The organism is Mesorhizobium sp. M0960, from assembly GCF_040319055.1.
Classification (GTDB): domain Bacteria; phylum Pseudomonadota; class Alphaproteobacteria; order Rhizobiales; family Rhizobiaceae; genus Mesorhizobium.
In genome coordinates this window covers 219,444-444,736 of sequence record NZ_JAMYNN010000003.1, presented here as the reverse complement: position 1 = coordinate 444,736, position 225,293 = coordinate 219,444, and the positions used below count along the sequence as shown (strand labels likewise).

Annotated in this window: 213 protein-coding genes, 3 tRNA genes, 3 pseudogenes and 1 riboswitch (1 of these 220 only partly in view); of the genes and pseudogenes, 127 read left to right on the top strand and 92 right to left on the bottom strand. The window is 62.7% G+C overall.

Annotation, left to right across the window (positions count from 1 at the left end; translation table 11 throughout):
• The 7 genes from NKH63_RS10475 to NKH63_RS10445 all read left to right on the top strand — a co-directional run.
• Window positions 1-407, top strand: partial view of an ABC-F family ATP-binding cassette domain-containing protein gene (locus NKH63_RS10475; RefSeq protein WP_023719773.1) — the final stretch only. Its footprint begins 1,471 nt before the window's first position; the window shows 407 of its 1,878 coding nt (coding positions 1,472-1,878); its start codon lies beyond the left edge, outside the window; the stop codon is at window positions 405-407.
• A gap of 4 nt (window positions 408-411) precedes the next feature.
• Window positions 412-609: a hypothetical protein gene (locus NKH63_RS10470; protein WP_023719772.1), complete on the top strand. Its 198-nt coding sequence runs from the start codon at window positions 412-414 to the stop codon at window positions 607-609.
• 42 nt (window positions 610-651) lie between these two features.
• Complete coding sequence (locus NKH63_RS10465) at window positions 652-2,760, top strand: molybdopterin-containing oxidoreductase family protein (protein ID WP_352481781.1); 2,109 nt, start codon at window positions 652-654, stop codon at window positions 2,758-2,760.
• A 58-nt stretch (window positions 2,761-2,818) separates the two neighbouring features.
• Complete coding sequence (locus NKH63_RS10460; protein ID WP_023719770.1) at window positions 2,819-3,517, top strand: DUF2270 domain-containing protein; 699 nt, start codon at window positions 2,819-2,821, stop codon at window positions 3,515-3,517.
• Window positions 3,518-3,687: 170 nt separating this feature from the next.
• Entirely contained in the window at window positions 3,688-5,910 is a 2,223-nt protein-coding gene (locus tag NKH63_RS10455; protein ID WP_502896321.1) for a cation:proton antiporter domain-containing protein, read from the top strand.
• A gap of 378 nt (window positions 5,911-6,288) precedes the next feature.
• Window positions 6,289-6,522, top strand: coding sequence for a DUF680 domain-containing protein (locus NKH63_RS10450; RefSeq protein ID WP_254820269.1), 234 nt, complete (start codon window positions 6,289-6,291; stop codon window positions 6,520-6,522).
• A gap of 276 nt (window positions 6,523-6,798) precedes the next feature.
• Entirely contained in the window at window positions 6,799-7,071 is a 273-nt protein-coding gene (locus NKH63_RS10445; protein ID WP_352481779.1) for a DUF680 domain-containing protein, read from the top strand.
• A gap of 114 nt (window positions 7,072-7,185) precedes the next feature.
• Here NKH63_RS10445 and NKH63_RS10440 read toward each other — a convergent pair whose 3' ends face one another.
• From NKH63_RS10440 to NKH63_RS10415, 6 genes are all read right to left on the bottom strand, one after another.
• Complete coding sequence (locus NKH63_RS10440; protein WP_023719766.1) at window positions 7,186-7,701, bottom strand: SixA phosphatase family protein; 516 nt, start codon at window positions 7,699-7,701, stop codon at window positions 7,186-7,188.
• Window positions 7,702-7,710: 9 nt separating this feature from the next.
• The gene (locus tag NKH63_RS10435; RefSeq protein ID WP_352481778.1) at window positions 7,711-8,043 is read right to left on the bottom strand and encodes a hypothetical protein; all 333 of its coding nucleotides are present in this window, start codon (window positions 8,041-8,043) and stop codon (window positions 7,711-7,713) included.
• A 50-nt stretch (window positions 8,044-8,093) separates the two neighbouring features.
• A complete protein-coding gene (gene purN / locus NKH63_RS10430; RefSeq protein WP_352481777.1) occupies window positions 8,094-8,801 on the bottom strand; it encodes a phosphoribosylglycinamide formyltransferase in 708 nt (235 codons plus the stop codon).
• Window positions 8,798-9,862 carry a phosphoribosylformylglycinamidine cyclo-ligase gene (purM, locus tag NKH63_RS10425; RefSeq protein WP_352481776.1) on the bottom strand — a complete coding sequence of 355 codons (1,065 nt, stop codon included), beginning with the start codon at window positions 9,860-9,862 and terminating at the stop codon, window positions 8,798-8,800. The genes purN and purM overlap by 4 nt, the downstream gene beginning before the upstream one ends.
• Before the next feature lie 13 nt (window positions 9,863-9,875).
• On the bottom strand, window positions 9,876-10,184 hold the full coding sequence (locus NKH63_RS10420) for a hypothetical protein (RefSeq protein WP_352481775.1): 309 nt from the start codon (window positions 10,182-10,184) through the stop codon (window positions 9,876-9,878).
• A gap of 331 nt (window positions 10,185-10,515) precedes the next feature.
• On the bottom strand, window positions 10,516-11,208 hold the full coding sequence (locus NKH63_RS10415; RefSeq protein WP_352481774.1) for a hypothetical protein: 693 nt from the start codon (window positions 11,206-11,208) through the stop codon (window positions 10,516-10,518).
• Between the two features lie 141 nt (window positions 11,209-11,349).
• On the opposite strand from NKH63_RS10415, the gene NKH63_RS10410 reads away from it, so the two are divergent.
• The 4 genes from NKH63_RS10410 (at window position 11,350) to NKH63_RS10395 (ending at window position 14,159) form a co-directional block, all read left to right on the top strand.
• Entirely contained in the window at window positions 11,350-11,907 is a 558-nt protein-coding gene (locus tag NKH63_RS10410) for a CDP-alcohol phosphatidyltransferase family protein (RefSeq protein ID WP_023719760.1), read from the top strand.
• A complete protein-coding gene (locus tag NKH63_RS10405) occupies window positions 11,879-13,105 on the top strand; it encodes an AI-2E family transporter (protein WP_352481773.1) in 1,227 nt (408 codons plus the stop codon). The genes NKH63_RS10410 and NKH63_RS10405 overlap by 29 nt, the downstream gene beginning before the upstream one ends.
• A 5-nt stretch (window positions 13,106-13,110) precedes the next feature.
• Window positions 13,111-13,815 (top strand): DnaA regulatory inactivator HdaA, encoded by a 705-nt coding sequence (hdaA, locus tag NKH63_RS10400; RefSeq protein ID WP_023719758.1) that lies wholly within the window; start codon window positions 13,111-13,113, stop codon window positions 13,813-13,815.
• Between the two features lie 62 nt (window positions 13,816-13,877).
• Complete coding sequence (locus NKH63_RS10395; protein WP_352495574.1) at window positions 13,878-14,159, top strand: hypothetical protein; 282 nt, start codon at window positions 13,878-13,880, stop codon at window positions 14,157-14,159.
• A gap of 240 nt (window positions 14,160-14,399) precedes the next feature.
• On the opposite strand, the gene NKH63_RS10390 is transcribed toward NKH63_RS10395, so the two are convergent.
• Window positions 14,400-15,371, bottom strand: coding sequence for a GlxA family transcriptional regulator (locus NKH63_RS10390; RefSeq protein ID WP_352495573.1), 972 nt, complete (start codon window positions 15,369-15,371; stop codon window positions 14,400-14,402).
• A gap of 129 nt (window positions 15,372-15,500) precedes the next feature.
• Here NKH63_RS10390 and NKH63_RS10385 point away from each other — a divergent pair, with 129 nt between their 5' ends.
• A complete protein-coding gene (locus NKH63_RS10385; RefSeq protein ID WP_352495572.1) occupies window positions 15,501-16,328 on the top strand; it encodes an alpha/beta fold hydrolase in 828 nt (275 codons plus the stop codon).
• Between the two features lie 123 nt (window positions 16,329-16,451).
• Here the strand turns inward: NKH63_RS10385 and NKH63_RS10380 are convergent.
• Window positions 16,452-16,528, bottom strand: a tRNA-Pro gene (locus NKH63_RS10380).
• Between the two features lie 160 nt (window positions 16,529-16,688).
• Here NKH63_RS10380 and NKH63_RS10375 point away from each other — a divergent pair.
• The 3 genes and pseudogenes from NKH63_RS10375 (at window position 16,689) to NKH63_RS10365 (ending at window position 18,406) form a co-directional block, all read left to right on the top strand.
• Entirely contained in the window at window positions 16,689-16,994 is a 306-nt protein-coding gene (locus NKH63_RS10375; RefSeq protein WP_352515784.1) for an ETC complex I subunit, read from the top strand.
• A gap of 54 nt (window positions 16,995-17,048) precedes the next feature.
• Window positions 17,049-17,125 (top strand) — tRNA-Arg (locus NKH63_RS10370).
• A gap of 60 nt (window positions 17,126-17,185) precedes the next feature.
• Window positions 17,186-18,406: pseudogene (locus NKH63_RS10365) on the top strand (anion transporter).
• A gap of 108 nt (window positions 18,407-18,514) precedes the next feature.
• Here the strand turns inward: NKH63_RS10365 and NKH63_RS10360 are convergent.
• The 4 genes from NKH63_RS10360 to NKH63_RS10345 form a co-directional block, all read right to left on the bottom strand.
• Window positions 18,515-18,829, bottom strand: coding sequence for a cupredoxin domain-containing protein (locus NKH63_RS10360; protein ID WP_352481771.1), 315 nt, complete (start codon window positions 18,827-18,829; stop codon window positions 18,515-18,517).
• A gap of 11 nt (window positions 18,830-18,840) precedes the next feature.
• The gene (locus NKH63_RS10355; protein WP_023719753.1) at window positions 18,841-19,365 is read right to left on the bottom strand and encodes a DUF4142 domain-containing protein; all 525 of its coding nucleotides are present in this window, start codon (window positions 19,363-19,365) and stop codon (window positions 18,841-18,843) included.
• A gap of 104 nt (window positions 19,366-19,469) precedes the next feature.
• Window positions 19,470-20,141, bottom strand: a complete 672-nt coding sequence (locus tag NKH63_RS10350) for an RNA polymerase sigma factor (protein ID WP_023719752.1) — start codon at window positions 20,139-20,141, stop codon at window positions 19,470-19,472.
• Between the two features lie 252 nt (window positions 20,142-20,393).
• Window positions 20,394-21,563 (bottom strand): cystathionine beta-lyase, encoded by a 1,170-nt coding sequence (locus NKH63_RS10345; protein WP_352917837.1) that lies wholly within the window; start codon window positions 21,561-21,563, stop codon window positions 20,394-20,396.
• Between the two features lie 436 nt (window positions 21,564-21,999).
• Between NKH63_RS10345 and NKH63_RS10340 the strand changes: the two genes are divergently transcribed.
• The 5 genes from NKH63_RS10340 (at window position 22,000) to NKH63_RS10320 (ending at window position 28,454) form a co-directional block, all read left to right on the top strand.
• Window positions 22,000-23,028, top strand: coding sequence for an amino acid ABC transporter substrate-binding protein (locus NKH63_RS10340; RefSeq protein WP_023719749.1), 1,029 nt, complete (start codon window positions 22,000-22,002; stop codon window positions 23,026-23,028).
• A gap of 80 nt (window positions 23,029-23,108) precedes the next feature.
• Entirely contained in the window at window positions 23,109-24,296 is a 1,188-nt protein-coding gene (locus NKH63_RS10335; RefSeq protein WP_023719748.1) for an amino acid ABC transporter permease, read from the top strand.
• 4 nt (window positions 24,297-24,300) lie between these two features.
• Window positions 24,301-25,458: an amino acid ABC transporter permease gene (locus NKH63_RS10330; protein WP_023719747.1), complete on the top strand. Its 1,158-nt coding sequence runs from the start codon at window positions 24,301-24,303 to the stop codon at window positions 25,456-25,458.
• A gap of 69 nt (window positions 25,459-25,527) precedes the next feature.
• Window positions 25,528-26,277, top strand: coding sequence for an amino acid ABC transporter ATP-binding protein (locus NKH63_RS10325; protein WP_031194215.1), 750 nt, complete (start codon window positions 25,528-25,530; stop codon window positions 26,275-26,277).
• Between the two features lie 257 nt (window positions 26,278-26,534).
• Entirely contained in the window at window positions 26,535-28,454 is a 1,920-nt protein-coding gene (locus tag NKH63_RS10320; protein WP_023719745.1) for a multicopper oxidase domain-containing protein, read from the top strand.
• A gap of 74 nt (window positions 28,455-28,528) precedes the next feature.
• On the opposite strand, the gene NKH63_RS10315 is transcribed toward NKH63_RS10320, so the two are convergent.
• The 3 genes from NKH63_RS10315 to NKH63_RS10305 are packed head-to-tail and all read right to left on the bottom strand — an operon-like array spanning window position 28,529 to window position 30,561.
• Complete coding sequence (locus tag NKH63_RS10315) at window positions 28,529-29,242, bottom strand: HoxN/HupN/NixA family nickel/cobalt transporter (RefSeq protein ID WP_023719744.1); 714 nt, start codon at window positions 29,240-29,242, stop codon at window positions 28,529-28,531.
• A gap of 30 nt (window positions 29,243-29,272) precedes the next feature.
• Window positions 29,273-30,301, bottom strand: a complete 1,029-nt coding sequence (locus tag NKH63_RS10310; RefSeq protein ID WP_502896318.1) for a cation diffusion facilitator family transporter — start codon at window positions 30,299-30,301, stop codon at window positions 29,273-29,275.
• Entirely contained in the window at window positions 30,298-30,561 is a 264-nt protein-coding gene (locus tag NKH63_RS10305; protein WP_352481765.1) for a metal-sensing transcriptional repressor, read from the bottom strand. Before NKH63_RS10305 ends, NKH63_RS10310 begins: the two co-directional genes overlap by 4 nt.
• Window positions 30,562-30,664: 103 nt before the next feature.
• Between NKH63_RS10305 and NKH63_RS10300 the strand changes: the two genes are divergently transcribed.
• Window positions 30,665-31,336, top strand: a complete 672-nt coding sequence (locus NKH63_RS10300) for a TIGR02117 family protein (protein WP_352481908.1) — start codon at window positions 30,665-30,667, stop codon at window positions 31,334-31,336.
• 182 nt (window positions 31,337-31,518) lie between these two features.
• On the opposite strand, the gene NKH63_RS10295 is transcribed toward NKH63_RS10300, so the two are convergent.
• Both NKH63_RS10295 and NKH63_RS10290 read right to left on the bottom strand, forming a co-directional pair.
• Entirely contained in the window at window positions 31,519-32,727 is a 1,209-nt protein-coding gene (locus tag NKH63_RS10295; RefSeq protein WP_352481764.1) for an FAD-dependent monooxygenase, read from the bottom strand.
• A gap of 19 nt (window positions 32,728-32,746) precedes the next feature.
• Window positions 32,747-32,992, bottom strand: a complete 246-nt coding sequence (locus NKH63_RS10290; RefSeq protein ID WP_023722726.1) for a zinc-finger domain-containing protein — start codon at window positions 32,990-32,992, stop codon at window positions 32,747-32,749.
• Window positions 32,993-33,141: 149 nt separating this feature from the next.
• Here NKH63_RS10290 and NKH63_RS10285 point away from each other — a divergent pair, with 149 nt between their 5' ends.
• The 3 genes from NKH63_RS10285 to NKH63_RS10275 are packed head-to-tail and all read left to right on the top strand — an operon-like array spanning window position 33,142 to window position 37,995.
• The gene (locus NKH63_RS10285) at window positions 33,142-35,343 is read left to right on the top strand and encodes an RNA degradosome polyphosphate kinase (RefSeq protein WP_352481763.1); all 2,202 of its coding nucleotides are present in this window, start codon (window positions 33,142-33,144) and stop codon (window positions 35,341-35,343) included.
• Window positions 35,343-36,875 carry an exopolyphosphatase gene (ppx, locus tag NKH63_RS10280; protein ID WP_023722728.1) on the top strand — a complete coding sequence of 511 codons (1,533 nt, stop codon included), beginning with the start codon at window positions 35,343-35,345 and terminating at the stop codon, window positions 36,873-36,875. Before NKH63_RS10285 ends, ppx begins: the two co-directional genes overlap by 1 nt.
• A gap of 58 nt (window positions 36,876-36,933) precedes the next feature.
• The gene (locus tag NKH63_RS10275; RefSeq protein WP_352481762.1) at window positions 36,934-37,995 is read left to right on the top strand and encodes a serine hydrolase domain-containing protein; all 1,062 of its coding nucleotides are present in this window, start codon (window positions 36,934-36,936) and stop codon (window positions 37,993-37,995) included.
• A gap of 23 nt (window positions 37,996-38,018) precedes the next feature.
• Here NKH63_RS10275 and NKH63_RS10270 read toward each other — a convergent pair whose 3' ends face one another.
• The 5 genes from NKH63_RS10270 to betI form a co-directional block, all read right to left on the bottom strand.
• Window positions 38,019-38,441 carry a DoxX family protein gene (locus tag NKH63_RS10270; RefSeq protein WP_352481761.1) on the bottom strand — a complete coding sequence of 141 codons (423 nt, stop codon included), beginning with the start codon at window positions 38,439-38,441 and terminating at the stop codon, window positions 38,019-38,021.
• 146 nt (window positions 38,442-38,587) lie between these two features.
• A complete protein-coding gene (locus NKH63_RS10265) occupies window positions 38,588-39,022 on the bottom strand; it encodes a DoxX family protein (RefSeq protein ID WP_023722731.1) in 435 nt (144 codons plus the stop codon).
• Between the two features lie 128 nt (window positions 39,023-39,150).
• The gene (gene fumC, locus NKH63_RS10260; RefSeq protein WP_023722732.1) at window positions 39,151-40,548 is read right to left on the bottom strand and encodes a class II fumarate hydratase; all 1,398 of its coding nucleotides are present in this window, start codon (window positions 40,546-40,548) and stop codon (window positions 39,151-39,153) included.
• Between the two features lie 145 nt (window positions 40,549-40,693).
• Window positions 40,694-41,452, bottom strand: coding sequence for an SDR family NAD(P)-dependent oxidoreductase (locus NKH63_RS10255; protein WP_352481760.1), 759 nt, complete (start codon window positions 41,450-41,452; stop codon window positions 40,694-40,696).
• Between the two features lie 115 nt (window positions 41,453-41,567).
• A complete protein-coding gene (gene betI / locus NKH63_RS10250) occupies window positions 41,568-42,170 on the bottom strand; it encodes a choline-binding transcriptional repressor BetI (protein WP_031195249.1) in 603 nt (200 codons plus the stop codon).
• Window positions 42,171-42,292: 122 nt separating this feature from the next.
• Between betI and choX the strand changes: the two genes are divergently transcribed.
• The 3 genes from choX (at window position 42,293) to NKH63_RS10235 (ending at window position 45,542) form a co-directional block, all read left to right on the top strand.
• Complete coding sequence (gene choX / locus NKH63_RS10245; RefSeq protein ID WP_031195251.1) at window positions 42,293-43,228, top strand: choline ABC transporter substrate-binding protein; 936 nt, start codon at window positions 42,293-42,295, stop codon at window positions 43,226-43,228.
• A gap of 101 nt (window positions 43,229-43,329) precedes the next feature.
• Entirely contained in the window at window positions 43,330-44,085 is a 756-nt protein-coding gene (locus NKH63_RS10240; protein ID WP_352917836.1) for an alpha/beta fold hydrolase, read from the top strand.
• An 8-nt stretch (window positions 44,086-44,093) separates the two neighbouring features.
• Complete coding sequence (locus NKH63_RS10235; protein ID WP_352481758.1) at window positions 44,094-45,542, top strand: amidase; 1,449 nt, start codon at window positions 44,094-44,096, stop codon at window positions 45,540-45,542.
• Between the two features lie 43 nt (window positions 45,543-45,585).
• Here NKH63_RS10235 and NKH63_RS10230 read toward each other — a convergent pair whose 3' ends face one another.
• Window positions 45,586-46,383: an NIPSNAP family protein gene (locus NKH63_RS10230; RefSeq protein WP_352481757.1), complete on the bottom strand. Its 798-nt coding sequence runs from the start codon at window positions 46,381-46,383 to the stop codon at window positions 45,586-45,588.
• A 150-nt stretch (window positions 46,384-46,533) separates the two neighbouring features.
• Here NKH63_RS10230 and NKH63_RS10225 point away from each other — a divergent pair, with 150 nt between their 5' ends.
• Entirely contained in the window at window positions 46,534-47,127 is a 594-nt protein-coding gene (locus NKH63_RS10225) for an LmrA/YxaF family transcription factor (protein ID WP_023722739.1), read from the top strand.
• A gap of 60 nt (window positions 47,128-47,187) precedes the next feature.
• On the opposite strand, the gene NKH63_RS10220 is transcribed toward NKH63_RS10225, so the two are convergent.
• The gene (locus tag NKH63_RS10220) at window positions 47,188-47,781 is read right to left on the bottom strand and encodes a hypothetical protein (protein ID WP_352481756.1); all 594 of its coding nucleotides are present in this window, start codon (window positions 47,779-47,781) and stop codon (window positions 47,188-47,190) included.
• Between the two features lie 119 nt (window positions 47,782-47,900).
• On the opposite strand from NKH63_RS10220, the gene NKH63_RS10215 reads away from it, so the two are divergent.
• Window positions 47,901-49,037 (top strand): metallophosphoesterase, encoded by a 1,137-nt coding sequence (locus tag NKH63_RS10215; protein ID WP_352917835.1) that lies wholly within the window; start codon window positions 47,901-47,903, stop codon window positions 49,035-49,037.
• 60 nt (window positions 49,038-49,097) lie between these two features.
• On the opposite strand, the gene NKH63_RS10210 is transcribed toward NKH63_RS10215, so the two are convergent.
• Window positions 49,098-49,277, bottom strand: coding sequence for a CsbD family protein (locus NKH63_RS10210; RefSeq protein ID WP_352481754.1), 180 nt, complete (start codon window positions 49,275-49,277; stop codon window positions 49,098-49,100).
• Window positions 49,278-49,410: 133 nt separating this feature from the next.
• On the opposite strand from NKH63_RS10210, the gene NKH63_RS10205 reads away from it, so the two are divergent.
• The 3 genes from NKH63_RS10205 to NKH63_RS10195 all read left to right on the top strand — a co-directional run bounded on the left by NKH63_RS10205 (window position 49,411) and on the right by NKH63_RS10195 (window position 52,389).
• Window positions 49,411-50,853 carry a patatin-like phospholipase family protein gene (locus tag NKH63_RS10205; protein WP_023722743.1) on the top strand — a complete coding sequence of 481 codons (1,443 nt, stop codon included), beginning with the start codon at window positions 49,411-49,413 and terminating at the stop codon, window positions 50,851-50,853.
• A gap of 29 nt (window positions 50,854-50,882) precedes the next feature.
• Entirely contained in the window at window positions 50,883-51,551 is a 669-nt protein-coding gene (locus tag NKH63_RS10200) for a glutathione S-transferase family protein (RefSeq protein WP_352481752.1), read from the top strand.
• 82 nt (window positions 51,552-51,633) lie between these two features.
• On the top strand, window positions 51,634-52,389 hold the full coding sequence (locus tag NKH63_RS10195) for an SDR family NAD(P)-dependent oxidoreductase (RefSeq protein ID WP_023722745.1): 756 nt from the start codon (window positions 51,634-51,636) through the stop codon (window positions 52,387-52,389).
• A gap of 19 nt (window positions 52,390-52,408) precedes the next feature.
• Here the strand turns inward: NKH63_RS10195 and NKH63_RS10190 are convergent, their stop codons facing one another.
• Entirely contained in the window at window positions 52,409-53,260 is an 852-nt protein-coding gene (locus NKH63_RS10190; protein WP_352481751.1) for a LysR family transcriptional regulator, read from the bottom strand.
• A 97-nt stretch (window positions 53,261-53,357) separates the two neighbouring features.
• Here NKH63_RS10190 and NKH63_RS10185 point away from each other — a divergent pair, with 97 nt between their 5' ends.
• The 7 genes from NKH63_RS10185 to NKH63_RS10155 all read left to right on the top strand — a co-directional run bounded on the left by NKH63_RS10185 (window position 53,358) and on the right by NKH63_RS10155 (window position 56,898).
• Complete coding sequence (locus NKH63_RS10185) at window positions 53,358-53,819, top strand: RidA family protein (protein ID WP_352481750.1); 462 nt, start codon at window positions 53,358-53,360, stop codon at window positions 53,817-53,819.
• 47 nt (window positions 53,820-53,866) lie between these two features.
• Window positions 53,867-54,655: an SDR family oxidoreductase gene (locus NKH63_RS10180; RefSeq protein ID WP_352481749.1), complete on the top strand. Its 789-nt coding sequence runs from the start codon at window positions 53,867-53,869 to the stop codon at window positions 54,653-54,655.
• Window positions 54,656-55,084: 429 nt separating this feature from the next.
• Window positions 55,085-55,294, top strand: coding sequence for a cold-shock protein (locus NKH63_RS10175; protein ID WP_010915421.1), 210 nt, complete (start codon window positions 55,085-55,087; stop codon window positions 55,292-55,294).
• A 414-nt stretch (window positions 55,295-55,708) separates the two neighbouring features.
• Window positions 55,709-55,936 carry a hypothetical protein gene (locus NKH63_RS10170; protein WP_352481748.1) on the top strand — a complete coding sequence of 76 codons (228 nt, stop codon included), beginning with the start codon at window positions 55,709-55,711 and terminating at the stop codon, window positions 55,934-55,936.
• The gene (locus tag NKH63_RS10165) at window positions 55,936-56,343 is read left to right on the top strand and encodes a hypothetical protein (protein ID WP_352481747.1); all 408 of its coding nucleotides are present in this window, start codon (window positions 55,936-55,938) and stop codon (window positions 56,341-56,343) included. Before NKH63_RS10170 ends, NKH63_RS10165 begins: the two co-directional genes overlap by 1 nt.
• Before the next feature lies 1 nt (window position 56,344).
• The gene (locus NKH63_RS10160; RefSeq protein WP_352481746.1) at window positions 56,345-56,509 is read left to right on the top strand and encodes a hypothetical protein; all 165 of its coding nucleotides are present in this window, start codon (window positions 56,345-56,347) and stop codon (window positions 56,507-56,509) included.
• Between the two features lie 71 nt (window positions 56,510-56,580).
• Window positions 56,581-56,898: a YkgJ family cysteine cluster protein gene (locus NKH63_RS10155; protein WP_036245865.1), complete on the top strand. Its 318-nt coding sequence runs from the start codon at window positions 56,581-56,583 to the stop codon at window positions 56,896-56,898.
• Between the two features lie 38 nt (window positions 56,899-56,936).
• On the opposite strand, the gene NKH63_RS10150 is transcribed toward NKH63_RS10155, so the two are convergent.
• On the bottom strand, window positions 56,937-57,857 hold the full coding sequence (locus NKH63_RS10150) for an AraC family transcriptional regulator (protein WP_352481745.1): 921 nt from the start codon (window positions 57,855-57,857) through the stop codon (window positions 56,937-56,939).
• Between the two features lie 170 nt (window positions 57,858-58,027).
• On the opposite strand from NKH63_RS10150, the gene NKH63_RS10145 reads away from it, so the two are divergent.
• The gene (locus tag NKH63_RS10145; protein ID WP_352481744.1) at window positions 58,028-58,447 is read left to right on the top strand and encodes a nuclear transport factor 2 family protein; all 420 of its coding nucleotides are present in this window, start codon (window positions 58,028-58,030) and stop codon (window positions 58,445-58,447) included.
• An 86-nt stretch (window positions 58,448-58,533) separates the two neighbouring features.
• Complete coding sequence (locus NKH63_RS10140; protein WP_352481743.1) at window positions 58,534-59,145, top strand: LysE family translocator; 612 nt, start codon at window positions 58,534-58,536, stop codon at window positions 59,143-59,145.
• 61 nt (window positions 59,146-59,206) lie between these two features.
• Here the strand turns inward: NKH63_RS10140 and NKH63_RS10135 are convergent, their stop codons facing one another.
• Complete coding sequence (locus tag NKH63_RS10135) at window positions 59,207-60,241, bottom strand: AraC family transcriptional regulator (protein WP_352481742.1); 1,035 nt, start codon at window positions 60,239-60,241, stop codon at window positions 59,207-59,209.
• A gap of 192 nt (window positions 60,242-60,433) precedes the next feature.
• On the opposite strand from NKH63_RS10135, the gene NKH63_RS10130 reads away from it, so the two are divergent.
• Window positions 60,434-60,859: a GFA family protein gene (locus NKH63_RS10130; protein WP_031195266.1), complete on the top strand. Its 426-nt coding sequence runs from the start codon at window positions 60,434-60,436 to the stop codon at window positions 60,857-60,859.
• A 160-nt stretch (window positions 60,860-61,019) separates the two neighbouring features.
• Here the strand turns inward: NKH63_RS10130 and NKH63_RS10125 are convergent, their stop codons facing one another.
• The 3 genes and pseudogenes from NKH63_RS10125 to NKH63_RS10115 all read right to left on the bottom strand — a co-directional run bounded on the left by NKH63_RS10125 (window position 61,020) and on the right by NKH63_RS10115 (window position 62,931).
• Window positions 61,020-61,406 (bottom strand): nuclear transport factor 2 family protein, encoded by a 387-nt coding sequence (locus NKH63_RS10125; protein WP_352481906.1) that lies wholly within the window; start codon window positions 61,404-61,406, stop codon window positions 61,020-61,022.
• A 105-nt stretch (window positions 61,407-61,511) separates the two neighbouring features.
• Window positions 61,512-61,868 (bottom strand): annotated as a pseudogene (locus NKH63_RS10120) (OsmC family peroxiredoxin); the annotation flags it as partial.
• 52 nt (window positions 61,869-61,920) lie between these two features.
• Window positions 61,921-62,931 (bottom strand): zinc-dependent alcohol dehydrogenase family protein, encoded by a 1,011-nt coding sequence (locus NKH63_RS10115; RefSeq protein WP_352481741.1) that lies wholly within the window; start codon window positions 62,929-62,931, stop codon window positions 61,921-61,923.
• A gap of 98 nt (window positions 62,932-63,029) precedes the next feature.
• Here NKH63_RS10115 and NKH63_RS10110 point away from each other — a divergent pair, with 98 nt between their 5' ends.
• Complete coding sequence (locus NKH63_RS10110) at window positions 63,030-63,629, top strand: TetR/AcrR family transcriptional regulator (protein ID WP_352481740.1); 600 nt, start codon at window positions 63,030-63,032, stop codon at window positions 63,627-63,629.
• 217 nt (window positions 63,630-63,846) lie between these two features.
• On the opposite strand, the gene groL is transcribed toward NKH63_RS10110, so the two are convergent.
• Together groL and groES are read right to left on the bottom strand one after the other, a co-directional pair.
• A complete protein-coding gene (gene groL / locus NKH63_RS10105) occupies window positions 63,847-65,502 on the bottom strand; it encodes a chaperonin GroEL (protein WP_352481739.1) in 1,656 nt (551 codons plus the stop codon).
• A gap of 62 nt (window positions 65,503-65,564) precedes the next feature.
• Entirely contained in the window at window positions 65,565-65,861 is a 297-nt protein-coding gene (groES, locus tag NKH63_RS10100; protein ID WP_006333965.1) for a co-chaperone GroES, read from the bottom strand.
• A 228-nt stretch (window positions 65,862-66,089) separates the two neighbouring features.
• On the opposite strand from groES, the gene NKH63_RS10095 reads away from it, so the two are divergent.
• Entirely contained in the window at window positions 66,090-67,025 is a 936-nt protein-coding gene (locus NKH63_RS10095) for a bifunctional helix-turn-helix transcriptional regulator/GNAT family N-acetyltransferase (RefSeq protein ID WP_352481738.1), read from the top strand.
• A 37-nt stretch (window positions 67,026-67,062) separates the two neighbouring features.
• Here the strand turns inward: NKH63_RS10095 and NKH63_RS10090 are convergent, their stop codons facing one another.
• Window positions 67,063-67,896 carry a GyrI-like domain-containing protein gene (locus tag NKH63_RS10090; protein ID WP_352481737.1) on the bottom strand — a complete coding sequence of 278 codons (834 nt, stop codon included), beginning with the start codon at window positions 67,894-67,896 and terminating at the stop codon, window positions 67,063-67,065.
• A 294-nt stretch (window positions 67,897-68,190) separates the two neighbouring features.
• A riboswitch (cobalamin riboswitch) is annotated at window positions 68,191-68,394 on the top strand.
• A gap of 92 nt (window positions 68,395-68,486) precedes the next feature.
• On the opposite strand from NKH63_RS10090, the gene NKH63_RS10085 reads away from it, so the two are divergent.
• From NKH63_RS10085 to NKH63_RS10055, 7 genes are all read left to right on the top strand, one after another.
• Complete coding sequence (locus NKH63_RS10085) at window positions 68,487-69,305, top strand: ABC transporter ATP-binding protein (RefSeq protein ID WP_352481736.1); 819 nt, start codon at window positions 68,487-68,489, stop codon at window positions 69,303-69,305.
• A complete protein-coding gene (locus NKH63_RS10080; protein ID WP_023717105.1) occupies window positions 69,302-70,246 on the top strand; it encodes an ABC transporter substrate-binding protein in 945 nt (314 codons plus the stop codon). Before NKH63_RS10085 ends, NKH63_RS10080 begins: the two co-directional genes overlap by 4 nt.
• Window positions 70,247-70,275: 29 nt before the next feature.
• Window positions 70,276-71,277: a FecCD family ABC transporter permease gene (locus NKH63_RS10075; protein ID WP_352481735.1), complete on the top strand. Its 1,002-nt coding sequence runs from the start codon at window positions 70,276-70,278 to the stop codon at window positions 71,275-71,277.
• 78 nt (window positions 71,278-71,355) lie between these two features.
• Window positions 71,356-71,835: a MarR family winged helix-turn-helix transcriptional regulator gene (locus NKH63_RS10070; RefSeq protein WP_023717107.1), complete on the top strand. Its 480-nt coding sequence runs from the start codon at window positions 71,356-71,358 to the stop codon at window positions 71,833-71,835.
• Window positions 71,832-73,010, top strand: coding sequence for an HlyD family secretion protein (locus NKH63_RS10065; protein WP_023717108.1), 1,179 nt, complete (start codon window positions 71,832-71,834; stop codon window positions 73,008-73,010). Before NKH63_RS10070 ends, NKH63_RS10065 begins: the two co-directional genes overlap by 4 nt.
• Before the next feature lie 313 nt (window positions 73,011-73,323).
• A complete protein-coding gene (locus NKH63_RS10060; RefSeq protein WP_352495547.1) occupies window positions 73,324-74,859 on the top strand; it encodes a DHA2 family efflux MFS transporter permease subunit in 1,536 nt (511 codons plus the stop codon).
• A gap of 173 nt (window positions 74,860-75,032) precedes the next feature.
• Window positions 75,033-77,717: an EAL domain-containing protein gene (locus tag NKH63_RS10055; RefSeq protein WP_352481733.1), complete on the top strand. Its 2,685-nt coding sequence runs from the start codon at window positions 75,033-75,035 to the stop codon at window positions 77,715-77,717.
• 48 nt (window positions 77,718-77,765) lie between these two features.
• On the opposite strand, the gene NKH63_RS10050 is transcribed toward NKH63_RS10055, so the two are convergent.
• Window positions 77,766-78,284, bottom strand: a complete 519-nt coding sequence (locus NKH63_RS10050) for a CAP domain-containing protein (RefSeq protein WP_023717111.1) — start codon at window positions 78,282-78,284, stop codon at window positions 77,766-77,768.
• Between the two features lie 213 nt (window positions 78,285-78,497).
• Between NKH63_RS10050 and NKH63_RS10045 the strand changes: the two genes are divergently transcribed.
• The 5 genes from NKH63_RS10045 (at window position 78,498) to NKH63_RS10025 (ending at window position 84,818) form a co-directional block, all read left to right on the top strand.
• Window positions 78,498-79,259 carry a Tll0287-like domain-containing protein gene (locus tag NKH63_RS10045; RefSeq protein WP_023717112.1) on the top strand — a complete coding sequence of 254 codons (762 nt, stop codon included), beginning with the start codon at window positions 78,498-78,500 and terminating at the stop codon, window positions 79,257-79,259.
• Window positions 79,256-82,042, top strand: a complete 2,787-nt coding sequence (locus NKH63_RS10040) for an ATP-binding response regulator (protein WP_352481732.1) — start codon at window positions 79,256-79,258, stop codon at window positions 82,040-82,042. Before NKH63_RS10045 ends, NKH63_RS10040 begins: the two co-directional genes overlap by 4 nt.
• A gap of 2 nt (window positions 82,043-82,044) precedes the next feature.
• Window positions 82,045-82,416 (top strand): response regulator, encoded by a 372-nt coding sequence (locus NKH63_RS10035; RefSeq protein WP_023717114.1) that lies wholly within the window; start codon window positions 82,045-82,047, stop codon window positions 82,414-82,416.
• 24 nt (window positions 82,417-82,440) lie between these two features.
• Complete coding sequence (locus NKH63_RS10030) at window positions 82,441-84,006, top strand: adenylate/guanylate cyclase domain-containing protein (RefSeq protein ID WP_352481731.1); 1,566 nt, start codon at window positions 82,441-82,443, stop codon at window positions 84,004-84,006.
• Between the two features lie 113 nt (window positions 84,007-84,119).
• Window positions 84,120-84,818: a superoxide dismutase gene (locus NKH63_RS10025; RefSeq protein ID WP_084642425.1), complete on the top strand. Its 699-nt coding sequence runs from the start codon at window positions 84,120-84,122 to the stop codon at window positions 84,816-84,818.
• A 482-nt stretch (window positions 84,819-85,300) separates the two neighbouring features.
• Here the strand turns inward: NKH63_RS10025 and NKH63_RS10020 are convergent, their stop codons facing one another.
• Window positions 85,301-85,666, bottom strand: a complete 366-nt coding sequence (locus tag NKH63_RS10020) for a winged helix-turn-helix transcriptional regulator (RefSeq protein WP_352481730.1) — start codon at window positions 85,664-85,666, stop codon at window positions 85,301-85,303.
• Between the two features lie 107 nt (window positions 85,667-85,773).
• Here NKH63_RS10020 and NKH63_RS10015 point away from each other — a divergent pair, with 107 nt between their 5' ends.
• Window positions 85,774-86,478 carry a glutathione S-transferase family protein gene (locus tag NKH63_RS10015; RefSeq protein WP_352481729.1) on the top strand — a complete coding sequence of 235 codons (705 nt, stop codon included), beginning with the start codon at window positions 85,774-85,776 and terminating at the stop codon, window positions 86,476-86,478.
• Between the two features lie 143 nt (window positions 86,479-86,621).
• Complete coding sequence (locus NKH63_RS10010; protein ID WP_023717118.1) at window positions 86,622-87,446, top strand: DUF2189 domain-containing protein; 825 nt, start codon at window positions 86,622-86,624, stop codon at window positions 87,444-87,446.
• A 6-nt stretch (window positions 87,447-87,452) separates the two neighbouring features.
• On the opposite strand, the gene NKH63_RS10005 is transcribed toward NKH63_RS10010, so the two are convergent.
• A complete protein-coding gene (locus NKH63_RS10005) occupies window positions 87,453-88,085 on the bottom strand; it encodes a LysE family translocator (protein ID WP_023674336.1) in 633 nt (210 codons plus the stop codon).
• Window positions 88,086-88,207: 122 nt separating this feature from the next.
• Entirely contained in the window at window positions 88,208-90,175 is a 1,968-nt protein-coding gene (locus NKH63_RS10000) for a pilus assembly protein TadG-related protein (RefSeq protein ID WP_352481728.1), read from the bottom strand.
• 338 nt (window positions 90,176-90,513) lie between these two features.
• Between NKH63_RS10000 and NKH63_RS09995 the strand changes: the two genes are divergently transcribed.
• Both NKH63_RS09995 and NKH63_RS09990 read left to right on the top strand, forming a co-directional pair.
• Window positions 90,514-91,374: a TIGR01459 family HAD-type hydrolase gene (locus NKH63_RS09995; RefSeq protein WP_352481727.1), complete on the top strand. Its 861-nt coding sequence runs from the start codon at window positions 90,514-90,516 to the stop codon at window positions 91,372-91,374.
• A 53-nt stretch (window positions 91,375-91,427) separates the two neighbouring features.
• Complete coding sequence (locus NKH63_RS09990) at window positions 91,428-92,411, top strand: bifunctional riboflavin kinase/FAD synthetase (protein WP_352481726.1); 984 nt, start codon at window positions 91,428-91,430, stop codon at window positions 92,409-92,411.
• A 2-nt stretch (window positions 92,412-92,413) separates the two neighbouring features.
• On the opposite strand, the gene NKH63_RS09985 is transcribed toward NKH63_RS09990, so the two are convergent.
• On the bottom strand, window positions 92,414-92,968 hold the full coding sequence (locus tag NKH63_RS09985; RefSeq protein ID WP_023717123.1) for an HdeD family acid-resistance protein: 555 nt from the start codon (window positions 92,966-92,968) through the stop codon (window positions 92,414-92,416).
• A 334-nt stretch (window positions 92,969-93,302) separates the two neighbouring features.
• Here NKH63_RS09985 and NKH63_RS09980 point away from each other — a divergent pair, with 334 nt between their 5' ends.
• Window positions 93,303-94,208 carry an alpha/beta hydrolase gene (locus NKH63_RS09980; protein ID WP_352481725.1) on the top strand — a complete coding sequence of 302 codons (906 nt, stop codon included), beginning with the start codon at window positions 93,303-93,305 and terminating at the stop codon, window positions 94,206-94,208.
• Window positions 94,209-94,407: 199 nt separating this feature from the next.
• Window positions 94,408-95,220 (top strand): MipA/OmpV family protein, encoded by an 813-nt coding sequence (locus NKH63_RS09975; protein ID WP_023717125.1) that lies wholly within the window; start codon window positions 94,408-94,410, stop codon window positions 95,218-95,220.
• 35 nt (window positions 95,221-95,255) lie between these two features.
• On the opposite strand, the gene NKH63_RS09970 is transcribed toward NKH63_RS09975, so the two are convergent.
• Together NKH63_RS09970 and NKH63_RS09965 are read right to left on the bottom strand one after the other, a co-directional pair.
• Entirely contained in the window at window positions 95,256-95,468 is a 213-nt protein-coding gene (locus NKH63_RS09970) for an MbcA/ParS/Xre antitoxin family protein (RefSeq protein WP_023717126.1), read from the bottom strand.
• Between the two features lie 112 nt (window positions 95,469-95,580).
• Window positions 95,581-95,766 carry a hypothetical protein gene (locus NKH63_RS09965; protein WP_023717127.1) on the bottom strand — a complete coding sequence of 62 codons (186 nt, stop codon included), beginning with the start codon at window positions 95,764-95,766 and terminating at the stop codon, window positions 95,581-95,583.
• Window positions 95,767-95,809: 43 nt separating this feature from the next.
• Between NKH63_RS09965 and ileS the strand changes: the two genes are divergently transcribed.
• The gene (gene ileS / locus NKH63_RS09960) at window positions 95,810-98,800 is read left to right on the top strand and encodes an isoleucine--tRNA ligase (RefSeq protein ID WP_352481724.1); all 2,991 of its coding nucleotides are present in this window, start codon (window positions 95,810-95,812) and stop codon (window positions 98,798-98,800) included.
• Window positions 98,801-98,995: 195 nt separating this feature from the next.
• Complete coding sequence (locus tag NKH63_RS09955; protein ID WP_023717129.1) at window positions 98,996-99,676, top strand: hypothetical protein; 681 nt, start codon at window positions 98,996-98,998, stop codon at window positions 99,674-99,676.
• An 86-nt stretch (window positions 99,677-99,762) separates the two neighbouring features.
• Here NKH63_RS09955 and NKH63_RS09950 read toward each other — a convergent pair whose 3' ends face one another.
• A complete protein-coding gene (locus NKH63_RS09950; RefSeq protein ID WP_023717130.1) occupies window positions 99,763-100,215 on the bottom strand; it encodes a nucleoside deaminase in 453 nt (150 codons plus the stop codon).
• Between the two features lie 76 nt (window positions 100,216-100,291).
• On the opposite strand from NKH63_RS09950, the gene NKH63_RS09945 reads away from it, so the two are divergent.
• The 5 genes from NKH63_RS09945 to NKH63_RS09925 all read left to right on the top strand — a co-directional run bounded on the left by NKH63_RS09945 (window position 100,292) and on the right by NKH63_RS09925 (window position 106,750).
• Window positions 100,292-102,343: a pseudouridine synthase gene (locus NKH63_RS09945; RefSeq protein ID WP_352481723.1), complete on the top strand. Its 2,052-nt coding sequence runs from the start codon at window positions 100,292-100,294 to the stop codon at window positions 102,341-102,343.
• The gene (gene rsmD / locus NKH63_RS09940; protein WP_023717132.1) at window positions 102,324-102,878 is read left to right on the top strand and encodes a 16S rRNA (guanine(966)-N(2))-methyltransferase RsmD; all 555 of its coding nucleotides are present in this window, start codon (window positions 102,324-102,326) and stop codon (window positions 102,876-102,878) included. The genes NKH63_RS09945 and rsmD overlap by 20 nt, the downstream gene beginning before the upstream one ends.
• A gap of 104 nt (window positions 102,879-102,982) precedes the next feature.
• Entirely contained in the window at window positions 102,983-104,347 is a 1,365-nt protein-coding gene (locus tag NKH63_RS09935; RefSeq protein ID WP_352481722.1) for a M16 family metallopeptidase, read from the top strand.
• Window positions 104,348-104,633: 286 nt separating this feature from the next.
• Window positions 104,634-105,884 (top strand): M16 family metallopeptidase, encoded by a 1,251-nt coding sequence (locus NKH63_RS09930; protein ID WP_352481721.1) that lies wholly within the window; start codon window positions 104,634-104,636, stop codon window positions 105,882-105,884.
• A complete protein-coding gene (locus NKH63_RS09925) occupies window positions 105,881-106,750 on the top strand; it encodes a patatin-like phospholipase family protein (RefSeq protein WP_352481720.1) in 870 nt (289 codons plus the stop codon). The genes NKH63_RS09930 and NKH63_RS09925 overlap by 4 nt, the downstream gene beginning before the upstream one ends.
• Window positions 106,751-106,839: 89 nt before the next feature.
• Here NKH63_RS09925 and NKH63_RS09920 read toward each other — a convergent pair whose 3' ends face one another.
• Window positions 106,840-107,736 carry an MBL fold metallo-hydrolase gene (locus NKH63_RS09920; RefSeq protein ID WP_031193462.1) on the bottom strand — a complete coding sequence of 299 codons (897 nt, stop codon included), beginning with the start codon at window positions 107,734-107,736 and terminating at the stop codon, window positions 106,840-106,842.
• Window positions 107,737-107,876: 140 nt separating this feature from the next.
• Between NKH63_RS09920 and NKH63_RS09915 the strand changes: the two genes are divergently transcribed.
• Complete coding sequence (locus NKH63_RS09915) at window positions 107,877-108,782, top strand: LysR family transcriptional regulator (protein WP_352481719.1); 906 nt, start codon at window positions 107,877-107,879, stop codon at window positions 108,780-108,782.
• A gap of 554 nt (window positions 108,783-109,336) precedes the next feature.
• Here the strand turns inward: NKH63_RS09915 and NKH63_RS09910 are convergent.
• From NKH63_RS09910 to NKH63_RS09880, 7 genes are all read right to left on the bottom strand, one after another.
• A complete protein-coding gene (locus tag NKH63_RS09910; RefSeq protein ID WP_352481306.1) occupies window positions 109,337-109,873 on the bottom strand; it encodes a dihydrofolate reductase family protein in 537 nt (178 codons plus the stop codon).
• 210 nt (window positions 109,874-110,083) lie between these two features.
• Window positions 110,084-111,814: an adenylate/guanylate cyclase domain-containing protein gene (locus NKH63_RS09905; protein ID WP_352481319.1), complete on the bottom strand. Its 1,731-nt coding sequence runs from the start codon at window positions 111,812-111,814 to the stop codon at window positions 110,084-110,086.
• A 149-nt stretch (window positions 111,815-111,963) separates the two neighbouring features.
• Window positions 111,964-112,746, bottom strand: a complete 783-nt coding sequence (locus NKH63_RS09900) for a hypothetical protein (protein WP_352917834.1) — start codon at window positions 112,744-112,746, stop codon at window positions 111,964-111,966.
• Window positions 112,747-112,799: 53 nt separating this feature from the next.
• On the bottom strand, window positions 112,800-113,216 hold the full coding sequence (locus tag NKH63_RS09895) for a hypothetical protein (protein ID WP_352481304.1): 417 nt from the start codon (window positions 113,214-113,216) through the stop codon (window positions 112,800-112,802).
• Window positions 113,209-113,937 carry a hypothetical protein gene (locus tag NKH63_RS09890; protein ID WP_352481303.1) on the bottom strand — a complete coding sequence of 243 codons (729 nt, stop codon included), beginning with the start codon at window positions 113,935-113,937 and terminating at the stop codon, window positions 113,209-113,211. Before NKH63_RS09890 ends, NKH63_RS09895 begins: the two co-directional genes overlap by 8 nt.
• A gap of 568 nt (window positions 113,938-114,505) precedes the next feature.
• Window positions 114,506-115,246 carry a hypothetical protein gene (locus tag NKH63_RS09885; RefSeq protein WP_352481302.1) on the bottom strand — a complete coding sequence of 247 codons (741 nt, stop codon included), beginning with the start codon at window positions 115,244-115,246 and terminating at the stop codon, window positions 114,506-114,508.
• Between the two features lie 158 nt (window positions 115,247-115,404).
• Complete coding sequence (locus tag NKH63_RS09880; RefSeq protein WP_352481301.1) at window positions 115,405-115,608, bottom strand: hypothetical protein; 204 nt, start codon at window positions 115,606-115,608, stop codon at window positions 115,405-115,407.
• Window positions 115,609-116,201: 593 nt separating this feature from the next.
• On the opposite strand from NKH63_RS09880, the pseudogene NKH63_RS09875 reads away from it, so the two are divergent.
• The 7 genes and pseudogenes from NKH63_RS09875 to NKH63_RS09845 all read left to right on the top strand — a co-directional run.
• Window positions 116,202-116,408: pseudogene (locus NKH63_RS09875) on the top strand (LacI family DNA-binding transcriptional regulator); the annotation flags it as partial.
• A gap of 203 nt (window positions 116,409-116,611) precedes the next feature.
• A complete protein-coding gene (locus NKH63_RS09870) occupies window positions 116,612-118,003 on the top strand; it encodes a DUF6600 domain-containing protein (protein ID WP_352481300.1) in 1,392 nt (463 codons plus the stop codon).
• Window positions 118,004-118,213: 210 nt separating this feature from the next.
• A complete protein-coding gene (locus NKH63_RS09865) occupies window positions 118,214-119,269 on the top strand; it encodes a LacI family DNA-binding transcriptional regulator (RefSeq protein ID WP_352481299.1) in 1,056 nt (351 codons plus the stop codon).
• 83 nt (window positions 119,270-119,352) lie between these two features.
• The gene (locus NKH63_RS09860; RefSeq protein ID WP_352481298.1) at window positions 119,353-120,606 is read left to right on the top strand and encodes an ABC transporter substrate-binding protein; all 1,254 of its coding nucleotides are present in this window, start codon (window positions 119,353-119,355) and stop codon (window positions 120,604-120,606) included.
• Window positions 120,607-120,981: 375 nt separating this feature from the next.
• Complete coding sequence (locus NKH63_RS09855) at window positions 120,982-121,911, top strand: carbohydrate ABC transporter permease (RefSeq protein WP_352481297.1); 930 nt, start codon at window positions 120,982-120,984, stop codon at window positions 121,909-121,911.
• The gene (locus tag NKH63_RS09850; RefSeq protein WP_352481296.1) at window positions 121,911-122,768 is read left to right on the top strand and encodes a carbohydrate ABC transporter permease; all 858 of its coding nucleotides are present in this window, start codon (window positions 121,911-121,913) and stop codon (window positions 122,766-122,768) included. Before NKH63_RS09855 ends, NKH63_RS09850 begins: the two co-directional genes overlap by 1 nt.
• 27 nt (window positions 122,769-122,795) lie before the next feature.
• Window positions 122,796-124,778, top strand: coding sequence for a glycoside hydrolase family 127 protein (locus NKH63_RS09845; protein WP_352481295.1), 1,983 nt, complete (start codon window positions 122,796-122,798; stop codon window positions 124,776-124,778).
• Here NKH63_RS09845 and NKH63_RS09840 read toward each other — a convergent pair.
• Entirely contained in the window at window positions 124,765-125,511 is a 747-nt protein-coding gene (locus tag NKH63_RS09840; RefSeq protein WP_352481294.1) for a gamma-glutamylcyclotransferase, read from the bottom strand. The genes NKH63_RS09845 and NKH63_RS09840 overlap by 14 nt on opposite strands.
• Before the next feature lie 314 nt (window positions 125,512-125,825).
• On the opposite strand from NKH63_RS09840, the gene NKH63_RS09835 reads away from it, so the two are divergent.
• The 3 genes from NKH63_RS09835 (at window position 125,826) to NKH63_RS09825 (ending at window position 127,793) form a co-directional block, all read left to right on the top strand.
• On the top strand, window positions 125,826-125,909 hold the full coding sequence (locus NKH63_RS09835; protein WP_352481318.1) for a hypothetical protein: 84 nt from the start codon (window positions 125,826-125,828) through the stop codon (window positions 125,907-125,909).
• 101 nt (window positions 125,910-126,010) lie between these two features.
• On the top strand, window positions 126,011-127,174 hold the full coding sequence (locus tag NKH63_RS09830; RefSeq protein WP_023717154.1) for a putative hexosyltransferase: 1,164 nt from the start codon (window positions 126,011-126,013) through the stop codon (window positions 127,172-127,174).
• A complete protein-coding gene (locus NKH63_RS09825; protein ID WP_023717155.1) occupies window positions 127,161-127,793 on the top strand; it encodes a hypothetical protein in 633 nt (210 codons plus the stop codon). The genes NKH63_RS09830 and NKH63_RS09825 overlap by 14 nt, the downstream gene beginning before the upstream one ends.
• Here the strand turns inward: NKH63_RS09825 and NKH63_RS09820 are convergent.
• The 4 genes from NKH63_RS09820 to NKH63_RS09805 all read right to left on the bottom strand — a co-directional run bounded on the left by NKH63_RS09820 (window position 127,790) and on the right by NKH63_RS09805 (window position 131,792).
• Window positions 127,790-128,245, bottom strand: coding sequence for a GtrA family protein (locus tag NKH63_RS09820; protein ID WP_352481293.1), 456 nt, complete (start codon window positions 128,243-128,245; stop codon window positions 127,790-127,792). The two genes, NKH63_RS09825 and NKH63_RS09820, sit on opposite strands and share 4 nt — an antisense overlap.
• Window positions 128,223-128,915: a class I SAM-dependent methyltransferase gene (locus tag NKH63_RS09815; RefSeq protein ID WP_352481292.1), complete on the bottom strand. Its 693-nt coding sequence runs from the start codon at window positions 128,913-128,915 to the stop codon at window positions 128,223-128,225. The genes NKH63_RS09820 and NKH63_RS09815 overlap by 23 nt, the downstream gene beginning before the upstream one ends.
• Window positions 128,890-129,960: a glycosyltransferase family 2 protein gene (locus NKH63_RS09810; protein WP_156948034.1), complete on the bottom strand. Its 1,071-nt coding sequence runs from the start codon at window positions 129,958-129,960 to the stop codon at window positions 128,890-128,892. Before NKH63_RS09810 ends, NKH63_RS09815 begins: the two co-directional genes overlap by 26 nt.
• A gap of 449 nt (window positions 129,961-130,409) precedes the next feature.
• Window positions 130,410-131,792 (bottom strand): FAD-binding oxidoreductase, encoded by a 1,383-nt coding sequence (locus tag NKH63_RS09805; protein ID WP_352481291.1) that lies wholly within the window; start codon window positions 131,790-131,792, stop codon window positions 130,410-130,412.
• Window positions 131,793-132,018: 226 nt separating this feature from the next.
• Here NKH63_RS09805 and NKH63_RS09800 point away from each other — a divergent pair, with 226 nt between their 5' ends.
• Window positions 132,019-133,026 (top strand): AraC family transcriptional regulator, encoded by a 1,008-nt coding sequence (locus NKH63_RS09800; RefSeq protein WP_352481290.1) that lies wholly within the window; start codon window positions 132,019-132,021, stop codon window positions 133,024-133,026.
• Between the two features lie 133 nt (window positions 133,027-133,159).
• Here the strand turns inward: NKH63_RS09800 and efp are convergent, their stop codons facing one another.
• A complete protein-coding gene (gene efp / locus NKH63_RS09795; protein ID WP_023717161.1) occupies window positions 133,160-133,726 on the bottom strand; it encodes an elongation factor P in 567 nt (188 codons plus the stop codon).
• Window positions 133,727-133,840: 114 nt separating this feature from the next.
• Between efp and epmA the strand changes: the two genes are divergently transcribed.
• The 7 genes from epmA to lpxK all read left to right on the top strand — a co-directional run bounded on the left by epmA (window position 133,841) and on the right by lpxK (window position 140,641).
• Window positions 133,841-134,887 carry an EF-P lysine aminoacylase EpmA gene (epmA, locus tag NKH63_RS09790; RefSeq protein ID WP_023717162.1) on the top strand — a complete coding sequence of 349 codons (1,047 nt, stop codon included), beginning with the start codon at window positions 133,841-133,843 and terminating at the stop codon, window positions 134,885-134,887.
• Window positions 134,888-135,056: 169 nt separating this feature from the next.
• Complete coding sequence (locus tag NKH63_RS09785; RefSeq protein WP_023717163.1) at window positions 135,057-136,400, top strand: TldD/PmbA family protein; 1,344 nt, start codon at window positions 135,057-135,059, stop codon at window positions 136,398-136,400.
• A complete protein-coding gene (locus NKH63_RS09780; RefSeq protein WP_352481289.1) occupies window positions 136,387-137,193 on the top strand; it encodes a 3'(2'),5'-bisphosphate nucleotidase CysQ in 807 nt (268 codons plus the stop codon). Before NKH63_RS09785 ends, NKH63_RS09780 begins: the two co-directional genes overlap by 14 nt.
• A 74-nt stretch (window positions 137,194-137,267) precedes the next feature.
• Window positions 137,268-137,513: a DUF4170 domain-containing protein gene (locus tag NKH63_RS09775; RefSeq protein ID WP_352481288.1), complete on the top strand. Its 246-nt coding sequence runs from the start codon at window positions 137,268-137,270 to the stop codon at window positions 137,511-137,513.
• A 5-nt stretch (window positions 137,514-137,518) separates the two neighbouring features.
• The gene (locus NKH63_RS09770) at window positions 137,519-138,298 is read left to right on the top strand and encodes a lysophospholipid acyltransferase family protein (protein ID WP_023717166.1); all 780 of its coding nucleotides are present in this window, start codon (window positions 137,519-137,521) and stop codon (window positions 138,296-138,298) included.
• The gene (gene waaA / locus NKH63_RS09765) at window positions 138,295-139,611 is read left to right on the top strand and encodes a lipid IV(A) 3-deoxy-D-manno-octulosonic acid transferase (protein ID WP_023717167.1); all 1,317 of its coding nucleotides are present in this window, start codon (window positions 138,295-138,297) and stop codon (window positions 139,609-139,611) included. The genes NKH63_RS09770 and waaA overlap by 4 nt, the downstream gene beginning before the upstream one ends.
• A 1-nt stretch (window position 139,612) precedes the next feature.
• Complete coding sequence (gene lpxK, locus NKH63_RS09760) at window positions 139,613-140,641, top strand: tetraacyldisaccharide 4'-kinase (protein WP_352481287.1); 1,029 nt, start codon at window positions 139,613-139,615, stop codon at window positions 140,639-140,641.
• Window positions 140,642-140,902: 261 nt separating this feature from the next.
• Here lpxK and NKH63_RS09755 read toward each other — a convergent pair whose 3' ends face one another.
• Window positions 140,903-141,136, bottom strand: coding sequence for a DUF2093 domain-containing protein (locus NKH63_RS09755; RefSeq protein ID WP_031193470.1), 234 nt, complete (start codon window positions 141,134-141,136; stop codon window positions 140,903-140,905).
• Between the two features lie 234 nt (window positions 141,137-141,370).
• Window positions 141,371-142,276, bottom strand: a complete 906-nt coding sequence (locus NKH63_RS09750) for a LysR family transcriptional regulator (protein WP_352481286.1) — start codon at window positions 142,274-142,276, stop codon at window positions 141,371-141,373.
• Window positions 142,277-142,387: 111 nt separating this feature from the next.
• On the opposite strand from NKH63_RS09750, the gene NKH63_RS09745 reads away from it, so the two are divergent.
• A complete protein-coding gene (locus tag NKH63_RS09745) occupies window positions 142,388-143,281 on the top strand; it encodes a DMT family transporter (RefSeq protein ID WP_352481285.1) in 894 nt (297 codons plus the stop codon).
• 68 nt (window positions 143,282-143,349) lie between these two features.
• Window positions 143,350-144,168, top strand: coding sequence for a hypothetical protein (locus tag NKH63_RS09740; RefSeq protein ID WP_352481284.1), 819 nt, complete (start codon window positions 143,350-143,352; stop codon window positions 144,166-144,168).
• A gap of 34 nt (window positions 144,169-144,202) precedes the next feature.
• Here the strand turns inward: NKH63_RS09740 and mutL are convergent, their stop codons facing one another.
• Window positions 144,203-146,062 (bottom strand): DNA mismatch repair endonuclease MutL, encoded by a 1,860-nt coding sequence (gene mutL / locus NKH63_RS09735; RefSeq protein WP_023717172.1) that lies wholly within the window; start codon window positions 146,060-146,062, stop codon window positions 144,203-144,205.
• Between the two features lie 603 nt (window positions 146,063-146,665).
• Window positions 146,666-147,568 (bottom strand): LysR family transcriptional regulator, encoded by a 903-nt coding sequence (locus tag NKH63_RS09730; RefSeq protein ID WP_352481317.1) that lies wholly within the window; start codon window positions 147,566-147,568, stop codon window positions 146,666-146,668.
• A 103-nt stretch (window positions 147,569-147,671) separates the two neighbouring features.
• Here NKH63_RS09730 and NKH63_RS09725 point away from each other — a divergent pair, with 103 nt between their 5' ends.
• Window positions 147,672-148,661: a zinc-dependent alcohol dehydrogenase family protein gene (locus tag NKH63_RS09725; protein ID WP_352481283.1), complete on the top strand. Its 990-nt coding sequence runs from the start codon at window positions 147,672-147,674 to the stop codon at window positions 148,659-148,661.
• A 20-nt stretch (window positions 148,662-148,681) separates the two neighbouring features.
• On the opposite strand, the gene NKH63_RS09720 is transcribed toward NKH63_RS09725, so the two are convergent.
• The gene (locus NKH63_RS09720; RefSeq protein WP_023717175.1) at window positions 148,682-149,584 is read right to left on the bottom strand and encodes a LysR substrate-binding domain-containing protein; all 903 of its coding nucleotides are present in this window, start codon (window positions 149,582-149,584) and stop codon (window positions 148,682-148,684) included.
• A 91-nt stretch (window positions 149,585-149,675) separates the two neighbouring features.
• Between NKH63_RS09720 and NKH63_RS09715 the strand changes: the two genes are divergently transcribed.
• From NKH63_RS09715 to NKH63_RS09695, 5 genes are all read left to right on the top strand, one after another.
• On the top strand, window positions 149,676-151,226 hold the full coding sequence (locus NKH63_RS09715; RefSeq protein WP_023717176.1) for a trimethylamine methyltransferase family protein: 1,551 nt from the start codon (window positions 149,676-149,678) through the stop codon (window positions 151,224-151,226).
• Between the two features lie 41 nt (window positions 151,227-151,267).
• A complete protein-coding gene (locus NKH63_RS09710) occupies window positions 151,268-152,917 on the top strand; it encodes an ABC transporter substrate-binding protein (RefSeq protein ID WP_352481282.1) in 1,650 nt (549 codons plus the stop codon).
• A gap of 105 nt (window positions 152,918-153,022) precedes the next feature.
• Window positions 153,023-153,502, top strand: coding sequence for a DUF3828 domain-containing protein (locus NKH63_RS09705; RefSeq protein WP_023717178.1), 480 nt, complete (start codon window positions 153,023-153,025; stop codon window positions 153,500-153,502).
• Between the two features lie 4 nt (window positions 153,503-153,506).
• Window positions 153,507-154,061 carry a hypothetical protein gene (locus NKH63_RS09700; RefSeq protein WP_051409602.1) on the top strand — a complete coding sequence of 185 codons (555 nt, stop codon included), beginning with the start codon at window positions 153,507-153,509 and terminating at the stop codon, window positions 154,059-154,061.
• A gap of 11 nt (window positions 154,062-154,072) precedes the next feature.
• The gene (locus tag NKH63_RS09695) at window positions 154,073-155,257 is read left to right on the top strand and encodes a mandelate racemase/muconate lactonizing enzyme family protein (RefSeq protein ID WP_023717180.1); all 1,185 of its coding nucleotides are present in this window, start codon (window positions 154,073-154,075) and stop codon (window positions 155,255-155,257) included.
• Between the two features lie 29 nt (window positions 155,258-155,286).
• On the opposite strand, the gene queF is transcribed toward NKH63_RS09695, so the two are convergent.
• On the bottom strand, window positions 155,287-155,748 hold the full coding sequence (queF, locus tag NKH63_RS09690; protein ID WP_023717181.1) for a preQ(1) synthase: 462 nt from the start codon (window positions 155,746-155,748) through the stop codon (window positions 155,287-155,289).
• 114 nt (window positions 155,749-155,862) lie between these two features.
• Between queF and NKH63_RS09685 the strand changes: the two genes are divergently transcribed.
• Window positions 155,863-157,908: an oxidoreductase gene (locus NKH63_RS09685; RefSeq protein WP_352481281.1), complete on the top strand. Its 2,046-nt coding sequence runs from the start codon at window positions 155,863-155,865 to the stop codon at window positions 157,906-157,908.
• 141 nt (window positions 157,909-158,049) lie between these two features.
• Here the strand turns inward: NKH63_RS09685 and NKH63_RS09680 are convergent, their stop codons facing one another.
• A complete protein-coding gene (locus tag NKH63_RS09680; protein ID WP_023717183.1) occupies window positions 158,050-158,457 on the bottom strand; it encodes a hypothetical protein in 408 nt (135 codons plus the stop codon).
• Window positions 158,458-158,574: 117 nt separating this feature from the next.
• Here NKH63_RS09680 and NKH63_RS09675 point away from each other — a divergent pair, with 117 nt between their 5' ends.
• Both NKH63_RS09675 and NKH63_RS09670 read left to right on the top strand, forming a co-directional pair.
• Window positions 158,575-159,003 (top strand): MarR family winged helix-turn-helix transcriptional regulator, encoded by a 429-nt coding sequence (locus NKH63_RS09675; protein ID WP_023717184.1) that lies wholly within the window; start codon window positions 158,575-158,577, stop codon window positions 159,001-159,003.
• Window positions 159,004-159,023: 20 nt separating this feature from the next.
• The gene (locus NKH63_RS09670) at window positions 159,024-159,266 is read left to right on the top strand and encodes a type II toxin-antitoxin system Phd/YefM family antitoxin (protein WP_023717185.1); all 243 of its coding nucleotides are present in this window, start codon (window positions 159,024-159,026) and stop codon (window positions 159,264-159,266) included.
• A 5-nt stretch (window positions 159,267-159,271) separates the two neighbouring features.
• Here the strand turns inward: NKH63_RS09670 and NKH63_RS09665 are convergent, their stop codons facing one another.
• Complete coding sequence (locus NKH63_RS09665; protein WP_352481280.1) at window positions 159,272-161,344, bottom strand: putative bifunctional diguanylate cyclase/phosphodiesterase; 2,073 nt, start codon at window positions 161,342-161,344, stop codon at window positions 159,272-159,274.
• Between the two features lie 265 nt (window positions 161,345-161,609).
• Between NKH63_RS09665 and NKH63_RS09660 the strand changes: the two genes are divergently transcribed.
• Window positions 161,610-162,797, top strand: coding sequence for a glycine C-acetyltransferase (locus NKH63_RS09660; protein WP_352481279.1), 1,188 nt, complete (start codon window positions 161,610-161,612; stop codon window positions 162,795-162,797).
• Between the two features lie 66 nt (window positions 162,798-162,863).
• Window positions 162,864-163,898, top strand: a complete 1,035-nt coding sequence (gene tdh, locus NKH63_RS09655; protein ID WP_352481278.1) for an L-threonine 3-dehydrogenase — start codon at window positions 162,864-162,866, stop codon at window positions 163,896-163,898.
• Between the two features lie 199 nt (window positions 163,899-164,097).
• Here the strand turns inward: tdh and NKH63_RS09650 are convergent, their stop codons facing one another.
• Window positions 164,098-164,547, bottom strand: coding sequence for a MarR family winged helix-turn-helix transcriptional regulator (locus tag NKH63_RS09650; protein ID WP_023717189.1), 450 nt, complete (start codon window positions 164,545-164,547; stop codon window positions 164,098-164,100).
• 137 nt (window positions 164,548-164,684) lie between these two features.
• Between NKH63_RS09650 and hmgA the strand changes: the two genes are divergently transcribed.
• From hmgA to NKH63_RS09625, 5 genes are read left to right on the top strand one after another with little or no spacing between them, the layout of a single operon-like run.
• Window positions 164,685-165,998, top strand: a complete 1,314-nt coding sequence (gene hmgA, locus NKH63_RS09645; protein WP_352481277.1) for a homogentisate 1,2-dioxygenase — start codon at window positions 164,685-164,687, stop codon at window positions 165,996-165,998.
• A 10-nt stretch (window positions 165,999-166,008) separates the two neighbouring features.
• A complete protein-coding gene (locus NKH63_RS09640) occupies window positions 166,009-166,908 on the top strand; it encodes an MBL fold metallo-hydrolase (protein WP_352481276.1) in 900 nt (299 codons plus the stop codon).
• Between the two features lie 48 nt (window positions 166,909-166,956).
• Window positions 166,957-167,979, top strand: a complete 1,023-nt coding sequence (locus tag NKH63_RS09635) for a fumarylacetoacetate hydrolase family protein (protein ID WP_023717191.1) — start codon at window positions 166,957-166,959, stop codon at window positions 167,977-167,979.
• Window positions 167,976-168,269, top strand: a complete 294-nt coding sequence (locus tag NKH63_RS09630) for a hypothetical protein (RefSeq protein ID WP_352481275.1) — start codon at window positions 167,976-167,978, stop codon at window positions 168,267-168,269. Before NKH63_RS09635 ends, NKH63_RS09630 begins: the two co-directional genes overlap by 4 nt.
• 4 nt (window positions 168,270-168,273) lie before the next feature.
• Complete coding sequence (locus NKH63_RS09625) at window positions 168,274-168,828, top strand: DinB family protein (protein ID WP_023717193.1); 555 nt, start codon at window positions 168,274-168,276, stop codon at window positions 168,826-168,828.
• Here NKH63_RS09625 and NKH63_RS09620 read toward each other — a convergent pair whose 3' ends face one another.
• From NKH63_RS09620 to hppD, 3 genes are all read right to left on the bottom strand, one after another.
• Entirely contained in the window at window positions 168,829-169,206 is a 378-nt protein-coding gene (locus tag NKH63_RS09620; RefSeq protein WP_023717194.1) for a type II toxin-antitoxin system VapC family toxin, read from the bottom strand.
• Window positions 169,203-169,427 carry a type II toxin-antitoxin system Phd/YefM family antitoxin gene (locus NKH63_RS09615; RefSeq protein WP_023717195.1) on the bottom strand — a complete coding sequence of 75 codons (225 nt, stop codon included), beginning with the start codon at window positions 169,425-169,427 and terminating at the stop codon, window positions 169,203-169,205. Before NKH63_RS09615 ends, NKH63_RS09620 begins: the two co-directional genes overlap by 4 nt.
• Before the next feature lie 69 nt (window positions 169,428-169,496).
• Window positions 169,497-170,612, bottom strand: coding sequence for a 4-hydroxyphenylpyruvate dioxygenase (hppD, locus tag NKH63_RS09610; RefSeq protein ID WP_352481274.1), 1,116 nt, complete (start codon window positions 170,610-170,612; stop codon window positions 169,497-169,499).
• Between the two features lie 153 nt (window positions 170,613-170,765).
• On the opposite strand from hppD, the gene NKH63_RS09605 reads away from it, so the two are divergent.
• Window positions 170,766-171,233, top strand: a complete 468-nt coding sequence (locus NKH63_RS09605) for an Lrp/AsnC family transcriptional regulator (protein WP_023717197.1) — start codon at window positions 170,766-170,768, stop codon at window positions 171,231-171,233.
• Window positions 171,234-171,245: 12 nt separating this feature from the next.
• Here the strand turns inward: NKH63_RS09605 and NKH63_RS09600 are convergent, their stop codons facing one another.
• The 4 genes from NKH63_RS09600 to aztA all read right to left on the bottom strand — a co-directional run bounded on the left by NKH63_RS09600 (window position 171,246) and on the right by aztA (window position 174,410).
• Window positions 171,246-171,584 carry a protein tyrosine phosphatase family protein gene (locus tag NKH63_RS09600; RefSeq protein ID WP_023674411.1) on the bottom strand — a complete coding sequence of 113 codons (339 nt, stop codon included), beginning with the start codon at window positions 171,582-171,584 and terminating at the stop codon, window positions 171,246-171,248.
• Between the two features lie 186 nt (window positions 171,585-171,770).
• On the bottom strand, window positions 171,771-172,697 hold the full coding sequence (gene aztC, locus NKH63_RS09595; RefSeq protein WP_023717198.1) for a zinc ABC transporter substrate-binding protein AztC: 927 nt from the start codon (window positions 172,695-172,697) through the stop codon (window positions 171,771-171,773).
• Window positions 172,698-172,719: 22 nt separating this feature from the next.
• The gene (aztB, locus tag NKH63_RS09590) at window positions 172,720-173,595 is read right to left on the bottom strand and encodes a zinc ABC transporter permease AztB (protein ID WP_352481316.1); all 876 of its coding nucleotides are present in this window, start codon (window positions 173,593-173,595) and stop codon (window positions 172,720-172,722) included.
• Window positions 173,595-174,410, bottom strand: coding sequence for a zinc ABC transporter ATP-binding protein AztA (aztA, locus tag NKH63_RS09585; RefSeq protein WP_352481273.1), 816 nt, complete (start codon window positions 174,408-174,410; stop codon window positions 173,595-173,597). Before aztA ends, aztB begins: the two co-directional genes overlap by 1 nt.
• A gap of 224 nt (window positions 174,411-174,634) precedes the next feature.
• On the opposite strand from aztA, the gene NKH63_RS09580 reads away from it, so the two are divergent.
• A complete protein-coding gene (locus NKH63_RS09580) occupies window positions 174,635-174,979 on the top strand; it encodes a RidA family protein (protein WP_352481272.1) in 345 nt (114 codons plus the stop codon).
• 181 nt (window positions 174,980-175,160) lie between these two features.
• Here the strand turns inward: NKH63_RS09580 and hutC are convergent, their stop codons facing one another.
• Complete coding sequence (gene hutC, locus NKH63_RS09575; RefSeq protein WP_352481271.1) at window positions 175,161-175,922, bottom strand: histidine utilization transcriptional repressor HutC; 762 nt, start codon at window positions 175,920-175,922, stop codon at window positions 175,161-175,163.
• A complete protein-coding gene (locus NKH63_RS09570; RefSeq protein ID WP_352481270.1) occupies window positions 175,919-177,271 on the bottom strand; it encodes a formimidoylglutamate deiminase in 1,353 nt (450 codons plus the stop codon). Before NKH63_RS09570 ends, hutC begins: the two co-directional genes overlap by 4 nt.
• A gap of 98 nt (window positions 177,272-177,369) precedes the next feature.
• On the opposite strand from NKH63_RS09570, the gene hutI reads away from it, so the two are divergent.
• The 9 genes from hutI (at window position 177,370) to NKH63_RS09525 (ending at window position 197,012) form a co-directional block, all read left to right on the top strand.
• Window positions 177,370-178,620 carry an imidazolonepropionase gene (hutI, locus tag NKH63_RS09565; protein ID WP_352917833.1) on the top strand — a complete coding sequence of 417 codons (1,251 nt, stop codon included), beginning with the start codon at window positions 177,370-177,372 and terminating at the stop codon, window positions 178,618-178,620.
• Window positions 178,617-180,152, top strand: a complete 1,536-nt coding sequence (hutH, locus tag NKH63_RS09560; RefSeq protein ID WP_352481268.1) for a histidine ammonia-lyase — start codon at window positions 178,617-178,619, stop codon at window positions 180,150-180,152. The genes hutI and hutH overlap by 4 nt, the downstream gene beginning before the upstream one ends.
• Window positions 180,153-180,642: 490 nt before the next feature.
• The gene (gene hutG, locus NKH63_RS09555; RefSeq protein WP_352481267.1) at window positions 180,643-181,452 is read left to right on the top strand and encodes an N-formylglutamate deformylase; all 810 of its coding nucleotides are present in this window, start codon (window positions 180,643-180,645) and stop codon (window positions 181,450-181,452) included.
• A gap of 32 nt (window positions 181,453-181,484) precedes the next feature.
• Window positions 181,485-183,155 (top strand): urocanate hydratase, encoded by a 1,671-nt coding sequence (hutU, locus tag NKH63_RS09550; RefSeq protein WP_352481266.1) that lies wholly within the window; start codon window positions 181,485-181,487, stop codon window positions 183,153-183,155.
• Window positions 183,156-183,163: 8 nt separating this feature from the next.
• On the top strand, window positions 183,164-183,751 hold the full coding sequence (locus tag NKH63_RS09545; RefSeq protein WP_023717208.1) for a HutD/Ves family protein: 588 nt from the start codon (window positions 183,164-183,166) through the stop codon (window positions 183,749-183,751).
• 268 nt (window positions 183,752-184,019) lie between these two features.
• Window positions 184,020-192,590: a glycoside hydrolase family 94 protein gene (locus tag NKH63_RS09540; RefSeq protein WP_352481265.1), complete on the top strand. Its 8,571-nt coding sequence runs from the start codon at window positions 184,020-184,022 to the stop codon at window positions 192,588-192,590.
• Between the two features lie 364 nt (window positions 192,591-192,954).
• Entirely contained in the window at window positions 192,955-194,724 is a 1,770-nt protein-coding gene (locus tag NKH63_RS09535) for a glucan ABC transporter ATP-binding protein/ permease (RefSeq protein WP_023717211.1), read from the top strand.
• Window positions 194,725-195,321: 597 nt separating this feature from the next.
• Window positions 195,322-195,984, top strand: a complete 663-nt coding sequence (locus tag NKH63_RS09530) for a glutathione S-transferase family protein (RefSeq protein ID WP_352481264.1) — start codon at window positions 195,322-195,324, stop codon at window positions 195,982-195,984.
• Between the two features lie 263 nt (window positions 195,985-196,247).
• Window positions 196,248-197,012: a heme ABC transporter permease gene (locus tag NKH63_RS09525; RefSeq protein ID WP_352481263.1), complete on the top strand. Its 765-nt coding sequence runs from the start codon at window positions 196,248-196,250 to the stop codon at window positions 197,010-197,012.
• Window positions 197,013-197,201: 189 nt separating this feature from the next.
• On the opposite strand, the gene NKH63_RS09520 is transcribed toward NKH63_RS09525, so the two are convergent.
• Window positions 197,202-198,260 (bottom strand): D-TA family PLP-dependent enzyme, encoded by a 1,059-nt coding sequence (locus NKH63_RS09520; RefSeq protein ID WP_023717214.1) that lies wholly within the window; start codon window positions 198,258-198,260, stop codon window positions 197,202-197,204.
• A gap of 145 nt (window positions 198,261-198,405) precedes the next feature.
• On the opposite strand from NKH63_RS09520, the gene NKH63_RS09515 reads away from it, so the two are divergent.
• Window positions 198,406-199,092: a D-lyxose/D-mannose family sugar isomerase gene (locus tag NKH63_RS09515; protein WP_352481262.1), complete on the top strand. Its 687-nt coding sequence runs from the start codon at window positions 198,406-198,408 to the stop codon at window positions 199,090-199,092.
• Between the two features lie 668 nt (window positions 199,093-199,760).
• Here NKH63_RS09515 and NKH63_RS09510 read toward each other — a convergent pair.
• The 6 genes from NKH63_RS09510 to NKH63_RS09485 are packed head-to-tail and all read right to left on the bottom strand — an operon-like array spanning window position 199,761 to window position 205,714.
• Window positions 199,761-200,627 (bottom strand): RDD family protein, encoded by an 867-nt coding sequence (locus tag NKH63_RS09510; RefSeq protein ID WP_352481261.1) that lies wholly within the window; start codon window positions 200,625-200,627, stop codon window positions 199,761-199,763.
• Window positions 200,614-201,645 (bottom strand): stage II sporulation protein M, encoded by a 1,032-nt coding sequence (locus NKH63_RS09505; RefSeq protein ID WP_352481260.1) that lies wholly within the window; start codon window positions 201,643-201,645, stop codon window positions 200,614-200,616. The genes NKH63_RS09510 and NKH63_RS09505 overlap by 14 nt, the downstream gene beginning before the upstream one ends.
• Window positions 201,642-202,952 (bottom strand): DUF58 domain-containing protein, encoded by a 1,311-nt coding sequence (locus tag NKH63_RS09500; protein ID WP_352789674.1) that lies wholly within the window; start codon window positions 202,950-202,952, stop codon window positions 201,642-201,644. The genes NKH63_RS09505 and NKH63_RS09500 overlap by 4 nt, the downstream gene beginning before the upstream one ends.
• Window positions 202,949-203,905 carry an AAA family ATPase gene (locus NKH63_RS09495; protein WP_352481258.1) on the bottom strand — a complete coding sequence of 319 codons (957 nt, stop codon included), beginning with the start codon at window positions 203,903-203,905 and terminating at the stop codon, window positions 202,949-202,951. Before NKH63_RS09495 ends, NKH63_RS09500 begins: the two co-directional genes overlap by 4 nt.
• Entirely contained in the window at window positions 203,892-205,091 is a 1,200-nt protein-coding gene (locus tag NKH63_RS09490) for a DUF4350 domain-containing protein (RefSeq protein WP_352481257.1), read from the bottom strand. Before NKH63_RS09490 ends, NKH63_RS09495 begins: the two co-directional genes overlap by 14 nt.
• Entirely contained in the window at window positions 205,088-205,714 is a 627-nt protein-coding gene (locus NKH63_RS09485) for a DUF4129 domain-containing protein (RefSeq protein ID WP_352481256.1), read from the bottom strand. The genes NKH63_RS09490 and NKH63_RS09485 overlap by 4 nt, the downstream gene beginning before the upstream one ends.
• Before the next feature lie 149 nt (window positions 205,715-205,863).
• On the opposite strand from NKH63_RS09485, the gene NKH63_RS09480 reads away from it, so the two are divergent.
• Window positions 205,864-206,646 (top strand): hypothetical protein, encoded by a 783-nt coding sequence (locus NKH63_RS09480; RefSeq protein ID WP_023717223.1) that lies wholly within the window; start codon window positions 205,864-205,866, stop codon window positions 206,644-206,646.
• 60 nt (window positions 206,647-206,706) lie between these two features.
• On the opposite strand, the gene NKH63_RS09475 is transcribed toward NKH63_RS09480, so the two are convergent.
• From NKH63_RS09475 to NKH63_RS09465, 3 genes are read right to left on the bottom strand one after another with little or no spacing between them, the layout of a single operon-like run.
• Complete coding sequence (locus tag NKH63_RS09475) at window positions 206,707-207,483, bottom strand: N-formylglutamate amidohydrolase (protein WP_352481255.1); 777 nt, start codon at window positions 207,481-207,483, stop codon at window positions 206,707-206,709.
• The gene (locus NKH63_RS09470) at window positions 207,483-208,802 is read right to left on the bottom strand and encodes a type I glutamate--ammonia ligase (RefSeq protein ID WP_352481254.1); all 1,320 of its coding nucleotides are present in this window, start codon (window positions 208,800-208,802) and stop codon (window positions 207,483-207,485) included. Before NKH63_RS09470 ends, NKH63_RS09475 begins: the two co-directional genes overlap by 1 nt.
• A complete protein-coding gene (locus tag NKH63_RS09465) occupies window positions 208,799-209,446 on the bottom strand; it encodes a cysteine hydrolase family protein (protein ID WP_023717228.1) in 648 nt (215 codons plus the stop codon). The genes NKH63_RS09470 and NKH63_RS09465 overlap by 4 nt, the downstream gene beginning before the upstream one ends.
• Before the next feature lie 201 nt (window positions 209,447-209,647).
• On the opposite strand from NKH63_RS09465, the gene NKH63_RS09460 reads away from it, so the two are divergent.
• Both NKH63_RS09460 and NKH63_RS09455 read left to right on the top strand, forming a co-directional pair.
• Window positions 209,648-210,112 (top strand): translation initiation factor 2, encoded by a 465-nt coding sequence (locus tag NKH63_RS09460; protein ID WP_352481253.1) that lies wholly within the window; start codon window positions 209,648-209,650, stop codon window positions 210,110-210,112.
• A 464-nt stretch (window positions 210,113-210,576) separates the two neighbouring features.
• Window positions 210,577-211,629 carry a DUF2806 domain-containing protein gene (locus tag NKH63_RS09455; RefSeq protein ID WP_352481252.1) on the top strand — a complete coding sequence of 351 codons (1,053 nt, stop codon included), beginning with the start codon at window positions 210,577-210,579 and terminating at the stop codon, window positions 211,627-211,629.
• Between the two features lie 209 nt (window positions 211,630-211,838).
• On the opposite strand, the gene NKH63_RS09450 is transcribed toward NKH63_RS09455, so the two are convergent.
• The 5 genes from NKH63_RS09450 to NKH63_RS09430 form a co-directional block, all read right to left on the bottom strand.
• Complete coding sequence (locus NKH63_RS09450; RefSeq protein WP_352481251.1) at window positions 211,839-212,207, bottom strand: hypothetical protein; 369 nt, start codon at window positions 212,205-212,207, stop codon at window positions 211,839-211,841.
• 6 nt (window positions 212,208-212,213) lie between these two features.
• Window positions 212,214-212,543, bottom strand: coding sequence for a hypothetical protein (locus NKH63_RS09445; protein ID WP_352481250.1), 330 nt, complete (start codon window positions 212,541-212,543; stop codon window positions 212,214-212,216).
• Window positions 212,544-212,558: 15 nt separating this feature from the next.
• Entirely contained in the window at window positions 212,559-212,996 is a 438-nt protein-coding gene (locus NKH63_RS09440; protein WP_352481249.1) for a hypothetical protein, read from the bottom strand.
• Window positions 212,997-213,189: 193 nt separating this feature from the next.
• Window positions 213,190-213,263 (bottom strand) — tRNA-Gln (locus NKH63_RS09435).
• A 118-nt stretch (window positions 213,264-213,381) separates the two neighbouring features.
• Entirely contained in the window at window positions 213,382-214,314 is a 933-nt protein-coding gene (locus tag NKH63_RS09430; protein WP_352917832.1) for a putative bifunctional lysylphosphatidylglycerol flippase/synthetase, read from the bottom strand.
• Between the two features lie 291 nt (window positions 214,315-214,605).
• Between NKH63_RS09430 and NKH63_RS09425 the strand changes: the two genes are divergently transcribed.
• Window positions 214,606-216,006: a Ppx/GppA phosphatase family protein gene (locus tag NKH63_RS09425; RefSeq protein ID WP_352917831.1), complete on the top strand. Its 1,401-nt coding sequence runs from the start codon at window positions 214,606-214,608 to the stop codon at window positions 216,004-216,006.
• 58 nt (window positions 216,007-216,064) lie between these two features.
• On the top strand, window positions 216,065-216,775 hold the full coding sequence (locus NKH63_RS09420) for an RlmE family RNA methyltransferase (protein ID WP_352640045.1): 711 nt from the start codon (window positions 216,065-216,067) through the stop codon (window positions 216,773-216,775).
• 216 nt (window positions 216,776-216,991) lie between these two features.
• Here the strand turns inward: NKH63_RS09420 and NKH63_RS09415 are convergent, their stop codons facing one another.
• Window positions 216,992-218,413, bottom strand: coding sequence for an MFS transporter (locus NKH63_RS09415; RefSeq protein WP_352640046.1), 1,422 nt, complete (start codon window positions 218,411-218,413; stop codon window positions 216,992-216,994).
• Window positions 218,414-218,709: 296 nt separating this feature from the next.
• On the opposite strand from NKH63_RS09415, the gene guaB reads away from it, so the two are divergent.
• From guaB to NKH63_RS09400, 3 genes are read left to right on the top strand one after another with little or no spacing between them, the layout of a single operon-like run.
• Window positions 218,710-220,212 (top strand): IMP dehydrogenase, encoded by a 1,503-nt coding sequence (guaB, locus tag NKH63_RS09410; RefSeq protein WP_352458563.1) that lies wholly within the window; start codon window positions 218,710-218,712, stop codon window positions 220,210-220,212.
• A gap of 31 nt (window positions 220,213-220,243) precedes the next feature.
• Entirely contained in the window at window positions 220,244-220,783 is a 540-nt protein-coding gene (locus NKH63_RS09405) for a hypothetical protein (RefSeq protein ID WP_031193481.1), read from the top strand.
• A 28-nt stretch (window positions 220,784-220,811) separates the two neighbouring features.
• A complete protein-coding gene (locus tag NKH63_RS09400) occupies window positions 220,812-221,231 on the top strand; it encodes an MAPEG family protein (RefSeq protein WP_023717240.1) in 420 nt (139 codons plus the stop codon).
• A gap of 11 nt (window positions 221,232-221,242) precedes the next feature.
• Here NKH63_RS09400 and rnd read toward each other — a convergent pair whose 3' ends face one another.
• Both rnd and NKH63_RS09390 read right to left on the bottom strand, forming a co-directional pair.
• Window positions 221,243-222,394 carry a ribonuclease D gene (gene rnd, locus NKH63_RS09395; RefSeq protein WP_352917830.1) on the bottom strand — a complete coding sequence of 384 codons (1,152 nt, stop codon included), beginning with the start codon at window positions 222,392-222,394 and terminating at the stop codon, window positions 221,243-221,245.
• A gap of 57 nt (window positions 222,395-222,451) precedes the next feature.
• Entirely contained in the window at window positions 222,452-223,714 is a 1,263-nt protein-coding gene (locus tag NKH63_RS09390) for an MFS transporter (protein WP_023717242.1), read from the bottom strand.
• Window positions 223,715-223,966: 252 nt separating this feature from the next.
• Between NKH63_RS09390 and NKH63_RS09385 the strand changes: the two genes are divergently transcribed.
• Complete coding sequence (locus NKH63_RS09385; RefSeq protein ID WP_352917829.1) at window positions 223,967-225,235, top strand: ABC transporter substrate-binding protein; 1,269 nt, start codon at window positions 223,967-223,969, stop codon at window positions 225,233-225,235.
• The last annotated feature ends 58 nt before the right edge of the window (window positions 225,236-225,293 follow it).

Sequence of the window (225,293 nt, the reverse complement as noted above, 5' to 3'; positions counted from 1 at the left end):
CGACCGCCGACCGGCTGTGGCTGGTCAAGGAGGGCGCGGTTAACCCGTATGACGGCGACCTCGAGGACTACAAGACGCTGGTCACCGGCGTCTCCGGCGACCGCCGCGGCAAGCGCGAGGCGGACAAAGCCTCGAAGGCCGACCGCCGCCGCGATGCAGCCGCGCGCCGCGCCGCTTTCGAGCCGCTGGCCAAGGAAATCCGCGCCACCGAAGCGCTGATGGACCGCCTCCGCAAGCGCATCGACCTGATCGAGGACGAACTCGCCAATCCGGCCGTCTACGAAAAGGACCCCTCGACCGCGACAAGGCTGGCCAAGGAACGCTCACAACTCGCGCAACAGCTGGCCGGCCACGAGGAGAAATGGCTGTCGATGTCGGCGGAGTACGAGGAAGGCACGGCGGAGTAGGACGATGTCGGCAAAACTGTGGATCGAAGCTGCCAAGGTTTTGGCCGTCAATTCCGGAGCTGTCGTAAAATGTCCTGAGTGTGGAGACGGCAATCTGCTGGTCATCGACGCCGGAGCCGGATCATCGCATGTCGAGCGCCACATACATTGCCCGAAATGCGGTGCCTACAACGCCTTGTTCAAGCGCATTGATGGCGTGTAACTGGCCCTACACGCCGCTATCACAACCGGCTAGTTTGCTCCCATGAATCAGCACGCCAAGCTCAAAATCGGCCATTCGGCCTGTCCGCATGATTGTCCCTCAACCTGCGCGCTCGAGGTCGAGTTGCTTGACGCCAGGCGTATCGGCCGCGTCCATGGCGCCAAGGCCAACAGCTACACGGCCGGCGTCATCTGCGCCAAGGTCGCCCGCTACGCCGACCGCGTCCATCATCCCGACCGCCTGCTGAAACCGCTGATCCGGGCGGGCGCCAAGGGCGAGGGCGCCTGGAAGGAAGCGAGCTGGGAGGCCGCACTCGACCTTGTCGCCGAAAAGTTCATCGCGGCGGAGGCAAAATTCGGCTCGGAGACGGTCTGGCCCTATTACTATGCCGGCACAATGGGTCTGGTGCAGCGCGACGGCATCGAGCGGCTCAGGCATGCCAAGAAATACTCCGGCTTCTTCGGTTCGATCTGCACCAATCTGGCCTGGACCGGCTGGATGATGGGGGCAGGCGCACTGCGCGGCCCCGATCCGCGCGAGATGGGCAAATCCGACTGCGTGGTGATCTGGGGCACCAACGCCGTGGTCACGCAGGTCAACGTCATGACCCACGCCATCAAGGCGCGCAAGGAACGCGCAGCCAAGATCGTCGTCATCGATGTTTACGAGAACGCGACGATGAAGCAGGCCGATCTCGGCCTAGTGCTGAAGCCCGGCACCGACGGCGCGCTGGCCTGCGCGGTGATGCACGTGCTGTTCCGTGACGGCATGGCCGACCGCGCTTATTTGGAAAAATACACCGACGACCCGCATGGTCTGGAAGCGCATCTTCAAACGAGGACGCCGCAATGGGCCGCTGATATCACCGGGCTTTCTGTCGACGAAATCGAGACCTTCGCCCGTCTCGTCGGCACGACGAACAAGACCTACTTCCGCCTCGGCTACGGGTTTTCGCGCCAGCGCAACGGTTCGGTCAACATGCACGCCGCAGCCTCGATCGCCGCGGTCGCCGGCTGCTGGCAATATGAAGGCGGCGGCGCCTTCCATACCAATTCGGGCATCTTCAAGCTCAATCAGGAACTGCTCGAAGGCACGCGGATGCGCGACCCCGCGATCCGTCATCTCGACCATTCGCGCATCGGCCCGGTGCTGACCGGGGCTGAGGATGCGCTCTATGGCGGCCCGCCGGTGACGGCGCTGCTGATCCAGAACACCAATCCGGTCAATGTCGCGCCGGAGCAGCGGCTGGTGAAGCAGGGTTTTTTGCGCGACGATCTGTTCTCCTGCGTGCACGAGCAGTTCATGACCGACACCGCCAAGCTCGCCGATGTGGTGCTGCCGGCGACGATGTTTCTCGAGCATGACGACGTCTACAAGGGCGGCGGCAACCAGCACATCACGCTCGGGCCGAAGCTGATCGACCCGCCGGAAGGTCCGCGCACCAACCATTTCGTCATCGAGGAACTCGGCAAAAGACTCGGTGTCGCCGATCGCCCGGGCTTCGGCATGACCGAGCAGCAGCATATCGACGTCATTCTGGGCAAGCGCGGGCTGGGCAGCTTTTCGAGCCTGAAAGAGCAAAAATGGGTCGATTTGCAGCCGGATTTCGAGGCCGCGCATTACCTCGACGGCTTCGGCCATGCCGACAAGAAGTTCCATTTTCGCGCCGACTGGACGGGCCAGGCGTCGCCCAATCGACCACCGAAAAGCATGGGCCTGTTCGGGCCGGTGGCGAGCCTGCCGGAATTCCCCGACCATGTCGATCTGATCGAGGTGGCGGACGAGGCGCACCCGTTCCGGCTGACCACCTCGCCGGCGCGCAATTTCCTCAATTCGACCTTTGCCGAAACGCCGGTGTCGCAGGCAAAAGAGCGCCGGCCGGAGCTGCTCTTGCATCCCGATGATGCGGCGGCACTCGGCGTCGCCGACGGCGGCCGTGTCGAAGTCGGCAACCAGCGTGGCGAGGTGGTGCTGCACGCAAAACTGTTCGACGGCATCAAGCGCGGCGTGGTCGTCGCCGAAGGCATCTGGCCGAACAGCGCCCATGAGCGCGGCGAGGGCATCAACGTGCTGACGGGCGCCGATGCGCCGGCGCCCTATGGCGGCGCCGCCTTCCACGACAACAAGGTCTGGCTGCGCCCGGCAACTTGAAGCGTTCGGAACGATATGTTCCTCCGGCCGTTTTCGCATGGCGGGTGGAGGCATGGTCATGGCAGAAGCGTTGGCGGCGCCGGACCCCATCGGGCGAACGCTTTCGTCCGGCGAACTCGTAACCACGATGTCCCACTTTCATCGCGCCGAGATTGCGCGCATGGCCGGGTGGCGCGACCGCCTGGACCGGACGAGCAACTGGGCGATAACGGTTGTCGCGGCGATGCTGTCCGTCTCGCTTTCGACAGCCAGCGCTCACCATGGCGTGCTGCTGTTTGCCATGCTGCTTGTTCTGCTGCTGCTGTGGATAGAGGCGCGGCGATACCGCTTCTTCGACTTCTATCGGGCTCGCGTGCGCCAGTTCGAACGGCACTATTTCGCACAGGTATTCTCGCCGCAGCCGGATTTCGCGTCCGATTGGCTGTTGATCGTCGGCGAGAGCCTGCGCGCGCCGAAATTCCTGATTTCGCAACGCGTGGCTTTGGCGCGCCGTCTGCGTCGGAATTACATCTACATGCTGCTTATCCTGCTGCTGGCCTGGATCCTCAAACTGTCGACCCCCAGCCTCTTAAACGAAGGCGTCCGCATCGGCTTCGTCGGGTCGATGCGTGAGGCCGTCGCCAGTGCTGCGCTGGGTCCAGTTCCTGGTGGCGCCATCGTCGTGCTGGTCGCCGTCCTCTATGCCGGCTTGCTGATGGCAGCCTACCTGACGGAGAGCGACGACGGCGAACTCTCCTTCGGTGACGTCCACGTCTAGCAACGCAACTCATCGTCGCGCGTTGTTGGGCAGGTGCATTGGGCGATGGGGGTTTCATGGCTTGGCAGGCTCCGACACGTTCCAGCCTGGCGCTGTTGGTTTGCGCTTTCGCCCCCGTGGGCGCGGCCCGGGCGGCGGAGACGCTTGTTGCCGGAACCAAGGCTTCGGGAATGGGCGGTTCGGGCGAAGGCGCTTTCGTTGCCGAGATCGTCCTGCTGCTGCTTGTCGGGCGCGGCCTGGGCGAAGTGCTGCAGCGCTATGGCCAGCCGGCAATCATGGGCCAACTGATCGGCGGCATCCTGCTCGGTCCTTCGCTGTTCGGCTGGCTATGGCCATCGGCTCAGCACCTGATCTTTCCCAGCGATCCTGCGCAAAAGGGCATGATCGACGCCGTCTCACAGCTCGGCATCCTGATGCTGCTTTTGCTGACCGGCATGGAGACGGACCTGCGGCTGGTGCGCCGGGTTGGCGCGGCCTGTTTTTCCATTTCGGCGACCGGCGTCGTGGTGCCCTTCATCTGCGGTTTCGCGCTGGCGCAGTTCCTGCCGGACGCATTGCTGTCTGACGCCACGCAACGCACCGTCGCCGGGCTGTTCCTGGGCACCGCGCTGTCGATCTCGTCGGTCAAGATCGTCGCTATGGTGGTGCGCGAGATGAACTTCATGCGCCGCAACCTCGGACAGGTGATTATTTCCTCGGCGATTATCGAGGACACGATCGGCTGGCTTATCATCGCCGTAACCTTCGGCATCGCCACCAATGGCAGGCTGCAGTTCGCGCCGCTGGTGACCACCATCGCCGCGGTGGCACTATTCATGGTGTTCTCCTTCACCATTGGCCGCCGTCTTGTCTTCACCTTGATCCGCTGGACCAACGATCAATTCCACAGCGAGTTCGCGGTGATCACCATGATCCTCATCATCATGGGCGTGATGGCGCTGATCACCAATATGATAGGCGTGCATACCGTCCTGGGTGCGTTCGTCGCCGGCATTCTTGTCGGTGAATCGCCCATCCTCTCCAGCCATATCGAAGGCCAGCTGCGCGGCGTCATCACCGCGCTGTTCATGCCGATCTTCTTCGGCATGGCGGGGCTTTCCGCCGACCTCACAGTGCTTGCCGATCCGACGCTTGCCATGCTGACGGGCGCTCTGGTGGTTATCGCCAGCATCGGCAAGTTTGGCGGCGCCTTCATCGGCGCCAGGCTCGCCGCCATGTCGTTCAAGGAAGCAATCGCCGTCGGCAGCGCCATGAACGCGCGCGGCTCGACCGAGGTGATCGTCGCCAGCATCGGCCTGTCGATGAACATCCTGTCGCACAATCTCTTCACCATGATCGTCACCATGGCCGTGGTCACCACGCTGGCCATGCCGCCGATGCTGCGCTGGGCGCTCGGCCGGCTGCCGGTCGGTCACGACGAGCAGCAGCGTGTCGAGCGCGAGGCCTTGGACGAATACGGCTTCATTTCCAGGCTGGAGCGGCTGCTGGTGCTGGTCGACGACAGCAGGATCGGCAAGTTCACTGCCCATCTCGCCGGACTGGTGGGCGGAGGCAGCGGCATGCCCACCACCTTGCTTCGCCTGCCCACCACCTTGCTTCAGCCGAAAGACGGCCGAATTGACAGGCCAGCCGACAGCAAGGGGCAGGAGCGCGCCCTGCAGGAAATCAAGAAGGGTGCAAAAAAAAGCGCCCAGGCGGTAAAACGGATCGAAGATACGCTTGTCGGCAAAGTCCACCTGACGGCCCGCACCGAGTTGGAAGCCACTGGTGAGACGATCGCCGAAGAGGCCCGCAAGGGATACGGCCTGTTGCTGGTCGGCCTTGACAATGTGCTGACCGCCGATGGCGCCTTCGCGCCGGCCCTCAACGACATTGCCGCAGGATTTGACGGCCCGCTTTGCCTGGTCCTGAACGGCGGCAATGCTGCCGAAAAGATGCCAACGCTGAAGGCCGGCACCAGCATTCTCGTCCCCGTCAACGGTACCCAGGTGGCGCGCCGCGCCGCCGACTTGGCGCTGGCGCTGGCCCGTCCAAACCGGGCGCGGATCAAGGTTCTCTACGTCTCGCAAAAAGCAGCCAAGGGGCGCAGGTCGACATCCGTGTCGCATAGCCGCGAAGAGGCCGTGCTGAAAGACATCGCCGACTTGGCGGGCCGCTACGGCCTGCATATCGACACCGCGTTCCATACCCGCGTCACACCCGACAAGGCGATCACTAGGGAGGCGGCCAAAGGCGCGGCGATCGTCGTGATGGGTGTCACCCAACGTCCGGGTGAGGACCTGTTCTTCGGCGAAACCGCCGGCGCTGTTTTAGCCGCCTGCAACTGCCCCGTGGTGCTTCTGGCCAGCGCGCGGCCCAAGCATGACACCGCTGGCGCTGAGCTGGCAGCGTGATTTTTACTGGGCATTGATCGGTCGGCAGGCATGTCGATCGAGGCTCTGAAGTGCAGATCAGTCAAGCGAAAGAAAGAAGTCAAACCGAACGGTTCGGTTCTGTTGACAGAGCATACAGGAGGGGGTGAACGCCGGCTCAAGAATGCTCGCGCCGCAAATCCCGCTTTTCGGCATAACCAATTGAAAATAAACAAGCACATTGTGGCGAAAGGAGCCGCATGCCGGATTTCAAGCGGCCAATTTGGCGCACCGGCACAAAATTTTTGTGATTGGAAACGACAGGTGTGCCGACCCATCTCGGGGTGGTCCGAGCGACGCGAATTCCTCCCAAGGCACGCCACTTGACGGACAGAACAGAGAAATACCGGAGTACCTGAAATGACCAAGATCGCTCTTACCGCCGCCGCCATCCTCGTTGCCACCGGCACCGCTTTTGCGGGCAGCGACCATTATGGCTCGGACAACGTCAACCAGCCGGCCGCTCCTGCTGCCAACGTTGACAACACGTTCACCGGCTCGATCCGCAAGCCGGTTACTTCCGAGCATACCGGTGCCAAGACGACTTCCGAGTCGGTGGCGCCTGAATCCGGCCAAGGCATCTGGGGCCGCTGATTATCACAGCCCCGGAACACAAAGAGCGGCGGGCTCGGCCCGCTACTCTTGCTTTCGCGTATCAGCCGGGACGAGCTCTGGATTGAATCCTGCGCCAATCGAATACTTTGAATTGCAGGTTTCATCTGTAGCCACAATCTCGGTTGCTGAAATCGTCCAGCAACGTGCACGTCGGAAAAAGCCGATGCGTATTCGTCGGCGCGGGCAGCGCTCTCATCTCGAATGCGTCGAAAGCAACGACAACTCACGAATGACCAGCACACTGGAGTACCCGAAATGACCAAGATTGCTCTTACCATCGCCGCTATCGTCCTCACCGCCACGGGCAGCGCCTTTGCCGGCAGCGACCACTATGGTTCGGACGGTGCCAACCAGCCGGCCGCGCCTGTTGGCAATGCGCCTGTCGGCGCTATCGACAGCGGGTTTACCGGTTCCATCCGCAAGCCGCTGACGGCTGAGCACAACGCCGTCGACACCGGGGCGACGACCCGGTTCGGCACGGATCAGCCCGTAGTGCCCCAATCTGGCCGGGGCAACTGGGGCCGCTAGTTCCTCAAACCCCGGGAGCACAAAGAACGGCGGGCTTGGCCCGCCGCTCTTGTTTGTGCGAAGCTCGGTCGGTCGAGGGATCGGCGGTTTTTCCCCCGGCCTGTTGGTAAATCCCTAACGCAGATCCTTCGGCCAAATGCAGTGCGTCAGTCGGGCGCTGCCGAAGGTGAGACCGGCCCAATCGCCATCGACGTCGAACCGAGCCAGGGCCGCGGTCGGGAATTTTTCCGCCAGCTTTTTCAGCGCCGCTTCATCCGATCCAGCCCCGGCAAGCCCGCGCGCGAACTCCTCCAACCCGGGATTGTGGCCAAGCACCAGCAGCGTTCCGGTCTCCGCCTTTACTTGCCGCACCTTGGCGAGGATGTCCGCCGCCGCTGCCTCGTAGAGCGCCTGGGCAAATTTGGCCTGCACCTTCGCCGGCAATTCCGCCGAAACCAGCCGCCATGTGTCGCGGGTGCGCAGCGCCGGCGACACCAGCGCCAGCTCCGGCAGCCAGCCGCGCCGGGTCAGTTCGCGCCCGACCAGCGGCGCTGCTTTCCGCCCGCGCCCGGACAGCGGCCGGTCGAAATCGATGAGGCCAGGATCGTCCCAGCTCGACTTAGCGTGACGCAGGAGCAGCAATTGCATCATGGTTTCAATTCAAGTCCAAGGGATGTCCGGCTGAAAGTCTTTCCCATATCCGCCGCCATGCTTTGTGCCCATGGCGGTATCAAAACTCGCCCAAAGCACACCAAAGATGAACAGGCCTACGCGCCGTTCATCTTTATCCCATCTGACCGAAATGTCTGCTTCAGTGATAGCCCAATCGCCCGATCGAATGTGAATTGCTTCGATGACAGAATCGGCCCGCCCGTCCTCGGTTCGACAAAGATAGAAATATGCCGTGGCACTGTTCGGATCGTCCGCCTCGTCATACTCGAAGACGCCGGCGAGATCACCTTTTGTGCGGATCGCGCTGTCGAAAACGTCCATTGGTCTGTTTCTGCCGACCCCGACGATTTATTGGCTTTTTCTACGGACCCTCACGGCGTTATCCGCGCCAGGTGCTCGAGATCGGTCTCTTCGCGCAGCGGGTCGGGCGCGATCACCACCGACGTGGCATTGTCGGCATCGTCGGCGAAGCGCGAAAACACCGTGCGGCCGCCTTCCATCCGCGCCTTGCCTTCGGCGACCAGGCCCAGCGCCAGCGGATAGAGCTGGTGCTCGGCCTTGAGCACGCGCGCGGCCAGCGTGTCCTCATTGTCGCCGACCATCACCGGCACTGCGGCCTGGGCGATGATCGGCCCGTCATCCATGTCGAGCGTGACGAAATGCACTGTGCAGCCATGGATGCGCATGCCTGCGCGGATGGCTCGCGCGTGCGTATCCAGCCCCTTGAAGGCAGGCAGCAGGGCAGGGTGGATATTAACCATCCGGCCCTGCCACTTCTCGACGAAACGCGCGCCGAGGATGCGCATATAGCCGGCCAGCGCGACGATTTCGGCGCCGAACGAGACAAGGGCCGCATCGATCGCCCCGTCATGCGCTTCCTTGCTGGCATAGTCGGAGCGCGAAATCACCTTGATGGCGATGCCGCGAGCCGCGGCGATGCCGAGGCCGGCGGCATTGGCGCGATCGGAGATGACGCCGACAATCTCGGCCGGATAGGCCGGGCTGCCGGCGGCCGCGATCAGCGCCGTCATGTTGGAGCCGCGCCCCGAAATAAGCACTACGGTGCGTTTCCTGGTCATAGGCCGATCGAGCCCCGATAGATGACGCCGGCATCGCGGCGCGGCACGATCTGGCCGATCGGCGTCACCGTCTCGCCGGCCTCCTGCAGAACGGCGGCGACCTGCGCCGCCTGACCGGAGGCGACGACCAGGATCATGCCGATGCCGCAATTGAAGGTGCGCATCATCTCTTCCGGCGCGACGCCGCCGGTCTTGGCCAGCCACGAAAACACCGGTGGCACCTCGATGGCGCCGAGATCGAGCTCGGCCGAAAAATCCTTGGGCAGAACGCGCGGGATGTTTTCGGGAAAGCCGCCGCCGGTGATATGGGCCAGCGCCTTGATGCCATGCGTGTTGCGGATCGCCTTGAGAATCGACTTGACGTAGATGCGCGTCGGCTCGAGCAGCGCCTCGGCAAGTGTCGCCTCGTCATTGAACGGCGCCGGATCGCCCCAGCCAAGGCCGCTTACGGCAACGATGCGGCGGACCAGCGAAAAGCCGTTCGAATGCAGGCCCGACGAGGCAAGGCCGAGCAGCACGTCGCCCTCGACGATGTCGTCGGTCGGCAGCAGCTGGCCGCGTTCGGCGGCACCGACGGCAAAGCCGGCAAGGTCGTAGTCCTTGTCGTGATACATGCCCGGCATTTCCGCCGTCTCGCCGCCGATCAGCGCGCAGCCGGCCTGCCGGCAGCCGGCGGCGATACCACCGACGATCGAAGCACCCTGGTCGGGATCGAGCTTGCCGGTGGCGAAATAGTCGAGGAAGAACAGCGGCTCGGCGCCTTGCACGACGATGTCGTTGACGCACATGGCGACGAGGTCGATGCCGATCGTATCGTGCTTGCCGGCGTCGATGGCGATCTTCAGCTTGGTGCCGACGCCGTCATTGGCGGCGACCAGCACCGGATCGGTGAAGCCGGCGGCCTTTAGGTCGAACATGCCGCCGAAGCCGCCGATCTCGCCATCGGCGCCCGGCCGGCGGGTCGCACGCACCAGCGGCTTGATCTTCTCGACCATGAGATTGCCGGCATCGATGTCGACGCCCGCTTCGGCATAGGTGAGCCCGTTCTTGCGCTTGCTCATTTCCGGCGCCTGCTCATCTGTTGCGCTTGCCTGTCGCTGGTTTCATTCGCTTGCGGGCTCTTCGCATGAACGGTTTTGCCCCGCAAGGCAAGCGCGCGATGATGGTGTTTTCAGTTGGATACCGGCGGAACCGGGCGCGATATACTCCAACAGTAAAAAGAAATCCCCGCCAGAATTGCGGCGAGGCCACGACGGTGGCAAGAGACCTGATTTCACCGTCGAAGGGCAGGATTCCATACGAGAAGCCGGCGGCGACCAAAGCCGCCGCGGCAGCCCACAGACCTGGATTTGCAACGACCGACCTCGCGAACAGAAACGCCACGACCGCAGCCGTCAGCCAGAGGGCCAAGAGACGACCACGCCCACGGCCAGCTCAAGAGCGAATGCCCACAGAAGATCTTGCGTCGCTATGTTGCGGTGCGGGGCTCCGAAAGATGCGAAAGCCAGCAGACTTTCTGTCAGTCCGGCCAGATAGCAAAGCGTTACTCGCCAAGCGATTGTGATTCTCTGCGCCATCGTCATTCAGCAGTAGGGAAAATAAGCTATTGCTTTCCCGGGCTCTTCGCATGAACGGCCGCACCTCGCAAGGGTGACGGCGGGATCAGACTGTCTTGGCTCGACAAAAGAGTGGACAGTCGCCCAAGCTGCCGCCCTTATGGACGCCCCTCTCGTTCCGCCAGAACCATGTCGACGCGGTCGAGTTGTGCCTTGGCGTAGCCGCTCAGCGCTATTCCGCTATTGTTCGTTCGAATCCAGTGCACAGCCTGCCTCACCCGCTCGTAGTGCCCAAGTTCGATTTCGCAGGCAATCAGCGCGAGGATCCGAACTGCGAAGGGCTGTGTGAATTCGTAAGGTTTGTCGAGCAGCTCGCTATGTCCGGCGACGTAACTGGCGAGGTCCGGATTCTGAGCCCTGATCCGTCGCGCCAGCTCGACATATTTCCCCAGCAACCTATCTATGCTCGTCTGGTCAAGGTTCTCAAAGTAACGAGCATAAGCTTTCAGCTCATTGTTAAATATCGTTTCGGGATGAAACTGCGACAGTCCGGGCCAGATCCATTTTTTGCCGTACAGCCTTTCAAGCAACGGCCTGACGGTAAGAAAGTCCAGGTAAACGAGCATGTTCACATGAACATCGCCAGAGCTTGCAGTAAAGGCCTCTTCGAGAATCAGGCTGATATCGTCGCTCCGGTCGACTTCGAAGACGCCTTTCCGGATGCGGCGAAAGCCATGTCCCATCATGAACGTATCGAGATACTTACGCGCTTCGCCAACGGCCAAAGACAAGGTTCCACTCCCTCTTTGTTGCGCCATGGTGCCTTGATGGTTGCCGAAGAGTCCAGCCACTGCGCCGCTTGTTCCAAAACAGCTTCGCTGCCAGTGCGCTCTCGACAAACCCATGCACGGCCCAACTTTTGTCGCTTCTCACTTGCCGTAACCATTCATCTCCATCATGTATCGACAAACAAGAGCGACGGGATAATGCGTTTGACCATCCCCAACATGATCACGATCATGCGCTTCGTGCTGGTGCCGGCCGTGGTGCTGGCCATGCTGCAGGAACGCTGGGACTGGGCCTTTGCCGGCTTCCTCATTGCCGGCATTTCCGACGGCGTCGACGGCTTCATCGCCCGCCATTTCAATCAGTTTTCCAGGCTCGGCGCCTATCTCGACCCGATGGCCGACAAGCTGCTGCTGGTCTCCGTCTTCGTGGTCATGGGCATCAGCGGCGAGTTGCCGCTGTGGCTGGTCATCACCATGGTGTCGCGCGACGCGCTGATCGTCTGCGCCGTGCTTTTGTCCACCGTCATGGCGCATCCGGTTGAGATGAAGCCGCTCCTGGTGTCGAAGGCCAACACCGCGATCCAGATCGTGCTGGCGGCAGTGGTGTTGGGCGAACTCGCCTTTGACATCCGTCTCGATCCGCTGAGGCCGGCCCTCATATTGCTGTCCGGGGTCTTGACCGTGGCTTCGGCCGCGGCCTATCTCGTGGCTTGGCTGAGGCATATGAGCGGCTATGGCGAAGGCTCCACACCCGGCACCTGAACGCGGGGCACCTGAACACCAGGCACCCGACGAACGGTCGATCGACGCCGAGGCCGAAGCCGCGGCAGCGGAGGCTGCGGCATCGGCGTCGTTTCGCCGCCAGATCCGCTTCTGGCTGGTCAGCGCCATCATCCTCGCCGTCTTCCTCTATGTCTTCAGCGGCATCCTTCTGCCCTTCGTCGCCGGCATGGTGCTCGCCTATTTCCTCGACCCTGTCGCTGACCGGCTGGAGCGGCTCGGCCTGTCCAGGCTGATGGCGACGGTGGTCATCCTCATCGCCTTTATCGTCGTCCTGGTGCTGGCCGTCGTCATCCTGGTTCCGGTGCTCGCCTCGCAGATGGCTGATTTCGCCAGCAAGCTGCCGGACTATCTGACCCGGCTGCAGAGCCTGATCACCAGTTTCGACCCGAAATGGCTGGAAGAGAAATTCGGCGTCGACGCCAATGGCCTGCGCGAAGGGCTGAACTCGCTGCTGACCTCCGGCTTCGGTCTCCTGACTACGGTCTTCACCTCGATCTGGAGCTCCGGCGTGGCGCTGGTCTCGGTTGTCAGCCTGTTCGTGGTGACGCCGGTCGTCGCCTTCTACATGCTGCTCGACTGGGACCGCATGGTGGCAATCGTCGACGGCTGGGTGCCGCGCGACTATGTCAAGACGGTCCGGGCGATCGCCAGGGACATCAACACCGCGACCGCCGGCTTCGTGCGCGGCCAGGGTACGCTCTGCCTGGTGCTCGGCGCCATGTATGCCACCGGCCTGACGCTGACGGGCCTGAATTTCGGCATCCTCATCGGCCTGTTCGCCGGGCTGATCTCGTTCATCCCCTATGTCGGCTCGCTGACCGGGCTGGTGCTGGCTGTCGGCGTTGCCTTCGTCCAGTTCTGGCCGGACTGGACCATGATCGCGGCAGTGGCAGGCGTGTTCTTCGTCGGCCAGTTCATCGAGGGCAACATCCTGCAGCCGCGGTTAGTCGGCAAAAGCGTCGGCCTGCATCCGGTATGGCTGATGTTTGCGCTGTTTGCCTTCGGCGCGCTGTTCGGCTTCGTCGGCCTGCTGATCGCCGTTCCGGCTTCCGCCGCCGTTGCCGTTCTGGTGCGTTTCGCCATCGCGCGCTATCTCGAATCGCCGCTCTACAAGGGCCATGCCGACGAGCCGGTGCCGCCGCTGCCGGTTCGGCGCCGCGGGGGCGCGCGCGGTTGAGCCAGATGCCGGACAACAAGATCGATCCGCCGCGCCAATTGCCGCTCGATCTAGGCCACGGCACCGGCTATTCGCGTGACGAGCTCGTCGTCTCCGCCACCAACAGCCAGGCCGCGGCGCTTGTCGACCGCTGGCCGGACTGGCCGTCGCCGGTTGTCGTGCTGGCTGGGCCGGCCGGCTCGGGAAAAACCCATCTGGCCTCGATCTGGCGGACCCGCGCCGACGCGGTGAAAGTGGAGGCCGCCCGCATCGGCGACTGTATCGAAAATCTCGGCGCGCATCCGGCCCTGATCGACGATGTCGACGCCGGCCCGGTCGACGAGCACGGCCTGTTCCACCTGATCAATGCGGTGCGCGGCGCCGGCTCGACCTTACTGTTGACGGCGCGCCGCTTTCCCTCCGCCTGGGGCGTCAGGCTGCCCGACCTGGCGTCGCGGCTCAAGGCGGCGGCTACCGTCGAGATCCACGAGCCCGACGATCTCTTGCTGGCCGGCGTCATCACAAAACTGTTCGCCGACCGCCAGGTCGAGGTCGAGCCGCATGTCGTGCAATACCTGGTGCGCCGCATCGAACGCTCGCTGGCCACCGCCATGCGGGTGGTCGAACGGCTCGACCGCACCGCGCTCGAGCGCAAGACGCCGATAACGCGAGCGCTCGCAGCCGAGACGGTCAGCGCCATGGATGAAGGGCAGGGCGAGTTCGAGATATAGCGGGATGATCTCGTTTGGCGGGTGTGCTAATCAAGTCGATCTTTTTGACAGTAGGTATTGGAATGAGCCCGATCGTCAGACGAATCGCACTGATATGGCTTGTCTCATCGCTGTTCTGGTCGGCGATCGTGGTCCAAGAGATCTTCGATTACGCGGACTTGATGCTCAGGACTTACGGCGAGGAGCCTGCTCATAGCACCTGGCTCAGGCAAGCCTTTTCGGAGTTTTGGCCAGCTATTCCCTGGGGCTCGGCCGTGATCCTGGTCGTGGAAGTCGGAGGCGCATTGCTGCTGATTTCAGGAATTCGACTGATCCGGCACATCAGGCAAAAAGCCTCGGCGTGAACATCAGGGAGCTCATTCCCGTCTGTGTCCCATTTCGAGAAGAAAGACTGGCATCTGTCTTGCAACAAAGAGCTTGCCGGCTGATCCCGGTCCTGATTGCGTATCAATCAGGTAAGTAGGCTCGCCGGGAGATGGGGTGGTTGGGGTTCTCTTCCCGGCGAGCTTGCCTTTGGCAGCATCGAATCGATAGCGCCATTGCGCGGCGGCCGGGCCTCAGCTCTCTCCACCCGCAATCACAGCTCATTCCACGCCAAAGCGCCGGCGATAATCGCCGGGCACCAGGCCGGTTATCCTGGCGAATACCTTGCGGAAGGAGCCGGGATCGTCATAGCCGACCTCCCAGGCGATCTGGTCGATCGATCGTATCGTGGTTTCCAGCATCTCGCGCGCCTTGCCGACCCGCAGGTGCTGACAATATTCGGTCGGCCTGAGGCCAGTGGCGTTTCGGAAGCGTCGCAGAAAGGTCCGCTCCTCCAGCCCCGCATGCTCGGCCATGGCGCCGAGCGTCACGTCGCGCGCGCCGTTCGCCTGCAGCCAATGCTGCACCTTGAGGATCGCTTCGTCGTCATGGGTCAATCGCGGCGCAAACGGGCTGTAAAAACGTTGCTCGCGGCCCGGCGGATCGACCAGCATGAAACGCGCCGTGTCCATCATGACGGTTGACCCGAGCACCCTGTCCACGAGCTTGAGGCCGAGGTCGGTCCAGGCCATGTAGCCGCCCGCGGTGATGATGTCGCCATCGTCGATGACCAGCCTGTCGGCGTCGAGCAAGATGTCTGGAAAGCGTAGCGCCAGCGCGTCGCGATAGGCCCAGTGCGTTGTCGCGGCGCGACCGGACAACAGGCCGGTCTCGGCAAGCACGAAGGCGCCGGCACAGACCGAACCGAGCGTCGCGCCTGCCGCATGACGGTCCCTGAGCCAGCCGGCATAGGGCGCGGCCGCCTCGCGAGGGATCGGCTGCAGCAGGGTCGGCGGCAGGATGACCATGGCCGGTTCATTGTCGGCGCCGGGGTCGCTGTCGAAGGTGCGGATTACGGTATTGCCCGCGTCCAATTGCCAATGGCTGACGCGAAGCCTCGCCGCCTCCGGCGACCGCTCGACAGCCAGCCGGTTTGCCAGCATGAAAAGATCGGTCAGGCCGAGCACGGCTGCTTCCTGCACGCCGGGATACAAGACAAGGCCGATTTCGATCAGATCACGCGCAGCCGTCATTTGTCAGTTTTGCCACGTTGAATGTCCGTTTTGCCAATGCTCACCCTGACCGCACTGTTATAATTTGTCCAGCTGAAGGGGCTAAAAGCTTCCCTGTTACCTCCCAGCTTTCCATCAAGGAGTAGGACGATGAGCACATTCACCACCCATGACGGCACCGAGATTTTCTATAAGGATTGGGGCAAGGGCCAGCCGATCGTGTTCCATCACGGCTGGCCGCTGAGCTCAGACGACTGGGACAACCAGATGCTGTTCTTCGTCGAAAAGGGCTACCGCGTCATCGCCCATGACCGCCGCGGCCACGGCCGCTCGTCGCAGACCGCGACCGGCAATGAGATGGACACCTACGCCGCCGATGTTGCGGCGCTCGCGGCGCATCTCGATCTCAGGGATGCGATCCACATCGGCCACTCGACCGGTGGCGGCGAGGTGGCGCGTTACGTCGCGCTTTATGGCGGCGGAGGCCGTGTTGCCAAGGCGGTGCTGATCGGCGCCGTGCCGCCGATTATGGTCAAGACCGACAGCAACCCCGGCGGCTTGCCGATCGAAGTCTTCGACGGCTTTCGCGCGGCTCTGGCCGCTAATCGCGCCCAGTTCTACAGGGATGTGCCGGCCGGCCCGTTCTATGGCTTCAACCGCGACGGCGCCAAGATCTCGCAAGGCGCCGTCGACAATTGGTGGCGCCAGGGCATGATGGGCGGAGCCAAGGCCCATTACGACTGCATCAAGGCATTCTCGGAGACCGATTTCACCGACGATCTCAAAAAGATCGAGGTTCCCGTCCTGATCATGCATGGCGACGACGACCAGATCGTGCCGATCGCCGATTCCGCGCTGCTTGCGGCCAAGCTGGTGAAGCACGGCACGCTCAAGATCTACAAGGGCCTGCCGCACGGCATGTGCACCACCCATCCGGAGATCATCAATCCGGATCTGCTGGCCTTCATCCAGGGCTGACATCTTCCATATCGGACGGGCAGCGCAGGCTCGTGCTGTCCGTCCGTTGCCTGAGCATGATACGGCGACGGATCACGCTCGAGCGTGATCAGCTTGCGCTGCCGACGAGATTTGCTTGATGAATGGTCGGAGTGGAGAGATTCGAACTCCCGACCCTCTGGTCCCAAACCAGATGCGCTACCAGGCTGCGCTACACTCCGAACGGTCTGTTGCCTATTGATTTCGGCCCGCCAAAGCAAGCGTAAAAAGCCATCGGCCTTGCTGCCGGCGCCATTGCGCAGTAATGACGGGCTAGTGCATGGCCAGAGAATAGTAATCTGGTTTCGAGGTCGTGTGCTTGCAACCAGCAATGAGGTGGTCATGTCAGCCCGCATTTTCAGCCCAGCCAAAACCGCGATGCAGTCCGGCAAGGCCAAGACCGGCTATTGGGTGCTGGAATTCGATCCGGAGCAGCGCAAGAAGATCGATCCGCTGATGGGCTACACCACGTCCGGCGACATGCGAAGCCAGATCAGGCTGACCTTTGACACCAGGGAAGAGGCGGTCGCCTATGCCGAGAAGGAAGGGCTGTCTTTCCGCGTCGAGGAGCCGAAGGAAATCAAACGCCGCCAGATTTCCTATGCGGAGAATTTCCGCTATGACCGCAGGACGCCCTGGACGCATTGATCTCATACCGGCCCTGCCGGCGCCAACAATCAGCCGGTCATGCGGCCGGCCAGCGGTCCCGTAGCTCAGCTGGATAGAGCACCGGCCTTCTAAGCCGATGGTCACAGGTTCGAATCCTGTCGGGATCGCCAATATTTCAGCGTCCATTCCGGACAGGTTCACTCGCCAGTCGCGAACAGGATTTCCAACACATGACAGCGATGGGCGCGGCGGCATTGCTGATCCTGGTCCTGACCTATGCCGGCGTCGCCATCGGCACGATACCAGGGCTACGCCTCGACCGGGCAGGCATCGCGCTGCTCGGCGGTGCGGCGATGATCGCCATCGGCGCGCTCAGCATGGAGGACGCCTACCGCGCCATCAGCTTCGACACCATCACGCTTTTGCTCGGCATGATGATCGTCGTGGCGCATCTGAAAGTGTCCGGCGCTTTTCGCGCGCTCGGCGGGTTCGCCATTGAGCATGCGCATGCGCCATTCATGCTGCTGGTGATGGTGACGCTGTTGACCGGCGTCCTGTCGGCATTCCTGGTCAACGACGCCATCTGCCTGGTCATGGCGCCGATCGTCGTCCATGTCACCCGCGTCATCAACCGCAACCCGGTTCCCTATCTGATCGCCACCGCCACGGCCTCGAATTGCGGCAGTGTCGCCACCATCACCGGCAATCCGCAGAACATGGTCATCGGCGCCCTGTCGGGGATTTCCTATCCGGCCTTCTCGGCGGCACTTGCACCGGTCGCGGCGTTCGGCCTCTTCGCCGTCATCGTCATCATCCGCATCGTCTAACGCGCCGAATTTTCGCGCAAGGCCGAGCTCAGCCCCGAAGTCTATCGCGGCCGCATGCTGCCGGGGCAGGTGCTCAAGGCGGTGGTCGTCTGTATCGGTTTGGCGGTCGCTTTCTTTGCCGGCGTTCCCGTAGCCAAGGCGGCGCTGATTGGCGGTGCGATTCTGTTGCTGACCCGCGCCATCAAGCCTGAGCGCATCTATCGCGAGATCGACGGGCCGCTGCTGTTCATGTTCGCCGGGCTGTTCATCGTCGTCGCCGGTGCCGAAAAGACATTGCTGACGCCCGACATCGTCGCTTCGGCAAAGGACCTTGGGCTGAATGATGTCTGGCGGCTGTCCGGCTTCACCGCAGTGCTGTCCAACATCATGAGCAACGTTCCGGCCGTGCTGGCGCTGCGGCCGTTCATACCCGGCCTGGAGAATCCAGAGCGTGCCTGGCTGGTCGTCGCCATGAGCTCGACCCTGGCCGGCAATTTCACGCTGCTCGGCTCGGTCGCCAATCTGATCGTTGCCGAGCACGCGCGGGTCTCCGGCAAGCCGCTGGGCTTCATCGCCTTCGTCAAGGTTGGCCTGCCATTGACGCTGGTCACGCTTCTTGTCGGGACGGCATGGCTGGCGGCCTAAAAGCACGTCGCGTTCGACCGGCCTCATGCGACGCGCTTTAGGCTCTTGTTTTATGCATGTCGTTATCGCAAAACCGCTGCACACTTTTGCGCGACAGGCATTAGCCAGTCAGGGCGATGTCACCGTCACATGGCCCTTCATATTGGGATGGAAGCGGCAGAAATAATCGACCGATTCGGCCTTCTTCACCATCAGGCTTGCTGCCTGCTTCGGCGGGATCATCACTTCCCAGCCGCCGTTGACGGTTGCCGTGTGGGCGAACACGTCCTTGTTCACCCACTTGATCGTGTCGCCGACCTTCGCCTCGATGTTTCCGGGCGAAAACACAACCTTGTCGATCGTCACCTCAATGGTTTCGGCCTTGGCAGGTGCGGCGCCGATGGTCAGCGCCAGCGCAACCCACAGATGCCGCCTCGACACCATTGGCCCGATCCTCACTTCAGCATACCGGCGACGTGTTCGGCGTGCTGTTCGTGGCCCTGGAATATTTTCAGGCCGGTTTCCAGCAGGCTCTTCAGCTCGGCATTGCCGGCCGACGGGATCAGCAGAGTTTCGAGCGCGCCATTGACCTGCTTGTGGTAGGCCACCTCGCTGGCGACATAGGCCTTGTCGAACGCCGCGCCCTTGAGCTTGGCAAGCTTGGCACGTTCCTCGGCCGCCGCCTTGGTCAGCGCTTTGCTGGTCGGATTGTCCTCAGGCGTGACCTTGAGCTTCTTGACCAGGTCGAGAGCCTGTTTGTTGACGGCCTCGTGATCCCGCACCATGTCCTTGGCGAAATCTACGACCTCTTTGTTTTTCGATTTCTGCAGCGCCTGCTTGGCCGCCTCGACGTCAAGCACGCCCGCTGTGTAGGCGATATGTGCGATCTGCGGATCGGTCGGCTTGTCGGCAGCTTGCGACAAGGGCGCTGCGCTAAGCAGGAAAAATGCGGCCAGTGCCGTGGTCGATCGAATAAACATGATGCTCTCCTTCGCCCCGACGCCGAGCTGCATCGGGCTTCGTTTTCAGTGATGCTCATTGGATGCAGGTCGCCGGAAAACGTTCCCGCGAAAATCGACGCGACCTATCCGGAAAGACCAAGCCGCTGCATCACGGCATTGGTCAGCCGTTCACAGCGCCGGCCCGCGAACGGAAACGCGTCGAGCAGCACCGGGCCGATCTGGTCGTCCAGCGCCTTGCGCACCAGCGCACGAGCGCGGTGCAGCCGGGTCTTGATGGTTTCTGGTCGCACGCCAAGCAGTTCGCCGGTCTCCTCGATGCTCAGCCCCTCGATGACTCGCGCCACGAACACCAGCCGGTAGACATCGGGAAGACTGTCGGTTGCCCGTTCGACAAGCTCAAGGATCTGCCGTTGCGCCATCGTCCGCTCCGGATCGTCGCTCGGGTTGAGGGGAAACCGGATGATTTCGGCTTGCGGATTTTCAGGTATCGCCACCATTCGCCGCCTTTTGCGCAAGCGGCCGAGCGCTTCGTTGATGACGATACGCGACAGCCACGTGGCGAGCGAGGCATCGCCACGAAAGGCCTCGAGGTGGGCAAACGCCCTGACATAGGCCTCCTGGACGATGTCCTCGGCCTCGCTGTCGTTGCGCACAACGCCGCGGGCGATGCGGTAGAGCCTCTGGTTGTGCGTCTTGATGATGGTGCGGAATGCATCGCCATCGCGTGCCAGCGCGCGGCCGACAAGCTGCATGTCGCCGGAAGCGGCGGACGTTGCCGTCAACACAGCCGGCATTGGCGATCTCCTGATAGGCTTCTCATCGGGATATTGGATGCATCGGCCGACAAAAGGTTCCCGACCGATCCGCCGGCCAGCCTCGATCCGCATCAAGCGCCGGCAGAAGCTATTCTATCGCTTCCGCCACGCCGGCGTCTCTATTTTGTAGACGCCGCTTCATCGGCTGATCGGTCACCATGACACCGCTCAGGATCGCAGTGTTTCCAGGCTGTTACGCCGATTCCTGACTCAGTCTGGCAAGGTGCTGGCTCAGGCCTCTGCGGCCGCCGCCAGCCCGCGCGCCAGGTCGGCCTTCAAATCCTCGACATCCTCGAGCCCGATCTGCAGGCGCACCAGCGGTCCGTCATACGGGCCCTTGGCGACGGTACGGTCGCCCAGGAATACCGGCACGGCAAGGCTCTCATAGCCGCCCCAGGAATAGCCGAGGCCAAAAAACTTCAACGCGTCGAGGAAGGCGTGCTGCTGGTTCTGTCCGCCGCCTGCAAGGACGATAGAGAAGATGCCGCTCGATCCGCAAAAATCGCGCTTCCACAAAACGTGGTCGGGATGGCTGGGCAGCCCCGGATGCAGCACCTGCGCCACGCCCGGCTGGCCCTCCAGCCAGCCGGCGAGGGCAAGCGCGCTCTTTTGATGGTGCTCCAGCCGCACGCCCATTGTGCGCAGGCCGCGCAGCACCTGGTAGACGTCATCCGGCCCGGCGCAGCATCCCATCGTGTTGAACGTCTCGCAAAGCTGCTTCCAGCAGGCTGCGTTGGCCGAGACCGTGCCGAGCAGCACGTCGGAATGGCCGGCCGGGTATTTCGTCGCCGCATGGATCGAGATGTCGACGCCATGGTCGAGCGGGCGGAAGTAGAGCGGCGTCGCCCATGTGTTGTCCATCATGACGATGGCGCCGGCGGCATGCGCTGCCTTGGCGATGGCCGGTATGTCCTGCACCTCGAAAGTGTTGGAGGCCGGCGATTCGGTGAACACCACCCTGGTGTTGGGCTTGATCAGCGCCGCGATGCCGGCGCCGATGCGCGGTTCGTAATACTCGACCTCGATGCCCAGCCGCTTCAGCATCGTGTCGGCGAAATTGCGGGTCGGGTGATAGACGGAATCGACGATCAGCAGATGATCGCCGGCCGACAGGAAGGCGAGCAGCGGCAGCGTCACCGCCGCCAGGCCCGATGGAACCGCGACCGTGCCCGCAGAGCCTTCCAGCGCATCGATCGCGCTGTTCAGCGCATCGGTGGTCGGCGTGCCCCGCGTTCCGTAGGTGTATTTCTGGCTGCGTGAAGCCATCGCCGCCGCGTTGGGATAAAGCACGGTCGAGGCATGCACCACCGGCGGGTTGACGAAGCCGAAATAGTCATGCGGGTTGTTGCCGGAATGGGCGAGCCGCGTGTTGATGCCCATCTCGCTGCCGTCTTTTGCCATTGCATTTCGTCCCGTGAGTAGGTCGTTAGCCATAGTGCGGCGGCATTGGCCGCGCAACCGCACCGCACTCGCCAGGCAAAGGTCTTGAATATGCCAATTCAGCAATGCGCCGTAGATCCGCAGGGCGCCCGGCGCGGTCGGGAAGTCGCGGTCGGGAAGGCGCGATCGGATTTTGCCGGCTTTATCGGCGCGTTGACCGATTTGCGGGCGCGTTTGTCTGCGATTCAGGCATTTCAGCCAGTTGGTTTTCAAAGTCTTTCGGATTTGGTCATTTCCCTTGACCTCACAGGAATAATCGCCTTCGATGTTGTTCGTGAATGGGAGACAGCGCGTCGGTTACGATGCGGGATTCCGGTAATGGGCCGGGATACGAAGCTGCGTTCACACGGGAAAAAGTCAGGTTCGCCTGGAAAAAACAGAAAAGGGTCTGTGGGTCATGAAACACATTGCAATCGGCGTTTTGGGCGCCGCCGCGTTTGGATTCGCGGCTTCGGCCGCATCCGCGAGCACGCTCGACGACGTCAAGGCGAAAGGCTTCATCCAGTGCGGCACCAACACAGGTCTTGCTGGCTTCGCGGCGCCGGACGACAAGGGTGAATGGAAAGGCATCGATGTGGATTTCTGCCGCGCCGTGGCGGCCGCCGTCTTCGGCGATGGCACCAAAGTCAAATTCACGCCGCTCAGCGCCAAGGAGCGGTTCACCGCGCTGCAGTCGGGCGAGGTCGACATCCTGTCGCGCAACACCACCTGGACCATCAACCGCGATACGGCACTTGGCCTGAACTTCGTCGGCGTCACCTATTATGACGGTCAGGGCTTCATGATCAACGCCAAGAAACTGCCGGGCGTCAATTCGGCGCTGCAGCTTTCGGGCGCGGCGGTCTGCGTGCAGAGCGGCACCACGACCGAGCTCAATCTCGCCGACTACTTCAAGGCGAACAAGATGGAATACAACCCCGTCGTCTTCGAAAAGCTGGATGAGGTCAACGCCGCCTATGACGCCGGCCGCTGCGACGTCTACACCACCGACCAGTCGGGTCTCTACGGCATCCGCCTGACGCTCAGCGCGCCGGCCGACCATGTCGTGCTGCCCGAGATCATCTCCAAGGAACCGCTCGGCCCGGCCGTGCGCCAGGGTGACGACCAGTGGTACCACATCGTCAAGTGGACCTACTTTGCGCTGTTGCAGGCCGAGGAACTGGGCATCACCCAGGCTAATGTCGACGAGATGAAGAACTCGGACAATCCTGAGATCAAGCGCGTGCTCGGCCAGGAAGCCGACACCAAGATCGGCACCGATCTCGGCGTCTCCAACGACTGGGTCGTCAACATCGTCAAAGCAGTTGGCAACTACGGCGAAATGTTCGAACGCAATGTCGGTTCGGGCAGCCCGCTGAAGATCGCGCGCGGCATCAACGCGTTGTGGACCAAGGGTGGCCTGCAATACGCTCCGCCGATCCGCTGATCGAAATGTGATCCGGAAGACAGCTTCCTGCCTTCCGGTTTCTCTTTCCAGGGGATGGTCGCCAGAAGGGTGGTGGTTTAATGGCATCGCAGGAAATTCTTCGCGAGGAGCCAAGCCGCGGTTCCTTCATCAATGATCCTCGCGTCCGCGGCATATTCTTTCAAGCACTGGTCCTCGTCCTGCTGGTAGCGGGTGTCTGGTGGGTCACCCACAACGTCATCGCCAATTTGACGCGGCTGCACATCGCTTCCGGCTTCGGCTTTCTCAAGGGCCGCGCCGGCTTCGACATCAGCGAAAGCGCCATCGCTTATTCATCGGATTCGACCTATTTCCGTGCCATCCTGGTTGGCTTTATCAACACCGTGATCGTTGCTGTCGTCGGCATCATCACCGCCACCATCATCGGTTTCATCGTCGGCATAGGCCGGCTGTCGCATAACTGGCTGATCAGGAAGATCTGCACCGTTTATGTCGAGGTGTTCCGCAACATCCCACCGCTGCTGGTCATCTTCTTCTGGTATTCCGGCGTGCTCGCCGTGCTGCCGCCGCCGCGCGACAGCATCAATTTGCCGTTCGGCTCCTTTCTCAACCAGCGCGGCTTCTATTTTCCCCGCGCTATGTGGGGCGAGGGATCCTGGCTGATCCTGGTCGCACTGCTCCTCGGCATCGCCATGGCCTGGTTCGTCGCCCGCAAGGCGCGACAGCGGCAGATGGCGACGGGGCAGCCATTCCCGGTGTTCTGGACATCCATAGCGTTGATCGTCGGCCTGCCGCTGCTGGCCTACGCGCTGAGCGGCTTTCCGCTGAGCTTTGAATTTCCAAAGCAGTCGACCTTCAATCTCGTCGGTGGCTTTCAGGTCAGGCCCGAGTTCCTGTCACTCTATCTGGCGTTGTCCTGCTATACGGCCGCCTTTATCGCCGAGATCGTGCGCGCCGGCATCAGGGGCGTCAGCGCAGGCCAGACCGAGGCGGCCGCTGCACTCGGGCTGCGTTCGGGATCGATCCTCAGGCTTGTCGTCGTGCCGCAGGCGATGCGCATCGTTATTCCGCCGCTGACCAGCCAGTACCTCAACCTGACCAAGAATTCCTCGCTCGCCATCGCCATCGGCTATCCGGACCTGACGGCGACGGCTGGCACGGTCTTGAACCAGACCGGGCAGGCAGTCGAAGGCGTGGTGATCATGATGGCGGTGTACCTGGCGCTCAGCCTGATCACGTCGGCGGTCATGAACGTGGTGAACGCCAGGATGGCGCTGGTGGAGAGATAAGGCCATGCAAGAGCACGATATGTCCTGGGTGCGGACGGAGATGGCGCTGGCGCAGGCGGCGCCGTCGAGCGAGCGCGGCCTCGGCGCCTGGGTCCGCAAGAATCTGATCGCGTCGACCGGCGACACCATCCTGACCATCATCGGCATCGTGCTGGTTGCCATGATCCTGCCGCAGATCGTCAATTGGGCTTTCATCAACGCCCAGTGGACGGGACCGGACCGCACGGTCTGCGCCACCGTGGCGCAGGGCGGCATCCAGCCGGACGGCTGGACCGGCGCCTGCTGGGCCTTCGTCAACGCCAAGTTCGGCCAGTTCATGTTCGGCCGCTATCCCCTGGAAGAGCGTTGGCGCCCGATCCTGGTCGCCATCCTGTTCGTGGCGCTGCTGGTGCCGCTGCTCATTCCGCGCGTACCGCGCAAGGGGCTGAATGCCATTCTTCTCTTTTTTGCGCTGCCGGTCGTCGCCTTCGTTCTGCTGCTCGGCGGCATGTTCGGCCTGCCCTATGTCGAAACCCCGCTTTGGGGTGGACTGCTGGTGACACTCAGCCTGTCCTTCGTGGGCATCGCTGTGTCGCTGCCGGTCGGCATCGTGCTGGCGCTCGGCCGGCGCTCGAACATGCCGATCGTCAAGCTGCTGTGCGTGATCTTCATCGAGACGGTACGCGGCATCCCGCTGATTACGGTGCTGTTCTTTGCCAGCGTGATGCTACCGCTGTTCCTGCCGGCCGGCGTCAGCTTCGACAAGTTCCTGCGCGCGCTGATCGGCGTGTCGCTGTTTGCCGCCGCCTACATGGCCGAAGTGGTGCGCGGCGGCCTGCAGGCGATCCCCAAAGGCCAGTATGAGGGCGCCGATTCGCTCGGCCTCAGCTACTGGCAGAAGATGGGTCTGGTCGTCATGCCGCAGGCGCTGAAGCTGGTCATTCCCGGCATCGTCAACACCTTCATCGGCATGTTCAAGGACACCAGCCTGGTCATCGTCATCTCGATGTTCGACCTCCTCGGCATCGTCAAGCAGAACTTCTCCGACGCCAGCTGGGCAACGCCGCAGACGGCCAGGTCCGGCCTGGTGTTCGCGGCCTTCATCTTCTGGCTGTTCTGCTTCGGCATGTCGCGCTATTCAATGTACACGGAACGCCGTCTCGACACCGGCCACAAACGCTAAAAAGGGGACCTTGTCATGGTCATAGAAAACGCCGTCAGCGCGGAAGAGATCAAGGTCAATGCCGCCAAGATGCATATTTCCACCACCGATGTCGCCATCGACATCATCGCCATGCACAAATGGTACGGCGAATTCCATGTCCTGAAGGACATCAATCTAAAGGTGATGCGCGGCGAGCGGATCGTCATCTGCGGCCCGTCGGGCTCCGGCAAATCGACGATGATCCGCTGCATCAACCGGCTGGAGGAACACCAGAAGGGCAAGATCATAGTCGACGGCAAGGAACTGACCAACGATCTGAAGAAGATCGACGAGGTGCGCCGCGAAGTCGGCATGGTGTTCCAGCACTTCAACCTGTTTCCGCATCTGACCATCCTCGAGAATTGCACGCTGGCGCCGATCTGGGTGCGCAAGATGCCGCGGAAGCAGGCCGAGGAAATCGCCATGCATTTCCTCACGCGCGTCAAGATCCCGGAACAGGCCAACAAATATCCCGGCCAGCTTTCCGGCGGCCAGCAACAGCGCGTGGCGATCGCCCGCTCGCTGTGCATGAACCCGCGTATCATGCTGTTCGACGAGCCGACCTCGGCGCTCGACCCGGAAATGATCAAGGAAGTGCTGGAGACGATGGTCGGGCTGGCCGAGGAAGGCATGACCATGCTCTGCGTCACCCATGAAATGGGCTTTGCGCGCAAAGTCGCCAACCGGGTGATCTTCATGGACCAAGGCCAGATCGTCGAGCAGAACACGCCGGCCGAGTTCTTCGACCACCCGCGCCACGAACGCACGAAACTGTTCCTGTCGCAGATCCTGCACTGATCCTGTACGCCGGTTCGGAACAAGACCGGCGGACCGGGCTCGCTGCGTTGCTCAGGGCCTTACGCGTATTCGACGAGCGCTGACCGTGCGCGGCGCGAGAAGATAGCAAGCGTGCTTCAGGCCGCTCGAGTGGTCACCTTGCAACCTGGTAGCTAAGGCCGGCACGGATCATAAGCGCGCCGGCTGCGTTCATTGCCATTGGGAGTTGTATAACGAGCCGCGTTGGCGCGTGCGGCGGCAGGTCAAGGTTCATCCCGATGCTCATCCAACCGATCGATTATTTTCTCGTCGTCTGGTTCGCACTGGCGCTGGCTTCGACGCTTTATGTCGGCTTCGATCAATATCGCAACAATCCCGAGCCGGTGGTGATGAAATGGGGATTCATCCTGGTTACCCTCTATATGGGTCCGCTCGGCTTGCTGCTCTACGTGCTAGCCGACAAGGAGCCCCGGCCGGGCGAGCATGAACTCTTTACCCGGCCGCTCTGGAAGCAGGGCGTCGGCTCCACCATCCACTGCGTCGCCGGCGATGCCACCGGCATCATTCTTGCCGCCGCCGTCACGGCGGCGCTCGGCCTGCCGATGTGGATCGACCTGATCGTCGAATATCTCGCCGGCTTTGCCTTCGGCCTGTTCATCTTCCAGTCGCTGTTCATGAAATCGATGATGGGCGGCACCTATTGGGAGAATGTGCGCAAGAGCTTTCTGCCCGAGTTCATCTCCATGAACTTCATGATGGCTGGCATGGCGCCGGTCATGAGTTTTCTGATGATGGGCCGCGACATGCGCGCGATGGAACCGACGGAGCTTTTGTTCTGGGGCGTGATGTCGATCGGCGTCATCGCCGGCTTTGCGCTTGCCTACCCGGCCAATGTCTGGCTGGTCGCCCGCGGCTTGAAACATGGGCTGATGACACAGCGCCAACAGGCGGCCGGCACCGACGGTCGAGAGCAGCCCCACCAAGGGCAACACGCGCAGATGCAAATGCAGCAGGCCGACGCCAGCGGCCATCACGGGCAGCACCACGATATGGCTTCCCACAAAGGCAAAGGCGGCGCCGGTCATCACATGGAGACGGATGCCACGACCCCGCAAGTCGCCGCCCTCAGCATGGTCTCCCTGCTGGCCCTCGCCATCGGCATGATCGCGCCGGCGAACTGGCTGAACCTAACCTTGTCGGCGCGCGATGTCGGCGGGGTGATCATGCCGCAAGGCATGATCATGGATCGCGACACGCCCGCCGACGCAATGCGCGACATGGCCGCCACCGATCCGCGCCTCGTGACCGCCTCTTATGGTCTGCCGGCAAAGGGCGACCAGGACCTGCCGTTTCGAATGGAGAACGGCGTCAAAGTGTTCGAGCTCAGGCCTTCGGTGGTCCGCTGGCAGATCCTGCCGGACGTTGCGGTCGACGCTTATGCCTATAATGGCCAGATTCCCGGCCCGCGAATTCACATTCGCCAGGGCGACCGGATCAGGATCAACGTCACCAACGGCCTGCCTGAGGAAACGACGGTGCATTGGCATGGCCTGATCCTGCCGAACCAGATGGATGGGCCAGCCGAAATCACCCAGGCGCCGATCGAGCCCGGGCAATCCTATTCATACGAGTTCACCGCAACCCAGCACGGAACCTATTTCTACCACCCCCATGCCAAGCCGGACCGGACCCAGGCGCTCGGCCTCTACGGTGCGCTGATCATCGATCCCGCCAATCCCGCCGATGAGGTCGCGGCCGACCATGATTACGTCATCGAGCTTCAGGAATGGCTGGTGCGGGAAGGGCTGACCTACCCGTCGATGCCGATGGACGGCGGCATGCCGAATTTCTTCACCATCAACGGCAAGGCCTATCCCTCGACCGAGACGATTCCGATGAAGGTCGGCGAGACGCTCAAGGTGCGGTTCATCGGCACCAACAACGGCTTCATCCATCCGATGCACATCCATGGCGGACCGTTCGAGGTCGTTGCCCGCGACGGCGAGACGATCCCTGCCTCGGGTCGTTTCCTTGCCGATACAGTCAACGTCGGGCCAGGTCAGCGCTATGACGTGATCTGGAAGGCACAGCGTCCGGGCAAATGGCTGATCCATTGCCACATCCCGCATCACACCACGAACAACAATGTCGAGGAGAAGGGCGGCGGCGGGCTGATGGTCGTGATCGATGTGACATGACCGGCGTCGGCTTGGCTCGTTCCAACCGCTGCACCGGCCCGGACGCCATGCAGTGGCTGAAACCATGTTTTCTCTTAAGCTGATGTGATCTGCCAGACAGCGACGCCGGCAAGGGCGAGACCGGCAGCGCCCTCGATGGCCCGGGAGATGGTTTCGAACAGCCGTGGCTGGCGCGCGAAAAACTGTACAAGCCGTTCCCGAAACACGATCGACAATACCGCGACGCAGGACAGCGTCAGCGCCACGCCGACCATCATGGTGATGGCAAACAGGACGCCCGCTGCCGGAACACCCCTGGAGATCGCGAAAGTCATCGCGAAAAGCGTCAGCGGGCAGGGGATCAGGCCTGCCATCACGCCGACAGCCTCGCCTTCGTGCCTGTGGTGATGGCTGTGGCTCAAAGCGCGCCAGAGCATCCAGACGCCAATGAGGCCGAGCAGCCCACGACTGATATGCTCCAGAAGCGGAGCGCGGCCAACGCTGCCCAATGCTATGGAGACCAGTGGCAGCGAGAGAGCCGCAATCAGAACGGCAATCGTCACATGCGTGAACGATAGCGTGATAGACACGAGCAGGCCGCGCGAGACCTTCGCATCCGAACCGGCAAGATAGGTCGCCAGGACCGCCTTGCTATGACCCGGCGTCAGCGCATGGGCAGCCCCGAACACGACGCCCATCGGCAGGAAGGCCATGAATGCCAGCCAATTGCCTCCGGCCGCAAGCAGCTTGATCTGCTCGCCGAGCGTCAGATAGATCGTGCGCTGAAATTCGACGAGCGTCTGGAACATCGGACGAGACTAGCAGAAAATCGGCGAGCGTCAGTGCATGTGGCCGTGGTCATGCGTGTGCTCGTGAGGGTGCGGATGGTCGTTCTCTCCACGTTCCGTTGAAAACCGGACATTCGCCTCAGCCAGGGCTGGCATATGCTGGGACAGTTCGTCTTTCAGCGCTGCCGCGATCTTGTTCGCCGCCGACAGCGGTAAGGTTTCGTCCGCGGCAATTGCGATGTCGGCGTGCAATCTATGACCGACCCAGCGCGCCTTAGCATCGACAATATGGGCGCCCGCAACATGCTCGGCGGCATGTCGGATTTCATCCATCACACCGGGTTCGATTCCGTCCAGCATGCGGGTCAGCACCGAACGGGCCGATTGCCACACGATACCGAAGATCGCAATCGTGATCAGCAGGCCGACGATCGGGTCGGCCAAGGAAAAGCCGAGCCAGACGCCGATGGCTCCGATGACCACGGCAAGGCTGGTAAGTCCGTCGGTGCGGGCGTGGTAGCCGTCGGCAATGAGTGCCGCGCTGTTGATTTCGCGGCCGACGCGGATACGGAACACGGCAACCGCCTCGTTGCCGAGGAAGCCGACAATGCCCGCCGCCGTCAGCCAGCCGAGGTGTGTCACAATTTGTGGATTGATCAGCCTGTCGATGGCTTGATAGGCGGCGACAACAGCGCTGAACAGGATGATGAGCACGATGATGATGCCGGCCAGATCCTCGACCCGGCCCAAGCCATAGGTAAAGGTTCGCGACGGCTTGCGCCGCGCCAGCACGAACGCAATCCATAGCGGGATCGCCGTTGTCGCATCGCCGATGTTATGGATCGTGTCGGCCAGCAATGCCACGCTTCCCGACAGCACAACCACGACCATCTGCAACGCCGCGGTGATGGCCAGGATTACGAACGACCATTTGATTGCCCAGATGCCCCGGTCGGTGGTAGCAATTGTCGCATCGATGACGCCGTGGGTGTGACCGTGCGAACCGTGATCGCCGTGATGATGTGCGGCGTGCGAGCCGAACCCGAGCCAGTCCAGAATGCGGGCTACGATGGCATTCATAGATACTTCGCCAGCTGCTTGAGTTCCGCCAGCGAGTCGCCGCCGGTTTCCACGCTGTCCGTGAGGCAATGCTCGATGTGATCGTTGATCAGCTCGCGCTTGGCGCTGCTGATGGCCCTTTCGACGGCATGAAGCTGCTGCGCCAGATCAACGCAAGGGCGATGCGCCTCGATCATGGCCAGCACCGCCGCAAGGTGACCTTGCGCGCGCTTCAGGCGCTTTATGATGGAAGGATGCGAGGCGTGGAGGTGATCTGACATGCTTGAGCATATCCTCCCGGGGAGGATACGCGTCAAGCGCTTTGTCAGCCGTGCAACTCCAGAGACGCTTCACCTTGAGCATGGCTTGTTCTATGCCTTCCGCATGAAGAAGCTTGCCCGTTTTCTTGGCCTGCTGGTCGTTGCAACAGTGCTTGCCGCAGCGCTGGGCACGCTGCTGCCGCGCCCGCTCTGGCCGGCGGCAGTTGCCGATCCGATCGGCGCAAGCCACCGCATCTTGGTGCTGCAAAATCCGATCCACACCGACATCGCCATCCCGGTCGACGACGATATGCGCCGGCGCTTCCATTTCCTGGTCGATGCCGGCATTCCTGCCGACATGGCGGAGGTCCGCTACATCGTCTTCGGGTGGGGCGGCCGCGCCTTCTATCTGGAGACGCCGACCTGGTCGGAGCTGAAGCCGATGCCGGTGATGAAGGCGCTGACCGTCGATGCCTCGGTGATGCATGTCGACATTTCCGGCGACATCGCCGAGCCGCATCCCGACGTCGCCGGCTTCGACATCGGCGACGAACGCTTTGCAGCGCTGCTCGATTACATTGCGGCAAGCTTCCAGCGGGGGCCGAACGGGGCCATTCCGATCGAGAATGCGGCCTATTCCCGCTTCGATCGTTTCTTCGAAGCCAATGGCCATTTCAACGCGCTGATCGGCTGCAACACCTGGACGGCGGCGGCACTGCGCACGGCCGGGCTGCGCACCGGCTGGTGGAACCCGCTGCCAGCCTCGCTCGGCCTGTCGATGCGGCTTCACAATTGAAGAGGGTTCCGGCTGATCAACGCCGCGATCCTTCGAGCCCTCCTTTCGCCAATCTCTAACGTTGCAGGACCTAGCAAGGCGCCGAAACTGCCAATCTCCCTCCTTGTGGGGGAGATGTCCGGCAGGACAGTCCCGCCGGCCTATCGAGCTTTTTATCGCCGATCCCCAGACTCGCGCGCCCGCTAGCCATAAAGCCAATCAAGATCGGCGGCGAGCTTTTCGGGTGAGCGCATCGCCAGGAACAGGTTGCGGGCCATCGCCACCGGCCCGGCCGCGTGCCAGGCGAGGCGGTTGACCGCGCCGCGGCGGGCGACCTGGGCGACGCGCGGCCGCCGCGCCTGTTCCCAAGCGGCAAGCGCGCCGCTGAGATCGGCAGGCGAGGTGGCAACGAAGCCGGCAAGCGTCGCCGCGTCCTCGATCGCCATCGCCGCGCCCTGTGCGGCAAAGGGCGTCATCGCATGCGCCGCATCGCCGATCAGCGCGACGCCTTCCGGTGTCGTCCACCGCCGCTGCTCGACGGTGTGGATCGGCCATGCCGTCCACGGCGCCGCCTCGCTCGCCAGACGGACCAGCGCCGGCGCGGTACCGCGCATGGCACTGACGAGGCTGGCGGGGTCGGCATGCCCCGACCAGCCCTCGGCGATTCGCTCACCCCTGGTGAAGGCGGCGAGATTAAAGACAGTGCCACGGCTGACCGGATAGGCGACCATATGGAAGCCGGGATAGAGGAATGCAGTAACGCAATCGGGCGCACCGATCATGCCGAAGGCCTGTCCGGCGAGGCTGTCCGCGGCCACCGTGGCTCGCCAGGCAAGCTCGCCCGAGAATCGGCTTCTGACAAAGTCGGCCTCCGTGCGGGCCAGCTTTTCTCGCACCGACGACCAGACGCCGTCGGCTCCCACCAGCAACGATGCCTCGGTTTCGATGGTCGTGCCGGCAATCTCGACTGTTGCGGTGATGCCATTCGGTCCGGATGCTACGCTGCCGACGCGGGCGCCGGTGACAAGCTCGAACTCGGGTCGCTCGGCTGTCCGCGCCATCAGCGCTGACTGCAGATCGCCGCGGTGGGCAACGAGATAGGGCGCTCCCCAGCGCGTTTCGGCGGCCTGGCCAAGCGGTACGCGCGCCAACTCGCGCAGCGTGGCGGCATCCTTGAGCACGACCGCCTCCGGCCGCACCGCCGTCGGCAGCAGCCGATCGAGTACGCCGAGTTGTCGAAGAATACGTGTCGCGTTGGGCGACAGCTGGATGCCGGCTCCGGCAGCCTCGAGGTGCTGCGCCTGTTCGAACAGTTTTATCCGATGGCCGCGCTCGGCGAAGGCCAGTGCCGCGGTCAGCCCGGCGACGCCCGCCCCGGCGATGACCACATGCCGGGACTGCGTTTCTCGCATCAGGCTTGTCGCGGAAGAATCAGGCGGCCTGGTCGATATAAAGGCAGCCCGGCGGCACCGTTTCCAATGCCTTCAGCTTCGGCGAATAGCGATAGAGCGTCGAGCAGTAGGGGCAGACCTTTTCATTGTCGTCGCCCATGTCGAGAAATACATGCGGATGGTCGAAAGGCGGATTGGCGCCGGTGCACATGAATTCCTTGACGCCGATGTCGATTGCCGGATAGCCCGCATCGTTCTGGAAATGGGGAATGGAACCGCCTGCCATCGTCGTCTCCTGATCTTGTCGATTGGATCTGGATCATAACCCGTCTCTTTGCAAGATCGATGAAATGAAACTGTCGCAAAAGCCTGTCAGAGGATAAGTTAAGCCGGTTAAGGCTGGCGCCGACGGCTGGTGTAGGAAGAGCAGGAACCATGAACGAACTGAAGCCGGTGCAAAGCGAATTCATCACCATCGAGGCTGCGAGCCGCGAAGGCGGCAATCCTGACCGCTTCGTCAACCGCGAGTTTTCCTGGCTGCAATTCAACCGGCGCGTGCTCGAGGAATCGCTGAACGCCAATCATCCGCTGCTCGAGCGCGTTCGCTTCCTGTCGATATCGGCGGCCAATCTCGACGAGTTCTTCATGGTCCGCGTCGCCGGTCTTGCCGGCCAGGTGCGCGAGGGCATCGTGCTGAAGAGCCCGGACGGGCGCACCCCCGAGCAGCAGCTCGAACAGCTGTTGCGCGAGGTCGAGCGCCTGCAGGAGGACCAGCAGAACAGCCTTTCGGCGCTGATGCTGCAGCTCAACAAGGAAGGCATCGAGAGCATCACCCGCGATGCGCTGACCAAGGACGAGAAGACCTGGCTCGAGGACCATTTCCAGGAGCAGGTGTTTCCGGTCCTGACGCCGCTGTCGATCGACCCAGCGCATCCGTTTCCGTTCATTCCCAATCTCGGTTTCTCGATGGCGCTGCAATTGCGCCACCGCAAGAACGGCGAGGAAATGAGCGCGCTTTTGCGCCTGCCGGTAGCGCTGAGGCGCTTCATCCGCTTGCCGGATCGCAAGCATCACGTCCGCTTCGTTCCGCTCGAAGAGGCGGTCAGTCTCTACATCGGCAAGCTGTTCCCCGGCTACGAGGTCAAGGGCTCCGGCACGTTCCGCATCATCCGCGACAGCGATATCGAGGTCGAGGAAGAATCCGAAGATCTGGTGCGGCTGTTCGAGACGGCGCTGAAGCGTCGCCGCCGCGGCTCGGTCATCCGGATCGAGTTCGACAGGCTGATGCCGTCCGAATTGCGCGACTTCGTCGCCGGCGAGCTTGGCGTCTCGGCCAGCCGCATCAGCGTGCTTACCGGGCCGCTGGCGCTTAGCCAGATCTCGGAGATCGTCGCCGTCGCTCGCGACGATCTGAAGTTCACGCCCTACAATCCGCGCTTCCCGGAGCGCATCCGCGAGCATGGTGGCGATTGCTTTGCCGCCATCCGCGAGAAGGACATCATCGTCCACCACCCCTACGAATCCTTCGACGTGGTGGTGCAGTTCCTGCGCCAGGCGATGGCCGATCAGGAAGTGGTGGCGATCAAGCAGACGCTCTACCGCACCTCCAACGACAGCCCGATCGTGCGGGCTTTGGTCGACGCCGCCGAGGCCGGCAAGTCGGTGACGGCGCTGGTCGAGCTCAAGGCGCGCTTCGACGAGGAGGCCAACATCCGCTGGGCGCGCGACCTCGAGCGCGCCGGAGTCCAGGTCGTCTTCGGCTTTCTCGAGCTGAAGACCCACGCGAAAATGTCGCTGGTGGTGCGGCGCGAGGATGGCAGGCTACGCAATTACGTGCATCTCGGCACCGGCAATTACCACCCGGTCACCGCGCGCATCTACACCGACCTGTCCTTCTTCACCACCGATCCGACGATCGCGCGCGATGTCGCGCAATTGTTCAATTTCATCACCGGCTATGCCGAGCCGGCCGAGCAGATGCGGCTGGCCATATCGCCGTTCACGCTGCGCAACCGCATCCTCAAGCATATTTCGGACGAGATCGGCCACGCGCTGGATGGCAGGCCGGCTCGCATCTGGATGAAGATGAATGCGCTGGTCGATCCGATCATCATCGATGCGCTCTACGATGCCAGCCGCGCCGGCGTCGAGATCGATCTCGTCGTGCGCGGCATCTGCTGCCTGAGACCGCAGGTGCCGGGCCTGTCGGAGAACATAAGGGTGAAGTCGATCGTCGGCCGCTTCCTCGAGCACAGCCGCATCTACTGCTTCGGCAACGGCCACGGCCTGCCATCGGACGGGGCGATCGTCTACATCTCCTCGGCCGATCTAATGCCGCGCAATCTCGACCGCCGCGTCGAGACCATGGTGCCGATCACCAATCCAACTGTGCATGAACAGGTGCTCGGCCAGATCATGCTCGGCAACATCATGGACAACCAGCAAAGTTTCGACGTATTGGCTGACGGAACCTCCCGGCGCGTTGTGCTGGAGGAGGGCGAGGAACCGTTCAACGCGCAGGAATATTTCATGACCAATCCGAGCCTGTCCGGACGGGGCGATGCGTTGAAGTCGCATGCGCCCAAGCGCATCGCGCAGTTCAAGCGCCGCAAGAAACAGAACGCAGCGACGGGCTGATGATTTCAGCGTCCCAGGGCCGGCTTCAGGACCGCCGACCGCTGTCCATCATCGATATCGGGTCGAACTCGATCCGTCTTGTCATCTATGAAGGGCTGGCGCGCTCGCCGACCTTGCTGTTCAACGAAAAGATGCTCGCCGGCCTCGGCCGCGGCATCGTTTCGACCGGAAAGCTCGATCCCGAGGCGGTGACGCGCTCGATGGAAGAGTTCCGCCGTTTCCGCGCGCTCTCCGACCAGGCCGGCGCCGAGCGCATGTATGTGTTGGCGACCGCCGCCGCCCGTGAGGCGGTCAACGGCCCCGACTTCATCCACCGCGCCGAGGATGTACTCAAGACCGAGATCCAGGTGCTGAGCGGCCGCGAGGAAGCCCATTATTCGGCGCTCGGCGTCATCTCCGGTTTCCACCCGGCCAACGGCATCGCCGGCGATCTTGGCGGCGGCAGCCTCGAACTGATCGATATCGACGGCGAGGCGATCGGTGACGGCATCACCCTGCCGTTGGGCGGCTTGCGCCTGCAGGACATGGCGAAGAACTCGCTGACCCAGGCGGCAAAGATCACGCGCGAGCAACTGGCGCGGGCGAAATTGCTGAAGGGCGGACAGGGCAGGGCCTTCTACACGGTCGGCGGCACCTGGCGAAACCTCGCCCGTCTGCACATGGAAATGACCAACTACCCGCTCGGCGTCATGCACCATTACGAGATCGGCATCGAAAGCGCCGCGAGCTTCCTCCGGCAGGTCGCCAAAGCCGAGATCGATAAGGTCAAGGGCATCGAGGGCGTCTCCAAGAACCGCCGCTCGCTGCTGCCCTACGGCGCCATCGTGCTGCAGGAGATCATGGCGGCGATGCAGCCGTCGAAGATCATCGTGTCGGCGCTGGGCGTGCGCGAGGGCTTTCTCTATTCGCTGCTCGACAAGGCCGAACAGAAAGCCGATCCGCTGATCTCGGCGGCGGAAGAGCTTGCCCGCCTGCGCTCGCGATCGGTCGACCACGCGCATGAGCTTGTCGAATGGACCGGTAAGGCCTTCGCTGCCTTCGGCATCGACGAAACCAGGGATGAGGCGCGCTACCGCCACGCCGCCTGCCTGCTCGCCGATATCGGCTGGCGCGCCCATCCCGAATATCGCGGCAAGCAATCGCTCAACATCATCGCCCACGCCTCGTTCATCGGCGTCGACCATCCCGGCCGCGCCTTCCTGGCGCTTGTCAGCCTGTTTCGCCACGAGGGCGTGTTCAATGAAGCCGCTCCGGAAATCCGCGGGCTGGCGACACCGCGCTATCTCGAACGCGCCCGGGTATTGGCGGCGCTGTTGCGCGTCGTCTATCTGTTGACCGCGGCAATGCCGGGCGTCATGCCGCGGCTGAAATGGGAAAACCGCGGCAATGGCGTGCTGGCGCTAGTGCTGCCGGCAGCGCTGGCCGATCTTTACGGCGAGCGGCCGGCTGGCCGGCTGGCACAGCTGGCAAGAGTCACCAACCGCCGACTGGTGCTGGCGGTCGAGGGCGGGCCGAGTATGTCTGTGAAGTGAACGGGCGGTCCAAGGCAGCATTTCGGGACGGTGGGGTAAACGCGGAGCGAAAAATTCCATGACCATCCCATCGTCATCTCCGTCCGTAGCTGCAGCAGAAGCGCTCGGCTTCGATCCAGCGATCCACCGCAAGCTGCTTGCCGGGCTCGAGTCCGGCCTGTTGCGCGACCTGCACATCGTTCTCGCTGCCCGCTCCGAGAAGGTCTTCCTGGAGCACTATGCCGAGGGCAGGGACGAAGAATGGGGGCGCCCGATCGGGCAGATCGCCTTTGACGCCGGCACGCTGCACGATCTGCGCTCGGTAACGAAGAGCATCGTCAGCCTGCTTTACGGCATTGCCCTCGACACGGGACTGGTGCCGCCACCCGATGCGCCGCTCTTCGCGCTGTTTCCCGAATACGCCGATCTCGCCGCCGATCCCGCGCGTGAGAAGATCACGATCGGCCATGCGCTGACGATGACGCTCGGCATGGAGTGGGACGAAAACCGTCCCTATAGCGATCCGCAGAACAGCGAGATCGCGATGGAGAACGCGCCCGATCGTTATCGCTTCATCCTTGAGCGGCCGATCATCGCCGACCCTGGGAGCCGCTGGATCTATTCCGGCGGCAGCGTCGCGCTGGTTGGCGCGATCATTGAAAGAGGCTGCGGCAAATCCCTGCCGGATTTCGCGCGCGAGGCGCTTTTCGCGCCGCTTGGCATCGAGCGCTTTCACTGGTCGGCTGGTGGTGACGGCGTCGCCTCCGTAGCGTCCGGCCTCAGGCTGGCGGCCCCTGATCTTTTGAAGATCGGCCAACTCCTTCTTCGCAAGGGTCTGTGGAATGGAGAGAGGATCGCGTCGGAAGGCTGGATAAACGCGTCGTTAACAGCCACAATCTCGACGCCGGACGGCCTTGGTTATGGCCGGTTGTGGTTCACCGGCGACGCGCCGGCGCCAGCATTCGCCGCCCCGAAATCATGGTATGGGGGTTTCGGCAATGGCGGACAGCGGCTCTGGCTGATGCCCGAGGCCGACATCGCCGCCGTGATCTATGCAGGCAAGTACAACGCCCAGGATGCCTGGGTGACGCCGACCCGCGTCTGGCGCGAGATCATTCTGGCCAATTTCCTGAACGCCTGATGATCTGTGCTGACGCCAGTCTTTCAGGTCGCTTCGGCACCGACGCCGATGCCACGCCCGTCGGCCGACCAGGCGCCCGCACCAGCCATTGCCAGCGCCAGAAAACCCCCTGCCATGGCAATGTCCTTCATCAGCATCTGTGAATGCAGGAAGGTCAGCGTCGGATCGTCGCCGCCTTGGCCGTAATGACCGATGAAGGCGGTCGCGATGCAGAAGGCGGCGAGCAGCAGCGCCACGATCGGCGTCTTGAAGCCGACGAGGATGAGCAGCCCGGCGATCAGCTCGAACAGCCCCGTGCCCCAGGCAGCGAGTGTTGGCAGCGGCAGTCCGAGGCCGGCGAAATAGCTAGATGTGCCGGCGATGTCGGCAAGCGCATGGAAGCCGGACGGCACGAACAGTGCGGCGAGCAGCAGCCGGGACAGCAAGAGCAGCGCATTGCGGGGCATGATTCACCTCCGTTATCAGCGGCCGTTTTGGCCCAGCGCCCGATCTTAGCAGAGTTCCGGCCAGCAGATCGACCGACGCATTCCGACAACGAAAAAGGGGCACGGAAAATTCCGCGCCCCTTTTGTCTAGGCAATGCTGGGCCGCTTCAGCCGCGCTTGGCGTCGATCGAATACGCGCCGGCACCCGAGGAGGCGAGCACGAGGAAGCCGCCGGCAATGCCGAGGTTCTTCATGAAATTGATCATCTGCATCTGATCGGCCCAGCCGGTGTGGGCGACCAGCGCGGTGGCGACGGTGAAGATCGCCATCACCCAGCCGACGATCCGGGTCTGGAAGCCGACGAGGATGGCGAGGCCGCCAAGCAGTTCGATGAGGCCAACGACAATGGCGGTCACCATCGGCAGCGGCAGGCCAAGGCTGCCGAAATAGCCGGCCGTACCGGCAATCGCCGTCAGCTTGCCGAAGCCGGAAAGCAGGAAGATGACCGAAAGCAGGATGCGGCCGAGCAGGATCGTGCCCGAGGCGCCGGAGGCGGTGCCGGACCCGGCAAACGAAGTGTTGGTGGACGTGTTGGTGGACATGCGTAACTCTCCAGAAGGGTTTGGCCAAACGACTTGGGATAGCCGTCCAGTTAGCGCATGCCGACTGTTCACCAAAGACGTCAGATTGGTTACGGATTGTTCACCGAGGTAACGTTTTCGCGATCAACTTACCCCGGGTGCGTCATGTCCTCCGGCCGCACCAGCCGCTCATAATCGGCTTCGCTGACCAGCCCGGTCGCCAGCGCTTCCTCGCGCAGCGTCGTGCCGTTCTTGTGCGCCGCCTTGGCGATCTTGGCGGCGTTGTCGTAGCCGATCGTCGGCGCCAGCGCCGTCACCAGCATCAGCGAACGGTCGAGCGCTGCCTTGATGTTGTCTTCGCGGGCCTCGATGCCGACGACGCAATTGTCGGTAAACGACACCGAAGCGTCGGCCAGCAGCTGTACCGATTGCAGGAAACAATAGGCCATCAGCGGATTGTAGACGTTGAGCTCGAAATGGCCTTGGCTGCCGGCGAAGCTGATCGCCGCATTGTTGCCGAACACCTGCACGCAAACCTGTGTCATCGCCTCGCATTGTGTCGGATTGACCTTGCCCGGCATGATCGAAGAGCCCGGTTCGTTTTCCGGCAGCGACAATTCGCCGAGGCCCGAACGCGGGCCGGAGCCAAGCAGGCGGATATCGTTGGCGATCTTGAACAGCGCTGCCGCGCAGGCATTGATGGCGCCGTGCGAGAAGACCATGGAATCATGGGCGGCCAGCGCCTCGAACTTGTTCGGCGCCGTGACGAAATCGATGCCGGTGATCGCGGCGATACGTGCCGCCACCTTTTCGGCAAAACCGACCGGCGCGTTGAGGCCGGTGCCGACCGCGGTGCCGCCCTGTGCCAATTCCTGCAGACCTGGCAGGGTCATCTCGATGCGCTTGATCGACGAGGCGACCTGCGCCGCATAGCCGGAGAACTCCTGGCCGAGCGTCAGCGGCGTCGCGTCCTGGGTGTGGGTGCGGCCGATCTTGACGATGTGGGCGAAAGCCCTGGTCTTGGCCTCGAGTGCCGCATGCAAATGTCTCAGCGCCGGCAGCAGGTCGTGGATGATGCGCTCGGCGCAGGCGATGTGCATGGCCGTCGGATAGGTGTCGTTCGACGACTGGCTCATATTGACGTGGTCGTTTGGGTGCACCGGCTTCTTCGAGCCCATGATGCCGCCCAAAAGCTCGATCGCCCGGTTGGAGATCACCTCATTGGCGTTCATGTTGGACTGGGTGCCCGAGCCGGTCTGCCAGACGACCAGCGGGAAATGCTCGTTGAGCTTGCCGTCGATGACCTCCTGGGAGGCTTCGATGATGGCCTTGCCGATCGCCGGATCGAGTCGCTTCAGCTCCATATTGGCTTCGGCGGCGGCCCGCTTGACGATGCCCAGCGCCCGCACGATCGACGCCGGCTGTTTCTCCCAGCCGATCTTGAAATTGGCAAGTGAACGCTGCGCCTGCGCGCCCCAGTAACGGTCGGCGGCGACCTCGATGGGACCGAACGTGTCGGTTTCGGTTCTGGTCTCTGGCGCGCTCACGAAGTCTCTCCGGGTTGCAAATTTGCAAACGGCGTATCGCGTTGCACAAATGCCTTCAAGCGGAGATTGCGGACGATGGGGATGCAAATCGGTTGAAGCAGCGCCTTTTCCTTCTCGCAAGGGGAGAAGGAAGAGCGCGCGCTCCTCACCCCGCCGTGTACCCTCCATCCACTGCAAAGATGCCGCCGCTGGTCCACGCCGCTTCGTCGCTGGCGAGATAGACCGCGATGCCGGCAAGATCGCTGGTTCGGCCGATGCGGCCGAGCGGGTAGCTGCGCTCGACATAGGCCTTGAGCTCGGCCTGCGCGGCTTCCGGCAGGTTTTCGATCGACCTGCGCCGCATTGCGGTGTCGACCGTGCCGGGCGCGATGGCATTGACCCTTATGCCGCGCGGCCCGAGCTCGAAGGCGAGCGACTTGGTCAGCGAATTGAGCGCGCCCTTCGATAGCGAATAGAGGCTGGACGGCCGCTTCGGGATCATCTTGTGCGCAAAATAGGATGAGATGTTGATGACCGATGCCCCGCCCGGCGCGAGATGCGGCAACAGTCGCTGGGTGAGGAAGAATACAGCCGTGACGTTGAGCGCGAACGACTGCTGGAACTGGTCCTCGCTGACGGTCTCGAACGGCGCCAGGAACGCCACGCCGGCATTGTTGACGAGGATGTCGAGAGGTGGGCCGCACCTGGCATGCTCGACCACGGCGTCGATGCCGGCGCTGGCCGACAGGTCTGCCGACAGCGTTTCGACGCCGTCCCCGAGCTGCTTGCGGGCGGCGTCGAGTTTTTTGCCGTCGCGGCCGACGATCAGCACGTCCGCGCCTTCGCGCAAAAACGCCTCGGCGATTGCCAGCCCGATCCCGTCCGAGCCGCCGGTGACCAGTGCCCGTTTGCCGCCCAGTCTCATCCAACACTCCCGCGCAATGCCGTCTTGTCTGACAAGGAGAGCAGCGCCGTTGGCAACTGTGGTCAAGCCGCCAGCCTATCCTACAGTATGAACTTCGGCTGTCGGGCACGATGGTCTATTCGGCAGCGGCTGCATCGCGCCGAACAGCCAGGCGGGTAGCGACAAACTCCTTGACGTGATGAATGGCCTGTTCACGCGTGACGCTGCCGGGCTGCAGGCCAAGCCGCAACCATAGCCCGTCGATCAGGGCGGTGACGCCGAAGGCGATCTCGTCAGCATCGGGCGCCGGCATCAGACCGCGCAGGCCGGACAGCAGGTTGGAGCGCATGCGCGCATGGATCACCTTCTGGATGCGGGCCAGCTTTTCGTCGCGCGGCACCTCCGCGCAAAGCGAAAGCCAGGCATGGCAGAGGGACGGCTGGAAAAGATGCGGCTCGAAATTGCCTTCGATGATGGCATCTATCCGTTGCATTGGGGTGCGCGCCTGCTTCAGCCGCTCGACCACTGCATGACGCAGCACCAGGTTCGACTCGCGCATGGCGTGCTCGAACAGTTCCCGCTTGCTGTTGAAATAATGCAGCACGATGCCCTTCGACGCGCCGGCCTGTGCCGCCACTTTTTCTATGGTGGCGCCAGCTATGCCTTCGCGCTGAAGCACGGCAAAGGCGGCTTGCCGCAGCTCTTTGCGGCGTATGTCGCTGAGGCGCTTGAGTTTCACGGGCCGGATCCATGCATCGAAAACCGACGTTGACATTTTCGTCCGCCGAGATCAAGAATTGACCGGTGGGACAATATAAGGACCGAATGGTCAACACCGTTGGTGAAATGAGGAGAACCGAAATGCTTCGTAGCCTTGGAATAGGCGCCTCGCTCTGGGTCCTGCTGGCGACCCAGCCGGTCTTTGCGGCTGAACCTGAACAATGCAAGGTCGTGCGCATGGCCGAGCCTGGATGGAACGACCTTGCCTTCACCACCGGCGTCACCAGCGTCTTGCTCGATGCGCTCGGCTACAAACCGGCAAGCTCGCTTCTGGGCATCAACGTCATCTATGAATCCTTGAAGAACAATGATTTGGACGTGTTCCTTGGCTATTGGGATCCGGCGATGATCACCTATTACGAGCCCTATAAGAAGGACGGCTCGGTAGACGATGTGCGCGTCAATCTCGTCGGCGCCAAATACACCTTTGCCGTGCCGACTTACGTCTGGGAGGCCGGCGTCAAGGATTTTGCCGACCTGCAAAAGTTCGCCGACAAGTTCGGCAGGAAGATGTATGGCATCGAGCCGGGCTCGAACCAGCTGATGATGGACGCCATCGCCGATAAGTCGCTGGGCCTCGATGGCTGGCAGGTCGTCGAATCGAGTGAAGCCGGCATGCTTTCCGAGGTCGGCTACGAGATCAAGGAAAAGCGCTTCATCGTCTTCCAGGGTTGGGCGCCGCATCCAATGAACACGATGTACGACTTCAAATATCTGAGCGGCGGCGACAAGTTCTATGGCCCGAACTTCGGCGCCGCGACGGTGACGACGCAGGTGCGCAAGGGCTATCTGCAGCAATGCCCGAATGTCGGGCAGTTGCTGAAGAACCTCGCCTTCGACATCGATTTCGAAAATCTCGGCATGGGCTATCTCATCAATGACGGCCTGAAGCCTGAGGAAGCCGGCCTGAAGGCCATCAAAGGGAATCCGGATAGGCTCGGCGCCTGGCTTGCCGGTGTCACCACATTCGATGGCAAGCCCGCGCTCGACGCGGTCAAGCAGCAGCTCGGCCTTTGATATCGGTCGATCAGGCTGGCTGGAACGGCCGCAAGCGCAAGGTCGGTGCCGGCTGCACTGAAACGGCCTGCGTCGAAATCGCCGGGCAGGAGCCCGCGCTGGTGCTGGTGCACGGCTTCTCCGACACGAGCCGCAGCTTCTCCTTGCTGGCGCCGCATCTCGCCGGGCGCCGGCTTATCATCCCAGACCTGCGCGGGCATGGCGCCTCGCCGGCCGGGACACGCGGCTTCGCGTCAGCGGATTTCGCGGAAGATGTGGTGAGTTTGATCGAGCGGTTGCGCCTCGAGCGGCCGGTTCTGGTCGGGCATTCCTTGGGCAGTATGGTGGCGATCGAGGCAGCAGCGCGCTATCCCGAGATGATTGGCGGCCTAGTGCTGATGGCCGGAACGGTGCGGCCGCAGATCGGTGAGGATCACCCGATGACCATTGGTGTGCGGGCACTTCGAGACCCGATATCGCCGGCCGATCCGTTCTATGACTATTGGCATGCCTGCGAGGCCGAGGTTCCAGCGGACTTCCTGACCATGGTTGCAAAGGAGGCGTCAGCCATGCCGGCAGCACTTTGGCGAGCAATCCTGGAGCAGGTTCGGCGCGTCGATCTTACCGACAAGGCGCGTACGCTGCGCCTGCCGGCGCTTGTCATTGCTGGCGGGCGCGACCTGCTCTTCGACGAAACGCACCAACAGCGGCTCCTCGAAGAAATCCCTGCCGCGGAGTTCGTGGGCGCGGCGCGGTGCGGGCATAACCCGCACTGGGAGGATCCGGCATTGGTCGCGGCAGCCATCGCCCGATATTTCAAGGTCCGGAGTAAAGCTGGATCCCAGTCGACGGCCGACGCGACCGGCAGTCCGGGCTGAGAGCAGTCATGAACCTTTCCGAATATGTGGCGTTGGATGCCGTCGCCCTGGCCGGGCACGTTCGTTCGGGCGAACTGTCCGTTGTCGAGGTCGTCGAGGCGGCTATCGAAGCAATCCAAAGCATCAATCCCGCCATCAATGCCGTGACACTGATCGATGCGGACCGGGCGCTTTCCGCGGCGGCAAGCTGCAACCGGCACGCCGCACTCGCCGGCATTCCTTTCCTGGTCAAGGACACCGGCGTGAATGTGCGGGAGTGGCCGACGACGCACTCGTCGCTCTACTTCAAGGATGCCGCGCCGAAACCCGACAGCGAGATCGTCCGGCGATGGCGGGCCGCCGGTCTGATCTTGCTGGGCAAGACAAACACGCCTGAATTCGCCAATGACTTCGTCACCGAACCCAGCTTTCGCGGCCCCACCTTGAACCCTTGGGATCTTTCGCTGACGGCGGGCGGCTCAAGCGGTGGAGCTGCTGCCGCGGTGGCAAGCGGCATGGTGGCGGTCGCCCACGGTTCCGATATCGGCGGCTCGATCCGGGTGCCGGCTGCCTGTTGCGGCGTGTTCGGCATGAAGCCGTCGCGCGGACTCACGCCTGTCGGCCCCTGTCGAGGTCAGGTCGGCGCCGGGCTCTACGCCGACAACGTCCTGTCCCGCACCGTTCGCGACAGCGCCGCCATGCTGGACATAACTGCCGGTCCAGAACAAGGAGCGCCTTACTCCGTGTCAAAATCGGTGCCGTCCTACCTGGACTGGCTGTCTTCGCCCGGCGAGCATCTGCGCGTCGCGTGCCTGGCGCACCGGCCGGATGGCGCGCCGGTCGCGCCCGAGATCGAGGAAAAATTACGTCAAGCCATGGTCCTCCTCGAGGATATGGGGCACGAGGTCACACAGGCGCGTTTCCCGCGGGAAGGCAGCGCCGAAGCGGACTGGAGCATCTTCTGGATGTCGGAGGTCGCGCGGCTGGTTGACGAGCGCGCCGACGAGATCGGGCGGATGCCGGGGGCCGGCGAAATCGAAAGCCTCAGTCGTCACGCGCTCGACTGTTTTCGACGGTCCTCGGCCGCCGACTATCTCAGGGCGCAGGACCATGTGCACAGCGCTTCGCTGGCGATGGCGAGGGCGTTCGATGCGTTCGACCTGATCATGACGCCGACCACGGCCGGCCTGCCGCCCCGGCTTGGCGCCATCCATGGCGATGGTGCTCTCTTTGATTACGAGGCTTGGGCGAGCCGGGCTTACGGCTTTGCGCCTTTCACGGAAATCTTCAACGTCACCGGCCAACCGGCCGCCAGCCTGCCGCTGTTCCAGTCGAAAGGCGGCCTGCCGATTGGCATCCAGCTCATTGGCCGCAAGAACGAGGATCACCGTCTGCTGCGCGTTTCCCTTGACCTGGAGCAGGCAACCGCATGGACGGCGCGTTACCAGGCGATCCATGCCAGACACTTTCAGGCATGAACCAGGAGGCTCCGGCGACGTAGGAGGCGTCGACGATGTTGGTTCATACCGAAATTGGGTGCTGCCCGAGCAGCGATCGCGCCGTCGGTAACAGACGCAAAACCTCCGCGGGCCTGGCGAATTCCCGTTGTACGGTCTGCTGAAGCGCCTGCCAGTCTGGGGAGGCGGCCAAGGCCGCCTCGTGGCGGGTATGCGCCTCGGCGCTGTCGAAACCCGTGACGCTGATGAAGACGTTTTCGCTGGCCCGCACCGGCAGCCGCGGAAAGCTGTTTTCGGCATGCTCGGTGACGAAGGCGGCGAGCGGTTGTCCGCCAAGTGCGGCAAGAACCGGAAGAGCCCCGGTCTGGAAATCCCTGGCGAAGCCGGCTTCGAGGCCCGGTCGCAAATGATGAATCCTGATGACAACAATTGCCTGCAAAGCACTGCTTGTGCTTGGTTCTTCGAGATCCGTCTGGGGTACTCGTTGCGATCCCGAGAGGTCGAAGCCGGCGCCCGGCCAAGCCGGTTTCAGCAGCAGCACGTCGTCGGAATCGATCATCGTGGCGTTGGCGGCGTTGCGCCAGGCCGCCCAGACCGGCCCGTCATAGAAGGCGGCCAGCGCATGCTTCCGCGCGATCATGCCGTCGAAGCCGCGCAACCAGACGAACATATCTGGCCGGTCGAGGTCGCGGAACTGGCCGATGATGGTCATCCCCGCGGTTTCCTGGCCCTCGATCAAATGATTGTCGAAGATGCCGATCAGCGTCTCGCGTCGGCCAGGTTTCAGCGTGTATTGCCGAAGTTCGACGACGGGCGAGGCGAGCAGATCGGATTTAGGCGCGGCATTCAAAGGCAGGTTCATCGCTCGATCTCAAAAACAGGACAGTCATCCTGTTTTATAAAACAGACCGGTTGTCCTGTTTTGTCAATCTGCTATCGTGTGGAAATGTCAGCAGAGACCACAGCCCGCCCAAAGGCGCGGGCTAAAAAACGCACCAATGACCCCGAAGGCATGCGCAAAAAGGTGCTCGATGTCGCCGAAGAGGCGTTTCAGGCACGCGGCTATCACGCCTCCAGCATGGGCGACTTGATGGCGACGGCGGGCGTCACCGGCGGCGCGCTGCACCACCATTTCGCGACCAAGAAGGCGCTGGCGCTAGCAGTCATCGAAGAGCGGGTCGCCGCCGCCGTCGAGGAGACCTGGATCGCGCCAGTGCGGAGGGCCGGCTCGGCGCGGGAGGGCGTGCGCGCCGTGTTCGCGGCCGTCGCGGCGGAGCTGGAGCAGCAGGGATTCGTGCGCGGCTGCCCGCTCAACAATCTGGCGCACGAACTGTCGCTTGCCGATCCGGATTTCCGCATTGCCCTTGCCGACATTTTTTCGGCCTGGCGTCAGGCGATTGCCGACAAGATCAGGGCCGACCAGCAGGCGGGCCGGGAGCAGGGCACCGATCCGCAGCGCTTCGCAGCGCTCGCCGTCGCCACCTATTCCGGCGCCATGTCGATGGCCAAGACCGCACAGGACACAAGAGTGCTGCGCGACTGCCTGATGGCCTTGGAACAGGGAGTCACGAGGCGACGTCGCAGGATACTCCACAAAGCCCCTTGACGCCGGCAGGACAGAGGCGCCGCCGTCGCTCACTATGACCGAGGTGGGGAGGCCGAGCTCTTAATTCGGCAGCGGCTTGATCAGCTCGTAGCCGACCACGCTTTCGGCGCTGGTGCCCTCGTCATAGCGCCTGGCCACAACTGCCTGCAAGTCGGGTGCGTAAAGCGCGGTAAACTCGTCCCGCGTCTCGCCGGCCTCGCTCCTGATCGTCTGCTTGACCGCGAGCACGGAGTATTTGCATTCACCCAGGCTGAACGTCTCCTTGCCCTTGACGTTGATCTCCAGCGTCTCGGTGCCCTTCGGCGGCTTGTTCGGTGCGAGGCGGGCAAACACGATCTTGTTCTTAGCCCCCGCCTTCAGCGGGAACACCTTCCTGAGATCGGAAAACGGGATCATCGCCAGCTGCCCCGTGCTGCTGTCGCGAAACACCTCGATCAGTCCGCCGAACAGGTACTGCGACTGCGGCGATTGCGACTGGTATTTGTTGGCAACGGCCACCATTCCGCCCGCTGCCCGTCGAAATTCGCTGTGGATGCCAGGCCTTTCGAGAATGAAGCCGGCCTTGGCCGATTTGACGTCGATGCACTCGGCGCCATGCGCTGCGCTCGTCACCGCCAGAATGGCCATTGTCATGCCGATGGATGCAGTTTTCATGCCGTCCTCCTCTGCCCGCGCAAGTTGAATGCCGAAAGCAATGCCAGACCTGGGAGAACGTGTCGACATACTTTGCGAGCAACTGGACTGCCGATCCGCGTCGTGCTGAATTTTAGCGCATGATGCATCGCATTCCCGCCCTACCGGTTTCTCGGCGCAGCTTCCTGATGCAGGCAGCGGCCGTTGCCGCGGCCGGCGCCGTTTCGCGCCCGGCCTTCGGCCAGACCGGGCAGCGCATCCCGCCGATCGACGCCACCTTCCTGTTTATCGCTGATGTCCATGCCTGCCGAATGGCGAACGGATTGAGCCCGCATTGCGAGCAGGAGGGCAAGACCGACGCTGCCTTGCTGCGCAACGTCGCCGCACTCAACGGCGTCGGTGACAGACAATGGCCGGCTGAAATCGAAGGCGTTGCCACCGGCCTGCGCTCGACGGGCAACATCGGCACGCCGCTCGGCCTCGTCGTCGGCGGCGACATCACCGATGACGGCGGCGGCCAGATCACCCAGCCCAGCGAGGGCACGCAGCTGCTTCAGTTCAGCCAGCGCTACCAGCAGGGCGTCGGCCCCGACCGTGTGCACATGCCCGTCTATGTCGGCCTCGGCAACCACGACCTCGACCAGAACGGCCCGCGCTCGCATGTCGACTGGTACCGCCGCGAAATGCGCGACTATGTCGAGGTCAACCACCGCCCCGGCGTGTTCTTCAAGCCGCCTGCGCCGGCGACCGACTACGACGTCGAGACCGACTGCTATTCATGGGATTGGGGCGGTCTGCATCTTGTCCAGACGCACCGTTTTGCCGGCGATACCGGCCACGGCGCCGCCAACAGCCTGCCATGGCTGAAGCAGGATCTGGCGACCTATGCCGGCGACGGCCGCCCGGTCATCCTGTTCCAGCATTATGGCTGGGATACTTTTTCGATCGAAAGATGGGACGCCACCGAGAGAACCTTCGACGACAGCGGCACGGGTCCGCCGCATTGGTGGAGCGAAGTCGACAGGCAGGCGCTGCTGGCCGTGCTGAAAGGCTACAATGTCGTCGGCATCTTCCATGGCCACCAGCACGCAACGCCGATGATCTACCGCCGTGACGGGCTCGACTTGTTCAAACCGAAGGCCGCCTTCATGGGCGGCTTTGCCTTGGCGCGGGTGACCGGAAACAGCATGGATGTGGTGCTGGGCGAAGCCGCCGGAAATCATGGCGAGGTCACCTTCACCAATGCATACAGCAAAAGCCTGACTTTCTTACGGTAAGAGAGGGCGCAAAAAAGGCGGCCGAGCCGCCTTTTTCCTGGTTCGCGAAGGGGGCCAGTGTCAAAGCGCCTTCTTCACCTTGTCCTTCACGTCGCCGTAAGCCTTCTGCATCTTGCCGGTCGCCTTGTCGACGTCGCCTTCGGCCTCGGTGCGCCTGTTGCCGGTGGCCTTGCCGGCGGCCTGCTTGACCGAGCCCTTGGCTTGCTTGGCGACGCCTGCCACCTGATCCTTGTTCACCATCGCGCATCTCCTGGAGTTCGGGAGTTTTATTTGCGAGGCAAACGGTCAGGCACCGCTTCGGTTCCATGCATCGCCGGACAACCGGTTGCACCCGGCGCGGTAATGCGGCTAGGCTCTGCCCGGGGGGATTTCGATGCGTTTTCGCCTTGCCTGTGCCGTTGCGACGTCCATGCTTTTGGCAGGCTGCGTCGCCGATGATGTCGGGCCGATCAACGTCTTTACGCCCGAAGCCGGCAGGCCGTCGCCGGCTTTCATTCCAGATCCGGGCGACGACGGCTCGACTGTGCTCGGCCTCGCCTTCTCCGGTGGCGGCACCCGGGCCGCGGCCTTCTCCTACGGCGTTCTGCGGGCGCTGGACGACATCGTCATCGACGAGCAGCCGCGGCGGCGCACGCTGGTCGATGACATCAGGATGATTTCCGGTGCATCAGGCGGCGCGGTGACTGCCGCCTATTTCGGCTACAAGGGCGAGGACGGCTACCGCGACTTTCGCGAACGGTTCCTGATCCAGAATGCTGAGGCCGACCTTCGAACAAGGCTGTCGCCGTTCAACCTTGTCCGCGCCTACTATGGCGGCGTCAATGACCGCAGCGGTTTTGCCAAATGGCTGAACGACAATCTCTTCGACGATGCGACATTCGAGGCGTTCGCCAAGCCGGACCGGCCCATCATCTGGATCAACGCGTCCGATATCTATAACCGCACGCCATTTCTGTTCAGCTACGACACTTTCGCGGCGCTTTGTAGCGATCTCGACAAGATGCGGTTGGCTGATGCGGTCGCGGCTTCCGCTGCCGTGCCGGTGGTCTTCGCGCCGATCGTGGTTTCCGCCACCAGCCCGGATTGCGGCTACCGCAGGCCGCAATGGTTGAGCCGGGCACTGGCCGATCACAATGCCTCGATCAGGCTCAAGGCCTATGCCAGCGCGCTCGATTCCTATCAAAACGCCGATCCCCTCGACTATGTGAAATTGCTGGACGGTGGTCTGACCGATAATCTCGGCGTCACCGGCTTTACCCTGGAGCGCTCCGCCGCCGGCACCCCCTATGGTCCGCTGTCGCCGGCCGCCGCTGTCCGGTTGAGGACGCTGCTTTTCATCGTTGCCGACGCCGGCGCCGACAACGACGTGAGCTGGGCCAAGTCTATCCACGGACCGCGGCTTAGCGAGTTGCTCGACGCCGTGACGAGCACCACCATGGCGGCCGCGGTGCGCGACGAAGCCGACGCACTGAAGCTGGCCGTCTCGCAATGGCGCGGTGAATTGGTCCGCTACCGCTGTGCTTTGCCGACCTCGACCGTGGCTGCCTATCGCGGCTCGACTGCCGGCTGGGATTGCCGCGATGTTGAACTCGTGGTCCAATATCTGTCCTTTGCCGACCTCGACCAGGCGACACAGGCCAAGCTGAACGCTGTCCCGACGCGGCTGAAATTGCCGGTCGATCAGGTCGACCTCACCATCGCGGCCGGTCGCGAGGCGCTGCTGGTCAATACGGATATCACCAAGGCGGTCGCCGCCATCCGCGCTCGCGCCGGCGTCACGCCGGGGGCACAATTGGCCGCGGCACAAGCAAACTGAGCCGCTGGGCTCGACACGGAGAGACCATCTTGGCTGAATTCACGCTCTTCATCGGCAACAAATGCTTCTCGTCCTGGTCACTGAGGCCATGGCTGGCGATGAAGCATCTGGAGATACCGTTCGAGGAAGGTTTTGTGCGCCTGCGCACGCCCGAGACCGCCGCCAATCTGGCCAGGATATCGCCGACCGGCCAGGTGCCGGTGCTGAACCATCGGCTGCCGAATGGCGAGATCCGGATCGTCTGGGAAACCCTTGCCATCCTTGAATATCTTGCCGAGCTGTTTCCCGACAAGAAGCTCTGGCCGGCCGATATCGGCGCCCGTGCGCTCGCGCGCTCGGCGGCGACAGAGATGCATTCGGGCTTTCGCGAGGTCCGCTATGGCTGGCCGATGAATTTGCGCCGGCCAAAGGGCCACAAGCCGCTCGACGCCGAAGGTGAGACGCAACGGGCGCGCATCGAAGGGCTATGGCGCGAATGCCGCGAAAAATACGGCAAAGGCGGGCCGTTCCTGTTTGGCCATTTCACCGCGGCCGACGCCATGTACGCGCCGGTCGTCACCCGCTTCGACACCTATGGCGGCACGCTGGCGCCCGACACCCGCGCCTATGTCGATGCCGTGCTTTCGATGCCGGCGATGCGCCACTGGTATGCGGAGGCGGCGAAGGAGCCATGGCCGGAGCCCGGCCCCGACGAATGAGCCGAGCAACCGGCGAGCTGGTCTTCCACTTCGCGGCCCGCGGCCTATCTGAAGATCGGGCAGGGGCTTTGGAGACTTCACAATGACAGCTGTTTCTTCCGCACTGGCCGGCAAGGTCGCGCTTGTCACCGGCGCCTCGTCGGGCATCGGCGAGGCAACCGCTGTGGCGCTGGCGGCCGCCGGGGCAAAGGTGGCGATTGCCGCCCGCCGCGCCGATCGCCTCGAAGCGCTGGCCGCGCGTATCGAAAAGGCCGGCGGCACGGCACTCCGTATCGCGGCCGACGTCACCAGCAACGACGATGTCACCGCCATGGTCGACAAGGTTGTCGCCGAATGGGGCCGCCTCGACATCCTCGTCAACAATGCCGGGGTGATGCTTCTGTCGCCGGCCGCCGAGGCGGTGCTCGATGACTGGCGCCGCATGGTCGAGCTCAACCTGCTGGCGCTGATGGGTGTCACCAAAGCGGCGCTGCCGCATCTCAGGGCCGCCAAGGGTCACATCGTCAATGTCTCGTCGGTCGCCGGCCGCGTCGCCAATCCCGGCGCCAGCGGCTATGCCGCAACCAAGTTCGGCGTCGTCGGCTTTTCCGAATCGCTGCGCCGCGAAGTCTACTCCGACAAGGTTCGCGTCACCGTCATCGAACCCGGCCTGGTGCGCACCGAGCTCGGCGACCATATCACCAATCCGGCGGCGAAGACTGGGCTCGACCAGCGGCTCGCCGCCATGGAGGCGCTGGCCGCCGAGGACATCGCCGCGGCCATTCTCTACGCCGTGAGCCAGCCGGCGCACGTCAACGTCAACGAGATCGTCATCCGCCCGACCGACCAGGAACGGTGAATGACGTCGGATCGTTTCGTTAGACTTCGAATCCCGCCCGCAGGAAATCACCACACTCCTCGACCAGCCGGGACGGGTCCCTCGCAAGGTAGACGCCGAAATCCGCCATCGGCGCCGGCGGCAGGTTGAAGCGTCCGTTGAGGCTTTGGCAGTCGGGCGGCAGTCCTTCCTGCAGCAGAAGGCCGATGCCAAGCCCGGCCCTCAGCGCCGAGATCAGCGTCGCGAAAGTCGACACGCGGCAGCCGATCTTCCAGCCGAGCCCGGCCTCGGCGAGCGAGGCCAGCATTCTGTCCTGCCAGGAGCAGGCGCCTTCGAAGATGACCAGCGGAAGCTCGACCTCGTCATCGATCTCGATCATGCGGCTTGCCGCCCAGACCAGCTGTCGTGACAGATGACCTCGCGGCGCCTTTGTGAAGCGCGCCGGATCGGCCATGACGATGTCGCATTTTCCTTCGCCCAGCGACTTGCTGAGATCGGCGCTGCTGGCCGATGTCAGCTCGATCTCCACGGAAGGATGCCGGCGGCGGAAGTCGGCAATGATCAGCGGCAGCCGTGTCACCGCCAAATCCTCGATGATGCCCAGCCGGACACGGCCGACCAGCCTGCGGCCTTCTATCTCGCGCCTGGCATCGTCGCCGATCGCGATGGCCTTGCGGGCGAAGGCGAGCAGGATCTCGCCGGCCTCGGTCAGCGTCACGCCGCGCGGCGAACGGCGCAGCAGCTCGGCGCCGACTTCACCCTCGAGGCGCTGAAGCTGCATGCTCACCGCCGCCTGGGTGCGGGCAAGTCGATCGGCCGCCCGGCTCACCGTTCCCGTATCGGCCACGGTGACGAAGGCGCGCAGCAGCCTGACGTCGATATCTCCAGTCATAAGAATTCCTGATAGCTGTGTCAGCACTATCAGGCTATCCGAAAGCCCGATCTGAATTCAAGGTCCGCTTGCACGAACGAAAACAGGAGCAGCCACCTTGTCCTACAGAAGAAGATTTGAGGAGTTCGGTGTCGCCTGGCCGTCGCTCGAGCGGCCTGCTTTGCCGTTCTCGCCGACGGTTCGGGTCGCCGACGTCGTCTATGTCTCTGGTCAGATTCCCGAGATCGCGCAGGAGATCGCCGCGATCGGCCAGGTCGGCAGAGAGATCGATCTGGCTGCTGCGCAGAACGCCGCCCGGCTCTGCGCGGCCAACATCGTCTATTGGCTGGACAAGGAACTGGACGGCAATCTTGACCGTGTCATGAAATTCGCCAAGCTGACCGTCTATGTGAATGCGACGGCCGGCTTTTCGGCCTATTCGGAGGTCGGCAACGGAGCATCCGAATTTCTGCTCCATGTTTTCGGCGAGCGTGGCGAGCACGCCCGCTGCTCGCTCGGCATGGCCGGCTTGCCGGCCAATGTTCCGGTCGAAGCCGACGCTATCGTGCATGTCCGCTAGGGAAGTCGCTCGAAATAGCCAGTGAAACCAGCAGGAGGCTTGGCTTGATGGATGCAAATCTTGAGGGGCGGAAGGCGCTGGTTCTCGGCGGCGGCAAGGGCCTCGGTTTCGGCGTCGCCGAAGCGCTCGCGGCGAAAGGCGCCGAGATCATCCTGGTCGGACGAGGGGAGAAGACCCTGGATGTGGCGCGGCGCGCGATCGACGCCGCCGGCCACATCTGCTCGACCTTCAGCGCCGACCTCTCCGACAACGACAGCGTCTCCCGGCTGATCCGTGCCGTCGAGGACGAGCATCAACGGATCGACATCGTCCTGCTCAATGGCGGCGGCCCGCCGCCCTTCGCGGCCAGTGTCTTCGATGTGAGCGTCTGGGAGAAGCAGTTCACCAGCATGGTGCTGAGCCAGATGCGCGTTGCCATTTCTTTCCTGCCAGGCATGCGGGCGCGGCGCTGGGGACGCATCATCGCCGTTTCCTCCACATCCGTCCGCGAGCCGATCCCCGGCCTTACCGCCTCGAATGCGCTGCGTGCGTCGCTCGCTGGCTGGGCCAAGACCCTGGCCGGCGAAGTGGCGGCGGACGGCGTTACCGTCAACCTGTTGCTGCCTGGCCGTTTTGCGACGGACCGGACCAAACAGTTCGACGCCATGGACGCCGCCGACAGGGGTGTCGACGCTGCCGTGATCGCCGCCGAGAGTCAGGCCGATATCCCGGCAAAGCGCTACGGCACTCCCGCCGAATTCGGTGCGGTTGCAGCATTCCTGGCCAGCGACGCCGCCGCCTATATTACCGGCGTGGCTTTGCCGGTGGATGGCGGGCTCAGTCGCGGCATGGTGTGAGGAGCAGGGGGCGGCGGCGCGAATGGTCGCATCACACAGGAACGCCCCTCGTGCCTTTTATCTGCGCGGGGGGCGTCCTGGTGGTCGTCCGCCTTTTCTCAAGATCGCTCTTTCGAGAACGGCGTTCGACACCGAAAAAATGCTCCGGCGCCAAAATGGTTCCCGGCTAAGTGGTTTTTTCGGCGGGCAATAGCCCGGTTTTCGCTGTCGTATTTGCCGCCGCCGCGCATCTCCACGAGTGTTGCAAATCAAAAAATTGACACAGCGCGCAAAGAAGTCTACAAGAATTTTGTCGATGTTTGTTTGACCGACTTTTGTTATCCGCGTGCCGAGGCGCGCCTTTGACGAACTTCCCCATCAAAATCGAGACAAACGTTGTTGTGCATCCGCATGACGGCGAACGAATATTTGCCATGGAAAGGGTTCGTTATGAGCACAGGCACAGTTAAATGGTTCAACGCCACCAAGGGTTTTGGTTTTATTCAGCCTGACGACGGTTCTGCCGACGTTTTTGTCCACATCTCAGCCGTCGAGCGCGCCGGAATGCGCGACATCGTCGAGGGCCAGAAGCTTGGCTACGAGATGGTCCGCGACAACAAGTCGGGCAAGATGTCCGCCGACCAGTTGAAGGCGGCCTAAAACGGAATTCAGCCTCACCGGTGACCACGGATGTACTGGCACCGGTGAATGGCAAATTCCAGCACATGATCGCGGGAGGTTAAGTCCCCGTTCATGCGCATGAGAAGAACGTTTCTTTGCGCGTCTCTCGGGATGCGCATGCGCTCTCATGGAAGGTCAGGCGGTGCCTGGCCTTTTTCATTTTTGCGCTTCGACCGCCGAAAGAGCGCTGCTCGACGGCCCGGACGTGCTAAGAGGCTGTTTCGAAATTCGCTCTGACGGCCATCAGACGGCCGTCAGAGTAGAATTTCCAAACGGTCTCTGAGGACGTTCCAGCAATTTGAAACCGGCTGCCGTATTGCTTTGTGCGGGATCCTGGCCGAAAGACCAGTCTCGCCACTTTTCGGCGGCGCGCTCCGAACCGGGAGAAAGACCTTGACCGCAACTTCAAAAAGACCCCGCGACCAGGCCGAATCCATTTTTAGCAAGACGCGGACCCAGTCGATGTCGCTCGACCGCATCAATTCCGAACGGGATGCCGTCAGCCAGGCGCGCGAAGCCAAGACCGCGCGGCTGCGCGAACTGCGCCTGGAAAAGGAAGCCGACGACATGGCGGCAGCGGTTGCGCTCGCGGCCTCGCCGAAACGCGCGGGCAAACGCTGATGGCCACCAAACGCGGGCCTCAAAAGGCGATCGCCGCCGATTCGACCATCGCCGATGTCGTGGGTGAGCTCGACAAGCCGGTCGAATATGTCCGGCGCGTGCTCGAAAAGCTCGAGCGCTGCCGGCGTGTCCACGGCGATGCCCAGGTGCGGCTCGGCGTGCGCGGCCGTGCCGAATGCCCCAATTATCTGATCGAATACGTCCGGGAAAACGCCAAGACGCACGAGCGCGTGACCTATCAGGACGCCGCCTACAGCGGCAGCACGCATCGCGAGCTGGCGCCCCGGCACATCGAGGAAGCCAGGAACTGGTCGCCCGAAGAAATGAACATCACGGCCGTTTCGGCGCTCATCGGCCGCCTTCGCAATCCGAATGCGCCATCATCGCGTTTCTCTGACGAGGATTGATATGGCAATCAAGTTTTCCGCCAAGGGCCAGCCGGCCGCGCCTACTGCCGCCGTGAAGCCGGCCAAGCCGGCCGCCGCACCAAAAACCGGTGAAGCCGCCGAAGCGGGTACCGATCTGTTCAGGTCGCCGGCCGAAGCACCGCCGCGCAAGCCGAAGAAGAAATAGCACCCTTGCAGCAAAATGCCGGCCGGAAATCTGCGCCAAGGCTGCTTGCCCTGGCGGTCGCAGAGGATTTTTTGTCGCCACAAGAGGGCGCCGATCCGGTTGCCTTCGATTGCCAGACCTGTGGCGCCTGCTGCGCCTACTCGTCAAGATGGCCGCGCTTTTCAACCGAGGATGACGCGCAACTCGACCTTATCCCGCAAAAATACGTGGCTGCCGATGAAGCCGGCATGCGCTGCGACGGCGCGCGCTGTTCGGCACTGTGCGGCGAGGTCGGCAAGTCGACCGCCTGCGGCATCTACGAGATCCGTCCCGACGTCTGCCGCGCCTGCATGCCGGGCGATGACGACTGCCTGATGGCGCGCCTGGCTCACGGACTGCCGACGCTGTAATGACGGCCCTCGGGCTGGCGTCTCACTTTTGAAATTCGTCAGTCAGATGAGCGAAAGTCGCTGCGGTAGAGGCCGGGCGATCGTCCGGTCAACCGTTTGAATGCCTGCGAGAACGACGGCACCGACTCATATCCGACGGCGCGCCCGATCTCGCCAATGTTCTGGTTCGTTTCCCGCAGAGCCTTGGCGGCAAGGTTCATCCGCCATCGAGTCACATAGGACAGCGGCGGCTGTCCCACGAGTTGAGCGAAGCGACGCGCGAAGGTGGCCCGGGACTGTGCCGCGCCGCTGGCAAGGGAAGCGATAGTCCAGGGACCATCCGGCCGCTCGTGGATCAGGCGCAAAGCCTGCGCAATGCCTTTATCGCGTAAGGCGCCAAACCATCCGCCTGTTCCGAGAGGCTGATGTTCTATCCAGGCACGCAATAAGAAGATCAACGTGCTGTCGAGAAGACGTGGGGCGACAATGTCGTGACCGCCGAGATTGCTTTTTGCTTCGACCTGCAGAAGTTCCAGGGCAAGCCGCAGCGGCTCGCTGGTGTCGATCTGATTTCGGGTCAAATGGATCAGCGGTGGAAGCAGCGAAACCATCGGATATGGTCCGACGCCGTCGAGTGAATATCTCGCACAAAGAAGAGTTGTCGCGCCGCTCTCGCTTTTCGGTTCCAGTCCGCTCCGATTTGCGGAAAGGACGGCGGATATCGATGCCGTCGGTGCATCCGCCGGATTGCAAAGGGCATGCCCGATACCGCTCGCGACAAGGATGACGTCTCCCTCGCCTAAGCGGATCGGCTCCTTTTCACCGGCTAGCCGCAGCCAGCATTCGCCGTTCTGTATGACGTGGATGGCGGCATTCCTTATCGGATCGACCGAAATACCCCATGGCCGATGCAGGGTCGCGCTGCCGATCATGGCGCTGCCAAATCTCAGCGAAGCAAGAACTTCGGACAAGGCATCCATGAGAACCATCCTCCGATGATGAATCGGACAACGATATTAGACGATTGGATAAGAATCTAGCGGAATGGCATATCGACCATCTCACAAGCGTGGCTGATTATGTTGGCAATGTCGGCGTGCGGACGCTCCTGTTCACACCAGGCAGAAGCAGGCACCTCACGGAGCAAAACATGCGTGACGAACCATCAAATCCAGTTACAGCCAAGAGTTATAATTCGCTCGAGACCAACAAGACGATCGTCCTGGACTTCATCGACAAAGCAGTAAACCAGGGCAACATCGAAGCTGCTTCGATGCATTTTGGCGAACGCTACATCCAACATAATCCGAACATTGCGGATGGTGCGGACGGCTTCAAAGCCTATCTGCAGCAGCTCAAACAGTCATTTCCCCTCGTGAGGGGAGAGGTGAAGCGGATTTTTGCCGATGGGGATTTCGTCATCGTGCACATGCACGCAAAACGCGAACCCGAAGAGGAGGGCTTGGCCATCGTCGACATTTTCAGGCTGAACGAGAGTAAGCTAGTCGAACACTGGGAAGTTCGGCAGCCCATCGCGGATAGCAAGCTGCACGCCAATAGCATGATCTGAATGCGGATAGGCTCTCAGGCTGGCTTGTGCCCGCACGTTTCGCTGATTACGCTGCCGGCGGCAGGGCCAGCACCGGGAGACCATCTGTGAGCATCGAATTCCTGTTGACGTCGCTGATTGTCGTGGCTTCGCCCGGCACTGGCGTTCTCTATACGCTGAGCGCCGGGCTTTCGCGTGGTGCGCGTGCCAGCATCATTGCCGCTTTCGGCTGCACGCTCGGCATCATTCCGCATATGGCGGCCGCCATCACCGGCCTCGCGGCTCTGCTGCACACCAGCGCCGTCGCCTTCGAGACGCTGAAATATCTCGGCGTCGCCTACCTGCTCTACATGGCCTGGAACACGCTGAAGGAGAAGGGCGGCCTGAGCGTCGACGAAAATGTCGCGCCGCGCTCGGCCGGCAAAGTGATCACTTCGGGCATCCTCATCAACATCCTCAATCCGAAGCTGTCGATCTTCTTCTTTGCCTTCCTGCCGCAATTCGTCACCACCACCGAACCGCGTGCGCTGTCGAAGATGCTGGAGCTCAGCAGCGTCTTCATGCTGCTCACCTTCGTGGTCTTTGTCGGTTACGGCATCTTCGCGGCGTCGGTCCGCAGCCATGTCGTGTCGCGGCCGAAGGTGCTGACCTGGATGCGCCGCACCTTCGCCGGAGCCTTTGTCATGCTCGGCGCCAAACTGGCGCTGGCGGACCGGTAGATCTCTTTGTTTTGACGCAATTCCGGACGGAAACCGTTTCGCACCTTTCCTGGAATTGCTCTTACCGCTGCGGATCGGCGGGTCCGCCTTCGGTTTCGGGAGCCTCGCCGCCGCCGAAACCGGGCGCAGCGCGAACACCCAGCCGCCAGGCCGATGGGGGGACGCCGATCATCTTCTTGAAGGCACGGCTGAACGCCGCCTCGGACTCGTAGCCGATTTCCGCCGCTATGTTTGCGACGTTGCTGTTGCCGGTGCTGAGCAGTTCCGAGGCAATCTGCATCCGCCATTTGGCGAGATAGTGCACCGGCGGCATCCCGACGAGCCTGGTGAAACGCTCGGCGAGCACGGTGCGCGACAGCGCGGCCTCCTTCGCCAGCGCCTCCACGGTCCAATTGTGCTCGGGCCGATCGTGGATCAGCGCCAGCGCCGTGCGCAGGTGCGGGTCGCGCAGGCCCGCCAGCCAGCCGGTGTGTTGCGGTGGAAGCGACTCCACATAGCGGCGCAGGACGTCGACGAACATGAGCTCGCTGAGCTTGGTGAGCACGGTCTCGCTGCCAGCCCGCTTTTCCGCCACTACCGAGACTGCCAATCTGATGAATTGGCCAAGCCAGCCGGCATCGCCTTTCACGTCCCCGGCCTTGATCACCGGGGGCAATGCATCGAGCAGCGGATTGAATGGCTGTGCGTCGCAGGCAAGATAACCGCAAACGAGCCTAGCCGAGATCGACCCGTCGCTGCCATGGTTGATGTGGAACGGCATTTGGCTGGCGGACGCGATCTCCAGGACATCGGCGGTCGGAGGATCGGCCGCGAGCTCGGGATTGCTCGACATGATGTGCGGGTCGCTGTGGGTGAAGACCACGACTTCGCCGGCCTCCACCGCGATCGCCTCCTTGCCCACGATGCGAGCAAAGCAACGGCCGGCCGTCACCACGTGATAGGAAATCAGGTGGTCCGCGCCGGGCAGGATCTTCGGCAGTATCGATGACGGGGCAGGCGAGCAGACGGCCCATGGATCCTGAGCCTTGATGTCGAAAAACGTCGCGCCGGTGAGACGCACCTTTTTCAAGAGGTCAGACAGAGCGTCCCCGGCCATTCCATCCATGTCCCGTACGTTGCGCGGCAACCCGGCGCGACATCCCTTTCGAGTTCCGGACGCGCTGTCAAGTGAGGCGGACGCCCCGTCATTCCGTTCATTGCCGGAAGCTTTAAACCCCGTCGGCGCTGAGCTCTGTCTCAAATCAGCTGCTGAGCGCAGTCGAACTCAAGAAAAATGAGGATCTAAGTCATGACGGTACATAAGGGCGGATGTTTTTGCGGCGCCGTGGAAATCGAAGTGCACGGAGCGGCCGAGGCGATGGGCTACTGCCATTGCAGTTCCTGTCGTTCGTGGTCGGCGTCTCCCGTGAACGCGTTCACGCTGTGGAAGCCGGAAAACGTCAAGGTCACCAAGGGCGAGGAGTTCCTGTCCGGCTTCGAGAAGTCCAACATGAGCGACCGTCAGTTCTGCACGAAGTGCGGCGGCCATCTGATGACCGATCATCCGCCGCTCGGACTGGTAGACGTCTATGCGGCCACGATACCGACGGTGAAGTTCACGCCGGGGGTTCATGTCAACTACGCCGAGACGGTCCTGCCGATGAAGGACGGATTGCCGAAGCTGAAAGACTTCCCCGCCGAACTCGGGGGCTCGGGTGTGAGCGTGCCGGAGTAACCCGGCAATGACACACGATTTCGAACAGCGACATCTCACGACTGGAGAATATGCATGGACATCACGACATTGCGCGCCGCGCAGGAGCCGATCAAGAATCTATATCGCAAGGATGCGCGCGCGGTGCAGCTTGGCTGACGGCAGCTTGTCGCGCCAAGCGCTATCCCTTCACGTAGCCCATGGCCTCGACAATCTGCCCGTCCGCCACGCGCATCAGGTTGACGCCGCGCAGCGAATTGCCGTCGGCCATCCAGTAGCGCCAGCGGATCGTGGCCCGGTCGCCGGCGACGAAGGTTTCTTCGATGTCGAAGCGCGTGCCGGGTCCGGTCGCGATCGCCGACCACAGTTCGACGCAGGCGCCCTTGCCGATGCGGCGGGCGCCGTCCGGGGCCGGCGTGGTGTTCTCGATCACGCAATCTTCCGCCACCAGATCGTCGAGCGCCGACGCGTCGTGGCGCTGGAAGACGTCGTTGTAGCGCCGCATGATCTCGGCCGTTTCGGCGGAGCGTTTTGCCGCGGCGATGTCGATGATGAGTTCCTGTGTCATTGGATATTCCTTCCCTTCAGTGATCAGCAACGGTTTCGACGAGGCGGCCTTGAGCGTGATCGCCGCGACGCCGGCCAGCGCCCGCGACACGAGGCAGCTCTCCTTGGCCGTCTGCGCCAGCCGCTCGAAATCCCCCGCCGGCAGCCCGGCGACGCTTGCCTCCGTCTCCAACTCGATACGGATGATCGTCGGTCCGGCCGCGGTGGCGCCGAGATGCGCTTTCGCGATCGTGTGGATGCGTGCGGGAGTATAACCTTCGCGGCCCAGGATGGCGCTCAGCGCCATCGAGAAGCAGCCGGCATGCGCCGCCGCGACCAATTCCTCCGGGTTGGTGCCGGGACCGTTCTCGAAACGCGACGGGAAGGAGTAGGCGCCTTCGAATACGCCGCTGCCTAGCCTCAGCCGGCCCGAACCTTCTTTCAACGATCCCTGCCATTGGGCCTCTGCTTCACGAATGGTCATTGTGTCTCTCCTTTGATTTGAGGGGGTCGATCAGATTTTGGGGGCGAACCAGTCAGGCGCCGTCGACGACCACTTTCCCGAAGACGTCGCCTTGCTGGAAATAACGGTAGGCGTCTTGGGCCTCGTCGAAGGCGAACACCTTGTCGATGACTGGCTTAAGCCGATGCACCGAGATGGCGCGCAGCATGGCTTCGAGGTTGGTGCGATTGCCGACGAAGAGGCGGCTGATGGTGGCGAGGCTGCGCTGGTAGACCGGGCCGGGGATCTGCACCGTCCCGCCTTTCGCATCCTGTATGGTGAGAAGCACGATGCGCCCGTAAAGCGCGCAGGCGATCATCGATTGCGCGAAGGTCGGCGGGCCGCCGGTCTCGACGACGAGGTCGATGCCACCGGTTTGCTCGCGCACAGCTGCACCCCATTCCGGCGTGTCGGCCGTCGAGACGACGAGGTCGGCGCCCAGCGCCCGCAGCCGGTCCAGCTTCTCGCCGCGCGAGCTGACTGCCACGACCCGGCAGCCGAGCAGCTTGGCGAATTGCAGCGCAAACAGCGCGACGCCACCTGAACCGATGACCAGAACCCACTGCCCGGGCTTCGGCATCTCGGCCGCCGTCACGGCATTCCAAGCGGTCAGGCCGGCACAGGTCAGTGTCGCCGCTTGATGCCAGTCGAGATGACCGGGAAGCCACACCGCCCATTGCTCGTCGAGCACCGCGTATTCAGTCAGCATCCCGTCCAGCGTGCAGCCAAGCTGGTCGATCAGCCCGGCATTGATGCGGCCATCAATCCAGCGTGCAAAATAGCTGCCGGTGATGCGGTCGCCGGCGGCAAAGCGGGTGACGGCATCTCCGACGGCAACGACTTCCCCGGCACCGTCGCTCAGCGGGACGACGTCTTGGCGCGGCGTCAGCGGATAGGTGCCGTTGAGGATCATCGTATCGCGGCGGTTGAGCGATGTGGCGCGGACACGCACGACGATCTCGTGCGGCTTCGGCGTCGGCTGCGTCCCGTCGCGCATCACCAGGCACTTGGTCACGCCGGTTCCTTCAAGACGATAACGACGCATTCGCCCCTCGCTGATATATAGACTGATCTACATATTATATAGACCGGTTGTCATATTCGAGGCAAGGCCTATAATGCTCATTCCTGACAGAGGTTGACATGGCGAACGACACCCGCATCCGCATACTCGAGACAACGGCGCTGCTGCTGAGGCAGCGCGGCTACCACGGCACGTCGCTCAACGACATATTGAGTGCCTCAGGTGCACCGAGAGGCTCGCTCTACTTCCACTTTCCGGGCGGCAAGGATCAACTGGTCGTCGAGGTTACGCGCGATAGCGTCGCCGATGTGACGCAGAGGCTGGACGCCGCGCTCGCTGCCGAAAAAGATCCGGCGGTGGCGGTCCACCACATCTACCAATCGGTCGCGCGCATGCTGGAAGACAACCAGTTCACGCTCGGTTGCCCGATCGCGCCCGTGGTGTTGGATTCGCCGACCGACATGCCGGAGTTGGCTGAGTTGTGCCGGTCGGCCTTCGAGCAATGGATAGGCCTGCTCAGGGCGGCCTTCGTCAGGGCAGGGGTGCCCGAGCGCCGCGCGCACGCGCTGGCGCTGCTGGTCGAATCATCGCTGGAAGGGCTGATGGTGATCGCACGCGCCACCCGCGACCGCGCCCCGGTGCTGGCGGTAGCCGATGAGGTCGCGGCGCTGATTGAGGGGGCATTGCCGGCGAAAGAGATCGCAGTCACGGCGCATTGACGTTTCGCGCTTCCACGGCATCGAGGCCAGCGCGGAGCCCTGCCGAAGGGCCGACGCTCCAGCTCTGCAATTCACGTTCTGCGCCGACGCCGAAGAAACGGTCAGGGGTATGCTTCCGCTTGCTTTGGAATCGGACCGCCTCTCATCCTCCGTCCCATCAACGAAAAAGGGCGACCTCTCGGCCGCCCTTTCCGTACATGAAGGCTGATGGGTTGGATTAGAAATCCATACCGCCCATGCCGCCCATGCCGCCGCCGCCCATGCCGCCAGGCATGCCGCCGCCAGCCGACTCCTTCTTCGGAGCCTCCGCAATCATGGCTTCGGTGGTGACCAGCAGGCCGGCGACCGAGGCCGCGTCCTGCAGAGCCGTGCGCACAACCTTGACCGGATCGACGATACCCATGGCGATCATGTCGCCATATTCGCCGGTTTGGGCGTTGTAGCCAAAGGTCGCGCCCTTGTTCTCAAGGATCTTGCCGGCAACGATCGATGCTTCCGCACCGGCGTTGGCCGCGATCTGACGGGCCGGAGCCTGCAGCGCGCGACGCACGATGCTGATGCCGGCGGTCTGGTCGGAGTTGGCGCCGGTTGCCTTGATGCTCAGCGAAGCGCGCAGCAGTGCGACGCCGCCGCCGGGAACGATGCCTTCTTCGACGGCCGCACGCGTCGCGTTGAGGGCGTCATCGACGCGGTCCTTCTTTTCCTTGACTTCCACTTCGGTCGCACCGCCGACGCGGATGACGGCAACGCCGCCCGCCAGCTTGGCGAGACGTTCCTGCAGCTTCTCCTTGTCGTAGTCCGAGGTGGTCTCCTCGATCTGCTGCTTGATCTGGGCGACGCGGCCTTGGATCTCGGCCTTCTTGCCGGCGCCGTCGACGATGGTGGTGTTCTCCTTGGAGATCGACACCTTCTTGGCGCGGCCGAGCATGTTCAGGCCGACATTCTCGAGCTTGATGCCGAGGTCTTCGGAGATGACCTGGCCACCGGTGAGGATAGCGATGTCTTCCAGCATGGCCTTGCGGCGATCACCGAAGCCAGGCGCCTTGACGGCGGCGATCTTCAGGCCGCCACGCAGCTTGTTGACGACGAGCGTGGCCAGGGCCTCGCCCTCGACGTCTTCCGAAATGATGACCAGCGGCTTCGAGGTCTGCACGACAGCCTCGAGGATCGGCAGCATGGCCTGCAGGTTGGAGAGCTTCTTCTCGTGGAGAAGAATGTAGGCGTCTTCCAGATCCGCAACCATCTTCTCGGCGTTGGTGACGAAGTAGGGCGAGAGATAACCGCGGTCGAACTGCATGCCTTCGACGACTTCGAGCTCGGTCTCGGCGGTCTTGGCTTCCTCGACGGTGATGACGCCCTCATTGCCGACCTTCTGCATCGCTTCCGCGATCATCGAGCCGACCGAAACGTCGCCATTGCCGGCGATGGTGCCGACCTGGGCAACCTCTTCCGAGGTCTTGATCTTCTTGGCGTTCTTGATCAGCGTCGCGACGACGTCGGCGACGGCGAGGTCGATGCCGCGCTTGAGGTCCATCGGGTTCATGCCGGCGGCAACCGCCTTGTGGCCTTCCTGGACGATCGACTGTGCCAGAACGGTCGCGGTCGTGGTGCCGTCGCCGGCGATGTCGTTGGTCTTCGAAGCAACTTCGCGGACCATCTGCGCGCCCATGTTCTCGAACTTGTCTTCAAGCTCGATTTCCTTGGCGACGGTGACGCCGTCCTTGGTAATGCGCGGTGCGCCGAACGACTTGTCGATGACGACGTTGCGGCCCTTGGGGCCGAGCGTGACCTTCACCGCGTCGGCGAGGATGTTGACGCCGCGCAGCATGCGCTCACGAGCGTCGCGGGAGAATTTTACGTCTTTGGCAGCCATTTTTAGCTCCTGGCAGGGGCTTGGATTGAGCCCGAAAATTCAGTTGAGGGTGAGGCCGGTATTCAGCCGATGATGCCCATGATGTCGGCTTCCTTCATGATCAGAAGGTCTTCGCCATTGAGCTTGACTTCGGTGCCCGACCACTTGCCGAACAGGATGCGGTCGCCGGCCTTGACGTCCAGCGGGACGAGCTTGCCGGCTTCGTCACGGGCGCCGGAACCGACGGCGATGATCTCGCCTTCCTGCGGCTTTTCCTTCGCCGTGTCGGGAATGATGATCCCGCCCGCGGTCTTGGATTCGGATTCGACCCGACGAACGACCACGCGGTCATGAAGCGGGCGGAACTTCGACTTTGCCATTTTTTATTCCTCGATGAGAATGGTGAGAACAGTTCCTCCGTCCGGCGGCGCCGGACATGGTTAGCACTCATCTTGGGGGAGTGCTAACGTGGCGCTGAAATAGTCTGGCAACTCGCGCGAGTCAAGGCGCCCGGTGAGCATCATCAGGACAATTGCTTCAAACGGATGCTTCAAACAGATACTTGACCAAGTCAACTAAATCGCTAATCTTGCCCGGAGGAGGATGCCATGACCATTCATCATCACCCAGGCAAGGAGCGGATCGACGCGGTGCGGGCCTTCAACCGCTTTTATACCCGCCAGATCGGGCTGCTCGACGAAGGGCTGCTGAAAAGCACCTTCTCGCTGACCGAGGCGCGGGTGCTCTATGAGCTGGCGCATCGCGATGGCCTGACCGCCACGGATCTTGGGCGCGATCTCGGCCTCGATGCCGGTTATCTCAGCCGGCTGCTGAAGAAGTTCGAGGAGCGTGATCTGGTCGAGCGTGCCACGATCGAGGCGGATGCGCGGCGCTCGTCGATCGCGCTGACCAAGGCCGGGCGGCAGGCCTTCGCACCGCTGAACCAGGGCTCGCACGACCAGGTCGCGGCTTTGCTCGACCGGCTTTCGGATGCCGAACAGGACAGGCTGGTCAAAGCCATGCAGACGGTGCAGCGTTTGCTGGGCGGAAGCGCCGAGCCCAAAATTCCCTATATGCTGCGGCCTCTGCAAGTCGGCGACATCGGCTGGATTATTCGTCGCCAGGGCCTGCTCTACGCGCAGGAATATGGCTGGGACGAAACCTATGAAGCGCTGGTCGCCGAAATCCTCGGTGCCTTCGTCAAATCCTTCGATCCGAAATGGGAACGCAGCTGGATCGCCGAGCGGGAAGGCGAGGTCGTCGGCTCCGTCTTCGTCGTGCGCCAGTCGGACGCGGTGGCGAAATTGCGCCTGCTCTACGTCGAGCCCTCGGCGCGAGGTCTCGGCATCGGCAAGCGGCTGGTCGAGGAATGTATCGGCTTTTGCCGCGCCACGGGTTACAGGACACTGACGCTGTGGACCAACGACGTGCTCGCCGCCGCCCGCCACATCTATGAGGCTGCGGGCTTTAAATTGACCAACGAGGAGCGCCACCATTCCTTCGGCAAGGATCTGGTCGGCCAGAACTGGAATTTGGAGTTGTAGCAGCGCTTCCGGCGCTTCGGCGCCGGCCTGCCGTACCTCACCCTTTGACCGGTATCCAGATTTCCAGCCCGCCATTGCCGCTGCGCGGATCAAATTCGGGGCCGTAGCGCTCGAATTCCGGCGCATCGGCGATCTCGTGCCCAGAGGCTGGCAGCCATTTGTTCCAGATCGTGTTGACCGTGCGGCGGATGGTCGAGATATGGTCACGATGGGCGAACACGGCGTATTTCTGCGCCGGCACGCGCACACGCCAAAACTCCCTCGGCAGGTCCGAAAAATCGGACACTTCGACGCCAGCGATGTAGTCGAAATTGCCGGCGTCGTCGCCGTTGACGCAGACGCCATAGGCGACGTCGCCGATCTCGCCTGGAATGTTGCCAATATAGGGGCCGAACCGCTGCCACTGCATCGGGATGCCGGCGCTGGTTTCGCAGCTGTAACGCTCGCCGAGACCGGCGATGAGAAACGGCCGGCTGGTCTCAAAACGCGGTGGTTCGAGAGTGGCGAGAAAGGACTGGTCCATCAGGATCGGCTCCACAAGATCGAGGTTGTCGAGCGAGCCTTGTGCGCGTACCAGTTCCGGCGTGGTGCCGAACTGGTCGCGGAAGGCGCGGGTGAAGGCCTCATGCGAGGCATAGCCGGCGTCGAGCGCGACCGAGAGGATGTCGGGTGCGCCGGCGCCAAGCTTGCGCGCCGCTTCGGTCAGTCGGCGAGAACGGACGTAGCTCATCACCGAACGGCCGGTAGCCGCGCCGAAAGCCCGCGTCACATGAAAGCGCGACACCCCGCTGCTCTTGGCGACATCGTCCAGCGAGACTGCTTCGGGCAGATGGCTTTCGACGAACCACAGCGCCTTCTCGGTCGGATTCATTTGGCACCTCGCATTGGCCCAGTCTCCGCATTGGCCCAGTCTTTACATGGCCCAGTCTTTACATTGGCCATGTCTTATATTGGCAAGATTATGGTGCCGCTTCCTGGCGGAGGCAGTTTGATCGAAATTGCGCACTGCGCAAATCGAGAGCGACGGTCGTCGGCAATTCGCAGGCGTCGCGCGAAAAGGCTTGACAGGAAGCGGGCAAACGTCCTTTTAAATGTAACGTTATTACATCACGAGGTCTATATGGCTCCTTCTGACAAGACTTATTGCGCTGTGATTGGCGGAAAACTAGGGTGGCTGACTGATGGTCCCCGAGTCGAAAGGCAAGGGGTGAAAAGGGAACACGGTGAGATCTTCGGATCGAGGCCGTGGCTGCCCCCGCAACTGTAAGCGGTTAGCAAAATCCGAAGTGCCACTGGCCGGCAAGGCTGGGAAGGCAGGATGGCGCAAAGACCCGCGAGCCAGGAGACCTGCCATCAGCATGAGTTGACCGGACGGGGTGTGCCGGGAGGAGACGTGGACATCGGTCTTGTCGGCCGGTCCGTCCAGCTTCCTTCCGTCGCCATTGAGAAAGTGACGGTAAGTTGGACGCCTCCCAGCCTCTTCTTGAAGCGTGTGAACTGAGCGCGACGACGAATGGCCGGTGCCTGGTCAGCGCGGTGAGCCTTTCGATAGCGCCGGGCGACCGCCTCGCCATCATCGGCCCCAACGGCGCCGGCAAGACGACGCTGCTGCGCATGCTATGCGGTACGCTGCGGCCAAGCGCGGGAGATGTGAGATTTTCCGGACGCCGGCTGGAGAGGTTTTCGGACGCCGAGCGGGCACTGCACATGGCGGTCGTTGGCCAGACCGACCAGCCTGATCCGCGGCTTGCCGTGATCGACTACGTCGAGCTTGGGCGCGTCCCGCATGCCGGCTTGCGACGGAGGAGCGAGCAACGCGACATCGTCATTGAAGCACTTCGCAGAACCGGCCTGCTGCCGCTGCTCGGCCGCACGATCGGCTCGCTATCCGGTGGCGAGCGGCAACGCGCCCAGTTGGCGCGCGCCATCGCCCAGGAGCCCAAAATCCTGTTCCTCGATGAACCGACCAATCATCTCGATCCGCGCGCCCGCAGCGACCTTCTCGAACTCGTATCGCAGTTTGGCATGACCGTCGTGGCGGTGCTTCATGATCTGTCGCTTGTCACGCCATTTGCCACCAGGGTCGCGGTGATGAACGAGGCCCGCCTGCAGGCACTTGCCAGTCCGCGCGAGGCGCTGACCAAGAAGTTGATCCGCGAGATTTTCGGCGTTGACGTGCTTTGGCTGCGCCATCCCACCGAAGACCGCGAACTCACGGTCTTCGACGTTCCGAACCGCGCCTCTTCACATCCCGATTTGACCAAGGAGCAACATCCGTGAAACGCCTCGTACTGTCTTTTGCCTCCCTCCTACTTGCCCAGACCGCCTTCGCTTTCCCGGTAACCGTTGATAGCTGCGGCACGCCGCTGACGTTCGACGCCGCGCCGAAGCGCGCCGTCATCCAAGATCTGAACATGGCGGAGATGGCCTTCGCGCTGGGGCTGCAACCATCGATCGTCGGCCTGACCGGCATCACCGGATGGTATAAGGTCGGTCCGGAATTCAAGGCCGAGCAGGGCGCGATCCCGGAACTCGCGCCGAAATACCCGACCCTCGAAAACCTCGTCGCCGTCGAGCCCGATTTCTTCTTCGCCGGCTGGTATTACGGCATGAAGCCTGGCGGCGAGGTGACGCCCGATACGCTGGCCCCGCACGGTATCAAGACGCTGGTGCCGACGGAAAGTTGCGTCCATCTCGACCAGAACCGCCCCGCAGCCTCGATGGACCTGCTCTATGGTGATGTCGAAAAGCTGGGCAAGATTTTTGGCAAGGAGGCGGAGGCGGGAAAGCTTGTTTCGAACTGGAAGGCGCAGCTCGCCGATATCACGGCAAAGATCGGCGACCGCACGGGAACGCGTGTGTTTCTTTACGACTCCGGCGAAGACAAACCCTTCACATCAGGCAAGTTCGCGATCCCCAGCGCCATGATCGCCGCAGCCGGCGGCGACAACATCATGGCCGACATGCCGACGAGCTGGGGCAATACGGATTGGGAGACGGTGGCGGCCCGCAATCCGCAATTTCTTATCCTGCTCGACTACCAGGACGGCGGCTACAGAAAACTGCTCGATTTCCTGAAAGCTCATCCGGCGATGAAGGAGACTGAGGCGGTCAAAAATGAGCACTTCATTGCGCTGCGCTATGCCGAACTGACGCCTGGGCCTGCCAACATCGAGGCGATCGGCAAGATCGCCAGGGCGATGCACCCGGAAGCTTTCTGAGCTTGCGCCAGAGAGCGTTCGAATTGGCGATGACAGCAGGAGCAGCAGCGATTGCCGCTCTTGCTCTGCTGTCGATTGCCTATGGATCGACGGTCATCGCGTTGAGCGACGTGATTGCTGCGCTCGGACATGCCGCCGGGCTGGACGGAGACATCGTGTCCGGTCCGGCCGGCAAGATCCCGATTGCCAAGATCGTCCTCGATCTTAGGCTACCGCGCACGATTATGGCCATCTGTGTCGGCGCCGGGCTGGGCGTCATCGGCGCGCTGCTGCAGACGGTAACGCGCAACGACCTCGCAGATCCGTTCTTGTTCGGCCTGTCGTCCGGAGCCGCGGCCGGCGCGGTTTCCGTCATCACCATTTTTGGCGACCATTTCGGTATCTGGACGTTGCCGGTCGCGGCCTTCACGGGCGGCGTATTGGCCGCCGGCATCGTGCTTTTGCTGGTTTCGCGGGTGAGGGGGCAAGGCCCCGAACGGCTGATCCTCGCCGGGCTTGCCGTCTCGTTCATGTTCACCGCCTTGACTAACTATCTCGTCTTTGCCGGAGACCAGCGCGCCGCTCACTCGGTGTTGTTCTGGACGATGGGCGGGCTCGGGCTGGCCCGTTGGGACAATATCGAGCTGGCTGCTCTGGGCGCAGGCACCATCCTTGTTTATGGACTTTGGAACCACCGCCGGCTCGACGCTTTCCTGGCCGGCGAGAATGCCGCTGAAAGCCTCGGCGTCCCGGTTGCGCGGATGCGCAGGATGACATTTCTCGTCGCCGCTTTCTCGACGGCGATCCTTGTCTCGGTCGCAGGCGTCATAGGTTTCGTTGGCTTGATGATCCCACATCTGTCCAGGACCCTGGCCGGCCCGCTTCATCTGCGCCTGATTGCAAGCTGCGCCCTCTTCGGAGCGGTGCTGTTGCTGGCAAGCGACCTTCTCGCGCGCACGCTGCTGCCGCCGCAGGAACTGCCGATCGGCATCATCACCAGTTCGGTCGGCGCTTTCTTCGTGGTCACGATGCTCATTCGCAATCGCTCATGATGTGACTGCCATGTTTGCCGCCTTCTGGCACAATCCGGGTTCCTTGAATTATGAGCACGCTTATTATATATGTCGCTCATGGTTTCCGACGGCATCGACAGATTGGGCTTTTTGATCCACGACGTGCAGCGCCTGATGCGCAAGCGCTTCGAGGCGCGCGCCAGTGGTTTCGGCCTTTCTTCGGCGCAATGGCGGCTTCTGGTCCGTGTCGCCAAGGAGGCGGGTGTCGCGCAGGCGCGGCTTGCCGAGCTTCTCGAAATCGAGCCGATCAGCGTCTCGCGCCTTGTCGATCGCATGGAGGAGGGCGGCTGGATCGAGCGCCGTCCCGACGCAACCGACAGACGAGTGCGCATGATTTTCCCGACCGCCAAGGCGAACGCAGCCTACGCCCACGTCAAGAGCCTTGCCGGCGAGGTGTATGAGGAATCGCTCGTTGGCGTTTCGCCGGAAGATCGCCGCGTCCTGGTCAAGGCGCTGGAGACAATGGTGCAGAATCTTGCGGATGGTGAGACGCCGCCCTCGGAAAAAGTGAAGAATACGGAAGGCGCAGCAGCATGAACGCGGTAGCCAAAGTAGATAAGAATGCGGCCAAGCTGGAGATGGAAGCTCCCGCGAAGCCGGCGGCAGCTCCGGTCACGGTCGCTCCGCAGGTAGCTCCGGCGCCAGTGGCGCCGAAGAAGAAGCGTCGTGCCGGCCGCTTCCTTTTGATGTTTGTGCTGCCCGCTGCGTTGATCGCCGGCGGCAGCTATGTCTGGGTGACCGGCGGCCGCTATCAGGAGACCGAGAACGCCAATCTGCAGCAGGCCAAGGTGTCGATAGCCGCCGATACGGCGGGCCGCATCGTTCAGGTCGATATTTTCGACAACCAGTCTGTCAAGCAGGGCGACGTGTTGTTCGCCATCGATCCCGAGCCCTACCGGATCGCATTGGCCCAGGCCGATGCGGCGGTGGCCGGCGCGCGGCTCAATGTCGAGCAGCTGCGTGCGGCCTATAGCCAGGCGCTGGCGCAAGAGAAGTCCGACGAAAGCCAGGTCCAGTACGCGCAGTCGCAGTATGACCGCGCCGCCGACCTTGCCCGCAAGGGCATCAACGCCAAGTCGTCGCTGGACGAGGCCAAGAACGACCTCGACAAGGCCAAGCAGCAGCTGGCCGTGGCCCAGCAAGGGATCGTCAGCGCCAAGGCGGCACTTGGCGGCAATCCCGACATCGAGACCGACAAGCATCCGACAGTGATGGCGGCGCTCGCCGCACGCAACAAGGCGGCCTACGATCTGGTCCAGACAACAGTCAAAGCGCCTGCCGACGGCATCATCAGCCAGGCCGCTTCGTTCAAGGTCGGCCAGTATGTCGGCTCGGGCACGCCGCTGTTTTCGCTGGTCGAGACCGGCGATACCTGGGTCGACGCCAATTTCAAGGAAACCCAGCTCACCAACATGAATCCGGGCCAAAAGGCCGAAATCGTGGTCGACACCTATCCGGGCAAGACGTTCGAAGCCACCGTCAAGGCGATTGGCGCCGGCACCGGGGCCGAGTTCTCGCTGCTGCCCGCGCAGAACGCCACCGGCAACTGGGTCAAGGTCACGCAGCGCATTCCGGTCCGCCTGGAGTTGACCGACGCCGACGCCAAGATGGCGCTGCGCACCGGCATGAGCGCGACCGTCACGGTGGACACCGGCGTTTCCCGCGGGCTGCCGGGCATTTTCCGCCGCGCCACGGCAGGCGAGGCCAAGTAAAGAGGCCTGACAGCGGCCGCATGGCAAACAGCGAGATGGATGCAGGTGACAGGATTGGTCCGAGGGAGGCGCAGGAAGAGTTGAATGCGTAGACGGGCTGCGCTGCGGCCTGGCTAAACCAGACAACGTTGCGCAGGATCTTCGGTCCTCAGGTTTCCGGGCGGCAGGCGCCCGCTTTGTCGAGACGCTCAGTCGATGTAACCCCCACATCGATGCTCGCGTCCCACCGCGATGAGGGTCTCTCTGCAGCGAGGGCCTCGCCGTCCGGAAACCTAATGTACACGTTTTTGTTACCTGCTGGAAGTTTTACGTCATGAGCACCCCAGAACCCTTTCGCGAAGTACCGCACCGCGGCCTGATCACAGTTGCGCTCATGCTGGCGACGATCATGCAGGCGCTCGACACGACGATCGCCAACGTCGCGCTGCCGACCATGACCGGCGATCTCGGCGCCTCCCCCGACAACATCAACTGGGTGCTGACCTCCTACATCGTTGCCGCCGCGATCATGACGCCGGTGACCGGCTGGCTTGCCGACCGCTTCGGTCGCAAGGAGCTGTTCCTGACGGCGGTGGTCGGCTTCACCGTCTTCTCCATGCTGTGCGGCATAGCCTGGAGCCTGGAGACCATCGTTCTCTTCCGGCTGATGCAAGGCGTCTTCGGCGCGGCCATCGTGCCGCTGTCGCAGACCTTCCTGCTCGACATCAACCCTAGGGAACGCCACGGCCAGGCCATGGCCATCTGGGGCGCCGGCATCATGCTGGGACCGATCCTTGGCCCGACGCTGGGTGGCTGGCTGACCGAGAATTTCAACTGGCGCTGGGTGTTCTTCATCAACCTGCCGGTCGGCATCATCGCCTTCCTCGGCATGGCCGCATATCTCCCCAGCGTGGCCCGGCGGGTGCGCAGCTTCGATTTCTTCGGCTTCGCCATGCTCTCGCTCGGTGTCGGCGCGCTGCAACTGATGCTCGATCGTGGCGGTGAGGTCGACTGGTTTTCCTCGATCGAGATATGGATCGAGCTTGGTCTTTCCATCACCGGCTTCTGGGTATTCACCATTCACACGTTGACGGCGGAGCACCCCTTTATCGACCCGAAGATCTTCCTCGATCGCAATTTCGTCACCGGGCTGGCGTTCATTTTTGTCATGGGCGTGCTCATTTTGGCGAGCATGTCGCTGCTGCCGCCAATGCTGTCGACCATCTTCGGCTATCCGACCCTCACTATCGGCATCGTCCTGGGGCCGCGCGGTGTCGGCACGATGATCGCGATGCTGTTCGTCGGGCGGATCATGCACAGGATCGATGCCAGGATCCTCGTCGTGATCGGCTTCCTGCTGACCGCGCAATCGCTCTACACGATGTCGAGCTTTTCGCCGCAGATGGACAACTGGCTCATCCTCAGCTCCGGCGTCATCCAGGGCCTTGGAATGGGAATGGTGTTCGTGCCGCTGTCCACCGTGGCCTTCGCCACGCTCGACGCACGCTTCCGCACCGATGCCACGGCGTTGTTCAGCCTGGTGCGCAATCTTGGCTCGTCGATCGGCGTGTCGGTGGTGACGGTTCTGCTGGTACGCAACACACAGATCAACCACGCTGAGCTCTCGGCCTATATCAATCCGTTCAATCCCAACCTCTGGGCGGCGTCGCCGGCAGCGGCGGGCGGCGATCCGACGGCGCTGTCGCTGATGGATGGCATGGTCAATATCCAGGCGATGATGGTCTCCTACGTCAATGACTTCAAGCTGCTGATGATGATGACACTGCTTGCCGTCCCGTTTGTTTTCCTGCTGCGCAAGCCAAAGGCTGCGCCGCCCGCCGGTGGAGCGCCTGCCGCGCATATGGACTAAGTCTCACGGCTCCGGCAACCGCGACTGGCTCACGGCTTCCGTTGCCTGTGCCGGTCGGGTCGGCATTAAGCCGGTTCACCTGCCATTAGTATATCCCGACCAATATGCACTCGCTTTTGGGTTGAAGGCGAGCCTCCTTTGCTTGCCTCAAGCATCAGCGGGAGGAACTGTGTTTGGCCACGAAATCATCCAGGCAAACCGCCGAAGTGCCCGAATCCGCCAATTTGACGACGCTGGCACAACTGGCGACTGCCTCATATGAGGCGCTCGAGCGCGAGCTTCGCGCCACGATTGCAGCGCTTCAGGACCAGGCACTGCGGTTCCAGACCGCGATCGAGAACATCTCGCAAGGCATCTGCTTTTTTGACGCCGATGAACGGCTGATCCTGTGCAACCGGCGCTATGCGGAAATCTATCGCCTTGCGCCGGAGCAATTGCAGCCGGGTGCGGCGCTGCGCGAAATCGTCGAGCGGCGCGTCGCTGTCGGGACCTCGGCAATGAATGCGGACGCCTATCTGGCGTTGGCCCGGGCAGTCAATTCGGGCACTGCTTCGGGGAACTGGACAGCCGAGCTCGCCGATGGCCGGACAATTCAGGTCTGCCATCAACCGATGCCTGACGGCGGCTGGGTGGCCACGCACGAGGACATCAGCGAGCTCAGCGCCAACCGCTTGGTCGTCGACGAGCGAATCTCCTTGCAGACGCTGATCGACCTGGTGCCTGACTACATGTGGGTGAAGGACACCGAAAGCCGCTTCGTCGTCGCCAACCGAGCCATTGCGTCCGACAGCGGTCGAGACAGCACGAGCGACATGATCGGCCTGAGCGACTTCGACCTTCACGCGCCGGATCTTGCGCAGAAATTTCGCCTCATCGAGCAGCAACTGATGCGCGACGGACAACCGATGATCGACGAGGAGGAGTTCGTCGTCGATGCGTCAGGCACCGGCAAATGGTTCCTGTCGACGAAACTGCCGTTGCGCAACGTTCAAAACAACATTTTCGGACTCGTCGGCATTGCCCGCGACATCACTGCGCGCAAGCGGGCCGAAATCCTTCGCGACGGGCAGGCGCATATCCTCGAGATGATCGCAAAGAGCGCTCCCCTCGAAGACGTGCTCGAGCGGCTCATGCGTCTGGTCGAGTCCCAACTGGCGGGGATATTCGGTTCGGTCTTGCTGCTCGACAAGGATGGCAGCCACTTGCGCCACGCCGCCGCGCCGAGCCTGGCGAAAGACTACACCGACGCCGTCGACGGCGCCGCGGTCGGCCCTCGGGCGGGGTCTTGCGGAACGGCGGTCTATCGGCACGAGCCGGTGATTGTCGCTGACATCATGCAGGATCCGCTTTGGCAGGATTATCGCGAACTCGCGCGGCCGCACGGTTTGCGTTCGTGCTGGTCGACCCCGATCCTGTCGCATCAGGGCGCGGTGCTTGGCGTCTTTGCGATGTATTCGATGACGGTGCGCGAACCGACCGAGGCCGAGACCCGCCTGATCGATTTCACCACGCGCATCGCCGGGATCGCCATCGAACGCAAACAGGCTGAAGACCGGATCCACTTCATGGCCAATCATGACGTGCTGACCGGGCTTCCCAATCGCGCCTTGCTCGAGGATCGGCTTTCGCAGGCGGTCCTGTACGCCCAGCGATACGATCGCTGGGTGACGGTGGTGTTCATCGATCTGGACAATTTCAAATTTGTCAACGACACGCTCGGCCACAATGCCGGAGACGAGCTTCTGAAGATCGTCGCAAGTCGCATGGTCGACTGCGTGAGGGCAACCGATACCGTCGTGCGGCTTGGCGGCGACGAATTCGTCATCGTGCTTTTCGACCAGCCGGCGAACGTCGATCTCGTTTCCGAGACCTTGCAAAAGCTCAGGTCGGCACTCGCCGAACCGGTTCGGCTCGGAGCGCATCTTGTGCGGGCGACGGCCAGCATAGGCATTGCCAACTATCCGAAGGATGGGACTGATCCCGATACGCTGCTGGCAAATGCCGATGCGGCCATGTATCGCGCCAAGGAGTTCGGCCGCGATAATTTCCAGTTTTACGCTCCGGAGTTCAATACCCGGGCGCATGAGAAATTCGTGCTTCAGGAAGAGCTGCGAAATGCCTTGGCGCGTTCGGAATTCACGCTGCTCTACCAGCCGCAGGTGGACCTTCGGTCAGGTCGGGTTTTTGCGGTCGAGGCATTGATACGCTGGAACCATCCAACGCTTGGTACGATAATGCCGACGATGTTCATCCCGACCGCCGAGGAGACAGGTCTGATCGTACCGATCGGCGACTGGGTTCTGCATGAGGCCTGTCGGCAGAACAAAGCCTGGCAAGACGCAGGGCTGCCGTCCTTGACCGTTTGCGTGAATGTGTCGGCGCGGCAATTCAGGGAACGCAACCTGATCGATCGCATTGTCAGCGCGCTGAAGGACAGCGGTCTGGAGGCCAGGTACCTCGAACTGGAGGTGACCGAGAGCCTTATCATGCAGGATATCGACCTGGCGGTCGCGACCATGAACGCCCTGCAAAGCCTGGGTGTCCAGATCTCGATCGATGATTTCGGCACAGGCTATTCCAGCCTCAGCGCACTCAAGACCTTTCCCGTGGCGCGGCTGAAGATCGACAAATCCTTCATCAAGGATCTTGCCGCCGACGAGAACGACCAGGCTGTGGCCAGCGCGGTGATTTCATTGGGGCAAAATCTCAACCTGAGGGTCATTGCCGAGGGCGTTGAGACAGATGATCAGGTGGCCTTCCTGCGCAGGAACAATTGCGACGAAATGCAAGGCTATCATTTCAGCAGACCGGTTTGTGCACAGGACATCGAGGAGTTGCTCGGCGGCCGCAAAGACTGACGGCTCGATCATCCGGCACGGACTCCGCCGACCAAAGGCGAAACCGTGCTATCTTCCGAGCACAAGGCACCAGTAGCGAAGCGTGTTGTCGCGGCCGTCGCGTACATAGGCGAGGCCGAAGCGGGTGAAGCGCGGGTCTAGCATGTTGCGGCGGTGGCCTGGCGAATGCACCCAGATATCGAACAGCTTCTGCTGGTCGAAGCGGCCTTCGGCGATGTTCTCGGCGGCGGCGCCGGCAATGCCATTGTCTTTGACGCGCGAGGCAAAGTCCTTGCCCCAGCCGGTGGTGTGATTCATGCGGCCGCGGCGCGCCATGTAGCCGGCCTGCTGCAAGGCCGCCTGTTCGAGACGAGGATCGGCGACAAGCGGTCCAAGACCGGCTGAGGCCCGAATGCCGCTCAGGGTGCCGGCCGCGGAAGCAGAGACACCGGCGCCTTCGCCGGTGGGCAGCACGGCGGTTGCGCAGGCGGCGAGCCCGGCAAGGGCGCCAAGGCCGGCAGCTCTGAGCAGCATGCGCCTGTTCAGGCTTGGTTTGCCTTCATAATTTTCAATTCTCGCAACGGTCATGCCCGCCTGACATAGCGGTGATCATGGCTTTTGCCGGGCAGGCGATTAGAATCTCGCTCAAGCCGACCCACAGCGCAATAAAAAGGGCCGAGCTCGCGGGTCGCAAGTCGCCCAGACTGTTCGTTGCGGAACCAGCAAAGTTTGCCGCTGGGTCCCCGCCTTTTATCGTGTTATGCTAATATACCCTAAAGGCCGTCCTTGAAGGGAACGGAAATGTCCGCCATGTCAACGTTGACCCGGACTTTCATTGCCGCTGTTCTTGTCGGCTGCGCACTCGTCGTGTCGTCTGCCATCGGAGCGGGAGTTACCGAGGATGTCGTGACGGGAACGCGACTCGCGGAATTGCTCCGTGCGGGGCGAAGCATCATCTCGAACTATCAGACGCTCATCAATGATCCTGCTCTTGGCGACAAGCACCTCGACGGTGAGCGCATTACGAGAGAAGCCATCGCCGCATACTCAAAACACACCGGCCACGACCCGCTTTCGGGCGGATTGACCGAGCGCGACCGGCGTCTGCTTGAGGCCCAGATTGAGGCGATGCGAGAGGTGGTGGACGAACAGCAAGATAACATCAACCGCGCGGGAACCGCTTTCAAAGGCTTCGTGCCAGCGGTGTTTGCGCGTCTGATGAATGACAAGTTCGCTGCCAAGGCCGGCAACGAAGCTCGGGTGCGCGTGACCGCGCCAGAGCAACTCGTGCGCAACCGCAAATCGCTTCCGGACGCATGGGAAGCACGGATCATCGAAAGCGTCTTGCTGGATCCGCAGAGAGCAAAGGGAGAAGCCTACACGGAAGTCACCGAGGCGGATGGGCGCCCTGCATTTCGAATGCTGCTGCCCGAATACTATACTGGCTCGTGTCTTTCCTGCCACGGCGAGCCGAAGGGCGAGATCGACGTGACAGGATACCCAAAGGAGGGCGGCAAAGCGGGCGATCTGGGAGGCGCGATAAGCATCGTCTTGTTCAAATGAGCGCTTTGGAACAATCACCGCACCGCGTGGAAACGGTATCGGCGCCGGCGAGGCCCTTTGCGCGTCCCTTTGCCCATCTACCGATTTCGGCCCGCATAGCTGCGCTGACAGCGGCCGGCCTTATCAGCCTTATCGTATCGTCAATCTTTCTCACACAGGCACTTTATCGCAGTGCAGATCGAACTGCGGAGACCAAAGCATTTTTCGACGCCGCGTCCACTGCGGCTGCGGCGCACGCTACATTCGGCGAATTGCGATACTGGCTGACTGATCTGTCGGTTAGCTTGTTGATGAATTCCCAGCGTAATGCCGAGCAGGCGCGCGAGCGACTACTGGCACATCTGGACCGCCTTTCGAAATCATCACCGGATGCGGTCAGGGAAATCCGCGTTGAGATGGATGCCTATGTCAAAACAGCGCTGGAGGCGGCAGACAGCTATACTCAAGACAACCGCATCATCGGCAACACTCTCCTCGCCGAGGCGCGCACCCACAGCGCAAACGTGGATGCTGCGCTTAACAAACTCGTCGACCGAGCGAGCGCCGAGGCAGAAGCCGCTCGCAACGAGGTCGTAACGGAAACCCAGAAAACGGCGACTACTGCTGCCGTTCTGGTGGCCATCGTGGTGATGATCGGGTCACTTCTCACCATCCTTGTTCTTCGCTCGATCGTCGGACCGTTGCGGCGGCTGAACCGGGTAATCGGAAATCTGACGGAAGGACGCTACGACGTCGAAATACAGGCAGAGGGAGGGGACGAGCTCGGCGCGATGGCGCGGACGCTTCGGCTTTTCCGGGCGAGCGCAATTGCAAAGCAACGACTGGAGGATGAGGCGGAACGGCAAAGACGGACGATCGGAGCGGCACTCGAGGCGATTTCTGACGGATTTGTCCTGTTCGATTCGGAGGACAAGGTCCTTCTTGCCAACAGCAAATACTGCGAAATCTTTCCCGACAATGACCGAGCTACTCTGCCGGGGCAAAGCCTTCAGGATATTCTGAAAAGACGCTTGGCGAGCGGGCACGTCGACCTTGAGGGCGCGTCGCCGGAGGAATGGATTGCGAAGAGGCTGCGCATCCAGAAGGATCCGGCAGGCTTCGTCCACGAGGGTCGCTTCGGAGAACGCTGGGTCCGCGTCAGCAAACGAAAGACCCCTGACGGCGGGACCGTCGCCGTTTACACCGACATCACGGAACTGAAGCAGAGAGAGGTCGAACTCGAGCGGGCCAAGAGTCATGCTGAAGCGGCAAATGAGGCCAAGAGCAGCTTCCTCGCGTCCATGAGCCACGAGCTGCGCACTCCACTGAACGCGATCATTGGCTACAGCGAGATGCTGATCGAAGAGGCGAGCGACCAGCAAATGAATGAGTTCGTGCCAGATGTGGAAAAGATCGCCGGGGCCGGTCGCCATCTCCTCGCGCTCATCAACGACATCCTCGATCTGTCGAAGATCGAGGCAAATAAGATGGCAAATTTCCTCGAGACTTTCGACGTCGCCGACTTGTTGCGCGATGTCCAGGCCACAGTCGCGCCACTGATGGCGAAAAACCGAAACAGTTTCGTTATGGACCTCGCGGGCGACCTCGGGAAGATGCATTCGGACCAGACGAAGTTGCGTCAGAACCTCTTCAATCTCCTCAGTAACGCAGCCAAGTTCACCGAGGGGGGCCGTGTAACACTGGCGATTCGACGCGAGAGGAGATCGGACGGCGACTGGCTGATATTCACAGTGTCCGACACCGGGATCGGGATGACGCCAAAGCAGCAAGAACGGCTCTTTGATGCTTTTACGCAGGCAGACGCCTCCACCACTCGCAACTACGGCGGGACGGGATTGGGCCTCAGCATAACCCGGAGTTTCTGCCGCATGATCGGAGGCGTTGTAACCGTTAAAAGCGAGTTCGGAAAAGGCTCGACTTTCACAATGGAGATTCCAGCCGAGTGCGACGAAGAACCTGGCGAGCAGAAACCCGCCGAGCCGCTGTCGTCGAGGCCCTCGGAGCAGGCGGTTCTGATCATAGATGACGAACCAGCCGCCCGAACTCTCATCGCCAGGTCCTTGGCTGAGGCGGGACTGGCATCAATCGAAGCAGCAAGCGGCGAGGAAGGCATAGCCGCGGCGCGAGCGCATCGCCCGGCCGCAATCGTTCTCGACATCATCATGCCGCATCAGGACGGCTGGTCAGTGCTGCGCTCACTGAAGGGCGATAAGGAGCTCTGCGAGATTCCGGTAATCCTTGCGACGATACTTGCAGATCGCGAACTCGGCCTCTCACTCGGTGCGGTCGAATACCTCACGAAGCCGATCGACACCCAGAAGCTTATACGAACAATAGAGGCTTGCGGCGGCGGCAACCGCGATGTGCTTGTTATTGACGACGATCAAGCCTCCCGCGACTTCCTTCGGCGTATCCTGATCAAGAAGGATTGGCGGGTTCACGAGGCAAGCGATGGCCTGCGCGGCCTCAAGCTGATGAAGCGGTTGTTACCGCGTCTGGTCCTGCTTGATCTGCTGATGCCCGAAATGGACGGGTTCCAGACCCTGAACGAGATGCAGCAGGTGCCCGAGCTTCAGAACATTCCGGTCGTCGTCGTGACTTCCAAGGATTTATCGGCGGACGAGCTCAAGTGGCTTCGCGACAGGGCGGTCGCGGTTGTAATCAAGGGCGCAAATAGTCGGTCTCAGTTGGTCGAGGCCCTCGAGCGCCAGATCTTCCCACTTGGGTCGACAGGTGCCAGCATTGCCGATCGCGGAACCGCCCCCATGGCTGAAGGAAGCTAAAGATGACGAGGATCCTTCTGGTAGAAGACAACGAATTGAACCGCGACATGCTTTTGCGGCGGTTGTCACGGCGTGGGTTCGAAGTCCTCATTGCGGAAAACGGACAGTCGGGCGTGGAACTCACCGTTTCGGAAAGGCCCGATCTCATCCTCATGGATATGAGCTTGCCGGTCATGGACGGGTGGGAGGCGACCCGGCGGATCAAGGCTGATCCGGCCACCTCCGGGATCCCGATCATTGCGCTTTCTGCGCACGCGATGGCCAACGATCGCGAAATGGCACTCGAGGCAGGCTGCGATGACTACGATAGCAAGCCGGTGGACCTGTCGCGACTTGTCCAGAAAATTGAACAATTGCTTGCCGCGAATCGATGAGGCGCGGACCGACGGTTTGAAAATATGCCTGCTAAGAACAAGTTCCAACGCCATGCGATCGCCGTCCATCTGGCGCAACAGCTCGCCGGACCGGCGCGGGCAATCTCAGGATTTCAGGAGTTGCTAACCGAGCAGGTGCAGGACCTCGGTCTGGCCCACATGAGACCGGATCTAGAGAAGGTTGGCGCCGCTGCTTGCGAATTGAGTAGCCTGATCGACAGCTTGATCCACGGCAAAGCGGACAATCAGAACCGGGCAGGGGTCGAGATCGAGGCGAAACTGCGCCACGACTTGCGAACGCCGCTCAACGCCATCATCGGCTATTCCGAAATGATTCGTGAAGAAGCCGAAGAATTGCACGAATACGCGCTGGAAGAGGATGTCAGGGTGATGCTCGCCGCGGCGGCCGAGTTGCTGGCGCATGTCGATGCGATTGCCGGCCTCTCGCGCGCACCCGACAGCGAGGAACCGCGGACCACGGATCAGGCTGAGATCGATGTGGCAGGGCTCGAACGGGCACTGATCAAGGCAGAGCACGACGCAAGCTCCGGTCACGGTGGCCGCATACTTGTCGTCGACGACATCACCAGCAACCGCGGTCTCCTCTCGCGCCGCTTGCAACGTGACGGTCATCAGGTAGTCACTGCCGAGTCCGGTCCGTCGGCGCTGACTCACCTCGCGGAACACGAGTTCGACCTAGTTCTGCTGGACGTCCTAATGCCGGACATGAACGGCATCGAGGTGCTCTCGCGATTGAAAGCGGAGCGCCGATGGCGGCATATCCCTGTCATCATGATATCGGGGTTGGACGAAGTGGACGCGGTGGTCCGCTGCATCGAGGCGGGGGCCGACGACTACTTGCCTAAACCTTTCAATCCGGTCCTGCTGCGCGCCCGGATCAACTCGAGTTTGGAGAAGAAACGTTGGCTCGACCGCGAGCACCAGTATCTTCAGCGGATCGAGGCGGAGAAGCGGCGGGCTGACTCGCTTCTCCATGCGATCCTGCCCGGTCAGATCGTGGCACGGCTGCAACGGGGCGAAGAGTTCATTGCCGACCGGTTCGATGAAGTGACCATTCTTTTTGCCGATATTGTCGGTTTCTCGAGCATAGCGGCAAGGTTGCCGCCGTCGGACCTGATCAAACGCCTCGACGGGCTATTCAGCACGTTCGACGTCTTGGCGGAGAAGCATGCCGTGGAGAAAATCAAGACCATCGGAGACGCCTATATGGCTGCGGGCGGTGTTCCGGAACCGGCAGCTGACCATGCCGACAGGATCGTGGCACTGGGGAAATCCATGCTGGACGCGTTGAAGCCCTTAGCGTGGGGCAACGATGGTTTTCGGATCCGCATTGGCGTGCACACGGGACCGGTGATCGCGGGCCTGATCGGCCGGCATCGGTTCGTCTACGACGTCTGGGGCGAAACCGTGAATATTGCAAGCCGGCTCGAGTCCCAGGGCGTGGCCGACCGCATGCAGATTTCGGAGGCAACCAAGCAGGCCCTGCACACCTCCTGGAAGCTCGAACCGCGCTGTAATGTAGAACTGGCAGGTGTCGGCAGGATTGAAACCTATCTCGTTCAACACTGATCGGAACAATGGCTAACCCTCAGGGAATTTCGCGAAGCGATGCTTGGAGTCGCGACACCTCGTAAACGAACAGCATGCAGCATTGGCATTCCACTTTCACCCGGAGCTACACCATGAACAGGCGTCAGAGTCTTCTATTTCTCGCAGGAGCATCGGCCGCGGCAGCCAACACAACCCTGTTGGGCGCCGCGGCCTTTGCGCAGGAGACCCAACCCTTCAAGCTCCCACCGCTCGGCTACGCGAACAACGCATTAGAGCCGCACATCGACGCGACCACGATGATGATCCATCACGACCGCCATCACGCCGCTTATGTGAATGCCTGCAATCAACTCGTGCCGCTTTGGCCCGAGCTCGCCAGCACGCCGATGGAGGCTATTCTGGCAGATCTGGGCAAGGTCCCGGAAGGCGTGCGCAACAATCTTGGGGGACATTGGAATCACACTCACTTCTGGGAGCTGATGACTCCCGGGGGCCCCAACCAGCCCGGTGGCGACCTCAACGCCGCCATAAGCAGCACCTTCGGCAGCTATGCGGGCCTGACCGAAAAGCTCACGGCGGTTGGCCTTGGCCGCTTTGGCTCCGGCTGGGTATGGCTTGTCGTGAACAAGGACAAGAAGCTCGACATCGTCAGCACAGCCAACCAGGACACGCCGCTCGAGCTAGGGGCGCGTCCGGTGATTGGCGTCGACGTCTGGGAACACGCCTATTATCTCAAGTATCAGAACCGCCGCGCCGACTACCTCAAGGAATGGTGGCGCGTGGTGAACTGGGACAAGGCCCTCGCCAACTTCAAGAAGTCGACCGGCTGAGGGGCCGCAGATCGCGACGCCTCGTCCCTTCAGCCGCAGCAGCCGGCCGCGTTCGTGGTCACAGCTGTTTTTTTCAGCGTCTCGCGCGAATACCGAGCGGTTCGCCGGCTGGGGTAGCGCCTTCGGTTCAGACATCCCGGTTGCCAATTTCCGCGACTGGCTTGTCTGTCGTGTTCACACCTTTGATATGCCCCAAGCTGTGACCGAAGGGCAGCAACGGGTCCGAGACGCGACCTTCGCGGCATCATTGGCAAAGGTCCGCAAGTGGCGCAAACCAGCCCACGCTATGCTGGACGCGAAGGTCAGCTTTTTGGCCCAATCATCCCGAAAGCGGATCTCCGCTTCCGGCCCAAACGCGACGTTAGAGTATCTGCTCGGCAATGACAGCTTCTGGCGCTGTCCGTGCATTCCGATATTCGGCCGGATCCTATCCAAAGCGGTTGTCCAGCCTCGGATAGCAAGCGTCAGATTTTCACGATCGGCTAGGCCGCTGTGTCTAGCCTCGTTTCCGGCATCGGTGGAGCCTGGCCGACCCGGTCGTCCCCGGTATGTTCCCACCATCTGCCCAAGGCCTCGATGAGCGGCACAAGCTTGAGACCGGGCGTCGTGAGGTCGTAATCCACGCGTAGCGGATAGCCGGCATGCGCCGTTCGCCGCACAATCCCGGCGTCCTCCAGCTTGCGCAGTTCGAGAGCCAGAATGCGGTGCGACACGGTCGGGTTGTCACGCCTCAGATCGCTGAAGCGCTTGGTGCCGTCCTTGAGATAGTAGAGCAGCAAGGTGGGCCAGCGACCGCTGAGCACACGCATGGTCTCTTCGATCGGGCAGCGTGAGACGACATCTTTCATGGGGGGACCTGGTTACAGAATAGTGCGTAATTTACATGGGGCGACCAGCGTTTAGGGTCAAGTTTCGCTGCGCAGCGTAATCCCTAAATTATGGAAGAGACAAAGAAATGGAACCTATCCTCCTTTATGGCTTCCCGCTGGGAAGTTCGATGGGGCTCGTCGCTGCATTTGAACGCGTCGGACAGCCCTACCGCCTGTGTCGAGTCGACATGCTCACTGAAATGAAGAACGACGCCTATGCCAGCATCAACGGCCGTCAGGAAACGCCGGTGTTGATCACCGACGAAGGCAGGGTGCTCACCGAGACCATGGCGATTGCCGCTTGGCTCGAAGCCCGCGATACGCAACGTCGTATCAGCTTTGAGCCTCGCTCGCCGGAAGCCGACCGGATGCACCAGCTGATGGCTTTCGTGAACACCGGCTTCACCGCCGCTTTCACCCCGCTCTGGGCCGCATATGAAATGGAATCGGCCGAGCCGGTGCTGCTGGCAACCTTGCGTGACTTTGGCCGCAAGGTCGTTACCAACCGCCATGACCAGCTCGAGGCGATGATCCTCGACACGGATTTCCTGGTCGGCGACCGGCTGACGCTTGCCGATACCACGCTGATCGGCGTGGCGCGCTGGGCGGAGTTCCACAAGGCGGTCGACGGCGCAGCTTATCCCAAGCTGGCGGCGTTGCGCCGCCGGATCGAAAGCGATCCGGACGTGCGATTTGCGCAGGCCATCGAGGATGGTGAAAAGCCGGCCGGGTCAGGCGCTTGCCTCGGTCACGTGCGGCTGGCCGAGGTGATCGATCGCTTCGCGGCCTAATCTGTTCGTTCAGCCGCCCGGCGCCCTGGCGCCGGGTGGTGGCGACAAGCGCGCCGAGATCGGCTATCATATCGCCGTTCTTGAAGTGGCAGCTGCGGGCGGCCATCCTGGCGGTGACCGCCCCGACACACGGGAGAAAGGTTATGGCTGGCTTTCATGTCATGGCGGACGCGCGTGGAATGCATGTACAGCCCAGGGTGCGCCGCATCAGCACCGAGGATCTGATCGATGCGCTCCGTCTCGGCGTAGAGGATTTCTGGGCCAAGCCGTCGCATTATGTGTTCCTGTGCCTGATCTATCCGGTGGTCGGCCTGATCCTGACGCAGTGGACGTCGGGCTCGAATGCCATCCAGCTCATCTATCCGCTGATGTCCGGCTTCGCTTTGGTCGGTCCGTTCGCCGCTATCGGCCTTTACGAAATCAGCCGTCGGCGCGAGTTCGGCATGGATACATCCTGGTGGCATGCGCTCGACGTGCGCCACTCGCCGGCGCTGCCCGCGATTGCGGTCATCGGCATCATGCTGCTGGTACTGTTCCTGCTCTGGCTGTTCACCGCGCAATCGATCTACACCAGCCTGTACGGCAATCAGCCTCCGACCTCTATCGTCGGCTTTATTCGCGAGGTGCTGACGACCAGCAAGGGCTGGACACTGATCCTGCTCGGCAACCTGGCCGGGTTCGCCTTCGCCGCGATCGTGCTGGCGACGACTGTCGTCGCCTTTCCGCTGCTGCTCGACCGCGATGTCGGCGCGGTCTCGGCAGTCGAGACGTCGGCGCGCGCAGTTATGACAAACCCGCTGCAGATGGCGCTGTGGGGCCTAATGGTCGCCGTGCTCCTGGTCATCGGCTCGATCCCGCTATTTGCCGGGCTTGCCGTCGTCATGCCCGTCCTTGGCCACGCGACCTGGCATCTCTACCGCAGGGTGGTCGAACCGGAGCGGGCACAGCAGGTCAGACGGCCGATGTAGGCCCGATCAGCGTTGCGCATCGGTTGCCATCTTGACGGCCAGCGCGGTCAGCACCGTGCCCATCATCCAGCGCTGGATCACCAGCCATAGCGGCCGCCCGGCGAGGAAGATGGCGATCGAGCCGGCCGTCACCGCGATGATGGCGTTGACGGTCAGGCTGATGGCGACCTGCGTGGCACCGAGCACCAGAAGCTGCGACAGCACGTGGCCCTTGCCGGGGCTGATGAACTGCGGCAGCAGCGACAGATAGAGCACTGCCACCTTCGGGTTGAGCAGGTTGGTCATCAGGCCCATGGCGAACAGCTTGCGCGGCCTGTCCTTAGGCAGTTCGCGGATCTGGAAGGGCGAGCGCCCGCCCGGCTTCACCGCTTGCCAGGCAAGCCACAGCAGATAGAGCGCGCCGGCAAGGCGCAGCACGTCATAGGCGAAGGGCACGGCGAGCAGCAGCGCGGTGATGCCGAACGCCGCTGACAGCACGTAGAATAAAAAACCGAGCGCCACGCCCCCCAGCGAGATCAGCCCGGCCTTCGGCCCTTGCGACAGCGAGCGCGAAATCAGATAGATCATGTTCGGGCCGGGCGTCAGCACCATGCCGAGGCAGACCAGCGCGAAGGCGAGATGGTTGGCGGGTTCAGGCAAGAGCGTATCTCCGGATGGGGACACTCACCACATGCTTCCCCCACCCGCAAGGGCATGAGGGCAGGAGCCTTTGCGCCAGCGCGCTGCGCCCCTCTGCCTTTACGTCGCTAATCCCATCGCCTTCAGCCGACGATGCGCAGGTTCGACAATTCGTTGGCGATTTCCTTAAAATTGTCGGACAGCGTCGCGCCCGTCGCATTCCAGAACAACTTGGCCGGCTTGCTCGGGTCGGCCGGATCCTTGCGGAAGCGCGAATCCGAGGAACACGCCTTCAGCGCATCGATCGCCTTCTTGTCGCCAGTATCTGTGGGCGACAGGTCGAGCGCCACCGTCATCACCAGAATGTTCGAATTCTTTGCATTGGCGCAGAGCGTTTTCATCTGCTCGTCGAGTGCTGCCGTGTAGTTGGCACCGGTATAGGTGGTCTTGCCGATATCGGTGCTGGTATTCATGAACAGGCGGGTCACGCTTCCAGATCCCGGATAGGTCAGGCCAGTGTAGCCGTAGGCGGCGTAGGTCGACCTGTTGTTGGCATAGCTGCCGTCGCTGACGGCGCTATAGGTATTGGCTCCGTCGGTCAGCACCACGACCACCTTGTCGTTGCCCCTCTCGCTGTTCGGCCGGCCATCGGTGAACGGTGGGTTGCTCGATACCGTTCGCCAGCCCCAGGCAATGCCCTCCGGCACGTTGGTGTTGCCGTTCGGCGCCATGGCGTCGATGGCATCCTTGATCTCCTGCTTCTCTGCGTCCTGGCTGACGTCCTTCAACGGCGTGATCGGGTTGGTGGTGCAGGAGGAATTCGGCCCATCGCCCGCGGCTGCGGATTGCGAACCGTACGGTTTTACCAGGAAATATTTGCGCATGTCAGACTGTCGCTGCGAAGCGGTGGGACCGGCGACATAGGGCCAATCGGCCCACCAGTTGTTGCCGTAATTGTAAGACGTGCTGATGACGTCGTTGATGCCGTCACGGTTGAAATCGAGCCACAGAGTGCCAGCCTCATCCGGGGCAAACATCGGCACGAAAAGCGTGGCCGGCGCGGCTGTGTCGGGCGTGGTGTCGTCGACATTGTAGGGATATGGCCGTGCCTCGACGCAACCCTGCCAGCTCGCATAGCGGCTCGTCGTATAAATATATTCCGGTGCGCTCCAATGGCCGTACTGGCAGGTGCCGTTCTTCTTGTATGTGTCGCAGACATATTGCTTCGAATTGGGTACCTCTTCGCGGCCCGATTCGACCGTCATGTCGGCGTAGAGGCTGAAACGCGTCAGCGGCTGGTCCTTGGTCTCGCCCCAGCCGGTGCCGCGCTTGTACCAGATGCCATTGAGCTTCTCGGCATATTTGTCCGGATTGTTGGCTGCACTCATCGTCGTCCAGTCGAAATCTTCATGCTGGATCGGGGAGATGCCGTCCTGATCCATCCAGCCGTCCTGGTCGTGGGTAGGGCCGACATTGACCGAGGCCGCGAACGGCACGAGCGAGAACTGCACCGGTTTGGTGATCTGCTTCATCTGCTGCGCCTGAAGCGCCAGCGTATCGACAAGCTGCTTGGCGGCCGACTTCAGCAGGTCTATTCGCTTTTCGCCGGTGCCGGAGCCGAGATCGGTCATTGAGCCGGAATTATCCAGCACAAGCGCGACTTCGAGGGTGTTCTTGAGGCGGAGTTCCGAACATTCGGTGAAGGTCGTGTCGCTTGCCGTGCCGCCAATCAGCAGGCTGGCGGCCGGGAGAAAATAGGGGTCGAAGGTGAGGCTGGCGCAGAGCTTCAAGGTGCCGCCACCGGCATTGTTGTTGGGCAGCGTGACGGTCAGCGCTGTGTTCGCCGGGTCGATGCGTGCGAGATTGGTTTCGAAAAATGTTTTGGCGTAGGCCTTGACGTCGTCGTCGCTGGCGCCGGCGACGATCTGCTGGGCGGCGGCGAGGCCGGCCGCATCAAGTGCGTTCAGCGTTTCGTGCTTTTGGCGCAGCAACTCCCCGTAATCGACACTGAGCGCCAGACCGGCCATCAGCGGCACAATGGTGATTGCAGTCATTAAGGAGTAGTTGCCACGTCTGTCGTGTCGGAATTTTCCGATTATTGCCTTCAGCATTCCCGCCCCGCCCTATTTTTCCCGGACGATGCCACGCATTTTTAAATTTCCGATTGCTAAAATACGTCCAAGGTCGGTACGGTTTTTCAATCCCCGTTAACCACACGTCCGCAATCGGCAATGCCGCTCCGCGCTCCCCTCGGCAAAGTCCCTAAAAGCGGGATAAGGCGCTGGAAAAGAAAAGCTTTCGCCATCACTTCCCCGCCGGCGCCTCGGGCGGCAATCTTGCGGGCACAACGAAAGCTGGTGACAGAGCGAAGCGCTTCGGTTAATCCGGGCCGGCCGCTACGGACCGTCGGTCGCGGCGCTTGCAAGCATCATGGTACAGGGACAACGGCATGGTGGATTCGCCCGACATCATCGGTTCGCTCGCAGACCTGTCGGGAGCCTATTCAGCCATCCTGTGCGATGTCTGGGGCGTGGTGCACAATGGCGAATGGCATTTCCCCGCGGCTGCTGCCGCGCTGATCACTGCTCGCGCGGCGAAAATACCTGTCGTGCTGATCACCAATTCGCCGCGCCGCAGCGCCGACGTGGTGGCGCAGATGAACGCTATCGGTGTTCCTTCCGCCGCCTACGATCGTGTCGTGACGTCCGGCGACGTGACCCGCGACCTGATCGCCGAGGGGCCGCGAAAGATCTTCCATATAGGCGCCGATCGAGATTTCACGCTCTATGATGGTCTCGACGTCGAGCTTGTCGAGGAGTTCGAAGCATCCGGCGTGGTCTGCACCGGCTTGTTCAATGACGAGGTGGAAAAGCCGGAAGATTATGCCGATCTTCTGCGGCGGCTGCGTGCCAGGAACCTGCCCTTCATCTGCGCCAATCCCGACATCGTCGTCGAGCGCGGCGAACGCATGATCTGGTGCGCAGGGGCTTTGGCCCGCGAATACGCGCAGCTTGGCGGGCGCACCCTGATCGCCGGGAAACCCTATGCGCCGGTTTATGAGGTCGCCATGAAAGAGATCGCCGTCATTCTCGGCCGCACGGTCGAGCGTTCGCAAGTTCTGGCCATCGGCGACGGCATGATGACCGACATCAAGGGCGCGGCCGATAATGGCTTCGACGTGCTCTACGTATCGGGCGGCATCCATGCCCGCGATTACGGTGAAGCGCTGCAGCCAGACCCGGCCAGGCTCGCGGCCTTTCTCGAAAAATACGGCTACAGGCCGGTCGCGGTGATTCCCAGACTGCAATAAGTTCAGGCCCAGACTGCAATAGGTTCAAGCCCAGACTGCAATAGGTTCAAGCTATGACGGCAATGTTCGAATGCATTTCCGCAACCGCACCGCTGCCGGCCCATCTGCGTGGCGGCGTGGTGGCGATCGGCAATTTCGACGGCGTCCACCGCGGCCACCAGGCGGTGCTCGAACGCGCGCGCGCCGAAGCGGAGCGTCGCGGCGTACCTGCCCTGGTGCTGACCTTCGTGCCGCATCCGCGAAAAGTGTTCAGGCCGGACATGCCGCTGTTCGTGTTGACGCCACCGCCGATGAAGGCGCGGCTGCTGTCGCATCTGGGCTTTGCGGCGCTGGTCGAGCAGCCGTTCACACGCGAGTTCGCCTCCTTGTCGGCGGAGGCTTTCGTCACCGGCGTGCTCGAGCGCAACCTCGGCATAAGCCACGCCGTCACCGGCTTCGATTTCCATTTCGGCAAGGACCGCCAAGGCGGCCCGGCCTATCTGATGGCGGCCGGCGAGCGCCACGGCTTCGGCGTCACGCTGGTCGATGCCTTCCGCGACGAAAGCGCCGAGGTGGTGTCGTCGAGCCGCATTCGCACGCTGCTGTGCGAGGGCAATGTGGCCGAGGCCGCCGGCCTGCTCGGCTACCGTTTCACCGTCGAGGCGGAGGTGATCGGCGGCCAGCAGCTCGGCCGGACACTCGGCTTTCCGACCGCAAACATGAGGCTTTCGCCGGAAGCCACCCTGAAGGACGGAATTTATGCAGTCCGCTTCCGCCGCGCCGACGGCTCGCTTCATGATGGCGTCGCCAGCTTCGGCCGCCGGCCGACGGTCGACGACAATGGCGCACCATTGCTGGAGACTTTTGTGTTCGACTTTTCCGGCGACCTCTACGGCGAGATTTGTGCCGTGTCCTTTTTCGGCTACCTGCGTTCGGAGGTGAAGTTCGACGGGCTTGATGCGCTGGTCGCACAGATGAAGCGCGATGAGGCTGAGGCGAAGGCACTGCTCGCCGGCGTCAGGCCGCTTTCCGGGCTCGACGCGGCCATAGCTTTCTGAATCTACTTTTTCAGCGCCAAGCCGACGGCAATGAAGGTCCAGCCTTGGAAAATCAGGTCGACGGCCAGGAACAGGCCGAGCACCCACACGCTGTTGACCGGCCAGCCCATGGCGATGACCAGTCCCGCCAGCGCGCTGATGATGCCGGCCGCGACCACCCAGCCCCAGCCCGGCTGCGGCCGGTGGCTGTAGCCGACCCAGGCCCTGAGCACGCCTGAAGCAAGGAGTGCGACTGCCAGGAGGAAGGTTAGCACCGTCGAGGCGAGGACCGGATTGTCGAAGGCGAAGAAGCCGGCGACGGCGTAGAGGAGGCCGCTGAGCAGCCAATAGAAGAAGCGGCCCCATGTCTTCACGCCGAAGGCATGGATGATCTCGACAACGCCGGCCATCAGCATCAGCCAGCCCACGACAAAGACGGAGGCGACGGTTGCGATGAACAGATTGCCGAAAGCGATGCCGCCGAAGACAAGCAGCAGCACCCCAAGCGCGACGAACCATCCCCACTTCGCCCGCGTCTGGCCAATGGCGTCTTTCAAGGCGTCGCCGTGCAGTGTCATCACCCTTCTCCCTCAAGGTTGCCTAGCTTCTTTGTTCCGGAAGGTAGCGCCGATCGCCTTGCCCGTCCAGCGAGCAGGCTGCGAGCGCCACGCCCCGAGCGATCCGCTTGCCACACTTCCGCTTTGTCCCGAAGAGGCCAAATATCAGATGGAATATTCGACCATATGCGAGGGGAGTGCTAAAGATGACGAGTGGGTTTAGGGGCGACCCGCCGTCTCGTGTATTCGCCATGACGCAAGTGTAACGAAAAATCCCCAGCGCTGGCATTGGCCCTTTATCGATGACGTGCTGCTGTACGCCGTTTTCTACGCTTGATGAGGCTAGGGAAGCAAAATGGGCGACGTGGACGAACACCTCGATCTGACGGAGATCAACGCCGTCCGCAGGTTGTTGACCTCAAAGCCACGAACGGTCCGCTGGGACGAACGCCGGGCACGGCTCGACGAGGTTGGTTCGGTGTGGCCGATTGCCGAGGACATCCGATGCGAGGATGTGGTTTTCGATGGCCTCGAGGGAGAGTGGTCCCTGGCGCCTGGGAGTGACAGGGATAAGGTTCTGCTGTTTTTCCACGGTGGTGGCTACTGCTCCGGCTCTCCTAAAAGTCATCGTCGAATGGTGACAGAGGCAGGTCGGGCAATGGGAATGCGCACTCTCGCGATCGACTATCGACGCGCACCGGAACATCCTTTCCCTGCGCAACATGAAGACGCACTCACCGCATGGCGCTTTCTGAGGCGGCAAGGGATCGCGCCGGATCGCATCGTGGTTGGCGGAGACAGTGCGGGCGGCAACCTCACCCTGTGCCTGGTCAGTATATTGCGCGCGGCAGGCGAGCCGTTGCCGCGATGTCTTTGGCTGGTTTCGCCCTGGACGGACCTTTCGATGTCCGGCGCGACACTATCAACCAAGGACGCAATCGACCCCATCATCCACCGGGCGTATTTGGAGGAACTGGCAACCGCCTATGTTCCCAATGGCGTTGGTCGGCGCGATCCCCTGATCTCGCCGTTGTTCGCCGATCTGAGCGGATTTCCCCCAATGCTTATACAAGTCGGTTCGGCCGAGACGCTGTTGTCGGACGCAACTCGGCTCGCGGAAGCCGCTGGCGCGACTGACGTCAAAGTACGTCTCGAAATTTGGCCGCATATGATTCACGCTTGGCCGGTTTGGAATGCGCGGTTGAGTGCCGGTCGCCGCGCTCTTCACAGCGCGGGCATGTTTGTCCACGAGTATTTATAACCCTTGCCGAGGCAACTGCTGGCGCATTCCAGACGTCTTGATCTGGGATCTTGGTGCGCCAATACGATTCGTTGCTATGCGGAAAACAGGGCCAACGCCGCCAATGTTACGGATATTAAGTCAAATTTTACCGAAATGGCGCCATGGCTTGGATGAAGGCTGGTTGTATCGGCCAATGCGTTCGACGTATGGAGTAACGATGCGGTCAGTCCCGACGATCCCGACGGTCTTGGCCGCATTCATGCTCGGCACCTGCGGCGTTGCCAAGGCCGGCGAGGGCACCTTCGGCTGGCTGTCCGGAGACTGGTACCTGACGGTCGGCGCCACCGGCATGGTCGCGCCGAATTTCGAGGGCGGCAAGAAGTACCTGCTCAGCGCCTCGCCGATCATCTCGCTCGGCAAGGCTGGTCCCGCGGCGCGCTTCAACTCGCGCAACGACAATATCTCATTGGCATTGATCGACGATGGCGGCGTCCGCGCCGGCCTGACAGGCAAGTTCCTGTTTTCCCGCGATGGTGGTGACGCCGACGAATTGAAGGGTCTCGACCCGGTGCGCTGGGGCGGCGAGGCTGGCGGCTTCTTCGAATTCTATCCTTTGGATTGGCTGCGTGCCCGCGCCGAATTGCGGCACGGCATTCGCGCCCATAACGGCTTTGTCGCCGACATCGCCGCCGACGCCTTTTACGATGTGACGCCCGACGTCAGGATTTCCGGCGGGCCGCGCGTTTCATTCGCCTCATCGGACTATTTCGACGCCTATTATGGCGTTGATGCCAAGGAGTCACTGGCCTCGGGGCTCAGCGAATACCATCCAGGCGGCGGGGTGAAATCTGCGGGCCTGGGCGGCGCGGTGACCTGGAAGGTGACCGAGCCGATGACGGCCAGTCTGTTCGGCGAATATTCCCGCCTGATGGGCCCGGCCGCCGATTCCAGCCTGGTCAAGGAGCGGGGCTCCAGGGATCAGTTCATGATCGGCGTGTCGACGACCTATCGCTTCGATTTCTCGATGTGAGCGGGCGGGTTGTGCACGACGGAGAGCCGCAAGGCTCAGACGACTATGCCGTAGCCGATCCGATTGAGTTCCTCTTCCACAAGCGTGGCACCTGTTGCAGACTGAAGGAGATCGATGGGCGCGTCGTTGAGAACCCGACTTCGCTTACGCAGCCAGCGTTGCGCCTTTTCATGGTTGCCAAAAACGCGATTCGCCATCGTTGAAATGCGTTCAAGTCGCAAGGCGGACTCGGTAGTCGTCAGGGTCACATTCCGTCCTTCCAGCGCGCTAAACTGTGAAATGCAAACCGAAGATGCTGGTCTCTCGACGCCATCTACCGACAAACATAGGCGCAATTGGTGTACGCTCCTAGCGGAAGCATCAGAGTTCGGGCTTTTCAACATCGCCGGTCTCAGTTAAAAGCCCAGCCATGACGAGCTTTTCGCGCCTTCTCGCGACTGCGATACGAATTACAGGCCCGGTGTTCCGGGCGGCTTGACCGCCGCCGGAGCCGCCGGGAATCTTGCGCGCGGCCTCTCGCGCTTTTTCCAGATCATGATAGTTCAACGCCCGGGCTCTTTTGCCGACGGGCAACGCATATGGCAGACGAATGACTGATACCGAGACCGCCGAGACGATCGACTATTCCAAAACGCTCTACCTGCCGCAGACGGATTTTCCGATGCGCGCCGGTTTGCCGGAAAAGGAACCGCTGCTGGTCAAGCGCTGGCAGGATATGGACCTTTACCGCAAGCTGCGCGAAGACGCAGCCGGCCGCGAAAAATACGTGCTGCACGACGGCCCGCCCTATGCCAATGGCAACATTCATATCGGCCATGCGCTGAACAAGATCCTCAAGGACGTCATCACCCGCTCATTCCAGATGCGCGGCTATGACTCGAACTATGTACCCGGTTGGGATTGCCACGGCCTGCCGATCGAATGGAAGATCGAAGAGCAGTACCGCGCCAAGGGCAAGAACAAGGACCAGGTGCCGGTCAACGAGTTCCGGCAGGAATGCCGCGAGTTTGCGGCGCACTGGATCAAGGTGCAGGGTTCCGAATTCCAGCGCCTCGGCGTCGTCGGCGACTTCGACAATCCCTATACGACGATGGCTTTCCACGCCGAGGCGCGCATCGCCGGCGAGCTGCTGAAATTCGCCATGTCCGGCCAGCTCTATCGCGGCTCCAAGCCGGTGATGTGGAGTGTGGTCGAGCGCACCGCGCTGGCCGAGGCGGAGGTCGAATACCAGGACTATGAGTCGGACACGATCTGGGCGAAGTTTCCGGTCGTCAGCCTCGCTCGCCAGGTCATCAACATCGATGATGGGCAGCCAGCCCTGGATCCCAAGCTGACGCAGACGTCGCTCGATCTGCTTGATGCCAACGTCGTCATCTGGACCACGACGCCGTGGACCATCCCCGGCAACCGCGCCGTCAATTACTCGCCGCGCATCAACTATGGTCTCTACGAGGTCACGGCGGCCGAGAACGCCTTTGGCCCCCAGCCCGGCGAAAAGCTGATCTTTGCCGAGAAACTTGCAGACGACGCTGCCGCGAAGGCCAAGGTCACCCTGAATCGTCTTCGCAGCGTTGGCGCCGAAGAGCTTGAAAATCTTACGCTTTCGCATCCCCTCAAAAGTCTGGGTGGTGGCTACGAATTCCCTGTGCCGATGCTGGCCGGCGATCATGTCACCGACGATGCGGGCACCGGATTCGTCCACACCGCGCCGGGACACGGCCGAGAAGACTTCGACGCCTGGATGGATGCCGCCTCTGATCTTCGCCAGCGTGGCATCGACACCGCGATCCCCTTCACCGTCGACGATGCCGGCTTCTTCACCAAGGACGCGCCGGGCTTCGGCCCGGACCGCGAGCGTGGAGCGGCGCGCGTTATCGACGACGATGGCAAGAAGGGCAACGCCAACCAGGCCGTCATCGACGAGCTGATCAAGCGAAACGCGCTGTTCGCGCGCGGCCGGCTGAAGCACTCCTATCCGCATTCCTGGCGCTCGAAGAAGCCGATCATCTTCCGCAACACGCCGCAATGGTTCGTCTATATGGACAAGGAGCTTGGCGACGGCACGACGCTGCGCAGCCGCGCCCTGAAAGCCATCGACGATACCCGTTTCGTACCCGCCGCCGGCCAGAACCGCATCCGCGCCATGATCGAGGAGCGCCCTGACTGGGTGCTGTCGCGCCAGCGCGCCTGGGGCGTGCCGATCGCCGTCTTTGCCGATGCCGACGGCAATGTCCTGCGCGACGAGGCAGTCAACCAGCGCATCATGGACGCCTTTGAGAAGGAAGGTGCCGACGCCTGGTTCGCCGCCGGCGCCAAGGAGCGTTTCCTCGGCAATCACGATGCCTCGAAATGGCAGCAGGTGATGGACATCCTCGATGTCTGGTTCGATTCAGGCTCGACGCATGCCTTCACGCTTGAGGACCGGCCCGACCTGAAATGGCCGGCCGACGTCTATCTCGAAGGCTCCGATCAGCATCGCGGCTGGTTCCACTCCTCGCTGCTCGAAAGCTGCGGCACCAGGGGCAGGGCGCCCTACGAAACCGTCGTCACCCATGGCTTCACCATGGATGAAGAGGGGCGGAAAATGTCGAAGTCGCTCGGCAACACCGTCGTGCCGCAGGACGTCATCAAACAGTCCGGCGCCGACATCTTGCGGCTGTGGGTGGTGACGACCGATTATTGGGAAGACCAGCGGCTCGGCAAAAACGTGCTGCAGACCAACATCGACGCCTACCGCAAGCTGCGCAACACCATCCGCTGGATGCTGGGCACGCTCGCCCATGACGATGGCGAGGAGGTGCCGCTGGACAAGATGCCGGAGCTGGAGCGGCTGATGCTGCACCGGCTCGCCGAGCTCGATGAAGTCGTACGCTCGGGCTACGACGCCTTCGAATTCAAGCGCATCACCCGCGCGCTGCTCGACTTCATGGTGATCGAGCTGTCGGCCTTCTATTTCGATATCCGCAAGGATGCGCTCTACTGCGAAGCGCCTTCCAGCGTGAAGCGCAAGGCTTCCGTGCAGGTGGTGCGCCATCTCTTCGACTGTCTGGTGAAATGGCTGGCGCCGATGCTGCCTTTCACCATGGAAGAGGCTTGGCTCGACCGTCATCCGGATGTCGTCTCGGTGCATCTCGACCAGTTCCCGGAGATCCCGGCGGACTGGAAGGACGAGGCGCTGGCGGAGAAGTGGCGCAAGGTGCGGCAGGTCCGCCGTGTCGTCACCGGCGCGCTGGAGATCGCCCGCGCGCAGAAGGTCATCGGCTCTTCGCTGGAAGCGGTGCCGGTCGTCACTCTCGACGATGCCCTACTCGAAGCGGCGATCGCCGATGTCGACATGGCCGAGATGGCGATCACCAGCGATCTGGTTATCGCGCACGGCAAGGCGCCGGCGGGCGGCTTTACCCTCGACGATGTCAAAGGCGTCGCCGTGGTCGTCGAGAAGGCGGAGGACCGCGGCCTGGTGAAATGCGCACGCTCCTGGCGCTACACCGCCGATGTCGGCTCAGATCCGGAATTCCCGGATGTTTCGGCCCGTGACGCAGCTGTCCTGCATGAGCTGAAGGCTTTGAGCCGCCTTTAAGGCGGTGCACAATTGCCACGGCGGGCGGCCGATCGGCCCCCGTGCGTTGCCCTTAACGAGTGGTTGAGGTAAACACGCGAAACTCCGGACGACAAATTGTCGCCGGAATTCCGTCGGAAGAGCATAGGCGATGGGGGCCGGACCTTTCTTTGGCCGGCGGCAATCGAGAGGCTGTCTACAGTGGGACTTTTTGGCATGACCGAGAGAACTTACGCGCGCGTCGCGCTGCTGGCGCCGCTTGTCGTATCGAGCCTTGCCTTGTCCGGCTGCATGGGCTCGCCCACCTACGGGACCGACAAGACCGCGGGCGCGCAGCTTGCTGGCGACCTCACCGGGGCTTTTTCCTTCGCACCCAAACGCAAGGATAGTATCGACTACAAGCCGCGCCCCACGCTGGTGAAGCCAGGGCCGGGGCAGAAGGAAGTCTTGCCGCCGCCGCAGGAAAGCATCGAGACGGCGAGTGCCGAATGGCCCGAATCGCCGGAGCAGCGCCGTGCCCGCCTGCGCGCCGATGCCACCCTGCATCAGGACGACCCGGCCTACCAGGCGCAGGTCATCGATGACGTGCAGACGGATCCGGCGTCGGTCAAGGCCGCGCTGAAGCAGTCGGGCTCGAGCCACCCGCCAGCCTGGACTCCGGCCGATTCGGACAAGGACCGCGCCGCGGAAATCATGCGCCGCCGGGCTGAAGGCAAACAGGGCGACCCGACCACCCGCAGATATCTGAGCGAGCCGCCGGTGCAATACCGCGCTGCCGCCGACACTGCGCCGCAGGGTGACCTCGGCGAGGACGAGTACAAGAAGGAACGCCGCCTCAAAAGGGAGGCGGCCGCCAAGAGCAAGAGCAGCGGCATGTTCGACTGGCTGCCCTGGTAGACTGACGGCGCCAGAGACGTTCTGGCCTGGATTGGCTGAACTGGATTGGCTGACTTGGATTCGGTCCGTCTGCCGAACCAGGAAAATCAGGGTCCGCGTCGCTCGCGAAAAAAGTCCTTCAGCAATGCTGCTGCAGCGTTCTCGGCCATGCCAGGATAGATGTCGGGCACATGATGGCAGGTCGGTGACGTGAAGAAGCGAACGCCATTGACGACTGCGCCGCCCTTCTCGTCGGCGACGCCGAAATAGAGCCGGCGCAGCCTGGCGAAAGAGATGGCGCCGGCGCACATGGTGCACGGCTCCAGCGTCACATAGAGATCGTGGCCGCTGAGCCGCTCGCTGGAAAGCTTGCGGCAGGCCTCGCGGATCGCCAGCATCTCGGCATGGGCGGTCGGATCGGCGAACTCGCGGGTGCGGTTGCCGGCACTCGCAACGACCGTATCGCCGCCGACGACGACCGCGCCAACCGGCACCTCGCCACGCAGGGCGGCGGCTTCGGCTTCTTTCAGCGCCAGCGCCATGAAATCCTGCCGCCTCACGCGGTTTCCATTCCGATTATCTCCTCGCCACTAGAGCGCGATCCTGTTACTACCCGCGCAAACGAGCAAAGGCCACATGGACGACAAAAACAAGAAATTCCCGCGCAAGGCCGGCCCGAAACCGGTGGGGCCGCGTGGTCGCGATGGCGCTCCCGGCAAGGGTGGCAAGCCGTCCTTCGGCGTCAAAAAACCCTACACTCCGCGCGGCGATCGGCCGGCGGCGGCCGAAGGCGAACGGCCGAAACGCGACTTCAAGCCGAAGCGCGAAGGCGACCGGCCGTTCGGCAAAGGGCCGCGTCCGGAAGGCAAGCCTTATGAGAAGCGCGAAGGTCCACGCAAGCCTTATGCACCGCGCAGCGATCGGCCGGCGGCGGCCGAAGGCGAACGGCCGAAGCGTGACTTCAAGCCGAAGCGCGAAGACGACAGGCCGTTCAGCAAAGGGCCGCGTCCGGAAGGCAAGCCTTATGAGAAGCGCGAAGGTCCACGCAAGCCTTATGCACCGCGCGGCGACCGGCCAGCAGCTGCCGAAGGCGAGCGGCCGAAGCGCGACTTCAAAGGCAGCGAGAGGCCATTCAGCAAAGGGCCGCGTCCGGAGGGCAAGCCTTATGAGAAGCGCGAAAGTCCGCGCAAGCCCTACGCGCCGCGCGGCGACCGGCCGGCCGCTGCCGAAGGCGAGCACGGCGAAAAGCGCTTCGACCGTCCCAAGCGTGACTTCGGGGATCGTCCTAAGCGTGATTTTGGCGGCGATCGGCCGCAAGGGGCACAAAGGGCACAGGCGGCATCGGAGGGCGGCTTCAAGCCGCGTCCGGGTCGCGTCGAGGCAACGGAAGAAGCCGGCGAACGCATTGCCAAGCGGCTGGCGCGTGCCGGCCTGGCCTCGCGCCGCGATGCCGAGGAACTGATCGCGGCCGGCCGCGTCAAGGTCAACGGCAGGGCGCTGACCTCGCCGGCCTTCAACGTGATGCCCGGCGACATCATCCATCTCGACGGCATGGAGATCCCGCCGATCGAGCGCACGCGGCTGTTCCTGTTCAACAAGCCGGCCGGCGTGGTCACCACCAACCGCGATCCCGAAGGCCGCAAGACCGTCTTCGACGTGCTGCCCCCCGGGCTGCCGCGGCTGATGACCATCGGCCGGCTCGACATCAACACCGAAGGGCTGCTGCTGCTCACCAATGATGGCGGCCTGTCGCGCGTGCTCGAACTGCCGGCGACCGGCTGGCTGCGGCGCTACCGCGTGCGCGTCCACGGCAAGGTCGAGGAAAGCGCGCTCGCGGGCCTGCGCGAAGGCATTGCCGTTGACGGTGTCTTTTATGGCGCCATCGAGGCGACGCTGGACCGCGAGCAGGGTTCGAATGCCTGGCTGACGCTCGGCCTGCGGGAAGGCAAGAACCGTGAGGTCAGGAACATCCTGGGCTCGCTCGGTCTCGACGTGACGCGGCTTATCCGCATTTCCTACGGGCCGTTCCAGCTCGACGATTTGCCGGAAGGCCATGTGTTGGAGATCAAGGGCCGCGTGCTGCGCGACCAGCTCGGCGAGCGCCTGGTCGAAGAGTCCGGTGCCAATTTCGACGCCGATATCGCCAAGCCGTTTTCCAACAAGCCGGTCAGGCGTGAGCGGGAGGAGGAGCCCGAGCGGCCGAAATTCACCCGTGACGGCGAACGCCGTCCGATCGGCGAGGGCGGCCTGATCAAGAACCGCAAGCGCCGCGAAGGCAGCCGCGACGAAGCGCTCGGCAAGCTGTCGACAAAACCGGAGAGGAGCTTTGGCGAGCGTGGCGCCAAACCTGAACGCGGCGACTTCGGGGACAAACCCCGTGGCGACAAGCCTCGTGGAGGCTTCGGCGGCAAGAAATCCGAACGCGAGCAGCGGCCGATCGAACCGCCGGGCCAGCGCAAGGCCAATGTCTGGATGGCGCCGGGGGCGCGGCCGATCGGCAAGGGCAGGGCGGAGGCAGACGCCGCCAAGGCGGCGGAAAACAAGGCGCGCAAGGCCGCTTTCAAGCCGTCTTATGGCAAGCCCGGCGGTGCAAAGCCGTTCGGCAAGCCTCGTGGCGAACGTTCGGATAGCGGTGGCGACCGGCCGCGTGGCGGCCCGAAAGGAAGCAATGCGGATCGTCGGCGGTGAGCTTCGCGGGCGTCCGCTGGCGACGCCCCGCACCTTTGCCATCCGCCCGACGACCGACCGCACGCGTGAGGCGGTCTTCAACGTGCTGGCGCATCGCTTTCCCGAAAAACTGAACGGCGCGCGCGTGCTCGACCTGTTCGCCGGCACCGGCGCGCTCGGCCTCGAAGCGCTGTCGCGCGGCGCTGCCTATGCTGTCTTCATCGAGGAATCCGCCGAAGGGCGCGGCCTGATCCGCACCAATGTCGAGGCTTTCGGCCTCACTGGGCGCACCAAGATATTCCGTCGCGACGCGACGGCCTTGGGCGAGGCGGGCACCATCGCTGCATTCGGCCTGGTCTTTGCCGATCCGCCCTATGGCAAGAGCCTTGGCGAACGCGCGTTGCGCTCGGCCAAGGCCGGCGGCTGGCTCGCCCCCGGCGCGCTCTGCGTAGTCGAGGAAGCGGCGGCGGCGCCGTTCGAGGCAGGGCCGGGCTTTTCGGTTGTCGACGAGCGCAACTATGGCGAGACGGTCATCCGCTTCATCGAGGTTGGGTGAGGCCCCGCAATTGGCGAGGAAGCCGCGCCTTCAAAATGACGAACAATTCGCTTTGCCTCGACCAGCAACCCCGCCTATCGTTCCACCCCAAACCGGAGCCATCTATGACATTTCAGGCTGAATGGCTGCGCGGAACGCTCTTGGGACTGGCCCTGGTGATGGCCGAGCCGGCTCTGGCGGACAACAATCCCGACGACGGCGCAGTGACGGATTTCTTGCTCGACAACGGCATGGAGGTCGTCGTCATCCCCGACCACCGCGCCCCGATCGTCACCCATATGGTCTGGTACAAGATCGGCAGCGCCGACGAGCCGCCGGGCAAATCCGGCATTGCCCATTTCTTCGAGCATTTGATGTTCAAGGCGACCAGCAACCATGCGGCCGGCGAGCTCGATCGCGCCGTCGCCGCCATCGGCGGCTCGGACAACGCCTTCACCTCCTACGACTACACCGCTTTTCATGAGACAGTGGTGCCGCAGGCGCTCGGTGAGATGATGGGCTTCGAGGCCGACCGCATGCGCAATCTCATCCTCAACGACGATGTCATCAAGACCGAGCGCGACGTCATCCTCGAGGAGCGCCGCTCGCGCATCGACTCCAATCCGCAGGCGGTGCTCGACGAGGAGATCGACGCCACGCTGTGGCAGAACCAGCCCTACCGCATCCCGGTCATCGGCTGGATGCAGGAGATGGAGAAGCTGAACCGCACCGACGCGATGGCCTTCTACAACAAATATTATACGCCCAATAACGCCGTGCTGGTGGTGGCCGGCGATGTCGAGCCGGAAACGGTCAAGGCGCTGGCCGAAAAGACCTATGGCAAGATCGCGCGCGGCCCGGATCTTCCGCCGCGGATTCGCCCGATCGAGCCCGAGCAGAACACCAGGCGCACGGTGACGCTGACCGACGGGCGCGTCAGCGTGCCGAGCTTTACGACGCAGTGGGTGGTTCCGTCCTATCACACGGCAAAGCCCGGCGAAGCCGAAGCGCTCGACGTGCTGTCCGAAATCCTCGGCGGCGGCAACCGCAGCCGGCTCTACCAGGAGCTTGTCGTCAGGCAAGGGATAGCCGCCGCGGCTGGCGCCTTCTTCCAGGGCACGATGCTCGACGATAGCAATTTCACCGTCTATGGCGCGCCGCGCGGCGATGCCAAGCTTGCAGACGTCGAGGCCGCGGTCGACGCCGAGATCGCCCGCATCGCGAAAGACGGCGTCACCAGCGATGAGCTGGAAAAATCCAAGGACCGTTTCGTCCGCTCGATGATCTTTGCCCGCGACAAGCAGGAGGACATGGCCAACATCTACGGCTCGACGCTCGCCACCGGCGGCAACGTCCAGGACGTCCAGCAATGGCCCGACCGCATCCGCAAGGTCACCGCCGACCAGGTCAAGGCGGTCGCTGCCCGCTATCTCAATCTCGACCACGCAACGACCGGCTATCTTCTGCCGCAAACCCAGGCTGGGAATTGATTTGATGATGAACCAGCACGGTCCCGCTCTGCCTTCTCCCCCGGGCTCCTCCCCTTCTCCCCTCGTGGGAGAAGGTGGCCGAGCAAAGCTCGGTCGGATGAGGGGTGTTCCAGCTTGGCACCAACGGCACTCCGTCCAACACCCCTCAACCGTCTCGGCGCTTCGCGCCGATCCACCTTCTCCCACAAGGGGAGAAGGGAAGCACGCGCGCTCCGGCCCTCTTCTAGCGACCCTCATCCTCTCCCTCGTCTTCCTCATCCTGCCGGCGCTTTCGGCTCGTGCTGCCATGAACATCCAGGAGGTGACCTCGTCGAAGGGCATCACCGCCTGGCTGGTGGAGGATTATTCGGTGCCGATCGTCGCCATCCGCTTCGTCTTCGATGGCGGCGCGACGCAGGATCCGCCCGGTAAGGAAGGGCTTGCCAACCTGATGAGCGGTCTGTTCGACGAAGGTGCCGGCAACCTCGACAGCGAGGCCTTCCAGGTCAAGCTTGACGATGTCGGCGCCGAGATGAGCTTCGATGCGCAGCGCGACGGAATCTACGGCTCGATGCGCATGCTGGCCGAGCAGCGCGACGGCGCCTTCGACCTGCTGCGCGTGGCGGTCAACCAGCCGCGCTTCGACCAGGTGCCGATCGACCGCATCCGCGCGCAAATCCTGTCCGGCATCATCGCCAACGAGCGCGATCCCGATACGCTCGCCCAGCGCAAATGGCTCGACGCGATCTACGGCAGGCATCCCTATGCGCGGCCGGACCAGGGCACCAGGCAAAGCATCGCGACGATCACGCCGTCCGATCTCAGCGCCTTCCACAAGGCAAATTTCGCCCGCGACGGTCTGCATGTCGCGGTGGTCGGCGCTATCGACGCCGAGACGCTGAAGCAGAAGCTCGACCTGGTATTCGGCAGCCTGCCGGAAAAGCAGGCGCTTACGCCCGTTCCCGACATCGACCTGAAACTTGGCCAGCAGCTCGAGGTCGTCTATGACCAGCCGCAGGCCTCGCTGCAACTCGCCTATCCCGGCGTGAAGCGGAACGCGCCGGATTTCTTCGCCGCGGTGCTGATGAACGAGATCCTCGGTGGCGGCACTTTCACCTCGCGGCTGTTCGACGAGGTGCGCGAGAAGCGCGGCCTGGCCTATAGCGTCAGCTCCGACCTCGTCGACCACCAGCATTCCGAGGCGCTTTCCATCACCACCTCGACCCGCGCGGACAGGGCGGCCGAGACGCTGGCCGTGGTGCGCGACGTGGTCAAGCGCATGGCCGAGGAGGGGCCGACCGAAGCCGAGCTGGCGGCGACCAAGAAATACATGATCGGCGCCTATGCCATCAACAATCTGAATTCCTCCGGCGCGATCGCCTCAACGCTGGTCGAGATCCAGCTCGGCAAGCTCGGCATCGACTACATGCAGCGCCGCGCCGCGCTGATAAACGCGGTGACGCTGGACCAGGTCAAGGCAGCGGCGAAAAAGCTGCTCTCCGCCGAGCCGGCCGTCATGGTGGTCGGGCCGAAGCTCGGCGCGGCCAACAAGGGATGAGCCCTAGCTTCGGCATCGCCTTTGGCGGCGGCGGCGCGCGTGGGCTGGCGCATATCCACGTCATCGAGGTGCTGGACGAACTGGGCATAAGGCCGGCGGCAATCGCTGGCTCGTCGATCGGCGCCATCATGGGCGCCGGCATGGCCTCGGGCATGACCGGCAAGGACATTCACGACTATACGCGCTCGATCCTCGGCCGCCGCGCCGAAGTGGCGACGCGCATGTGGCGGGCGCGGCCCGGCACCTTTGCCGAAGCGTTGCAGGGCGGCTTGCGGGTCAGCCAGTTCAATGTCGAGCGCATCCTCAAGGCGTTCCTGCCCGATGCCATCCCCGAGACCTTCGCCGAACTCAAAATACCGCTGAAGGTGACGGCAACGGACTTTTATGGCCACAAGCTCGCGGTGCTCGACGAAGGCGAGCTGCATTCGGCGCTGGCCGCTTCGGCGGCGATCCCGGCGGTGTTCCGCCCGGTGATGCGCGACGGCAGGCTGCTGATCGACGGCGGCATCTACAATCCCGTGCCGTTCGATCTGATCGAGCTCGACGCCGACATCGTCATCGCCGTCGACGTGGTCGGCGCGCCGACCGAGGCCGGGCGCAAATTCCCGACCTCCGTCGACCTGATGTTCGGCGCCACGCAGCTGATGATGCAGTCGATCATCGCCAGTAAGCTGAACCAGAGCCGGCCCGACATCCTGATCCGGCCGGCGGTGTCGAAATACCGCGTGCTCGATTTCATGAAGGTCGAGGCGCTGATGGCCGAGACGGTGGCGATCAAGGACGAGCTGAAGCGCGAGATCGAAAGGGCGGTCGAGGCGCGGGCCAAGGCCGAAGCCAGCAAGCGCACCAACCGTCTCGGCGGATGACAGCCGTCAGGCGCCCGGCGTCAACGCCCGCTGGACCATGAGCGTATCCTTCGTAAGTGGTGCGGATCAGCTCGAGATTGGCGCCAATCTCAGCCCCACTTCATCTCGCCGGTGGCGACCTTGGAGCCGATGTCGAGCGCAACCCCCATGCCGAGGCCGGGGAAGCGGGCTTCCATGGCGCTCTTCAGCGCGGCAGCGTCCTTGGCCTTGGCCAGTTCTTCCTCGAAGGCGATGAGATAGGTTTTTGTGTGCTCGACGCCCGAAAGGTCGGTCGCCGCCCCAGGCGTCATGTGCCCAGGCACGACGATCGCCGGCTTGCGCGCCGCGATCTTTTCGAGGTTGGCCAGCCAGGCGGCGCGCAGTTCCCTGGTCGGGGTGTCGGCGGTCCAGACATGCACGCCGGCAAAGATCATCACCCCGCCGAACACCGCGTTCAGCGACGGCACGAACAGATAGCGCCGGTTGCCGAGGCCTTCCGCGGCGACGATCTCGATGCTCTCGCCGTCGACGCTGAGCGTCTTGCCGTCGAACGCTTCCGGGATGACGACGTCGGCCAGCGCCTGCGGGCCATTTTCCTTCAGCTGCGGCCCCCAGACGGCGAGCTTCTTTTCGACATTGCCGTTGATGGCGGCCACCGTCTCGGCTGCGGCGATCACCCGTGCCTGCGGGAACGTCTGCTTGATCCGCTTGAGGCCGAAATAATAGTCGGGGTCGGACTGGCTGACATAGATGGTGGTGAGCGTCTTGCCGGTCGCCTTGATCGCCTCGGCCACGGCCCGGCCGTCGGGGTAGGTGAAACCGGAATCGATCAGCACGGCTTCGGTGGCGCCGGAGACCAGCACCGGGGCGCGGAAGAAGCCGTTTTCGCCGGCGGGAAAATGCTTCCAGGAAAGCCCGCTGGCCGCATGGCCAAGCCCGGCGGGAGCAAAGACCGCGGCAGCGCCGGCGGCGAGGGTGGTTTTCATGATGCTTCTCCGTGTGAACATGGATGTCTCCTGGGAATGCGGAATTCGGCGGCCTCGATGCCCGCAAGATGGCAAAAACGGAATGCATATTGAAGGCCGACAAAATAGACGTAATGTATGCTTTCGCCTGACAATGGGGCTGCATCTGCCATGAGCCACGCATGAACCTGAACCGGCTGGCCTATTTCGCGGCGGTGGTCGACGCCGGCTCGTTCACGCGGGCCGCCGAGCGGCTGGGCATCACCAAGGCGGTCGTCAGCCAACAGGTGGCGCGGCTGGAGCTCGATGTCGGAACGACGCTGCTGATCCGCACGACGCGCCGCGTCCATCCGACCGAGGCCGGCCGGACATTCCATGCCCGCTGCCTGCAGGTTCTGCAGCAGGCCGAGGATGCCTTCGACGAGCTCGCGCAGGCCGCCGCCGAGCCGACCGGCACGCTGCGCATCGCGGCGTCCAACGACTACGGCACGTCGGCGGTGGTGCCGGTGGTCGCCGCCTTCAGCGCGCGCTATCCCGCCTGCCGGGTGGAGCTGACGCTGGGCGACGAGACGATCGACCTGGTTTCCGGCCACATCGACGTGGCCATCCGCGTCGGCTGGCTGGCCGATTCCAGCCTGCAGGCGCGGCGCATCGGCACCTTCCAACAATTCATGGTGTGCGGCGCCGGGTTTGAAGGCCGGTTCACGGCCGGGGAACCGCAAGACCTTGCCGGGCTGCCCTTCATCGCCAACATGGCGCTGCGCGAACCGCTGCTATGGCAATTTTCGCGCGGCGACAACGAGCAGCAGGTCGTGCGCATGCAGGCAACGATCGCCATTGACGCGACGCCGGCAGTGCTGGCGGCCGTCCGCGCCGGCGCCGGCCTGTCGGTGCTGCCGGACTTTTTGGTGCGGGACGAGCTGGCCGCAGGGCGGCTGGTGCAGGTCCTGCCCGAATGGCGGCTGACCTCCGGCGGCATCTACACAGTCTACCCCGCCGCCCGCTTCCGCCCGCCCAAGGTGACGAGGTTTGTCGAGATGCTGATTGCGGCCGAGCAGAAGCTGGAGGCAGGCGGGCGGGGGCGCTGATGGGCGAAGCAGCGATCTCCCCCCCAACGGCAGGGCTATCGCATAGGGGGCCCCCCTCATCCGGCCGCTTCGCGGCCACCTTCTCCCCGCTGGGAAGAAGAGGCTGGCGTCAACGCCGGCGACCTCCTCTCCCCTCGGGGAGAGGTCGGATTGCCCCGCATTTACCTTCGCAATTAGGGTGGGAAACCGGGTGAGGGGGGCCTTGGCCCTATGCGATTGCTACAGTTGAAACGAAGGCCGGCGTTCTTTCGCGCCCCCCTCTGCCCTGCCGGGCATCTCCCCCTCAAGGGGACCCTCAGGGGGGAGATTGGCTGTCATCGGCGCTTTCGCCAGCATTGCAGGATGAGCGCCAAGGCGGAAGCCGCGATCTCCCCCCACGTGGGGAGATGGCCGGCAGGCCAGAGGGGGGCGCTGTCCCGCCGACCTATCAGTCGATGGCATTAGCGTACCCGCGCAAGTTCCAGCTCATCACACGTTGAAACGAAGGCCGGCGTTCTTTCGCGCCCCCCTCTGCCCTGCCGGGCATCTCCCCCACGAGGGGGGAGATTGGCTCATCACGCCTTCCCCGCCGCATACTCCAGCGCCACCACGCCGTTGCTGAATTGCCTGGCAAACACCAGCTCGAGCGGCAATTGCGCGCCGGGCGGGAACAGCAGCTTGCCCTGGCCGACAGCACCGGGGTAGCTGAGCAGCCGGATGCGGTCGACAAGGCCGTGGCGCAGCAGTTCCTGCGCGACGCTGAGGCTGCCATGCACATAGATGTTGCCGCCGCTGCCTTGCTTCAGCCCTCTGACCGCGTCCGGCAACGCGCCAGTCAGCAGCTCGGCCGGCTGCCAGTCCAGCGCCGTCAAACTGGTCGACGCGACATATTTCGGCAGCGCATTGAACCGGTCGGCGAAATCTCCGGTCTCCTTGGGCCACGAGCCGGCAAAGATCTGATAAGTCGTGCGCCCCAAAAGCATGGCGCCGCTGTCGGCAAGCTCGTCGTCCTTGAATTTTTGCATTTCATCGTTCCAGGCCACGCTCGGCAGCTTTTCAACCTCGGCAATGCCATCGACGCTGATGAATTCGGTGATGATGAGTTTTCTCATGGCGGGTTCCCTTCTGTTGGCGCGGCCGTGCGGGCCTTATGCGAACTGCGCCGTCAACTAGCGCCGCGCGTTGTCAGGGGGAGGGGCTTTCCCCATTCGCTTCCAAAGACCGACACCGTGGGAAAAGCGTCTCCGACCTGCCCGTCGTTCGGTCATGCCACAAGGTCCGCGTCGGGCCCCTATCGGGTCTGGTTAGTAGTTACGGGCTGCCTACAGCTTGGCAATACCGGCTTTCAGCAGTCCTTCGCGGACGTGCTGCACGTCAGACTCCTGGGCAAAGTGCAGGGTGGCGATAAATGGATCGAGGTCGAATTGGGGATCGAGCGTTCTGATCTTGCCCAGATGCGCCGCAGCCGCGATTTCGTCACCGAGCCAGCCGTAGCAGGCAGCGGCGAAAGCGTGCTGAACCGAGTCCATGGTTGACAGATGCATGAAAGCTTCGATCGCCTCGCCATACTGGCGCGCGGCGAAATGCGCCTTTCCCAGATGGCTCCAGAATCTCTCCGGGTGGTGCGGGTTCAACTGCATTGCCTTGCGGATCCATTCGATTCCCTCTTCCGGCCTCCCCAGCCATGTCAATAACTCGCCTTGCTGCACCACCACGAGGTCGTAATTGGGATTGAGGGCCAGCGCCCGCTCTTGATGGTAGCGCGCTGTGGTCAGCTCATTGTTGTTCACGTTCACTGCCGCGAGGATGCGGTGGACATCGGCATCGTTGTTGTCCAGCGCCAGCGCCCTGTCCAGCGCTGCCATAACGTTGTTCCAGACGGCATCCCTGTCTTCGCACCAGTTATGGACCCAGGCCTGGCCAAGAATGCAGGCCCGCCAGGCATGGGCATGGGCATAATCGGGGTCGAGGGTGACGGCCCTTTCTATCAAGGTTTGCGCGCGTTCATTATCCGCAATCGTGCTTCGGTGATGCAGCACCTTGGCAGCAAGCACACATTCATACGCGGCCATGTTTGCAGGTTTCGCGCGCGCGAGCTGGTCCCGCTGAGCCGCCTCGACACGACCGGGCAGCGTGGCTGCGATCGCCGCGGTCACCTCATCCTGAATCGCGAATATGTCGACCAGCTTCCGGTCATATTTGTCTGCCCAAATATGTGCGTCATTCGCCGTGTCGATGAGCTGAACCGTCACGCGCACCCTGTCGCCGATCTTGCGGACGCTTCCCTCCACCAGGTACTGGACGTCGAGTTTTTCGGCCACCTCGCGCACATTCACGGCGCGGTTCTTGTAGACGAAGGCGGAATTGCGCGAGATGACGAACAACTCATGGTGGCGGGACAGTTCGGTGATGATGTCCTCGGTCAGTCCGTCCGCGAAAAATTCCTGCTCGGGGTCGCCGCTCATGTTGCTGAATGGCAGCACCACTATCGAAGGTTTCGAGATGGATCGCTTTGCCTCGACTTGTGGCAGGACAGGACTGTCAAACCCAACGCGATAGAGGCGAACCGGGCGGCTGATGTTCTTTAACGTCTTCTCGCCCAGGTCCTCCATGGCGATTTCGAGACGGTCGGCAATTTGGGTCGCCACCGCTGCGGTCACGCAGATACCGCCGACGTCGGCGAGTTGCTCGATGCGCGAGGCAATATTGACGCCGTCGCCGAAAATGTCGTCATCGTCGAAAATGATGTCGCCGAGATTTATGCCGATCCTGAATTCGATGCGCCGTTCTTGCGGTACATCCGAATTGCGCCGTTTCATGCGCTGTTGGATTTCCACGGCGCATTTCACGGCATCAGTCACGCTCTGGAACTCAACGAGCATGCCGTCTCCGGTGGTCTTGATGATCCGGCCCTTGTTCTTGGCGATGGCGGGATCGACCAGCTCTATGCGATGGGTGCGAAGGCGTGCGAGCGTGCCGGATTCATCGGCCTCCATTAGCCGACTGTAGCCCGCCATATCGGAAGCCAGAATTGCGGCTAGTCTCTGTTCCATCGCTGAACCAAAAACCAAGCCTACGCTTCCTGGGCTGCCAAATCCAGCAATTTGGGCTTGTGGCTGAATCAAGAAGTTAGACGGTGATAATCAACGTCGGAACGTTTCTGGTCGGGCTCGGTGGAGGCGCTTTCATCGCAGGGTAGTGTTTACTCGGTGACGCTGACGGTGCCTTTATCATCCCCCAAGATCTGCGTTCGGATAATTCTCGCCACTTCGTAATTTCCCTGACCTTCAAAGTCGTCTGCGAGTTTGGGCAAAAACCATTCTAGGCCATTATCCTTTAAGACATTGACCCAGATCAAAACCGCCGCCTCACTCTGGTCAGCCCCTAGTGCCGGCACCCTAAAGCTCTGCGCGTCCTGAGCGTTGGTTGACGGTCCTTCAAGCCTATATTGGGGAGCCGGTCCCGCTATCCGAAGCCGTGAAGTCGTTAGTGCCTCCTTGCGCATCATTCTCTCAAGCTTGATGTTCTCCCGGATCTCAGCGGCTTCGGACGGGTTGTAGTTAAACTCGATACTCTCACCCTTGTCGTCACGGTGGTATTTCAGCCCGAACGGAGTTTTCTGCTCAATTGAAATCTTCGCCAGCCTCTCACCTGTCTTCATTACTGGCGATGGGTGCTTGTAGGCGTCGGAGAGGATAGGAGGTGTTTTTGAGGATTTGAGATAATCTTTTAGTCTTTTGGAAAACGAATGCAGATTTTCAGCCGCTGCGAGTACGGCAGAGACTGTCTCGGCTCCGCTTCCCACCGTGGTGATTACATCCTGCAGAATAAGCAGGGTTGATCCGGTTATGACGTTCGAAAGAACGAGATGGCTACCGGTGACCCGATGATAGTCGCCACCCAGATCTTCAAGGAGTTTCCCCAGTTCCCCGACTGGCAATGGTTTTTCGTTCTGGAATGAAATCTGAAGGGTATCATCTGCCATTGGGTTCCTCAGCGCTTGATATCAACCAGCCCAAACGGCGTGGTGTAGGTCGTCTATTCGTTCTCGACATCGTCCTCGACGGCGTCATGAAGTGGATTGGCCTCCTTCACGATCTCAATCAGCTCCTCTCGCGGCACCAGGTGCTTAAAGTCTGGCGGCTCCGGCGCGTGGGCAGGCACGGCTACCCCGTCCTTCTTCAAGGCTGAGCCGAGGCTTGAACCAATGCCAGACATCCCAGCGAGCACCAAATAGATGGTGAGGTCACCGAGAGCCTTTAGGGTGGCCGGAAACCAGACACCCACCAGCAGCATTACAGAGGTCGCGAATAGGAGAGCGTCGAAGACAAAGGCGGAATGCCACAGCGCCGCTTTGCGATTGTAGCTGACTGTCCCCCTGAAGACGAGATAGATGACCGACAAAGCCAGCATCCAGCGTCCGACATCTAGCGGAGAGGTTGGCGGATCAATCATCCTTGGCCACCACCCTAAACAGGAAAGCTAACACGGCGGTCATCAAACCTAGGGTCACCAACGCAAATTGCGCATAGATCGACAGATCCCTGAACGATCCTGCTATAGCAAGAGCGTAGACTGCCAGCAGCGCCACGGCCGTCGACGTGACCATAGTGAGGCTCATAATCCACCTAGTGAATTTTCGGCCCGCCAGCGTCTTCGGAGGAAGCTTCAGTTCAGTCGAATATTTTACCAGCCTGTCAATCGCATCAACGTTTTCCAATTCATCGTGTTCTGGCATCAACGCCAAATCTGCCGGGTCTGGGGGTCTCTTGTTTTTAGCCAGTTCTACGAAGTGCTTCACCGTGGCGACAAACTCACCGAACTGCGGATTAAGCTTCTCCAGGCGTTCGGATGAATAAGTTGAGACCGCCCTGTCCACGGACGTATTGAGATAGGCCACCAGCCCTTGAACAGAGTCGAATTGGGATCTTTCACAGCTTTGTACTGCTTCATAGACAGCGCTTAATGCGTTCGAATGCCGGTTATTAGCTAATGCGTTGAGCGCGTGCCGGGCGTAGTTGCCCGCATGCCTCTGCTGAAACAACGGGACATAGCTCAATTCCCGACGGGCATTGCCGGCAATCACAAGAAGCCGGTCTGCTTTGACCCACTCCCTGTCCAAATGCTCTATTGCACGCCCTAGACGGTCGCGCAGTTCTTTCCCATCTTCTGCCACTTAGACCCCGCAACAAATGCTGAAAAAATATGCATATTGTCTATCTGTACGAAGTAAGCAGAGCAAGTCGCGACGACCTTTTGAGTAGCTTATCCCGCTGTGTTATTTGATGGTTGCGCAAAGGAGGGGCCGATGAGCAAGAAACTCAATTGGGAGAAGGTGGACGCCCCCACGCGGCGGGCGAGGCGCGGACCGAGCTCTAACGAGACGAAGTTCAGCACCCCGGACAACAAGACGGGAGGCGCTCTGCATTGATGAGGTGCTGGGCGGCGCGCGGCTTCAACCTGTTGAAGCTTGGCATTGAAAAGGGAGGTGTCCCGCCGAGGAATTGGAGGCCCAGAACTCCATCCAACTACACCTATGTGCGGAACGGCTCCCAGTTCGAGGCCCGGAGGATGATCGCGTGCTCCTTGAGCTTGAGGGCCAAGGAAAGACACATACTCAGATCGCCAAGATAATGGGCCGGAAGTCGAACTCAATACGCGGTAGACTGATGACCTTGGCACGTCAGGATGAGCGGCGAGAGTACCAAGGTGAGGTTGCATAGCCGACCACATACTGATGGTCGCTAGGCCACAAGTCTCAACGTCGCATCGAGTGCAATTTTAGAAACTAGCCTAAGCCACTTTGAGGGAGGCCTTCTATAAAGCGCTTCGCTGGGCTTCAAGCGCAACGCCTTGGCACGACCATAGGCAGCAGCTTCGTAAACCAAACGTGCGAGCACCCACGCCATTCTGATGCGAAACGATGCTATCGGCTCGAACGGACCTGCAACGTCCGGGAACTGCTCATGGTCCAGCAGTAGCTTTTCGACTGGGTACATGTCGGCAAGACGGCCTTTTTCAAAGAAGTCCTTAACGTCGTTGATGTCCCAGCTGTGTGAGAGCTTGTTGCGCACTGAGCGGACGTGATCCAGATTCGTCATGAGATCGGCAGACAACACGTCAAACGCGTATGCGAGCTGAATGCGCTTAGCGAAATCGGATAGCGGACCATAGCCGCTAAGCATAGCGGCCTTGCCGCCAGGGATTCCATCGGGGAGTGCAGCTTTGAAGGCGCCTTTCAGGACGTCGTCCGCGAAAGCGCAGACGATGACAGGCACGTAGCGGGCATCTTCGGATGCAACTTTCTCAATGACGGTGCTCAGATCGCCAAGGTCAAGCTCCTCCAAATCGAGTTGCTGGACAAACTTGTCGATTGCGCTCTTCTCGAACGCTCGGGTGTAGTTGCGGTAGATCTGGAGCCCTGATTTTTCGCCGTCATCAAGCTTCATGGCGAGGATGTCTGGGTCGACCCATTCTTCTGGCATTGCTTCCTCACGGCACAAAACGTGATCCTACAGGAAGGCCTGTTTATTCGCACCCGCGCTTCGCGCCCCCACAGCCACTCGCCCAAAGTAGGTGCAGCAGTGGCGAACCTGGGAGCGTCGAGTTCTTCCGGCCAAGATTCTGCGCTTGGAGCCGAGGTCTATGACTGAGACGGCAGGTAGTTGCCGATGATACCGTCAGCCCGTGGGCGGCGCTCCAGCTTGCCAGCCCGCTCCAAATACCTGCATTCACCGTTGACGAGCTGCTGGGTGCGCTCACCGTAGATCGCTTCCGCGATTTCACAGTCTGATAAACCGGCGCGGCGCCCGGCGATGAATTCGATCGTGTTTGCGAGGGATGTCATTGAAGCCTCCAAAGTTGTGAGGCTCCTATAAGATACACGCTTTAACCGGCGTCAATGTTAGGTTTTCAAGAATCTTTAGGTTGGCGACGAGGCTGAAAAGCCCTTACGCGCCAGTACCAAAATTCATTGATTTTCGTAGAGGCCGATTCATCCGACGTTTTTAAAGTATTGGATGGTGGGCGATGCAGGATTGAACCTGCAACCCCCCCCGTGTGAAGGGTGCGCTCTCTCGTCAGTGTTAGATCACATGTGTCGAATGTGCCAGTCAGTGTAAAATACGATTTTCACACTAACGAACATGCTCAAGGAATTTTTAGCTTCAGGTTCTGGGAAGATAGTGGAACGGCGCGTCTGACATCATTATACCAGAAGCAGCCAGTCCGCTTCCGGCCAGATTGAGACGTCCACAAAGCGTCGCAGAGCGTCGGCAGTGGCGCAAGGGGGATTGACGAACAACCGCGTCGCCCGGTCGCTACCCACTTGCGATCCCCCATTCGTCACCTAATCTTCCCCTGAGAAAACCTTTACCAACTCGCCCCGCACCCGCTGACCTCACCACTCAGCATCCCGCAGCCCCAAATGGGAAGACCGATATCCAAATCACGCCCGCCAAGCAGCCCGTCACCCTTCGCGAGGTGGCGGCCATGGTGTCAGCGTCGCCACGGCGTCTAAAACGCTGAACGGGCAGGGGCGGATGACGGCCGAGACGCGGACCCGTATTCGCGAGACGGCGCAGCGGCTCGGCTTTCGCCCGAACAGCCTGGCGCAGAGCCTGTTGCGGCGGCTCCTTTACCGTCGGGCCCGCTGACCAACGACCTATCGCCGCGCCTTCGGCGCGCATTGTGACGGTCACCGCCCTCGTGAAGCAACTCTGATCCCAAATATCATCGTGCGATGCCAAGCCGTTGCGGAGGGGGATGCGGGTAACGTCAACAAAGTGGAACAATCCGGCAGCCGGCGGGTTTGTACGATGAAGGGCGATCTGTTTCGGAGGAAGATTGCGATGAAACGCGTCCTTGCCCACCATGCGGTACGACTGATGCTCGGTGGCGCCTGTCTGCTGACGGTCGTCGAGATTCCCAACCCGATTGCGCCATTGTCGCTCGTGTCCGAGGCAAGGGCTGCCACCACCGTTTCGATCAGCACATTCTACGAAGACCTGTCTTCCTATGGTGATTGGGTCTCGTATCACGGAGCGACCGTTTTCGTGCCGGTTGATGTGCCTGACGATTGGCGTCCCTATACCGTTGGACACTGGGCCTATACCGAGCAGTATGGCTGGCTGTGGGTATCCGACGAGCCATTCGGCTGGGCGACGTACCATTACGGCCGGTGGGGCTATGCCGACGATATCGGCTGGTACTGGGTTCCGGGCACCCGTTGGGCGCCGGCATGGGTCAGTTGGCGTCGTGACAGGGAGCACATGATTTGGGCTCCGCTGCCGCCGCGCCGCGATCCGGATCTGATTTCAATCGAGGTGACCTTCGACACGACGCCGGATTATTACTGGGTTGTGGTCCCCACCCGCGAATTCCTTGCTGCGGACATTTCCACCGTCGTTATCCGTGATGAGCCCGAGTTTGTGCGCATCGTCGAGGCGGCCGAGCCGGCCGGCGACGTGACGATCCAGAACAATGTGGTGATCAACAAAGTCATCGATGTCGATGTGATCGAGAAGGAGACGAACCAGGAGGTGACTGCCGTCAAGGTCAGCAAGACCGACGCGCCCGAACAGGCCGGCAAATTGGAAAACGATACGGTCACGGTCTTTGAAGGTGAGGTGAAAGCCGATGCCGATGCCAAACCGGCTAAGCTCAAAGACATCGAAGAGGTGAAGCAGGTTCAGGCTGGCCGCAAATCGAAGCCGACCGAAGGCGCAGCAACGACCGAACAGGCCGAACCGGAAAAGACCGCCAAGCCTGAGAAGCCGACGACCGAGGAGCAGCCCGCCGCCGGGCAGCAGCAGGCCGAACCCGAGCAGGCAGCCAAGCCTGAGAAGTCGAAGGCCAAGGAGCAACCCGCCACGGAACAGCAGCAGGCTGAGCCCGAACAGACGGCCAAGCCTGAGAAGCAGAAGACCAAGAAGCAGCCCGCCGCGGAACAGCAGCAGGCCGAGCCGGAACAGGCGGCCAAGCCTGAGAAGCAGAAGACCAAGAAGCAGCCCGCCGCGGAACAGCAGCAGGCCGAGCCGGAGCAGGCGGCCAAGCCTGAGAAGCCGAAGACCAAGAAGCAGCCCGCCGCCGAGCAGCAGGCCGAGCCCGAGCAGGCGGCCAAGCCTGAAAAGCAGAAGGCCAAGGAGCAGCCCGCCGAGCAGCAGCAAGCCGAGCCGGAACAGGCGGCCAAGCCACAGAAGCAGAAAAACAAGGCGTGCGATCCGCAGACTGAGAGCTGCTAGCCGTACGGGTAGACTGCGGCACCGCGATTATTCGATCGCGGTGCTCGCTGAGCGACCATTCTCCCCTTGCCATCCCGACATCCTTCGTCCTAATCTACCCCTGAGAAAACCTTTTCCCAATCCGCCTCGCGCCCGCTGACCTCATCAACCAGCAAGCCGCCGGACCATAAGAGAAAAGCTTTTCTCAACCGGGAGGATCGATTCCAAATCATGGCGTCCGACGTCCAGCCAACGCCCGCCAAGCAGCCCGTCACCCTGCGTGAGGTGGCAGCCCTTGCTGGCGTCAGCGTCGCCACGGCCTCAAAGGCCCTCAACGGGCAGGGGCGGATGACGGCCGAGACGCGGACCCGGATTCGCGAGACGGCGCAGCGGCTTGGCTTTCGCCCGAACAGCCTGGCGCAGAGCCTGCTCAGGCGGCGCTCTTTTACCGTCGGGCTGTTGACCAACGACACCTATGGCCGCTTTTCGCTGCCGCTGATGGCCGGCGTTTCCGATGCGCTGGTCGATGCCGGCGTCTCGGTGTTCCTGTGCAATGTCGAGGACGACCCACGCCTTGCCCAGCTGCATGTCGATGCCATGCTCGACAAGCGCGTCGACGGCATCATCGCCACCGGCAAGCGCATCGATCGCCATCTTCCGGTCGACCTCGCCAATCTCGGCATTCCGGCGATCTACGCCTTCACCGAGCCCGATCCCAACGCCATCGCGTTTGTGTCGGACGATGCCGGCGGGGCGCGGCTGGCGGTCGAGCATTTTTGCCGGCTCGGACGACGGCGCATCGCCCATGTCAGCGGTCCCGCGAGCTTTGCCGTGGTGCATGCCCGGGCCGAAGCCTATCGCGAGGTGCTGGCCGAGAACGGCCTGCCGGTCTTGGAGCCGCTGCTCGGCCCATGGTCGGAAGCCTGGGGCCACGAGGCGGTCAGAAGACTGTTCGACGGCGAGGGTTTCGACGGTACGCGCGAAAAGCCCGATGCGGTGTTCTGCGGCAACGACCAGATCGCGCGCGGCGTCATCGACGCTTTGCGCGAGCGCGGTATCGGCGTGCCGGACGAGGTCGGCGTCATCGGTTTCGACAATTGGCAGATCGTCGCCGAGGCAACCCGCCCGCCGCTGACCTCGGTCGACATGAATCTCGCAGCACTTGGCCGCGAGGCCGGCCTTGCCTTGCTTTCGCTCGTCGGCGGCGAACCCGCTCTGCCGGGCATTAGAAAACTGCCGTGCCGGTTGGTGGTGCGTCAGTCATGCGGCCGTCCGCCGGACGGCTGAACGAAACGGGCCGTGTCGATAGTCACCCGCTTGGGGGCGCGGCTAAATTAAGACGCTAAATTAAAACCATGTGGAGGAGAAGCATGAGAACCACCATTACCGGGCTCGCCATCGCCGCGAGCATTTTGGGCACGCTGGCGACGGTCGGCTCGGCCGCCGCCGATACCGCCAACATCTGGGTTCGCGCCGACGGCTCGAACTTCATGCCGCGCATCGTCGATGCCTTCAACAAGGGGCATCAGAACCAGATCAAGCTGGACATCATCCCCAACGCCGAAATCATCCCGAAATACGGCGCTGCCGCCGCCGGCGGCACGGCGCCCGATGCGCTGTCGCTCGACCTGATCTACACGCCGTCCTTCGCCGCCGCCGGCCAGCTGGAGGACATCACCGACTGGGCGAAATCGCTGCCCTATTTCGCCAGCCTGTCGCCGGCGCATGTCAAGACCGGCACCTATAAGGGCCGCATCTACGGGCTGCCGTTCTCGGCCGATTCCTCGGTGCTGATCTGGAACAAGAAGCTGTTCAAGCAGGCCGGCCTCGATCCGGAAAAGGGCCCGACCAACTGGGCCGAAATCGAAGCCGACGCCGAAAAGGTCAACGCGCTCGGCGGCGACATCAAGGGCTTCTACTTCTCCGGCAATTGCGGCGGCTGCAACATCTTCACCTTCACGCCACTGATCTGGGCCTCGGGCGGCGATATCCTGACCGAGGACGGCTCCAAGGCGACGCTGGACACCCCGCAGATGCGCGGCGCCATCGACCTCTACCGTTCGATGGTCAAGAAAGACCTGGTGCCTTCAGGCGCGCAGACCGACACCGGCTCCAACTTCTTTGCCGCCTTCGCCACCGGCAATATCGGCATCTCGCCGTCCGGCGCCTTCGCCATCGGCGCGCTCAACACGCAATATCCCGATATCGACTACGGCATCACCTTCCTGCCCGGCAAGGACGGCGCCTGGTCGTCATTTGCCGGCGGCGATAATTTCGTCGTCACCAAGGGCACCACCAAGGTCGCGGTGGTGAAGGAGTTTCTCGACTTCGCCTATTCGCTCGAGGGCCAGACCATCCTGGCGAAATACGGCAGCCTGCCGGTGCGCGGCGACATCGCCAATGAGGCGCTGAAAGACCTCGACCCGCGCTACAAGGTCGCCGCCGAAGCCATGGCCAAGGGCCGCACGCCCTATTCGGTGGTGTTCAACGACCTGATCAACTCGGCCAACGGTCCGTGGAACCAGATGATGAACGAGGTCTTCTTCGGTGAAGACGTCGACGGCGCCATCGCCAACGCGCAGGAGACGATGCAGTCGATCATCGATTCGGCGCCGCAGAAGTAAAGCGCCCACCTCCCCCTCGAGGGGAGGTCGGACCGCAGGTCCGGGTGGGGTCATCGCGGCAGTGCTCGACATTTCTGTCGGCGCACTTCGCAGACGACCCCACCCCCGGCCTTCGGCCGGACCCTCCCCTCAAGGGGGAGGGGGACGCAGCGCTAACAGCAGGGCTATCGCGTTGAGAAAAGACCCCCTCATCCGGCCGCTTCGCGGCCACCTTCTCCCCGCTGGGGAGAAGAGGCTGGCGTCAACGCTGGCGACCTCCTCTCCCCTCGGGGAGAGGTCGGATTGCCCCGAATTGACCATACCCATTAGGTTGGCAATCGGGGGGTGGGGGTATTCTCCCGATGTGATTGCCCTTCAACCACCGAGCGGCCAGACATGACCACCATCACAGCAACCACCGCCACCCCGGCACGCGCATACAAACTGGTCGGCGCCGGCCGCCGGCAGTGGATCGGCCTGCTCTATGTCGCGCCGGCCGTTGCCCTTGTCGTCGTCTTCTTCATCGTGCCGCTTTGCATGACCGCCTGGATGTCGCTGCACAACTGGCCGCTGATGGGCGCGCATAGCTTCATCGGGCTCGACAATTATTGGGCGATACTGCGCGATACCCGTTTCTGGAACGCGCTGAAGTTCACCGGCTATTACACGGTGGTGGTGACGATCGCGATCTTTGCCGTCGCCTTTCCGCTGGCGCTGTTCATCGAAAGGCCGCGGCAGCTGACCGGCTTCTACCGGACGTCCTTCTTCATGCCGGCGGTCATCGGCTTCGCCTCGGCGAGCCTTTTGTGGTCGTGGCTGCTCAATGTCGATTCCGGCCTGTTCAGCCCGGCCGCTTTCGAGCTTGGCCTGACCGAAAAGAAATTCAATCTGCTGGCGACCTTCCAGCCGGCCTTCTGGTCGATCATCGCCATGGTGGTGTGGAAGGTGGCGGGCTTCACCATGATCATCCTGATGACCGGCCTGCAGTCGATCCCGCCGGATCTGCAGGAGGCGGCGATGATCGACGGGGCAGGGCCATTCGCGCGGTTTCGCGCCATCACCCTGCCGCTGATGCGCCGCACGCTGGCGCTGGCGCTGATCCTGTCGGTGGCCGGCTCGATCCTTGCCTTCGACCAGTTCTACATCATCCTGCGCGGCGGCCCGCGCAACCAGACGCTGACCGCCGTCTACTGGATCTTCAACCAGTCCTTCGTGTCGTTCAAGCTCGGCTACGGCGCGGCGCTTTCGATGGTCCTGCTGGTCATCCTGGTGGCGCTCAGCCTCATCCAGCTGCGGCTGCTGCGCCAGCCAGAGGGGGTCGACTGATGGCGCAGGCCCGCAGCCGCAAACGCCGGATAGGTATGCAGTTCGCAGAGCATGCGACCGGCATCATCGCATCCATTCTGTTCCTGGCACCGATCGCCTGGACGGTGCTTTCGGCCTTCAAGCCGGCGCAGGAGGCGCGCCAGCCGCCGCTGCCGCCCTGGCCGACGACGGGCTTTTCGCTAGAGAATTACGCCACGCTCAACACCTTCGGCGATGGCCTCTGGCTGCCGGCGCAAAACAGCATCTATGTCTCGGTCATGACGGTGGTGCTGTCGGTGATCGTCAGCGTGCTCGCCGGCTACGGTTTCTCGCGCTTCCGCTTTCCGCTGAAGAACCTGCTCTTCGTCGTCATCCTGTCGACGATCATGATCCCGTTCCAGTCGATCCTGACGCCGATCTTCCTGGTGCTGACAAAAATCGGCCTGCACAACACGCTGACCGGGCTGGTCTGCGTCTACGTCACGCTGCAGCTGCCGTTCTCAATCTTCATGATGCGCAACGCCTTCGACGCGGTGCCGCGCGAGATCGAGGAGGCCGCGCGCATGGACGGCGCCAACAATGTCACCATGCTGCTTAGGGTCATGCTGCCGCTGGTCTGGCCGGGCATCGTCACCATCGCGCTGTTTGCCTTCCTTGGCGCCTGGAACGAGTTTCTGGCGGCCCTCGTGCTGATGACCGACCAGTCCAAATTCACGCTGCCGATCATGATGACCGCACTGCAGTCCGGCCGCTTCGGCGCCATCGACTGGGGCGCCGTGCAGGCCGGCGTCACCGTGATGATGGTGCCGTGCCTGGTGCTCTTCCTGCTGCTGCAGCGCTTCTACATCCGCGGCCTGATGGCAGGGGCCGTCAAGTGACCAATCGAACCGAACCGGAGTAAATTGATGACCGCATCGCCATCCGCCAGTCAGGGCGCCAAGCCAAAACTCGCCTTCCGTCCGCTGCCGGTGCCGCAGGTCGACGTGCGCGGCTTCTGGGGCGACCGCGTCGATGCCGTCGCGAGCAAAACCGCCGGCATCCTCTACGATCGCTGCGTCGAGGCGCGCATGCTCGAGCAGATCGATCCGGACCGGCCGTCGCCCGGCGTCGTCATTCCATTCCATTCACCGTCGCCGGACGAGGCAGCCACCGCCGGCAACGAATTCACCGGATCGACGGTGACGACCCAGATGTTTTGGGACTCCGACTGGGGCAAGACCATCGAGACCGCCGCCTATTCGCTCTACCGCCGCCGCAACGAGGAGCTGGAGAAGAAGATCGACGCCGTCATCGACATGTATGGCAAGCTGCAGCAGCCCGACGGCTATCTGTCGAGCTGGTACCAGCGCATCCAGCCGGGCCTGCGCTGGACCAATCTGCGCGATTGCCACGAGCTCTATTGCGCCGGCCACCTGATCGAAGGCGCGGTCGCCTATTACCAGGCCACAGGCAAACGCAAGCTGCTCGATATCATGTGCCGCTACGCCGACCATATCGCAGAAACATTCGGTGCCGAGCCCGGCAAGAAGAAGGGCTATTGCGGCCACGAGGAGATCGAGCTGGCGCTGGTCAAGCTGGCGCGGGTGACGGGCGAGCGCAAATACATGGAGCTTGCCAAATACTTCATCGATCAGCGCGGCCAGCAGCCGCATTATTTCGACGAGGAGGCGCGCGCCCGCGGCGCCGACCCGAAGGCCTATCACTTCAAGACCTACGAATACAACCAGTCGCACAAGCCCGTTCGCGAGCAGGACAAGGTCGTCGGCCATGCGGTGCGGGCGATGTACCTCTATTCGGGCATGGCCGACATCGCCACCGAATATGGCGACGACACGCTGCGGGTGGCGCTCGACCGGCTGTGGGACGATCTCATGACCAAGAACCTTTACGTGACTGGCGGTCTCGGGCCATCGTCGCACAACGAGGGTTTTACCGCCGATTACGACCTGCCCAACGACACCGCCTATGCCGAGACCTGTGCTTCGGTCGGCCTAGTGTTCTGGGCAAGCCGCATGCTCGGCATGGGCCCAAATGCGCGCTACGCCGACATCATGGAGCGGGCGCTCTACAACGGCTCGATCTCGGGCCTGTCGCTCGACGGCTCGCTGTTCTTCTACGAAAATCCGCTCGAAAGCCGCGGCGCCCACCACCGCTGGAAATGGCACCGCTGCCCGTGCTGCCCGCCCAATGTCGGGCGCATGGTCGCCTCGATCGGCAGCTATTTCTATGGCCTGTCGGACACAGCACTTGCCGTCCACCTCTATGGAAACGGCACGGCTCGTTTCGATATCGCCGGGGCGCAGATAGAGCTCACCCAGACCAGCAATTATCCCTGGGACGGCGCGGTCTCGATCTCCGTCGAACCGGAAGCGCCGACCGAGTTCACCTTGCACCTGCGGCTGCCGGCCTGGTGCCGCAAGGCAACGCTCAAGGTCAACGGCGCCGATATCGATCTGGATGCTGTCACCAGTGACGGCTATGCCGCGATCCGCCGCGAATGGCGCAAGGGCGACCGCGTCGAGCTCGATCTCGAAATGGCCGTCGACCGCCTCTACGCCAACCCGCAGGTGCGGCAGGATATCGGCCGCGTCGCACTGGCGCGCGGACCGCTGATCTATTGCATCGAAGAGACCGACAATTCCAGCCAGCTGCACCGCATCGCTCTACCGCGAACGGCCGACATCGAGACACACAAGCAGCCGAACCTTCTGGGCGGCGTCGTGACACTTTCGGCTATTGCCAAGAAGGAGGCTTTCGAAAACTGGGAAGAGGGGCTCTACCGCACCGAACCGCCGGCGGTCGAGGAAGCGAAAGTCACCGCCGTGCCGTACTTCGCCTGGGACAACCGCGATCCCGGCGAGATGCTGGTCTGGCTCAGGGACGAATAAAGCCCGACGGCGGCGCCCGGCCGATCTCCTCGGCCACAAGTTCCTGCAGCTGCCAGAGATTGCGGTCGCGGATGCCGCAGGCGTCGAGATGGCGAATGGTCTCGAACAGATATTCGGCGCCCGAACCCCAATGGCCGACGGCCGTGGCCAGGGTCGCCGCTATCGCTCGCTTTTCGAGCTTGCCGGCATAGCGCGGATTGGCGGGATCGACAACGAAACCAAGCGCTTGGCCCATGCCGTCGCCCGTCCTGACCTGCAGCCAGCGCGGCACGTTGACGGCCGGCAGGATGGTCATCTCGCGGCGCAGCAGCGCTTCGAGATTAGCCGCCACTGGCTCGGCGATCTCGAACACCATCCCCTGGCATTGGCCGCCGCGGTCGAGCGCCATCATCAGGCCGGGCTGCTCCACCGTGCCCCTGAAGCGCTGCACCGTAAAACAGAACGAACGGTGCCAGCCCGTCGCTACGGCCCGTTCGCCACCCCTGACCTCGCCGGCCGGCTTCCATAGCAGCGAACCATAGGCGAACAGCTTCACCGGCCCGGCCGGCGCGCCGGCCAGCACCTCGTCGCGAATGCGCGCGTAATCGGCATCGGTCATGTAGACCATGCCCGGCGTCGGCCCGGCGTCCTCGACCGCCCGCAAGGTGCGGGCGACCAGCGCCTCGGTCAGCGCCATCGGTGACTTGCGCGGCGCCGACTGACGCCGCGATGCGGCGGAAATGACCTTGCTCATCCTCACACTCTCAGCTTTGCCGCCATGTTGCCGAAGGCTGGAGGATTCTCAAGGGCCGAGTACGCGGGCGCGGCATCAGGGTTCAAAACTGTCGTGTACAACAGCTTGACGGAATCGCACAAAATACGCGGCGGACTTTTGCGCGTCGAATTCCAGCCACGGCACCGCATCGCTCTGCCGCGAACGGCTGAGATCGAGGCACACAAGCAGCGAACCGTCTGGGCGGCGGCGTCACGCTTTCGGCGATTGCCAAAAGGAGACTTTCGAAAACTGGAAAGGGGCTCTACCGCACCGAACCGCCGGCGGTCGAGGAAGTGAAAGTCGGCGCCGTGCCGCATTTCGCCTGGCACAACCGCGACCCCGGCGAGATGCTGGTCTGGCTCAGAAGCGCCGGATAGCGGTATCGCCAATTTGAGCCGCGTGCACGCCTTGAATTCGCCGGGGCGCGCGTCATCTAGCTTTGAGTGGCGCCTGCCATTTGAACGGGTGGAGGCAGATTTTGGCGCTCGAAGCTGTCGCGCGTCCGAACGCCGGTGGCCGCTTTGTTGCGGTAGCCGTCGTCGCGGTGCCGTTGGCTTTCGTCGTCAGTGGGCTGGCCATTCGCTATGCCGCATTTGCTTCGGTTTCGGCAGAACCCGGCTTCGCGGCCTATGCCCAGGCGCTCTGCCGCTGGGATTGCGCGTGGTATGTCGGCATTTCCGAACACGGCTATGAGCGCTTTCCCATTCCAGGCCAGAGCAATGTCGGACGCTGGGGCTTCTTCCCGCTCTATCCGATGCTGGTGGCGGCAATCCGGTCTGTTTTCCGCTTTCCGACGATACTCGTCGCGTCGATCACATCGATTGCGTGCAGCTATGCCGCCTGTCTGGTGGCGTGGCCACTGCTCGAGAAGAACATGCGCGCTTATGTTCTGTATTGCGCCTTCCTGCTCAGCGGCCCGTTCTCCTATCACTTCACGACTTTCCTGACCGAACCTCTTTTCGTACTCCTGACTTCGTGCGTTTTTCTGGCGCTCAAACGCTCCAGCTATCTGGCTGCGGGACTGTCATCGGCTCTCCTGTCGGCAACCAGGCTCGTCGGGGTGCTCGTTGTATTCGCGACCGTCATTCAGATGTTCACGGATTACCGCGCAAAGGGCGGATCGACGCTGTCGTTCCCGCGTTGGCTGCTTGGCCGACCGGATCTGCTCGTCGCCATCTTCATCTCGCCAGCCGGCCTATTCGCCTACATCCTGTTTCTCTATCTGACCATCGGCGACGGCTTTGCCTTCCTGCACGTGCAGCGCGCGTTTGGACGGGTGCCGGGCAATCCGCTCGCCTTTATATGGGACGGGTTTTCGGCCGTTCCGACAACTGGATGGCTGCCCACGGCGCCGCAATGGAGCGCGCTCGCCGCACTCATCGGACTGGCGCTATCGGCGGTTCTGGCGGTTCGCAGGCAATATGGCGCCGCGTTGTTCTGCGCCTGCTGCATCATCCTGCCGCTGATCACGAACCTGGCCTCGATGGTCAGATACGTCGTTGGGCTTGCACCTCTGACAATATTGCTGGCCATGCTGTCGTCGGCGTCGAAGCTGACTTTTCTTGCGGCTCTGGCTCTCTTCCTGGGCGCCTGTTATTTCATGACCGTGGCATGGATCGGAGGCTATCTTGCCCTGGTCTGACATTTCGGGCCGGTATCTGCGCGGGGCCAGGCTTGCCAGCTACGCGCTGGCGGCGGTTCTGGCGGGAACGGAAATCGTCATTCTTGCGCTTGCTCTCAATCCGAATGTCAACGCCGATTATCGCGCCTATTACATTGACCGGACGACGACCTGCCTCAATCGCGATGCGGTCGGCAGCTATACCCTAGGCGAGACGGTGTCGTTCCGGTCCGACGGAGCCAAAAAGGCAGCCGGCATGAGGGTCTGCGGCTGGTCGGGACCCGTTGCCGACGGCACCCATTCCCTAGGCGAGACCTCGCGGCTTCGGCTGAAGATACCGCCGCTCCACGACAGTGTGACGGCCACGCTGCAAATGGCCGCCGCCATTCGCCCGCCGCAGGTCACGCAGCGGATTATTATTTCGGTGAATGGCGTTCGGGTGCATGCGGTGACGCTGTCCGGCAAAGAGCCGCGAACGGTCTCGTTCGTCATTCCAACGGCGGCCCTCGCCGAGGCCAGGATACTCGATGTCGCCTTCGACTACCTCGACGGCATTCCGCCAAGTTCGGCCGCCAGCAACATCTACAAGCGCGCCATCAAATTGTTGTCGTTCCGGCTCGATCCTGTTGAGCCGGGTTAGGGCGGGCGATCACGTTGCTGGCCGGGTCTTCGCTGCGCAAAAACCCACCGGTCGAGCATGAGAAGATTGACCGCTGGAACAAGCAAGCATGTAACCAGAATGGCGATGATCGGCGGCAGGCCGAGTTTGGCCGTCAAAACCGCCGGCGCCGCGTAGGCAACGGCGAACCCTGTCGCCGTCAGCAAGAAAAAACGCGGAGCTTCCGATCGATGCGATCCGCTCGACGCGAAAGTCACGAACTTATGCGCGAGATAAGAAAACAGGGCGGCTGCGGTGTAAGCCGCGAGCGAGGCACCGACCGGCGAGAGGCCGAACCGTTGCCATTTTACCAAAGCGGTGGCCATCACTGCATAAAGGATCGTTGCGGCGATGCCGACCGACCCGAAGCGCGCCAGCACCCTCAGCCCGGCGTCGCCGGTTGAACGGCGCTCAGACACGCGCACTACACGCATACTGCGCTCCAAGCGGCAAAGGCGCGAATACCCGCTCGACCCTTCTGGCCAAGGGCCTTGCCGATGGCAGCAGCAGGAAATGCTCGGAGCGGATGTCCCGGAAGCCTGTTTCCTGAAAAACGGACCTCGCTTTGGCGGCGTTGAGCAGAACCGCGTCGTGATCGAACGGACACCGGAACACAGCAAGGCGCGTCAGTGGATTGTAGGGATTGTGCTCGATAATGCAGGCGACGCCGCCCGGCCGTACGACGCGCCGCATTTCCAGGAAGAAATCGAGCCAGGAGGAGGGCGGAACGTGATGGACGACGCAACTGGCGAAAGCCAGATCGAACGTGCCGTCCTCGTAAGGCAGCCCCTGAGTGCTGCAGGTCTTGTAGGCCACACGCGGATTGTGTTGGCTGGCGTGCAAAATCGATTCTTGCGAGACATCGCAACCATCGACGCTGTCGAAAGCACCGTCGAGGTAGGGGTGGAGCGAACCGACGCCGCAGCCGACATCCAGCGCCCTTACAGCCGACCCACCCTGCCGAAGCTTTCGCTCGAAGACCAGACGCCGCAGCAGATCCGCCTTGGCGACAAGGAAGAAGTCGTGGCTGAGTCCGGAAAACCGGATGGACCCTTCGACCGCCTCGCCATAGTTGGATTTATAGCTGTCGAAGAGTTCGGCCATTGGCGGGGACTCCACTCCTGGGTTTGTGAAACGATCGGCGGCGCTCACCGGAGGCGGCACGCATCGACTCGTCGAAGCCGGTGAGCCGATCGATGACATAAAGCGGGCGGCGTTTCACCTCGGCGTGGATGCTGCCGACGTAGAGTCCGACCACGCCGGTCATGAAAAGGTTGATCCCGCACAGGAGCGACACGATCACCACCGTGGATGTCCACCCGGCAATGATCCCGGTTTCAAAAAACCAGGCAAAGATGGCGTAGGCGCCAAAGACCCCCGCAAGCGCGGAAATGACCAACCCGCCCCAGAGCGCCAGGCGCAACGGCTTCTCGGAGAAACTGACGATGCCGTGAACCGCAAGGTGCATCATCTTCCAGAACGGGTATTTGGTCTGGCCCAGGGTTCGTGCGTGGCGCTCAAATGGCACGGCCGTCTGCTTGAACCCCATCCAGCCGAACATGCCCCTGACGAAGCGGTCATGTTCGGGCATACGCTTGAAGGTTTCCAGCGCCTTGCGGCCGACTAGGCGGAAGTCGCCGACGTCGCGCGGAATATCGACCGACGTCATTTTCTCCAGCAGGCGATAGAAAAGACTTGCCGTAAAGCGCTTGAACCAGGATTCGCCCTCGCGCTTGACCCGGCGGGCGTAGACGATCTCGAAACCTTCCTTCCACTTAGCCACCAGATCGAGAACGACTTCCGGCGGATCCTGCAGGTCCGCATCCATGACGATGACGGCATCGCCCGCAGCGGCGTCCATGCCGGCGGTAATCGCCACCTGGTGGCCGAAATTGCGGGAAAATTCGATCAGCCGAAAGCGCGGCTCGGCGGCGACCACTTTTTGAAGGTATTCGACGCTTCCATCGCGGCTTCCGTCATCGACGAAGATGGCCTCCGTTTCGCCGTCCAGCCGGCCGATAAGCGAACTGATCCGCTCGATCAGCCGAGGCAGCACCTGTTCTTCATTGTATACGGGCAGGACCAGCGAGTAGCGCGGCGGTGACCTGTTCACCGTTATTCCCGGGCCTTGGACCACAGACTCTCGCATGCGGTTGAAAATGGAACGCAAGCTACAAAGTTCCAAAGGCAATTAAGAAACTGCTAATTTAGTTAGTTCTGAAGGGGATACCGATCCTCGAGGAGGACTGAAGGGTGTCGTGGTGACGTCGGACGTCCGCATCGAAGCGTGAAATTATCGGTAGGCTGCCGGCGCGATCGGCCTGGCGAGAAGCAGTCGCTGAGGCATAACCCGTTGACCGCATTGCCTGCTCCCGGACTTGCCTGTTGAAGCAGCACTACGGGTGACCTGAGCGTGCGGGCCGACCGCTTCGACGCATGTCAGACATGGCTCATGGAACATGGTCGCCGAGCCCGGCCGAGTATCGCGCTTGTAGGCCGCCGAGCGTCCTGGCCGGAACCTATCGTACCGGCCGGGCCTTAGCTGGTCCGGCCGGTACGATACAACACTTGCTGGTGCTGGCCAGACGAGGGCGGCCGTCAAGCGGCCGGCCGGATGTTTTGGTTCACCCGGAAGAGGTTGTTCGGGTCGTATTTCTTCTTTAGCGAGGCCAGGCGCTCGTAGTTATCGCCATAAGCCGCCTTGAGCCTTCCCTCGCCCTCGTCATCCATCATGAAGTTCAGATAGGCGCCACCCAGATCGAACGGATGCACGGCCTCCCAGTAGGCCTTGGTCCAGCGCGTCACCGGCCCCGCTTTCTGTGGGTCCGGATCGATCCCGGCGATGACCATCGACCAGGTCGCATCACGGTAATTCCAGGGTGTCTCGTCTTTGCCGACGCGATGGACCGCGCCGTCGATCGGATAGAGATGCATGAGCGATAGCTCGCTCGGTGTTTTCGCCGCCTGCTCGAGATGAGCGTCGATCGCCTCGTCGGACAGCGTCTTGACAAAATCGCCCCGCCAATACCACTGCATCCCCTTCGGGTAGAGCCCATCGAACATGCTCTGCACCGCGGGATAGGGCATCATTCCCATCCAATTGAACCAGGGCGCGGGGAGCGCATCGAGTAGCGGAGCCAGCGCCTCTCTGCCCTTTTCCTCCGGGCCGTTGTAGCAACACATCAGCAGACACATCCGCTTTCCCCAAAACTCTTCCGGGAACGGTGCGCTCGACAGGATCGTCTTGAGCCCGAGGAAGATCCCGAGTTCCTCGGGCGCGCGCGGCAGGAACTCGCGATAATGCTGCATGATGGTGCGGGCCTGGCGCTGATCCCATGCGATCGGCCCCGCAAAGACCATGCTGACCTGGTGGAGCTTGAACACAAAGCTGGTGACGACGCCGAAATTGCCGCCGCCGCCGCGAAGCGCCCAGAACAGGCTAGGGTTCCGCTCCTTGCTGGCGGTGACGAAGCTGCCGTCGGCAAGCACGACATCGGCCTCGACCAGATTGTCGATGGTCAGGCCATATTTGCGCGTCAGATAGCCATGGCCGCCGCTCAGCGTCAGTCCGGCGACCCCGGTGGTCGAGATGATGCCCGCCGGTACGGCCAGGCCAAAGGCATGGGTTGCGTGGTCGAGGTCGCCCTGAGTGCAGCCCGGACCCACCCGCGCCGTACGGGCATCCGGATCGACACGCACGCCGTTCATCGCCGACAGGTCGATCACCAGACCGTCGTCGCAACTCCCCAATCCTGGTCCGTTATGGCCGCCGCCACGTACCGCAACCAGCAAATTGTTGTCGCGGCCGAAATTCACCGCTGTGATCACGTCGGCCACGTCCACACAGCGGGCGATGATCAGCGGCCGCTTGTCGATCATGCCGTTGTAGAGCTTGCGGGCCTCATCATAGCGGGCGTCGCCGGTCCGGATGACTTCGCCCCGCAGGCTTGCTGCGAATTTGGTGATGTCTTCATCGTGCATGACATTCCTCCCTGTTATTGGACCTGTCGGCCGGTCGATGAAACGCTAATCCCGTCCGCTGTTCCCGCAAATGTCACATCGTCCATTTCTGTTGCCCGATCGTTCAGAGTAGGATTAGACCGGATGGGTAGTTGCTCGGGCGGCTGTATTGCCGGATAGTTCGAGATGCCTGGCCGAAAAACTCGTTGTCAAAGGGAGTAGCCGATCGTTTCCGGAGGTGTAGTGCATGGATGTCCTTTCCGATGTGCTCCGAGCCGTTCGCCTCACCGGTGCGATCTATTTCGACGTCGACGCCAGCTCTCCCTGGGTCGGCGAGTCGCCGGGCACGGCCGACATTGCCGCCGCCATCATGCCGGAGGCAGAGCACATCATTTCTTTTCATGCCGTGATGTCGGGCTCGTGCTGGGCCGCGCTGGCAGACGATTCGGTGCCCCCGGTGCTCGTGAACGCCGGCGATGTCGTTGTCTTCCCCGGTGGTGTTCCGAACGTCTTGAGCTCTTCGCCCGGAGCGCGGGGCGAACCCAATATGGCGATGTATTATCGGCCGATTGACGAGAGCCTGCCGTTCGCGGTGATCCATGGTGGCGGGGGAGACGAGCGGACCCGGTTCATTTGCGGGTATCTTGGCTGCGATGCACGTCCCTTCAATCCTCTCCTCGCTGCATTGCCGGCCATCCTGTGTGCCCGCAAGCCCGCCGATGGAAGCAGCTGGGTTATCGACCTGTTTCGGCTGGCGCTGGCCGAAGGTGGCAGTGGGCGGGCGGGCGGTGAAACGATCCTCGCCAAGCTGAGCGAGCTGATGTTTGTCGAGATCATCCGCCGCCATCTCGAGACCCTCCCCGGCGATTCGCGCGGCTGGCTGTCAGGCCTACGGGATCCACATGTCGGCGAGGCGCTCCGGCTCATCCACGCTCGCCCCAGGGAGGAATGGACATTGGACCGGCTCGCCCGCGAAGTAGGGCTCTCGCGCACGGCGTTTGCGAGCCGCTTTACCCACTATGTCGAGGTCTCGCCGATGCACTATCTTGCTCGCTGGCGTCTGCAACTGGCGGGACGTTTGCTCGAACGGCCCGAAATGAGCATTGCGCAAGCGGGTGCCGAGGTCGGCTACGAGTCGGGAGCCGCCTTCAATCGCGCCTTCAAAAAGTTCGTCGGCATTCCACCTGGCACCTGGCGAAAGGGACGGTCGGCGTTGCTCGAGGCTCAAAGATTGCCCGCTGGCGTCGTGCAATAGGAAAGAACTGGCCGGGCGTTGACGCTGCGGTCTGCGTGCCGCGTCCCAATGCTCGAAAGCCCCCTGGCACAAAGCGGTCGACGATGACCGGCCGCCTCGGCGCGCTAGGGCGAGGCGTTTCAGGCTTCGCGCCTCAATCCTTCGCGCGCTCGACATACGCGCCATCCGCCGTCATCACCACCACGCGGGTGCCGGCGCTGATGTGTGGTGGCACCAGGGTACGCACGCCGTTGGACAGCGTTGCCGGCTTGTAGGACGAGGACGCCGTCTGGCCCTTGGTCACCGGCTCGGTCTCGACCACCTCGAAAGTGGCGCGCTGCGGCAGTACCAGCGAGATGGCGATGCTGTTGTATTGCGAGATCTGCACCGGCATGCCTTCCACCAGGTAGGGCGCCATGTCGCCGACCACGCTCTCCGGCACCGCCACCTGGTCGTAGCTCTCCGGGTTCATGAAATGAAAGCCTTCGCCGTCCTGGTAGAGGAAAGTGTGCTCGCGCTCCTCGACATAGGCGCGCTCGACCTGCTCGGTGGTGCGGTAACGCTCGGAAACTTTAACCCCGTCGGAGATACGCCGCATGTCGAGCTGGGTGACCGGCGTACCCTTGCCAGGATGAATGTTTTCGGCAAAGAGGATCACATAAAGCTTGCCGTCCTTTTCGACGACGTTGCCTTTGCGTAAGGAGCTGGCGATGACCTTCACGGGTTTCCATCCTGATAAAATTTGTTGGCGCAAATCGGCTGGAGAGGCCGTTGGGTGCGGCCTAGCGCATCTTGGCCGCAATCGCCAGCCCTCTGTGCAATTCGCCTGAAGCCGATGACCGCCGCTTCGCCATGGTGGACGCCGCATGTCCATGCCGACCGCCGGCCGCGGCTGATCCTGCGCAACGCCATTGCCGCCGGCATGCGCGACTGGTTCGCCCGCCGTGACTTCGTGGAGGTGGAGACATCGGCCCTGCAGATCTCGCCCGGCAATGAAGCGCATCTGTCGGCCTTTGCCACCGAGGCGATCGGGCCGGACGGGCAGCGCCAGCCGCTCTACCTCCACACTTCGCCGGAATTCGCCTGCAAGAAGCTGCTTGCCGCCGGCGAGGAGCGCATCTTCAGCCTCGCTGCTGTGTGGCGCAACCGTGAGCGCGGCCCCTTGCACCATCCGGAGTTCACCATGCTCGAATGGTACCGCGTCGGCGAGGCCTATGAGAGCCTGATGCGCGATTGCGCCGAGCTCGTCGCGCTGGCGGCCGAACGGGCGGGCGCAAAGCGTTTTAGCTTCCGCGGCCGCGAGGCCGACCCGTTCGCCGAGCCGGAACGGTTGAGCGTCGCCGAAGCCTTCATGCGCCATGCCGGCATCGATCTGCTGGCGACTGTGGCAGCCGATGGCAGCACCGACCGCGCGGGGTTGCATGCCGCCCTGGTCCAGGCCGGATTGCGGACCGCGCCCGACGACAATTGGGCCGACCTGTTCAGCCGGGTGATGGTCGAAAAAATCGAACCGGCGCTGGGGCAGGGGCGCGCCACCATTCTTTTCGGATATCCGATCTCGGAGGCGGCATTGGCCAGGCCGAGCGCCGACGATCCACGCACCGCCGAGCGTTTTGAGCTTTATTGCTGCGGCGTCGAGCTTGCCAACGCCTTTGGCGAGTTGATCGATCCGGCCGAGCAGCGCCGGCGCTTTGCCGCCGAAATGGACGAAAAGCAGCGTGTCTATGGCGAACGCTATCCGATCGACGAGGATTTCCTCGCCGCCCTCGCCATCACGCCGCAAGCGAGCGGCGCGGCGCTCGGCTTCGACCGGCTGGTGATGCTCGCCACCGGCGCGCTCAGGATCGACGACGTGATCTGGACGCCGGTGGCCGCTTCCTGAGGGATTGTCGATCTCGCCATTGCCGCTCACCTGCCTGACACTGGCAGCCCTGTTCAGGCGCTTGATGCCCCCGCTTTGCGCCTTCTCCCATTGCAGAAGCTGCATCGGGACAATAGATGGTGCAGCAGCGGCTGCCCTTCAGCCGGCCGGAAATAACAGGATTATGCGCATGACCGATACGCTCGACGCAGCGAAACTGACCGACCGCGTCGCGGCCCTGGTCGAGGCTGCCAAACGGGCCGGCGCCGATGCCGCCGATGCGGTTGCAGTACGCGGCCGCTCAACCGGTGTGTCGGTGCGGCTTGGCAAGGTCGAAGGCACAGAGGCGTCCGAGAGCGAGGACGTCTCGTTGCGCGTCTTCGTCGGCAGACGGGTGGCGAGCGTTTCGGCAACGGCGGCATCCGACCCCAATATGCTGGCTGAGCGCGCCGTCGCCATGGCCAAAGTGTCGCCCGAAGATCCCTATCAGGGTCTCGCCGATCCGGCCTTGCTGGTCAAAAAGCCGCGCGATCTCGATCTGTTCGACGCCACCGAGGTATCGGCGGACCAGTTGAAGGAAGCAGCCCTTGCCGCCGAGGCGGCGGCGCTTGCCGTCAAGGGCGTCACCAATTCGGCCGGCAGCGGCGCCAGCGCCGGGCTCGGCGGCCTTGTGCTCGCCACTTCGCATGGGTTTGTCGGCCATTATGTCGCGTCGCGCTTTTCGCGCTCGACCAGCGTCATCGCCGGCGAGGGCACCGGCATGGAGCGCGATTACGAATTCTCCTCGCGCCAGCATTTTTCCGATCTCGACGCGCCGGAAGACATCGGCCGCAAGGCCGGTGAGCGCGCCGTACGCCGCATTGGCGCGCGCAAGGCGGCGACCGGGCCGGTCGACGTGGTGTTCGATCCGCGCGTCGCGCGCGGCATTGCCGGCCATCTCGCCGGTGCCATCAATGGCGCCGCGGTGGCGCGCAAGACCAGCTTTCTGCGCGACATGATGGGCAAGAAGGTGGCTTCGGCCGCAATCACCGTCACCGACGAGCCGCTCCGGCGCCGCGGCCAGGCCTCGCGCCCCTTCGACGGCGAAGGCGTCGAGGGCGAGAAATTGTTCATGGTCGACAAGGGCGTGCTCAACCACTGGTTCCTGTCGACCTCGGCGGCGCGGGAACTCGGCCTCGTCACCAATGGGCGCGGCTCGCGCAGCGGCTCGTCGGTCTCGCCATCGTCGACCAATCTCGCCATCGAGCCCGGGGAAAACACGCCGGAAGAGCTGATCAAGTCGCTCGAGACCGGCTTCTACGTCACCGAAGTGTTCGGCCAGGGGGTCGACATGGTGACGGGCGAATATAGCCGCGGCGCTTCCGGCTTCTGGATAGAGAATGGCGAGCTGGCCTATCCCGTTGCCGAGGTGACCATCGCCTCCAATTTGAAGACGATGTTCCTCAACATGGTTCCGGCGAGCGATCTCGACCGCAATTTCGGCACTGCCGCACCCACGCTTTTGATCGAAGGGATGACCCTTGCCGGAGCTTGATCCGGCCGTCTCGGCCGGCGCTACTGAAGACCTGCAGCTGCTGCGCGACGCTGCCCGCGAGGCGGGGCTCATCGCCATGCAGTACTTCAACAACAATCCGCAAGTGTGGATGAAGGGCGGCACCTCGCCGGTCAGCGAAGCTGATCACGCCGCCGACAAATATCTGCGCGAGACCTTGCTGGCGGCCCGGCCGGACTATGGCTGGTTGTCGGAGGAAACCGTCGACGACCCGGTAAGGCTTGTCGCGCGCCGCACCTTCGTCGTCGATCCGATCGACGGCACGCGCGGCTTCCTCGAAGGCCTGCCCACATGGTGCGTCAGCGTCGCGGTGGTCGAGAACGGCCGCACGCTTGCCGGCGTGCTCGACTGCCCGGCGAAGGGCGAAATCTATTGGGCGCTGCCGGGCGAGGGCGCATTCCTGAATGGCAAGCGCATCGGCGTGCGTCCGCCGTCGGAAACGGCCGAAATCGCCGGACCGAAGGCGATGATCGACCTGATGCCGGCGAAATGGCACAAACGGCTGAAGCGCGTGCCCTATATTCCTTCGCTCGCCTACCGGTTGGCGATGATCGCCGGCGGCCAGCTCGATGCCACCTTCGTCAAGGCCAACGCGCATGACTGGGACATCGCCGCGGCCGACCTCATCCTGCGCGAGGCAGGTGGCGCCGTGCTCGATCGGCACGGCCGCGCGCCGCTCTATGCCGGCGAAGTGATCCGCCACGGCGCGCTTGCCGCCGGCAGCGGCGAACTCCTCGCCGTGCTCGCCGGCGTCATCGCCGGGCTGGACCATTGAACGTTATCAATGGTTCCAAAGTCGGCGGCTTTGGTCTAGACCTGTCCCAAACTCACGATATGTGAAGGATCGACATGGCCGCTGAAGACGGAAAGAAACAGCTATTGCACCTGGTGTTCGGCGGCGAACTCAAGAAGCTGGGCGGCACCGAATTCCGCGACCTCGACGCGCTCGACATCGTCGGCATCTATCCGGATTACCAATCGGCGCACGCCATCTGGAAGGCCAAGGCACAAGCCAGCGTCGACAATGCCCATATGCGCTATTTCGTCGTTCACCTGCACCGCCTGCTCGACCCCGAAAACAAGGCTGCCGGTTGACATCGATGAACCATGAAGCGGTCAAGCGATCAGCCCCGCGGTCGGCGGTCAGACGTCGCAAGCCGAAGACATTCTGGCGCAAGATCCGCGAACCGCTGGCGCAGTCGCGATTCGTCAAGAATGCGCTTGCCGCGCTGTTTGCGTATTTCGTCCGCCTTGTCCGCCTGACCAACCGCATGGTCGACGGATCGGCGAAGTTTTCCGGCGGCGCCTATGCGCAGCTCGAGCCCGGCATCATCGCGCTCTGGCACGGCCAGCATCTGCTGACGCCGGCCTATTATCCCAAGGGACGGCCACTGGTTGCCATGGTGTCGCGCAGCGCCGATGCCGAGCTCAACGCGCTGATGGTCGAGAAATTCGGCATCGAGGCGGTGCGCGGCTCTGGCGGGCGCGAAAGCGCAAGGCATCTCGACAAGGGCGGCGCCAAGGCGCTCATCGCCCTCAAAAAGTCGCTCGCCACCGGCAAGAATGTCGCCATGATTGCTGATATTCCCCACGGCACGCCGCGCGATGCGGGGCTCGGCGTCGTCCTCCTGGCGCGGCTGTCCGGCCGGCCGATCCTGCCTGCCGCGATTGCCACCAGCCGCCGCAAGGTGATCGAGGGCAGCTGGGACAAGACGACGATCAACTTGCCCTTCGGCCGCTCCTCGATTGTCGTCGGCACGCCTGTCTTCGTGCCGGCCAACGCAGACGCCGCGGAAATGGAACGCAAGCGCCAGGAGGTCACGGCCTCGCTCAATGCCGCGACCGCCGAGGCCTATCGCCTTGTGGACGGTTCGAAATGAGTATGCGCTGGGCGCGCGCCTTCCTGACGGCATACCGCTTCGCCGGGGCCGCCGCCTACCCGCTGGTCGGACCTTATGTCGCCTGGCGCACATCCAGAGGCAAGGAGGATCGCATTCGCCGGCGCGAGCGCTACGGCGTCGCCGGACGCGAGCGCCCCGAAGGCCCAGTGATCTGGATCCATGCAGCCAGCGTCGGCGAGACCATCGCCGTCGTGCCGCTGGTCGAGAGCATTCTCGACTACGGCGTCAACATCGTGCTGACGACGGGCACCGTCACCTCGGCGCAGGTCGCCGAAGAACGGCTGGGCGGCCGCATCATCCACCAATATGTGCCGCTCGACCTCAAGCCGGCGGTCAGCCGCTTCCTCGATCATTGGCAACCGGACCTGGCGATCATCGCCGAATCGGAGATCTGGCCGATGACCATCCTGGAACTTGGCGCCCGCCGCGTGCCGCAGGTTCTGGTCAATGGCAGGCTGTCCGACCGCTCCTTCAAATCCTGGAAGAAGCGCGCCAACATCGCCGAAGCATTGTTCGAAAATCTCGCCCATGTCGTCGCCCAGTCGGATCTCGATGGCGAGCGCTTCCTTTCGCTCGGCGCCCGGCCGGTCACCGTGTCCGGCAATCTCAAGGTCGACACCGCGCCGCCGCCGGCCGACGAACGGGCACTGGCGGCGCTGAAACGCCAGATCGGCGCTCGCCCGACCTGGGCGGCGATTTCGACCCATGACGGCGAAGAGGCGGTCGCGGCCGAAGTTCACGCCATGCTGCACAAGCGGCACCACGGGCTTTTGACGATCATCGTGCCGCGCCATCCCGAACGCGCCGGGCAGCTGGCCGCCCAGATTTCCGGCATGGGCCTGAAGCTGGCGCAGCGCAGCAAGGGCGACAGGATCACCGCCGATACCGATATTCTGCTCGGCGACACGATCGGCGAGATGGGGCTTTATCTGAGGCTGACGGAAATTGCCTTTGTCGGCCGTTCGCTGACTTCCGAGGGCGGCCAAAACCCGCTGGAACCGGCCATGCTGGAGACAGCGGTGCTTGCCGGCCGCAACGTCCAGAATTTTCGCGAGGCCTATCAGCGCCTGCTCGACAGTGGCGGCGCCAAGCTGGTGCGCGACCGCGATATGCTGGCCGGCGCCGTCAATTTCCTTTTGACCAACGAGGTGGCTCGTCACGAAATGATGGCGGCGGGTGCGGCGACCGTCGACGAGATGCGCGGTGCGCTGGCACATACGCTCAGGTCGCTCGAGCCCTATATCCAGCCGCTGGTTGTCAAGTCGCGCCTGAAGGGCGCGAACGGGCGCTGACGTGACCTCGGAAGCGCCGCCCTTCTGGTGGGAAGAGCCGGACTGGCGGGTCATGGCGCTGTCACCGCTTTCCGCCATCTATGCGCTTATCGCCGGTCGCCGCATGCGGCACGCGCCGCGCGAAAAAGTCGAGGCGCCGGTGCTCTGCATCGGCAACTTCACGGTCGGCGGCACCGGCAAGACGCCAGTGGCGATCGCATTGGCCGAGCAGGCCCGGCGCATGCAGCTCAATCCGGGTTTCCTGTCGCGCGGCCATGGCGGCTCCTTCGCGCAGCCACATATCGTCGATCCGCACCATGACGCCGCCAAGCATGTCGGCGACGAGCCGCTGCTTCTGGCCGAACATGCGCCGGTCGCGGTGACGCCGAACCGGGCCGCCGGCGCCAGGCTTCTGCTGGAGAAGCTCGGCTGCGATTTCCTGATCATGGATGACGGTTTTCAGAGCGCGCGCATCCACATCGATTATGCGCTGGTCGTCGTCGACGCGCGCCATGGCATCGGCAATGGCCGCGTCATCCCCGGCGGACCGCTACGGGCGAACATCGTCGACCAGCTGGTCTTCACCAGCGGCTTGCTGAAGATGGGCGAGGGCACCGCGGCCGATACGGTCGTGCGCCAGGCAGCGCGCGCCGGCAGGCCGATCTTCGAGGCGCACACCGCCCCGAGCAGCACGGTGACGCTGGCCGGCAGGCGGTTCCTGGCGTTCGCCGGCATCGGCCATCCCGACAAGTTTTTCGACACCGTAGCCGAGGCCGGCGGCGAGCTTGCGCTGACCCGACCGTTTCCTGACCATCATTTCTACAGCGCGGACGAGCTTGCCGAATTGGCGGCGACGGCACGTAAAGCCGGGCTTGGCCTGATTACCACTGCCAAGGATGCTGCCCGCCTGCGTCACGGCGCAGCGCCGCCGGAATTCCTCGACCGGCTCGATGTGCTGGAGATCGACACCGTCTTCGAGCTCGACCATGTGCCGCAACGCATCATCGACGAAACGCTGGATGCCTGGCGGCAGCGCAGGCTTAAAGGCTGACCGGCAGCTTGAGACCGAGGCGATGTGGGGACTGGAATTTGCATCTTTCCGCGGGTCGAGTGTATTTTGTTCTTGCTTTGTGCCGGCAGCTATGCTAGTAATTTAGGTATGGTGATGATTCGCCGACGACCCGCCCTCGAGCCCCGAGGCGGGTTTTTTATTTCAAGATAACTTCTAAGGTTTCGGTGTCGCTGGCTTGACGTTGCCGGCAGGAGACGGCGCGCGAAGGATCGCAACGGGGCGACTTGCATTTGCGTCAGACTACCGTCGGCGGCGCAGTTCCGGATGCGCTTCGATCTCGCGGCGCAATGATGCAGCGGCATTCAGATAGGGTTCCTGCCTGGCGACACTCCAATATTTGAGCTCGTCGAGCGGGATGCTCTCGCCGGTCACCGCACAGCGAACGAAGGCGCCGGGGCTGGTCACCTGGAAGTCGCCGTCGAGATAGCGGATGCGGGCTTCCTTGCCGCCGGGGCCTTCGAAACGGTTCATCATGGGGTGGAGCCGAAATTCATGACGATGTCATCGCCACAAATTGCGGCGAGGTCAAGCTTGGTTGGCCTTGCCTGGTTCTGTTTCTGGTGACACTTGCTCGAACAAGCCGGCAAAGCGGATGCCAATGCATGTCGCGCAAAAGTGTGCAGCGGTTTTGCGATAACGACATGCATAAACACAAGAACCTGAAGCGCGTCGCATGAGGCCGGTCGAACGCGACGCGCTTCAGGCATCTCATTCTTCGGCGATGATAAACTCTTCGATCCTCTCCGCTGGCAGCCCGGCCTGGACTGCGATGCGACGAGCAAGTTCGGCTGCCGCGGCGCGCGGCCGCCCCAGCGGCCGGTCGAGCCAGTAGGATATCGGACTGAGGGCACGGCGCTCGTCTACGGCGACGATGCGGCCCGATTTCAATTGGTCCACCGTCAATGGCGGACGCGCCAGCGCAATGCCGAGCCCGTGCGCGGCGGCGTCGAGCACGAGGTTGTAATCCTCGAAACGGCGGTCGTGCGGCCGCGGCCGATAGTCCATCTCCTGCGCCGCAAACCAGGCGCGCCACGCCGAAGCGTCGGAATCGTTGATCACCGGAAATTCGAGCAGCCGGGCCGGATCGCCGCGGCCGATCTCCCTGGCTAATTCCGGCGAGGCGACCGGGAACACATATTCTTCGAAAAGCTGCACCGAGATCCGGCCCGGAATGCGGCCGCGCCCGCAGCGGATCGACAGGTCGATGCCCTCGTCGGCAAGATCGCCCTGGCGGATGTCGACGTCGAGCACGATGCGCAGCTTGGACGGGTGGTTCTCCAGCGCCGCCATGCGCGGCATCAACCACAGCCCGCTGACCGAGGGGATCGAGGTCAGCCGCACCACCGCCGTGCCGCGCGGCTCGACCCAGCGATCCGAATTGCTGGCGATCAGGGCGAAGGCTTCGGTGGTGCGCAGATGCAGGCGATTGCCCTCGACGGTCAGCGAGACGCCGCGCGCGCCGCGATCGAAGACTTTCAGCCCGAGCCAGTTCTCGAGCTTGGCGATCTGCCTGCTGACGGCGCCATGGGTGATGTTGAGCTTCTCGGCCGCCGCCGAAAAGCTGCCTGCCCGCGCCGCGGCATCGAAGGCGCGCAGGGTTTCAAGCGGCAGCATCGAGTCTGAGCTGTGATCCATAGTCACAGGTGATACTCGATTTGTTCGTTTGTCAATCGACGCGCAATAGCGTTTCTCTACTTCATGGCATTGGATCGCGAGGACACCGAGATGAGCGTCTATACCGGCACGTTGAATACGACACAGCGTATGGATGCCACAGCTGCCATCGCGGTGGCGCTGACGGTGGTCGGCTGGGCTTCGGCCTTTCCGGCGATCCGCGCCGGCCTTGCCGCCTTCGGGCCGCTGGAACTTGGCGCGTTGCGCTTTGCCATCGCCGCGGTTCCGGCGGCGATCTTTCTCGCGGTCAAGCGGCCGGCTCTGCCCAGGCTCGACGAACTCTGGCGCTTTGTCTTCGGTGGTGCCGTCTTCGTCGCGCTCTACACTGTGATGCTCAATTTCGGCGAGCTGACCGTTTCGGCAGGTGCGGCCGGCTTCATCATCAATATCAGCCCGATCTTCACTGCGATCATGGCCATGGCGCTGCTCGGCGAACGCTTCTCAGGCCTGGCCTGGGCCGGCACATTCCTGTCCTTCGCCGGTATCGGCATCATCGCCATGGGCGAGGGGCAAGGCTTGCATTTCAACAATGGTGCGCTGCTTGTCCTCGGCTCGGCGCTGTGCTCGGCCGTCAACACCATCGTTCAGAAGCCGCTGTTTGGTCGCCACCACCCGCTGACCATCTCGGCCTCGAACATGGTGCTTGGCGCGCTCTGCCTGTCGCCATTCCTGCCGAGCGGTCTGGCGCAGGCAGCGGTCGCCGATACCGCCGGGCTCGGCGCCGTCATCTTTCTCGGCATCGTGCCCAGCCTCATCGCCTACGCTGCCTGGGCAACAGCACTTTCCCGACTGCCCGCGGCGCGTGCCTCGAACTTCCTCTATCTGGTGTCGCCGGTGGCGACGCTGATCGGCTTCTTCTGGCTTGGCGAGGTGCCGACGCTGTTCGGCATCCTCGGCGGCGCACTGGCGCTCGGCGGCGTTATCGTGGTGAATTTGAAGAGATGATTCAGATAATTGAAGCTTTTTCCCGACTCAAACCATGAGCCGTTACTGACGACCATTGCGATGCAGACATGAGCCAGGCCGGCGTCTATGTTGATTGCGTTTGCGAAGCATGGCGAGGGGTCGACATGGGAATGCAGTTTATCTCCGCAATTTTTTTCTTGTTGCTGTTCAGCCAAAATGCCGTCGCGGGTTGGTATCAGATCGAAAACTACGAAGGTTTCATTCGGCCTAACCCAGTCCATCTGTCGCTGCAGAGGAATGACAGTTTCGGCAGCGGGATTACGGTCGAGGGGAGCTATTTCTACGACGCGAAGCAAAGCCCGATAGAAGTGTACGGCAAGATCAACGGCACCAGCGTATCCCTTTGCGAGATTGCGGACGACAAGGAATTCGACCGGGTGCTGGTCATGGGTTCGAAAACGCCCGTCGACACCAGTGGATGCCCATTTTCTCTCGACATTGGTGAAAGCGGCGCAACAGGAACCTGGAGCAAGGGTGCGGACAAACATCCCGTCACGCTCAAGAAAGTTGCGAGCCTGGACGATACCGGCGACGGGAAGATTGACGGAACCGTTGAGATCCCGTTCTGGGCGCAGACCGACACCGACAGGTTTTCAGGCATCTACGCGAAAACCGAAGCCGGAATTTGCATGCGAAAATTGCAAGTCATCGGCAAGCGAAGCAAGAAAGTCTATCAAGAGATCGAGTTCGATGACGACAATTGCGACGCGGGAATGCTGATGACGCCAATCTACATGAATGTTCAAAAACAGACGGAAAAAATCGCCGAGATCATTTCAGTAAACTTTCGTGGCGGCGGCGCTGGCTATACAATGGACTATGTTTTCTCTCTTAAAACTAAGAAGTATCATCAATTGGCGAATTGAGCGGGTGCCTCGCTTGGCGTTGCCCAGGTAATGCTTACCGTCGCCCGAACAGCCTCTCGATATCCGCCAGCTTGAGTTCGATGTAGGTCGGGCGGCCGTGGTTGCAGGTGCCGGAGCCGGGCGTCGCCTCCATCTGGCGCAGCAGAGCGTTCATCTCTTCCGGTTTGAGCAGGCGGCCGGAACGTACCGAGCCGTGGCAGGCCATGGTCGCGGCTATCCTGTCCAGCCGCTCCTTCAGCGTGCCGACCGTGTCATTGTCGGCGATCTCGTCGGCGAGGTCGCGCACCAGCTGCTGGACGTTGGTCTCGCCGAGCATCGACGGCGTCTCGCGCACCGCAACGGCGCCTGGGCCGAAGCGCTCGATGCCGAGGCCGAAGCGGGCCAGCGTCTCGGAGTGCATGGCAAGCCGCTCGGCGTCTTCCTCCGGCAGGTCGACAATCTCGGGCAGCAGCAGCATCTGCGACGGCACCGCGCGTGAGTGGAGGGCGTTCTTCAAGGCCTCGTAAACCAGTCGCTCATGCGCCGCATGCTGGTCGACGATGACAAGCGAATCCCTGGTCTGGGCGACGATGTAGTTCTCATGCACTTGCGCGCGCGCCGCGCCCAATGCCGTGCCGAGCAGCGTCTCTGCCGCCTGATCCTGTCCGGCGCGCGCGTCGGCACTGTGCAGTGGGCCGGCGTCGAAGGCCGCCTGCTCGTCCTCGCCGAAGCCGCCATTTGCAGAGCCCATATCGAGCGGCCGCTGCGGCGAACGGGCAGGGTCGAAACCCGCAAAGCCCGACGCCCGATAGGCGGCCTCGTAACTGCGGTGACCGTTGGCCGGGCCGCCATGCGCATAGGATGCGGCGCCCGGCCGGAACGCTGCCATCATGCCGGCGGCACCGGTGGTGGCGGCGCGGATCCCGGCATGGGCCAGTGCTTCGCGGATGGCGCCGACGATCAGGCCGCGCACCAGCCCCGGATCGCGGAAGCGCACGTCGGCCTTGGCCGGATGGACGTTGACGTCGACGATCGCCGGATCGAGCGTCAGGAACAGCACGGTGACGGCATGGCGGTCGCGCGGCAGCACGTCGGCGAAGGCGCCGCGAATGGCGCCGGCGATCAATTTGTCACGCACCGGGCGGCCGTTGACATAGGCATATTGCTGCAGGGCGTTGGCGCGGGTGAAGGAGGGCACCGAGACATGGCCGGCGAGGTGCACGCCGTCCCGCACCGCGTCGATGGCGATCGCATTGTCGGGAAAGTCGGCGCCCATCACCTGTGCCACCCGGCGCAGCCGGCCTTCCGGGCTGTCCTCGGTCGCCGGCAGCTCCAGCGTCGAGCGGTCCGGGCCGGCCAGCGTGAAGCGCACGGCGGGAAAGGCGATGGCGATGCGCTTGACCACGTCGCCGATGGCCGAGCCTTCGGCGCGCTCACCCTTCATGAATTTGAGCCGCGCCGGCGTGGCGAAGAACAGGTCGCGCACCTCGACCGTGGTGCCGCGATTGGCCGCCGCCGGCCTGACGGCGGAGACGCGGCCGCCGTCGATGCCGATCTCGGCGGCGTTTTCACTGGACGCTGTGCGTGAGCGGATCGACAGCCGCGCCACCGAGCCGATCGACGGCAAGGCCTCGCCGCGAAAGCCGAGCGAGCGGATGTCGTGGATGTTGTCGGCGAGCTTCGAGGTGCAATGGCGCGCGATCGCCAGCGCCAGTTCCTTTTCCGGAATGCCCGAGCCGTCGTCGCTGACACGGATCAGGTTCAGCCCGCCGCCGGCGGTGACGATCTCGACACGCGTGGCGCCGGCATCGAGCGCGTTCTCGACCAGTTCCTTGACCACGCTTGCCGGACGCTCGATGACTTCGCCGGCGGCGATCTGGTTGATCATCGTTTCGGAAAGCTGGCGAATGGGCATGGCAGCACTATAGGCGGATTCGTGGTCGATGCGGGAGGGGGAGAATAGCGTTGATTGTTGCAAGGCAGGGAGACTGCTCCGTTGCGCTCCGTCCCACCCCCCTCTGGCCTGCCGGCCATCTCCCCCGCAAGGGGGGAGATCGGATGTCGCCTCGGCCTCCGCCAGTCTCCAATGTCTCAAAGGTTGGCGGGACGCATGAACCGCCAATCTCCCCCCTTGCGGGGGAGATGGCCGGCAGGCCAGAGGGGGGTGCTGTCCCGCCACGATGTAGAGATAGGAATATTGTTGAAGTGAATGGGCTTGGCCCCCAATTGACTTAGTGGATTTAGTCGGGCGAAGGCCAAAATCTGAAGCGAATGGCCGTTGGAGGCGACATTTGGACGTCATCCTAGATTACTTAATGGTAAACTTCGCTCGATGGATACAGCGTCGAAAGAGTCGTATTGCAAGAGTAATTTTGTTCACTATTTGGACGATTATTTCGATATCGCTAGCAGTTGTTCTGGTTTACCTCCTGTATATTCGAAATCTTACCATATAGATTATTGTTCAATCGTCGGGTCGTTCTCGAGGAAATCCACGCAGCTGACCGCGACCGTGCCTTCAACTCATGAGCTTGGGCAGCGCTGCCGCCAGTGCATCGACGGCAAGGCGGACTTTCATCGGCAGATGTGGCGTCTGCAGCCACAGCGCATGGGCGTCATAGAGAAACCTCGGCTGTTCCGGCAATAGCGGGACAAGTACGCCCGCCTGAATGCGCTGGCGAACCAGCCAGTATGGCAGCCAGGCGAGCCCCATGCCGGCGGCCGCGGCATCGGCGATGGCATCGAGATCGTCGAGCCGCAATCTGCCAGCGAGCCTGACCTCCGTCGCAGGCTGGCCATTGCGTGGAAACAGCCACGGCTGAACGGCACGCCCGGAACGGCGGTAGATGATCGCGTGATGGCTGCCGAGGTCATCTATCGCCTGCGGCTGGCCGTGCCTGTCGAGATAGGATGGCGACGCGCAGACGACCATGTGCTGGCGCGCGACGCGCCGCGCCATCACCCCGGCCTGGTCCTCCAGATCGCCCGTTCGGATGGCAAGGTCGCAGCCGTCCTCGGCGAGGTCGGCGAGGGCGTCGCTGAACGACAGGTCAAGTTCCAGCGCCGGATATTGCTGCGCAAGCCCGAACAGGATCGGGGCAACGCAGCGCCGGCCGAAATGCACCGGCATGAGGACGCGCAGCTTTCCGCGCGGTTCGGCAAGCTGGTCGGCGGCGAGCGCATCCGCGGCCTCTGCTTCGGCAAGCACCAGCCGGCAGCGTTCATGATAGGTGCGCCCGAAATCTGTCAGGCTTTGGCGGCGCGTGGTCCGGTTGATGAGGCGCACGCCCAGGCGCTCCTCGAGAAACCGGACATGCTTGCCGACCATCGGCCCGGACAGATCAAGAGCCGCCGCCGCGGCCGCGAACGAGCCCAGGTCGACGGCTTTGACGAACACGGCCATGCTGGTAAGGCGATCCATATTCAAAACCCACAGTTTCCACTGATCTACTCAAGCGGCTATTTATCCGCCTGATTGCCGCTGGCATAGCACATTCAGTGCAAATATTTTGGAGTTGTGACCGATGGCGCGTGTCGTTCGTTTTTATGAGCTGGGTGGTCCCGAGGTTCTGCGCATCGAGAATGTCGACATGCCTGCGCCGGGACGAGGCGAGATCCAGATCCGTGTCAAGGCGTTGGGTCTGAACCGGGCCGAGGCGTTGCTGCGTTCAGGCAGATATATCCAAACCGCGCCGTTGCCTTCTGGTCTTGGGCTTGAGGCCGCTGGCCTCGTCGAAACGGTCGGCGAAGGCGTGGACGGGTTTGCGCCGGGCGATGCCGTCAGCATCGTGCCGCCAGTGTCGATGGCCCGCTGGCCTGCCTATGGTGAGATTGCCACATATCCCGCCGAGCTCGTCGTCAAGCATCCACCATCGCTGAGCTGGGAAGAGGCCGCCGCTGCGTGGATGCAATATCTCACCGCCTACGGTGCGCTGATCGACATTGCCAAACTCGGCAGGAAGGACTTTGTCGTCATCACTGCGGCATCGAGCAGCGTCGGACTGGCGGCGATCCAGATTGCCAACCTGGTTGGCGCGACCCCGATCGCCGTCACACGGACGTCCGCCAAGAAGCGGACTCTGCTTGAGTTCGGCGCGGCCCACGTCATCGCCTCGGCAGAGGTGGATCTGGAAGCTAGGTTGAAGGAAATCGCCGGCCCGGACGGCGTGCGCGTGGTGTTCGACGCGGTCGGCGGGCCGATCTTCGAGCCTCTGACGGCAGCGATGGCACTGGGTGGCATTCTCATCGAATATGGCGGCTTGAGCCCCGACCCGACACCTTTTCCGTTACCTGCAGTGCTAGGCAAGACGCTGACGCTGCGCGGCTATCTCGTCCACGAGATCGTGCGCGATCCGGCCCGGCTACAGGCCGCCAAGACATTCATCCTTGATGGACTGAAATCGGGTTCGCTGAAGCCCGCAATCGCTAGAACCTTTCCGTTTGATCAGATCGTCGAGGCGCATCGTTATCTCGAGTCGAACGAACAATTCGGCAAGATCGTCGTGACGGTTTGACCGGGCATTGTGGGATAGCCTCACGCTTGCGCCGCCAGCCAGTCCCGCACCTTGCGGGCGTTGTCGCTGAGCTCGCGGTTCCTCGACCAGATGACATGAAAGCCCTTGCCGGTCGTCATTGTGTGGCCGGTGACGCGCACCAGCAGCCCTGATGCCAGCAGCCGCTCGGCGAGATGACCCCAGCCGAGCGCGATGCCTTGCCCTTCCATGACTGCCTGGATCACCAGCGCATAGTCGTTGATGCGCAAGCCACGCCCGGCATCGGCGATGTCGACACCGGCCGAGGCGAACCATTCGTCCCAGCTGGCGGCCTCGCGAAACGGCTCTTCGAGATGAATGAGACGATGCGATGGAAGGTCCTTCACGTTCGCCGGCAGCCCGAACCGGGCCACATAACTAACGCCGGCGACGGGGAATATCACTTCATCGGCCAGCGGCAGCGAATGATAATCCGGCCATTCCTTGGGCTCGCCGCCGCGGACGCCGAGCGGAATGTCTTCGGCGATGATGTCGAGATCGCGGTCCGCGGTCTGGATGCGCAGGTCGATGCCCGGCAGTTCGTCGCGAAACTGCTGCAGGCGCGGCATCATCCAGAACGAGGCGAATGCGGTCGAGGCGGCGAGCGTCACGTGAGCGCCGACGGCGATCTGGCGCAGATCTTCCGCCGACTTGCGGATGTGCGACAGGCCGAGCGAGACGTCGGCGTGAAAGCGATCGCCGGCCTCGGTAAGGCTGACTTGCCGGTGGCGGCGCTGGAAGAGTTTGGCGCCGAGCTGCTCCTCGAGCCCACGGATCGCATAGGAGACGGCAGCCTGCGTCATGCCGAGCTCCCGCCCGGCGGCGGTAAAGCTCGACAGCCGGCCGGCGGCCTCGAAAACGATCAGGCTGCCGGCCGAGGGCAGCAGATGGCGCAAGCTTCGCATAAGCTGAGCTTATACAAGAGATCAGGATTTTCCAGCGTCACAGCTGCATTTTGTCTGGCTAGATTGATCGAGACAGGAAGATGGAGCCTCCATGAACGCACCGGCCGTTGAAGTGAGCGAACATACCAATCGTCGCGCGGGTGGCCGCCTGGGGCGCAAGGCGCTGCGGGGAGCTCCCGTAGCGTCATTTCCGACCCTGGTTCGCAAGATTCCGGTGTATCAGATGGTCCCGGACGAGGCGGTGGAGCTCATCCACCAGGAGTCGCTCAGCATCCTCGAAGAGGTGGGATGCGAGTTCCGCGACGACGAGGCTATCGCAATGTGGAAGGCGGCGGGCGCCGATGTCTCCGAGACAAGGGTCCGGATCGACCGCGCCCTGCTGATGGACCTCGTCTCGAAGGTCCCGTCGGAGTTCACGCTCAATGCGAGGAATCCCCAGCGTTCCGTACGTGTGGGTGGCAACAACTCCATCTTCGTGCCGATGTACGGGGCGCCTTATGTGCGCGACCTCGACAACAACAGGCGCTACGGCACACTCGCCGACCTCAACAATTTCCACAAGCTCGCCTACATGGCGCCGGCGCTGCATTCGTCGAGCTCGATCATCTGCGAGCCGATGGAAATCGCGGTGCCGAAGCGTCACCTCCACATCATCCATTCAGCGCTGAAGCACTCCGACAAGCCGTTCATGGGCATCGTGACCTCCAAAGATCGAGCCGAAGACACGATGGCGATGGCAGGCATCGTGTTCGGCGAGGACTATGTCCGCGACAACCCGGTCCTGGTGGCGATCACCAACTGCAATTCGCCGCTGGTCTGGGATGCCACCATGCTGGACGCGATGAAAGTCTATGCGCGCCACAACCAGCCGCTGATCCTCGCGCCCTTCGCCCTTTGCGGCGCCTCGACTTCGGCCTCTGCAGTCGGTGCGGTCGCGCAGGTCAATGCCGAAGCGCTGGCGGGCGTCGCGTTCACACAGCTCTTGCGTCCGGGTTCGCCGCAGATCTACGGACAGTTCATGGTGACGGTCGACATGAAGACCGGCGCTCCCATGGGCGGCACGCCGGAGGCGGCCCAGATGATGTATCTCATGGGCGCGCTGGCGCGGAAGTATCGGCTGCCGTGGCGCACGTCCGGTTTCCATGTCGGTTCGAAGCTGAACGACGCCCAGGCGGGCTACGAGGCGAACATGCTGATGCATGCCGCCATCCTTGCCGGCGCCAACTACATCTGGCACTCCGCCGGTTGGCTCGAGGCCGGCCTGACCTGCGGCTATTCGAAATTTGCCACCGACTGCGAGCAGCTTGTCGGCTGGTACAAATATGCTGGCGGGCTGCCATTCGACGATTTCAAGGAGGCTATGGCGGCTATCCGCGAGGTCGGACCGCAGGGCCATTTCCTCGGCACCCAACACACGCTCCAGCATTTCGAGTCCGCCTTCTTCATACCGAGCATCATGGACTTCAATTCGTTCGAACAGTGGAAGGCGGAAGGAGCAAAGGACCACGACACCCGCGGCCGCGAGAAAGCGCGCAACATGCTCGCCGATTATGAGGAGCCGAAGCTCGATGAGGGCATCGCCGATGGTCTCAAAGATTTGATTGCGCGGCGCGAGGAGAAACTACCGGACAGCGTTAGTTGATAACGGGCGAAGACCCGATGGGAACCATAACGGAGGAAAAAATGACACTCTTCAGAAGCAATGGTGATCGCGTACCGAGCGCCATCGAAGCGATGGCCAGCGAGGCGCGTGCAGGTCGTGTGGATCGGCGCGAGTTTCTGGCTCTGGCAAGCGCTTTCGGCGCATCGACGGCCCTTGCCTACGGCATGATCGGTCTTGCCGTGCCAGAACGGGCTTTGGCTGAAGAGCCGAAGAAAGGCGGCACGCTGCATGTTTCGATGTCGGTGAAGGCACAAAAGGACCCGCGCACCTACGACTGGGTGGAACTTGCGAACATTTCACGCTGCTGGCTCGAGCCGCTTGTCCGCTACACCCGCCAGTTCACTTTCGAGCCGGTTCTGCTTGAAAGCTGGGAGGTCAATGACGACGCCACCGAATATGTGCTGCATGTGCGCAAGGGCATCACCTGGACCAATGGTGATGCTTTCGGCGCCGATGATGTGGCCTACAATCTGACGCGCTGGTGCGAAAAGGCTGCAGCCGGCAATTCCATGGCCGCGCGCGTCGGTGCACTGATCGACGCAAAAACCGGCAAGGCCAGGGATGGCGCGATCACCAAGGTCGACGACAACACGGTCAAGCTGAAGCTGAACGAGCCGGACATCTCGCTGATCCCGAACTTCACCGACTATCCGGCGCTGGTGGTCCATCGCAACTTCGACGCCGACGGTGCCAATCCGATCGAGAAGCCGATTGGCACCGGGCCGTTCGAACTGGTGTCTTATGCGGTCGGCCAGAAAGCGGTCGTCAAGCGTCGTGAGACTGGCAAGTGGTGGGGCGGTGAAGCGCTTCTCGACGGCGTCGAATTCATCGACTACGGAACCGATTTCAACGCGTCGATAAATGCATTCGACTCCGGCGAAATCGATCTCAACTTCGAGACGCCCGCCGACTTCATAGACATCCTCGACAAGATGGGGCTGGTAAAATCGGAGGTCGCGACAGCGACCACGCTCGTTGCCCGGACCAACGTCACGCACAAGCCCTACGACGACAAGCGCGTCCGCAACGCCCTGCAAATGGCCGTCGACAACCAGGCGGTGCTCGAACTTGGCTATGCCGGGCGAGGGACTGTTGGTGAAAACCATCACGTCAGCCCGATTCATCCGGAATACTTCGCGCTGCCCAAGAAGAAACGTGACGCCGCGGGCGCCAAGAAGCTGATGGCCGAGGCCAAGCAGGCCGACTTCGAGCATGAACTGATCACCGTCGAGGACGATTGGCAAAAGAATACCGGCGACGCTATTGCCGGCCAGTTGCGCGACGCCGGGATCAAGGTGAAGCGCACCGTGCTGCCGGGTTCGACTTTCTGGAACGACTGGACCAAATATCCTTATTCCATGACCATTTGGTACATGCGCCCGCTTGGCGTCCAGGTGTTGGCGCTGGGCTATCGCACCGGCGAGGCCTGGAACGAAACCGGCTACTCGAATCCTGATTTCGACGCCAAGCTCAAGCAGGCTCTCTCGCTCATCGACGTGGAAAAGCGCCGCGAGGTCATGAAGGACATCGAGCAGATCCTCCAGGATTCGGGCGTCATCATTCAGCCGTTTTGGCAGAAGCTGTTCAGCCACATGAACGAGAAGGTGAAGAACTACGCTGTCCACCAAACCTTCGAGATGGATCTCCAGAACGTCTGGCTGAACGCCTGAGTTGCCAGCAGAGGACGCGTTGCAGGATTTCATGGACCGCAAGAAAGCCGACAGGCAAGATGCGTGGTACTGATAGCTTCCGTCAGTGAACAATCGGGGACACGCATGAAACTGCCACTTTTTGTTGCCGCGCTTTCGATGGCCTTGCCGGCGGCCGCGTTTGCCGGCCCTGCTGCCAACGCCGTGAAGTTTTTCTATGTCCCGTCGGTCAAATTCGAGGCCGATGCGCAATATCGCGACCGCTTCACCGCGCCGGTGACGAAACTGTTCGAACTGAACGACAACGCGGCAAAGAACCATCCGGATGAAGTTCCCTGCATCGACTTCGCCCCTGGTCTCGATGCGCAGGACTATGACGAGAAGACCGTGGCCAAGACGCTGACGCTGGCCGAAACGCTGGATGGCGACAGCGCCGAGGTGACGGCGACGTTCAGCCTTTTCCCGGAAGGCGATGATTCCAAACGCGAAATGGTCTGGTCACTCAGGAAGATCGATGGCCAGTGGAAGGTCGCCGACATCACCTCGAAGACCAGCGGCTGGACGCTGAGTGCGCTCGAATGTCTGGCCGGGCAGACCCCGGAGTGATGCCGTGCTCCGCTGCCGTCCCTGGGTTCTGGCGACTGCGTGCCTGCTGGCCGGATTGAGCAGCGCCGCCGCTCAGGGCCTGTTGGGCGCGCCGCCCGCAGACGCGCCGGCCGACAACGCGGCACCTCCGCCGGCAGAGTCGCCGGCAGAAAACGCACCGGCCGCACCCGTGCAGCCGGGCTCGCCGACGGCGGTGGTGAAGCCGTTCTACGAGCATGCCAGGCTCGAGGTCGATCCGGCTCAGCGGGGCCATTTCACCGATCCGGCAAAGTCGGTGCTGGACAAGAGCGACGCGCTGCGGAAGTCGGGGCAGGGCGAGTGCCTCGATCCCAACATGGCGCTCGACAATGCCGAATACGACGAGGCGGAGATCGACAAGAGCCTGAAGACCATCGAAGCGGTCAAGGGCGACCAGGCCAAGGTCGTTGTCGCTTTCGTCGCCTCCGGCAATCCGCACCGGCTGGAATGGAAGCTCAAAAAGGTCGACGGCGACTGGAAGATATCGGACCTGCTCTCGGTGACAGGCGAATGGGCGCTCAGCCAATACCAGTGTGAGTGAGAACGGAACCGATGAAGATCAGCAACATCCGCGTCACCCACGTCAACGTCCCGCTCGATGCTCCGTTCTGGTGGACGGCTGGTCTCTACGGCGGCGCCTCGAAATCGATCATCGAGGTCGAGACGGACGAAGGCGTGGTCGGACTGGGCGAGGCGCCATGGTGGCATTTCGGCGAGGTGATCAAGGCCGAGATCGCGCCGGCGCTGATTGGCGCCGATCCGCTCGACATCGCCGACTGCGAGGCGCGCTGTGTGCCGCCCTGGCAGATCACCGCCAACACCGGCGAGAACGCAGCCACGGTGGCGTTCGGCGCCATCGAACTGGCGCTCTGGGATATAAGAGGCAAGGTCTTCGGCATGCCGCTCTATAAGCTGCTCGGCGGCGCGGTGCGCAAGGACATTCCGTTTTCGGAATATTTCGCCTTTCGCCCCGCTCAAGGCGGAGCCGGCGGCGAGATGACCGCCGAAGCGATCGTCGACTATTGTCTCGGCATGCGAGAACAGCACGGCTCGACGATCTTCGAGGGCAAGCTGATCATGGGCGATCCCGAGCTCGAGATCAGGACAGTGCGCATGCTGCGCGAGGCGCTTGGCGATAAGGCGCAGATCAAACTCGATTCCAACATGCAGTGGTCGCTGACCACAGCGCGCTGGGTACTGCGCGAGATCGAGCCGTTCAACATCCGCAATTACGAGGATCCGGTCGCGACCTTCGAGGAGATGGCAGCGCTGCGCCAGCATTCGCGCATTCCGTTCTCCACGCACATCCCGGATCTCAGACGGGCAGTCGCGCTCGGTGCGCCGGATTACTTCGTCTGCAATTTCGCAGCACTCGGCGGATTGTCGAAAACTCTGAAATTCATCGCCGCCTGTGAGGCGATGGGCAAGGGGTTCTGGTGCTATTCGAACGATCTCGGCATCATGACATCGGCTTATCTGCACGTCGTGGCGGCGACACCGTGGATCACCGAAGCATCGCAGTCGCTGTTTCGCTGGCAGATCGGCGATGTCATCAAGGACGGTCCTTTCCGCCAGACGGGCAATACGGTGCGCGTGCCGGAGGGTGACGGGCTGGGCGTCGAACTCGATCCGGCTGCGATGAAACGCTGGGCGGGCCACTTCGCCGAACACGGGCCGATGGGCCATTTCAGCGACCCGAACAATCCCGGCCGCTACCGGCGGCTCCCGCTCAACTGATGCAACGTATTTTCCTCAGAAACTCAGGCTCACCCGCGCCCGCGATAGGGGGCGACGCCGGTGTCGGGCAGCCACACACCTTCCGGCGGGGCGCCCGTCTGCCAGAACACGTCGATCGGAATGCCGCCGCGCGGATACCAGTAGCCGCCGATGCGCAACCACAATGGCTTGGTCGCGGCGATGATGCGGCGGCCGATCATGACGGTGCATTCTTCGTGGAACGCGCCATGGTTGCGAAACGAGGTCATGAACAGCTTGAGCGACTTCGATTCCACCAGCAGCGCATCGGGTGCGTAGTCGACGACGATATGGGCGAAGTCCGGCTGGCCGGTGACCGGGCAGAGCGAAGTGAATTCCGGGCAGGTGAAGCGAACGATGGCCGGCGGGCCGTCGCCGCGCGAAAATGGCACGGTTTCCAGGACTGCCGCTTCAGGGCTCTGTGGCGCCTCGACGTTGGTGCCGAGCTGGGTGAGGTTTTTCGTATCGGTCATGAGCAGGTTCCTTGCTGCATGTCGCCCAAAACTGCGCAGCGATTTTGGGATAGCGACATGCGTAAAAACAAAAATTTGCCGCTCATTAGCACAATTTGAAACAGCAGGAAGACGATGACTAGCAACGACCCGCTCCTCCAGCCCTATCAGCTCAAGCATCTGACGCTGAAGAACCGGGTGATGTCGACCAGCCATGAGCCGGCCTATTCTGAGGACGGCATGCCAAAGGAGCGGTACCGGCTCTACCATGCCGAAAAGGCTAAGGGCGGCATGGCGCTGACCATGACCGCCGGCTCGGCGATCGTCTCGCGCGACAGCCCGGCCGCCTTCGGCAATCTGCATGTCTATGACGACCGCATCGTGCCGTGGCTCGCCGAGCTTACCGATGCCTGCCACGAGCATGACTGCAAGGTGATGATCCAGATCACCCATCTCGGCCGCCGCACCGGCTGGAACAAGGCCGACTGGCTGCCGGTGCTGTCGGCTTCGCCGGTGCGCGAACCGGCGCATCGCGCCTTTCCCAAGATTATCGAGGACTGGGATATCGAGCGCATCGTCGCCGACTACGCGGCGGCCGCCCAGCGCTGCCAGGCTGCCGGCCTCGACGGCATCGAATTCGAGGCCTACGGCCACCTGATGGACGGCTTCTGGTCGCCGGCCACCAACCAGCGCGACGACGATTTCGGCGGCTCGCTCGACAACCGGCTGCGCTTCACCGGAATGGTGCTCGATGCGGTGCGTGCCGCGGTCGGCGAAAAGTTCGTCGTCGGCATCCGCATGGTCGCCGACGAGGATTTCGAGAAAGGCCTGTCGAAACAGGAAGGCGTCGAAATCGCCAGGCGGCTGGCCGGCTCCGGCAAGGTCGATTTCCTCAACATCATCCGTGGCTCGATCGAGACTGATGCCGCGCTGACAAAAGTCATTCCGGTGACCGGCATGCGGTCGTCGCCGCATCTCGACTTCGCCGGCGAGGTGAGGGCGGCGACGAAATTCCCGACCTTCCATGCTGCGCGGATTTCCGACGTCGCCACCGCGCGTTACGCCATCGCCACCGGCAAGCTCGACATGGTCGGCATGACGCGCGCCCATATCGCCGACCCGCACATCGTCAAAAAAGTGATGGAGGGCCGCGAGCACGAGATACGTCCTTGCGTCGGTGCAACCTACTGCCTCGACCGCATCTATGAGGGCGGTGAGGCGCTGTGCATCCACAATGCGGCAACGGGCCGCGAGGCTGATATCCCGCATATCATCCCGAAAACCGAGGGACCGAAGCGAAAGGTGGTCGTGGTCGGCGCCGGCGCCGGCGGGCTGGAGGCAGCGCGGGTCGCCGCCGAGCGCGGGCACCAGGTAACGGTGCTGGAAGCATCGAGCCAGGCCGGCGGCCAAGTGCGGCTGGCAACGCAGAACCCGCGCCGCAAGGAATTGATCGGCATCATCGACTGGCGGTTGGCCGAGCTGGACCGGCTCGGCGTCGAGATCCGCTACGACACCTGGGCGGAGAAGGACGACGTGCTGGCGCTGTCGCCGGACGTGGTGGTGATCGCCACCGGCGGCCTGCCGCAGAACCCGCCTCTGACTGCGGGCGACGATCTCGTCACCTCGAGCTGGGACATCATGGCCGGCAGCGTCAAGCCGGCCGAGAACGTGCTGCTCTATGACGACAATGGCGGCCATCAGGGCATGGGTGCTGCCGAACTGATCGCCAACAGCGGCGCCAGGCTGGAGCTGGTTTCACCAGAGCGCTTCTTCGCGCCGGAAATGGGCGGCATGAACCATGTGCCTTACATGCGCGCCTTCCAGGAAAAGGGTGTCACGGTGACCATCAACACACGGCTGCGTTCGGTGCGGCGCGAGGGCAACCAGCTGATCGCCGAGCTCGCCTCCGACTTCGCTGATGGCTGGCGCGGAGAGCGCCGCGTCGACCAGGTGGTGGTCGAGCACGGCACGCTGCCGCTCGACGATCTCTATCTGGCGCTGAAGCCGCTGTCGAAGAACGCCGGCGCGATCGACTACGAAAAGCTGGTCAATGGCGGCGACATCTTTCCCGTGCGCAATCCTCACGCCGGTTTCGTGCTCTTCCGCATCGGCGATGCAGTAGCCTCGCGCAACATCCACGCCGCCATCTATGACGGCATCAGGTTCGGCTTGCGAATCTGAGGAATATTTTGGATTGATTGGTGGCGCGCAGCCGAACCTCCGTACGGAGAGCCACCACGGTACTTCGGCTCGTTCTGCGCGCCGCGCACGCCGCCGGCTTGCGGCCGGACACCGTACGATCTTGCGATTGCGGCAGGCCGCTCAAAACATCCTGGCGGTAGCCATGCAGAACACGGTGATGACCAGCAGCCCGCCGGCGATGCGTTCGCCTTTTGTCATCTTCGCGCGCAACTGGGTTTGCGTCGCCGCATCAGCGCCGGCCAACTGCCTGCTGGCGGAACCCACCAGTGCGCCCTGGACCCCGGCGGCAATCAAGGCAGTCAAGATGCCCAGCGCCAGGACCTTCTCCATCGAGCCGAAGGAGCCGTTGTGGAAGAAATACCAGAGCAGCAAACCCGTGAGGAAAACCACGCCGGCCGCGCCCATTTGCGGCCGGAAGAAACGTTCCGCCCGGATCTCCGGTTCGCGGGCAACCGCGATGGTGGTGCCGGCCCAGAACACACCCGCCATGACGTGAAGGCCGAGGACGATGATGTAGACATATTGCATGACCGCATTTCCTCTCTTGCCCACCGCTAACCATATGGATAGATATCAAATGATTAGATGTCAACGCATAAGCTCGAGCCGGTTCCATAGGCTTTGCCCTTGTTCTAGTGTCGGATCATGACGCCCTTTGACCGCCCGCCGATCGGGATGAATCTCGCCCGCACCGCCAAGCTGGTCGCGCAGGCTTTCGACGCTGCCCTGGTCGAGGCGGGGGGCACGCTGCCGGTCTGGGTGACTTTGCTGTCGGTCAAGTCGCGGGAGCTGGCCAACCAACGCGAGCTCGCCGGCATGATCGGTATTCGGGGCGCAACACTGACCCATCATCTCAACGCCATGGAGACGCAAGGCCTGCTGATACGGCGCCGCGATCCCGAAAATCGCCGGGTTCACCAGGTGGAGCTGACCCAAGCCGGAGAAGCGCTGTTCCTGAAATTGCGCACCGCCGCGTTAGCCTTCGACAAGCGGCTGCGGAAGGGATTATCCGACGACAGGTTGGCGGAGTTTGCACAGGTGCTGGCCGCGCTGCGGGCCAATGTCGAAGGTTAGAATTAGGCTAGGAAAACGCTATGCGCGAAATTTCGCTGAAGGATGCCAGGACTACACTCTCGGCGCTGCTCGATCAGGTCGTCGCGGGAGAACCGGCGGCCATCACGCGGCGCGGCCGCAAGCAGGCGGTCATTTTGTCATTTCAGGACTACGAAAAACTGGCGCGTGTGCCCAACATTGGACAATTGCTGGCAGCATTTCCCGGTGATGAGGATGACCTTCCGCCTCGGCTCATCAGGTCGGTTCGCAAGCCCGAACCATGACGGATCTACGCCCGGCTGCCCTGCAGCACCGTCAGCCTGGCCTTCTTGGGCGCCCGGGCCACCAGCCATTCGCGCACCCTGTCCGGTGGCATCGGGAAAGCGATGGAATAGCCTTGCACCTGGTCGCAGCCGATCGCCATCAGCGAGTCGAGCTCGGCTTCGGTTTCGGCGCCCTCGGCGACGATCGAGATGCCGAGACCGCGGGCGAGCTCGGTGAGGGCACGCACGATCTTGGTGTTGCCGCTGTTCTCGTTGATGTTCTGGACGAAACGGCGATCGATCTTCAGCCGGTCGATCTCGTTTGGATTGACATGGCTGAGCGATGCGTAGCCGGTGCCGAAATCATCGAGCTCAAGATGGATGCCGGCGGCGCGGATGTGCCGCAGCTTTGCCGCGATACCGGTCTTCTCGTCATCGAGAATAACGGATTCGACGATCTCCAGCGATAGTTTGTGCGCGGGCAGGCCAGCCCTCTCCAGCGCCCCGAACAGGAAGACTTCGAAATCTGTCTCGCGCAGCTCCGAACCGGATACATTGACGGCGATCCGTCCGAAGGCGATGCCTGCGCAGTTCCATTCGGCTGCTTCGTCGATCGCCTTGGCAATAACGATGCGGCCGATCTCGGGCATCAAGCCACATTTTTCTGCGATCGGAATGAACTCGCCCGGCGCGATCATGCCGCGCTCGGCATGCCTCCAGCGAACCAAAGCCTCGATGCCACTGATAGCGCCATCCGACAGCGACACCTGCGGCTGGAAATAGACTTCGAACGCCTTCTCAGAGATGGCGATCCTGATGTCGAGTTCGAGCTGCTTGCGATTATCAAGTTCGCGCCTCAGCTCATCGGAGAAGAACGACAAACTGCCGCCGCCCTGCCTCTTGGCTGAATAGAGTGCCAGATCGGCATGGACGAGCAGGTCCTGCGCATTGTCGGCGTCGACGGGGTAGACCGCAATCCCGGCACTTACGCCTGGATGGATCGTCGTGCCTTGGAAGATGACCGGCTCATTGAGTTTGGCCAGCATGCGTCTGGCGACGATATCGATGTCCGCGGTGCTGCCGGCGTCGTTGAGGACGACAACGAATTCGTCGCCGCCGAGACGCACGTTGAGATCCGACGTCCGGCAGGAATCGCGCATGCGCTGCGCGGCCACCACCAGCACATAATCGCCGGCGGCATGGCCGAGCGTGTCGTTGATCTGCTTGAACCGGTCGAGGTCGAACTGCACTACGGCGACCCGCTCACGCCTTCGCTGCGCACCACTGATGAACGTATCGAAATGGTCGGTCAGGAAGGTACGGTTGTGCAGGCCGGTCAGCCCATCATGCACGGCAATGAAGGCCATGGAATTGCGTGCATCGACCAGCTCGCGCGTCCGGCCCAAGATGGCATTCGACATCGGCCGAAAAATGAAAAGTGCCACCAGCAGCATGACGCCGATGGTCGAGTAGAACAATGTGCGGTGAAGATCGAGGAGCCTTTCGGAGCGCTGGTCCGCGTAGGCGCTGATGCGCTGGCCGAGTGCTGCGTAGCCCGACAAAGTTGCGTTGGCAACGGAAGCGTCCAGATTAACGCGCTCCTCTCCGCCCTTGTAGCCGCCGCTGCCTGTCGTGTTGAGCCGCGATTCGAATGAAGAGATCAGGCGCTCGCCATTGGCGATCAGCCCAACCGAGAAATAGTCGAGATGGTACGGCTTGGCGAAAAGCACGCTCTCGATCGATTTCGGATCGAATCTTGCCGGCGACACCGGATCGGCGGCGGTCCGCTCGAGCAGCAGATCGTAGTTCTTCTCGAACTCCACTGTCGCTTGCTTGAGCGCGCTAACCAGGGCGTGCTGTTGATCGCGCGAGGCGCTGCCTGTTGCGCCGGCAAGGAAGACGATGCGCTGCGACAGGGCTTTTTGTGTGCTGACGATATCGAGCAGCGCCTGATTGTGCCGTTGGGTCGCCATCACCTGTTGCAGCAGGATGAAGGACGCCACTACCATGGCGGCTATGATCAGCAGAGCCAGCCAGTAGCCGGACTTGATCAGGAGTATAAGCCTGCCCGAAACGGCGTGCACCGGCTGCTGCGACATTTTCCGAGTCGGCCCTCTCGCCAACGAATTCTTGTGCGACAACCCTTGGCTTCAAAGTGTTAACAGGTTTGGGGCGGCAACAGGCCGGCGGCGGCGACCGTGGCGGGAAACCCGCAAAGTGGTTATTGCAATCTTTCGCAGCGCCTCTGCATTTGAACATCGTGGCCTCTGCCGTGCCATTGCCGCCACCGAAGCGGTCGCTTTTGCGATGGATTTTTCGTCCGCGCGGCGCGACAGTCCTCATCGATCTCAACAGGGCCTGATCATGACCGAAGCATTCCTTTCCCACATCGACAGCGAGCTTGAAGGACTGAAATCGGCAGGTCTCTACAAATCCGAGCGGGTGATAACCTCGACCCAATCGGCCGAGATCGAGGTGGGCGGCGAGAAGGTGCTGAATTTCTGCGCCAATAATTATCTCGGCCTCGCCGACAGCGCCGAACTGCGGGAAGCAGCCAAGCAGGCGCTCGACCGTTACGGCTACGGCATGGCGTCGGTGCGCTTCATCTGCGGCACGCAGGAAGAACACAAGCAGCTCGAGGCGACCATTTCTGATTTCCTCGGCATGGAGGACACTATCCTCTACGGCTCCTGCTTCGACGCTAATGGCGGCCTGTTCGAGACGCTGCTCGGCGAGGAGGATGCGGTCATCTCCGATGCGCTGAACCACGCCTCGATCATCGACGGCGTGCGGCTGTCGAAGGCAAAGCGCTTCCGCTACGCCAACAACGACATGGCCGATCTGGAGGCGCGGTTGAAAGACGCGAGCGACTGCCGGTTCCGGCTGATCGCCACCGACGGCGTGTTCTCGATGGATGGCATCATCGCCAATCTGAAGGGCGTCTGCGACCTCGCCGACAAATACGATGCGATGGTGATGGTCGACGACAGCCATGCAGTTGGTTTCGTCGGCAGGAATGGCCGTGGCTCGGCCGAACATTGTGGCGTCGAGGGCAGGGTGGACATCATCACCGGTACGCTCGGCAAGGCATTGGGCGGAGCGTCGGGCGGCTACACGTCGGGCAGGAAGCCGGTGGTCGACTGGCTGCGCCAGCGCTCGCGGCCCTATCTTTTTTCCAACACGCTGATGCCGGCGATCGCCGGCGCCTCGATAAAGGTCTTCGAACTGATCAAAGTCGGGGATGGATTGCGGAAGAGGCTCTACGACAATGCCGGGCATTTCCGGTCCGAGATGGGCAAGCTCGGCTTCACCCTGGCCGGCGCTGACCACCCGATCATCCCCGTGATGCTTGGCGATGCGACGCTGGCGCAGGAGATGGCGGCGCGGATGCTGAAGCGCGGCATCTATGTCATCGGCTTCTCGTTCCCGGTGGTGCCGAAGGGCCAGGCGCGCATCCGCACGCAGATGTCGGCCGCCCATTCCAGCGCAGACATCGATCGCGCGGTTGAGGCGTTCGCCGCAGTCGGTCGCGAACTCGGCGTGATTTCCTGAACGGCCGGACCGAAAAGCGATTCCGGATCAAGAGATTCAAGCGACTAAGGTTCTGGGGACAAAAGAATGTCGAACATGATGAAGGCGCTGGTCAAGGCTAAGGCCGAGCCGGGCATCTGGATGGAAGAGGTGCCGGTGCCGGAGATCGGCCCCAACGACGTGCTGATCAAGATCAGGAAGACGGCGATCTGCGGCACCGACGTCCACATCTACAATTGGGACCAGTGGGCGCAAAAGACGGTGCCGGTGCCGATGGTGACCGGCCACGAATTCGTCGGAACCGTCGCCGATTTCGGCACGGCGGTGACCGAGTACAAACTCGGCCAGCGCGTTTCCGGCGAAGGCCATATCGTTTGCGGCCATTGCCGCAACTGCCGGGCGGGCAGGGGGCATTTGTGCCGCAACACGCTCGGCGTCGGCGTCAACCGGCCGGGCGCCTTTGGCGAATACCTGGCGATCCCGCAGCACAATGTGGTGCCGATCCCCGACGACGTGCCCGACGAGATCGCGGCGATCTTCGATCCCTTAGGCAATGCTGTTCACACCGCATTGTCCTTTGATCTCGTCGGCGAGGACGTGCTGGTCACCGGCGCCGGGCCTATCGGCATCATGGGTGCACTGGTGGCGCAGTGCGTCGGCGCGCGAAAAGTGGTCATCACCGATATCAACCCGGTGCGCCTGGCACTGGCGAATAAGCTTGGCGTTCAGCATGTCGTCGACGCATCGAAGGAAAAGCTGCGCGACGTGATGCCGGCGCTTGGCATGACCGAGGGCTTTGACGTCGGCCTCGAAATGTCGGGCGCAGCCCCTGCCTTCCGCGACATGATCGACACCATGAACAATGGCGGCAAGATCGCCATTCTCGGCATCGCGCCGACCGGCTTCGAAATCGACTGGAACAAGGTCATCTTCAAGATGCTGCATCTGAAGGGCATCTACGGCCGCGAGATGTTCGAGACCTGGTACAAGATGATTGCGCTGGTGCAGGGTCCTCTCGATGTCAGCGGCCTGATCACCCACCGCATCGGCATCGACGACTATGTTTCCGGCTTCGAAGCGATGAAGAGCGGCAATTCCGGCAAGGTGGTGATGGACTGGTAGGCGATCAGAAATGTTGGCGGGACAGCACCCCCCTCTGGCCTGCCGGCCATCTCCCCCTCAAGGGGGGAGATTGGCAGCTTCGCCGACATCGCTCTTCTTTGGAGATTGGCGAAAGCCGAAGCGACGTCCAATCTCCCCCCTTGAGGGGGAGATGTCCGGCAGGACAGAGGGGGTGTGAACGATCGCTGCGTAGCAGCTTTCACAGCTCCTTTCGTCGATCCGGCAACGCCATCTCCAGGGCCGCCACTCCGCTGACAACGGCCGCTCGCTGTTCCGTGCTCAGCCTCGCAAGCAATTCCAGCTCGAACGCTTTAGCCAGCGGCACCATCTCGCGATAGGCGACAAGGCCAGCTCGGGTCAGCGTCAGATGCTCGACCCGCCTGTCTTTTCCATCCGGTGTGCGAGTGAGCCAGCGGCGCCGTTCGAGCTCGGCGACGGCTCGCGAAACCTTGGTCTTGTGCATGGCCGACTGCTCGCCGAGTTCCGTCGCGGTCATGGTGCCGTGCTGGCCGAGCCCGGCCAGCGTGCGCCATTCGGGTCGGGTCAGGCCGTGACGGTCCTTGTATATCCTGGAGAATTCCCGGCTGACGGCATCGGCGAGACGGTAGAGCCGGTAGGGCAGGAAGCTTTCGAGTTCCAGGACGTCCATGATTTTGTATCCCGGCAGACGCCGTGGTTGATAGTTACATTTTCAATGGTTACAGATGAAACCAGTTTGGTCAATGCTTGAGTGCCGCAGCCATCGGAGGCGAGGAGCGCGCTCTGTCAGTATCCAGGGAGGATGCCATGGCCTATTCCTACATGCCGGGTTTCGGCAACGACTTCGAGACCGAGACTTTGCCGGGCTCGCTGCCGCAAGGACGCAACTCGCCGCAGCGGCCGGCCTACGGCCTCTACGCCGAGCAGCTTTCGGGCTCTCCTTTCACTGCGCCGCGCGGCACCAATGAGCGCTCCTGGCTTTATCGGATAAGGCCGAGCGTCAGGCATACCGGTCGCTTCAAAGCGGCGAATTATCCGCTGTGGAAAAGCGCGCCGAACGTCGGCGACCACCAGCTCGCTCTCGGCCAGTATCGCTGGAGCCCCGTGCCGATGCCGAAAGAGCCGACAGACTTCATCGCCGGCATGCGCTCGATCACCACCGCCGGCGACGTGCTCGGCCAGACCGGCATGGCGGCACATGTCTATGTCGCCAACCGTTCGATGGCCGACGACCATTTCTTCAACGCCGATGGCGAGTTGCTGGTCGTGCCGCAGGTTGGAGCCTTGCGCTTCGTCACCGAGATGGGCGTCATCGAACTCAGGCCGGGCGAGATCGCCGTGCTGCCGCGCGGCCTGGTGTTCAAGGTCGAACTGGTGGATCCGCAAGTGCGTGGCTATGTCTGCGAGAATTACGGCGCCAAGCTGACGCTGCCGGATCGCGGCCCGATTGGCGCCAACTGCCTGGCCAATCCGCGCGATTTCAAGACGCCCTGTGCCTGGTTCGAGGACAAGGAAACACCGTGCCGGCTGATCGCGAAATGGTGTGGCCAGTTCCATGTCACCGAGATCGATCATTCGCCGCTGGATGTGGTGGCGTGGCACGGCAATTATTCGCCCTACAAATATGATCTTGCGACCTTTTCGCCGGTCGGCGCGATCTTGTTCGATCATCCTGACCCATCGATCTTCACCGTGCTGACCGCGCCGAGCGGCGAGGAAGGCACCGCCAATATCGATTTCGTCATCTTCCCGCCGCGCTGGCTTGTGGCGGAAAACACTTTCCGGCCGCCCTGGTATCACCGCAACATCATGAGCGAGTTCATGGGCCTGATCCATGGTCAGTACGATGCCAAGGAAGAGGGCTTCGTGCCCGGCGGCATCAGCCTGCACAACATGATGCTGGCTCACGGACCAGATGCGTCTGGCTTCGAAAAAGCCTCGCGCGCGGAGCTGAAACCGGTCAAGCTCGCCAACACCATGGCCTTCATGTTCGAGACACGCTTCCCGCAGATGGTGACCCGCTATGGCGCCGAGCTCGAAACCCGGCAGGACAATTATATCGACTGCTGGGCCGATCTGAAGAAACGCTTCAACGGCACGCCCGAGGGCGACTGGTCTTGAGCGCCGTCGCATGATGGATCGTCTGGTGCTTCTTGGCTCGAAGGGTGGTCCGGCGCTCCGGCCGGGCGGACCGTGGCCGAGTTCATCGCTGCTGGAGATTGGCGGCCGCACCCTCGTCGTCGATTGCGGGCTGGGCGTAACGCGCGGGCTGACCGATGCCGGCGTCAGTCTGAAGGCGCTTGACCTGATCTTCATCACGCATTTGCATTCAGACCATGTGCTGGAACTCGGACCGTTGATCCACACCGCATGGACGGCCGGCCTGGGGACAAAGGTCACCGTATTCGGCCCGCCCGGCATCGGCTACTACTGGCAGCGCTTTTGCCAGGCGATGGAGTTCGACATCGAGATCCGCATCGCCGACGAAGGGCGGCCGGATCTCCGCGACCTGGTCTCGATTGTCGAGTTTGGTGAAGGGCAGGTGGCGGAAGAGCGCGGTCTCAAAATATCGGCCTTGCGTGTCGACCACCCGCCGGTGACGGACTGCTTTGCGCTGCGCTTCGAGCAAGCCGGGCAAAGCATCGTCTTCTCGTCCGATACGGCGTTCTTTCCGCCATTGTCGGATTTCGCCGAAGGCGCCGACGTCCTGGTCCACGAGGCCATGCTGGAAGAGGGCATCGAGCGGTTGGTCGCGAAGACCGGCAACGGTGCAAGACTGAGGGAACACCTGCTTGCCAGCCACAGCTTTGCCGAGGAAGCGGGCCGCATCGCCAGCGATGCAGGCGTCAAAAGACTGGTCCTCAACCATCTCATTCCCGCCGACGATCCCGAGATCGGCGAGGCCGACTGGATTGCCGCCGTCAGGAAAACATGGGCCGGCGACTTGACGATCGCCCGCGACGGCCTTGTTGTGGGGCTGGAGCATGATCTCGAAAAGTGGAAACCGGTTTTCGGAAGAGATCATGCCTAGAACAAAAAATCAAAGCAGCACCAAAGCTGCGCCAGGAGAGGAAACCGCATGAAGCTTGCCACCTTGAAGGACGGGACGCGCGACGGAAAACTCGTCGTCGTCTCGCGCGACCTGACGCGGTTTACCGATGCGTCGTTCCTGGTGCGGACGCTGCAGGCCGCGCTCGATGACTGGCGTCGGATCGCGCCGCATCTCACCGCCATGGCCGAATCGCTGGAGAACAATGCGGTGCCGTCGGCTCGCTTTCACGAGCACGACGCCCATTCGCCGCTGCCGCGCGCCTACCAATGGGCCGACGGCTCGGCCTATGTGAACCATGTCGAGCTGGTGCGGAAGGCGCGCGGCGCCGAGATGCCGGCAAGCTTCTGGACCGATCCGCTGATCTACCAGGGCGGTTCGGACGCCTTCCTCGCACCGCGCGACCCAATCCGCATGATCGACGAGACCCTTGGCATCGACCTGGAAGGCGAGGTCGCCGTCATTGTCGACGACGTGCCGATGGGCGCTGGCCTCGACGAGGCGCGGGCAGCGATCCGGCTGGTCATGCTGGTCAACGACGTGACGCTGCGCGGCCTGACCGGACCCGAGCTTGCCAAGGGGTTCGGCTTCTTCCAGTCGAAACCGTCATCAGCCTTTTCGCCGGTTGCGGTGACGCCGGACGAACTGGGCGATGCCTGGGACGGCGGCAAGGTCAGCCTGCCGCTGCTGGTCGATCTCAACGGCAAACCGTTCGGCCGGGCGAACGCCGGCATCGACATGACCTTCGACTTTCCGGCGCTGATTGCCCATGCCGCAAAAACGCGGCCGCTGGCCGCCGGCACCATCGTCGGTTCGGGCACCGTCTCCAACAAGCTCGATGGCGGGCCGGGCAAGCCTGTCTCGGCGGGCGGCGCCGGCTATTCCTGTATCGCCGAGTTGCGTATGATCGAGACCATCGAAGCCGGCGAACCGAAGACGCCGTTTCTGCGCTTTGGCGATACCGTGCGCATCGAGATGAAGGACAGGGGCGGGCATTCGATCTTCGGCGCCATCGAGCAGAAGGTCGAGAAATACGAGGGGGCAAGAGAATGACAGGCGAGACATTCTATCTCCTGTGCGGTGTCTGGGCCCTTGTCATGCTGGCGATCTTCATCCCGGCGATCCGGCTGAGCTATCGCATCGAGGCGCGCTCGCCCGGCCTGACCAACCGCAGCGGCTTTCCGCGCAAGGCGATGATGTTTCACACCGTCACCAACACGAACGTCGCGCGTGACCAGGAAACGCAAGGCATGCGGCGGCGCATGATCGGGCTGCTGCTGATTGTTCTCGCTGGATTCCTGCTAATGGGGGCAGGCTTGTCGTTGGTCCGGTCAGCTGCGTGAAGTCATGGACCTGCTGAACCATTTCCGCCGCATGGCGCGCAACAATCTCTGGTCGAACGACCGGCTTTATGGCGCCGTACTGCAGCTTAAGCCTGGTGAATTCGAAGCCGAGCGAACCAGCTTCTTCCCGTCGATCAAGGCAACGCTGAACCACATTCTGGCGGTCGATCACCTCTATCTCGATTTTCTCGAAGAGGGCGGCGTCGGCGCCGCGGCCTATGATGAGTTCTTGCGCTTCGACGAAGCGGACGCGCTCTTTGGCAAGCGGGCGGAGGCCGACCGGCGGCTGATCGCTTTTTGCGACCGCCTGTCGGCGGACGATCTCGAACGCCGCGTCGTCACTGATCGGCGCGAGGACGGCATGATACCGGAGCGGATCGGCGATTTGCTCGCCCATCTCTTCATCCACGACATCCATCATCGCGGCCAGGTGCACGCGATGCTGTCTGGCACCTCGGTGAAACCGCCACAACTCGACGAGTTCTTCCTCGATTACGATGTTAAGTTGAGGAAAGCCGAAGTCGAGCGGCTGGGACTGCGAGACCAACTGCTTGGCTAATTATGCCAAAGCCACATCGTAACTGGCGAAATGCGGGTCGGATGTAAGGATGGTGAGATTCTCCATTTGCGCCTGCGCAATCAGAAGTCTGTCGAACGGATCACCATGGTGGTGGGGTAGGCTGCCGACGGCGTTTGCGTGCTGGAAGGTTACGGCGAGCGGCTGAAATTGCATCCTTGGAAGCAGCGTTGGCAGGTCGTCCGGCGCATCGAGTTTTCTGATCGAGCGTTTGATGGCAATTTCCCAGACGCTAGCCGCGCTCGCGAACACCACCGCTTCCGAAGCCAGAATAGCGCGGTGGTGCTCGCTGAGACGCCGATCGTCCGAAATCGACCAGAGGATGATGTGTGTGTCGGCGAGAAACGGGCCGACCGTCATTTCACGTACTCATCCCACTCGGGACCGAGTTCATCAAAATCGTCCGCAATCCAGATCTTGCCCTTCAATGCGCCGATACGCGGCAGGGATTCGGCCACTGCCGGAGGTACGATACGCGCCGCCACCTTGCCGTGGCGTGTGAGCACGATCTCCTCGCCGGCTTCCGCACGGCTGACGAGTTCCGACAATTTGGCCTTGGCTTCGGCAATGGAAACATTCATGACTCGATCCTTTATGACCAGAATTTAGGTCATAACTGATCAAACCACAAGGCACCTCGGCCGAACTGGCTACGCTGCCTTGCCGTCCACCTTCAGCACGCCGCGCTTGATCTGGTCCTGCTCGATGGATTCGAACAGAGCGCGGAAATTGCCCTCGCCAAAACCTTCGTCGCCCTTCCTCTGGATAAACTCGAAGAAGATCGGCCCGATCACAGTCTTTGAAAAAATCTGCAGCAGGATCTTGGTCGTGCCGCCGTCGACGACGCCTTCGCCGTCGATCAGGATGCCGTGCCTTTTCATGCGCTCGATCGGCTCTTCATGGCCGTTCACGCGGGCATAAGACATGTCGTAATAGGTCTCGGGCGGGCCCGGCATGAACTTCAGGCCGTTGGCGGCCAGCCTGTCGGTGGCGCCGTAAATGTCGTCGGTGCCGACGGCGATGTGCTGGATGCCCTCGCCATTGTACTTCTTCAGATATTCGGCGATCTGGCTGGTCTCGTCCTTGGACTCGTTGAGCGGGATGCGGATCTTGCCGCAGGGCGAGGTGATGGCGCGGCTGACCAGGCCGGTGATCTTGCCGTCGATGTCGAAGAAATGGATCTGCTTGAAGCCGAACAGGTCGCGGTAGAAATCCCACCATTTGTCCATCTGGCCGCGATAGACATTGTGGGTCAGGTGGTCGAGATAATAGAAGCCGACGCCTTCCGGCCTGGGATCGCGCTCGCCCAGCCAGTCGAACTCGGCGTCGTAAGCCGAGCCCTTCTCGCCATAGGTTTCGATGAAATAGAGCAGCGATCCGCCGATACCGACGATTGCCGGCACGTCGAGCGACTTGCCGGCGCCTTCATAGGGCGTCGCGCCCTTGGCAACGGCGTGGTCGAAGGCATGCCTGGCATCGACCACCCGCCACGCCATCGAGGCGGCGCAAGGGCCGTGCTTGTCGACGAATTTCATCGCATGCGAGCCGGGTTCGGCATTGACGACATAATTGATGTCGCCCTGCCGCCAGACGGTGATGTCCTTGCTGCGGTGCTTGGCCACCGGCACGTAGCCCATGCGGGTGAAAAGCTCGGCGAGCTTTTCCGGCTCGGCATGCGCGAATTCGACGAATTCGAAGCCGTCGGTGCCGGCGGGATTGGTTTTGCTGATCTTGGCGGGCGGTGCGTCGTGCGGGAAGGGACCCATGGCATTGCTCCGAAATCTGGCCCGAAATCTGGCATTGGCCGCATCGGCCATATCTGAGCCCAATCATAGCGCGGAGCGCGTGCAAATTGCTTGCATTCAAACGCTTGAAATGTTCCGATCATGCGCAACTTGTGCATGACCGGGTCGAAATCCATGGATGAAGCGCGCATTGACCAGTTTGACCGCAAGATAATGGCTCTGCTGCAGGCCGACGCGCGGTTGACCAACAACGATTTGTCGGAACGAGTGAATCTGTCAGCGTCGCAATGCTCGCGCCGTCGCCAGCGGCTGGAGGAGGACGGTTATATCAAGGGCTACCGGGCGGTGCTCGACCGCGACAAGCTCGGCTTTTCCCTGGTCAACGTCATTTCGGTGACGCTCGCCACCCACAACCGCGACAATGCGCGGCGTTTCGGCGAATTAGTGGCGCGGCTGCCGCAAGTGCAGGAAGCGCACGCGCTGACCGGCGAGATGGATTATATATTGAAAGTGGTGACGCCGGACCTGAAGTCGCTGTCGGAATTCGTCAACAGCGTGCTGCTCCCGCACGAATCGGTGCAGCATGTGAAGACGGCGATCGTGCTGGAGACGTTGAAGGAGACCGGCGCGCTGCCGATCTGAGGGCGCGAACGTTCACCCCTTCGATTGCTGGATCAGCCCATAGAGATTGGTGCAGCGGGCGCCGGACCGGCAATAGGCGAACACCGGGCCTTCGAGTTCGTCGAGCGCCTCAGCCTGGTCCTCGACATTCTCGGCCGTGATCTGGCCGCTGATGACGGGGATGTAGCGGAAGGCGAGCCCGGCGCCCTCGACCGCCGCCTTGACGGTGTCGGCCGATGGCTGGCCGGGCTGCTCGTCGTCCGGCCGGTTGCAGATCACGCTCTTGAAGCCGGCGGCCTTGATGGTCGCGACATCCTCGGGCTGGATCTGGCCCGAGACCGAATAGTCCTCGCTGATCTGACGGTATTCCATGGCTGGGGTCCTCGCAATCTGGTTAGCGGCAGTCTTGCCACTCCCTGACCCGGTCGGCAATCCGCGCGAAAAGAAATCCATCCGCGCAGATAGAGATTTCGATGCCGGAAATCCAGCCGGGCTAACGCCGCATGTCGCCAGGACGCATCATGCGCCAGCCCGGCTGGATGAACCGGATCGGTCGGCTCAGCTGCCGAGGATCGCGCCTTTGATCTGGGCGATGTTGTTGTGCATCAGGTCGATATAGGTCGAGGCCGGGCCGTCGGGCTGTGAGAGCGCATCGGAATAGAGCGTGCCGCCCACCTTGATGCCGGTCTCGCTGGCGATCTGCTCGATCAGCCGCGGATTGGTGATGTTCTCGACGAAGATCGCCGCCGCCTTGTCCTGTTTCACCTGGCTGACCAGCTTGGCGACGTCGGCGGCGGAGGGCTCCGACTCGGTCGACACGCCTTCCGGGGCCAGGAACGTCAAGCCGTAGGCCTGCTCGAAATAGCCGAAGGCATCATGCGAGGTGATGACGACGCGCTTCTCTTGCGGGATCGACTGGATCGCTGCCTGTACCTCGCCCTCGAGCGCATCGAGCTTTTGCGTATAGGCGGCTGCATTGGCCTTGTAGCTGTCGCAACCCGCAGCGTCGGCCGTGCAGAAGGCGTCGGCGATGTTCTTCACATAGATCTTGGCATTGGCGATCGACTGGAAGGCGTGCGGATCGGTTGCCGTCTCACCATCGGCGTGGGCGTCGGCCTCGGCGAATTCGGGCTTGAAATTGATCGGCGTGACGCCCTTGGTCAGCACGGCGACGGTCGCCTTGGTTGCGCTGGCGTCGACCAGGCGCTGCAGAAAACCTTCGAAATGCAGGCCGTTGACCAGCACGATGTCGGCCTTGGCCATCGCCACCGCATCGGCTGGGCTCGGCTCGTAGACATGCGCATCCCCGTTCGGCCCGACGATGGTGGTCAGATCGATCCGGTCGCCGCCGACATTCTTGGCGAAGTCTCCGATGATGGTGAAACTGGCGACCACTTTCAACGGCTCCGCGAAAGCCGAAGATGCGCCAAAGGCGGTTAATGTTATAACGCTCACGGCCAAAGCGGCGCGGATCGATTTCAGCATGGACAAGTCTCCTTCGTTGGGATCAGGCAGTTCTGTGGCGGTGATGGATGATGCGGGCGCGCAGGATGCCGCGCGTCCCGAACAGGATCGAGGCGAAATAGACGACGCCGGCGGACAGGATGATGGCCGGGCCGGAGGGCAGCGACGCATGATAGGACAACAGCAGCCCGGCAATGCAAGAGGCAAAGCCGATCACTGTCGCCAGCACGCACATCGGCTCGACGCGCGAGGTCCAGAAGCGGGCCGCCGCTGCCGGCAGCATCATCAGCCCGACCGACAGCAAGGTGCCGAGCGCCTGGAAGCCGCCGACGAGGTTGAGCACGACGAGGCCGAGAAAGATGAAATGCACCGGGCTGCCCATCCGGCTGACCGAGCGCAGGAACAAGGGGTCGAGGCATTCGGCGACCAGCGCTCGCCAGAAGATGGCGAGGCTGACCAGCGTCACCACGACGATGCCGCCGATCAGCGTCAGCGCCTCGTTGTTCAGCGCCAGCACGGTGCCGAAAAGCACATGCATGAGATCGACGCTGGAGCCGCGGATCGACACCATAAGCACGCCGATCGCCAGCGAAATCAGATAGAAGGCCGCCATCGAGGCGTCCTCGCGCTGGATGGTGAAGCGCGAGACGGCGCCGGCGCCGAGCGCCACGATGATGCCGGCGATCAGTCCGCCGATGGTCATCGGCAGGATCTCCAGGCCATAAAACAGGAAGCCGGCGGCAGCACCCGGCAGGATGGCATGGGCCATGGCGTCGCCGGACAGGCTCATGCGCCGCAGCATCAGGAACACGCCGACCGGGCAGGCGCCGAGCGACAGCATCATCGAACCGGCGAGCGCCCGCTGCATGAAGGCGTAGTCGGCAAACGGGGCGACGAAAAGACCGTAAAGCACGTCCATCATGCCGCCCTCGGCCCGGAGCCGTGATGATGGTCATGGCTATGCTCGTGGCTGCTGTGATCGTGCACACTGTGATCATGCTCGCCAGGCTCGCACCATGGCGCGTTGTCCTCCCAGGCTTCGTGGAAGCGGCGCGCGCGCAACAAATTCTCCGGCCGCAGCGTCTCTCTGGTCTCGCCCCAGGCGACCGGCTGGCGCGCCAGGAGCAGTGTTTCGGGGAAATTCTGCCGCACCAGGTCGAGATCGTGGACGACCACCATGATCGTACGCTCCTCGCCATGCCAGCGCTTGATCAGTGCGATCAGGTCGCCGACGGTCTTCGTGTCGACGGCATTGAACGGCTCATCGAGCAGGATGAGCTCGGCATCCTGCAACAGCACGCGGGCAAACAGCGTGCGCTGCAGCTGGCCGCCCGACAACGTGTCGATCGGCCGCTTCTCGAAACCGCCGAGGCCGACGGCCATCAGCGCCTTGCTGACCGAGTCGCGATCTTCCCTGGTATAGCGGCCGAGCATGCCACGCCGCGGCCACAGGCCAAGCGAAACCAGGTCGACGACCCGGGCCGGAAAGGAGCGGTCGAGCTCGGACTGCTGCGGCAGGTAGGCGGCGCGCACGCCGGGCGCCCGGATCACCGCGCCGGCCATCGGCTTCAGGACGCCAACGATGCCCTTCATCAGCGTCGACTTGCCGGAGCCGTTGGCGCCGACGACCGCCGTCAAGGACCCCTTGCGGATCGTACCATTGAGGTGGTGGATCGCAGGATGGCTGTTATAGCCCAGCGTCAGGTCGCGGAAGGTCAGGCAGGTTTGGCTCATGTGACGATCCATGGGGCGACGATCGGTGCTGCAGGGGCGGATTCGATATGTGATGTTATTACATTAGTCAACAAGCCAATCGGGCGGAATTGCGGCCGGGCCGTCATGTTGTCCGCTTTGGCTTGGCTCAAGAGGTTCCGCTCGAGCGGCCTTGCTCGAAGCCAGCAGCGATCCTAAACAGGCGCAGCCGACAAGAGAAAGCCGGACAAGAGAAGGAATATCCAATGAGCATTCGTCGCATCGATGTGGGCCCGCGCATGAGCCAGATCGTGATCCACGGCAACACCGTCTATCTGGCCGGTCAGGTCGGCAAGCCGGGTGGAAACGTCGGCGCCCAGACAAAAGACATTCTGGCGGCGATCGACGAATTGCTGGCCAAGGCCGGCACCGACAAGACCAAGATCCTGCAGGCGATCATCTGGCTGGCCGACATGAGCACCTTTGCCGAGATGAACGCCGAGTGGGACAAATGGGTACCGCAGGGCAACACGCCGGCCCGCGCCACCGGCGAGGCCAAGCTTGCCGGACCGGAATATCTGGTCGAGATCATTGTCACCGCGGCGATTTGAGCAGCTCCGTAGGTTCCCCCTCATCCGGCCGCTTCGCGGCCACCTTCTCCCCGAGGGAGAAGAGACTGGCGCTGGCACCAGCGATCTCCTCTCCCCTCGGGGAGAGGTCGGATTGCCCCGAATGCTCTTCGCAATTCGGTCGGCAATCCGGGTGAGGGGGTCTGACCCTCAGTTGAAATGCTCACCCCTGCGACGGCGTGAACCGCGCCACCAGCGTGTGGCTCTCGGCCGCGTAGGTGAACCGGACATGGGTGACGGGGTGCTCGGCGCTCCATGTTCGCCGCTCGATCACCAGGCACGGCGCGCCGGTCGCGATGTCGAGAGCCGCCGCGATATGCTTGTCGGCTGCAACCGCGCGGATGCGATGCTCGGCCGCACTCCATGGCACACGGCCGATCAGCCACGGACCGGGCGCCGTGTCGAAAAACGCCTCTTCGGCGGCCTCCGGCACGGCAGCCAGGTTGATCAGCCGCTGCTCGTGGGCGAACGGCCGGTTGCCGGCGAAATGCCGGCATTCCAGCGCCAGCACCGGCCCGGCGACGTCGAGTTCCAGCAGGGCGCGATCGTCGGCACTGCTGCGCCTTCTGCTTCCCGCCACGCGCTCGTAGCGGTAGGGCAGGCCAAGTGCCTCGACCTCGATTCGGATGTCGTGGATTTCGAGAACGGCCGCCTGCGATTGCGGCCGGCGGACAAAACTGCCGGAGCGACGCCGGCGCTCGATCAGCCCGGCCTTGGCCAATTGCGACAGCGCCTTGTTCACCGTCATGCGCGAACATCTGTATTCTTCCGTCAGTTCATGCTCGAACGGAATGCGGTGGCCGGGCGCCCAGGCGCCGGACAGGATCCGTTCGCTGATGTCCGACAGGATGCGCCGGTGTAGCGAAAGGGCCTCGCCGCCGTCCGCGCTTCCAGAATCCGCGCTTATCGCCTCGATCATGCTCATGCCGAAAGCGCCGTCATCACCTTGCGGAAGCGCTCGGCAATGGCATCGCGTCTTGCATGCCTGCCGTCGCTGACCAGTTTCCTGCCATGCACCCAGACGCAATCGATCTTGGTGCCGTTGGCAAAAATCCAGGCGTCGAGGATCGCATCACCTGCCTTGCCCGCCAACGATGGATGCTTGCCGTCGAGCGAGACGAGATCGGCCGAGGCACCGGCAGTGATCCGCGAGGCGCCGGCGCCCAGCGCGGAACTGCCACCCTCGAGCGCCGCATCGAACAACGCGCGACCGGTCGATCCGCCGGCCACCGCCAGCACGTTGCGGGCGCGGTGGGCGAGGCGCTGCGAATATTCGAGCTGGCGCAACTCGTCGGGCAGGCCGATCAGCACGTTGGAATCCGAGCCGATGCCGAAGCGGCCGCCATGCTGCATAAAAAGGGGCGCGGCAAAGGTGCCGTCGCCGAGATTGGCCTCGGTGATCGGGCAGAGGCCGGCAACGGCGCCGCTTTTCGCCATATCGGTCGTCTCGGTGTCGGTCATGTGGGTGGCGTGGATGAGGCACCAGCGCTGGTCGACCTTGGCATTGGCAAGCAGCCATTCGACCGGCCGCGCCCCGGACCAGGCAAGGCAGTCCTCGACCTCCTTCATCTGCTCGGCGATGTGGATGTGGATCGGCCCCTCCGGCGCCATCGCCGTGATGTTTTCCAGTTCCTCGGGTGCCACGGCACGCAGGCTGTGTGGGGCCACGCCGACGACAGCCTGAGTCGACGCGCGAAGGGATTCGCGGCTTTTCTCAACAAGCCGCGAGAACTGGTTCACATCGTTGATGAATCGCCGCTGGCCTTCATTTGGCGCAGCGCGGTTGAAAGAGGAATGCGCGTAGAAGACGGGCAGCAAAGTCAGCCCGATGCCTGTCTCGGACGCTGCGGCAACGATGCGCTCCGCAATCTCGGCGATATTGGCATAGGGCCGCCCGTCGCGGTCGTGGTGTAAATAGTGAAACTCGCCGACGCGCGAGAACCCGGCCTCCAGCATCTCGACATAGAGTTGCGCCGCGACCGCCTCGACCTGGTCCGGCGTCATCGACAGCGCGAAACGATACATCACCTCGCGCCAGCTCCAGAAACTGTCGGCGGAAGGGCCGCGCAATTCGGCAAGGCCGGCCATGCCGCGCTGGAAGGCATGGCTGTGCAGGTTCGGCATGCCGGACAAAAGGATAGAATGGCGCTCGTCGCCAGGCAGAGGCGAGGTATCCGCCTCGACCGTTGCGATCTTGCCGTCGGAGACTACGATCCGCACATCGCTGCGCCAGCCGTCGGGCAGAAGTGCCTGTTCCGCAAAAATCGCCGTCACGTCTTTCTCCAAATCCCGGTTGGCCATGTGATGATAGCGCTTGCAGTGCCTTTTGATATGTATATACATAATAACTCCCGATTGAAACGGAAAAGATGATGGCTGGAGAGAGCAAAAACCGGGCACGGGAGCTTCGCCTTTGGCGCAATGCGCGCCTCGCGACCATGGCTGATAGCAGCGCCGGGTTAGGCGTCGTCGAGCACGGTGCAATCGCCGTGCGCAACGGCCGGATCGTCTATGCCGGGTCGGAAGCCGACATGCCGGCAGCGCTCCGCCCCAGAGCACTTGGCAAAGACGCCGAGGCGACCGACTGCGAAGGCCGCTGGATCACGCCTGGCTTGATCGACTGCCACACCCATCTGGTCCATGCCGGCAACCGTGCCAATGAATTCGAGATGCGGCTGGCCGGCGCCACCTATGAGGAGGTCGCCAAGGCCGGCGGCGGCATCGTTTCCTCGGTCAAGGCACTGCGCGCCGCGAGCGAGGACGAGCTGGTCGCCCAGTCGCTGCCACGCCTCGACGCGCTGATCGCCGAAGGCGTCACCACCGTCGAGATCAAATCCGGCTACGGTCTCGACCTCGAAAACGAGAAGAAGTCGCTGCGCGCCGCGCGACGGCTGGGCGGTGAGCGGCCGGTGACGGTCAGAACCACTCTCCTCGGCGCTCATGCGCTGCCGCCCGAAGCAAAAGGCGACAAGGACGCCTTTATCGATCTTGTCGCCAAGGAGATTTTGCCGGCCGTCGCTGCCGAGGGCTTGGCCGATGCCGTCGACGGCTTTTGCGAAGGCATCGCCTTTTGGCCGGAGCAGATTTCTCGCGTGTTCGATGCGGCCAAGGCGGCGGGCCTGCCGGTCAAGCTTCATGCGGACCAGCTGTCCAATCTGCACGGCGCGGAACTTGCGGCACGCTATGGTGCGCTATCGGCCGATCACCTCGAATATACCGACGAGGCGGGCGCGGCGGCGATGGCGAAGGCAGGAACCGTGGCGACCATCCTGCCCGGCGCCTACTACTTCATCCGCGAGACCAAGAAGCCGCCGATCGCCCTGTTTCGCCAGCATGGCGTCAGGATGGCCGTTGCCACCGATAACAATCCCGGCACCTCGCCGCTGACCTCGCTGCTGCTGACCATGAACATGGCGGCGACATTGTTCGGCCTGACCGTCGATGAATGCCTTGCCGGCGTTACGCGCGAGGCTGCCCGCGCGCTCGGGCTGCTTGGACAGACCGGCACGCTGGAAGCCGGAAAATCCGCCGATCTGGCGATCTGGGACGTCGAGCGCCCGGCCGAACTCGTCTACCGCATGGGCTTCAATCCGCTGCATGCCCGCATCTGGAGGGGACAATGACCGAACTCAAGCTCAGGCCAGGCAATGCCACGCTGGCCGATTGGCGCGCCATCTATCGCGGCGCCGCACTGAGGCTCGACGATGCCTGCCGGCCGAAGATCAAGGCCAGCGCCGAGGCCGTCGCCAGGATCGTTGCCAAGGGCGAGCCGGTCTATGGCATCAACACCGGCTTCGGCAAGCTGGCCAGCGTGCGCATCCCCGCCGCCGACCTCGAGACGCTGCAGCGAAACATCGTGCTGTCACATGCCGCCGGCGTCGGCGAGCCGATGCCGGTGGCAATTTGCCGGCTGATGATGGCGCTGAAGCTGGCCAGCCTGGCCCAGGGCGCCTCCGGCGTGCGGCCGCCGACGATCGAGCTGCTCGAGGCGATGCTGGCCAACGACGTTATTCCCGTGGTGCCGGCGCAAGGCTCGGTTGGAGCTTCCGGCGACCTCGCGCCGCTGTCGCACATGACCGCGGTGATGATCGGCGTCGGCGAATGTTTTACCCCGCATGGTCGCTTTCCCGCCAAGGTCGCCTTCGTTTCGCACGGCCTGGAGCCGGTGACATTGGGCGCCAAGGAAGGCCTGGCGCTGCTCAACGGCACCCAGTTTTCGACCGCCTATACGCTGGCAGCTTTGTTCGAGGCGGAAGTGCTCTACCAGTCGGCACTGGTCGCCGGCGCGCTGTCGACCGATGCCGCCAAGGGCTCCGACGCGCCCTTCGATCCACGCATCCATCTGCTCAGGAAACATCGCGGCCAGATCGAGACGGCCGAGGCGTTGCGCAATTTGATGGCCGGCAGCGCCATCCGTGAATCGCACCGCGTCGGCGACGAGCGCGTGCAGGACCCATACTGCCTGCGCTGCCAGCCGCAGGTGATGGGCGCAGCACTCAGCGTGCTGCGTCAGGCCGCCGATACGCTCGGCACCGAGGCCAATGGCGTCACCGACAATCCGCTGATCTTTGCCGAGGACGACACAGCGCTTTCTGGCGGAAATTTCCACGCCGAGCCGGTGGCCTTCGCCGCCGACATGATCGCGCTCGCCGTCTGCGAGATCGGCTCGCTGTCGGAACGCCGCATCGCCATGCTGGTCGACCCAGCGCTGTCGGGCATGCCGGCCTTTCTGACGCCCAAGCCGGGTCTGAATTCCGGTTTCATGATCCCGCAAGTGACAGCCGCGGCGCTCGTCTCGGAAAACAAACAAAAGGCCTATCCGGCCAGCGTCGATTCGATCCCGACCTCGGCCAACCAGGAAGACCATGTCTCGATGGCGGCGCACGGCGCGCGCCGGCTCATCGGCATGGTCGAGAACGCGACGGCCGTCATCGGCATCGAATTGCTGGCCGCCGCGCAAGGCTGCGATTTCCATGCCCCGCTGGCCTCGAGCGCGGCGCTGGAGGCGGTGCGCCGGCTGGTCAGGGCAGAGGTGCCGCATCTCGACAACGACCGGCACTTCCATCCCGACATGGAGAAGGCCATCGCCTTGGTACGCAGCGGCGCGGCGGTGGAAGCGGCAAGCGCGGTAAAGCTGCCGGGAGTGACGTCGTGAGACTGTACGCCGCCACAGCTCGGACGTTGGCGAAACCCTCGACGCCAGCTGATCTCCCCCCAAGTGGGGGAGATGTCCGGCAGGACAGAGGGCGGCGCTGTCCCGCCAACCTCAGCCCGGCAATACCGAAATTTTCAAAGTCAAAAACAAAAAACCCGCCTCGAGGGCGGGTCGTCGGTGACAATCATCACCATACCCATATTAGTAGCATAGCTGCCGGCACAAAGCAAGAACAAAATACGACACGGCCGGCAAAAAGCGAGGTCGGTGTTCACGGACAATTGCAAGGTCGCGTTCTGCCGCGCCCCCCTCTGCCCTGCCGGGCATCTCCCCCACGAGTGGGGAGATTGGCCGTTACACTGGCTTTCGCCAATCTCCAACGTTGCAGGACTGAGCGAGGCGCCGCAGCTGCCAATCTCCCCCCCTGTGGGGGAGATGCCCGGCAGGGCAGAGGGGGGCGCCGTAGAGCTCCAACGCGCGGAGACTTCTCATGACTTGGCTCACCGTCACCCGAGGCACGGCACCCCTGCTGGTTTCGATCCCGCATACCGGCATCGATCTGGCCGGCCTCGACAACCGACTTATCTCGCCCTGGCTCGGCCGCCGTGACGCCGACTGGTGGATCGATAAGCTTTATGATTTCGCCGAGAGCCTTGGCGCGACGGTGGTGCATACGGCGATCTCGCGCACCGTCATCGACGTCAACCGCGATCCGTCTGGCGTTTCGCTCTATCCCGGCCAGACGACGACTGGGCTCTGCCCGACCGAGACCTTCGACGGCGATCCGCTCTACCGCGAAGGCGAGGAGCCGGGGCCGTCTGAGATCGACGAACGCCGCGAAAAATTCTTCGTGCCCTATCATGCCGCGTTGCAGGCCGAGATCGACAGGCTGCGCGCTTTGCACGGGAAGATCGTCGTCTATGACTGCCACTCGATCCGTTCGGTGCTGCCGCGCCTGTTCGAAGGCAAATTGCCGGTCTTCAATCTCGGCACCAATGACGGCAAGAGCGCCGATCCGGCGTTGCAGGAGAAAGTCACGCAGATTGTCGCAGAAACCGGCGAGAGCTTTGTCGTCAACGGCCGCTTCAAGGGCGGCTGGATCACGCGTCATTTCGGCCAGCCGCAAGCCGGCGTCCACGCGCTGCAGATGGAGCTCTCCAACCGTGGCTATCTGCGCGAGCCCGAAGGCAAGGGCGAACCGGATAACTGGCCGGTGCCTTACGACGCCGAATTCGCAGCGCCGATCCGCGTCACGCTGAGAAAGATCCTGGAAACGGCGATCGCCTGGGCTGAACGCTGACGCACGGCGCACCTCACTCGAAAGGGACAATCATGACCGATCCTCGCCACAATATCCGTGAAGTGCGCAGCCCGCGCGGCAGCGAGCTCAACGCCCGCACCTGGCTGACGGAAGCGCCGTTGCGCATGCTGATGAACAATCTCGATCCGGACGTCGCCGAAAATCCCAACGAACTGGTCGTCTATGGCGGCATCGGCCGGGCGGCGCGCACCTGGAACGATTTCGACCGCATCGTTGCCTCGCTGAAGACGCTTGCCGACGACGAGACGCTGCTGGTGCAATCCGGCAAGCCGGTCGGCGTGTTCCGCACCCATGCCGATGCGCCGCGCGTGCTGATCGCCAATTCGAACCTCGTGCCGCACTGGGCGACATGGGAGAAGTTCAACGAGCTCGATAGAAAAGGCCTTATGATGTACGGCCAGATGACGGCCGGCTCATGGATCTACATCGGCACGCAAGGCATCGTGCAGGGCACCTACGAGACCTTCGTCGAGGCAGGCCGTCAGCACTATGGCGGCAATCTCAAAGGCAAATGGATCCTGACCGGCGGCCTCGGCGGCATGGGCGGTGCCCAGCCGCTCGCCGCGGTCATGGCCGGCGCCTGCTGCCTGGCGGTCGAATGCGATCCCGACCGCATCGATTTCCGGCTGCGCACCCGCTATGTCGATGAGCGCGCCGACACCCTCGACGAGGCGCTGGAGAAGATCGAGCGCTGGACCAAAGCCGGTGAGGCGAAATCGGTCGGCCTGGTCGGCAACACCGCCGACATCGTGCCGGAACTGGTGCGGCGCGGCGTACGCCCCGACATCGTCACCGACCAGACCTCGGCGCATGACCCGCTCAACGGCTATCTGCCCAAGGGCTGGTCGCTGGCCGAATGGCGCGAGAAGCGCACCAGCGACCCGAAGGCGGTCGAAAAGGCTGCCCGCGCGTCGATGCGCGAGCATGTCGAGGCGATGGTGGCGTTCTGGAACGCCGGCGTGCCGACGCTCGACTACGGCAACAACATCCGCCAGGTGGCGAAGGAGGAGGGGTTTGAGAATGCCTTTGCCTTCCCGGGTTTCGTGCCGGCTTATATCCGTCCGCTGTTTTGCCGCGGCATCGGCCCGTTCCGCTGGGCAGCACTTTCCGGCGATCCCGAGGATATCTACAGAACCGACGCCAAGGTGCGCGAGCTGACTCCTGGTAACACCCATCTGCACAACTGGCTCGACATGGCGCGTGAGCGCATCGCCTTCCAAGGGTTGCCGGCCCGCATCTGCTGGGTTGGCCTTGGCGACCGCCACCGGCTCGGCCTCGCCTTCAACGAGATGGTCGCCAGCGGCGAACTGAAGGCACCGGTGGTCATCGGCCGCGACCACCTCGATTCCGGCTCGGTCGCCTCGCCGAACCGCGAGACGGAGGCGATGAAGGACGGCTCCGATGCCGTCTCCGACTGGCCGCTGCTCAACGCCTTGCTCAACACCGCGTCCGGTGCCACCTGGGTGTCGCTGCACCATGGCGGCGGCGTCGGCATGGGCTTTTCGCAGCATGCCGGCATGGTTATCGTCGCAGACGGCACGCGTGAGGCGGCCAAGCGCCTTGAGCGGGTTCTGTGGAACGATCCGGCGACGGGCGTCATGCGTCACGCCGACGCCGGCTACGACATCGCGATCGAGTGCGCCAGGGAGAACCAGCTCAACCTGCCCGGCATATTGGGCTGAGCCGCGCCTTGCGCATCCTTCGGGCCTCGGAATACCGGTCGATGCCGTGGAAGAACGGCGGCGGCGTGACGACGGAGATTGCCGTCTCGCCGGCAGGTGCTGGGCTCGACGATTTCGACTGGCGCGTCTCGATGGCGCTGGTCGAGGGCGGCGGCCCGTTTTCCGGCTTTCCCGGCGTCGACCGGACTTTGGCCTTGCTGGAAGGCGAGGGCATGGTCCTCGATATCGCCGGCCGGCCGCCGGTCGAAATCACCAAGGCTTCCGCACCGCTTGCCTTTCCGGCCGACGTGCCAACGCAAGCGACGCTGATCGCCGGTCCGATCACCGACCTCAACGTCATGACCCGCCGGACCCGGGCGATCCACCAGATCGAGCGCCTGTTGATTTCGGCTCCGACGAAAATCCGGTTTGGAGCCGATGAAACACTCATCCTGTCCCTCGACGGCGAGCTTAGGGTGGCCGGCGCCGCGCCCGTGCAACTGGGGCCGCTCGATGCGCTGTTGCTCGGGCCGCAAGCGCCGGAACTGCGCCTTGATCCCGTCCGGCCGGCGATGCTGTTCGTGATCCGCATCGATCGCATTGCCGGCAACGATTAACGCCTGTTTCCAAACATGATCGAGACGCCGGTCAAATATTGCGTAAGCTGGTCCCTGCATCACGAAAAAGCCTGAATCTTCCGCCGATCAGAAGCCGAAACGATGCTCGGAGGCGCTCGCCTGGAAGTTGTCGAAAGACGACACCTTGTCGTGGTGCGGAAACAAACATTCGGCCAAGTGTTGCGATGCAACCAATTGCATTTGGACCGGTTTTAGGGACATTGCCGTGGCGGTGACGCCGCACTGCGTCCCCAACACGGAACCTTAGATGAATATCCAGACCAATCTCGCACAGATCGAAAAGACGAGCGCCAGCTTCCCGGCTGTCACCGACGAGCCGATACGCTCCCATTTCCTGACGGAAGATCGGCTGCGCGCGTTGGGCGCAGCCCTTGCCAATGGCGATGCCAAGGATTTGTTCGGGCTGACGCCTTTCGATTTTCAGGCGCGCATCCGCGACAGCGCCAGGAAGATTCTCGATGTCTACCGTTCCACCAACGCTGCCCAGGCGAGGGGCGAAACGATCACGCCCGCGGCACAGTGGCTGCTCGACAACAACTACCTGGTCGAGGAGACCATTTTCCAGGTCAAGCGCGACCTGCCGCGCCGCTTCTATCGCCAGTTGCCGACGCTGAAACTGTCCGACGGATCCAGCGTGCCGCGCGCGTTGGCGGTCGCATGGACCTATGTCGCGCATTCCGACAGTTCCGTCTCGTCGGCCATGTTCAAGGCGATCGTCGAAGGCTTCCAGTCCGTCGAGCCGCTGAAGATCGGCGAACTATGGGCGCTGCCGTCGCTGCTGCGCTTTGTCCTGATCGAGAATCTTCGCCGGATCGCGGTGCGCGTCAATCGCACGCGGGAGTTGCGCCAGATCGCCAACGAGGTCGCCGACCGTGTGCTGGCGACGGACGACAGCGCCGACCGGCAGACGATACTTTCCGGCTACAGCGCCCATGCGCAGGACACCACCTTCGCAACCCAGTTGCTCTACCGGCTGCGCGACGGCTCGCAAAATGCCGGCAGGGCGCTGGAATGGCTGGAGGGCGAGCTGGAAAGGACGGGCTCCGACGCCGAGGAAATCATCCTCAGCGAGCACCGCACGCTGTCCAGCGGCAATGTGACCACCGGCAACATCATCCGCGGCCTGCGCCTCATCAATGACATCGACTGGACGGTGTGGTTCGAGGGCGTCAGCCGCATCGACACTTTGCTGCGCGAGCGCACCGATTTCGCGGCGCTCGATTTCTTTTCGCGCGACCAATACCGGACTGCGATCGAGGAGCTGGCACGCCGTTCCGATCTTTCCGAATTTCGCGTTGCCGAACGGGCGATTGAACTCGCCGGCCATGCTGCCGATGCGCCGGGCTCCGAAACCGGTCCGATCGCTCACACCGACGTCGGCTTCTTTCTGGTCGGTCCGCGCCGGATGGAACTGGAGCGGTCGATCGGCTACCGGCCTACCATCGGCAAGACGATCAACCGGACGTTCCGCAAGACCGGATGGCTGGGCATCGTCGTGCCGGTGTTTGCGCTGACGGTCCTGCTTCTGGTCGTCTCCGGCAATGCGCTCGCCAATCTCGGCCTGTCAGTGCCGTCGATCGTCCTGATGCTGGCCCTGTTCGCGGTGCCGGCCAGCGAAGGCGCGCTCGCATTCTTCAACACCGTCGTCTCGCTGTTTTTGAAGCCGACGCGTCTCATCGGCTATGATTTCAGGCATGGTGTACCGCCCGAGGCACGGACGCTGGTGGTGGTGCCGTCGCTGATCGGCTCGCGCGACGACGTTGAGGAGAACATCCGCAACATCGAAGTGCATCACCTCGCCAACACGGCGGGCGAGATCCATTTCGCGCTGCTTTCCGACTGGCCGGACTCGAAGACCGAGATCGATACGGCGGATGTCGAAATCCTCGAATTCGCCCGCGCCGAAATCGCCCGACTGAACGCCCGCTATCCCTCGGATGGCGCGCCGCGCTTTTATCTGCTGCATCGGCGCCGGCTCTACAACGCCTCGCAAGGCGTCTGGATGGGCTGGGAGCGCAAGCGCGGCAAGCTGCACGAATTGAACCTCTTGCTGCGCGGCGACAGCGACACCACCTTCCTGCCGTTGGAAGTGCCCTTGCCGGAGAGCGTCGTCCACGTCATGACGCTGGACGCCGACACCCGCACAACCCGCGACGCCGTCGCTGCGCTGGCCGGCAAGCTTTGCCACCCGCTCAACCGTCCGCATTTCGACGCGGCCCGGCGCGAGGTCACGGCCGGCTATTCCATCCTGCAGCCGCGCATCACCGCGTCGCTGACCAGCGGCGACGAGGCGTCGTTCTTCCAGCGTGTCTTTTCCGCCAATCGCGGGCTCGATCCGTACGTCTTTGCCGTGTCGGACCTCTACCAGGACATCTTCGGCGACGGTTCCTTCACCGGCAAGGGTCTCTACCATGTCGATGCCTTCGAGGCGGCGCTGAAGGGCCGTATCGAGGAAAACACCATCCTCAGCCACGATCTGCTCGAAGGCGCGCTGGCGCGATCGGCCTTGGTCACTGACGTCGAACTGGTCGAGGACTATCCGACCCGCTATTCGGTCGACGCATCGCGCCACCATCGCTGGGCACGCGGCGACTGGCAGCTTCTGGGCTTCATCCTCGGCCCGCGCTCAAACGTGCCGGCGCTGTCGCGTTGGAAGATGGTGGACAATCTGCGCCGCTCGGTGACGCCGATCTTCTGGGTGATGGCCGCGATCGCCGGCTGGACGCTGCTGCCCTTCACGCAGGCGGCGCAATGGCAGGCGCTGCTGATCCTCACGCTGTTCATGGCGCCGACTTTCGACATCGTCAACGCCATCCTGCCGAAGAGCGGCGACCAGACGCCGCGCGGCCATTTCTCGGCACTGGCGCGCGACGTTGCCTTCGGTACCGCCCTGGTGGCGCTGAAGATCGTGCTGATGGCGCATCTTGCCTGGATGATGGGCGACGCGATCATCCGCACGCTCTACCGCCTGTTCGTCAGCCGCCAGAACCTGCTCGAATGGCGCACCGCCTCGCAGGCACACAAGGGCGGCGACAACGATCTCGGCTCCTATTACAGCATCATGTACGGCGCGGTGATCATCGGCGTCGTCGGCCTCGCTGTGCCGGTGCTGGCCGATTCCACCGGCGCCTTCGTCGCCTTCTTCTTTGCCTTGTTCTGGATCGGCTCGCCCGCCATCGCCTGCTGGATCAGCCGTTCGGCCGAAACCGAGGATCGCCTGCGCATATCGGCCGCCGATATCCACGCGCTGCGCACCGTGGCGCGGCGAACGTGGCACTATTTCGAGACCTTCGTGACGGCCGAGCATCACCATCTGCCGCCGGACAATTTCCAGGAAAGCCCGGCCCCCGTGGTGGCGCCCCGCACCTCGCCGACCAATATCGGCGTCTACCTGCTGTCCGTGATTTCGGCACGCGATTTCGGCTGGATCAGCCTCTCCGACGCCGTCAACCGCATCGACGCGACCATGTCGACCATCGAGAGCATGCCGCGCGATCGCGGCCATCTCTTCAACTGGTACGACACCACGACGTTGAAGCCGCTCTATCCGCTGTACATTTCTGCCGTCGACAGCGGCAATCTCGCCGGCCATCTGGTGGCCGTGGCCGCTGCCTGCGCCGAATGGGCGGAAGCGCCGTCGGTGCATGTGCAGGGCGACTTCGAAGGCATCCTCGACACCGTCACCATCCTCGACGAAAGCCTTGAGGAGTTGCCCGACGACCGCCGCCAATTGCGGCCCTTGCGCCAGCGGCTCGCCGACCGTCTCGACGGCATGCGGCGGGCGGTGGAATTGATCAAGGCGCAGCCGGAGATGGCGTCGATCCGCACTATCAACCTGGCCGTCCTGGCCGGCGAGATACGCAAGCTCGCGACAGCCATCCACACCGAGGCCGCATCGACCCAGAGCGACACCATCGCCGATTGGGCGGCCAGGCTCGAAGCCACCTGCGAGGCGCATGTCCACGACGCGCACAGCGACGAAAACGCCGTCGCGGCATTGCGGGCTAAGCTTCTGACCTTGCGCGAGCGCACGCGCCGTTTCGCCTTCGAGATGGATTTCTCGTTCCTGATGCGGCCCGAACGCAAGCTCTTGTCGATCGGTTACCGGGTCGAAGAGCATCAGCTCGACGAAAGCTGCTACGACCTTTTGGCCTCCGAAGCGCGGCTGACCAGCCTGTTCGCCATCGCCAAGGGCGATTTGCCGACCGAGCACTGGTTCCGGCTCGGCCGGCCGATCGTCGAGATCGGCTTCCAGGGCGCGCTGATGTCCTGGTCCGGCTCGATGTTCGAGTATCTGATGCCGCCGCTGGTGATGAAGGAGCCGCAAGGCAGCATTCTCAACCAGACCAGCAAGCTCATCATCACGCGCCAGATCCAGTATGGCCGGTCGAAGAACGTTCCCTGGGGGATTTCGGAAGCGGCCTACAACGCCCGCGACCGCGAACTGACCTATCAGTACACCAATTTCGGTGTGCCCGGGCTCGGGCTGAAGCGCGGCCTTGGCCAAAACACGGTGATCGCGCCCTACGCGACCGTGCTGGCAGCGCAGTTCACGCCGCATGAATCCGTGCAGAACTTGGCCAGGCTGAGGCGGCTGGGCGCACTGGGCCGGCATGGCTTTTACGACGCGGTGGATTTCACGCCGCAACGCGTCCCCGAGGGTACCGACCACGCGGTCGTGCTGAACTACATGGCCCACCACTCGGGCATGTCGATCGCCGCCGTTGCCGATGCGATCTTCGAAGGGCGCCTGCGCGACCGCTTCCACAGCGATCCGGTGATCGAGTCGGCCGAATTGCTCTTGCAGGAAAGGGCGCCGCGCGACATCCCGACGGCGACCGTCAGGACCGAGGCCGACGAGCGCTCCAAGGACGAGACCGAGCTCGAGAGCCCGGATACGCGCATCGTGCTCGATCCGCTCAGGGCGCTGCGCTCGACCAGTGTCATGTCCAACGGCCGCTACTCGGTCATGGCTACCGCCACTGGCTCGGGCTACAGCCGCTGGGGCGAACTTGCCGTCACGCGCTGGCAGCCGGATCCGACCGAGGACCGCCTTGGTTCCTACATTTTCCTGCGCGACGCCAGCAATGGCGACTGGTGGTCGGCCACCGCCGAGCCGAAGCGCGCCGCCGACGAGCGTGTGCAGACGCTGTTTTCCGACGACAAGGCGAGCTTCGTCAAATCGATTGGGTCGCTGCGTTCGGAGGTCGAGTGCATCGTCATCTCGGAAGGCAATGGCGAGGGCCGGCGGGTAACGCTCTACAATGACGGCGCCGCCGACCGGCACATCGAAGTGACTTCGTATGCCGAACTGGTGCTGGGCTCCGAGCCCTCGGACAATGCGCATCCGGCCTTTTCGAAGATGTTCGTGGAAACCGAGATCGCGCCGAACAACGGCGCGATCTTCGCCACCAGGCGCAAGCGCGAAAAGGACGAGCCCGATGTCACCATGGTGCATTTCGTCACCGATCCGTCTGGATCGGCGCGTGATGCCGAGGCGGAAACCGACAGGCGCACCTTCATCGGCCGCGGCCGCACCATCACGGACGCGGCTGCCTTTGATCCCGGCGCCAAGCTTGGCGGCCATTCCGGCTTCACCCTGGATCCGATCGCCTCGCTTCGCCGGCAGGTGCGCGTGCCGGCCAACAAGAAGATTTCGCTGACGTTCTGGACCGTCGTCGGCGCCGATCGCACCGAATTGGATGCCGCTATCGCACGGCTCGACCATCCCGAAAGCTTCTCCCGCCAGGCGATGCTCGCCTGGACGCGCTCGCAGGTGCAGACCCGTCACCTCGGCCTCAGCCTGTCCGACGCCGCCAATGTGCAGAAGCTGGCGCGCTACCTGATCTATCCCGATCCGTTCCTGCGCCTGCCCGGCGAATCCATCGCCTCCGGGCTCGGCAGGCAGTCCAGCCTGTGGCCGACCAGCATATCCGGCGATTTTCCCATTTTCCTGGTCAGGATCGCCGATGTCGCCGATCTGGAGATCGTCGCCCAGGCGCTTCGCTTCCAGGAATACATGCGCGCCCGCGGCATGATGATCGATTTTGTCGTCGTCAACGAGCAGGCTTCGTCATACGTGCAGGACTTGCAGCGCGCGGTCGAGACGCTGTGCGAAAACAGCCGGTTGCGCGGCAAGGAGCTTGGACCCCGCCAGCACATCTTCGCGGTGCGCCGCGATCTGATGGAGGAAACGACCTACAGGACTTTGCTCGCCGTCGCCCGGGTGGTGCTGCATACGCGTAACGGCACCATCTTCGACCAGATCGAGCGCGCCGAGGCCGCGGCACTGCAGGCGCGAGACGCCGCCCTCCAGCCGGCAGACCTTGCAGCGCTTCGCGAGCCGTCCTTGCCGGTGCCGACGGCGCAAGCGTTTGCCGCCCAGGCACTGGTCGAGGCCCGCGTCGACGGCAGCGGGCTCGACCAATGGAACGGTTTCGGCGGCTTCGACGGCGGCGGACGCCACTACGTCGTGCGTCTTGCCGGCCGGCGCACGACGCCGCAACCGTGGATCAACGTCATCTCCAACCCATCGTTCGGGTTCCACATATCGGCTGAAGGCGCTGCCTTCACCTGGAGCCGCAACAGCCGCGACTATCAGTTGACGCCGTGGTCGAACGATCCGGTCACCAACCGGCCGGGCGAGGGCATCTATGTCTACGATCATGCCAGTGGCAAAGCGTTCTCGCCGCTGGCTGCCGTGGTGCGTGACCCGACAATGACTTACGAAACCTGGCACGGGCAGGGTTTTTCGACGTTCCGTTCAAAACGCGGGCCGCTGTCGATGGACCTGACCCATGTCGTCGATCCCGTCGATCCGGTGAAGATATCGCGGCTGCGCATCCAGAATTCGGGTTCGGCGCCGATGCGGCTACGCGTCTACGCCTATGCTGAATGGGTTCTTGGCGGCCATCGTTCGCGCACCGCGGCAAGCATCGTTCCGTCCCGGGATGCCGCGACCGGCGCTCTGCTGGCGCAAAATCCCTATGGGCTCGATTTTGGCGAACGGATCGCCTTTCTGGCCGCCGACGGTGCGGTGCATTCCGTCACCGCCGACCGCGGCGAATTCATCGGCAGGCTGGGCACCAGCGAGCTTCCGCATGCCGTGCTGAGCGGCGCCGGCCTGTCGGGCCGTGTCGAGGCCGGCGACGATCCCTGCGCGGCCATCGCACGCGACATCGACATCGCTGCCGGTGGCGACGTCACGCTGCTCTGGCTGCTCGGCGACGCGGCCTCGCCCGAGGAGGCCAGCGCGCTGGTGCAGACCCATCGCTCCAGGGATTTCGATCAGCGGCTGGCCGACAATGAGCGCACGTGGCGCGGCTTTCTCGACACCATCCAGGTCGAGACGCCGGACAAGGCACTCGACGCCATGGTCAATCACTGGCTGCCCTATCAGAGCCTGGCCTGCCGCATCCGTGCCCGCTCTGCGTTCTATCAGGCAAGCGGTGCCTTCGGCTTCCGCGATCAACTGCAGGACACCTTGGCCTTGCTGGCGCATGACCCCAAGCTGGCGCGTGATCAGATCCTCAATGCGGCGCGGCGGCAATTTCCCGAAGGCGACGTGCAGCATTGGTGGCTGCCGCGCACAGAGGCAGGCGTTCGCACCATGATCTCGGACGACGTGGTCTGGCTGGCCCACGCCACGGCGCGCTACCTGCTGGTGACGGGCGATACCGCGATCCTGAAGGAGCAATTGCCCTTCATCGAGGGGCAGGCGCTGGGCGAAGGCGAGCACGATGCTTTCTTCATCCCGGAAATCTCGAAGAAGACAGCCTCGCTCTATGACCATTGCGCGCGGGCGCTCGATCTTGCCGTCAAGCGCAGCAGCCCAGCCGGGCTGCCGCTGATCCTCGGCGGCGACTGGAACGACGGCATGAACCGCGTCGGCGAGCACGGCAAGGGCGAGAGCGTGTGGCTGGGCTGGTTCCTGCTGAAGACGCTGGGCGACTTTGCCGCTGTCGCCAAGGCGCAGAGCGATGCCAAGCGCGCGCAGGCCTGGACAAAGCACGCCGAGATGCTGAAGCGGGCGCTGGAAAGCACCGCCTGGGATGGCGAGTGGTATCGGCGCGGCAGCTTCGACGACGGCACGCCGCTCGGCTCGCGCAAATCGGACGAGTGCAAGATCGACTCGATCGCCCAGTCCTGGAGCGTGCTTTCGGGCGAGGGCGACCCGGCGCGGTCGACGACGGCAATGGGGCAGGCGCTGAAAACGCTCGTCGACGACGAGCTCAAGATCGTCAAGCTGTTCACCCCGCCGTTCTCGAGGACGGAAAAGGACCCGGGCTACATCAAGAGCTATCCGTCGGGGGTCCGTGAAAACGGCGGCCAATACACGCACGCGGCGACATGGTTCGTCATTGCGCTCGCCGAGATGGGTCGCACCGACGATGCCTACCGTTGCCTTTCGATGCTCAATCCGGTCAACCATGCACTCGATGAAGCCGCGGCAGAGCGCTACCGGGTGGAACCCTACGTCGTCGCGGCCGACGTTTATTCCGGGCAGGACAAGGGCGGCCGCGGCGGCTGGACCTGGTATACCGGTTCGGCGGGCTGGCTTTATCGCGCGGCGGTCGAGAGCATTCTCGGCATCGAGCGTCGCGGACAGCGCATTCAATTCACGCCGAGACTTCCCAGCCATTGGGACGGTTATTCGGCGACCCTGAAGATGCTGGGCGCCGAGATCAAGGTACGCGTCGTCCGCGACAAAAAGGCTCGGGCCATCTCACTTGAAGTGAATGGCACGAAGACCAAATCTTCGTCCTTCGAGCCAAAAGCCGGAGACAACGCCGAGGTGATCGTCAGAATACCGGCCTAGATTCAAGGGCTTGGAGCGTCCCTTGCGCTTCCCCAGGGAACGCACGGGCACTCCAAGTGCCTCTACCGGTTATATTTGCGTTTGACCTTGCTGAATGCCTGCACACGACTTTAGACGTCGTGCCCGGGGTCTTGCTGATTAAAATTGTGGCAGTGCTTTCCAGCTGCCATGATTTTGCCGCAACGCTGACATTTCACCTTTTATCTCAAACTGTTAGACGATCACGGCAAATTTCGAAGCGTCGTCATCTTTTGTTCGCGGAATGGGAACGGAAGAGGTAGACGAGCATTGTTTTGCGACGCGTCAACCGATACGAGTCAAAAAATGACGCACTGCACCATAAATAATTGGCGGAGTAGCTGAAGTGTCACTTCTGCAAATCTACTGGCGAGCCCTTGGTTATCTCGCTGCCGACAGGAAACGCGTTGCGTTTATCTGCGGGGCGAATGTCGCGCTTGCCATTATCGCCATTCTCGAGCCGATCATGTTCGGCCGGGTGATCGATGCCATTTCGGACCGCGGCTCGGTATTCTCGACGCTGGCGATGTGGGCCGGCCTCGGCGCGTTCAACATCATCGCCTTCGTGCTGGTGGCGCGCGGCGCCGACCGCTTTGCCCACCAGCGGCGCAGCGAGGTTCTTTGCCAGTCGTTCGAGCGCGTTATCACCATGCCGCTAGCCTGGCATCATCAGCGCGGCACCTCCAATTCCCTGCACACGCTCCTGCGCGCGGTCGAGACCCTGTTCAGCCTCTGGCTCGAATTCATGCGGCAGCATCTGTCGACCGCGGTCGCGCTGGTTCTGCTGGTGCCCACGGCGCTCAGCATGGATATCCGCATGTCGATGGTGCTGCTGGCGCTTGGCGCGCTCTATGTTGGCATCGGACGGCTGGTGATGCGGCGCACCAAGGAAGGCCAGGCGGCCGTCGAGCGGCATTACCACAAGGTGTTTGCGCATGTGACCGACTCGGTCAGCAACGTCGCTGTCCTGCAGAGCTACAACCGCATCGGCCACGAGACCGAGGCGCTCAAGCGCTACGTCAAGAACCTGCTCGACGCGCAGAACCCGGTGCTCGACTGGTGGGCGATGGCCAACGCGCTGCACCGGCTGTCGTCGACGATTTCGATGATGGTGGTGCTCTTGATTGGCGCCTATCTGGTGACGCACGGCCAGTTGCGCATCGGCGACGTCATCGCCTTTACCGGCTTTGCCACGCTGCTGATTGCCCGGCTCGACCAGATGTCGGCTTTCGCCAACCAGATTTCCGAGGCACGCGCCAAGCTCGAGGAATTCTATCATCTCGAGGACTCCGCTTCCGATGCCGCCGAGCCCGACGGGCTGCGCGACCTCGTCAACGTCACGGGTCATGTGCGTTTCGAGAATGTCTGCTTCGAGTTCGGCAATTCCGGGCAGGGCGTCGACGACGCGTCGTTCGAGGTCCAGGCCGGCCAGACCGTCGCCATCGTCGGCCCGACGGGCGCCGGCAAGACGACGCTCATCAACCTCCTGCAGCGCGTCTTCACGCCGTCCGGCGGCCGTATCCTGATCGATGGCATCGACACCCGCACGGTGACCCGCAAGTCGCTGCGCCATTCGATCGCCACCGTGTTCCAGGATGCCGGCCTGCTCAACCGCTCGATCGAGGACAACATCCGCGTCGGCCGTGCGGAGGCGACCTATGACGAGGTCCATGCCGCTGCCAACGCCGCCGCCGCGCAGGATTTCATCCTGTCGAAGAGCGAAGGCTACGACACGGTCGTCGGCGAACGCGGCGGACAGCTGTCCGGTGGCGAGCGCCAGCGCATCGCGATTGCCCGCGCCGTGCTGAAGGACGCGCCCATCCTGGTTCTCGACGAGGCGACCAGCGCGCTCGACGTCGAGACGGAAGACCGGGTCAAGGACGCCATCGACGAATTGCGGCGCGGCCGCACCACCTTCATCATCGCCCACCGCCTGACCACCGTTCGCGATGCCGATCTGGTCGTGTTCATGGACAAGGGCCGGGTGGTCGAGATGGGCGGGTTCACCGAACTGTCGCTGCGCAACGGCCGCTTCGCCAGCCTGCTGCGTGCTGGCGGCCTGCTCAACGACGAGGAGGTTCGCCGCCTCAGCCATCCGGTGAACGAAGCCGCCTGAGTGGCACGGTTCACCTTCTCCCCTTGTTGTGGGAGAAGGTGTCACCGTAGGCGACGGATGAGGTGCGCTCCAGCTCGGCGCACACCTTCATCCAAAATCCAGACTGCGGCGCACCGAGTAGCGCCTTACTCCGTCCAGCATCCCTCATCCGTCTCGGCGCTGCGCGCCAATCCACCCTTCTCCCACAGGGGAGAAGGGGAGACCGCGTCACCGCCACGGCTGCAAGCTCTCATCGCGGACCTAGGCGATAATTGTGTCGCAGACGGCGTTCAGATCCCGCAACTCCAGCTTGGCGCAAAATCTTCATCCAAAAATGGAGATGTAAGCGCACTGCAGATCAGGATGTGAACCCGTAAATCGGGATTGACCGGAAGGGCCTCGGTCTGCGTTCAGGGCGCAAGCTCGCAAAAGCGGTCGATGGAACAAGGCAGCCCCTACGCGCAGCCTCGCCGAATTGGCCCATCGCGCTATCACGACCTCTGATCGGAAGCGGCGCCCTGCAATGAAATAGGTCAAGACCGATGTCGATTTCGGGGAGGCTCATTCGTCTCACGATAGGAAGCCGAAGAAATTTGCCCAAGCAAAGAAACGGATACGATGACAATCACTATCACAGCATTTGAACGATCACCCGATGGCGGCAAGGGACTGGCGCGCGATACGCGCGTTCGCTGGGCGCTCGAAGAAGTGGGTCAGCCTTATGAGGTTCGTCTTGTTTCCTTCGCAGGGATGAAGGCGCCTGACCATCTGGCAATCCATCCTTTCGGCCAGATCCCCACCTATGAGGAAGGTTCTCTCTCGCTGTTCGAGACCGGCTCGATCGTCTTTCATCTTGCCGAGCAGCATGCGGGCCTGCTGCCGAAGGATCGCGATGCCCGCGCACGCGCGATCACGTGGATGTTTGCCGCACTAAACACCGTCGAGCCGCCGATCCTGGAATTAACGACGGCAAGAATATTCGAAGGTGACAAGCCTTGGAGCGAGGAGCGCTTGCCGTTGGTAAAGGACCGTGTTCGCGCTCGGCTGGACAAACTCTCGGCTCACTTGGGCGTCGCCGACTGGCTCGATGATGCGTTCAGCGCGGGCGACCTATTGATGGTATCAGTGCTGCTGCGACTAAGAATGTCAGGCATTTTGGACGAATATCAAAACTTGGCTGCCTATGTAGCGCGCGGGGAAGCACGGCCCGCCTATATCCGGGCTTTCGCCGCGCAATTTGCGATCAACGCCCCATCAACCAACTGCCGACAGCAGGTTTGAAGTCTGCCGCCGAGCGTTTGACCAATGCTCGACGCTTCCAGCTTGACCGCTTTTGGCGTCGACTTCGGCGCGATCAAACGCCCCGATTGGGTTGTTTACCGACTGGCGGCTTTCATATTGCGATGAGTTCTGATTCAGGCTCGACATGAGCCGTCATCCGGCTCGGAGCCACGCGCCGATCCACCTTCTCCCACAAAGGAGAGAAGGAGAGACCGCCGGCTCCGTGGTTGCCGCAACTCCGCCGGCGGTCTATGTAAAGCCGCATGAGCGACACGACTTCACGCCTCTCCGGCTGGATGGACCTTGCCAACCCGACGCAGTTCGTCGGGCTGGTCGACAAGGTCGTGCCGTGGTTGGCGAGCGTGGCCGCCATCATCCTCGCTGTCGGTCTCTATATGAGCTTCACGGCGCCTGAGGATTTCCAGCAAGGCATCACCGTGCGCATCATGTATATCCACGTGCCTTTCGCCTGGCTTGCCATGATGTGCTACACGCTGATGGCGATCTCGGCGCTGGGCACGCTGGTCTGGCGCCATCCGCTGGCCGACCTGGCGCTGAAATCGGCGGCGCCCATTGGTGCCGTCTTCACCGCCCTTGCGCTGATCACCGGTTCAATCTGGGGCAAGCCGATGTGGGGCACCTGGTGGGTGTGGGACGCGCGGCTGACCTCGGTCTTCATCCTGTTCCTGATGTATCTCGGCATTATCGCGCTGACGCGCGCGCTCGACGATGCCGGGCGTGCCGCCTGGGCTGCGGCAATCATCACCCTGGTCGGCTTCATCAACATCCCGATCATCAAGTTTTCGGTCGACTGGTGGAACACGCTGCACCAGCCGGCTTCGGTGTTCCGGCTTGGCGGGCCGACCATCGATCCAAGCCTGTTGTGGCCGTTGTTGGTGATGGCGCTCGGCTTCACCGTGCTGTTCTTCGCGCTGCATCTGATGGCGATGCGCACCGAGATCCGCCGCCGCCGCGTCATTTCGATGCGCCGGGTCGCGGCAAGGCAAGCTGAACGGCAACCCGGCTGATCTTATCCGTCGAGTTTCTTCCCACCCCCCTCTGTCCTGCCGGACATCTCCCCCAAAGTGGGTGCGGGCGGCGGAGCTGCCAATCTCCCCCCTTGCGGGGGAGATGTCCGGCAGGACAGAGGGGGTGCTGTCCCTCCGGCGTCCGGAAAACTCTATACATTAAAGCCTCCGCACGCGCTCCGGGCTGGTTCACCCCATACGCCCGCGCGCCTTGACCGGCAGCGTCTCGATCACTTTCTCGCCTTCAATCAGATGCACCTCGTCGAACAGATTGGTGACGACGCAGCAATGGTCGGGCACGACGCGCACGCGCTCGCCGATGCCAAGCTCGGCGCCGCCCGAAAGCGTGACATTGCCGTGCTCTTCGCTGAGGCTGGTCACCCTTGCGCCTGAAATGCCCAGCAGCTCGCCGAAATCGGCGAGCCCCAGCGTGTCGCTGGACAGCGCCTTGCTGCCGGCGTCGAGGATGGCGCGTGTCGGCGTTGGACGGCTGACCACCGTCGACAGCACCGTCAGCGCGCAATCGTCGAGGCTGCCGACGCCTTTGGCGACTTGGTAGCGGTCGAGATAGATGTAGGTGCCAGGCCGGTATTCGGTAACGACGGAATGCTCGCCCGAGCGCCACATGTCGGGCGTGCCGCCGCTGGAGATACGCTCGCAGGCAAGGCCGGATGCGGCAAGTGCTTGCTGCGCATCGGCGAGCCACGCCTCGGTCTCTGCGGCGCGGCCCGCCCCCGGGTAGGTCATCAAGCCGCCGAAGACGAGCCCCCGGACCTTGTCGATCTCGCTCGCCAGCGCGACTGCCTCGCCGGCCGACTGCACACCGCAGCGGCCCATGCCGGTGTCGCATTCGACCAGCACCGGCAGGCGGTGGCCGGGATCGGTAAAGGTGGCGGCAAGTCCCATCAGCGTGTCCATGCTGTCCGTTGTCACCGACAGTGTTACGCGGCCGTGCAGCGCCTTGAGGCGCTCCAGCTTCGCCCGCCCGAGGATATTGTAGGGCAGAAAGATGTCGGTCAGGCCGGCGTCGGCCATGATTTCGGCCTCGCCGATCTTCTGGCAAGTGATGCCGACGGCGCCGGCCGCGATCTGCTTTTTTGCCCAGTAGGGCAGCTTGTGGGTCTTGATGTGCGGCCGGAGTTTCAGCCCGTGCCGGTCGGCATGGGCCTGCGCCCGCGCGATGTTGGCTTCGGCGCGGCCGGCATCGATCAGGATCGCCGGCGTATCGAGGTCGTCTATGCTGCGCATGGTCTCACCATCGGAAAATTGGTTGACCTTATGGCCCTGATCGGACCGCATGTCATGGGGCCAGCGACAGCAGTTTGCATCGACACCGAATTGACGTTCGGCTATTGCGTTAGCGCTCGCAAAGCGACGGGAAGGAACCACGATCATGAAACGCTCCGCCATCAACGACATCATCCGCGACGCCGACGCCTTCATCCGCTCGTTCGGCTACATCATGCCGCCCTTCGCCTACTGGAGCCCCGAAGAGATGAAGGCGCGCCGGCAGGATTCGTCGGCGATCTTCTCCTCCCGGCTCGGCTGGGACATCACCGATTATGGCCAGGAGAAGTTCGACGAGCTCGGCCTGTTCCTGTTCACCGTCCGCAACGGCCGCTACGAAGACATGAAGAAGGGCATGGGCATGCTCTATGCCGAGAAGATCATGATCTCGCGCAAGGACCAGCTGTCGCCGATGCATCGCCACAACATCAAGGCCGAAGACATCATCAACCGTGGCGGCGGCAAGCTGGTGCTGGAGCTGTTCATGCATGACCGCGATGGCGGCATCGACCCGAAGGCCGAAGTAACGGTGCCTGTCGACGGAACCATCCACAGGCTGCCTGCGGGTGGGCTGCTGAAGCTCGACCCAGGCCAGAGCGTGACGCTGCTGCCGGGCGTCTGGCACGCCTTCTGGGCCGAAGGCAAGGACGTGCTGATCGGCGAGGTTTCGACGGTCAACGACGATCTCACCGACAATGTCTTTCGCGAACCAATCGGCCGCTTCGCGGACATTGACGAGGACACAGCGCCGCTGCACCTGTTGGTGTCTGATTATGAGAACTGGGTGGGGTGAGAAGCGACGGGCGGTCTGGCCGGTTGGCAAAGTTTGCGCTATCTTTAGTCAATGGACCCTCCGCCTAATCAACGTGGGAACGTCGCCTGGTCGAAAAAACATTGAGGACTCGCCTGTTACGGCGAGTGCAGTTCTCAATTCTTCGGACAAAACTATATGATTTAACTGCTGCTCATCTCTTGCCAGATGAATACTGCCTAAGCAGTGCTCAAAGTGTACGTAAAAATTACAAGAAATTATATGTAAGACGTTACCTCCTTCCACCGCGCTGGCAACATCAGATCGTTCTGGATCTATGCAGCGAACCCGGCTGAGTGGCAGAACCCAAGAAAACTTGTTAGTCGTTCCGTCGCGGGCCACTAAGGTTATTGGATAAAATTGAACAAACTCTTGGGGCACGAATTTCAAAATTATTTCCTGCCACGTATCATCAACAGCCGGAGGGTTGCCAGTTGGTGGGCAGTGAAGGCTTTCAAAATTGATTAAATTGGATCTGGCACGAAGCACCGGCCGACCACGAGATTCCTCGATTGGTACGGAGGTCATCGCATCAACGGGGGTTACTGGAGAACCGTAGTCAAAAGTCGCCGGCTGAAACGACGTATCCAATCGATCGTACCAAACCCAAGCCATCGTAGTTCTCCAATAGAAGGGCTGCGAAAGCGAACCTACCGCTGATGCTTGTCGGCCCTGCGGTTGCCCAGCAGCAGCTTGCGTTCGAGATGCGCCCGCAGCTCTCCGTAATACGCCGTCAGGAACGCGCGTGCGTCATGGGCTTGTGGCGCCGCACCGATCTTGCGTCCGATCGTTTCGGCCACCGTCCGCAACGCGAAATAGTCGTCGCGGCGCAGCACTTCCTCCAGCTTGTGGAGTTCGGCAATTCCGTAGGCGTCGAGCTGGGCGTGGCTGAATCGGAACGCGCCAGTGCCGGCATCCTGCCGGGCCGACAGATCTTCCAGCAAGGCGCGCTTCGGTGCCTCGACCACCCAGGTCCCCGCCAACAGGTCGCCGATCCGCATGCGGTCTCGATTGAAGAGCGGAAACAAGGCAAACAGCAGCGTCCACACCAGTCCGAACACCGTCGTCAGCGTGTCGGCAAGGTCGGTGCCGCTGCGTCCGACGATGATCGACAGCGGCAGGAACACTTCGATCTCGCGCATCAGGTTGCGGGCGATGACCTGGTCGATCGACAGGCCGTCTCCGCTGCGCGATGCGACCCGGATGCCGACGATCCGCTTGCCGGGCGTAGCCGCGCGCCGGCCCGCTTCGAAGACGATGAAGTAGGCGTTGCGCAGAAAGAAGATCAGGATGATCCAGACGACGAAGAGCGGCTGAAACCCCTCGCTGCCAAGGCCTCCCACCCCGAACAGTGCGACGATCGTGATCGCGATTGCAGCCACCGCGATGAACACGAAGTCGAGGAGGAAGGCGGCAGCCCGCGTGCCGGCGTCGGCCAGCTTTATCCGAAGATCGACGCCCTCGGGCGTGATCAGCGGCCGTATAGCCGCAAAGGCGGCGCGTCTACCGATCGCCATGCCGCACCATCCGGAACAGGTAGAAGTAACCGATCCACAGCGCCAGCATGCCACCGCCAATGGCGTAGCGCGTGACGTCGCTGGTGATGGTCTGCCTGCCAATGCCCTCGAGCAGCCCGGCAAACAGCAGCATGACCGAGACCCCGACCATAGCATTCGCGGCGATGCGTCCGGCACGAGCCGCTGCCGCCATGCGTGTCAATTCGCCGGGAAAAGCGATGCTGGTGCCGATGCGCATGCCGGCCGCGCCGGCCAAAGCGATTGCGAACAATTCGGTGGTGCCGTGGATGGCCAGCCAGCCGCCGAGCTCCATGCCGAGCCCCTTGGACCAATAGACTTGGAACAACGCGCCGATCATGCAGCCGTTGAACAGCATCAGCAGTACCGTCGGCACGGCGAAGGCAAAGCCGAGGGCGAAGGCCAGGATCGCGACCTGGACGTTGTGCGTGAACAGATAGGCGGCAAAGCCTGAGAGAAAGCCATTGTCGCCATCATAAAGCATGCTGCGCAGCAGTTCGGCCGAGGCATCTGGACCGCGGCCCCCTGCCAGGCTGGACGGGATGATCGCGTCGAACCAGCTCTTGTCGGATGCCACCAGCCAGGCGCCTGCACCAATGCCGATCACCATCAGCGCGACCGAAACCAATGTCTCGCGCCACAGGTCGCGAATGGCTTCGGGCCAGTCGTGCAGGAAGAAATCGGCGAGGCGCTGCCGCAGCCCGCGACGTGCGCCGTAGAGATAGAAATAACCGCGCAGCGACAGCGCTTCGAGATAGGCGACCAGCGCGTTGTCGAGCGAGGTCGCCCGCGCCACCGAAAGGGAAGACAGCGCCGATCGATAGAGTAGGGGCAGCGACAGCAGCTCCTCTTCGGAAAGCGTGCGCGGCGCACGCTTCTCGACACGCGCCAGCAGTGCCTCGAATGCTTTCCAGTCGGCCTCGCGCTCGCGGCGAAAGCTGGCCAACGACTGGCGTACCGCCTCGCCACGTACCGCACTGCCGGGTACTGGCGCCGTCACAACAGATCCTCCTGCTTGAACTGCAGATAACGCTCGACCAGCGCGGGACCCAGCCGGTTGTGGTTGGCTTCGATGACATGCGCCCCGAGCAGCCGCAGCCGGCCGATGACGACCTGCCTTTCGCGCAAGAGCCCTCCGGCAACGACCGCGCGGGCAACGTCCTCGCCGGAGCGTGGCGGCATGTCGGCCAGGCCCTCCAGTTCGGTATCCTTCATCAGCATGAACAGCACCAGATGCCGTTCGGTGAGCCGGCCCACGGTGCGCAGCATCAATTCGGCACTGATCGGATCGACGAAATCGGTGAAGATGATGACCAGCGAACGGCGGTCGAGCCGTGCCGAAAGCGTGGTCAGCGCCAGGGTGAAATTGGTCTCCTCGCTGGAATAGTCGATCTCGGCTGCCCGTTTCTGGATCATCGCGAAGCTGGCGGAGCCGCGCACGGCGCCGCTCGAAACGCGCGGCCTTGCATCGAAGCCGAACAGGCTGACCATGTCGCCGCCCTTCAGCGCGATGAATGCCGACAGCAAGGCGGCCGTCACCGCCCGGTCCACCTTCGGCACACCGTCGACCGGCTCGCACATCAGGCGTCCGCTATCGATGGCCAGCACGACATTGTTGTTCTCCTCGATGCGGAACTCGCGCGCCAAAAGCTTGCCGTGGCGGGCGCTGCGCTTCCAGTCGATCATCCGCCGGCCCATGCCCGGCTGGTAATCCTTGAGCGCGTCGAACTCGCGGCCTTGACCGGCGCGGCGCTGCGCATGGCCTTCGGCAAGCGCCGCATGTTGCAGCAGGGTGATCGCCTCGCCGCGGGCGCTGCTGACGTCGGGCAGCACCGCAACCTTGCTTTCCACCGGCAGCACCACCTGGTTCCAGACCAGCCCGAACGGCCCGCGCCAGCGCACCCAGAGACGGTCGAAGCTGGCGACGCCGCGTCGCAGCGCCTGGAAGCGAAGGTCGAGCGACCCGCCTCCGGCCGTCGGCCGCAAAGTCCCACCGCTGCCGTCCACCGGCGCCAGCCGCGCATCGTGGCCGACGCGAGCCTCCGCGGCGCGCGGCCGGCCCGAATGACGGGCTGCAATTTGCACGCTGAACTCGCCGCCGACACCGACCTGCTGCGGCGCATCGATGCTGGCATTCAGCGATGCCCGTCCGCGTCCGGCCGCGGCATCCACCGCCAGGAAGGCAAGCAGCAGGCAACTCCACAGCAATCCCAGATACCAGAATGACGGCAGCGCCAGCGCGACCAGGAAGGCCGGCACCGCGCCGGCCGCTGCTGCCCACACCGCTCGGCCGCTGGGATAGATCAACGTGGTGCTTCCGTCTGGTCGACCAGGTCGGAGACGATCTGCTCGACCAGGCGGCCATCGATCTGGGCGGCAGGCGAAAGGATGACGCGGTGGCGCAGCGCCGGTATCGCCAGCGCCTTGACGTCGTCGGGGATCACATAGGCACGTCCGTCCAGCGCCGCCCGGGCACGAGCCGCCCGCGCCAGCATGGCGCCCGCGCGTGGACTGGCCCCCACTTCCAGATCGGCATTTTCGCGCGTAGCCCGAACCAGCGCCGCTATATAGCCGATGACATCGTCGACGAGGGTGACGGAGCCGACGGTTGCAAGTGCCTCCTGCAGCGTCTCGCGGTCCGTCTGCGCCTCGATGCCATATTGCGCGATGTCGTGCGAGGCGGAGCCGCCGCCGTGATGGACGATGATGGCTCGTTCTTCCTCGGGGCCGGGATAGCTGACGCGGTGCTTGAACAGGAAGCGGTCGAGCTGCGCCTCGGGCAGGGGGTAGACGCCCTGGTGCTCGATCGGATTCTGGGTCGCGACGACCATGAAGTTGCGGCCGAGCGAATGCGTGGTGCCGTCGAACGTGACCGCATGTTCCTGCATCGCCTCGAGCAGTGCGGCTTGCGTCTTGGGTGGCGTGCGGTTGATTTCGTCGGCAAGCAGGAGATCGCAGAAGATCGGGCCGCGCGTCAGCGTGAACTGCCCGGTCTGGAAGTTGTAGATGTTCGACCCGACGATGTCGCCGGGCATCAGGTCCGGTGTGAACTGGATCCGCCCGTAGGCGACCCCAAGCGCTTGGGCGAAGCAGCGCGCGGTCATTGTCTTGGCCGTGCCGGGAGGGCCTTCGAGCAGGATATGCCCGCCTGCAAACAAGGCGGTCAGCATCAGGTCGACCGTATCGTGCTGCCCGGTAATCGCCTTGGCCACTTCTTCCCTGATCCGTGTCGCCAGGGCCTTCACATCATCGACGTTCACCGAGCCTCCTTGCTGTCCAGTCGTGCAGCCGCTCAGCTGCCTGTTGCATCTGCGCCAAGTTCTTGGCCTCGCCGGCGGCTTGCGAGCGCATCGTGAAGCCGCCAGCTTGCTCCTTATCGCGAGAGTCGAGCCAGTGGTCGAGCGCTGTGCCTTGCAACCCTTGCGGTGCCCCGAGCAGCGCGCCGGCGCGCACCCGCATCAAGGCCGCATAGCGGCTTCCCAGCTCGTCCAGCCGGCCGGCACGCCGCATGAGCATCGCCGTCGTATCGACCAGCGCACGCTTGCCGAAAGCAATTGCACGCTGGTCGGCACGCGGCGGGCCGAATCGGCCGAGGCCATGCAGGAACGCCAGCGCCGCAGCGACCAGGATCGTCAGTGTCAGCGCCAGGAAGGGCGGCTCGACCAGAAGCTTGGCCAGATCATACTTCCGCCCCGCGCCGTGCAGCGTCAGATCGAACATCACCGGCCCGTCGTCCGGCTGGAGCAAGGCGATCAGCCCGAGCGCGGCTGCCGCCTTGTCGGGATCCTTGAGGGCGGCGTTGTTGATCAGGTCGGGGTCGGTCAGGATATAGAACGGCTTGTTCTCCACTTGCGTCAGGACGGCCTGGCCTTTGCCGGCTGCAATGACCGGGTGTTCGTCCGCTACCCACTGCAATTCGTCCGGGGTGTTGACGAGCTGGCCCTCGATGTCGAGTTGCTTTGGCGTACTCTGGCCAGCACCGATCTTTGCATCGGCGATCCGGCCAAGCCATTCGTTCACCACCGAACCGGGCAATCGCCCGAATTTCATATTCCAGCCTTCGTGCTCCTGCAGCGGCAGGATCTGCCATTTGGGCAGCACGAAGAGTGTGTTCTGGTCCTGGCGAAGGTTGAGGATGTGGTCGAGAGCCTCCGGATCGCTGTCGGGCGAAATGGTGACGATCAGCAGCATGTCGGTGCCGAGATCGTCCTCTGTCCGCGCCATGAAGGGCGGTTCGCCGGTCAGCTTCAGCCATTCGGCCAGGCCGGCGTAGCCGACGCCGCTTTTCGACAGCGGCGTGGCGCCGCCATTGCCGGGTTGCCGGAAATCGGGAGCATAGGTGGACAGCAGGAAGAAACCGGCTGCCGCAAGCAGGCTGGCGAAAATCCCCCAAAACAGTGTCTTTCGATTGAACGGCTCCTGCGCCTCGACCGCCGGTGCGCTCACGTCCAGGCATCCCGGAAGGCGAAACGTTCATAGGCGCCGCGTGCTTGCCGCCAGCCTTCCGCGCCGACCGGCCGGCGCGCGAACAGCGCCGTCTCGACAATGCGGGCGATCTCGGTAAACGCATGGCGTGCCCTTCCCGGCAGGGAAGGAGCATTGGCGATGTCGCGCGCGGTGAGCGACGGGCGCAGGAAGTCCGGCAGCCGGCTGGCAATATCGGCGACGCTGCGCCGAAGCAGCAAGTGAACCGCCTCGTCATAGTCGCCGCGTGCGGCCAGCGCATCCGCTTCCGACAGCAGGATCTGCGAGGCGCCCGCGTCGGGACGCCAGGTCTCTTCGGCCTCGGCCTCGGGCCGCGCGCGCTGCCACGGCAGGTGCCAGGCGATGCCTTTCACCTCGAAGAAGACCAAAAGCAGGATGATTGCGGCGCCCGATATCACCGCCCCCCAGAACAGATAGATCATGTAGGGACCGAGCGATGACAAAAGATCGAGCAGCGGCTTCAGCCAGTCGGGCGGCTGGGGCGGCACATAGGCCGGCAGGTCGAACTGGATCGACTCATCGGCGATCAGCTGCTTGTGCAGATTGGTCAGCCATTCGGCTTCCGCTGTGCCTGGCTGTGCCACCGTCACCCGCTCCCCTGCAACCTGCAGTTCCCAGCCGACACTGACAATGCAGCACAAGAATTGCAAGTGGGCTGGACGCCCACGGTTAATCTTGGCAGAATTGCTATTAGGGCGCCGTGATACTGTTACGGCGAAACACGGGGGGAATCATGGCTTCAACGACACTGGAACGGCCTGAGAAATTCGAGATCGGCAGAGTGTTCAACAACAGCTTCGCCGTGATCGGCCGCAACATCGGCTTATGCCTTGGGCTCGCGCTGCTGTTTTCAGGCTTGCCGGCGATTATTCTTCGGCTGTGGAGCCAACCGCAACTAGATGCGGTTCTGCAGGGCGACCCCGGCGCCGCGGCCGATCCCTCGATGATGTTTCAGAATTCATGGATTACGGTTATTGCGGGATTGCTATCCTTCGTTTTCGCGCTGCTGCTCCAGTCGGCGCTGGTGCGGGCAACGATCGAGGACTTGAACGGCAAGCGGCCGACCTTTGGCGACTGCATTCAGATAGCCATCCGCAATTTGCTGCCGACCCTTGGTATTGGCCTGCTCGTCGGCCTGGGTGCGGGCCTGGCGTCGATAGCTTTGCTGGTTCCCGGCATCATCTTGTGGCTCGGATGGTGCGTGGCGGTGCCGGTTCTGATCCAGGAGCGGCTTGGCGTGTTCGGTTCGATGTCGCGCAGCCGTGTCCTGACCAAGGGCAACCGCTGGCCGCTATTTGGCCTTTTCCTGATCCTGATGGTCATCGCGATGGTCATCCAGTGGGTGATGCTGGCAGTCATCGTCATGTTTGGCGGGATCATTGCCGATGTGGCGGCAGCCTTGGTGTCGACCGTGCTGTCGATGGTGCTGTCGGTCGCCACGGCGGTCAGCTATGTCGAGCTGCGGCAGGTCAAGGAAGGCACCAGCGTCGAAGAACTGTCGCAAATCTTCTCCTGAGGACGGTGGAGGCTTTTCACCGGCTGGCATCTTGCGTTGCGGTCGAGCAGCCGAGCTCGGTCATAACGCCTTTGTCTGTGCCGGCAACGCTGCTGCCAGGCGGTGCGCCCATTCCTCGATGCCGGAGCGGCCCGCCAGCAGGTCCTGCCTGATCTCGACGAGGACGGCTGGAATGCCGCGATCGTCGCCATGGACCGGTATGGCGTAGTCGCCCTCGCGGCTGATCACGTAAGGCTCGTTTGCCGCGACGTTGAGCCCGATGCCGGCGCCCAGGCCGGCAAGCATTGCCTGGCCGAAATCGATTGCCCGGTCGTAAAGCACGCCGGCATGCCAGGGCCTGCCAACACCGAGGTAGACCGGCGTGAAGGAGTGGATCGTCGCGATCCGTGTCGCTCTGCCCTGCTTCGCCCGCTCGTCGAGATGGGCAGCGACGCGGTCATGAAACGGCGCGAACATGATCTCGGCGCGCCGGCTTCGCTCCTCCGGATCGAGGCCGACATTGCCGGGGATCTCAGTGTCCTCCGATAGCACCGGAATGCTGCCGCTGGAACCAAGCGGCCGGTTGAGATCGATCAAAAGCCGCGAATAGGAGCTGAGGAAGGCCGGAGCATCGAGCAGCTTCGACAGAAGGCGGGTCACTTCGGCGGCGCCGATATCCCAGGCGATATGGCGCTGCAAATGGCGGCTGTCGAGACCGAGCCCTGCGTATTCGGCCGGGATGTGATTGGACGCATGCTCGCATATCAGGACGATATCGGAACGCCCCGTTTCGTTGATCGCTTCGACCGCTGGAAGCCAACCTTCAGGTAGGATGGCCTTGGCAAGCGGCTCAGCCATCAATACAGCGTCCGGTAAAGGTCGCAGACAGCGACTGGGTCGAGACCGGCGAGGCGCTCGGTCTCATGCCGCTTGAGGCCGACAAAGGTCTCGACGAACACCGGCGCGAACCATCCGGTGACGGTCTTGTCGGCGAGAAGCGCGTCGAGTGCCGTCGGCAGCGTTTCCGGCAGTCGCACGAGGCCAAGCTTCTTGCGTTCGGCGGCGCTCATCTGCGTCGGGTCGCCGGTGACCAGTGGCGGCGCCGGCAGCTTGGCCTTCAGCCCTTCCAGCCCGGCGCGCACGATCGCCGCCAGCGACAAATAGGGATTGCCGGTGGCGTCGGCTGCCCGGTATTCGATGTTGTACTGCCGCGCCGGATCGCGCCCGCCGATGGTCACCGTCGGGCAGATGCGTAAGGACGCCTCGCGGTCGCGATCGGCAAGCCAAGTGTAGGACGAACTCCAGCTGTGCGGCTTCAGCCGGTAGTAGGACGACACACTCGCCGCCGTCATGGCGGTAATCGCGGGCAGGTGGCGCAGCACGCCGGCACAGAAGGCACCGGCCTGGCTGGAAAGACCGCCTGGCTGTGCCGGATCGTAGGTCGCCGGCTTGCCGGCCTCGTCGACGAAACTGAAATGGATGTGGACGCCGTTGCCGACGGCATCCGGCGCGATCTTGGGCGCGAAGCTCGCCCGCCAGCCGGCACATCGCGCGACTTCGCGCGTGATCTCACGGATGGCGACCGCGCGATCGGCCGCGGCGAGCGCATCGGCTGGCTCGCATGTCACCTCGAATTGGTCGGTGCCGAATTCGGCGATCACCACTTCGGGCGCGACGCCGGCTTCCGCTAGCGCCGCTATCAGATTGGCGGCAAACGGATCGGCGCGGCGCAATGCGGCCAACGACATCGAATGAGCCGGCCCAAAGTCGCCCTCGATATGGAATTCATGCTCGAACGCGGCGATGACGGAAAGCCCGGTCGCCGCCTTCAACTCCGCCAGCGCATCGCTCAGCATGGTCCGCGTACAGCCGACCCACGGGCTGCCGTCCAGTTCGACGATGTTGCCGGCGACCATGTCGAACGGTGTCGGCGATCCGGTCAGCGCCGTGCGAAACCGCGCGTTGAGATCGGGAATGAGCCGCACATCGCCGGACGAGCCCCAGGGATTGGGATCGACGATGGAATTGAACGGCGTCAGCGACAGATTGGCCTGCAGCCAGCCGACGCCGGTCGCGGCGATCTTCTGCAGCTTGCTTTCGACGACGGAGCGGCCGCGCGTGATCGCCGAAAGGTCGGTGGTGACGACGGCAACGAGCGGTTCGACGGTCGATGTCATGTAGCTTTTCCCAAGGCTTCGAAACGGGCAGTAATGATGGCGGTGTCGGCGATCCAGCAATAGCCGCCGAACGCCTCGAGCGCGCCATCATGGCGCTCCTGCGAGGCGGCGGCGCAAGCGTCCGATACGCAGGTGACGAGGTAGCCGCGATCGGCGGCATCGCGCACCGCCATGTCGACGCACTGGTCGGTCATAATGCCGGCGACGATCAGGTAACGCACGCCGAGGTTTTTCAGGACATAGTCGATGTTGGTTGAGTTGAAGACGCCCGACGATGTCTTCGGCAGCATGATCTCGTCGCCGACCGGCGCCAGCGACGGCACCGGCAGGCCCTCCGGCCGGCTCGGCGCGATATGGATCGGCGTCAGCTTGTGGTCGAGCGAGCGGTCGCGGCCGTCTTGGGTCAGGCTCTGAATGATGGTGTGGATCACCTCGACGCCGTTGGCCCGCGCCGCCGCCAGCAGGCGCTCCTGGTTGGGGATCGTTTGCGACGCCGTCTGCCGGTAGAAATAGTGATCGGGACCACGCTCCGGATGCGCCGGATCGGCGCCGGGCTCCAGCCAGACGCGCTGCATGTCGACTAGCAGCAGTGCGGTTTCGCCGGCCCGGAACGGCTCGTTTCGTTTCGGCAATGCTGGAGTCATGCGTGGGGTCCTGCTTTGCTGGATTTGGTTGGGCTGATGTGGATACCGGACATCCTGTCTGAGTCGTGTCTTCCGCACGACGGATCACGGCATCGATATTGCGTATCTGGGCGCCGCGCCCTACAGCTCTACTGTCGCCCTTCCATGAACTCGCTTGCACGCGCCTCGCCGTTGCGCCAATAGTGCAACGGGGGACTTCAAATGAAAATCTATCTTTGTGCTGTCTTGGCAGCAACAGTCGCTATGTCGGGCTGCGCGTCAGTGGTGCGTGGTACAACCGACAAAATCTCTATCAATTCCGACCCACCGGACGCCGCGATAAGAACTTCACTCGGTCATTCATGCCCGGCTTCACCTTGCACAGTCGAAGTAAGTCGGAAGGAGGAGTTCACCGCTTATGCCGAGAAGGAAGGTTATAAACCCGGCAGCATTTACATCGGCACGACGATGAGCGGAAAGGGCGCGGCAGGTCTCGCCGGCAATATCCTGCTCGGCGGAGTGATAGGGGTAGGCGTGGATGCGGTTACGGGTGCAACGCTCGATCATTCTCCGAACCCCGCACTTATAACGCTGGTCCGGGTCGACGCGCCCGGCGAAAGCACCAAGGCGGTTGTTCCTACGCCTCCACCTCCGGCAAAGAACAGCAGCTCGCACGCGGGAGTGTAGTCCGCTCCTTCAACAACGCTCTGGTTTCATCCAGGAAATCGTTGGCTGGGAACCTGGATTCGAGCCGGGACTCGCCCTCATTCCGTTTTCGCATCGTTGGCGCCGTTCCGGGCCTTCCGCTTGCCGGGCGGACGTAGATCGTCGAAGCGCATGTTTTGTCGGCTTGCGAGCGCCTATTTTGGCTCGTCGAGGTCAGTTTCCGAACATGATGTGATTGCCCTTGAAGCGATCGTGAGCACTTGGAGCCGGATAAAGTCGTTGCGTGCATTATTCTCGATGCAGGTCCGCGACTGCCAAGAGAACGAGTTCGTCAGCGACGACTTCCTATCTTTGTCGAAGGAGTTGAATTCCTGCCTTCGCCTTTATACCAACTTGTGTGAACGCCTCGACCGCGCGGCCGCGCGCTGATTTGATTCCTAGTCTAAATGATGGTCTTTTGTCTTCCCGGTCATGGGAGGGCGACAATGAACAAAGACGATCATCTTAATACAGAAACATCCGTTTCGGGTGAATTGACGCCTACAAGCATTAAAGCGAGCGCTAAAAGCCGTTTCGTAGCTGCGGTGGACCGCTTTGGCGGAAATCTATTCGAACTTATGAATGCTCCCATCGAGGCCAAGGTTTCCGAACGGAGGGCCATTGCAGATAGTCGTGTACTTGCCATCGAAGCTGTTACTGCCCTGGGACTTGACCGCCTCAAAACCGATCCTGACTTCGCTGAACGGGCGATCCGCAACCACTTGGATTCCGTGTTTGCCAGACAGGAGAACAAGGATGCGGTCCTCACTAAGACAATTGATGATCTTCGCGCCAAGCCGCCAACAGATGTAGAGGCAAATTCTGGGGCCGATAGCCTAGATGAGAGCTTTGTCCGCCGCTTCGACCGATTTGCCGAAGCTGCAACAACAGAAGAGCTAAGAGAGAAATGGGGGCGCGTTCTCGCGCAGGAAATCCGGACACCAAGCACTTTTTCGGCTAAGGTTCTCAGGGTGGTCGATGAATTAGAACCAACGATCGCGACGCTTTTCGAACGCGTCTGCGAACACCGCCTCGACAACGTTTTACCCAAAGTATTGTCCGGAGAACTGACCTTTTCGGAAGTTGTCCAGCTTGTCAGCGCTGACCTCTTGGTGGATCCAGGCAATGGACAGATTCGTATACCTAACCCGATAACTGACAAGAACGGTGATGACTTTTGGCTATGGCGATTTGGGAAGAGGGCGATCGCGGCGTCTCGCTCGAAAGACCCGGTTATTGTCGAGGGGAAAACATTGCAACTCGATAAGGACAAAAAGCCTTGCCTTCCTGTGTACGTTTTAACAGCCGTGGGGGCAGCAATTGCTACAATCCTCCCTGATAATTCTGCTAAGGCTATAGATGTCTTGGCGCCGAAGATTTCGGAAGCATTGCCTACAGCCGATCTCCGCATATATGAACTGACCGCTGATGGTCGACAATTATTAGTGGTTCAGACAATCCCGCCACAGAGAACGCCCGCAGCATCTCCACCAACATAAATTTGATCGTTTGGATGTCTATGACTCACCCCGCCAGACAACACGCCGCTCCCACCTGATCTCAACCAGCCGCCGAAATTGGATCGTCTCCCGTTCTTGCCCGACCGGATGAAATAATTCCGCATCCATCGATTCCTTGCGTCCGCATTTTTGGCTGCGAACCTTTGCCCGAACTTCATCGATGCTGACGTTGCCTGTGACCTCGCGAATTACGGTGACAGTGCACTATTTTTTGTCGCCGCCTGCTCTGGTTTTCCGGGTTTCACGGCTTTGCCGATTTGCCCGGCGATGGTCTCGGCCACGGGTGCATCGAAAACCGCGACATCGGCGACGCGGCAATACTCGATGAGCAGTTCTTGTGGAACACAATGTTCGGACGTGAAACGCTTAGCTCGGTCCTGCGGAATGCGGCAGACGGGAGCGCAGGGCAAGGTGCGCCATGCGGGCAGGGCGATATGGCAAAATGTACCGTCACCGTAATTCGAAAGTGCACTGCCACCGTAATTCGAATATGAGCTTGTGATACAGATCGGTTGGCGTCTTAGGCCAAAGATCTTTGTGCGGGCGCGCCTGTCCATTACGGCTCACGAATAATCCGTCGGCACGTATTGCGCCGTGAACTCTGCTTCCAGTTGTTTGTAATCGTCCCACGACATCGGGTTGGGATTTTCCTTTCCCCATGCTCGCAAGCGCGCATCTGCAGCTTTCATCGCCTTATAGATGTCCGGGTTCGACCAGTCGTCAGCTCCTGTTTCCTTTCTAAAGGATTTGGCAGCTTCGGACCGTCGGTTCGACCACTCCGCATAAGCAGGGTGATGAGCGATCCGATATTTCTCCAGCGCTTTCTCACGATCTTCCTGCGAGCGCTGAATCCATGGAGCTGGCTTGCCTCTCTTGCCCGGATTGTTGCTCATTGATTCAGCCCTTTTCTACTTCGCCACCATGAGCCGGCACGCAAGCTCGCGCTCATGCCACCGGGTGGCAAATGTTTCTGATACTTCGAACCAGCTTCCGTCATTGCCCGCGCCATGGTTGGCACCCATGCACGAGCATTCGCACTCATGCCCGGTGGCGTTCATACAGGCTGGGGCGCACTTTTCTTGCTCGCGGTAGGGCTGGATCACGTAAAGGCTTTGGTAGCGCACTAGTGCTTGATTAACGAAGTTGTTGAACCATGACTTCGGCAACTCCCAATACGATCCGCCGTATATCCAGACAGCATGAGACTTGCCGATACTGTTGATCCACGTCCAATCGCCATCCGCCTTAGGCAGCCGTGCTCTCAGTTTTTCTCGCTGGCCATCCCTACGCAAAATGACGGGAATTGACTGTTGCTTCCAAATTTCATCCAGCCTTTCAGTGTTCATTAACATCGCCTCCCTGCCTTCGCCAATTTGGTTCAAGCAGCGCCGACGTGCAATGCGGGCGTGCATCAAAACGATGCACCACGCATCACGGCCGAGCGGAAGGCGTTGCGCAGGTTTTATGCCCCGGAAAAGTGTTCCAGTTGCGGTTTTTCCGTTTTCGCCTAAGCGATTGTTTTACTGGTAAAACGGGGTTTGGCTGGGGAACCTGGATTCGAACCAGGACTAACGGAGTCAGAGTCCGTGGGTCTACCGTTAACCTATTCCCCAGCAGGCGTGGCTGTTGAAAACCGCGCGGCAGGGCGACGATGTCGCCGCGCGTGCCTTGTAGCCGCCGCCGGAAAATAGTCAACCCTGTGTCTTGGTTCAATCATCGTCTTCCGACGTCTCAATTCTCACTGCGGCTGAATTGCGATCGCTCGAAATAGAGCACCACGCCGAGCGCGATCAGCAGCGGGATGATCAGGTAGAACAGTCGGAACACCAGCAGCGCCGCCAGCACGCCGACCTGGTCCATATGTGACAAGCCGGCGAGGAACACCACCTCGAAGACCCCGAGCCCGCCCGGCGCATGCGAGATCTGCGCGATCGAGAACGACACCAGGAAGACGCCGAGCACGACGAAATAGCCGGGATTGCCGGTGTCGGGCAGGGCGAAGAAGATGATCGCCGCCGCCGCCAGCAGTTCGATCGGGCCGACCAACAATTGCCGCGCCACGATCGGCAGCGCCGGGTAGTGCAACTGGAAGCTGCCGATTCTCAGCGGCCTCAGATGCAGCCAGCTGCCGAAGACATAGGCCGCCACCACGAGCAGCATGGCGAGCCCTGCGGCTTGCGACAGCTTGTGATGCGGCGTACCGGAAAAGCGGTCGATCACCTCAGGCTCGAGCAGCAGCACGATGCTTGAGACGAACAGCGTCGACAGCACGAAGGTGATCCAGCAGATCGCCACCAGAATGCCGACGTCCTGGCCGGTCAGCCCCCTGGTGCCGTAGGCGCGGTAGCGGATCACCGCACCGGAAAACACCGAGCCGCCGATATTGTGCGACAGCGCGTAGGTAGTGAACGAGCAGAAGGTGACGAACAGCCACGAGACTTTTTTGCCGATGTGCAGCAGCGCGATGTGGTCGTAGCCGGCGAGCGAGGCATAGGCAATGACCGAGCTCAGCGCCGCCAGCACCCAGCCGCGCGCCGGGATGGCGACGATGCCGTCCCAGACATCGTCGAGCGATATGCCCCGCAATTCGTGCAGCAGCAGCCACAGCGAAAACACCACCGCGGCGATGCCGATCACGGGCCAGAAATAGCGCCTCCAGTTCATGGCGTGACGATCATGCGTTGCAGCCCGTACCCGTTTTCCGGTTCGCGGCAGGAAAACCGCCCGCGGTCCCGAATGGTTCATTTCAGAAATGCCTCATTGAAGCCGGCTATTCAACCGGGAAGGGCGCGCCATCGTCCGCCGAGGGCAGGGGCGAGACAACGCCGCCGGCAAAATTCGCCGCGAGCACTCTTGGTGATCCGGCCCGGCGCTGATAGTCTGGCGGCAACTTGAACATGTAAATGCGCCTGCTGCGTCCGGTCTTCGGTTCGCGCGGCGCCGGAAGGAACGACAGTGGAAGACCACGAAGCCGGCGCTGGTGCGCCGGAAGTGGGTGTGTCCAGGGGTTCGCCGCCGCCGTCCGGCCAGGCAAGCCCATCCGCCGGACGCTACGGCCGTCAGGTGCAGCCCCGGTCCGGCAATGGACAGGCTGGCGACACGTCCCACGATCACAAGGGTAAGAACGGCCCGCATCAGAACGGCAAACCCAAGAAGCGGCGCAAGCGCCGGCGCGGGCGCAAGGTTTTCGCACGCGACGAGGCCCGTCCGCTGGCGGTCGGCGCTTCGGTGCCCGCCGCCGGCGAGACCCCGGCCGCGCGTCCGCCCCAGCCCGCGGCTTACGTGCCTCCGCCCTCAGCCCCGGCAACGTCGCCAAGGCCTGGCCAAGATGCCCGCACGCCGCCACCGCTGCAGGAATTGCCGGTGTTTGCCGCGCTAGATCTCGGCACCAACAATTGCCGTCTGCTGGTCGCGGTGCCGACGCGTCATGGCCAGTTCCGCGTCATCGATGCCTTCTCGCGCATCGTCAGGCTGGGCGAGGGCCTTACCGCCAATGGTCGGCTCGGCGAGGCTGCAATGGACCGCGCGGTCGAGGCGCTGAAGATCTGCGGTGACAAATTGCGCAACCGCAAGGTCAGGAAGGCCAGGCTGATTGCCACCGAGGCCTGCCGCGCCGCCGCCAACGGCGTCGAGTTCCTCGAGCGCGTCGAGCGCGAGGCCGGCCTGAAGCTCGAGATCATCGACCGCCAGACCGAGGCGCGGCTGGCGGTGTCGGGCTGCGGCTCGCTGGTCGAGCGCGACACGCAAGGCGTCGTGCTGTTCGATATCGGCGGCGGCTCGTCCGAAATCGCGCTGATCGACCTCACCGGCCATCGCTCGCCAAGGCTTGCCAACCATATCGTCTCGTGGACCTCGCTGCCGGTCGGTGTCGTCTCGCTGGCCGAGCGTTTTGGCGGCCGCACGGTAACGCGCGAGATCTTTGGCGCCATGGTCGAGGATGTTGCAATGCGGCTGCGCGCCTTCGACGGGCGCGACCGGCTAAGCCACCTCCTGTCCAGCCCGAAATTCCATTTGCTAGGCACCTCGGGCACGGTGACGACGCTGGCCGGCGTCCATCTCGATCTCGAACGCTACGATCGCCGCCGCGTCGACGGGCTGTGGATGGATCGCGACAGCGTCGACCGCATGGTCGAAAAGCTGGTCGGCTGGGATTTCCAGCAGCGCGTCGCCAATCCTTGCATCGGCGCCGACCGCGCCGACCTGGTTCTGGCCGGCTGCGCCATATTGGAGGCGATACGTGCCGTCTGGCCGTCGGAGCGGCTGCGTGTCGCCGACCGCGGCTTGCGCGAGGGCATATTGAGCGAGTTGATGGCCGATGATGGCGTCTGGCGCAACAGCGGGCGGGGCAGAGCATGATCCCGAAAAGTGGCTGCCGGTTTTCGGACAAGATCATGCTCAAACAGGCAATCAAGCAATGACCAAGAAACCGGAAAGACCGAGCTCCGCCGGCATTCGCGTGCTGAAGACGAAGATCAAGAAGAAAAGCGGCTTGAAGGAATCGTCGCGCCGCTGGCTGCAGCGCCACATCAACGATCCCTATGTCCAGCGCTCGAAGGCCGACGGCTATCGCTCGCGCGCCGCCTACAAGCTGATCGAGATCGACGACAAGCACCATTTGCTCAAGCCAGGCATGAAGGTGATCGACCTTGGTGCGGCACCCGGCGGCTGGTGCCAGGTCGCTGCCGCACGTACGAAATCTACCGCGGAACACCCGAACGTCGTCGGCATCGACTATTTGGAGATGGACGCGGTGCCGGGCGCGCCGGTGCTGCTGATGGATTTCCTCGATCCTCAGGCGCCGCAGAAGCTGGCCGAGGCGCTGGGCGGCCAGCCCGACATCGTGCTCTCCGACATGGCCGCACCCACCACCGGCCACAAGCGGACCGACCACATCCGCACCATGCATCTTTGCGAGGTGGCGGCCGATTTCGCGCTGTCGGTACTGAAGCCGGGCGGCCACTTCCTCGCCAAGACCTTTCAGGGCGGCGCCGAAAACGAATTGCTGGCGAGGCTGAAGCGGAATTTCCGCTCGGTCCATCACGTCAAGCCGCCGGCCTCGCGCGATGAGTCGGTGGAGCTGTATTTGTTGGCGAAGGATTTTAAAGGCGGAAACGGCGCGGCGTGAAAATCGCTCTGTAGCGATCCTTCGCGCCCCCCTCTGTCCTGCCGGACATCTCCCCCACGAGGGGGGAGATTGGCAGCTTCGGCGCGCTGTCTAATCCTGCAACGTTGAATATTGGCGAAAGCCGATGTCACGTCCGATCTCCCCCCACGTGGGGGAGATGTCCGGCAGGACAGAGGGGGGCGCTGTCCCTCCGGCGTCCGTAAGCACGAGCAAAGGTCAACTCCCCGGCGGGCTCACCGGCTCCAGCGTCTTCGGCGGTGTCAGTCGGCCATGTCCCGACACGGCATTGCCGGCGTCCGGCGCCAGCCGCATGAACGACAGCGAGGCTGCCGCCGACACCGCCGCTACGATGAAGAAGGCGGTGTGGAAGTCGCTCAGCGTCAGTGGGCCGCCATGGATCTTGGTCGACACTTCCAGGATGCCGCCGGCCAGCGCCACACCGAGCGCGATTGCCAACTGCTGGAACACCGCGGTGATCGGCGTCGCCTTGCTGGTGTCGGCGGCTGAAATCTCGGCATAGGCAAGCGCGTTGATGCCGGTGAAGAACATCGAACGGATGAAGCCCCCGGCGAGCAGCATGGCGAGGATCAGCCCATAGGGCGTGTCGGGTGTGAACAGGCCGTTGATGGCAATCGACGCGGCAGCGATGAGCGAGCCTGAAATCAGCACACGGCGGAAGCCCGCGACCCTGAAGATCAGGGCGGTGACGAATTTCATGCCTATGGCGCCGATTGCCGAGACGAAGGTGATCATGCCGGACTGGAACGGCGTCAACCCGAAACCGATCTGGAACATCAGCGGCAAAAGAAAAGGTACGGCACCAATGCCGATGCGGAACAGTCCGCCGCCGAGCACTGACGAGCGGAACACCCGATTGCGAAACAGCTCGAGCGCCAGCAGCGGATTCTTGGCGTGGCGCGCGTGCAGCAGATAAAGCACCGCCGATGCCAGCCCGACGGCAACGGTGATAAAGCCGGCAGCCGGCGGCAGGGCCGGCAGGCTGACCACCGACAGGCCGAACACAATGCCCGATGCCGCCAGCCCGCTCAGCACGAAACCGATGAAATCGAGCGGCGGCGTCTGCGCGGCGTCGGTCTTCGGCAGGAAACGCGTGGCCAGCCAGATCCCGATCAGCCCGATCGGTACATTGATCAGAAAAATCCAGTGCCAGGTGAAATAGGTTGTGATGAAGCCGCCGACCGGTGGACCGACCAGGGGGCCGACCAGAGCCGGGACGGTCAGCCACGACATGGCGGCGACGAGCTCGCTTTTCGGCGTGGCGCGTACCAGCACCAGGCGTCCGACCGGCGTCATCATGGCGCCGCCAATGCCTTGCAGGAAGCGTGAGACCACGAAAGCCGGCAACGAATTGGACATGGCGCAGGCGACCGAACCGATGATGAACACGGCGATCGCGGCGCGGAAGACATTCTTGGCGCCGAAGCGGTCGGCCATCCAGCCGCTGATCGGAATGAAGATCGCCAGGGATACCAGATAGGCGGTCAGCGCCAGCTTGAGCGCGATCGGGCTGGTGTGGATGTCGATGGCGATCGCCGGCAACGATGTCGCAATGACGGTCGAATCCATGTTTTCCATGAATAGAGCGACCGCCAGAATAAGCGGAATGGTGCGGTTCACGATGGATCCGGCCTTGAAATGTGCGTCGCTATTGCTTGCCGGCCTTGGGGCCAAACCGACACGTAGGGCGGTTATCACGCCTTGGCCCGGATGTCGCATTAATTTGCTGTCACGTTTGTGCGACCGCAAGTCGTGCGCAGCACCTGGGGCAAAATGCATCGTCGCCACTATACAACCATCGGCTTTTCAACGGCGACGGGACGTGTTACGAGCCAGCGCCAATCCTGAAAGGGAAGAAGACGAGTCGGCGCTGTCCATCCAGGGCGAGCGCCTTTCCTGCATTCCGAGGGCTGGCCATGGCAAAAATCATCGAGACGTCCACCGGCGCATTGGCGCTGACCTTTGACGACGTGCTGCTGCAGCCCGGTCATTCCGAGGTCATGCCTGGCGAGACCGACATCCGCACCCGCATCGCCGGCGACATCGACCTCAACGTGCCGATCCTGTCGGCCGCCATGGACACGGTCACCGAGGCGCGGCTTGCCATCGCCATGGCCCAGGCCGGCGGCATCGGCGTCATCCACCGCAATTTCTCGCCGGCCGAACAGGCCGAGCAGGTGCGGCAGGTAAAGAAATTCGAATCCGGCATGGTGGTCAACCCCGTCACCATCGGTCCCGAGGCGACGCTGGCCGATGCGCTGGGTCTGATGCGCACCTACAGCATTTCGGGCATTCCGGTGGTCGAGAACGGCGGCACCGGCGGCCACACCGTCGGCCGGCTCGTCGGCATCCTGACCAACCGCGACGTCCGCTTCGCCTCCGACCCGGCGCAGAAGGTCTATGAGCTGATGACCCGCGAGAACCTGATCACCGTCAAGGAGAATGTCGATCAGGACGAGGCCAAGCGGCTGCTCCATCAGCACCGCATCGAGAAGCTGGTTGTGGTCGATCGGGACGGCAATTGCGTCGGGCTGATCACGGTCAAGGACATCGAGAAGTCGCAGCTCAACCCGCACGCCACCAAGGATGCGCAGGGACGCTTGCGCGCCGCCGCCGCCACCAGCGTCGGCGATGACGGTTTCGAGCGGGCCGAGCGCCTCATCGACGCCGGCGTCGACCTTCTGGTGATCGACACCGCGCACGGTCATTCGCAGCGCGTCCTGGATGCGGTGACGCGGGCCAAGAAGCTTTCCAACTCGGTTCGCATCCTGGCCGGCAACGTCGCCACAGCGGAAGGCACGCTGGCGCTGATCGATGCTGGCGCCGACGCGGTCAAGGTCGGCATCGGGCCGGGCTCCATCTGCACCACCCGCATCGTCGCCGGCGTCGGCGTGCCGCAGCTCTCGGCAATCATGTCGGCGGTCGAGACGGCGCAAAAATCGGGTGTCTCGGTCATTGCAGATGGCGGCATCAAATATTCGGGCGATCTGGCCAAGGCGCTGGCCGCCGGCGCCAGCGCGGCGATGATCGGTTCGTTGCTGGCCGGCACCGACGAGAGCCCGGGCGAGGTCTATCTGCACCAGGGCCGCTCCTTCAAAGCCTATCGCGGCATGGGCTCGGTCGGCGCGATGGCGCGCGGCTCCGCCGATCGCTACTTCCAGGCCGAGGTGCGCGACACGCTGAAACTGGTCCCGGAAGGCATCGAAGGGCAGGTGCCGTACAAAGGACCTGTGTCTGGCGTGCTGCACCAGCTTGCGGGCGGCCTGAAAGCCGCTATGGGTTATGTCGGTGGCCGCGACCTTGCCGATTTCCGCGAGCGCGCCACTTTTGTGCGGATATCCAATGCCGGACTTCGTGAAAGCCACGCCCATGACGTCACGATTACCCGCGAAAGCCCGAATTATCCTGGCGGAGCCTGATCGCCATGCGCATTGGCGCAATCTGGCGGCGATGATCCTGCGGCTGTCGCGCCACGCCGCCGCACTCTGTTTCGCCACCGTGGCGATTTTCATCATCATGACGGCGATGGAGTTCCTCTATTTTCGCCAATTGAGCGGCGGTCTGCCCTCGCTCGACATGCGCTATGCCGGTTTCACTCCGGATGAGGGCATGGCCTGGCTGACGGCGCTCGGCCGGCGTGGCAGCGAGATCATTCTCGTCTGGCATTACCTGACCTTCGACCTGCTGTTTCCGGCGCTGCTGTCGCTGACGATGGTCAGCCTGATCCTGGCAACGGGCCGGCGGCTGAAGAATTTCCATTCGCTGCCTGCGCAAACCCAGTCGATATTCGCAGCTGTGCTGGTGCTGCCCTACACGCTCGCCGACTATGCCCAGAACATCGCCGTGGCTCGTCTTTTGTCCGATTTCCTGTCTGCCAATCCGGATTCGCTATCCTTTGCCTCGGCGCTGATCGTCACCAAATTCGCGCTTCTGGCGGTGCCGGTGACCGTCATTGCGGCTTTCACTCTGATGGCTCAGAAACGGCCTTGAAGGCTGGGTGACAACGACAGAGGGCGTCTTGAACCAGACCGCGATCTTCTGGCCGATGCTGGCGCAGGTGCTGCTGGTCTATATCGTCTATGTCGTAATGGGCCGGCGCCGCTATGGTGCGGTCAGGTCGGGCGAAGCCAAGACCGGCCAGTTCAAGACGCGCTCGACGGAGCCTGGTTCCAGCATCACCGTCGCCAACAATCTGAGCAACCAGTTCGAACTGCCGGTGCTTTTCTACGTCTTATGCCTGACGCTGCACGTGACCAATGGCGTCAATTATCTGACCTTGGCGCTGATGTGGATCTTTGTGGTCTCCCGCTATCTTCACGCATCGGTCCACTTGACCAGCAATCGGCTAATCCTGCGCAGCAGGGCATTCTACGTGGGCGCGGTAGTTCTCGCACTTGGCTGGATATGGCTGGCGCTGCATCTGCTCGGCTTGGTCTGAGCAAGCTCAAGCTACAAATCGAACACCGCGATCTTGCGCTTGTCGAACCTGATCGCGAGTTCACCGCGCACCAGCCTGAGCGCGGCCTCGCCAAAGACGGCGCGCCGCCAGCCTTGCAATGCCGGCACATCGGCGTCCTCGCCCTCTGCAGCGATGCGATCGATGTCGTCACTGGAGGCGAGTACCTTCGATGCGACACCTTCCTTTTCGGCAACGATCCGCAGCAGCACCTTCAGCAACTCCGCCGCGGCGCTCGACCCCTCCGGCGGCTGGAAGCTCTTCGGCAGCTTCGGCATCTCTTCCCTGGGCAGCGCCAGGGCAGCGTTGACTGCGCCAAGCAGTGCCGTCGCCGTCGACGAGCGCTCCCAGCCCTTCGGCGTGGTACGCAGCTTGCTCAGCGCCGCCGTATCGCGCGGCGCCTGCTGCGCTACTTCGTAGATCGCATCGTCCTTGAGCACCCGGCCGCGGGGCACGTCGCGCTCGCGCGCTTCGCGTTCGCGCCAGGCGGCCACCGCCTGCACGATCGCCAGTTCCTGTGGCTTGCGCAGCCGCATCTTGAGCCGCTTCCAGGCATCCTCGGGATGCGGATCGTAGGTCTCGCGCGAGGTCAGCACGTCCATCTCCTCGTTCAGCCAGTGGGCGCGGTTTTCCCGCACCAACTCGGCGCTGAGGTGCTTGTAGACTTCGATCAGATGGGTGACGTCGGCGAGCGCGTAGTCGAGCTGCTTTTCGGACAGCGGACGATGGCGCCAGTCGGTGAAACGCGACGACTTGTCGAGCCGCGCGCCGGTGATGCGCTGCACCAGCTGGTCGTAGGAGACGCTGTCGCCGAAGCCGCAGACCATCGCCGCGACCTGGGTGTCGAACACCGGATGCGGCACCAGATCGCCGAGATGCACAATGATTTCGATGTCCTGTCGCGCCGCATGGAAGACTTTGACGATCGCCTCGTTGGCCATCAGCCTGAAGAACGGTTTCAGGTCGATGTCGGGCGACAGCGGATCGATCAGCGCCGTCACCCCGGGCGCTGCCATCTGGATCAGGCACAGGATCGGCCAGAAGGTCGTTTCGCGAATGAATTCAGTATCGACGGTGACGAATTCCGCCTTTTCGAAAGCGGCAACAACGGTCTCGAGTTCGTTCTGGGTGGTGATGACGTGCATCAAATCGCTTTTGGCAAGGGATAGGGTCTCTTTCAATTTCAGCCGCGCGCGCTTTCGTCAAGCGCAAGCACCTTTATCGGGCTTTGCGGGTTCATCGGGATCGGCATTCCGCTTCGCCAACCGGGCAAAAACCGTCGATGTGCGCAACAGCGCCGTAAAACGGCTGCGATGGCTCGCCGGCACAGCAGAGCGCGCCCGCATCCGGAAAAGGATGACCGCCACGAAGATCGCATAGACGGTGGCGCTGAACACGAACAGCGCGCTCGGCCCGAAATATTGCATCACCGTCGAGGCTGCGAAGGGGCCGCCAATGGCGCCGAAGGAATAAAACAGCATCAAGGCTGCGTTGATCAGCACAAACTCGCCCTTGTCGGCGCGGTCGTTGGAATGCGCCGCCGACAACGAATAGAGCGGCATGGCAAAGCAGCCGAAGATAAAGACGAGCAGGAAGTTGAGGAACGGGCTGCCGCCTGCCACGAACGCCAGCGCCAGTGCCGCCACCATCGCACAGCACGTCGTCATCAGCAGCACCGAGCGCCGGTCCCAGCGGTCGGAGAGATAGCCAAGCGGATATTGGATGATGGCGCCGCCGAAAATGCCGACGCTGACGAAGGTGACGACGTCGGCGACCGACATGCCGATCTGCTCGGCATAGACCGGCGACAGGGTGCGGAAGGCGCTGTTGGTCACGCCGACGGCGATGCAGCCGAAGCAGCCAAGCGGCGAGATGCGCCAGACGCGTGCCAAATCGAGTTTGACGTCTTCCGGCGGCGTCGGGTTGGAGCGGTCGCCGAGCGAAACCGGCACCAGCGACACGGTGATCATCATCGACATGATGGCGAAGATGGCAAAGCCGCCGGCGCCGAAGATCGGGATCAGGAATTGGGCGCCCGTCACCGAACCGATGTCGACCATGCGGTAAATGGCAAGCACCCGCGCCCGGTCGGTGTTGGTGACGCCGGAATTCAGCCAGGCTTCCATGATGGTGAACAGGCCGGCAAAGCAGAACCCGCCGGCAAAGCGCACGGCGCACCACATCACCGGATCGATGACCAGCACCAGCAGCAGCGTTCCCGCCGAGGCGATCGCCGCCAGCGCGGAAAAGGCGCGCACATGGCCGACGGACTTCATGATGCGGGTGACGGCAAGGCAGCCGAGCAAAAAGCCGGCGAAATAGAACGTGCCCATCAGGCCGATAGAGGAAGCGGGAAAACCCTCCTGCGCACCACGCAGCGCAATCAAAGTGCTCTGCAGGCCGTTGCCGCCGAGCAGGATGCCGGCGGCGATCAGGAGCGGAATCAGCGGGCGGATGGAGGACATGAAGGAAAGCCTGTCGTTGATCCTTCTTGAACCATCGCCTTCGCCAATGCCAGCGGCAATTCCCGGAGGCGTTGGGGCCAGGCAGGGCCATAGGCTGCCTTGGGAACTTGCGCTACCGCGTCGCGCCGGATGCTCCGTGTTGGGAACCCAAGGCGTATCTTTGTAGTTCAGTGCTGGTGGTGCTGAGGACGGTGTCGGGCATCGACGTCCGTTTCTGCTGCTGCCTGAAGCTCCAAAGGGAGATCCGTCATCATGAAGTTTCATCCCGCATTTGCTGGATTTGCCGTGGCCGCAGTTCTGGCGGCCGGGCCGGCGCGGGCTGTCGACCTCGCCATGGTGTCGGGCGATACCGGCAACGGCCAGAGAATCCTTCGCGAGATACTCGATCAATACGAGAAGAAGACCGGCAACAAGGTTAGCGTGGTTCCGGTGCCGCCCTCGGGGACCGATCAGTTTAGTCAATACAGGCTCTGGCTTGCGGCTGGAAACAGCGACGTCGACGTCTATCAGACGGACGTCATCTGGGCTCCCCAGCTTGCAAAGCAGCTCGTCGACCTGACCGCGGCGACCAAGGATGTCGTCGGCGCTCATTTCCCATCGATCATCAAATCGCAGACCGTCGACGGCAAGCTCGTCGCCTTGCCGATATTCACCGACGCTCCGGCGCTCTATTACCGCAAGGATCTCCTCGACAAATACGGCGCCAAGGTCCCGACCAGCTGGGCCGAGCTTGCCGATACTGCCAAGCTTGTCATGGACAAGGAACGCGAGGGCGGCAACAAGGACATGTGGGGCTTCGTTTTCCAGGGCAACGCCTATGAGGGACTGACCTGCGATGCACTCGAATGGGTGAAGTCGAACGGCGGTGGTCAGATCATCGAGCCGGACGGCACGATCTCCATCAATAACCCGCAAGCAGCCGCGGCGCTGGAAATGGCGAGGAGCTGGGTGGGAACCATCTCGCCTCCCGGCATTCTGGCCTATCAGGAAGAAGAGTCGCGCGGTGTCTGGCAGACCGGCAACGCCGTCTTCATGCGCAACTGGCCCTACGCCTATGCGCTTGGCAACAGCGAAAGCTCCCCCATCAGGGGCAAGTTCGAGGTGACGACGCTGCCGTCCGGGTCGGGTGAGGGCGCCCGCCCGGCAGCAACGCTTGGCGGCTGGAATCTTGCGGTTTCCAAATATTCGAAGAACCCGGCCGCAGCCGTCGAGCTGGTCAAATGGATCGCTTCGCCTCAGATGCAGAAGTACCGCGCCTTGAAGGGGGCATATCTGCCGACCATTCAGGCGCTCTATGACGATGCCGACATCGCCAGCGCCCAGCCGGTTATCCCGCGCTGGAAGGAAGTTGTCCTCAACGCGGTGCCGCGTCCCTCGGCCCAGGCCAAGACCAGGTACAATGAGGCATCGAGCGAGTTCTGGACCGCCGTCCACAACACCATGTCCGGCGAGGGCACGGCCGCCGACAACCTTGCCGATCTGGAGTTCTCCTTGACCAGGCTCAAGGGCACCGCCTGGTGACCTCGCCGCGCTCAGGCTCGCTGCTGGCGCGTCAGCGTGTGCGCTCGGCATGGCTGCT

What these genes read in the sequence shown, in the direction of transcription:
- NKH63_RS10470 (WP_023719772.1), top strand. Translation starts at nt 412, where the DNA reads ATGTCGGCAAAACTGTGGATCGAAGCTGCCAAGGTTTTGGCCGTCAAT.
- NKH63_RS10465 (WP_352481781.1), top strand. Translation starts at nt 652, where the DNA reads ATGAATCAGCACGCCAAGCTCAAAATCGGCCATTCGGCCTGTCCGCAT.
- NKH63_RS10460 (WP_023719770.1), top strand. Translation starts at nt 2,819, where the DNA reads ATGGCAGAAGCGTTGGCGGCGCCGGACCCCATCGGGCGAACGCTTTCG.
- NKH63_RS10455 (WP_502896321.1), top strand. Translation starts at nt 3,688, where the DNA reads ATGGGCGGTTCGGGCGAAGGCGCTTTCGTTGCCGAGATCGTCCTGCTG.
- NKH63_RS10450 (WP_254820269.1), top strand. Translation starts at nt 6,289, where the DNA reads ATGACCAAGATCGCTCTTACCGCCGCCGCCATCCTCGTTGCCACCGGC.
- NKH63_RS10445 (WP_352481779.1), top strand. Translation starts at nt 6,799, where the DNA reads ATGACCAAGATTGCTCTTACCATCGCCGCTATCGTCCTCACCGCCACG.
- NKH63_RS10440 (WP_023719766.1), bottom strand. Translation starts at nt 7,701, where the DNA reads ATGATGCAATTGCTGCTCCTGCGTCACGCTAAGTCGAGCTGGGACGAT.
- NKH63_RS10435 (WP_352481778.1), bottom strand. Translation starts at nt 8,043, where the DNA reads ATGGACGTTTTCGACAGCGCGATCCGCACAAAAGGTGATCTCGCCGGC.
- purN (WP_352481777.1), bottom strand. Translation starts at nt 8,801, where the DNA reads ATGACCAGGAAACGCACCGTAGTGCTTATTTCGGGGCGCGGCTCCAAC.
- purM (WP_352481776.1), bottom strand. Translation starts at nt 9,862, where the DNA reads ATGAGCAAGCGCAAGAACGGGCTCACCTATGCCGAAGCGGGCGTCGAC.
- NKH63_RS10405 (WP_352481773.1), top strand. Translation starts at nt 11,879, where the DNA reads ATGGCGAAGGCTCCACACCCGGCACCTGAACGCGGGGCACCTGAACAC.
- hdaA (WP_023719758.1), top strand. Translation starts at nt 13,111, where the DNA reads ATGCCGGACAACAAGATCGATCCGCCGCGCCAATTGCCGCTCGATCTA.
- NKH63_RS10395 (WP_352495574.1), top strand. Translation starts at nt 13,878, where the DNA reads ATGAGCCCGATCGTCAGACGAATCGCACTGATATGGCTTGTCTCATCG.
- NKH63_RS10390 (WP_352495573.1), bottom strand. Translation starts at nt 15,371, where the DNA reads ATGACGGCTGCGCGTGATCTGATCGAAATCGGCCTTGTCTTGTATCCC.
- NKH63_RS10385 (WP_352495572.1), top strand. Translation starts at nt 15,501, where the DNA reads ATGAGCACATTCACCACCCATGACGGCACCGAGATTTTCTATAAGGAT.
- NKH63_RS10375 (WP_352515784.1), top strand. Translation starts at nt 16,689, where the DNA reads ATGTCAGCCCGCATTTTCAGCCCAGCCAAAACCGCGATGCAGTCCGGC.
- NKH63_RS10360 (WP_352481771.1), bottom strand. Translation starts at nt 18,829, where the DNA reads ATGGTGTCGAGGCGGCATCTGTGGGTTGCGCTGGCGCTGACCATCGGC.
- NKH63_RS10355 (WP_023719753.1), bottom strand. Translation starts at nt 19,365, where the DNA reads ATGTTTATTCGATCGACCACGGCACTGGCCGCATTTTTCCTGCTTAGC.
- NKH63_RS10350 (WP_023719752.1), bottom strand. Translation starts at nt 20,141, where the DNA reads ATGCCGGCTGTGTTGACGGCAACGTCCGCCGCTTCCGGCGACATGCAG.
- NKH63_RS10345 (WP_352917837.1), bottom strand. Translation starts at nt 21,563, where the DNA reads ATGGCAAAAGACGGCAGCGAGATGGGCATCAACACGCGGCTCGCCCAT.
- NKH63_RS10340 (WP_023719749.1), top strand. Translation starts at nt 22,000, where the DNA reads ATGAAACACATTGCAATCGGCGTTTTGGGCGCCGCCGCGTTTGGATTC.
- NKH63_RS10335 (WP_023719748.1), top strand. Translation starts at nt 23,109, where the DNA reads ATGGCATCGCAGGAAATTCTTCGCGAGGAGCCAAGCCGCGGTTCCTTC.
- NKH63_RS10330 (WP_023719747.1), top strand. Translation starts at nt 24,301, where the DNA reads ATGCAAGAGCACGATATGTCCTGGGTGCGGACGGAGATGGCGCTGGCG.
- NKH63_RS10325 (WP_031194215.1), top strand. Translation starts at nt 25,528, where the DNA reads ATGCATATTTCCACCACCGATGTCGCCATCGACATCATCGCCATGCAC.
- NKH63_RS10320 (WP_023719745.1), top strand. Translation starts at nt 26,535, where the DNA reads ATGCTCATCCAACCGATCGATTATTTTCTCGTCGTCTGGTTCGCACTG.
- NKH63_RS10315 (WP_023719744.1), bottom strand. Translation starts at nt 29,242, where the DNA reads ATGTTCCAGACGCTCGTCGAATTTCAGCGCACGATCTATCTGACGCTC.
- NKH63_RS10310 (WP_502896318.1), bottom strand. Translation starts at nt 30,301, where the DNA reads ATGAATGCCATCGTAGCCCGCATTCTGGACTGGCTCGGGTTCGGCTCG.
- NKH63_RS10305 (WP_352481765.1), bottom strand. Translation starts at nt 30,561, where the DNA reads ATGTCAGATCACCTCCACGCCTCGCATCCTTCCATCATAAAGCGCCTG.
- NKH63_RS10300 (WP_352481908.1), top strand. Translation starts at nt 30,665, where the DNA reads ATGAAGAAGCTTGCCCGTTTTCTTGGCCTGCTGGTCGTTGCAACAGTG.
- NKH63_RS10295 (WP_352481764.1), bottom strand. Translation starts at nt 32,727, where the DNA reads ATGCGAGAAACGCAGTCCCGGCATGTGGTCATCGCCGGGGCGGGCGTC.
- NKH63_RS10290 (WP_023722726.1), bottom strand. Translation starts at nt 32,992, where the DNA reads ATGGCAGGCGGTTCCATTCCCCATTTCCAGAACGATGCGGGCTATCCG.
- NKH63_RS10285 (WP_352481763.1), top strand. Translation starts at nt 33,142, where the DNA reads ATGAACGAACTGAAGCCGGTGCAAAGCGAATTCATCACCATCGAGGCT.
- ppx (WP_023722728.1), top strand. Translation starts at nt 35,343, where the DNA reads ATGATTTCAGCGTCCCAGGGCCGGCTTCAGGACCGCCGACCGCTGTCC.
- NKH63_RS10275 (WP_352481762.1), top strand. Translation starts at nt 36,934, where the DNA reads ATGACCATCCCATCGTCATCTCCGTCCGTAGCTGCAGCAGAAGCGCTC.
- NKH63_RS10270 (WP_352481761.1), bottom strand. Translation starts at nt 38,441, where the DNA reads ATGCCCCGCAATGCGCTGCTCTTGCTGTCCCGGCTGCTGCTCGCCGCA.
- NKH63_RS10265 (WP_023722731.1), bottom strand. Translation starts at nt 39,022, where the DNA reads ATGTCCACCAACACGTCCACCAACACTTCGTTTGCCGGGTCCGGCACC.
- NKH63_RS10255 (WP_352481760.1), bottom strand. Translation starts at nt 41,452, where the DNA reads ATGAGACTGGGCGGCAAACGGGCACTGGTCACCGGCGGCTCGGACGGG.
- choX (WP_031195251.1), top strand. Translation starts at nt 42,293, where the DNA reads ATGCTTCGTAGCCTTGGAATAGGCGCCTCGCTCTGGGTCCTGCTGGCG.
- NKH63_RS10235 (WP_352481758.1), top strand. Translation starts at nt 44,094, where the DNA reads ATGAACCTTTCCGAATATGTGGCGTTGGATGCCGTCGCCCTGGCCGGG.
- NKH63_RS10230 (WP_352481757.1), bottom strand. Translation starts at nt 46,383, where the DNA reads ATGAACCTGCCTTTGAATGCCGCGCCTAAATCCGATCTGCTCGCCTCG.
- NKH63_RS10225 (WP_023722739.1), top strand. Translation starts at nt 46,534, where the DNA reads ATGCGCAAAAAGGTGCTCGATGTCGCCGAAGAGGCGTTTCAGGCACGC.
- NKH63_RS10220 (WP_352481756.1), bottom strand. Translation starts at nt 47,781, where the DNA reads ATGAAAACTGCATCCATCGGCATGACAATGGCCATTCTGGCGGTGACG.
- NKH63_RS10215 (WP_352917835.1), top strand. Translation starts at nt 47,901, where the DNA reads ATGATGCATCGCATTCCCGCCCTACCGGTTTCTCGGCGCAGCTTCCTG.
- NKH63_RS10210 (WP_352481754.1), bottom strand. Translation starts at nt 49,277, where the DNA reads ATGGTGAACAAGGATCAGGTGGCAGGCGTCGCCAAGCAAGCCAAGGGC.
- NKH63_RS10205 (WP_023722743.1), top strand. Translation starts at nt 49,411, where the DNA reads ATGCGTTTTCGCCTTGCCTGTGCCGTTGCGACGTCCATGCTTTTGGCA.
- NKH63_RS10195 (WP_023722745.1), top strand. Translation starts at nt 51,634, where the DNA reads ATGACAGCTGTTTCTTCCGCACTGGCCGGCAAGGTCGCGCTTGTCACC.
- NKH63_RS10190 (WP_352481751.1), bottom strand. Translation starts at nt 53,260, where the DNA reads ATGACTGGAGATATCGACGTCAGGCTGCTGCGCGCCTTCGTCACCGTG.
- NKH63_RS10180 (WP_352481749.1), top strand. Translation starts at nt 53,867, where the DNA reads ATGGATGCAAATCTTGAGGGGCGGAAGGCGCTGGTTCTCGGCGGCGGC.
- NKH63_RS10175 (WP_010915421.1), top strand. Translation starts at nt 55,085, where the DNA reads ATGAGCACAGGCACAGTTAAATGGTTCAACGCCACCAAGGGTTTTGGT.
- NKH63_RS10165 (WP_352481747.1), top strand. Translation starts at nt 55,936, where the DNA reads ATGGCCACCAAACGCGGGCCTCAAAAGGCGATCGCCGCCGATTCGACC.
- NKH63_RS10160 (WP_352481746.1), top strand. Translation starts at nt 56,345, where the DNA reads ATGGCAATCAAGTTTTCCGCCAAGGGCCAGCCGGCCGCGCCTACTGCC.
- NKH63_RS10150 (WP_352481745.1), bottom strand. Translation starts at nt 57,857, where the DNA reads ATGGATGCCTTGTCCGAAGTTCTTGCTTCGCTGAGATTTGGCAGCGCC.
- NKH63_RS10145 (WP_352481744.1), top strand. Translation starts at nt 58,028, where the DNA reads ATGCGTGACGAACCATCAAATCCAGTTACAGCCAAGAGTTATAATTCG.
- NKH63_RS10135 (WP_352481742.1), bottom strand. Translation starts at nt 60,241, where the DNA reads ATGGCCGGGGACGCTCTGTCTGACCTCTTGAAAAAGGTGCGTCTCACC.
- NKH63_RS10130 (WP_031195266.1), top strand. Translation starts at nt 60,434, where the DNA reads ATGACGGTACATAAGGGCGGATGTTTTTGCGGCGCCGTGGAAATCGAA.
- NKH63_RS10125 (WP_352481906.1), bottom strand. Translation starts at nt 61,406, where the DNA reads ATGACACAGGAACTCATCATCGACATCGCCGCGGCAAAACGCTCCGCC.
- NKH63_RS10115 (WP_352481741.1), bottom strand. Translation starts at nt 62,931, where the DNA reads ATGCGTCGTTATCGTCTTGAAGGAACCGGCGTGACCAAGTGCCTGGTG.
- NKH63_RS10110 (WP_352481740.1), top strand. Translation starts at nt 63,030, where the DNA reads ATGGCGAACGACACCCGCATCCGCATACTCGAGACAACGGCGCTGCTG.
- groL (WP_352481739.1), bottom strand. Translation starts at nt 65,502, where the DNA reads ATGGCTGCCAAAGACGTAAAATTCTCCCGCGACGCTCGTGAGCGCATG.
- groES (WP_006333965.1), bottom strand. Translation starts at nt 65,861, where the DNA reads ATGGCAAAGTCGAAGTTCCGCCCGCTTCATGACCGCGTGGTCGTTCGT.
- NKH63_RS10095 (WP_352481738.1), top strand. Translation starts at nt 66,090, where the DNA reads ATGACCATTCATCATCACCCAGGCAAGGAGCGGATCGACGCGGTGCGG.
- NKH63_RS10090 (WP_352481737.1), bottom strand. Translation starts at nt 67,896, where the DNA reads ATGAATCCGACCGAGAAGGCGCTGTGGTTCGTCGAAAGCCATCTGCCC.
- NKH63_RS10075 (WP_352481735.1), top strand. Translation starts at nt 70,276, where the DNA reads ATGACAGCAGGAGCAGCAGCGATTGCCGCTCTTGCTCTGCTGTCGATT.
- NKH63_RS10070 (WP_023717107.1), top strand. Translation starts at nt 71,356, where the DNA reads ATGGTTTCCGACGGCATCGACAGATTGGGCTTTTTGATCCACGACGTG.
- NKH63_RS10065 (WP_023717108.1), top strand. Translation starts at nt 71,832, where the DNA reads ATGAACGCGGTAGCCAAAGTAGATAAGAATGCGGCCAAGCTGGAGATG.
- NKH63_RS10060 (WP_352495547.1), top strand. Translation starts at nt 73,324, where the DNA reads ATGAGCACCCCAGAACCCTTTCGCGAAGTACCGCACCGCGGCCTGATC.
- NKH63_RS10050 (WP_023717111.1), bottom strand. Translation starts at nt 78,284, where the DNA reads ATGACCGTTGCGAGAATTGAAAATTATGAAGGCAAACCAAGCCTGAAC.
- NKH63_RS10045 (WP_023717112.1), top strand. Translation starts at nt 78,498, where the DNA reads ATGTCCGCCATGTCAACGTTGACCCGGACTTTCATTGCCGCTGTTCTT.
- NKH63_RS10040 (WP_352481732.1), top strand. Translation starts at nt 79,256, where the DNA reads ATGAGCGCTTTGGAACAATCACCGCACCGCGTGGAAACGGTATCGGCG.
- NKH63_RS10035 (WP_023717114.1), top strand. Translation starts at nt 82,045, where the DNA reads ATGACGAGGATCCTTCTGGTAGAAGACAACGAATTGAACCGCGACATG.
- NKH63_RS10030 (WP_352481731.1), top strand. Translation starts at nt 82,441, where the DNA reads ATGCCTGCTAAGAACAAGTTCCAACGCCATGCGATCGCCGTCCATCTG.
- NKH63_RS10025 (WP_084642425.1), top strand. Translation starts at nt 84,120, where the DNA reads ATGAACAGGCGTCAGAGTCTTCTATTTCTCGCAGGAGCATCGGCCGCG.
- NKH63_RS10020 (WP_352481730.1), bottom strand. Translation starts at nt 85,666, where the DNA reads ATGAAAGATGTCGTCTCACGCTGCCCGATCGAAGAGACCATGCGTGTG.
- NKH63_RS10015 (WP_352481729.1), top strand. Translation starts at nt 85,774, where the DNA reads ATGGAACCTATCCTCCTTTATGGCTTCCCGCTGGGAAGTTCGATGGGG.
- NKH63_RS10010 (WP_023717118.1), top strand. Translation starts at nt 86,622, where the DNA reads ATGGCTGGCTTTCATGTCATGGCGGACGCGCGTGGAATGCATGTACAG.
- NKH63_RS10000 (WP_352481728.1), bottom strand. Translation starts at nt 90,175, where the DNA reads ATGCTGAAGGCAATAATCGGAAAATTCCGACACGACAGACGTGGCAAC.
- NKH63_RS09995 (WP_352481727.1), top strand. Translation starts at nt 90,514, where the DNA reads ATGGTGGATTCGCCCGACATCATCGGTTCGCTCGCAGACCTGTCGGGA.
- NKH63_RS09990 (WP_352481726.1), top strand. Translation starts at nt 91,428, where the DNA reads ATGACGGCAATGTTCGAATGCATTTCCGCAACCGCACCGCTGCCGGCC.
- NKH63_RS09985 (WP_023717123.1), bottom strand. Translation starts at nt 92,968, where the DNA reads ATGACACTGCACGGCGACGCCTTGAAAGACGCCATTGGCCAGACGCGG.
- NKH63_RS09980 (WP_352481725.1), top strand. Translation starts at nt 93,303, where the DNA reads ATGGGCGACGTGGACGAACACCTCGATCTGACGGAGATCAACGCCGTC.
- NKH63_RS09975 (WP_023717125.1), top strand. Translation starts at nt 94,408, where the DNA reads ATGCGGTCAGTCCCGACGATCCCGACGGTCTTGGCCGCATTCATGCTC.
- ileS (WP_352481724.1), top strand. Translation starts at nt 95,810, where the DNA reads ATGACTGATACCGAGACCGCCGAGACGATCGACTATTCCAAAACGCTC.
- NKH63_RS09955 (WP_023717129.1), top strand. Translation starts at nt 98,996, where the DNA reads ATGACCGAGAGAACTTACGCGCGCGTCGCGCTGCTGGCGCCGCTTGTC.
- NKH63_RS09945 (WP_352481723.1), top strand. Translation starts at nt 100,292, where the DNA reads ATGGACGACAAAAACAAGAAATTCCCGCGCAAGGCCGGCCCGAAACCG.
- rsmD (WP_023717132.1), top strand. Translation starts at nt 102,324, where the DNA reads ATGCGGATCGTCGGCGGTGAGCTTCGCGGGCGTCCGCTGGCGACGCCC.
- NKH63_RS09935 (WP_352481722.1), top strand. Translation starts at nt 102,983, where the DNA reads ATGACATTTCAGGCTGAATGGCTGCGCGGAACGCTCTTGGGACTGGCC.
- NKH63_RS09930 (WP_352481721.1), top strand. Translation starts at nt 104,634, where the DNA reads ATGAACATCCAGGAGGTGACCTCGTCGAAGGGCATCACCGCCTGGCTG.
- NKH63_RS09925 (WP_352481720.1), top strand. Translation starts at nt 105,881, where the DNA reads ATGAGCCCTAGCTTCGGCATCGCCTTTGGCGGCGGCGGCGCGCGTGGG.
- NKH63_RS09920 (WP_031193462.1), bottom strand. Translation starts at nt 107,736, where the DNA reads ATGTTCACACGGAGAAGCATCATGAAAACCACCCTCGCCGCCGGCGCT.
- NKH63_RS09915 (WP_352481719.1), top strand. Translation starts at nt 107,877, where the DNA reads ATGAACCTGAACCGGCTGGCCTATTTCGCGGCGGTGGTCGACGCCGGC.
- NKH63_RS09910 (WP_352481306.1), bottom strand. Translation starts at nt 109,873, where the DNA reads ATGAGAAAACTCATCATCACCGAATTCATCAGCGTCGATGGCATTGCC.
- NKH63_RS09905 (WP_352481319.1), bottom strand. Translation starts at nt 111,814, where the DNA reads ATGGAACAGAGACTAGCCGCAATTCTGGCTTCCGATATGGCGGGCTAC.
- NKH63_RS09900 (WP_352917834.1), bottom strand. Translation starts at nt 112,746, where the DNA reads ATGGCAGATGATACCCTTCAGATTTCATTCCAGAACGAAAAACCATTG.
- NKH63_RS09895 (WP_352481304.1), bottom strand. Translation starts at nt 113,216, where the DNA reads ATGATTGATCCGCCAACCTCTCCGCTAGATGTCGGACGCTGGATGCTG.
- NKH63_RS09885 (WP_352481302.1), bottom strand. Translation starts at nt 115,246, where the DNA reads ATGCCAGAAGAATGGGTCGACCCAGACATCCTCGCCATGAAGCTTGAT.
- NKH63_RS09880 (WP_352481301.1), bottom strand. Translation starts at nt 115,608, where the DNA reads ATGACATCCCTCGCAAACACGATCGAATTCATCGCCGGGCGCCGCGCC.
- NKH63_RS09870 (WP_352481300.1), top strand. Translation starts at nt 116,612, where the DNA reads ATGAAACGCGTCCTTGCCCACCATGCGGTACGACTGATGCTCGGTGGC.
- NKH63_RS09865 (WP_352481299.1), top strand. Translation starts at nt 118,214, where the DNA reads ATGGCGTCCGACGTCCAGCCAACGCCCGCCAAGCAGCCCGTCACCCTG.
- NKH63_RS09860 (WP_352481298.1), top strand. Translation starts at nt 119,353, where the DNA reads ATGAGAACCACCATTACCGGGCTCGCCATCGCCGCGAGCATTTTGGGC.
- NKH63_RS09855 (WP_352481297.1), top strand. Translation starts at nt 120,982, where the DNA reads ATGACCACCATCACAGCAACCACCGCCACCCCGGCACGCGCATACAAA.
- NKH63_RS09850 (WP_352481296.1), top strand. Translation starts at nt 121,911, where the DNA reads ATGGCGCAGGCCCGCAGCCGCAAACGCCGGATAGGTATGCAGTTCGCA.
- NKH63_RS09845 (WP_352481295.1), top strand. Translation starts at nt 122,796, where the DNA reads ATGACCGCATCGCCATCCGCCAGTCAGGGCGCCAAGCCAAAACTCGCC.
- NKH63_RS09840 (WP_352481294.1), bottom strand. Translation starts at nt 125,511, where the DNA reads ATGAGCAAGGTCATTTCCGCCGCATCGCGGCGTCAGTCGGCGCCGCGC.
- NKH63_RS09820 (WP_352481293.1), bottom strand. Translation starts at nt 128,245, where the DNA reads ATGCGTGTAGTGCGCGTGTCTGAGCGCCGTTCAACCGGCGACGCCGGG.
- NKH63_RS09815 (WP_352481292.1), bottom strand. Translation starts at nt 128,915, where the DNA reads ATGGCCGAACTCTTCGACAGCTATAAATCCAACTATGGCGAGGCGGTC.
- NKH63_RS09810 (WP_156948034.1), bottom strand. Translation starts at nt 129,960, where the DNA reads ATGCGAGAGTCTGTGGTCCAAGGCCCGGGAATAACGGTGAACAGGTCA.
- NKH63_RS09805 (WP_352481291.1), bottom strand. Translation starts at nt 131,792, where the DNA reads ATGCACGATGAAGACATCACCAAATTCGCAGCAAGCCTGCGGGGCGAA.
- NKH63_RS09800 (WP_352481290.1), top strand. Translation starts at nt 132,019, where the DNA reads ATGGATGTCCTTTCCGATGTGCTCCGAGCCGTTCGCCTCACCGGTGCG.
- epmA (WP_023717162.1), top strand. Translation starts at nt 133,841, where the DNA reads ATGACCGCCGCTTCGCCATGGTGGACGCCGCATGTCCATGCCGACCGC.
- NKH63_RS09785 (WP_023717163.1), top strand. Translation starts at nt 135,057, where the DNA reads ATGACCGATACGCTCGACGCAGCGAAACTGACCGACCGCGTCGCGGCC.
- NKH63_RS09775 (WP_352481288.1), top strand. Translation starts at nt 137,268, where the DNA reads ATGGCCGCTGAAGACGGAAAGAAACAGCTATTGCACCTGGTGTTCGGC.
- NKH63_RS09770 (WP_023717166.1), top strand. Translation starts at nt 137,519, where the DNA reads ATGAACCATGAAGCGGTCAAGCGATCAGCCCCGCGGTCGGCGGTCAGA.
- waaA (WP_023717167.1), top strand. Translation starts at nt 138,295, where the DNA reads ATGAGTATGCGCTGGGCGCGCGCCTTCCTGACGGCATACCGCTTCGCC.
- NKH63_RS09755 (WP_031193470.1), bottom strand. Translation starts at nt 141,136, where the DNA reads ATGATGAACCGTTTCGAAGGCCCCGGCGGCAAGGAAGCCCGCATCCGC.
- NKH63_RS09750 (WP_352481286.1), bottom strand. Translation starts at nt 142,276, where the DNA reads ATGCTGCCGCTTGAAACCCTGCGCGCCTTCGATGCCGCGGCGCGGGCA.
- NKH63_RS09745 (WP_352481285.1), top strand. Translation starts at nt 142,388, where the DNA reads ATGAGCGTCTATACCGGCACGTTGAATACGACACAGCGTATGGATGCC.
- NKH63_RS09740 (WP_352481284.1), top strand. Translation starts at nt 143,350, where the DNA reads ATGAGCCAGGCCGGCGTCTATGTTGATTGCGTTTGCGAAGCATGGCGA.
- mutL (WP_023717172.1), bottom strand. Translation starts at nt 146,062, where the DNA reads ATGCCCATTCGCCAGCTTTCCGAAACGATGATCAACCAGATCGCCGCC.
- NKH63_RS09730 (WP_352481317.1), bottom strand. Translation starts at nt 147,568, where the DNA reads ATGGATCGCCTTACCAGCATGGCCGTGTTCGTCAAAGCCGTCGACCTG.
- NKH63_RS09725 (WP_352481283.1), top strand. Translation starts at nt 147,672, where the DNA reads ATGGCGCGTGTCGTTCGTTTTTATGAGCTGGGTGGTCCCGAGGTTCTG.
- NKH63_RS09720 (WP_023717175.1), bottom strand. Translation starts at nt 149,584, where the DNA reads ATGCGAAGCTTGCGCCATCTGCTGCCCTCGGCCGGCAGCCTGATCGTT.
- NKH63_RS09715 (WP_023717176.1), top strand. Translation starts at nt 149,676, where the DNA reads ATGAACGCACCGGCCGTTGAAGTGAGCGAACATACCAATCGTCGCGCG.
- NKH63_RS09710 (WP_352481282.1), top strand. Translation starts at nt 151,268, where the DNA reads ATGACACTCTTCAGAAGCAATGGTGATCGCGTACCGAGCGCCATCGAA.
- NKH63_RS09705 (WP_023717178.1), top strand. Translation starts at nt 153,023, where the DNA reads ATGAAACTGCCACTTTTTGTTGCCGCGCTTTCGATGGCCTTGCCGGCG.
- NKH63_RS09695 (WP_023717180.1), top strand. Translation starts at nt 154,073, where the DNA reads ATGAAGATCAGCAACATCCGCGTCACCCACGTCAACGTCCCGCTCGAT.
- queF (WP_023717181.1), bottom strand. Translation starts at nt 155,748, where the DNA reads ATGACCGATACGAAAAACCTCACCCAGCTCGGCACCAACGTCGAGGCG.
- NKH63_RS09685 (WP_352481281.1), top strand. Translation starts at nt 155,863, where the DNA reads ATGACTAGCAACGACCCGCTCCTCCAGCCCTATCAGCTCAAGCATCTG.
- NKH63_RS09680 (WP_023717183.1), bottom strand. Translation starts at nt 158,457, where the DNA reads ATGCAATATGTCTACATCATCGTCCTCGGCCTTCACGTCATGGCGGGT.
- NKH63_RS09675 (WP_023717184.1), top strand. Translation starts at nt 158,575, where the DNA reads ATGACGCCCTTTGACCGCCCGCCGATCGGGATGAATCTCGCCCGCACC.
- NKH63_RS09670 (WP_023717185.1), top strand. Translation starts at nt 159,024, where the DNA reads ATGCGCGAAATTTCGCTGAAGGATGCCAGGACTACACTCTCGGCGCTG.
- NKH63_RS09665 (WP_352481280.1), bottom strand. Translation starts at nt 161,344, where the DNA reads ATGTCGCAGCAGCCGGTGCACGCCGTTTCGGGCAGGCTTATACTCCTG.
- NKH63_RS09660 (WP_352481279.1), top strand. Translation starts at nt 161,610, where the DNA reads ATGACCGAAGCATTCCTTTCCCACATCGACAGCGAGCTTGAAGGACTG.
- tdh (WP_352481278.1), top strand. Translation starts at nt 162,864, where the DNA reads ATGTCGAACATGATGAAGGCGCTGGTCAAGGCTAAGGCCGAGCCGGGC.
- NKH63_RS09650 (WP_023717189.1), bottom strand. Translation starts at nt 164,547, where the DNA reads ATGGACGTCCTGGAACTCGAAAGCTTCCTGCCCTACCGGCTCTACCGT.
- hmgA (WP_352481277.1), top strand. Translation starts at nt 164,685, where the DNA reads ATGGCCTATTCCTACATGCCGGGTTTCGGCAACGACTTCGAGACCGAG.
- NKH63_RS09640 (WP_352481276.1), top strand. Translation starts at nt 166,009, where the DNA reads ATGATGGATCGTCTGGTGCTTCTTGGCTCGAAGGGTGGTCCGGCGCTC.
- NKH63_RS09635 (WP_023717191.1), top strand. Translation starts at nt 166,957, where the DNA reads ATGAAGCTTGCCACCTTGAAGGACGGGACGCGCGACGGAAAACTCGTC.
- NKH63_RS09630 (WP_352481275.1), top strand. Translation starts at nt 167,976, where the DNA reads ATGACAGGCGAGACATTCTATCTCCTGTGCGGTGTCTGGGCCCTTGTC.
- NKH63_RS09625 (WP_023717193.1), top strand. Translation starts at nt 168,274, where the DNA reads ATGGACCTGCTGAACCATTTCCGCCGCATGGCGCGCAACAATCTCTGG.
- NKH63_RS09620 (WP_023717194.1), bottom strand. Translation starts at nt 169,206, where the DNA reads ATGACGGTCGGCCCGTTTCTCGCCGACACACACATCATCCTCTGGTCG.
- NKH63_RS09615 (WP_023717195.1), bottom strand. Translation starts at nt 169,427, where the DNA reads ATGAATGTTTCCATTGCCGAAGCCAAGGCCAAATTGTCGGAACTCGTC.
- hppD (WP_352481274.1), bottom strand. Translation starts at nt 170,612, where the DNA reads ATGGGTCCCTTCCCGCACGACGCACCGCCCGCCAAGATCAGCAAAACC.
- NKH63_RS09605 (WP_023717197.1), top strand. Translation starts at nt 170,766, where the DNA reads ATGGATGAAGCGCGCATTGACCAGTTTGACCGCAAGATAATGGCTCTG.
- NKH63_RS09600 (WP_023674411.1), bottom strand. Translation starts at nt 171,584, where the DNA reads ATGGAATACCGTCAGATCAGCGAGGACTATTCGGTCTCGGGCCAGATC.
- aztC (WP_023717198.1), bottom strand. Translation starts at nt 172,697, where the DNA reads ATGCTGAAATCGATCCGCGCCGCTTTGGCCGTGAGCGTTATAACATTA.
- aztB (WP_352481316.1), bottom strand. Translation starts at nt 173,595, where the DNA reads ATGGACGTGCTTTACGGTCTTTTCGTCGCCCCGTTTGCCGACTACGCC.
- aztA (WP_352481273.1), bottom strand. Translation starts at nt 174,410, where the DNA reads ATGAGCCAAACCTGCCTGACCTTCCGCGACCTGACGCTGGGCTATAAC.
- NKH63_RS09580 (WP_352481272.1), top strand. Translation starts at nt 174,635, where the DNA reads ATGAGCATTCGTCGCATCGATGTGGGCCCGCGCATGAGCCAGATCGTG.
- hutC (WP_352481271.1), bottom strand. Translation starts at nt 175,922, where the DNA reads ATGAGCATGATCGAGGCGATAAGCGCGGATTCTGGAAGCGCGGACGGC.
- hutI (WP_352917833.1), top strand. Translation starts at nt 177,370, where the DNA reads ATGGCTGGAGAGAGCAAAAACCGGGCACGGGAGCTTCGCCTTTGGCGC.
- hutH (WP_352481268.1), top strand. Translation starts at nt 178,617, where the DNA reads ATGACCGAACTCAAGCTCAGGCCAGGCAATGCCACGCTGGCCGATTGG.
- hutG (WP_352481267.1), top strand. Translation starts at nt 180,643, where the DNA reads ATGACTTGGCTCACCGTCACCCGAGGCACGGCACCCCTGCTGGTTTCG.
- hutU (WP_352481266.1), top strand. Translation starts at nt 181,485, where the DNA reads ATGACCGATCCTCGCCACAATATCCGTGAAGTGCGCAGCCCGCGCGGC.
- NKH63_RS09540 (WP_352481265.1), top strand. Translation starts at nt 184,020, where the DNA reads ATGAATATCCAGACCAATCTCGCACAGATCGAAAAGACGAGCGCCAGC.
- NKH63_RS09530 (WP_352481264.1), top strand. Translation starts at nt 195,322, where the DNA reads ATGACAATCACTATCACAGCATTTGAACGATCACCCGATGGCGGCAAG.
- NKH63_RS09525 (WP_352481263.1), top strand. Translation starts at nt 196,248, where the DNA reads ATGAGCGACACGACTTCACGCCTCTCCGGCTGGATGGACCTTGCCAAC.
- NKH63_RS09520 (WP_023717214.1), bottom strand. Translation starts at nt 198,260, where the DNA reads ATGCGCAGCATAGACGACCTCGATACGCCGGCGATCCTGATCGATGCC.
- NKH63_RS09515 (WP_352481262.1), top strand. Translation starts at nt 198,406, where the DNA reads ATGAAACGCTCCGCCATCAACGACATCATCCGCGACGCCGACGCCTTC.
- NKH63_RS09510 (WP_352481261.1), bottom strand. Translation starts at nt 200,627, where the DNA reads ATGGCGATCGGTAGACGCGCCGCCTTTGCGGCTATACGGCCGCTGATC.
- NKH63_RS09480 (WP_023717223.1), top strand. Translation starts at nt 205,864, where the DNA reads ATGGCTTCAACGACACTGGAACGGCCTGAGAAATTCGAGATCGGCAGA.
- NKH63_RS09475 (WP_352481255.1), bottom strand. Translation starts at nt 207,483, where the DNA reads ATGGCTGAGCCGCTTGCCAAGGCCATCCTACCTGAAGGTTGGCTTCCA.
- NKH63_RS09470 (WP_352481254.1), bottom strand. Translation starts at nt 208,802, where the DNA reads ATGACATCGACCGTCGAACCGCTCGTTGCCGTCGTCACCACCGACCTT.
- NKH63_RS09465 (WP_023717228.1), bottom strand. Translation starts at nt 209,446, where the DNA reads ATGACTCCAGCATTGCCGAAACGAAACGAGCCGTTCCGGGCCGGCGAA.
- NKH63_RS09460 (WP_352481253.1), top strand. Translation starts at nt 209,648, where the DNA reads ATGAAAATCTATCTTTGTGCTGTCTTGGCAGCAACAGTCGCTATGTCG.
- NKH63_RS09455 (WP_352481252.1), top strand. Translation starts at nt 210,577, where the DNA reads ATGAACAAAGACGATCATCTTAATACAGAAACATCCGTTTCGGGTGAA.
- NKH63_RS09450 (WP_352481251.1), bottom strand. Translation starts at nt 212,207, where the DNA reads ATGGACAGGCGCGCCCGCACAAAGATCTTTGGCCTAAGACGCCAACCG.
- NKH63_RS09445 (WP_352481250.1), bottom strand. Translation starts at nt 212,543, where the DNA reads ATGAGCAACAATCCGGGCAAGAGAGGCAAGCCAGCTCCATGGATTCAG.
- NKH63_RS09440 (WP_352481249.1), bottom strand. Translation starts at nt 212,996, where the DNA reads ATGAACACTGAAAGGCTGGATGAAATTTGGAAGCAACAGTCAATTCCC.
- NKH63_RS09430 (WP_352917832.1), bottom strand. Translation starts at nt 214,314, where the DNA reads ATGAACTGGAGGCGCTATTTCTGGCCCGTGATCGGCATCGCCGCGGTG.
- NKH63_RS09420 (WP_352640045.1), top strand. Translation starts at nt 216,065, where the DNA reads ATGACCAAGAAACCGGAAAGACCGAGCTCCGCCGGCATTCGCGTGCTG.
- guaB (WP_352458563.1), top strand. Translation starts at nt 218,710, where the DNA reads ATGGCAAAAATCATCGAGACGTCCACCGGCGCATTGGCGCTGACCTTT.
- NKH63_RS09405 (WP_031193481.1), top strand. Translation starts at nt 220,244, where the DNA reads ATGATCCTGCGGCTGTCGCGCCACGCCGCCGCACTCTGTTTCGCCACC.
- rnd (WP_352917830.1), bottom strand. Translation starts at nt 222,394, where the DNA reads ATGCACGTCATCACCACCCAGAACGAACTCGAGACCGTTGTTGCCGCT.
- NKH63_RS09390 (WP_023717242.1), bottom strand. Translation starts at nt 223,714, where the DNA reads ATGTCCTCCATCCGCCCGCTGATTCCGCTCCTGATCGCCGCCGGCATC.
- NKH63_RS09385 (WP_352917829.1), top strand. Translation starts at nt 223,967, where the DNA reads ATGAAGTTTCATCCCGCATTTGCTGGATTTGCCGTGGCCGCAGTTCTG.